Source organism: Colwellia sp. C2M11 (genome assembly GCF_018860915.1).
In the GTDB taxonomy this organism is placed as follows: domain Bacteria; phylum Pseudomonadota; class Gammaproteobacteria; order Enterobacterales; family Alteromonadaceae; genus Colwellia.
Map to the genome: position 1 here is coordinate 1 of NZ_JAHKQD010000047.1, position 230,686 is coordinate 230,686.

Annotated in this window: 184 protein-coding genes, 6 tRNA genes and 2 pseudogenes; 112 read left to right on the forward strand and 80 right to left on the reverse strand. The window is 36.0% G+C overall.

What is annotated here, in order from left to right; genetic code table 11:
• The 3 genes and pseudogenes from KO509_RS12770 to KO509_RS12780 all read left to right on the forward strand — a co-directional run.
• Positions 1 to 573 (forward strand): annotated as a pseudogene (locus KO509_RS12770) (transposase); the annotation flags it as partial.
• A gap of 601 nt (positions 574 to 1,174) precedes the next feature.
• Positions 1,175 to 2,197, forward strand: coding sequence for a Fic family protein (locus KO509_RS12775; protein ID WP_215973660.1), 1,023 nt, complete (start codon positions 1,175 to 1,177; stop codon positions 2,195 to 2,197).
• Positions 2,198 to 2,514: 317 nt separating this feature from the next.
• Positions 2,515 to 3,207 carry a cytochrome b/b6 domain-containing protein gene (locus KO509_RS12780; protein ID WP_215973661.1) on the forward strand — a complete coding sequence of 231 codons (693 nt, stop codon included), beginning with the start codon at positions 2,515 to 2,517 and terminating at the stop codon, positions 3,205 to 3,207.
• A 92-nt stretch (positions 3,208 to 3,299) separates the two neighbouring features.
• Here KO509_RS12780 and KO509_RS12785 read toward each other — a convergent pair whose 3' ends face one another.
• From KO509_RS12785 to KO509_RS12835, 11 genes are all read right to left on the reverse strand, one after another.
• Positions 3,300 to 3,773, reverse strand: coding sequence for a cytochrome c (locus KO509_RS12785; protein WP_215973662.1), 474 nt, complete (start codon positions 3,771 to 3,773; stop codon positions 3,300 to 3,302).
• Between the two features lie 385 nt (positions 3,774 to 4,158).
• Positions 4,159 to 4,243: transfer RNA gene (locus KO509_RS12790), tRNA-Leu, on the reverse strand.
• Between the two features lie 107 nt (positions 4,244 to 4,350).
• Positions 4,351 to 4,426: transfer RNA gene (locus tag KO509_RS12795), tRNA-Gly, on the reverse strand.
• A 37-nt stretch (positions 4,427 to 4,463) separates the two neighbouring features.
• A tRNA-Gly gene (locus tag KO509_RS12800) sits at positions 4,464 to 4,539 on the reverse strand.
• 124 nt (positions 4,540 to 4,663) lie between these two features.
• Positions 4,664 to 4,748, reverse strand: a tRNA-Leu gene (locus tag KO509_RS12805).
• 4 nt (positions 4,749 to 4,752) lie between these two features.
• Positions 4,753 to 4,826, reverse strand: a tRNA-Cys gene (locus KO509_RS12810).
• A gap of 60 nt (positions 4,827 to 4,886) precedes the next feature.
• Positions 4,887 to 4,962, reverse strand: a tRNA-Gly gene (locus KO509_RS12815).
• Positions 4,963 to 5,100: 138 nt separating this feature from the next.
• Positions 5,101 to 5,679 carry a CDP-diacylglycerol--glycerol-3-phosphate 3-phosphatidyltransferase gene (pgsA, locus tag KO509_RS12820; RefSeq protein ID WP_215973663.1) on the reverse strand — a complete coding sequence of 193 codons (579 nt, stop codon included), beginning with the start codon at positions 5,677 to 5,679 and terminating at the stop codon, positions 5,101 to 5,103.
• Between the two features lie 75 nt (positions 5,680 to 5,754).
• Entirely contained in the window at positions 5,755 to 7,593 is a 1,839-nt protein-coding gene (gene uvrC, locus KO509_RS12825) for an excinuclease ABC subunit UvrC (protein ID WP_289847547.1), read from the reverse strand.
• Positions 7,594 to 7,649: 56 nt separating this feature from the next.
• Positions 7,650 to 8,294, reverse strand: coding sequence for a UvrY/SirA/GacA family response regulator transcription factor (uvrY, locus tag KO509_RS12830; RefSeq protein WP_215973664.1), 645 nt, complete (start codon positions 8,292 to 8,294; stop codon positions 7,650 to 7,652).
• A 12-nt stretch (positions 8,295 to 8,306) separates the two neighbouring features.
• Complete coding sequence (locus tag KO509_RS12835) at positions 8,307 to 8,573, reverse strand: hypothetical protein (protein ID WP_159821107.1); 267 nt, start codon at positions 8,571 to 8,573, stop codon at positions 8,307 to 8,309.
• A 286-nt stretch (positions 8,574 to 8,859) separates the two neighbouring features.
• On the opposite strand from KO509_RS12835, the gene fabA reads away from it, so the two are divergent.
• On the forward strand, positions 8,860 to 9,375 hold the full coding sequence (fabA, locus tag KO509_RS12840) for a bifunctional 3-hydroxydecanoyl-ACP dehydratase/trans-2-decenoyl-ACP isomerase (RefSeq protein WP_215973861.1): 516 nt from the start codon (positions 8,860 to 8,862) through the stop codon (positions 9,373 to 9,375).
• A 164-nt stretch (positions 9,376 to 9,539) separates the two neighbouring features.
• Here the strand turns inward: fabA and bamE are convergent, their stop codons facing one another.
• The 3 genes from bamE to nadK all read right to left on the reverse strand — a co-directional run bounded on the left by bamE (position 9,540) and on the right by nadK (position 12,732).
• Positions 9,540 to 9,935 carry an outer membrane protein assembly factor BamE gene (bamE, locus tag KO509_RS12845; RefSeq protein ID WP_215973665.1) on the reverse strand — a complete coding sequence of 132 codons (396 nt, stop codon included), beginning with the start codon at positions 9,933 to 9,935 and terminating at the stop codon, positions 9,540 to 9,542.
• 131 nt (positions 9,936 to 10,066) lie between these two features.
• Positions 10,067 to 11,743: a DNA repair protein RecN gene (gene recN, locus KO509_RS12850; protein ID WP_215973666.1), complete on the reverse strand. Its 1,677-nt coding sequence runs from the start codon at positions 11,741 to 11,743 to the stop codon at positions 10,067 to 10,069.
• A 107-nt stretch (positions 11,744 to 11,850) separates the two neighbouring features.
• Entirely contained in the window at positions 11,851 to 12,732 is an 882-nt protein-coding gene (gene nadK, locus KO509_RS12855) for an NAD(+) kinase (protein ID WP_215973667.1), read from the reverse strand.
• 189 nt (positions 12,733 to 12,921) lie between these two features.
• Between nadK and grpE the strand changes: the two genes are divergently transcribed.
• The 3 genes from grpE (at position 12,922) to dnaJ (ending at position 17,069) form a co-directional block, all read left to right on the forward strand.
• Positions 12,922 to 13,578: a nucleotide exchange factor GrpE gene (grpE, locus tag KO509_RS12860; RefSeq protein WP_215973668.1), complete on the forward strand. Its 657-nt coding sequence runs from the start codon at positions 12,922 to 12,924 to the stop codon at positions 13,576 to 13,578.
• 323 nt (positions 13,579 to 13,901) lie between these two features.
• Complete coding sequence (dnaK, locus tag KO509_RS12865) at positions 13,902 to 15,824, forward strand: molecular chaperone DnaK (protein WP_215973669.1); 1,923 nt, start codon at positions 13,902 to 13,904, stop codon at positions 15,822 to 15,824.
• 105 nt (positions 15,825 to 15,929) lie between these two features.
• Entirely contained in the window at positions 15,930 to 17,069 is a 1,140-nt protein-coding gene (gene dnaJ / locus KO509_RS12870) for a molecular chaperone DnaJ (RefSeq protein ID WP_215973670.1), read from the forward strand.
• A 170-nt stretch (positions 17,070 to 17,239) separates the two neighbouring features.
• Here the strand turns inward: dnaJ and KO509_RS12875 are convergent, their stop codons facing one another.
• On the reverse strand, positions 17,240 to 18,061 hold the full coding sequence (locus KO509_RS12875) for a choice-of-anchor H family protein (protein ID WP_215973671.1): 822 nt from the start codon (positions 18,059 to 18,061) through the stop codon (positions 17,240 to 17,242).
• Between the two features lie 201 nt (positions 18,062 to 18,262).
• Here KO509_RS12875 and KO509_RS12880 point away from each other — a divergent pair, with 201 nt between their 5' ends.
• From KO509_RS12880 to KO509_RS12895, 4 genes are all read left to right on the forward strand, one after another.
• Positions 18,263 to 18,565: a PepSY domain-containing protein gene (locus tag KO509_RS12880; RefSeq protein ID WP_215973672.1), complete on the forward strand. Its 303-nt coding sequence runs from the start codon at positions 18,263 to 18,265 to the stop codon at positions 18,563 to 18,565.
• 1 nt (position 18,566) lies between these two features.
• Complete coding sequence (locus KO509_RS12885) at positions 18,567 to 19,247, forward strand: response regulator transcription factor (protein ID WP_215973673.1); 681 nt, start codon at positions 18,567 to 18,569, stop codon at positions 19,245 to 19,247.
• The gene (locus tag KO509_RS12890; RefSeq protein ID WP_215973674.1) at positions 19,244 to 20,599 is read left to right on the forward strand and encodes an ATP-binding protein; all 1,356 of its coding nucleotides are present in this window, start codon (positions 19,244 to 19,246) and stop codon (positions 20,597 to 20,599) included. Before KO509_RS12885 ends, KO509_RS12890 begins: the two co-directional genes overlap by 4 nt.
• 69 nt (positions 20,600 to 20,668) lie before the next feature.
• The gene (locus tag KO509_RS12895) at positions 20,669 to 21,796 is read left to right on the forward strand and encodes a DUF3300 domain-containing protein (RefSeq protein WP_215973675.1); all 1,128 of its coding nucleotides are present in this window, start codon (positions 20,669 to 20,671) and stop codon (positions 21,794 to 21,796) included.
• On the opposite strand, the gene KO509_RS12900 is transcribed toward KO509_RS12895, so the two are convergent.
• Positions 21,793 to 22,263 (reverse strand): Lrp/AsnC family transcriptional regulator, encoded by a 471-nt coding sequence (locus KO509_RS12900; protein ID WP_215973676.1) that lies wholly within the window; start codon positions 22,261 to 22,263, stop codon positions 21,793 to 21,795. The genes KO509_RS12895 and KO509_RS12900 overlap by 4 nt on opposite strands.
• 451 nt (positions 22,264 to 22,714) lie before the next feature.
• Between KO509_RS12900 and KO509_RS12905 the strand changes: the two genes are divergently transcribed.
• From KO509_RS12905 to KO509_RS12960, 12 genes are all read left to right on the forward strand, one after another.
• Entirely contained in the window at positions 22,715 to 25,507 is a 2,793-nt protein-coding gene (locus KO509_RS12905; RefSeq protein ID WP_215973677.1) for a monovalent cation/H+ antiporter subunit A, read from the forward strand.
• Positions 25,507 to 25,854 (forward strand): Na+/H+ antiporter subunit C, encoded by a 348-nt coding sequence (locus tag KO509_RS12910; RefSeq protein ID WP_215973678.1) that lies wholly within the window; start codon positions 25,507 to 25,509, stop codon positions 25,852 to 25,854. The genes KO509_RS12905 and KO509_RS12910 overlap by 1 nt, the downstream gene beginning before the upstream one ends.
• A complete protein-coding gene (locus tag KO509_RS12915; protein ID WP_215973679.1) occupies positions 25,851 to 27,383 on the forward strand; it encodes a monovalent cation/H+ antiporter subunit D in 1,533 nt (510 codons plus the stop codon). Before KO509_RS12910 ends, KO509_RS12915 begins: the two co-directional genes overlap by 4 nt.
• The gene (locus KO509_RS12920; protein ID WP_215973680.1) at positions 27,383 to 27,919 is read left to right on the forward strand and encodes a Na+/H+ antiporter subunit E; all 537 of its coding nucleotides are present in this window, start codon (positions 27,383 to 27,385) and stop codon (positions 27,917 to 27,919) included. Before KO509_RS12915 ends, KO509_RS12920 begins: the two co-directional genes overlap by 1 nt.
• Positions 27,913 to 28,182, forward strand: a complete 270-nt coding sequence (locus KO509_RS12925; RefSeq protein ID WP_215973681.1) for a K+/H+ antiporter subunit F — start codon at positions 27,913 to 27,915, stop codon at positions 28,180 to 28,182. Before KO509_RS12920 ends, KO509_RS12925 begins: the two co-directional genes overlap by 7 nt.
• Before the next feature lie 10 nt (positions 28,183 to 28,192).
• Entirely contained in the window at positions 28,193 to 28,525 is a 333-nt protein-coding gene (locus KO509_RS12930; RefSeq protein WP_215973682.1) for a Na+/H+ antiporter subunit G, read from the forward strand.
• A gap of 126 nt (positions 28,526 to 28,651) precedes the next feature.
• Positions 28,652 to 29,194 (forward strand): elongation factor P hydroxylase, encoded by a 543-nt coding sequence (locus KO509_RS12935; protein WP_215973683.1) that lies wholly within the window; start codon positions 28,652 to 28,654, stop codon positions 29,192 to 29,194.
• Positions 29,191 to 30,381 carry an ATP-NAD kinase family protein gene (locus tag KO509_RS12940; protein ID WP_215973862.1) on the forward strand — a complete coding sequence of 397 codons (1,191 nt, stop codon included), beginning with the start codon at positions 29,191 to 29,193 and terminating at the stop codon, positions 30,379 to 30,381. Before KO509_RS12935 ends, KO509_RS12940 begins: the two co-directional genes overlap by 4 nt.
• 42 nt (positions 30,382 to 30,423) lie before the next feature.
• Positions 30,424 to 31,029, forward strand: a complete 606-nt coding sequence (gene recR / locus KO509_RS12945) for a recombination mediator RecR (RefSeq protein WP_215973684.1) — start codon at positions 30,424 to 30,426, stop codon at positions 31,027 to 31,029.
• 459 nt (positions 31,030 to 31,488) lie between these two features.
• Positions 31,489 to 33,450 carry a molecular chaperone HtpG gene (htpG, locus tag KO509_RS12950; RefSeq protein ID WP_215973685.1) on the forward strand — a complete coding sequence of 654 codons (1,962 nt, stop codon included), beginning with the start codon at positions 31,489 to 31,491 and terminating at the stop codon, positions 33,448 to 33,450.
• A 282-nt stretch (positions 33,451 to 33,732) separates the two neighbouring features.
• Positions 33,733 to 34,377 carry an adenylate kinase gene (gene adk / locus KO509_RS12955; RefSeq protein ID WP_215973686.1) on the forward strand — a complete coding sequence of 215 codons (645 nt, stop codon included), beginning with the start codon at positions 33,733 to 33,735 and terminating at the stop codon, positions 34,375 to 34,377.
• Positions 34,378 to 34,485: 108 nt separating this feature from the next.
• Positions 34,486 to 34,881, forward strand: a complete 396-nt coding sequence (locus KO509_RS12960) for an MAPEG family protein (RefSeq protein WP_215973687.1) — start codon at positions 34,486 to 34,488, stop codon at positions 34,879 to 34,881.
• A gap of 14 nt (positions 34,882 to 34,895) precedes the next feature.
• Here KO509_RS12960 and KO509_RS12965 read toward each other — a convergent pair whose 3' ends face one another.
• Complete coding sequence (locus KO509_RS12965) at positions 34,896 to 35,387, reverse strand: GNAT family N-acetyltransferase (protein ID WP_215973688.1); 492 nt, start codon at positions 35,385 to 35,387, stop codon at positions 34,896 to 34,898.
• 638 nt (positions 35,388 to 36,025) lie between these two features.
• On the opposite strand from KO509_RS12965, the gene KO509_RS12970 reads away from it, so the two are divergent.
• The 3 genes from KO509_RS12970 (at position 36,026) to kdsB (ending at position 39,386) form a co-directional block, all read left to right on the forward strand.
• Entirely contained in the window at positions 36,026 to 37,228 is a 1,203-nt protein-coding gene (locus KO509_RS12970; RefSeq protein ID WP_215973689.1) for a capsular biosynthesis protein, read from the forward strand.
• A gap of 228 nt (positions 37,229 to 37,456) precedes the next feature.
• On the forward strand, positions 37,457 to 38,449 hold the full coding sequence (locus KO509_RS12975) for a KpsF/GutQ family sugar-phosphate isomerase (protein ID WP_215973690.1): 993 nt from the start codon (positions 37,457 to 37,459) through the stop codon (positions 38,447 to 38,449).
• Between the two features lie 154 nt (positions 38,450 to 38,603).
• The gene (kdsB, locus tag KO509_RS12980; protein WP_215973691.1) at positions 38,604 to 39,386 is read left to right on the forward strand and encodes a 3-deoxy-manno-octulosonate cytidylyltransferase; all 783 of its coding nucleotides are present in this window, start codon (positions 38,604 to 38,606) and stop codon (positions 39,384 to 39,386) included.
• 92 nt (positions 39,387 to 39,478) lie between these two features.
• Here the strand turns inward: kdsB and hisIE are convergent, their stop codons facing one another.
• The 8 genes from hisIE to hisG all read right to left on the reverse strand — a co-directional run bounded on the left by hisIE (position 39,479) and on the right by hisG (position 46,790).
• A complete protein-coding gene (gene hisIE, locus KO509_RS12985; protein WP_215973692.1) occupies positions 39,479 to 40,099 on the reverse strand; it encodes a bifunctional phosphoribosyl-AMP cyclohydrolase/phosphoribosyl-ATP diphosphatase HisIE in 621 nt (206 codons plus the stop codon).
• Positions 40,093 to 40,869 carry an imidazole glycerol phosphate synthase subunit HisF gene (gene hisF / locus KO509_RS12990; RefSeq protein ID WP_215973693.1) on the reverse strand — a complete coding sequence of 259 codons (777 nt, stop codon included), beginning with the start codon at positions 40,867 to 40,869 and terminating at the stop codon, positions 40,093 to 40,095. Before hisF ends, hisIE begins: the two co-directional genes overlap by 7 nt.
• On the reverse strand, positions 40,851 to 41,588 hold the full coding sequence (hisA, locus tag KO509_RS12995) for a 1-(5-phosphoribosyl)-5-[(5-phosphoribosylamino)methylideneamino]imidazole-4-carboxamide isomerase (RefSeq protein WP_215973694.1): 738 nt from the start codon (positions 41,586 to 41,588) through the stop codon (positions 40,851 to 40,853). The genes hisF and hisA overlap by 19 nt, the downstream gene beginning before the upstream one ends.
• On the reverse strand, positions 41,585 to 42,259 hold the full coding sequence (gene hisH / locus KO509_RS13000; RefSeq protein WP_215973695.1) for an imidazole glycerol phosphate synthase subunit HisH: 675 nt from the start codon (positions 42,257 to 42,259) through the stop codon (positions 41,585 to 41,587). The genes hisA and hisH overlap by 4 nt, the downstream gene beginning before the upstream one ends.
• Positions 42,259 to 43,344 (reverse strand): bifunctional histidinol-phosphatase/imidazoleglycerol-phosphate dehydratase HisB, encoded by a 1,086-nt coding sequence (gene hisB, locus KO509_RS13005; RefSeq protein WP_215973696.1) that lies wholly within the window; start codon positions 43,342 to 43,344, stop codon positions 42,259 to 42,261. The genes hisH and hisB overlap by 1 nt, the downstream gene beginning before the upstream one ends.
• Positions 43,341 to 44,432, reverse strand: a complete 1,092-nt coding sequence (gene hisC / locus KO509_RS13010) for a histidinol-phosphate transaminase (RefSeq protein WP_215973697.1) — start codon at positions 44,430 to 44,432, stop codon at positions 43,341 to 43,343. Before hisC ends, hisB begins: the two co-directional genes overlap by 4 nt.
• 1 nt (position 44,433) lies before the next feature.
• Positions 44,434 to 45,738: a histidinol dehydrogenase gene (gene hisD, locus KO509_RS13015; protein ID WP_215973698.1), complete on the reverse strand. Its 1,305-nt coding sequence runs from the start codon at positions 45,736 to 45,738 to the stop codon at positions 44,434 to 44,436.
• Positions 45,739 to 45,887: 149 nt separating this feature from the next.
• Complete coding sequence (hisG, locus tag KO509_RS13020) at positions 45,888 to 46,790, reverse strand: ATP phosphoribosyltransferase (RefSeq protein ID WP_215973699.1); 903 nt, start codon at positions 46,788 to 46,790, stop codon at positions 45,888 to 45,890.
• A gap of 564 nt (positions 46,791 to 47,354) precedes the next feature.
• On the opposite strand from hisG, the gene KO509_RS13025 reads away from it, so the two are divergent.
• From KO509_RS13025 to fadD, 10 genes are all read left to right on the forward strand, one after another.
• Complete coding sequence (locus KO509_RS13025) at positions 47,355 to 47,960, forward strand: RNA polymerase sigma factor (RefSeq protein ID WP_215973700.1); 606 nt, start codon at positions 47,355 to 47,357, stop codon at positions 47,958 to 47,960.
• Positions 47,957 to 49,150, forward strand: a complete 1,194-nt coding sequence (locus tag KO509_RS13030; protein WP_215973701.1) for a FecR domain-containing protein — start codon at positions 47,957 to 47,959, stop codon at positions 49,148 to 49,150. The genes KO509_RS13025 and KO509_RS13030 overlap by 4 nt, the downstream gene beginning before the upstream one ends.
• The gene (locus KO509_RS13035) at positions 49,151 to 52,354 is read left to right on the forward strand and encodes a TonB-dependent receptor (protein WP_215973702.1); all 3,204 of its coding nucleotides are present in this window, start codon (positions 49,151 to 49,153) and stop codon (positions 52,352 to 52,354) included.
• Between the two features lie 239 nt (positions 52,355 to 52,593).
• On the forward strand, positions 52,594 to 52,977 hold the full coding sequence (locus KO509_RS13040; RefSeq protein ID WP_215973703.1) for a hypothetical protein: 384 nt from the start codon (positions 52,594 to 52,596) through the stop codon (positions 52,975 to 52,977).
• A gap of 264 nt (positions 52,978 to 53,241) precedes the next feature.
• Complete coding sequence (locus KO509_RS13045) at positions 53,242 to 55,185, forward strand: ATP-dependent DNA helicase (RefSeq protein ID WP_215973704.1); 1,944 nt, start codon at positions 53,242 to 53,244, stop codon at positions 55,183 to 55,185.
• 22 nt (positions 55,186 to 55,207) lie between these two features.
• A complete protein-coding gene (gene tsaB, locus KO509_RS13050; protein WP_215973705.1) occupies positions 55,208 to 55,918 on the forward strand; it encodes a tRNA (adenosine(37)-N6)-threonylcarbamoyltransferase complex dimerization subunit type 1 TsaB in 711 nt (236 codons plus the stop codon).
• Positions 55,919 to 56,006: 88 nt separating this feature from the next.
• Positions 56,007 to 56,375: a hypothetical protein gene (locus KO509_RS13055; RefSeq protein WP_215973706.1), complete on the forward strand. Its 369-nt coding sequence runs from the start codon at positions 56,007 to 56,009 to the stop codon at positions 56,373 to 56,375.
• An 83-nt stretch (positions 56,376 to 56,458) separates the two neighbouring features.
• Positions 56,459 to 57,139 carry a M50 family metallopeptidase gene (locus KO509_RS13060; RefSeq protein ID WP_215973707.1) on the forward strand — a complete coding sequence of 227 codons (681 nt, stop codon included), beginning with the start codon at positions 56,459 to 56,461 and terminating at the stop codon, positions 57,137 to 57,139.
• Positions 57,140 to 57,148: 9 nt separating this feature from the next.
• A complete protein-coding gene (locus tag KO509_RS13065) occupies positions 57,149 to 58,045 on the forward strand; it encodes an alpha/beta hydrolase (protein ID WP_215973708.1) in 897 nt (298 codons plus the stop codon).
• 168 nt (positions 58,046 to 58,213) lie between these two features.
• Positions 58,214 to 59,869 (forward strand): long-chain-fatty-acid--CoA ligase FadD, encoded by a 1,656-nt coding sequence (gene fadD, locus KO509_RS13070; protein WP_215973709.1) that lies wholly within the window; start codon positions 58,214 to 58,216, stop codon positions 59,867 to 59,869.
• Between the two features lie 72 nt (positions 59,870 to 59,941).
• Here the strand turns inward: fadD and KO509_RS13075 are convergent, their stop codons facing one another.
• Positions 59,942 to 60,679, reverse strand: a complete 738-nt coding sequence (locus KO509_RS13075) for a YciK family oxidoreductase (protein WP_215973710.1) — start codon at positions 60,677 to 60,679, stop codon at positions 59,942 to 59,944.
• 257 nt (positions 60,680 to 60,936) lie between these two features.
• Here KO509_RS13075 and KO509_RS13080 point away from each other — a divergent pair, with 257 nt between their 5' ends.
• The 3 genes from KO509_RS13080 to sohB all read left to right on the forward strand — a co-directional run bounded on the left by KO509_RS13080 (position 60,937) and on the right by sohB (position 67,353).
• Positions 60,937 to 63,387 carry a VolA/Pla-1 family phospholipase gene (locus tag KO509_RS13080; RefSeq protein ID WP_215973711.1) on the forward strand — a complete coding sequence of 817 codons (2,451 nt, stop codon included), beginning with the start codon at positions 60,937 to 60,939 and terminating at the stop codon, positions 63,385 to 63,387.
• Positions 63,388 to 63,612: 225 nt separating this feature from the next.
• Positions 63,613 to 66,168, forward strand: a complete 2,556-nt coding sequence (locus tag KO509_RS13085) for an acylase (RefSeq protein WP_215973712.1) — start codon at positions 63,613 to 63,615, stop codon at positions 66,166 to 66,168.
• A 120-nt stretch (positions 66,169 to 66,288) separates the two neighbouring features.
• A complete protein-coding gene (gene sohB / locus KO509_RS13090; protein ID WP_215973713.1) occupies positions 66,289 to 67,353 on the forward strand; it encodes a protease SohB in 1,065 nt (354 codons plus the stop codon).
• A 182-nt stretch (positions 67,354 to 67,535) separates the two neighbouring features.
• On the opposite strand, the gene KO509_RS13095 is transcribed toward sohB, so the two are convergent.
• Complete coding sequence (locus tag KO509_RS13095) at positions 67,536 to 68,873, reverse strand: dicarboxylate/amino acid:cation symporter (protein ID WP_215973714.1); 1,338 nt, start codon at positions 68,871 to 68,873, stop codon at positions 67,536 to 67,538.
• 226 nt (positions 68,874 to 69,099) lie between these two features.
• On the opposite strand from KO509_RS13095, the gene KO509_RS13100 reads away from it, so the two are divergent.
• Positions 69,100 to 71,310 (forward strand): Ig-like domain-containing protein, encoded by a 2,211-nt coding sequence (locus KO509_RS13100; RefSeq protein ID WP_215973715.1) that lies wholly within the window; start codon positions 69,100 to 69,102, stop codon positions 71,308 to 71,310.
• 269 nt (positions 71,311 to 71,579) lie between these two features.
• On the opposite strand, the gene KO509_RS13105 is transcribed toward KO509_RS13100, so the two are convergent.
• Complete coding sequence (locus KO509_RS13105) at positions 71,580 to 72,686, reverse strand: arginase family protein (protein ID WP_215973716.1); 1,107 nt, start codon at positions 72,684 to 72,686, stop codon at positions 71,580 to 71,582.
• Between the two features lie 427 nt (positions 72,687 to 73,113).
• Here KO509_RS13105 and topA point away from each other — a divergent pair, with 427 nt between their 5' ends.
• On the forward strand, positions 73,114 to 75,804 hold the full coding sequence (gene topA / locus KO509_RS13110; protein WP_215973717.1) for a type I DNA topoisomerase: 2,691 nt from the start codon (positions 73,114 to 73,116) through the stop codon (positions 75,802 to 75,804).
• Between the two features lie 99 nt (positions 75,805 to 75,903).
• Here the strand turns inward: topA and KO509_RS13115 are convergent, their stop codons facing one another.
• The gene (locus KO509_RS13115) at positions 75,904 to 76,272 is read right to left on the reverse strand and encodes a ribosome recycling factor family protein (protein WP_215973718.1); all 369 of its coding nucleotides are present in this window, start codon (positions 76,270 to 76,272) and stop codon (positions 75,904 to 75,906) included.
• Between the two features lie 86 nt (positions 76,273 to 76,358).
• Complete coding sequence (locus tag KO509_RS13120; protein WP_215973719.1) at positions 76,359 to 77,126, reverse strand: hypothetical protein; 768 nt, start codon at positions 77,124 to 77,126, stop codon at positions 76,359 to 76,361.
• A 355-nt stretch (positions 77,127 to 77,481) separates the two neighbouring features.
• On the opposite strand from KO509_RS13120, the gene cysB reads away from it, so the two are divergent.
• Entirely contained in the window at positions 77,482 to 78,456 is a 975-nt protein-coding gene (gene cysB, locus KO509_RS13125) for an HTH-type transcriptional regulator CysB (protein ID WP_215973720.1), read from the forward strand.
• 67 nt (positions 78,457 to 78,523) lie between these two features.
• Here cysB and KO509_RS13130 read toward each other — a convergent pair whose 3' ends face one another.
• The 3 genes from KO509_RS13130 to pabB form a co-directional block, all read right to left on the reverse strand.
• Positions 78,524 to 79,900, reverse strand: coding sequence for an L-serine ammonia-lyase (locus KO509_RS13130; protein WP_215973721.1), 1,377 nt, complete (start codon positions 79,898 to 79,900; stop codon positions 78,524 to 78,526).
• A 94-nt stretch (positions 79,901 to 79,994) separates the two neighbouring features.
• Positions 79,995 to 80,591 (reverse strand): CoA pyrophosphatase, encoded by a 597-nt coding sequence (locus tag KO509_RS13135; RefSeq protein WP_215973722.1) that lies wholly within the window; start codon positions 80,589 to 80,591, stop codon positions 79,995 to 79,997.
• Positions 80,592 to 80,604: 13 nt separating this feature from the next.
• Complete coding sequence (pabB, locus tag KO509_RS13140) at positions 80,605 to 82,032, reverse strand: aminodeoxychorismate synthase component I (protein WP_215973863.1); 1,428 nt, start codon at positions 82,030 to 82,032, stop codon at positions 80,605 to 80,607.
• A 210-nt stretch (positions 82,033 to 82,242) separates the two neighbouring features.
• Between pabB and KO509_RS13145 the strand changes: the two genes are divergently transcribed.
• Positions 82,243 to 83,772, forward strand: a complete 1,530-nt coding sequence (locus KO509_RS13145) for a fumarate hydratase (protein WP_215973723.1) — start codon at positions 82,243 to 82,245, stop codon at positions 83,770 to 83,772.
• A gap of 131 nt (positions 83,773 to 83,903) precedes the next feature.
• Here the strand turns inward: KO509_RS13145 and dapD are convergent, their stop codons facing one another.
• Genes dapD through KO509_RS13165 form a run of 4 tightly spaced genes read right to left on the reverse strand, consistent with a single transcriptional unit; the run spans position 83,904 to position 88,938 of the window.
• Positions 83,904 to 84,737, reverse strand: a complete 834-nt coding sequence (gene dapD, locus KO509_RS13150; protein ID WP_215973724.1) for a 2,3,4,5-tetrahydropyridine-2,6-dicarboxylate N-succinyltransferase — start codon at positions 84,735 to 84,737, stop codon at positions 83,904 to 83,906.
• Between the two features lie 41 nt (positions 84,738 to 84,778).
• Positions 84,779 to 87,415: a [protein-PII] uridylyltransferase gene (gene glnD, locus KO509_RS13155; protein ID WP_215973725.1), complete on the reverse strand. Its 2,637-nt coding sequence runs from the start codon at positions 87,413 to 87,415 to the stop codon at positions 84,779 to 84,781.
• Positions 87,416 to 87,451: 36 nt separating this feature from the next.
• Positions 87,452 to 88,240, reverse strand: coding sequence for a type I methionyl aminopeptidase (map, locus tag KO509_RS13160; RefSeq protein ID WP_215973726.1), 789 nt, complete (start codon positions 88,238 to 88,240; stop codon positions 87,452 to 87,454).
• A gap of 59 nt (positions 88,241 to 88,299) precedes the next feature.
• Positions 88,300 to 88,938 carry a DsbA family protein gene (locus KO509_RS13165; RefSeq protein WP_252727563.1) on the reverse strand — a complete coding sequence of 213 codons (639 nt, stop codon included), beginning with the start codon at positions 88,936 to 88,938 and terminating at the stop codon, positions 88,300 to 88,302.
• 374 nt (positions 88,939 to 89,312) lie between these two features.
• Between KO509_RS13165 and rpsB the strand changes: the two genes are divergently transcribed.
• The 20 genes and pseudogenes from rpsB to KO509_RS13260 all read left to right on the forward strand — a co-directional run bounded on the left by rpsB (position 89,313) and on the right by KO509_RS13260 (position 112,538).
• A complete protein-coding gene (gene rpsB / locus KO509_RS13170; protein ID WP_215973727.1) occupies positions 89,313 to 90,041 on the forward strand; it encodes a 30S ribosomal protein S2 in 729 nt (242 codons plus the stop codon).
• Positions 90,042 to 90,252: 211 nt separating this feature from the next.
• On the forward strand, positions 90,253 to 91,101 hold the full coding sequence (gene tsf / locus KO509_RS13175) for a translation elongation factor Ts (RefSeq protein WP_215973728.1): 849 nt from the start codon (positions 90,253 to 90,255) through the stop codon (positions 91,099 to 91,101).
• 327 nt (positions 91,102 to 91,428) lie between these two features.
• A complete protein-coding gene (gene pyrH, locus KO509_RS13180; RefSeq protein WP_215973729.1) occupies positions 91,429 to 92,157 on the forward strand; it encodes a UMP kinase in 729 nt (242 codons plus the stop codon).
• Between the two features lie 97 nt (positions 92,158 to 92,254).
• Entirely contained in the window at positions 92,255 to 92,812 is a 558-nt protein-coding gene (gene frr / locus KO509_RS13185; protein ID WP_215973730.1) for a ribosome recycling factor, read from the forward strand.
• 87 nt (positions 92,813 to 92,899) lie between these two features.
• Positions 92,900 to 93,658, forward strand: a complete 759-nt coding sequence (gene uppS, locus KO509_RS13190) for a polyprenyl diphosphate synthase (protein WP_215973731.1) — start codon at positions 92,900 to 92,902, stop codon at positions 93,656 to 93,658.
• Between the two features lie 67 nt (positions 93,659 to 93,725).
• The gene (locus KO509_RS13195) at positions 93,726 to 94,592 is read left to right on the forward strand and encodes a phosphatidate cytidylyltransferase (protein ID WP_215973732.1); all 867 of its coding nucleotides are present in this window, start codon (positions 93,726 to 93,728) and stop codon (positions 94,590 to 94,592) included.
• A 38-nt stretch (positions 94,593 to 94,630) separates the two neighbouring features.
• The gene (gene ispC, locus KO509_RS13200; protein WP_215973865.1) at positions 94,631 to 95,827 is read left to right on the forward strand and encodes a 1-deoxy-D-xylulose-5-phosphate reductoisomerase; all 1,197 of its coding nucleotides are present in this window, start codon (positions 94,631 to 94,633) and stop codon (positions 95,825 to 95,827) included.
• Between the two features lie 33 nt (positions 95,828 to 95,860).
• Positions 95,861 to 97,222 carry a sigma E protease regulator RseP gene (gene rseP, locus KO509_RS13205; RefSeq protein WP_215973733.1) on the forward strand — a complete coding sequence of 454 codons (1,362 nt, stop codon included), beginning with the start codon at positions 95,861 to 95,863 and terminating at the stop codon, positions 97,220 to 97,222.
• Positions 97,223 to 97,280: 58 nt separating this feature from the next.
• A pseudogene (locus KO509_RS18100) lies at positions 97,281 to 97,456 on the forward strand (zinc metallopeptidase RseP); the annotation flags it as partial.
• 161 nt (positions 97,457 to 97,617) lie between these two features.
• Positions 97,618 to 100,092: an outer membrane protein assembly factor BamA gene (gene bamA, locus KO509_RS13210; RefSeq protein ID WP_215973734.1), complete on the forward strand. Its 2,475-nt coding sequence runs from the start codon at positions 97,618 to 97,620 to the stop codon at positions 100,090 to 100,092.
• Between the two features lie 105 nt (positions 100,093 to 100,197).
• Entirely contained in the window at positions 100,198 to 100,716 is a 519-nt protein-coding gene (locus KO509_RS13215; protein ID WP_215973735.1) for an OmpH family outer membrane protein, read from the forward strand.
• Between the two features lie 3 nt (positions 100,717 to 100,719).
• Positions 100,720 to 101,763 (forward strand): UDP-3-O-(3-hydroxymyristoyl)glucosamine N-acyltransferase, encoded by a 1,044-nt coding sequence (lpxD, locus tag KO509_RS13220; RefSeq protein ID WP_215973736.1) that lies wholly within the window; start codon positions 100,720 to 100,722, stop codon positions 101,761 to 101,763.
• Positions 101,764 to 101,907: 144 nt separating this feature from the next.
• Entirely contained in the window at positions 101,908 to 102,351 is a 444-nt protein-coding gene (gene fabZ / locus KO509_RS13225; RefSeq protein WP_303495251.1) for a 3-hydroxyacyl-ACP dehydratase FabZ, read from the forward strand.
• Between the two features lie 72 nt (positions 102,352 to 102,423).
• Entirely contained in the window at positions 102,424 to 103,194 is a 771-nt protein-coding gene (gene lpxA / locus KO509_RS13230; protein ID WP_215973738.1) for an acyl-ACP--UDP-N-acetylglucosamine O-acyltransferase, read from the forward strand.
• A gap of 273 nt (positions 103,195 to 103,467) precedes the next feature.
• Positions 103,468 to 104,652 carry a lipid-A-disaccharide synthase gene (lpxB, locus tag KO509_RS13235; protein ID WP_303495249.1) on the forward strand — a complete coding sequence of 395 codons (1,185 nt, stop codon included), beginning with the start codon at positions 103,468 to 103,470 and terminating at the stop codon, positions 104,650 to 104,652.
• Positions 104,653 to 104,660: 8 nt separating this feature from the next.
• On the forward strand, positions 104,661 to 105,293 hold the full coding sequence (gene rnhB / locus KO509_RS13240) for a ribonuclease HII (protein WP_215973739.1): 633 nt from the start codon (positions 104,661 to 104,663) through the stop codon (positions 105,291 to 105,293).
• Positions 105,294 to 105,339: 46 nt separating this feature from the next.
• Positions 105,340 to 108,858, forward strand: coding sequence for a DNA polymerase III subunit alpha (gene dnaE / locus KO509_RS13245; RefSeq protein WP_215973867.1), 3,519 nt, complete (start codon positions 105,340 to 105,342; stop codon positions 108,856 to 108,858).
• A 134-nt stretch (positions 108,859 to 108,992) separates the two neighbouring features.
• Positions 108,993 to 109,949 (forward strand): acetyl-CoA carboxylase carboxyl transferase subunit alpha, encoded by a 957-nt coding sequence (gene accA, locus KO509_RS13250; RefSeq protein WP_215973740.1) that lies wholly within the window; start codon positions 108,993 to 108,995, stop codon positions 109,947 to 109,949.
• 201 nt (positions 109,950 to 110,150) lie between these two features.
• On the forward strand, positions 110,151 to 111,506 hold the full coding sequence (gene tilS / locus KO509_RS13255; protein ID WP_215973741.1) for a tRNA lysidine(34) synthetase TilS: 1,356 nt from the start codon (positions 110,151 to 110,153) through the stop codon (positions 111,504 to 111,506).
• A gap of 348 nt (positions 111,507 to 111,854) precedes the next feature.
• A complete protein-coding gene (locus KO509_RS13260; RefSeq protein ID WP_215973742.1) occupies positions 111,855 to 112,538 on the forward strand; it encodes a PEP-CTERM sorting domain-containing protein in 684 nt (227 codons plus the stop codon).
• A gap of 259 nt (positions 112,539 to 112,797) precedes the next feature.
• On the opposite strand, the gene sstT is transcribed toward KO509_RS13260, so the two are convergent.
• Complete coding sequence (sstT, locus tag KO509_RS13265) at positions 112,798 to 114,024, reverse strand: serine/threonine transporter SstT (RefSeq protein ID WP_215973743.1); 1,227 nt, start codon at positions 114,022 to 114,024, stop codon at positions 112,798 to 112,800.
• Between the two features lie 192 nt (positions 114,025 to 114,216).
• Between sstT and KO509_RS13270 the strand changes: the two genes are divergently transcribed.
• Positions 114,217 to 114,786 (forward strand): alkylphosphonate utilization protein, encoded by a 570-nt coding sequence (locus tag KO509_RS13270; RefSeq protein WP_215973744.1) that lies wholly within the window; start codon positions 114,217 to 114,219, stop codon positions 114,784 to 114,786.
• Between the two features lie 333 nt (positions 114,787 to 115,119).
• Positions 115,120 to 115,677, forward strand: a complete 558-nt coding sequence (locus KO509_RS13275; protein ID WP_215973745.1) for a GNAT family N-acetyltransferase — start codon at positions 115,120 to 115,122, stop codon at positions 115,675 to 115,677.
• A 172-nt stretch (positions 115,678 to 115,849) separates the two neighbouring features.
• On the opposite strand, the gene fur is transcribed toward KO509_RS13275, so the two are convergent.
• The 5 genes from fur to KO509_RS13300 form a co-directional block, all read right to left on the reverse strand.
• Entirely contained in the window at positions 115,850 to 116,293 is a 444-nt protein-coding gene (gene fur / locus KO509_RS13280; protein ID WP_215973746.1) for a ferric iron uptake transcriptional regulator, read from the reverse strand.
• 183 nt (positions 116,294 to 116,476) lie between these two features.
• Positions 116,477 to 117,001 carry a flavodoxin FldA gene (gene fldA / locus KO509_RS13285; RefSeq protein WP_215973747.1) on the reverse strand — a complete coding sequence of 175 codons (525 nt, stop codon included), beginning with the start codon at positions 116,999 to 117,001 and terminating at the stop codon, positions 116,477 to 116,479.
• A 35-nt stretch (positions 117,002 to 117,036) separates the two neighbouring features.
• Positions 117,037 to 117,318: a LexA regulated protein gene (ybfE, locus tag KO509_RS13290; RefSeq protein WP_215973748.1), complete on the reverse strand. Its 282-nt coding sequence runs from the start codon at positions 117,316 to 117,318 to the stop codon at positions 117,037 to 117,039.
• Complete coding sequence (locus KO509_RS13295; RefSeq protein ID WP_215973749.1) at positions 117,318 to 117,539, reverse strand: DUF2788 domain-containing protein; 222 nt, start codon at positions 117,537 to 117,539, stop codon at positions 117,318 to 117,320. Before KO509_RS13295 ends, ybfE begins: the two co-directional genes overlap by 1 nt.
• Before the next feature lie 154 nt (positions 117,540 to 117,693).
• Positions 117,694 to 118,536, reverse strand: coding sequence for an alpha/beta fold hydrolase (locus KO509_RS13300; RefSeq protein ID WP_252727565.1), 843 nt, complete (start codon positions 118,534 to 118,536; stop codon positions 117,694 to 117,696).
• Between the two features lie 167 nt (positions 118,537 to 118,703).
• Here KO509_RS13300 and seqA point away from each other — a divergent pair, with 167 nt between their 5' ends.
• From seqA to astE, 3 genes are all read left to right on the forward strand, one after another.
• Entirely contained in the window at positions 118,704 to 119,285 is a 582-nt protein-coding gene (seqA, locus tag KO509_RS13305) for a replication initiation negative regulator SeqA (protein ID WP_215973750.1), read from the forward strand.
• Positions 119,286 to 119,353: 68 nt separating this feature from the next.
• The gene (gene pgm, locus KO509_RS13310) at positions 119,354 to 121,018 is read left to right on the forward strand and encodes a phosphoglucomutase (alpha-D-glucose-1,6-bisphosphate-dependent) (protein WP_215973751.1); all 1,665 of its coding nucleotides are present in this window, start codon (positions 119,354 to 119,356) and stop codon (positions 121,016 to 121,018) included.
• Between the two features lie 53 nt (positions 121,019 to 121,071).
• Positions 121,072 to 122,190 (forward strand): succinylglutamate desuccinylase, encoded by a 1,119-nt coding sequence (gene astE / locus KO509_RS13315; protein WP_215973752.1) that lies wholly within the window; start codon positions 121,072 to 121,074, stop codon positions 122,188 to 122,190.
• A 204-nt stretch (positions 122,191 to 122,394) separates the two neighbouring features.
• Here astE and KO509_RS13320 read toward each other — a convergent pair whose 3' ends face one another.
• Positions 122,395 to 123,336 (reverse strand): glyoxylate/hydroxypyruvate reductase A, encoded by a 942-nt coding sequence (locus tag KO509_RS13320; protein ID WP_215973753.1) that lies wholly within the window; start codon positions 123,334 to 123,336, stop codon positions 122,395 to 122,397.
• Positions 123,337 to 123,556: 220 nt separating this feature from the next.
• Between KO509_RS13320 and KO509_RS13325 the strand changes: the two genes are divergently transcribed.
• From KO509_RS13325 to KO509_RS13365, 9 genes are all read left to right on the forward strand, one after another.
• Positions 123,557 to 124,549, forward strand: coding sequence for a hypothetical protein (locus KO509_RS13325; protein ID WP_252727566.1), 993 nt, complete (start codon positions 123,557 to 123,559; stop codon positions 124,547 to 124,549).
• A 157-nt stretch (positions 124,550 to 124,706) separates the two neighbouring features.
• Positions 124,707 to 125,759, forward strand: a complete 1,053-nt coding sequence (locus KO509_RS13330) for an aldo/keto reductase (RefSeq protein WP_215973754.1) — start codon at positions 124,707 to 124,709, stop codon at positions 125,757 to 125,759.
• 391 nt (positions 125,760 to 126,150) lie between these two features.
• Complete coding sequence (locus KO509_RS13335; RefSeq protein ID WP_215973755.1) at positions 126,151 to 127,332, forward strand: thiamine pyrophosphate-dependent dehydrogenase E1 component subunit alpha; 1,182 nt, start codon at positions 126,151 to 126,153, stop codon at positions 127,330 to 127,332.
• 2 nt (positions 127,333 to 127,334) lie between these two features.
• A complete protein-coding gene (locus tag KO509_RS13340; RefSeq protein WP_215973756.1) occupies positions 127,335 to 128,312 on the forward strand; it encodes an alpha-ketoacid dehydrogenase subunit beta in 978 nt (325 codons plus the stop codon).
• A 40-nt stretch (positions 128,313 to 128,352) separates the two neighbouring features.
• The gene (locus tag KO509_RS13345; protein ID WP_215973757.1) at positions 128,353 to 129,618 is read left to right on the forward strand and encodes a 2-oxo acid dehydrogenase subunit E2; all 1,266 of its coding nucleotides are present in this window, start codon (positions 128,353 to 128,355) and stop codon (positions 129,616 to 129,618) included.
• A gap of 261 nt (positions 129,619 to 129,879) precedes the next feature.
• The gene (locus KO509_RS13350) at positions 129,880 to 131,760 is read left to right on the forward strand and encodes a protein kinase (RefSeq protein ID WP_303495248.1); all 1,881 of its coding nucleotides are present in this window, start codon (positions 129,880 to 129,882) and stop codon (positions 131,758 to 131,760) included.
• 525 nt (positions 131,761 to 132,285) lie between these two features.
• Positions 132,286 to 132,987: an aquaporin Z gene (gene aqpZ, locus KO509_RS13355; RefSeq protein WP_215973758.1), complete on the forward strand. Its 702-nt coding sequence runs from the start codon at positions 132,286 to 132,288 to the stop codon at positions 132,985 to 132,987.
• Between the two features lie 116 nt (positions 132,988 to 133,103).
• Positions 133,104 to 133,265 (forward strand): YqaE/Pmp3 family membrane protein, encoded by a 162-nt coding sequence (locus KO509_RS13360; protein WP_159821012.1) that lies wholly within the window; start codon positions 133,104 to 133,106, stop codon positions 133,263 to 133,265.
• 50 nt (positions 133,266 to 133,315) lie between these two features.
• The gene (locus KO509_RS13365; RefSeq protein ID WP_215973759.1) at positions 133,316 to 133,507 is read left to right on the forward strand and encodes a DUF3185 family protein; all 192 of its coding nucleotides are present in this window, start codon (positions 133,316 to 133,318) and stop codon (positions 133,505 to 133,507) included.
• Positions 133,508 to 133,624: 117 nt separating this feature from the next.
• Here KO509_RS13365 and KO509_RS13370 read toward each other — a convergent pair whose 3' ends face one another.
• The 4 genes from KO509_RS13370 to KO509_RS13385 form a co-directional block, all read right to left on the reverse strand.
• Positions 133,625 to 134,911, reverse strand: a complete 1,287-nt coding sequence (locus KO509_RS13370; RefSeq protein ID WP_215973760.1) for an NAD(P)/FAD-dependent oxidoreductase — start codon at positions 134,909 to 134,911, stop codon at positions 133,625 to 133,627.
• 271 nt (positions 134,912 to 135,182) lie between these two features.
• The gene (locus KO509_RS13375) at positions 135,183 to 136,259 is read right to left on the reverse strand and encodes a patatin-like phospholipase family protein (protein ID WP_215973761.1); all 1,077 of its coding nucleotides are present in this window, start codon (positions 136,257 to 136,259) and stop codon (positions 135,183 to 135,185) included.
• Between the two features lie 340 nt (positions 136,260 to 136,599).
• Positions 136,600 to 138,732, reverse strand: a complete 2,133-nt coding sequence (locus tag KO509_RS13380) for a TonB-dependent siderophore receptor (RefSeq protein ID WP_215973762.1) — start codon at positions 138,730 to 138,732, stop codon at positions 136,600 to 136,602.
• A 586-nt stretch (positions 138,733 to 139,318) separates the two neighbouring features.
• Positions 139,319 to 140,662 (reverse strand): anti-phage deoxyguanosine triphosphatase, encoded by a 1,344-nt coding sequence (locus KO509_RS13385; RefSeq protein ID WP_215973763.1) that lies wholly within the window; start codon positions 140,660 to 140,662, stop codon positions 139,319 to 139,321.
• 156 nt (positions 140,663 to 140,818) lie between these two features.
• Between KO509_RS13385 and KO509_RS13390 the strand changes: the two genes are divergently transcribed.
• Entirely contained in the window at positions 140,819 to 141,595 is a 777-nt protein-coding gene (locus KO509_RS13390) for a transporter substrate-binding domain-containing protein (RefSeq protein WP_215973764.1), read from the forward strand.
• Positions 141,596 to 141,649: 54 nt separating this feature from the next.
• Here KO509_RS13390 and cmoB read toward each other — a convergent pair whose 3' ends face one another.
• Together cmoB and cmoA are read right to left on the reverse strand one after the other, a co-directional pair.
• Entirely contained in the window at positions 141,650 to 142,615 is a 966-nt protein-coding gene (gene cmoB, locus KO509_RS13395; RefSeq protein ID WP_215973765.1) for a tRNA 5-methoxyuridine(34)/uridine 5-oxyacetic acid(34) synthase CmoB, read from the reverse strand.
• A gap of 66 nt (positions 142,616 to 142,681) precedes the next feature.
• Positions 142,682 to 143,431 (reverse strand): carboxy-S-adenosyl-L-methionine synthase CmoA, encoded by a 750-nt coding sequence (gene cmoA / locus KO509_RS13400; protein ID WP_215973766.1) that lies wholly within the window; start codon positions 143,429 to 143,431, stop codon positions 142,682 to 142,684.
• A gap of 291 nt (positions 143,432 to 143,722) precedes the next feature.
• Here cmoA and aspS point away from each other — a divergent pair, with 291 nt between their 5' ends.
• Together aspS and ruvC are read left to right on the forward strand one after the other, a co-directional pair.
• A complete protein-coding gene (gene aspS / locus KO509_RS13405; protein ID WP_215973871.1) occupies positions 143,723 to 145,507 on the forward strand; it encodes an aspartate--tRNA ligase in 1,785 nt (594 codons plus the stop codon).
• A gap of 68 nt (positions 145,508 to 145,575) precedes the next feature.
• Positions 145,576 to 146,103: a crossover junction endodeoxyribonuclease RuvC gene (gene ruvC / locus KO509_RS13410; protein ID WP_215973767.1), complete on the forward strand. Its 528-nt coding sequence runs from the start codon at positions 145,576 to 145,578 to the stop codon at positions 146,101 to 146,103.
• A gap of 104 nt (positions 146,104 to 146,207) precedes the next feature.
• Here the strand turns inward: ruvC and KO509_RS13415 are convergent, their stop codons facing one another.
• The gene (locus KO509_RS13415) at positions 146,208 to 147,308 is read right to left on the reverse strand and encodes a Gfo/Idh/MocA family oxidoreductase (RefSeq protein ID WP_215973872.1); all 1,101 of its coding nucleotides are present in this window, start codon (positions 147,306 to 147,308) and stop codon (positions 146,208 to 146,210) included.
• Positions 147,309 to 147,565: 257 nt separating this feature from the next.
• Here KO509_RS13415 and ruvA point away from each other — a divergent pair, with 257 nt between their 5' ends.
• Positions 147,566 to 148,195, forward strand: a complete 630-nt coding sequence (gene ruvA / locus KO509_RS13420) for a Holliday junction branch migration protein RuvA (RefSeq protein WP_215973768.1) — start codon at positions 147,566 to 147,568, stop codon at positions 148,193 to 148,195.
• Positions 148,196 to 148,298: 103 nt separating this feature from the next.
• The gene (ruvB, locus tag KO509_RS13425; protein WP_215973769.1) at positions 148,299 to 149,309 is read left to right on the forward strand and encodes a Holliday junction branch migration DNA helicase RuvB; all 1,011 of its coding nucleotides are present in this window, start codon (positions 148,299 to 148,301) and stop codon (positions 149,307 to 149,309) included.
• Between the two features lie 82 nt (positions 149,310 to 149,391).
• On the opposite strand, the gene KO509_RS13430 is transcribed toward ruvB, so the two are convergent.
• On the reverse strand, positions 149,392 to 149,907 hold the full coding sequence (locus KO509_RS13430) for a DUF2062 domain-containing protein (protein WP_215973770.1): 516 nt from the start codon (positions 149,905 to 149,907) through the stop codon (positions 149,392 to 149,394).
• Positions 149,908 to 149,997: 90 nt separating this feature from the next.
• Here KO509_RS13430 and KO509_RS13435 point away from each other — a divergent pair, with 90 nt between their 5' ends.
• The 4 genes from KO509_RS13435 to KO509_RS13450 all read left to right on the forward strand — a co-directional run bounded on the left by KO509_RS13435 (position 149,998) and on the right by KO509_RS13450 (position 155,693).
• Positions 149,998 to 152,412: a DNA internalization-related competence protein ComEC/Rec2 gene (locus KO509_RS13435; protein WP_215973771.1), complete on the forward strand. Its 2,415-nt coding sequence runs from the start codon at positions 149,998 to 150,000 to the stop codon at positions 152,410 to 152,412.
• Between the two features lie 78 nt (positions 152,413 to 152,490).
• Positions 152,491 to 154,254 (forward strand): lipid A export permease/ATP-binding protein MsbA, encoded by a 1,764-nt coding sequence (msbA, locus tag KO509_RS13440; protein WP_215973772.1) that lies wholly within the window; start codon positions 152,491 to 152,493, stop codon positions 154,252 to 154,254.
• A gap of 53 nt (positions 154,255 to 154,307) precedes the next feature.
• Positions 154,308 to 155,327, forward strand: coding sequence for a tetraacyldisaccharide 4'-kinase (gene lpxK / locus KO509_RS13445; RefSeq protein WP_303495247.1), 1,020 nt, complete (start codon positions 154,308 to 154,310; stop codon positions 155,325 to 155,327).
• A 159-nt stretch (positions 155,328 to 155,486) separates the two neighbouring features.
• Positions 155,487 to 155,693: a Trm112 family protein gene (locus KO509_RS13450; RefSeq protein ID WP_215973773.1), complete on the forward strand. Its 207-nt coding sequence runs from the start codon at positions 155,487 to 155,489 to the stop codon at positions 155,691 to 155,693.
• Between the two features lie 129 nt (positions 155,694 to 155,822).
• Here KO509_RS13450 and KO509_RS13455 read toward each other — a convergent pair whose 3' ends face one another.
• The 9 genes from KO509_RS13455 to KO509_RS13495 all read right to left on the reverse strand — a co-directional run bounded on the left by KO509_RS13455 (position 155,823) and on the right by KO509_RS13495 (position 168,473).
• The gene (locus KO509_RS13455) at positions 155,823 to 158,507 is read right to left on the reverse strand and encodes a nitrate reductase (RefSeq protein WP_215973774.1); all 2,685 of its coding nucleotides are present in this window, start codon (positions 158,505 to 158,507) and stop codon (positions 155,823 to 155,825) included.
• Between the two features lie 102 nt (positions 158,508 to 158,609).
• The gene (gene nirD / locus KO509_RS13460) at positions 158,610 to 158,975 is read right to left on the reverse strand and encodes a nitrite reductase small subunit NirD (protein WP_215973775.1); all 366 of its coding nucleotides are present in this window, start codon (positions 158,973 to 158,975) and stop codon (positions 158,610 to 158,612) included.
• 10 nt (positions 158,976 to 158,985) lie between these two features.
• On the reverse strand, positions 158,986 to 161,568 hold the full coding sequence (nirB, locus tag KO509_RS13465; RefSeq protein ID WP_215973776.1) for a nitrite reductase large subunit NirB: 2,583 nt from the start codon (positions 161,566 to 161,568) through the stop codon (positions 158,986 to 158,988).
• A 139-nt stretch (positions 161,569 to 161,707) separates the two neighbouring features.
• The gene (locus KO509_RS13470; RefSeq protein WP_215973777.1) at positions 161,708 to 162,892 is read right to left on the reverse strand and encodes an alginate export family protein; all 1,185 of its coding nucleotides are present in this window, start codon (positions 162,890 to 162,892) and stop codon (positions 161,708 to 161,710) included.
• 74 nt (positions 162,893 to 162,966) lie between these two features.
• Positions 162,967 to 163,809: an ABC transporter ATP-binding protein gene (locus KO509_RS13475; protein ID WP_215973778.1), complete on the reverse strand. Its 843-nt coding sequence runs from the start codon at positions 163,807 to 163,809 to the stop codon at positions 162,967 to 162,969.
• A 22-nt stretch (positions 163,810 to 163,831) separates the two neighbouring features.
• Positions 163,832 to 164,788, reverse strand: coding sequence for an ABC transporter permease (locus KO509_RS13480; RefSeq protein ID WP_215973874.1), 957 nt, complete (start codon positions 164,786 to 164,788; stop codon positions 163,832 to 163,834).
• A gap of 101 nt (positions 164,789 to 164,889) precedes the next feature.
• Positions 164,890 to 166,287, reverse strand: coding sequence for a CmpA/NrtA family ABC transporter substrate-binding protein (locus KO509_RS13485; protein ID WP_215973779.1), 1,398 nt, complete (start codon positions 166,285 to 166,287; stop codon positions 164,890 to 164,892).
• A 466-nt stretch (positions 166,288 to 166,753) separates the two neighbouring features.
• Positions 166,754 to 167,821, reverse strand: a complete 1,068-nt coding sequence (locus KO509_RS13490; protein ID WP_252727568.1) for a CmpA/NrtA family ABC transporter substrate-binding protein — start codon at positions 167,819 to 167,821, stop codon at positions 166,754 to 166,756.
• A 10-nt stretch (positions 167,822 to 167,831) separates the two neighbouring features.
• A complete protein-coding gene (locus tag KO509_RS13495) occupies positions 167,832 to 168,473 on the reverse strand; it encodes an ANTAR domain-containing protein (protein WP_215973780.1) in 642 nt (213 codons plus the stop codon).
• 390 nt (positions 168,474 to 168,863) lie between these two features.
• On the opposite strand from KO509_RS13495, the gene KO509_RS13500 reads away from it, so the two are divergent.
• The 4 genes from KO509_RS13500 (at position 168,864) to KO509_RS13515 (ending at position 174,402) form a co-directional block, all read left to right on the forward strand.
• The gene (locus KO509_RS13500) at positions 168,864 to 170,015 is read left to right on the forward strand and encodes a cupin domain-containing protein (protein WP_215973781.1); all 1,152 of its coding nucleotides are present in this window, start codon (positions 168,864 to 168,866) and stop codon (positions 170,013 to 170,015) included.
• Positions 170,016 to 170,125: 110 nt separating this feature from the next.
• The gene (locus KO509_RS13505; RefSeq protein ID WP_215973782.1) at positions 170,126 to 170,887 is read left to right on the forward strand and encodes a pseudouridine synthase; all 762 of its coding nucleotides are present in this window, start codon (positions 170,126 to 170,128) and stop codon (positions 170,885 to 170,887) included.
• A gap of 155 nt (positions 170,888 to 171,042) precedes the next feature.
• The gene (locus tag KO509_RS13510) at positions 171,043 to 173,538 is read left to right on the forward strand and encodes a GGDEF and EAL domain-containing protein (RefSeq protein ID WP_252727570.1); all 2,496 of its coding nucleotides are present in this window, start codon (positions 171,043 to 171,045) and stop codon (positions 173,536 to 173,538) included.
• 171 nt (positions 173,539 to 173,709) lie between these two features.
• On the forward strand, positions 173,710 to 174,402 hold the full coding sequence (locus tag KO509_RS13515; RefSeq protein ID WP_215973783.1) for a transporter substrate-binding domain-containing protein: 693 nt from the start codon (positions 173,710 to 173,712) through the stop codon (positions 174,400 to 174,402).
• 69 nt (positions 174,403 to 174,471) lie between these two features.
• On the opposite strand, the gene KO509_RS18310 is transcribed toward KO509_RS13515, so the two are convergent.
• Entirely contained in the window at positions 174,472 to 178,092 is a 3,621-nt protein-coding gene (locus tag KO509_RS18310; protein WP_354668419.1) for an EAL domain-containing protein, read from the reverse strand.
• 149 nt (positions 178,093 to 178,241) lie between these two features.
• The gene (locus KO509_RS13530; protein WP_215973784.1) at positions 178,242 to 179,690 is read right to left on the reverse strand and encodes a PLP-dependent aminotransferase family protein; all 1,449 of its coding nucleotides are present in this window, start codon (positions 179,688 to 179,690) and stop codon (positions 178,242 to 178,244) included.
• Between the two features lie 114 nt (positions 179,691 to 179,804).
• On the opposite strand from KO509_RS13530, the gene ccoG reads away from it, so the two are divergent.
• Positions 179,805 to 181,178, forward strand: a complete 1,374-nt coding sequence (gene ccoG / locus KO509_RS13535) for a cytochrome c oxidase accessory protein CcoG (RefSeq protein WP_215973785.1) — start codon at positions 179,805 to 179,807, stop codon at positions 181,176 to 181,178.
• Between the two features lie 130 nt (positions 181,179 to 181,308).
• Here the strand turns inward: ccoG and KO509_RS13540 are convergent, their stop codons facing one another.
• The 5 genes from KO509_RS13540 to mfd form a co-directional block, all read right to left on the reverse strand.
• Entirely contained in the window at positions 181,309 to 182,976 is a 1,668-nt protein-coding gene (locus KO509_RS13540) for a sulfotransferase (protein ID WP_215973786.1), read from the reverse strand.
• A gap of 156 nt (positions 182,977 to 183,132) precedes the next feature.
• Positions 183,133 to 186,048 carry a TonB-dependent receptor gene (locus KO509_RS13545; protein ID WP_215973787.1) on the reverse strand — a complete coding sequence of 972 codons (2,916 nt, stop codon included), beginning with the start codon at positions 186,046 to 186,048 and terminating at the stop codon, positions 183,133 to 183,135.
• 711 nt (positions 186,049 to 186,759) lie between these two features.
• Entirely contained in the window at positions 186,760 to 187,038 is a 279-nt protein-coding gene (locus tag KO509_RS13550; RefSeq protein ID WP_215973788.1) for a DUF1244 domain-containing protein, read from the reverse strand.
• A gap of 58 nt (positions 187,039 to 187,096) precedes the next feature.
• On the reverse strand, positions 187,097 to 188,500 hold the full coding sequence (locus tag KO509_RS13555; RefSeq protein WP_215973789.1) for a CsiV family protein: 1,404 nt from the start codon (positions 188,498 to 188,500) through the stop codon (positions 187,097 to 187,099).
• Between the two features lie 27 nt (positions 188,501 to 188,527).
• Positions 188,528 to 192,133 (reverse strand): transcription-repair coupling factor, encoded by a 3,606-nt coding sequence (mfd, locus tag KO509_RS13560; protein WP_215973790.1) that lies wholly within the window; start codon positions 192,131 to 192,133, stop codon positions 188,528 to 188,530.
• Between the two features lie 170 nt (positions 192,134 to 192,303).
• Here mfd and KO509_RS13565 point away from each other — a divergent pair, with 170 nt between their 5' ends.
• The 7 genes from KO509_RS13565 (at position 192,304) to galE (ending at position 199,772) form a co-directional block, all read left to right on the forward strand.
• Positions 192,304 to 192,612 (forward strand): ComEA family DNA-binding protein, encoded by a 309-nt coding sequence (locus KO509_RS13565; RefSeq protein WP_215973791.1) that lies wholly within the window; start codon positions 192,304 to 192,306, stop codon positions 192,610 to 192,612.
• A gap of 216 nt (positions 192,613 to 192,828) precedes the next feature.
• Complete coding sequence (gene cysD / locus KO509_RS13570; RefSeq protein ID WP_354668420.1) at positions 192,829 to 193,734, forward strand: sulfate adenylyltransferase subunit CysD; 906 nt, start codon at positions 192,829 to 192,831, stop codon at positions 193,732 to 193,734.
• Positions 193,735 to 193,828: 94 nt separating this feature from the next.
• Entirely contained in the window at positions 193,829 to 195,229 is a 1,401-nt protein-coding gene (gene cysN / locus KO509_RS13575; RefSeq protein ID WP_215973793.1) for a sulfate adenylyltransferase subunit CysN, read from the forward strand.
• 108 nt (positions 195,230 to 195,337) lie between these two features.
• Positions 195,338 to 197,065 carry an SLC13 family permease gene (locus KO509_RS13580; protein ID WP_215973794.1) on the forward strand — a complete coding sequence of 576 codons (1,728 nt, stop codon included), beginning with the start codon at positions 195,338 to 195,340 and terminating at the stop codon, positions 197,063 to 197,065.
• A gap of 24 nt (positions 197,066 to 197,089) precedes the next feature.
• Positions 197,090 to 197,734, forward strand: coding sequence for an adenylyl-sulfate kinase (cysC, locus tag KO509_RS13585; RefSeq protein WP_215973795.1), 645 nt, complete (start codon positions 197,090 to 197,092; stop codon positions 197,732 to 197,734).
• A 3-nt stretch (positions 197,735 to 197,737) separates the two neighbouring features.
• Entirely contained in the window at positions 197,738 to 198,721 is a 984-nt protein-coding gene (locus KO509_RS13590) for a DHH family phosphoesterase (RefSeq protein ID WP_215973796.1), read from the forward strand.
• 28 nt (positions 198,722 to 198,749) lie between these two features.
• A complete protein-coding gene (galE, locus tag KO509_RS13595) occupies positions 198,750 to 199,772 on the forward strand; it encodes a UDP-glucose 4-epimerase GalE (RefSeq protein ID WP_215973797.1) in 1,023 nt (340 codons plus the stop codon).
• 107 nt (positions 199,773 to 199,879) lie between these two features.
• Here galE and KO509_RS13600 read toward each other — a convergent pair whose 3' ends face one another.
• Positions 199,880 to 201,100 (reverse strand): HDOD domain-containing protein, encoded by a 1,221-nt coding sequence (locus tag KO509_RS13600; RefSeq protein ID WP_215973798.1) that lies wholly within the window; start codon positions 201,098 to 201,100, stop codon positions 199,880 to 199,882.
• A gap of 215 nt (positions 201,101 to 201,315) precedes the next feature.
• Between KO509_RS13600 and putP the strand changes: the two genes are divergently transcribed.
• Entirely contained in the window at positions 201,316 to 202,803 is a 1,488-nt protein-coding gene (putP, locus tag KO509_RS13605; RefSeq protein ID WP_289847548.1) for a sodium/proline symporter PutP, read from the forward strand.
• Positions 202,804 to 202,914: 111 nt separating this feature from the next.
• On the forward strand, positions 202,915 to 204,504 hold the full coding sequence (locus tag KO509_RS13610; protein WP_215973799.1) for a protein adenylyltransferase SelO family protein: 1,590 nt from the start codon (positions 202,915 to 202,917) through the stop codon (positions 204,502 to 204,504).
• A gap of 21 nt (positions 204,505 to 204,525) precedes the next feature.
• Here KO509_RS13610 and KO509_RS13615 read toward each other — a convergent pair whose 3' ends face one another.
• The 8 genes from KO509_RS13615 to KO509_RS13650 all read right to left on the reverse strand — a co-directional run bounded on the left by KO509_RS13615 (position 204,526) and on the right by KO509_RS13650 (position 213,285).
• Entirely contained in the window at positions 204,526 to 205,290 is a 765-nt protein-coding gene (locus KO509_RS13615; RefSeq protein WP_252727572.1) for a DUF3379 family protein, read from the reverse strand.
• The gene (locus KO509_RS13620; RefSeq protein ID WP_215973800.1) at positions 205,280 to 205,798 is read right to left on the reverse strand and encodes a sigma-70 family RNA polymerase sigma factor; all 519 of its coding nucleotides are present in this window, start codon (positions 205,796 to 205,798) and stop codon (positions 205,280 to 205,282) included. The genes KO509_RS13615 and KO509_RS13620 overlap by 11 nt, the downstream gene beginning before the upstream one ends.
• 97 nt (positions 205,799 to 205,895) lie before the next feature.
• Entirely contained in the window at positions 205,896 to 207,629 is a 1,734-nt protein-coding gene (locus KO509_RS13625; RefSeq protein ID WP_303495246.1) for a BatD family protein, read from the reverse strand.
• On the reverse strand, positions 207,623 to 209,638 hold the full coding sequence (locus KO509_RS13630; RefSeq protein WP_215973801.1) for a VWA domain-containing protein: 2,016 nt from the start codon (positions 209,636 to 209,638) through the stop codon (positions 207,623 to 207,625). Before KO509_RS13630 ends, KO509_RS13625 begins: the two co-directional genes overlap by 7 nt.
• A gap of 19 nt (positions 209,639 to 209,657) precedes the next feature.
• Positions 209,658 to 210,647, reverse strand: a complete 990-nt coding sequence (locus KO509_RS13635; protein ID WP_215973802.1) for a VWA domain-containing protein — start codon at positions 210,645 to 210,647, stop codon at positions 209,658 to 209,660.
• Positions 210,644 to 211,225, reverse strand: coding sequence for a DUF4381 domain-containing protein (locus tag KO509_RS13640; protein WP_215973803.1), 582 nt, complete (start codon positions 211,223 to 211,225; stop codon positions 210,644 to 210,646). Before KO509_RS13640 ends, KO509_RS13635 begins: the two co-directional genes overlap by 4 nt.
• On the reverse strand, positions 211,213 to 212,292 hold the full coding sequence (locus KO509_RS13645; RefSeq protein WP_215973804.1) for a DUF58 domain-containing protein: 1,080 nt from the start codon (positions 212,290 to 212,292) through the stop codon (positions 211,213 to 211,215). The genes KO509_RS13640 and KO509_RS13645 overlap by 13 nt, the downstream gene beginning before the upstream one ends.
• A 27-nt stretch (positions 212,293 to 212,319) precedes the next feature.
• On the reverse strand, positions 212,320 to 213,285 hold the full coding sequence (locus KO509_RS13650) for a MoxR family ATPase (protein ID WP_215973805.1): 966 nt from the start codon (positions 213,283 to 213,285) through the stop codon (positions 212,320 to 212,322).
• 325 nt (positions 213,286 to 213,610) lie between these two features.
• Between KO509_RS13650 and fadI the strand changes: the two genes are divergently transcribed.
• From fadI to KO509_RS13665, 3 genes are all read left to right on the forward strand, one after another.
• Positions 213,611 to 214,915, forward strand: a complete 1,305-nt coding sequence (gene fadI, locus KO509_RS13655; RefSeq protein WP_215973806.1) for an acetyl-CoA C-acyltransferase FadI — start codon at positions 213,611 to 213,613, stop codon at positions 214,913 to 214,915.
• Positions 214,915 to 217,110: a fatty acid oxidation complex subunit alpha FadJ gene (gene fadJ, locus KO509_RS13660; protein ID WP_215973807.1), complete on the forward strand. Its 2,196-nt coding sequence runs from the start codon at positions 214,915 to 214,917 to the stop codon at positions 217,108 to 217,110. The genes fadI and fadJ overlap by 1 nt, the downstream gene beginning before the upstream one ends.
• Before the next feature lie 676 nt (positions 217,111 to 217,786).
• A complete protein-coding gene (locus KO509_RS13665; protein WP_215973808.1) occupies positions 217,787 to 217,999 on the forward strand; it encodes a hypothetical protein in 213 nt (70 codons plus the stop codon).
• A gap of 291 nt (positions 218,000 to 218,290) precedes the next feature.
• Here KO509_RS13665 and KO509_RS13670 read toward each other — a convergent pair whose 3' ends face one another.
• The 3 genes from KO509_RS13670 to KO509_RS13680 all read right to left on the reverse strand — a co-directional run bounded on the left by KO509_RS13670 (position 218,291) and on the right by KO509_RS13680 (position 220,385).
• A complete protein-coding gene (locus KO509_RS13670; protein WP_215973809.1) occupies positions 218,291 to 218,707 on the reverse strand; it encodes a hypothetical protein in 417 nt (138 codons plus the stop codon).
• A 248-nt stretch (positions 218,708 to 218,955) separates the two neighbouring features.
• Positions 218,956 to 219,909 carry a 23S rRNA (adenine(1618)-N(6))-methyltransferase RlmF gene (rlmF, locus tag KO509_RS13675; protein WP_215973810.1) on the reverse strand — a complete coding sequence of 318 codons (954 nt, stop codon included), beginning with the start codon at positions 219,907 to 219,909 and terminating at the stop codon, positions 218,956 to 218,958.
• Positions 219,909 to 220,385 (reverse strand): DUF2947 domain-containing protein, encoded by a 477-nt coding sequence (locus KO509_RS13680; protein WP_215973811.1) that lies wholly within the window; start codon positions 220,383 to 220,385, stop codon positions 219,909 to 219,911. The genes rlmF and KO509_RS13680 overlap by 1 nt, the downstream gene beginning before the upstream one ends.
• Before the next feature lie 401 nt (positions 220,386 to 220,786).
• On the opposite strand from KO509_RS13680, the gene KO509_RS13685 reads away from it, so the two are divergent.
• From KO509_RS13685 to KO509_RS18105, 9 genes are all read left to right on the forward strand, one after another.
• Positions 220,787 to 222,091 carry a hypothetical protein gene (locus tag KO509_RS13685; RefSeq protein ID WP_215973812.1) on the forward strand — a complete coding sequence of 435 codons (1,305 nt, stop codon included), beginning with the start codon at positions 220,787 to 220,789 and terminating at the stop codon, positions 222,089 to 222,091.
• Between the two features lie 413 nt (positions 222,092 to 222,504).
• Positions 222,505 to 223,773 (forward strand): efflux RND transporter periplasmic adaptor subunit, encoded by a 1,269-nt coding sequence (locus KO509_RS13690; RefSeq protein WP_252727574.1) that lies wholly within the window; start codon positions 222,505 to 222,507, stop codon positions 223,771 to 223,773.
• 86 nt (positions 223,774 to 223,859) lie between these two features.
• The gene (locus KO509_RS13695) at positions 223,860 to 224,573 is read left to right on the forward strand and encodes an ABC transporter ATP-binding protein (RefSeq protein ID WP_215973813.1); all 714 of its coding nucleotides are present in this window, start codon (positions 223,860 to 223,862) and stop codon (positions 224,571 to 224,573) included.
• Positions 224,574 to 224,582: 9 nt separating this feature from the next.
• The gene (locus tag KO509_RS13700; protein ID WP_215973814.1) at positions 224,583 to 225,872 is read left to right on the forward strand and encodes an ABC transporter permease; all 1,290 of its coding nucleotides are present in this window, start codon (positions 224,583 to 224,585) and stop codon (positions 225,870 to 225,872) included.
• Between the two features lie 9 nt (positions 225,873 to 225,881).
• The gene (locus KO509_RS13705) at positions 225,882 to 227,120 is read left to right on the forward strand and encodes an FtsX-like permease family protein (protein WP_215973815.1); all 1,239 of its coding nucleotides are present in this window, start codon (positions 225,882 to 225,884) and stop codon (positions 227,118 to 227,120) included.
• Between the two features lie 143 nt (positions 227,121 to 227,263).
• Positions 227,264 to 228,643 (forward strand): sigma-54 dependent transcriptional regulator, encoded by a 1,380-nt coding sequence (locus KO509_RS13710; RefSeq protein WP_215973816.1) that lies wholly within the window; start codon positions 227,264 to 227,266, stop codon positions 228,641 to 228,643.
• Positions 228,644 to 229,918, forward strand: coding sequence for an ATP-binding protein (locus KO509_RS13715; protein WP_215973817.1), 1,275 nt, complete (start codon positions 228,644 to 228,646; stop codon positions 229,916 to 229,918). It abuts the gene before it with no gap.
• Between the two features lie 77 nt (positions 229,919 to 229,995).
• The gene (locus KO509_RS13720) at positions 229,996 to 230,301 is read left to right on the forward strand and encodes a DUF2007 domain-containing protein (protein ID WP_215973818.1); all 306 of its coding nucleotides are present in this window, start codon (positions 229,996 to 229,998) and stop codon (positions 230,299 to 230,301) included.
• A gap of 85 nt (positions 230,302 to 230,386) precedes the next feature.
• Positions 230,387 to 230,638, forward strand: coding sequence for a hypothetical protein (locus KO509_RS18105; protein WP_252727576.1), 252 nt, complete (start codon positions 230,387 to 230,389; stop codon positions 230,636 to 230,638).
• The last annotated feature ends 48 nt before the right edge of the window (positions 230,639 to 230,686 follow it).

The window sequence follows — 230,686 nt, forward strand, 5'->3', positions numbered from 1 at the left end:
GACATCAGCTGGTTTATGCGCCTACTCAACCAAAGCATCGCGACACAAGCGAATCAAGAAGACAATTGCACTGGTCATTTCTGGGAAGGGCGTTTTAAATCTCAAGCTTTATTAGACGAAGCGGCCCTTGCTGCGTGTATGGCATATGTTGATTTAAACCCAGTAAGAGCGAATATAGCGAAAACCCCAGAAAGCTCAGGATATACCAGCGTAAAGCAACGAGCTATATCAGCCAAAAAGGCTAAACAGCCCAAAACGTTACTGCCTTTTGTGGGTAATCCACGCAAAAGCATGCCTAAAGGTTTACCATTTGAGCTAAAAGATTACCTTGAATTAATTGAAATGACAGGTCGCTGTTTCCGTGAAGATAAAGCCGGCTATATTGAAGCAACTCAACCTGCTTTACTTAACCGCTTGAACATCAGTCCTGATAATTGGCTAACGTTAACCAAAGACTTTAGACGATTATTTCATGGCGCGGTAGGTCACAGTGATGTATTAACAGATTATTGCGAGCACAGAGGATTGAAGCGACGAACCAATGTTAATTGTTGTGATAAACTTCTAGCGTAACCATTTAACAATAACCCTAACCATAATAACCACCTACCTATATCACGGTTAAACTTCCGCACGTCTAAAAATCGGTATTTCATCTATGTTTTTTAATTTTGGTTTTGTTCTGACTATAAGCGAGTGTCCTTATTAATTTTAATTTTTATTGTTCGATTTTAATGCTTAACATGGTCGTCGAATAAAAGGGTTAGATACTCACAGTTTATCAAAAAAACTAGCTACCACAATCAAATATATCTTAATGCCCCCCATCTACATCCCTTATTTTAAAAGGACATAAAGGTAATGTGCTAATACCGAAAAATCGGTAAGTTTAGCCTCACTATTTAACATTTTGACTACAGCTTATCTTGGATGATAACGAAAGTCTTATACTCATATTAAGTAATTTCAACGAAAGATTACAGGCAAAATCAGCCTGATACAGTGGCCTATCGTGTTTACCCTCAATCGTTTTCAGTCAAAAAAAACGATTTACTCGATGAGTAAATCGTTCTAACATTATCCATAATTAAGGTTAATTAAGAATTTTAATTATACTAACCCTCTTGATTAGCGTATCTTGTAGGTAGAATTAAAGCTTAAAATTTATTATCTCATGAGTCAATTTCAACCTCCGTTTACAGTCACATCAAAAATCATTCACTATATTTCAGATATTGCAGAAGCTATCGGCAAACTCTCTATAATGTACAACGAAAAAGATATCTTGCAAAGTAAGCAAGATGCTCTGGTAAAACAGGTTAAAAACGCACTACTTAATGACAATGTTACCTTGACAAAGGCGCAGATAAACACAATTTATCATAAAGACGACATTGATTTATCTGAAGAAATAATCAAAAAAGTAAATAATTCCATTGAAGTCTATGAACAGATGAATAATTGGGATATTAATTTATGCGATGACTTTTTGACAGCACATAAAGCGCTTATATTGTCTCAAGAAAATACAACTGATAACTATCGGACGAATAACACTATCAATAGCAAAAAATTGAAAGTAGCCCCGCAAGCTTTGCATATTCCACAGATGATGGAAGATCTTTTTAGCTGGTTGTCTACATCGACTGAACACCCGCTAATAAAAAGCTCAGTATTTCACTACGAACTTAAATTTATCCATCCTTTTGTTGAAGGTAATAGTCGCATTGCCTCTTTATGGCAATCTAAAATACTTAAGCAATGGAATCCGTTATTTATATTATTTCCTGTGGAAAAATTTATAGAGGCAACTAAACAGCAGTATAATAGTGCAATAAATGAAAGCACCGACACGGGGGATTCTTCAGTTTTTATCGAGTATATTCTCGAAAATACCTTAAGTACTATTTTAAAAATAGACAATAGCTTATTTTTAAATAAAGAGCCTGCACGATCACTGGCGCCAATAGAAAAAAACACAACCCCACAAGAAACACCACAAGTTAAAGCCTTGATAAATATATTAAGACAATCTGATATATCTTTAAATAGAAAGCAATTACAAGAAAAGTTGAAACTTAAAGATCGCAAGCACTTTAGAGAACGCTACCTTAAACCAGCGATGGACGCTGCTTTAATTGAAATGACTATTCCTGAAAAACCGAATAGTAAGCTACAAAAGTACCGGTTAATTTAATGTACACCTGTCCCCGTTAAAAGAATAGGGACAGGACAGTCGCTCAAATTTGTTAACAAAAGACTTTAGACAATTGTTTCATGGTGACTATAAGCGAGTGACTATAAGCGAGTGTCCTTATTAATTTATTATTAATTTATCTTTAATATTATGAATATGCGCTCAGCGTGTTAGTGTATTTATAAGCGTCAAATTCACTATCAGAATATATTGATCTACGGCTAAAACTGTCTATTTACCTTTTAATAAATAAGAGGTTTCACAATAGTTGTTCATTATTTATAATGTTATTATCGTTGTTCAACATAAATTAAATAATGAAAAATAAATTATTAGTTTGGGATCTTCCTGTTAGACTATTTCATTGGTGTCTTGTTATTTCACTTTTTGCTGCTTGGTATACATCAGATGGCGAACGAAACTTAATAGATTGGCATTTAAAAATAGGCTACTTTATTTTAGGCTTGATTATATTTCGCATAATATGGGGGGTATTTGGTACTCGCTATGCGAAGTTCACTCAATTTATACCCAATAAAAAAGCGCTTTTACACTATTTAAAAAACTTCAGACAAGAAAAAAACTATACTACTGTTGGTCATAATCCTCTTGGTGGGTTAATGGTGGTATTGATGTTGACGTTAGTTTTATCACAAGCGATTAGCGGGCTATTTATGAACGATGATATTTTTACTTCTGGACCTTACTATGCAAGTGCAAGTAGTTCGATTCAGAGTATTATGTCATTAATTCATCATAATGTTTTTGATATTATTATTATTGTATCTGTATTACATATAAGTGCTGCTTTTTATTATTTGCTGGTAAAAAAAGCGAATTTGATTGTACCAATGATCACAGGATATAAAAGTAGTGACAGTGCCGAAAATAAAAAAGGTATTAAATCATCTAAATTATTTGTGGCTTTAGTAATAATATTAGTTGTTGCCGTTTTCTTATATTGGTTGTTAGTCTTGAATGTACCAGTCGAAGAAGAGTTTTATTATTAGTACAAACAAAAAGGCCTGAATAACAACATATATGTTATTCAGGCCTTGTATAGCTATATTAGCTTTTATTTTTTACAGGACGGGCTTGAGTGTTATTCTTCTCTAAAGTTATCGTGACATCCGCCACACGTCTTTCCTACACCGCCAATAGCTGCTTTAATTGCCGACTCATCACCTGATGTAGATGCTTTAACAAGCTTTTCAGATGCTATTGTTAAATCATTAATTCTTTTTTCAAAGGCTTCACGCTTAGTCCACACATCTGGCAATGCTGTAGTGTCTACTTTATAAGCACTTGTATCAGTACTCGTGTAATCAGCAATCATAAATGAAAGCTGATTAATACGAATTGAATTTTTTTCGACTACCTTTGCATCAAATGGGATCTTTCCTTTAGCCATGGCGCCTAATGCACCCATATTTGCACCTAGCATAGTGAATACGGCATGGCGTAACTCGTTAGCTTTGTTAGCATGCTTTTCAGACGTTGCTGGTGTTGCAATAGCACTATTAGTTGCAAAAATAAGTGCGCATACTGTGATGATTTTTGTTGAAGCTAATTTCATTTTTTATCCTCTCTATGAATTAAGCATAAACTTTACCATTAAAGTACTCAGGAGTTAACTATAATATAAGAAGGAATTAGGCTAAAGAATATGAATAAGAACGATGAATATTAAGGAGGAGTTACCTAAGTAGTACTGATTATTTTTTTATAACGTCTCTATAGCAAGGTGAATTTTGTATGAAATGGATGGTAATGAATTACTAATGTTTGACTTAATACTAACTATTTATTCTTGTATTCTATATTGCTAAGAAATTATTACCTGAATAATATGAGATGTATGACAGATAAATAGTGATTTTATAAAATAACGGAGGAAAATAAACTATTTACTATATTTGCTGATATTAAATACTGTAAAAATATTTGAGATATTTTTAAAATGGTACCCGGAGCCGGACTTGAACCGGCACGCTTTTCGGCGAGGGATTTTAAATCCCTTGTGTCTACCAATTCCACCACCCGGGCATTGTATCTTTCGATAAGGGGAGTATTTTTATAGTAGGTTGGTACCTACTCTTTATAATATTATTTGTCATTGCTGACTGGTAACTTACCATAATACTAAAAAAATTTGGAGCGGCTAACGAGACTCGAACTCGTGACATTCACGTTGGCAACGTGATGCTCTACCAGCTGAGCTACAGCCGCTTCATAGAGCTTTATTTCTACTTCTAAAACAAAAATTTGGAGCGGCTAACGAGACTCGAACTCGTGACATTCACGTTGGCAACGTGATGCTCTACCAGCTGAGCTACAGCCGCTTCATTTTGTTTCGCATTCATTTCCTTAAAAATGAGCGCGCATTCTAGCGTATATAATTTTATTTGCCAAGTATAAAATACACTTTTTTTTACTTTTTTTTACACTCAACTTTCGTTGATGAAATGGTACCCGGAGCCGGACTTGAACCGGCACGCTTTTCGGCGAGGGATTTTAAATCCCTTGTGTCTACCAATTCCACCACCCGGGCACAATGGAGGCGGGTCCCGGAGTCGAACCGAGGTCCACGGATTTGCAATCCGCTGCATAGCCATTCTGCCAACCCGCCATTTTATCAACGCGAATTGAGGTGTAATCCTTTGGAGCTTAACTTTTATAAAGTTAAAGTTGGAGCGGCTAACGAGACTCGAACTCGTGACATTCACGTTGGCAACGTGATGCTCTACCAGCTGAGCTACAGCCGCTTCACCTGTTGACTCCCTGTCAACGAAAACGCATTCTACAGCGTATTAAGTTACAGTCAACTAATAAATAACTTTTTTATTTCGACTGCTCAAAAAGCAGCTAATTTGATGCTATAGCAATCAAAAACAACCTAGCTATTATCTTTTTAGCTCCGGCCAAGCGGCTTTAAAGTAACTAACTAAGGTTGAAATAGTTAAAATAGTGGCAATGGCGTAGAAAAAGTAAGCGGCATAATTGATAATTTCATGCGGTAAATAAAATAAAATTAACGGAATGTCGTAATCAGGTCGCCATATTAATCCCATAATACCCAACATTTGAGCTGCGGTTTTATATTTTCCCATATCAGACACGGCAATAACGTCGCGCTTACCACGCGATGACATAAATTCTCTCAAAGCACTGATGAATATTTCCCGTGCGATCATAATAATTGCCGGAATAGCAATGAGCCAATTCTGATATTCTTGTACGATCATAACTAAAGCTGCTACCACCATCAGTTTATCAGCCACAGGGTCAATAAAAGCGCCAAAGGCTGAAGATTGATTTAATTTTCGTGCTAAATATCCGTCTAAGGCATCGCTAATTGAAGCGGTCCAAAACACTACAAAGGCACCAAAGTGACTCCAAGATAAAGGTAAATAGAAAATAATAAGGAAAACGGGAATCAAAATGATCCGAAATAAGGTTATTTGGTTGGGTAATGTCCACATAGTTTTTATTTTAGTTAAAGATATAACAGCAAAAGTTCTGAGTTTATTCTACACAGTATCAGGAGTTAGATATAGTCACTTATTGTGTAAAGCGTCATAAATATTTTGAGCAAGTACGATACTAATACCTGGAACTTTCTGTAATTCACTTACGTCAGCTTTATTTACTTCCTGAATTCCACCTAAGTGTGTCAGTAGGGCTTGCCGTTTCTTTGCTCCTATCCCTTCGATAGATTCTAATACTGACTTTTTAGTTACCTTCTGCCTTTTAGCTCGATGTCCTGTAATTGCAAATCGGTGTGACTCATCGCGTATATGTTGTACTAGGTGTAGAGCTGGAGAAGTACCAGGTAATGATATTAATTGGTGAGAGCCAGCTAGTATTAATGTTTCTAAGCCCGGTTTTCTAGATTCGCCTTTAGCTACGCCAACAAGCAAAGGAATTCTTTCAAGCGCTTGTTCAGAACTTAATTGTGCAAAAAATTCTTCAGCTTTTGCTAATTGGCCTTTACCACCATCAATAAAAACGATGTCAGGTAACTTCTTTAATGCTTCAATATCGGTTGCTTTTATTTTTCCATAACGTTTATTTAAAGCAAAAGCCATTGCTGCATAGTCATCACCCGGTGTAATACCGTAAACATTATATCGACGATAATCACTCTTAAGCGGACCTTCTTGGTTAAAAACAACATTAGATGCTATAGTTTGTTGTCCCATTGTATGGCTAATATCGAAACACTCTATTCGGTTTATACCATTTGGTAATTCAAAAACTTCATTTAAAGCGGCAAACCTAGCTTGCATCGATTCTTTATGACTGTTTCTTGTTAGCAAAGCAGTTTGTGCGTTGGTTGCGGCTAGCTTTAAGTATTGTCGACGCTCGGATCTAATCTTGGTTGATATTTTAACCTCATGCTCAGACTGTTTTGATAATAATACTGCAATTTCTGTCAGTTGTTCAAAATCACACGGGGCTATAATTTCTTTTGGGATCATGCCTTCGTTCGAACCGCTGCCGAGTTCATTGCCTAAATAATGTTGTCCGATAAATGCTTGTATGACTTCTTCATCACTTGTGTCATTAGGTACAACAGGGAAATAGCTTTTACTGCCTAATATTTTATGGTCACGAATACAAAGTAAATGAATACAAACTTGGGTTTTAAGCCTAAATAATCCAATAACATCCATTTCAGCTGCTATACCACTAACATATTGTTGTTGCTGTACTTTACGTAATGTAGTGATTTGATCTCTATATTTAGCCGCTTGTTCGAAATCTAATTGGCTACTCGATAATTCCATTTTTTCAACAAGTTGCTCAATTACCATTGAGCTTTTACCTTTTAAAAATAGTTTGGCTAAATCAACTTGTTGTTGGTAATTTTTCTCAGATATTTTGTCAACGCAAGGTGCTAAACAACGTCCTAATTGATATTGTAAACAAGGTCGTGATCTTGCTTTGTAATAACTATCTTCGCACTGTCGGATAGGAAAGATCTTTTGCATTAAGCGTAGGCTTTCCCAAACAGCTCCTACAGTAGGGTAGGGACCAAAATAATCACCTTTAGTGCGTTTTCCTCCGCGATGAAGACCAAGTTTAGGGTGTTTATGGTGAGTAATTAATAAATAAGGGTAAGATTTATCATCTCTGAGTAAAATATTATATTTAGGCTGATACTTTTTAATATAATTATTTTCAAGAATTAATGCTTCGCCTTCTGTATGAGTTACAGTGACGTCTATAGCGCAAATTTGATTAACTAATGCTTTTGTTTTTACCGAGCCTACATCTTTACGAAAATAGCTGCTCAAACGTTTTTTAAGATGCTTTGCTTTTCCAACATAAATAACTGTTTGGCTAGCATTGTACATCCGATAAACACCAGCTTGATCTGTAACTGAACTCAAGAAGGCGTCGCTATCGAAATGTTGTGTTGGTGCGGTGTTATGTATGTTTGGCAAAATTATAATTTTTCTGTATTTATCATGCCGTGACGAATCGCTAAATGTGTTAGCTCTACATCATTTCCTACATTTAACTTATCAAACATTCGATAGCGGTAGCTATTAATTGTTTTTGGACTTAAGTGTAAATGTTCAGAAATATCAGGTACTTTTTCACCACGAGTGATCATTAACATTATTTGTAATTCGCGATCTGACAATTCGCTAAAAGGGTTTTCGTCTTTTGTTTTAAATTGACTTAAAGCCATTTGTTGAGCTATTGCAGGGGGTAAATAACGTTGACCACTATTCACGGCTCTAATAGCATTAATCATTTCATTTGGCCCTGCGCCTTTAGTTAAATAACCAGCAGCACCTATTTTCATTACCTTGGTTGGGAAAGGGTCTTCGGTGTGAGCCGTTAAGATTATTACTTTAACTTCTGGTGCTAGGCGTAAAATCTTTTTCGTTGCTTCTAAGCCGCCCATGCCAGGCATATCCATATCCATTAAAATAACGTCGGGTTCAGTCATACGACAAAATTTTACCGCGTCTTCACCTGTTTCACATTCATCAATAACCTTAAAACCTTTAACTTCGTTGAGTATTTTATTAACACCAGTGCGTACTAGTTCATGGTCGTCAACTAATAATATATTTATCAATGGAATCTGCCTTTATAACTCGTTATTTTTTAGCCAACTATTAAGTAAGCCAATTTGCCCATTTTTATAGGCGGCATAAGTTAAGCGAACTGCGTTGCTTAAAATAATACTATCAGACCAGTTAGTTTGTTCAGCAATTAATTGATAACATACTCTAGCTTCGGGTGATAAGTATCCGCGCATCTCTTGCTTACCACGTTCTTTTTGTCTTTCCCTGTAGCGTTTCTGCTTCTCGGCATTAGTCATAGCCTTTTTCTTATTTTTAACGGTATCGTTCATTTTAATCTCGATGCGCTTTATAAAATTTTGCAACTAGCTGCTATGTTACCCTGACCGTTTTATTTTGCAATACGATAGTGAAAGCTAATAGCGCTAAATGTTTACAGAATTTAGTAATATTATCTTGCCTTGGGTAAATCAATCGATAAAAAACGATATTATCCCCATTAAAGTTGTTTTTTTTACTGTTCGGAGTTGTTTAGTGTACAAGTGTTCGCTAAAGTAACGCTCAAGAAATATTACATCCTTAGTAAACAACTTCATATAGGTCAAAATACTTATGGCAATGGCACAACAGAGTTCGTACAACAAAGCAGATTTAGTTAAAGCAGGTACAGGTGAAATGTTTGGTGAGGGTAACTCACAACTTCCTTCAGACAACATGCTAATGATGGATCGTATATTAACGATTACTGAAGAAGGCGGTGAGTTTGGTAAAGGTTTTATCGAAGCCGAATTAGATATTTCACCTGATTTATGGTTTTTTGATTGTCATTTTAAAGGTGACCCTGTAATGCCTGGTTGCTTAGGCTTAGATGCTATGTGGCAATTAGTTGGGTTTTTCTTAGCGTGGACTGGTGGTCCAGGTAAAGGAAGAGCATTAGGTGTAGGTGAAGTTAAATTTACTGGACAAATCTTGCCTACGGCAAAAAAAGTAACCTTTAGAATTGATTTCAAACGTGTAATTAAACGTAAATTATATATGGGCTTAGCTGACGGTACTGTGAGTGTTGATGGCCGTGAAATATATTTAGCTAAAGATTTAAAAGTAGGCTTATTTACCGATACAAGTAAGTTCTAGTTATTTTATTAAATTTGGTTAGCGCGTTGTAAAACGAGTTAACCAAATTTAACCTATACTAAAAATAGCTAATATGAAAATTATCATGTCATATTAGTTGCTCTCAAGTTAGTTTCGTATTGTAATAATATAAATAAAACAATTATTTTAAAAGCATAATGCGATTAACTACCTTGTTTATCCGTATTGATTTGTTCATCATTTTGTATGATAGGGGCGTTGAATGGGATATGAAAATTTTCTGATAATTCAAAATCGCCATCTGCTGAAACTAGTTTGTTATCTTCAAACTTCATGGTGAAATTCTTCTGGGTATCTAACTTTTCACTACGACCTGACTTGAAACGATAAACATAATTCCAAGTATCTTTGTCAAAAGAATCAACTAAAACAGGGCTTCCCAAAACAAATTTAACCTGTTCCTTAGTCATACCCACTTGTATTTTATCTATGCTTTTTTGCTCAAGATAGTTTCCTTGAGGAATATCAATACGATAAACCCAACTTGAACAAGCAGAAAGTGATAGGGCTATGGTAATAATTGAGGTACGAAACAACATGAAATTTTACTTTCCTTAAATATAAATCAATACAATTAAAAATTAATGCATTAAGTGCAAGCAGTGATAATAACGAAGCACGGCTTGAGATACAAAGCTATTTTTCATAAATTTGCGATAGACATCCGTAATTAACCGGCTAATAACTCTTGTGCGTTAGCTAAACTATGCTCGGTTATTTTATTACCTGCAAGTAAACGTGCTATTTCTTGGATGCGACTTTGCTCACTTAGTTCCGTTATTTTTGTTTCAGTATGTTCACCATCGGTTAGTTTACTAACAAAGTACTGTTGATGTCCCTTACATGCCACTTGTGGTAAATGCGTTACACATATTACTTGAGTGTTTTTAGCTAGTTGTTGTAATTTACTCCCCACCATTGCCGCTGTAGGACCACTTATGCCTACATCTACCTCATCAAAAATTAGGGTCGGGGTAATGACTTTGTCTGCTAATATAACTTGCATGGCTAAACTAATACGGGATAATTCACCACCAGAAGCGACTTTACTCATTGCCTCTAATGCTTGACCAGGGTTTATACTGACCTGAAAGTCAATTTTGTCTACACCATTGGCTGATATCGTAGTGAGACTGTCATTATGTGATTCAATTGCAATGTGAAATTTTCCATGGGGCATATTCAGCTCTTGCATGCTTTTGCTAATATCTTTACTTAATTTTTTGGCTGCTTTTTTTCTCGAAGAAGTTAAAACTAAGGCACTATCTTGGTAGTTTTGCTCTGTTTTGACTAGTTCTTCAATTACCACATTAATTCTTGATTCATCATTGGAAATATTTGTTAACTCTTGAGTGAGTGATTGATGAAAACTAACTAAGTTTTCTGGAGGTAAACTATGTTTTTTTGCCAGTTGCAAGGCTGTAGAATAGCGCTCTTCGATTATTGCGTATGCTTGTGGATCTAATTCAAGTTCTTGATAGTAGTGTTTAAGATCTGCAGAAGCCTCTTCAACTTGTAAAAAAGAGTCATTAAGAATAGTTGCAATATTTTTCAGCCTTTCATCTAAACGGGCTAAGGCAGCTATGTTGTCACTACAATGGCGTAACGAGTCGAGTACATTAAAGCTTTCGTCTTCAGTAAGTGTATGTAGTGATTGGAGAGTTGTATCAAGTAAATCTTGAGCATTAGCATGGCGTTTATAATCACTTTCTAATGTTTCAAACTCTCCTTCTTGTAAAGAAAACTCATTGAGTTCATTCACTTGATATTGGAGTAGTTGTTGCTGAGCTTCACGTTGTTGTTTGTTTTGCTGTAATAAATTTAATTCTTTATTTAATTTATGCCATTGTTGATAATAATGTTTAACTTCATCCAGTGCTGACTGATGATCTGCATAATCATCGAGCAACTTACATTGCTGACTTGATTTAACGATTAATTGGTGATCATGTTGACCATGTATATTGATCAATAATTGACCCACTTCTTTAAGCTGTACTAGAGGTACTTGACTACCATTAATGTAAGCTTTTGAGCGACCTTCAGCAGAAATTACTCGTCGTAGAATACACTCATTGCTTGATTCCAATAACAGATCATGAATCGTTAGCCAGTGCTGAGCATTTATATTTTTTTGTATATCGAAAGTGGCAGCAAGTTCTGCTTTTTTGCAATTAGGACGAACAACATTAGTGGTGGCTCTATCTCCTAAACATAAACCTAAGGCATCTATTGCTATAGACTTACCCGCGCCAGTTTCACCTGTGATAGTTGTCATGCCAGATTGCCAATCAATATCAAGTGATTTAACAATGGCGAAGTTTTGAATGTTTAGTTGTAAAAGCATAATGTGAACTCTCACTTTACTGTATAAATATATAGTTGTTAATTTATACAGTAATTTATGCTTTTGCAAGTAACTTAGAAAATTTTAATCGTTTTTATTAAATAAGATTAATAAAGCTTATTGCCCCATCCTAATTTATTTCGTAGTACGTTAAAATAATCATGATCGAGAGGATGAACTAAGCGTATAGTTTGAGGACTTTTTTTAATGATAACTTCGTCACCAGGCATAACGGCTAGAATTACATGTCCATCACAGCTAACTTGTAAACTTTCTTGATTTTCATTTGCAAGTATTAGCTTTATTTCACTATCACCGTCCACCACAATAGGGCGACTAGTTAGTGTATGAGGAAACATAGGTACCAAAGATAAAGCATTTAAATTAGGCGTTAGTATAGGTCCGCCAGCAGACATAGAGTAAGCGGTCGATCCTGTAGGAGTTGAAATAATCAAACCATCAGAGCGTTGACTAAACATAAATGAATTATCAATATGAACTTCAAACTCAATCATGCTGGCAACTTTACCTGCATGTAAAACCGCCTCGTTTACGGCACTGTTCGAGCTTTTAAGTTTACCATGCCGATAAACTTCAGCTTCAATGATAAAGCGCTGTTCAGAGCGAGATTTACCATTTAGAATTTCTTCAAGTGGTTTTATTATTTCATCAGGGGATAAGTCGGTTAAAAAACCTAAATTCCCACGGTTTACACCAATAACGCCGATGTCAAAACAAGCTAAAACTCTAGCAGCACCTAACATGTAGCCATCACCACCAACAACAATAGCAAGATCTGCATTATTACCAATATCGGTGAGAGAACATTCATTCATATCTGTAATTTCGACAGAAGTAGCGACGGATGTTTCTACTAATACTTGGTATTTATTTGCCAGTAAATAGTCATGTAATGCCGCTATTGTGGAGCTTGCACCTTGATGATTGGGCTTACCAATAAGCCCAATTGTTTTATAAAGTTGAGCCATAACAATTATTTCATATTTGATATCTTTAAAAGAAGTTTCCCTTTATTTGCGTGGCTTGTAAAGTTTGTATTTGATAAAATGCACTTAATTAGTTGCTATAAAGGCTTGAATAGCGAAAGCTTGACCCCATAATTAGCATTATTGCATTTTTATTATTGTAAAATTACTAAGATTTAATTGGAGTTTTTTATGACTACAGAGTCTACAAAATCAGAAGAACAGCAGTCTGCTGAGTTTTCTACAGAAGAGTTATCGCCAGAGCAATTAGCTGACGAAATTGTTCAGCAAGCAGAAGAACAAGTTGAAGAACAGCATGAACAAGCTCATGAAGTCATTAGTGCTGAACAAGAGCGTATTAATGAGTTGGAACTTGCTTTAGCAGCAGCTCAAGCAAAAGTTACAGATCAAAAAGATTCAGTAATTCGAGCGAAGGCTGAAGTGGATAACATTCGTCGTAGATCTGCGCAAGATGTTGATAAAGCGAAAAAGTTTGCTTTAGAAAAGTTTGCTGGTGAAATGCTTGTTACTGTTGATAACTTAGAGCGTGCATTACAAAATATTGATAAAGAAGATGACAGTAAAGCCGCAGTTATTGAAGGTGTTGAATTAACTCTTCAAGGTTTAATCTCATCATTAGAAAAATTTGGTATTAAATCTGTAGATCCACAAGATCAACCTTTTAACCCAGAATTACATCAAGCAATGTCTATGCAAGAAGTGCCTGGCGTAGCACCTAATACGGTTATTGCTGTAATGCAAAAAGGTTACGAACTTAATGGTCGTTTAATTCGCCCTGCTATGGTGATGGTATCTAAAGCAGCACCTAGCGTTGATGAATCTGTTTAATTGTTAAAATAAATAGATTCTCAAGTTACTATGTGATGCATTTTCAAAAACCAGACAATTTGTCTGGTTTTTTATTTTAACCCTATATTTTATTTTAACCCTATATTGGTATGCATTGTCTTTTAAGCTTAAGTTACTTTAGCTAAAACATGACTAAAACAGCTTAATAGAACGGAAGAAATGATTATTTTAAATAAAATGCATTTATTTACAAAATTTCTATTGAAAAGTATTTTCCTACCCCCATTTAATATTTCAACAACAGATTAATTAAGATTTTGCTCTCAAAGGAGAGCAGAACATAATAGATAGGAGCTTCCCTCATGGGTAAAATCATTGGTATTGACTTAGGTACAACTAACTCTTGTGTTGCTGTATTAGACGGCGATAAAGTTCGTGTTATTGAAAATGCAGAAGGTGATCGTACTACACCTTCGATTATTGCATATACTGAAGAAGGCGAAACATTAGTAGGTCAACCTGCTAAGCGTCAATCAGTAACAAACCCTAAAAACACATTATTCGCAATTAAGCGTTTAATTGGTCGTCGTTTTGAAGACGAAGAAGTACAACGTGATATTAAAATAATGCCATTTGGTATTGTTAAAGCTGACAATGGTGATGCTTGGGTTACAGCACGTGATAAAAACGTTGCTCCTCCACAAGTTTCTGCTGAAGTTCTTAAGAAAATGAAGAAAACAGCTGAAGACTACTTAGGCGAAGAAGTAACTGAAGCCGTTATTACTGTTCCTGCTTATTTCAATGATTCACAACGTCAAGCAACAAAAGATGCTGGTCGTATTGCAGGTCTTGATGTTAAACGTATTATTAATGAGCCTACAGCTGCTGCTCTTGCTTACGGCATGGATAAAAAAGAAGGCGATAAAGTTGTTGCGGTATACGATTTAGGTGGTGGTACATTCGATATCTCAATTATTGAAATTGATGAAGTTGATGGTGAGCACACTTTTGAAGTATTAGCGACTAATGGTGATACGCATTTAGGTGGTGAAGATTTTGATAACCGTTTAATTAACTATCTTGTAGCTGAATTTAAAAAAGACCAAGGTATGGACTTAACAGCTGATCCTTTAGCAATGCAGCGTTTAAAAGAAGCTGCTGAAAAAGCTAAATGTGAACTTTCTTCTGCACAGCAAACAGATGTTAACTTACCTTACATCACTGCGGATGCTTCTGGTCCTAAGCACATGAACATTAAAGTTACACGTGCTAAATTAGAGTCATTAGTTGAAGATATGGTTAAAGCGACATTAGAACCACTTAAAAAAGCACTTAAAGATGCTGATTTATCAGTAAGTGACGTAAATGACGTTATCTTAGTTGGTGGTCAGTCTCGTATGCCAATGGTTCAACAAGCAGTATCTGATTTCTTTGGTAAAGAGCCACGTAAAGATGTTAACCCTGATGAAGCAGTAGCTTCAGGTGCAGCAATTCAAGCGGGTGTTCTTTCAGGTGATGTAACTGATGTATTATTGTTAGATGTTACACCTTTATCTTTAGGTATTGAAACGATGGGCGGCGTGATGACGAAAGTTATCGATAAAAACACCACTATCCCAACGAAACAATCACAAACATTCTCAACAGCCGATGATAACCAAGCTGCGGTTACTGTACATGTTGTTCAAGGTGAACGTAAGCAAGCTTCTGCTAACAAATCACTTGGTCAATTTAACCTTGAAGGTATTGATCCTGCACCACGTGGTACACCACAAATCGAAGTTACTTTCGATATTGATGCTGATGGTATTTTACATGTTACAGCTAAAGACAAAAACACTGGTAAAGAGCAAAAAATTACGATTAAAGCTTCAAGTGGTTTATCAGATGAAGAAGTTGAGCAAATGGTAAATGATGCTGAAGCAAATGCTGATGCTGATGCGAAGTTTGAAGAGCTAGTACAAACTCGTAATCAAGCTGATGGTATAGTTCACGCTACTCGCAAGCAAGTTGAAGAAGCTGGCGATGAACTACCTGCTGAAGACAAAGAGAAAATTGAAACGGCAATTTCTGAACTTGAAGAAGTACTTAAAGGTGAAGATAAAGAAGCAATTGATGCTAAATCTCAAGCGCTTATGGAAGCTTCAGCTAAATTAATGGAAATTGCTCAAGCAAAACAGCAAGCACAAGGTTCGCCTGAAGGCGCTGCTTCAGATGCTGAAGGTTCTGATTCTGCTGATGATGTTGTTGATGCAGAGTTTGAAGAAGTAAAAGACGACAAGTAGTCTTTAGCTTATTCGGATTGAAGTAAAATTAAAGCGCTGGCCTATCCCCGGCGCTTCTTACGTTAAAGCGTATGTTAATTTAAGTGCAAACAAAAGAAGTTATTTATGTCAAAACGTGATTATTATGCAGTGCTTGAAGTATCAAAAGATGCTAGTGAGCGCGATATCAAAAAATCCTATAAAAAATTAGCGATGAAGTATCATCCTGATAGAAATAAGGGTGATAAAGAAAAAGAAGAAACCTTTAAAGAAATTCAAGAAGCATACGAAGTGCTAAAAGATGATCAAAAGCGTGCTGCTTATGATCAGTATGGCCATGCTGCCTTTGAACAAGGTGGACATGGTGGTCACCATGGCGGTGGTCAAGGTGATTTTGGTGATGCATTTGGTGATATTTTTGGTGATATCTTTGGTGGTGGTCGTGGTCGAGGCGGTCGTCAATCTCGAGCACAGCGAGGATCTGATTTACGCTACAATGTAGAGCTAAACCTTGAAGATGCCGTTAAAGGTAAAGATCTAGAAATTAAGGTACCTACTTTTGTGGCTTGTGAGCCTTGTGATGGCTCAGGCGCTAAAAAAGGTACTTCTGCTAAAACATGTTCTACGTGTCATGGTCATGGACAAGTACAAATGCGTCAAGGGTTATTTGCCGTACAGCAAACTTGTCCAACGTGTGGTGGAAAAGGTAAAGTTATTTCTGATCCTTGTACTTCATGTCGTGGTCAAGGACGAGTTGAAAAAACTAAAACGCTTTCTGTAAAAATACCAGCAGGTGTTGATACCGGAGATCGAATTCGTTTATCGGGCGAAGGTGAAGCTGGCGAACATGGCGCACCAGCAGGTGATTTATACGTACAAGTTAATGTACGTGATCATGACATATTTGTACGTGATGAAAACCACTTATATTGTGAAGTACCTATTAGTTTTGTTACTGCCGCACTTGGTGGTGAAATTGAAGTACCAACCTTAGGTGGTAAAGTTAAATTAAAAGTACCAAAAGAAACACAAACGGGCAAAATGTTCCGTTTACGCGGTAAAGGTGTTAAATCTGTACGTAGTTCAACAACGGGCGATTTAATGTGTAAAGTAGTACTTGAAACACCGGTAAACTTATCGGGTGATCAAGCGGATTTATTACGTCAATTAGAAGAGAAAATGGGGAAAAGCAGTAAAAAGCATAGCCCAAAAGAAACAGGCTTCTTTGATGGTGTAAAAAAATTCTTTGATGACTTAAAAAGCTAAAATAAATGTTTAAATGAGAGAGTGTCTTTCTGCTTTTTAATAGAAAGCCTTTCTATTTTTACAATATAGTGCTCAGATAACTTCGAATCTTTAACATAAAAAAACCACAAAAGTTTTCTTTTTGTGGTTTTTTATTTTTAAGCAAATCATTGCTATGTGTATTATCTTTATTACTGTTTAGCGCTAAAACGGAAAAAGCTTAATGCTATAATCATAAATAAAACTATAAAAGAAAAACTACCACCACCGTAAACCTCTACCACTTCAATATAAGTGTCGTCATGGTTATCACTTTCTAATGGTAACGCATATAAGGCGTTGCTATCGTCTGAGCTATAGGTCGCAACAATATCGGTATAGCCAACCTGATATAAATCAATTAATACATCATAAAAATCAGTTGGGTAACCAGAAAGAAAAGTGGTTATAACTTCATATTCATCTAAGTCAGAGTCAGCTTCAATAATAAAGGTGTCAGTAGTATAGTAATGCTTCCATGGTTTGCCATTTTTGCTAAGGTATAACAAAGCGTAAACTTCAGCTCGTTGGTGCTGTGTATAGCTGTACATATCAGCGTCAAAAACGACGCTGAAAGTTTGATAAAAGCCATCATTATCAAAATCATCAAGTAAAAAACTTGTTACGCCATAAATAGTAAAATCAGCGTCGTAATAAGAACCACGCTTTTGTGTTACTTTATCTTTACTGGCTTTATTCAATAGTACACTATTATTGTTAAGCATCTCTTCTCTTGTTTTCGATGTTGCTTTGTTATTAAGTTGATCGGGAGTGTTAGTGAGTCGACTAACGTCAATCACTTGTTGGCGTAGCTCACTAGTAAAATTGCTTTTAAATGAACCTTGCGAAATAGAGTAGCTTGGTAAGGCAGACTCATTAACTTCGTTACTATAAGCTTGCGTGGAAAATAATATACTTGTAAAGGCCAATAGTATTAGTTTGATTGCATGGTTAGAATTTGTGTTATTAAACATAATTTATCCTTGTGATATGTGCTTCTGACGTTATTAAAGCGCAATCAAGATGAATGTAAGCTGAATGATTTATAAAAGTTTATAAGCTTTGTTTTATATTTTATCTCGGGTGAGTACGTTCAGCTTATATTCAGTTGCTAAGGAGTATTATTTTAAATAAGCTATGGTTAATACTGAAATACACTCGTACTTGGAACAATAATGAAATTTGCTTTATCTTGTTTTTTTCTTCTTTTAGCTGCTCTATCGATGAGTACATTTGCACATGGAAGTTTTACCGTTAACAACAATGCGATTAAAGCAAATCAGCAAGCGCATAAGCAACAGTTAAGAGTAACGAGTAGTCAGCAAGCAGCACAAATGGCTAAAAGTCGATTTGGTGGTAAAGTACTTAAAGTGAAAAAACAAAAGTCCTCTTACCGTATTAAGTTAATTAAAAATAATGGTCATATTATCTCGGTTTCTGTTGATGCAAAAACAGGTAATGTGAGTGGTGGTAATTAATATGCGATTATTATTAATTGAAGATGATTTAGCCTTGCAACAAAATTTATATAAACATCTGATTGATGCGAATTATTTAGTTGATGTCGCTAGTGATGGACAAGCTGGTTTATTTCAAGGTCAAGAGTATCCCTACGATGCCGCCATTATTGATATAGGTTTACCGATTATTGATGGTATTAGTGTTATTAAATCATTACGAGAGAAAGATATTAGCTTTCCTATTTTAGTGTTAACGGCAAGAGACCGTTGGCAAGATAAAGTTGCAGGTTTAGATGCCGGCGCAGATGATTATTTGACTAAACCTTTTCAGACTGAAGAATTATTTGCACGTTTAAATGCGTTAATACGACGTTCAGCGGGGCAGGCAAGCCCACTAATAACTAATGGTGGGCTAACATTAAATACCAAAAGCCTACAGGTTGAGGTGAATAATCAAGAGATAAAATTGAGTAGTTCAGAGTATAAATTATTGGAATATATGATGCTGCACCTTGATGAAGTGACTTCTAAAGCAAAACTTACTGAGCATATTTATGATCAAGATTTTGATCTTGACTCAAATGTTATTGAAGTTTTTATCAGACGCTTAAGAAAAAAACTCGACCCTACTGGTGAATATGGTTTTATTGAAACCCTTCGAGGTCATGGTTATAAATTAAAGCGATTAGATGCTAAATGAATTCGTTAAAGGTTAGGTTATTACTGAGCACATTAGTAATGACAGTTATTATGTTGCCTATTATTGGTTTTACATTAAGCAGTGCTTTTGAACGACAGTTAATGTCAGGAAGTCAAAACGAATTAAAAGCTTATAGTTATTCCATTTTGACTGTAGCTGAAGTAGAAAACAATGAATTAGTTATGCCTGAACTCTTACTGGAAAACCAATTTAATGTTAGTCAGTCGGGGTTGTATGCAGTAATAACGCCTACCGATGATGTAGCTATATTGGCAGAGAGTAAACCCGAAAATAGACCATTATGGCAATCACAATCTTTGCTAACCTTATCCTTACCAACGTTATTACCTTCACCGATTGTTGGAGAGACATTGTTTTCAACAATAGATTTAGAAGGTAGTAGTCACTTGCTCTTTAGTTTTAGTGTTAGTTTTTTTAACAACGGACAAGAATTCCCTATAACGCTTCATATTATTAAAGATCAAGAGAATATGCTGATTGCACTGAGCGATTTTAGACATAAGCTTTGGGGCTGGCTGTTATTATTAATCGTCGTGTTTGTCTTTGTTCAGCTTATAGGTTTGTTGTGGACCTTAAAACCGTTAAGACAATTAACATATGAGCTTGAACATATTGAAAAAGGGCAGCAGAAGTTATTGAAAGGTTATTACCCACTTGAACTTCAGAAGGTGGTAAAACAACTGAATACATTACTTGTAACAGAAGAGAACCAACGAAAACGGTACCGTAATGCTTTATCTGATTTGGCTCATAGTTTGAAAACTCCACTTGCTATCATGCAAAGTGAAAAAGAAATTTCAGTTGGGGCCAATGAGCAACTACAGCAAATCAACCAAATTATTGAGCATCAATTAAAAAGAGCACAAAGTTCAGGGCAATTGTCATGGTATTTGGGGGTAGAAGTAAAAGCAGTAATCGAAAAGCTGGTTAAAACATTAGAGAAGCTATACAAAGAAAACCAACTGTGTTTCACACTTGATGTAGATAAGTCGGCCATTTTTAGGGGAGATGAAGGTGATTTAATGGAAATTTTAGGCAATATATTAGATAACGCCTGTAAAGCAGCTAAAAGTAAGATAGTAATTAAAGTTTATAATAAAAGCACAACGTTAACTATAGAGATTTCTGATGATGGTGCAGGTATTAATCAATCACAGCAGGCTGTTATTTTATCCCGCGGGGGCAGGGCTGATACCTATCAAGCTGGACATGGTATAGGTTTAGCAATCGTTAACGATCTAGTGAGTAGCTATCAAGGTCAGTTATTTATCAGCAAATCAGCTACGCTTGGTGGCGCTACCTTTACACTGGTATTTGATATATCAACCTAGTATATATTCAGCTTGTGTTCAGTTTGGTCAAGGTATGCTTATTACTTAAGATCAGTAAAGAGGATAGAAATGATGAAAACCTTTATTTTGTTATTAAGTTTTATATTAAGTGCCTCGGTGAGTTTTAGTGCATTTTCACAACAAAGTTATCAATTAGATGGGCAAGAACAGTCAGAAGTAAGTGATGCCGAGTTAGCGCAAATGTTAGCGCCAATAGCCTTATATCCTGACAGTTTGTTAACGCATATCTTGATATCGTCAACATATCCTATTGAAGTTATTAAAGCACAACGCTGGTTAGAAAATAATGCAGACTTAAATGCTGCTCAAATTGCTCAAGCAATTGAAAGCTTTGATTGGGATGCTAGTGTTAAAGCATTAGTGCCTTTTGAGCAAATACTGACTCATTTAAGTGAAGACTTAACATGGATGCAATTATTAGGTGATACATTTTTAGAAGATGAAGCTAGAGTTCTTGACGGGATTCAAACGCTTAGAGAAAAAGCTAAACTTGCTGGCAATCTTAGTAAAATGAATAATATGGAAATCAGTTATGAAGACAGTAATATCATAATTGAACCTGTGAAAAAAGAAGTTGTGTATATTCCTTATTATGACACTCGTATGGTTTATGGTACTTGGCATTGGGCGTCATATCCACCGGTATACTGGCGTCCTTCTTTGCACGTTTCTGTAAATCGCCATAACCCTTTTTATTGGCATTCAGGTGTTCACATCTCATTTAATTATTTCTTTAGTACTTTTCAATGGAAAAAACGTCATGTACTTGTTGTGAACCCACATAAGTCTCATCATTATCGTAAACCTAGTGTCATTTCAAGAGGAGGTTATGCTAAACGCTGGGTTCATCAACCGATACATAGAAAAGGTGTTGCTTATAGAAGTATGGCTACAGGTCAAAAATACTATAGTAAAAAAGTGAGGCTGCATAATAAACGAAAATCAACACAGCATCTTGAAAGTCAACTTAAACAGAAAAAAGTTGTGCAACATAAAGTTAATGCTTCGCACAAGAATATTCAGAAAGTGACCGCTAAGCAACGCCAAACAAGAAATTATCAAGAGCGTAGTACTAAAAAAACGGTGAAGCAATACAATCATTCAGTGAAGAGTAGACCGCAGCACAATACGTCTTCAAAAACATACCGCAGTAGAGATTCTAAAGCTAATAATTAATCTGTTTGGAATTTAGGTAGTACGCCACTGCGGCTATGCTCAAAAACAAGCGAAGTTTCTACCGTAGTAACTTCGTCTCTTGAGGTTATATTTTTAAAAACAAATTGGCGTAAATGTTCACTATCTTGCACTGACATATGAATATAGTAATCATAACTACCACCCATATGATAAAGGTTTAATATTTCAGGATATTTTAATAAATCATCTCTAAACTGATTTACAATTTGCTCTGAATAAGGTTGTAAACGAATAGCTGCTATTGCTTCAATGTTGCCACCAATCGTATTTAAATTGACATCAATATAAGCACCTTTTATTACGCCATTTTGCCTTAAACGTTTTACACGTTCTAGACAGGTTGATGGTGCTATTCCTATTTTTTCAGCTAATTCTTTATTCGTAATATCTGCATCATTATATAAAATAGTTAATACTTGTAAATCGATATTGTCTAGCTTCTTCATTTATCACCTGGCAAACTAATACTTCTTAAGTGAGGTAAATACTACACTTTATATAGGCAGTGCGACTAGTGCTAGAAGGCGTTATTTTAATTTTTGACATAAAATTTTACATAATCTAAACGATTTTGGTATTTTAGGTGTGAACATACAGTTAAAATCGATGCTAACTATGATCTTAATTAGTTGATTTGTTGTAATTAATAGTTATAGAGTAGTAGGCTGAAAGTTAAATTTAATTCAAAAAGTAATGTTCCTTGTTCTTCATATTAATGAGACAATAATTGGCTAGTGAGTACTTTATAATATGAACAAAACTATAATTACAAACTATAGACAACTCAAAGACTAATACAGTAAAATTATCATTAACATTGTATATTTACACTATTCATCACACTAATAATATAGTGTACTGTCGTACTAATACGACGCTATCAAAAAGGTTTACTTTATGACTTTGCTTTGGATACCCTTGCTATCCTTACTTGGCAGTATTATTTCTTCAATGACGGGTAAATTAACTCGTAATCAATCGACAGGGTTATCCTTGTTAATGCCTGTTATTGCATTATTAATGACCATTAATCTTGCACCTGCTGTTTTTTCAGGTGAAGAAATTCGAGAAACAATTTCGTGGATTCCTTTACTCGGTATAGATATAGCCTTTCGCTTGGATGGTCTTTCACTATTATTCATTTTTATGATACTGGGTATTGGTATATTAGTTATTTTTTATACCCGTTATTACTTAAGTAGTAATGATTCCATGCCTAAACTTTATGCTTATTTAATGTTATTTATGACGGCAATGCTTGGTATTGTTATGTCAAATAATGTCATTCAACTCTGGTTTTTTTGGGAGCTTACCAGTATTAGTTCATTTTTGCTGATTAGCTATTGGTGGCAAAAGTCTGAAGCACGTAAAGGTGCCATTATGGCTTTAACGATAACCGGTGGCGGTGGGTTAGCTTTATTGGCTGGTTTACTGTTATTAGGCAATATTGTTGGTAGTTTTAATTTAGATGTTATTTTAGCTAGTAGAGAAATGATTCAAGGGCATGATTGGTATGAAGTTGCACTGATTTTAGTGTTGCTTGGTGCGTTCACTAAGTCGGCACAATTCCCTTTTCATTTTTGGCTACCCCATGCCATGGCAGCACCAACACCAGTAAGTGCTTATCTTCATTCAGCCACTATGGTTAAAGCGGGTATTTTCTTATTAGCTCGTTTTTATCCTGTGCTAGCGGGAACAGATACTTGGTTTATTATTGTTAGTATAACTGGTTTAACTACATTATTATTTGGTGCTTATATAGCTTTATTTAAACATGATTTAAAAGGTCTATTAGCTTATTCAACTATTAGTCACTTAGGCTTAATTACTCTGTTATTAGGCTTGAGTACTGAACTTGCAACAGTCGCTGCTATTTTCCATATAATTAATCATGCAACCTTTAAAGCCTCATTATTTATGGCAACAGGTATTATTGACCATGAAACGGGGACGCGCGATATGCGCAAGCTCAATGGTATGTGGCGATTTATGCCCTATACTGCAACATTGGCTATGGTTGCTGCCGCAGCAATGGCAGGAGTTCCGTTGTTAAATGGATTTTTGTCTAAAGAAATGTTTTTTGCTGAAACATTACATCAGCAGTTATTAGGCTCCATGTCATGGCTTATTCCGGTACTTGCCACCATTGCAGGTGCTTTAGCTGTCGCTTATTCTGCACGATTTATCCATGATGTTTTCTTTAATGGCGATCCTATTGACCTACCTAGACAACCGAATGAGCCACCTCGCTATATGCGGGTACCAATTGAAATATTAGTCGCCTTATGTTTACTTGTGGGAATATTCCCCAACTTTATTGTAAATGATATTTTAAAATCTGCCTCTTTCGCGGTGTTAGGTGGTTATGTGCCAGAGTTTAAAGTAACACTGTGGCACGGCTTTAATTTACCGTTATTGATGAGTGCTATTGCAGTCAGTGGTGGTTTATTTATGTATACGCAACGCCGTCACCTTTATAAGTTTCAAGATTCATTGCCACCACTGAATGCTAAAAAAGCATTCGATGGTATGGTGTACAGCACGATAAAGTGGTGTCAGCATAAAATAAATACGATAGAAAATGGCTCGTTACAGCGTTATTTAACCTTAATGTTTTTAGTTGTATTACTTTTTTCAGGTTGGCCATTACTTGAAATGAACCAATTGGTAGGGCAAAAACCATTAACACCTATCGATGTTCACAATGCTGTTGGTGCCGCATTATTAATTATTGGTGCTATTAGCACAGTTATTTGGTATCGCACACGGATGATTTCTTTGTTGATGATTTCTGTTGTAGGGCTAATGGTATCCGTTGCGTTCACTCGCTTCTCAGCACCAGATCTAGCTTTAACTCAGCTAACGGTTGAAGTTGTTACTATTATATTGCTGATGTTGGCTTTATTCTTTTTACCACAGTATTCACCTAGAGAATCTAGCTCAATGCGTATATTGCGGGATATAGGCATATCAGCAACGTTAGGTGTTGTTATTGGTAGTATTTGTTATGCCCTAATTACACGTCCATTTGAGTCTATTTCAGACTTTTTCTTAGCGAATGCTAAAACAGGTGGTGGTGGCACTAATGTTGTTAATGTTATTTTAGTTGATTTTCGTGGTTTTGATACATTAGGTGAAATTTGTGTATTAGGCATTGCGGCATTAGGTATTTATAAACTTTTAATCAATTTACCTTTATTTATGCCAGGTAGTGATAGCGAAGGTCGCCCTTGGGCAAAAGAACGATACCCTATTTTATTAGCGAGTATTTCTCAGTCGTTATTACCGCTAGCGTTATTAGTTTCATTTTATATTTTCTTACGTGGTCATAATCTACCAGGTGGAGGATTTATTGCCGGACTAATAACCGCTATTGCCTTTATTTTGCAGTATATAGCGCATGGTTCAAATTGGATTGCTGAACGATTAACAATTAATTACCGCAAAATAATTGCCTCAGGGATTGCTATTGCGTTATTTACCGGTGTTGGTAGTTGGTTCTTTGATAAACCGTTCATGACAACTTGGTTTGATTATTTCAATATACCTTTTATTGGTGAAATTGAACTTGCCAGTGCACTGGTATTTGATTTAGGTGTTTATATTACGGTTGTTGGTGCGACATTAATGATTTTAGGTAGTCTTGGTAAGTTAACGGCAAATGCTCCTAAAGAAGAGGTAAATATTTAATGGAATTACTATACGCATCTTGTGTTGGAGTGTTGGTTTTTTGTGGTGTGTTCTTAATTTTAAGATCACGAACTTTTCCTGTGGTTTTAGGTTTAACAATGCTGTCTTACGGTGTTAATTTATTTTTGTTTTCTTCAGGACGACTTAGTCTAAATAGTGCTGCAGTTTTAGGTTACAGTGAAGTATATGCTGATCCATTACCACAAGCTTTTGTATTAACAGCGATCGTTATCGGCTTTGCTATGACGGCTTTTGTCGTTATTTTGGCAATAAGAGGGCGGGCAGATTTAGGCAACGATCATGTCAATGGACAAGTTCCAGAGAATAAGAAAAAGGGCAAAGTATGAGCCAGCATTTGACATCTTTACCTATATTATTACCTATGTTGGCAGGGGTCATCCTACTAATGCCGCCATGTGGGAAAAACAAGGCGATTAGACGATTTTCTTCTGTAGCGTTAAGTTTTATCACTTTTTTAATTTCATTAGCGCTATTATTAAAAGTTCAAGCAAATGGAATCCAAGTTTATGCGATTGGTGATTGGAGTGCTCCTTTTGGTATTGTGTTAGTCGCAGATCCATTATCTACTTTGTTAGTATGTTTAAGCTCGTTACTTGGTGCTGTATGTACTCTATACGCGAGTGCCGGGGATGATGAAAAAGGTAGCTTTTTTCACCCATTAGTACAGTTTTTAATTTTAGGGGTTAATGGTGCGTTTTTAACAGGTGATGCTTTTAATCTTTTTGTCTTCTTCGAAGTATTACTTATTGCTTCTTATGCTTTGTTAATGCACGGTGGAGATAAAAAAAATACGCGAGCAGCCTTACAATACGTCATTATGAATCTAGTTGGCTCTGCTGTTTTCTTAGTTGCCTTAGGTATCCTATATGGCGTGTTAGGCACACTGAATATGGCTGATATGGCTCAAAAAGTAACTTATTTACAAGGTGACGATGTTTATCTTGCTAAAATAGGTGGCTTGTTATTATTAGTGGTTTTTGCATTAAAAGGTGCTTTACTACCACTACATTTATGGTTGCCTAATACTTATGCTACTGCGATGCCTGTTGTGGCGGCGTTATTTGCGATAATGACCAAAGTCGGTGTTTATTCAATGATGCGTGTTTATACACTTATTTTTGGTGAAGAAGCAGGCGAATTGACTCATATGGCGCAAAGTTGGTTATGGTGGTTAGCACTAGCGACAATTACTATGGGTGCCATTGGTGTGCTTGCTAGCCAAGATTTAAGGAAATTAGTTTCTAATTTGGTGATTGTTTCTATAGGTACTTTAGTCGCTTTAGTTGCAGTGCAAACAGTTGAAGCGAGCTCAGCAGCTATTTATTATTTAGTGCATTCGACGTTGGTTACCGCTGCATTATATATATTAGCGGACTTAATTGGTCATCAACGAGGTAAGGTTGCAGATCGAATTACTGCTGGTACTCCGGTGTCTCAGCCCATGTTATTAGGCTCTTGCTTTGTTATCGCAGCGGTAGCGGTAATAGGTATGCCACCTTTATCTGGATTTATTGGTAAAGTATGGTTACTTCAAGCAACACTAGAGACTGAATATAATTTTGTTTTTTGGCCACTTTATTTACTCGCGAGTTTGGCTGTCTTATTTGCAGTTGCTAAAGCAGGTAGTACTGTTTTTTGGCATCATCAAGCTAAGATTTCAGAGCAAAGAGTGGCGGAACGCGCTAAGCAAGAACGTGTACATCCAGCACAGTTAGCTGCTTTAATAATTTTGGTAGCCAGCGCACCATTGATGAGCATTTTTGCAGGGCCGTTAAGTGAGTATGCTATTGGAGCTGCGACTCAATTGCATGACTTTAATAACAACATTAAAACTATTCTTCCTGGAGGCCAGTAATGCGATTAGATACTCGGTTTAAATGGCTACCTACTCCTATCCGGAGCCTTTTGTTATTTGTTGTCTGGTTACTTTTAAATAATAGTGTATCAACAGGGCATATTGTTTTAGCTATTATTCTTGCTATTGTTATTCCGCTTGCGACTAACCCATTTAGAACTAAACAGCCATTAGTATTAAAGCCTATGTTAGCGTTACGTCATTTAATGTTGGTGTTATATGACATAGTTACGGCAAATCTTGAGGTTGCTATATTAATCTTAGGCCCAACAAAAAAATTGACGCCTGGCTTTGTTAAAGTGCCGTTAGATTTAACACATAGCATGCCAATTACCATATTAGCGAGTACTGTGTCATTAACACCAGGAACAGTAAGCGCTGAAGTTTACCCTTGGCGAGAATGTTTCACGGAAGGAGAGAAGCCTGAACAACGATTTTTATTGATACATGTTTTAAATCTTACCGATGAAGAAGCTTTGATCAATACTATTAAACAACGCTATGAAGCGCCTCTTAAGGAGATATTTCAATGCTAGAAACTGTTATCTTGATTGTGTTTGCGATGATAGGTCTGTCGTTAATATTAAACTTATGGCGTTTGCTAATAGGTCCTTCCGTTCCTGATAGAATATTGGCACTTGATACCATGTATATCAATAGTATTGCATTGATTATTTTATACGGTATGAATATGGGGACAGGGTTGTATTTTGAAGCTGCATTGCTAATTGCTATGTTAGGTTTTGTAAGTACTGTCGCTGTATGTAAGTACTTATTACGTGGCGATATTATAGAGTAAGGTATAAATTATGATTGAATGGATTATTTCAATATTATTATTAATTGGTGGAACTTTTGTACTTATTGGTTCTATTGGTTTAGTGAAAATGCCTGATTTTTTTATGCGGCTTCATGGACCAACGAAAGCAACTACCCTAGGTATGGCGTCACTATTAACTGCGGCAATGATTTTCTTTAGTACAACACAAGACGGGTTAAGCTTAAAGGAAATTTTAATTTCTATCTTTCTTTTACTAACCGCGCCAATTAGTGCTTATATGATGATTAAATCAGCTATCCATCATAAGCTTGATAGTATCGAGCGTACTAAAGGTAAGGATAAGATTGAAGATGATGTTTAAATAAATCATGAAAGGTTAAACTTTTATTAAACGTTATCATAGTTAAAATGACGCTGTCACAAGCGTCATTTTTCGTTACAATAGCGCTATTATTTTCCCACTATTGTACTTTTACTCATAAATGTTATGCCATACCATTATCAAGATTTAATTGCGCTTTTTGATAAAACGTTTAGTCAATCTTATAACACACGATTAATTAAGGGAGATGATGAACCAATCTATTTACCCAAAAATAATCAATGTAGCTATAATCAAGTCGTTTTTGCTCATGGTTACTATGAAAGTGCTTTTCATGAAATAGCGCATTGGTGTCATGCCGGCGCCAAAAGGCGTTTGCTTGAAGATTATGGATATTGGTATGTTCCGGATGGGCGAGATGAGCAGCAACAAGCTCAATTTGAGCAAGTTGAAATTATCCCACAAGCTATTGAGTGGGCTTTTAATGTCGCCGTTAAAAAAGATTTCCATGTTTCTTCTGATAACTTAAATGGATTTCAAGCTGATACTGATGGTTTTAAAAAGAAAGTATTTCAGCAGGTTAAAGTGTTTTTACAACAAGGTTTTCCTGCAAGAGCAAATCAGTTTATTGAAGTTTTGGCTAATTTTTATAATACGCCTTTACCTTTAAAAATTGATGATTTTATTAAAAACAAAGAAGATAAATAATGTTCAAATTAGGCTTAGTCATTAATCCTATCGCAGGTATTGGTGGAAGTGTTGCGTTAAAAGGGAGTGATGATATGGTTAATCACGCCTTAGCGCTTGGCGCTGAATTTAAAGCAAATGAGCGAACACAAACAGCACTGAATATTTTATTACCATATCAAGATGAAATAATCATATATACAGCAAATAATCAAATGGGTGAACAAACGGCTAAATCACTAGGTTTTAATGTAGAGCTGGTTTATCAAACATCTACAGATAAAACCCAAGCCATTGACACAGAAAAAACGATATCGGCTTTACTCACTAAACAAGTTGATATTATTTTATTTGCTGGTGGTGATGGGACAGCGCGTAATATCGCGAAAGTAGTTGCCTTAAATGCTCAGAAAAAAGATTCATCACAAATACCAGTGTTAGGAATACCAGCAGGATGTAAAATTCATTCTGGTGTTTATGCTATTACACCCAAGGCTGCTGGGCGAGTAGTAGAGTTAATGGTCACTAAGCAGTTAGTAACATTAACTGAAGGTGATGTGATGGATATTGATGAATCATTATTTCGCCAAGGAATTGTTAAAGCTAAACGTTTTGGTGAAATGCAGATTCCAAGTGAGCTTAGATATGTTCAGACGGTTAAATCTGGTGGTAAAGAGTTAGATGAATTAGTACTGCAAGATATTAGTGAAGATGTTATTTCACATATGAGTGATAATGAAGAAGCTTTATTTATTATTGGCTCGGGTTCAACAATTGACTTTTTAATGGGAGAGCTTGGTTTAGATAATACTTTACTCGGTGTTGATTTAGTAAAAAATCAAATGCTCGTTGCTAATGATGTAACTGAAAAGCAACTATGGCAACATCTTATAGCAACAAAAGAGTCAGCAGCGACTGAGCAGCAAAATATAACCTTAGTTATTACTTTAATTGGTGGGCAAGGCCATATTTTTGGTCGCGGTAATCAGCAATTAAGTCCACGTATCATTCGTCTTATTCTTGAGCAACGTGGTGGCAAGGACAATATTATGATTATTGCTACGAAAAAAAAATTAGCGGCTTTAAATAATACGCCTCTAATTAGCGATACTGGTGATAATGAACTAGATCAGCTATTGTCTGGCTTTATGCCAATTACTACGGGATATAAAGATCAGGTACTTTATCCTGTATCAAGTCCTGTATAATCATTTTTAATTTACTCTTATTGACAACCTTAAGTATGTTTTATGAAATTTAGTCCTTTAGTACAAGAACTTATCGATGCCTTGAAATGTTTACCTGGTGTGGGCGCTAAGTCAGCTCAACGTATGGCTTTTCAGTTGCTGGAGCGAAATCGTCATGGAGGGAGTAAATTGGCAAACACTTTAGCCAAAGCAATGGTCGATATTGGTCATTGCCAATCTTGCCGGAATTTTACTGAGCAAGATTTATGTGAAATTTGCCAGAGTCCGAAGCGAAAAGTAGCCACAAGTTTGTGTGTTGTTGAAAGCCCTGGTGATGTTATTGCTATAGAGCAAACAGGTGAATTTACTGGAAAATACTTTGTGTTAATGGGACACTTATCCCCGATTGATGGTATAGGGCCTGATGATCTAGGTTTAGATATTTTAGCAAACCAATTTGCGTCTGGGCAATTTGAAGAGGTTATTTTAGCTACTAACCCAACTGTTGAAGGGGAAGCTACAGCACATTTTATTGCTGAGTTAGCACAAAAATATCAAGTGAATATTTCTCGAATTGCTCATGGTGTACCTGTCGGTGGTGAGCTTGAATATGTCGATGGTAATACGTTATCTCATGCACTATCTGGTCGTAAAATCTATAATTTTTAATTACTCGTATGCTAGTGCTTTATATTTTCAATATACATGATTGAGTTAGCCTTTTTCTCATTATGGATGAATCCACAAGAGTAATCAGATAAAGTATATTATGTATGTTATCTTGATGTGATTCTCCGTTGTTCAATTGGCTAACTTAAGAGCAAGATAGAAAATAATTAACTAGTTTGGTATCGACATTGTTCATAAATATTACATTGTTATTATTTTTTTAGTATTTTTAATAAAAGTCAATTGATAATTTAAATTATTGTTTTTTAATTATTTATAATAATTAACACTTAAATTTATACTTTTTTCCCTTGAATTATTTTCCTCAACCCCCACATCTTTTCTAACGTTAATTTTAACGATTTTTGATAGTTTAGATAGAAAATGCTGCTGTTAATGTCAGCGCATTTTAAGTCACTTAATTATTTCCCTAATTGAAATATAAGCAGAGTAAAGATAATGACAACAGAAAATACAACACAAAAACATGAATTTGCATCAGACAATGCAAAAATACTTCAACTGATGATCCACAGCCTATATTCTAATAAAGAAATTTTCTTACGTGAATTAGTTTCGAATGCTGCAGATGCTTCAGATAAGCTGCGCTTTAAAGCGTTATCAAATGCAGACCTATTTGAAAATGATGGTGATTTAAGAGTTCGAGTAAGCTGTGATAAAGAAAACAACACAGTAACTATTTCTGATAACGGTATTGGAATGAACCTGGACGAGGTTATTGAGCATTTAGGCACTATTGCAAAATCTGGTACTGCAGATTTCTTCTCTCAACTTTCTGGTGACCAAGCGTCAGATTCTCAATTAATAGGTCAATTTGGTGTTGGTTTTTATTCAGCATTTATCGTTGCTGATAAAGTAACTGTTCGTACTCGTCGTGCGGGCGATGATGCCTCAGAAGGTGTTGAATGGGTGAGTGCTGGTGAAGGTGATTTCACTACAACTAAAATTGAAAAGTCTAATCGTGGTACAGACATTATTCTTCATTTAAAAGAAGATGAAAGTGAATTTGCTGATGATTGGCGTTTAAAATCTATTGTAACTAAGTATTCTGATCATATTTCAGTGTCTGTTGAGATGCTAACACCTGAAGTGCCGGCTGTTGAAGCGGTAGCTGAAGAGAAAGATGATGATGGTAATGTGACAACTCCAGGCATTGAAGCGCGTGATGCGATACCAGCTAAATGGGAAGCTATTAATAAGGCTACAGCCCTATGGACACGAGAAAAATCTGACATATCAGACGATGAATATAAAGAATTTTATAAGCATGTATCACATGACTTTGCTGATCCACTGTTATGGGAACATAATAGAGTAGAAGGTAAAACTGAATACACCTCATTATTATACGTACCAACTAAAGCCCCATTTGATATGTATAACCGTGAAAAACAACATGGTTTGAAGTTATATGTGCAACGTGTATTTATTATGGATGACGCTGAACAGTTTATGCCAACCTACTTACGTTTTGTGAAAGGTTTACTCGATTCAAATGATTTACCATTGAATGTTTCTCGTGAAATTTTACAAGATAATAAAATTACACAGGCGATTCGTAAGGGTTGTACTAAACGTGTATTAAAAATGCTTGAAAAGCTAGGTAAAAAAGATGCTGAGCAATATCAGGGTTTTTGGGATGAGTTTGGACAAGTATTAAAAGAAGGTCCAGCTGAAGACATGGCGAATAAAGAGCAAATTGCTGGTTTATTACGTTTTGCTTCAACACATGAAGACAGCGCAACTCAGAATGTTTCTTTAGCTTCTTACATTGAACGTATGAAAGAAGGTCAAGATAAAATTTATTATGTTGTTGCTGATAGCTTTGAAGCGGCTAAAAATAGCCCTCATTTAGAAGTTTTCCGTAAAAAAGGCATTGAAGTATTGTTAATGTCTGATCGGATTGATGAATGGCTAGTAAGTCACCTAAATGAGTTTGACGGTAAACAGCTACAATCCGTTACGCGTGGTGGTTTAGATTTAGGTGACATGGATGATGCTGAAACTAAAGAAGCGCAAGAAAAGCTTGAAAAAGAGTTTGATGGCGTTGTAGCTCGTATAAAAGAAGCGCTTAAAGGTAAAGTTAAAGAAGTTAAATTATCTCAGCGTTTAACTGATTCACCAGCTTGTATTGTTGCAGATGAAAATGATATGAGTAGCCAAATGGCAAAACTAATGGCTTCTGTTGGACAAGAAGTACCTGAATCATTACCTATTTTTGAAATCAATGGTGAACATGATTTAGTAAAATATGTTGCTGATGAGCAAGATGATGAGAAGTTTACTCAATGGGTTGATGTTTTATTTGAGCAAGCGATGTTAGCAGAGCGTGGTAGCTTAAAAGACCCTGCAAGCTTTGTTGGCCGCTTAAATAAGCTAATGTTGAGCTTAACTAAGTAATATTATTTTCCTAAGTCACGCTGTTAAGTGGCTTAGGGAAGTAGCTACAAAAACAGTATACTTTAGTCTGAAAAAGGAGCAATTCACTATGAATGAATGCTCCTTTTTTGTATGCTAGGGTTGTTTGCTTAAAGGCTTGCTTGTATAGTGTTTGCCGCAATAAATAGAATAGCTGAGAATTATTACATTAGTATGATCAAATAGCGTTAATTTGGCCATAAAATCGTTTTAATGTAATTATTTTTACTTGTTTTAAACATTATCACTTAAAGGTTAGTTTATATGCGTATTGTACTTCTTGGTGCTCCTGGTGCGGGCAAAGGCACACAGGCACAGTTTTTGATGACTAAATTTGGCATTCCTCAAATATCAACTGGTGACATGTTGCGTGCTGCAATTTCAGCGGGTACTGAGTTGGGCAAACAAGCTAAAGCTGTTATGGACGCTGGCCAACTAGTGTCAGATGAATTAATTATTGGTTTAGTAAAAGAGCGTATCACACAAGATGACTGTAAAGCAGGCTTTTTACTTGATGGCTTTCCTCGTACTATTCCTCAAGCTGATGCGATGAAAGAAAATGGTATCAATGTTGATCATGTTCTCGAATTTGATGTACCAGATGAAGTTATTGTTGAACGTATGGCGGGTCGCCGAGTACATTCTGGCTCAGGTCGTGTATATCACCTTGTTTATAATCCACCAAAAGTCGAAGGTAAGGATGATGTTACTGGCGATGACTTATCAATTCGTCCAGATGATGAAGAGTCAACAGTACGTAAGCGTTTAGCTATTTATCATGAACAAACTAAACCGCTTGTAGATTTTTACCAAGCTGAAGCTAAGTTAGGTAATTGTCAGTACTTAACCGTAGACGGTACTCAAGCAGTTGAGGCTGTAAATGCGTTATTGAATGACCAATTAGCTTAATTATAATAGAGTTAAGCATTACCAATATAAATAAAAACTCGCTTCGGCGAGTTTTTTGCTTTATAAAAGAAAACTTATTAACAATATAATAATAACAAAGGTTATCAAATGGATATAAATATCACCATCACTGCATTTTATGCAAGCTTACTTGCGCTTCTTTTTATCGGACTATCGTTTAATATTATACGATTGCGTTTTCAGCTAAAAATAGGGCTGGGTGATGGTGGGAATCCATCATTAATTAAAGCAATTAGAATTCACGGTAATTTTTCTGAATATATGCCGTTAGCGTTAATTTTATTAGCTGGGCTTGAGCTAAACGGTGCAGATAGTTTATGGGTACATATTTTTGGCAGCATCTTATTTCTTGGCAGAGTCTCACATGCTATTGGTTTAAGTTTGTCTATAGGTACTTCAAAGCCGCGTGCATTTGGTGTTATTAGTATGTTTTTGGTCTTGCTAATGTTAGCAATCGCCAATATTTATGTCTTTGTTAGTTGATTCTAAAGCAATGGTTAGCTATCACTATTTTTAACCATTGCTACGTGAGGGATATTATCTTCAAGGTACATTGGAGATACTTGTTTAAACCCATGCTGTTGGTAATAGCCGATTAAATGTTCCTGAGCTGAAATTTTAATATTTTGTTTCGGAAAGTGTTGTTCGCATAGGTTGAGGGCTTTTTTGAGTAGCTCATGCCCCAAACCTTTTCCTCTGGCTTGTTTAGCGGTAGCAACTCGACCAATGCTAATATAGTTTTTATAGCTTTGATCTTTCGCTAATATACGAAGATAGGTAACAAGGGTGTTATCTTGATATCCTAAAAGATGCAGTGTGTCTTGGTGCCTGTCTAATTGCCCTTTGTCACTATCTAAATCGGGGTAATAACAAGTTTGTTCTACAACAAATATATCAATGCGCAGTTTTAATAGCTCGTATAGTTGTTCAAGCGACAATTGGCTAAAGTGTTTAACTTGCCAAGTGGTTTGTATCTTATTTGTGTTCATTTTAGTTTGAAAATGGCGAGGAATGTAAACATAATATGAAACCCGCTTTACATAGTCACGAATTTCTTGAATTTACTTTCGGGTTTTCGTACGCATAAGTAACCCATTTTAATGAATTAAGGTGTGGCACTAATAAAGAATAGCTATCGATAAAAACAAATCGCAGAATTATTAGCTCATTTACTACTAATACACATTAAACCTTATTTGAAGTTCAAATAAGGTTACAATTAGAAACATTTATTTTATAAATGATTAATTCAACTATTTTAACGCTTATCATCATTCTTATTTGAATCGTATTGTTGCACTATTAATAAACAATACGTCTTGAAAAATAAATTTTTATTAACTTTATCAGTTGGTTATCTTTTTATTTCAATAGGTGTATTTTGAAATAAATGAGTCTGAAGGCTAATTTCCATTTCTATAAAAACGATTACTCAACCCGTCTTTATATCCTAGCGGGCATTGCATAACAATATTTTAATTGTTGTTTTATGTTACCTTCACATTACTTTAATAATAGTGTGTTAAGTGCTTGATATAGGGGAGGTGTTCCTCTAAAATTGCGCCATGTTAGAGCCTCTGCTCTATACGTTTTTTCTATTAGACAAGTCAACGGGTTTTGGTTATTTATGAGAAATGTGCTACTTCTTCAAGGTCCTGTTGGGCCATTTTTCAAAATGTTATCTAAATACTTACAGTCGAAAGAAAACGTAAGTGTTCAACAAATCACCTTTAATGGTGGTGATCATTACTTTAGTGATAAGCAGCATTCAACAGCTTATCGTGGTCATTCTAATGATTGGACCAATTATTTATCAACTTACGTTAAGAATAATAATATTACCGATATTATTGTTTTTGGTGATTGTCGGTATTATCACCGAGAAGCAAAAAAAGTTGCGGATAAATTATCCATATCATTTTGGGCTTTTGAAGAAGGTTACCTGCGCCCCTCATTTATTACCTTAGAAAAAAATGGTGTTAATGGTAATTCACTTTTCGATTTTGAACGGTACCAGTCTGAAACTAATATACCAGAAAGTACAATTGAGACTAACCAAGACAATATGTTGGTATTGAAGCGCTCCTTTCTTCATATGGGCTATCATGCCAGCATGTATTACTTTTTTAAGTTGTTTTATTTTAACCGTTATAAAGGGTATATACATCACCGACCTTGGCATTTATTTGAAGAAACGTATAACTGGGTAAAGTCTGGTATACGAAAAATAAAATATAATTCTCAAGAATCTATTTTTCAAAAATTACTTGAAGGTGAATTATCGGGAAAATATTTCTTAGCTCCTTTGCAAGTGAGTGTAGATAGTCAGATTTTGTATCATTCACCTTATCGTTCAGTTGAGGAATTTATTGGCGATGTTATTAAGTCATTTGCACAAAATGCTGATAAAAAAGATTTTTTAGTATTTAAACATCATCCGATGGATCGTGGTTTCAATCATTATGCAGGCTACATAAAAAAACTTTGTTATGCTTACGATGTAAATAGTCGGGTCTTATATGTACATGATTTAAACCTACCGTCATTATTAAAACATGCAAAAGGCACTATAACTATTAACAGCACTGTAGGTATATCGTCGTTACATCATAATATACCAACTAAAACTCTTGGGCGTGCTGTTTACAATATTGATGGCATAACAAGTCAGAAAAGTTTAAATGATTTTTGGTTATCATGCTGTAAACCTTGCCAAGTTAAATTTAATAAATTTAAAGAATCACTATTAGTCACTAACCAAATACCGGGAAGTTTCTATCAGAAACCTGAGCTGACATTAAAAGCGGTTACAGATAAAATTTTAGTGTAAATAATATTGACTAACTTAGTATTAAAGTTAGTGCTTACTTAACAGCTATTAATTATTCTATTAGTAAAGATTTTAAAGTACTTCGACTAAAAAGGCCGTTTTTAAACGGTCTTTTAGGTATTATAATCAGTAATCAATCGTCTTAAAATGTTAGTAATTTAGCTAACAGTTAAATAAAAGAAATTGGGCTTTCTGTCCTTAAATTCCAATATTCTAGAGAAAATAGTAATGAAAGAGAGCAATAAAGTAATTAAAGCTGATCACGCCCTAACGACAGAATATGCGGTAAAAAAAGCATATAAGTCAATTGTGGAACAAGGTCGACAAATACAGCTGGTAGCTCAGAATGTTGATGAAAACTTTTCCAAAGCCGTTGAGTTAATTATTGGTTGCTCGGGACGTTTAATTATTTCAGGAATGGGAAAGTCAGGCATCATAGGGAAAAAGATTGCTGCAACTATGGCATCTACCGGTACAGCCTCTTTTTTTATTCACCCAGGAGAGGCATTTCATGGTGACCTAGGCATGATTCAGCCCGAAGATATTATTTTATTAATCACCAATAGCGGTGAAACGGATGAAGTATTGAAGCTTATTCCATCACTGAAGCAATTTGGTAATAAAATTATAGCAATGACAGGAGCACCGCAGAGTACCTTAGCGAAAAATGCAGATATCACCATCAATGTTAAAATTGAAAAGGAAGTATGTCCAAATAATTTAGCACCAACTACTTCAACAACGGCAACGTTAGTGATGGGAGATGCACTCGCTATTGCGTTAATTTATCTACGAGATTTTCAGCCACATCAATTTGCCTTATATCACCCCGGTGGTAGTTTAGGCAAAAAACTGCTGACTAAAGTTGCCGATGTTATGCATACTAAAAATTTACCGTTTGTAATGCCTGATGATACTATGCACGATGTTATCTTAACCATGACTAATTCTACATTAGGCTTAGCAATCGTTCAAAATAATGGCTTGTTAGAAGGTATTATTACCGATGGTGACTTAAGACGTTCGTTAATGCAGTATAGCGATTATAAAGTGCTTACTGCGACAGATATGATGACAATTATTCCTATTACTATTTCTCAAGATCATATGTTAGCTGAAGCGGAAGAAATAATGAGAGAGAACCACATTAAGAATGTGTTGGTCGTTGATGATAATGATAGTAATACTGTTGTTGGTGTTTTAGAGTATTTTCAGTCGTAATAAAGAGTCTATGTGCTTAAATTTGGTAATAATCAGATTATATTACAATTTTTTGCTCAATAATAACGTTGAGTCGATATATTGACTTTCAGCTATTTTAATTACAATAACTGAAAATAAGCTGTTTTTTTAGGTGTTCTTTAAGGAAACCCAGATGTTGTTTAAAATCGTTATACCTGCCCGTTTTGGGTCTTCTCGTTTACCAGGAAAGCCATTACTTACTATTAATGATAAACCTATGATTTGGCATGTTTATCAACAAGCTTTGTTAACAGGTATAGATGCTAATAGTATTGTTATAGCAACCGACAATGATGAAATTTATCGTGTAGCTCAAGACTTTGGTGCGCAAGTAATTATGACTGAAATTAGTCATGAGTCAGGTACTGATCGTTTAGCTGAAGTCGTCACTAAACTTAATTGGGCAGATTCCGACATTGTTGTTAATGTACAAGGTGATGAGCCTATGATACCGCCTGCGTTAATTCTTCAAACCGCTGAACTATTAGAAAAAGACTTAACGGCTGGTATTAGTACATTAGGCTCTCCAATAACAAACTTAGCCGATGCGCTTAATCAAAATGTTGTCAAAATAGTGTGTAATCATAATATGCAGGCAATGTATTTTTCACGTGCCGCGATTCCATTTGATCGAGATGGTGAGCTTGAATTAACAGTGGATAATTTAGGTAAGAGCAATACACCATATTTAAGACATATCGGAATGTATGGTTATAGAGTTGAAACGCTAAAAAAACTAACTCTTTTACCTATGGCATCAATTGAAAAACTTGAAAAGCTTGAACAATTACGTGCGTTATATAATGGTATTAATATTAGTGTAGGTATTGTATCTGAGGCACCTGTGCATGGTGTTGACACACAAGCTGACCTTGATCGAGTTAGGGTGGCTTTTAGTGCGTTAACAAGTAAGTAACCTGATCTCAGCTTAAAAATGACTTAAGCACCTATATTTATATAATAGAGGTGCTTAATATTTTAGTTATTTTACTAAGTGGTAAGCTACTATTACTTATTATGACGTTGTTGTAATACCGCCATTACTTCACTTAAATTGATTTTTTGATCAGCAAGTAACACTAGTGTGTGATAAAACAAATCAGCACACTCACCTAATAAATCTTCTTTCGTTTCCGCGACGGCCGCAAGTGCAACCTCAACACCTTCTTCTCCTACTTTTTGTGCCATTTTTGTTGTGCCACGAGAAAATAAGTGTGCTGTGTAACTTTCTTTAGGATCATCACCTTTACGGCTGGCAATTACTTGTTCTAACTGACTCAAAAAGTTTTGTGTTGTTAATTTTTGTTCAGGAAAGCAAGATTCTGTACCTAAGTGGCAGCTTGGTCCAATAGGGGTGCAAGCAATTAATAAACTATCTTGATCACAATCGGTAAGTACTTGTTCAACATTTAGAAAATTACCCGATGTTTCACCTTTTACCCAAAGTGCTTGCTTTGAGCGACTAAAAAATGTCGCTTTACCGGTATCTAACGTAGCAGTTAACGATGCTTGGTTCATATAACCTTGCATTAATATTGCGCCTGTAGCTGCGTGTTGGATAATGGCTGGAATAAGACCATCCATTTTCTGCCATGCTAGATCTTTCACATTTTCTTGGTTAATTAACATGGTCTTACCTCAATGTTTTGTGATTTTAAATATACTTTTAATTCGTGTATTGGGATTACGCCTTTATGGAAAACCGACGCTGCTAGTGCGCCATCAACATCTGCTTGCTGATAGGCGTCAGCAAAGTGTTGCATTGTGCCTGCGCCACCTGATGCAATTAATGGTACGCTACAAGCAGCACGTGCTTGTTTTAGTTGCTCAATATCATAACCTTGGCGTACACCATCTTGGTTCATGCAATTAAGAACAATCTCACCAGCACCTAAACTCACGACTTTTTGTATCCATTCAAACGTTGTCCAGTTTGTTTTTTGAGTGCGGTTTTCATCACCAGTAAATTGATAAACTTGATATTGATTGGTCTCTTTGTCGTAAAAGCTATCAATACCAACCACGACGCACTGTTGACCAAAATGATCTGCAAGGCGTGAAATTAACGTTGGATCTCGTAGTGCGGGAGAGTTAATACTAATTTTATCAGCGCCCATCATTAGGATTTCTTTCGCATCATTTTCACTTTTAATACCGCCAGCAACGCAAAACGGAATATCAATGACTTGTGCAATGCGACTAACCCAGCTTTTATCCACTACGCGACCATCAGAGCTAGCGGTAATATCATAAAAAACCAGTTCATCAGCACCGGCTTCTGCATACTTTTGAGCCAAAGGGACAATGTCACCAATAATTTCATGGTTTCTAAATTGTACACCTTTAACGACTTTACCATCGCGAACATCTAGGCAGGGGATTATGCGTTTGGCCAACATGCGATAGCCTCCTCAAGTGTAAATTTACCTTCTAAAAGAGAACGGCCTAATATTACGCCGCTAACGCCAGTGCCTATGAGGGCTTTGATATCGTCTAAGCTACCAATACCGCCTGAAGCTTGCCATTGAATAGCCGGGTACTTGGCACATAACTCAATATAAAGATCAACATTAGAGCCTGAAAGCGTCCCGTCTTTTGAAATATCGGTACATAATATATGTTTTATACCGGCTTCAATATATTCATCAAGTAAGTCTTCTAAATTAACACCGCTGTCTTCAATCCAACCATGAGTAGGTAAGGTTTTATTCCCTTGTTCATCAATTTTTATGTCGAGTGCTAAAACAATCTTTTCACCGCCATAGTTTTTTACCCACTCAATTACTAACTCGGGTTGCTTTATTGCAAGAGAACCAATAACTACACGGGTTGCACCTAAATCAAGTAACTGTTTTACATCATCTTCACAGCGTATTCCACCACCAACCTGCGTTATCATAGTTTCATGATTTACTACGGTTTTCAGAGTTGATAATTGACGTTTAGTACTATCTTTTGCACCATCTAAATCAACAAAGTGCATGACGGTAGCCCCTGATGCAGCGTAAGCTTGTTGACGTTCTTGTACCGTGGTTTTGTAATTGGTTTTTTGGCTATAGTCGCCTTGATATAAGCGAACTACTTCGCCTCCGATTAAGTCTATCGCGGGAATCATCATGATGTACTTAACTCCGGTTCTATTTGAGTAGAGTTGAACTCTAAAAAGTTTTTAATAATTTTACTACCTAATTCACTAGATCGCTCAGGATGAAATTGACAACCAATAAAGTTATCTTTTGCAATAATGGCCGAAAACTCAGTACCATATTCACAACTTGCTAGCGTATATTCACTAACAGGCGCGGCAAAACTATGAACAAAATAAAAGTAATCTCCAATATTAATACCTTTTAATACAGGGTGTTCTGCTACTTTCGTTAATGTATTCCAGCCCATATGTGGTAAACGGTTACCTTTAGCATTAAGTGGAGTCACTTGGGTTGGGATTATACCTAAGCAATCCACAAGATCGTCTTTTTCACCTTCAGGGGAGGATTCTGTCATTAATTGCATACCTAAACAAAAACCCAGTACTGGTTGAGTGAGACTTTGCAAAGTGGCAACTAAGTTTTTTTCAATAATGTTAGCCATTGCATGTTTAGCACTACCAACACCTGGGAAAATTACTTTGTCTGCGGCTTTAATTTGCGCTATATCATCAGTGATCGTCGCGGTAAAACCAAGACGTTCAATAGCAAATTTCACCGATGATAAGTTAGCGCAACCAGTATCAACAATGACATTGTTTCTTTTATCAGAGTTCCCTTTGTTAGAGGTAAAGCTGGTCATTATAATGTTCCTTTTGAACTTGGTAATTCATCACCTTCAACTTTAATTGCTTGACCTAATGCACGACCGAACACTTTAAATAAGCTTTCAACTTGGTGATGACAATTTCCTTTAGTGGTTGATAAATGCAAAGTAATTAGCATGGAGTCAGCTAGTGAGCGGAAAAAATGCGAAACCATCTGCGTTGACATAGTGCCAACATTGTCTGCTGTAAATTTCGCGTCAAATTCAAGCCAAGGGCGACCAGATAAATCGATTGAACATTCAGCACGACATTCATCCATTGGTAAGACAAAACCAAAGCGAGCAATACCACGTTTATTACCTAATGCTTCTTTTAATGCCTGACCTAAGGCAAGTGCAGTATCTTCGACACTATGATGGTCATCTATGTGATAATCACCCTTTACACTACATTGCAAATTAAAACCACCATGGGTACAGATTTGATCTAGCATATGATCAAAGAAACCCAAACCGGTATCAATTTTGCTACCGCCTTTTTTATCTAAATTGACGCTAATAGTAATATCTGTTTCTTTGGTTGTTCTGGTAACTGTTGCCGTACGAGGTTGCTCTAGTGATGATAAGATTTTTTCACTTATTTGTGACCAAGTAAGGCTATCACGGTTATACTTTATGCCGACAATTCCCATATTAGCCGCTAAGCCCATATCGGTTTCTCGGTCACCAATAACATAAGAGTTAGTAAAGTCTACACGACCTTGCTGTAAGTAATCACTTACTAATCCAAGTTTTGGTTTACGGCAGTTACAGTTATCTTCTTCAAAATGGGGGCATAATAAAGTATCTTGAAACTCGACACCTTGTGACGAAAAAATTGCCATCATTTTATTATGAGGTAAATCAAAATCAGCTTGTGGGAAACTATCTGTACCTAAACCATCTTGGTTGGACACCATCACAAGTTTGAAACCTTTCGCTTGCAGTTTTAACAGTTCAGGGATTACGTTTGGTTCAAAAACTAATTTTTCTAGGGTATCTAGTTGTTTATCAATTATTGGCTCTTCAACTAAGGTGCCATCACGATCGATAAATAATATTTTCTCTTGTTTGTTACTCATGATAATACTTCTTTAAGTTGAGTTATTTCTTGTTCGCTACCAATACTGATACGTAAACAATTATCTAATTGTAGTTGTTTAGACTGATCGCGGATGAGAATATTTTTACTGACTAATAAGTCAAAAATTTGTGTTTTTTCTTGTTGCGTAGTACAACGAAATAAAACAAAGTTAGCATCACTTGCAAATACTTCACTACACCAAGATTGTTCGTTAAGCCAAATGGTAAGCTCTGCCTTAAGTGTATTGCAGTCCTGTACACGCTGAGTCATTTTTGTTAAATCAGTACTAAGCGCTAAACTGGCAATTTCAGCTACCGGTGCAGATACAGGGTAGGGAGCAATAACTTTACTAAGTAGGGTAATAATATCGTTACTTGCTAAAGTAAAACCACATCGAAGGCCAGCTAGAGCAAACGCTTTTGATAAGGTTCTTAGTACAATAACATTCTCGTATTGCGCAAGTAGCGTAGTACTTGTTTGTTCTGGAGAAAATTCGATATAGGCTTCATCTAGTACAACTATTGCAGTATCTTTAAATAATTCAATCGCTTGAACTATTTGTTCTTTGGGTAATAAATTGCCGGTCGGGTTTCCAGGAGAACATAAAAAGACAACTTTAACTTTACCTACTTGCGACTTCATACTTTCAAGATCAAGAATGTTGTTTTTTAGTGGTACTTTAACTATGCCTGCACCATGATTTTCAGCGCTAATTGCATACATGCCATAAGTAGGAGGGCAAATTAATATGCTGTCTTGATAAGCACGACAAAAACTGCGAATGATAAGCTCGATACCTTCATCTGCACCACGTGTAGCTAGTATTTGTGAACGCTCAAGGCCACAATAATTGCTATAAGCATTTAATAGGTTATCGGGCTGAAAGTCAGGGTAACGATTAATATTTTCACTTGTGACTTGATATTCGCCATTTCCTGGAGCTTCGTTGGCATTAAGCCATATTTTCTTGTTCGCGCTAGCATTTGTGTTATTCGATAAATCACCACTGGCAAAAAGCCGGCGAGCAGACTGATAAGGCACCATATCAACGAGCTCTGCCCGTGCTAACTTGTTCGCTATTGTCATGTTATTCACCTTCTTCTAAGCGAATAGTGACGGCTCTTTGGTGAGCGTCTAACCCTTCTGCATCGGTTAGTTCGATAATACACTCTGCAAGATTTTGTAAACCTGTTTTACTAATTTCTTGTACCGTGTAGCGGCGAGAAAAATCAGCTAATGATAAACTTGAAATAACTTTTGAATAACCATAGGTTGGTAGAACATGGTTGGTTCCACTGGCATAATCACCTGCAGATTCTGGCGTATAAGCACCCACAAAAATCGAGCCGGCATTACGTAAATTTGTTAATAAAGGTTGAGGATCTTCTGTTTGTACAATTAAATGTTCAGGACCATAAAGGTTTGATACTTCAACTGCCTGCGATAAATCTTTAGTTAAAATTAATCTTGATTGCTTTAAAGCTTGTAGCGCGATATCTTTTCTTGATAATAATTGTACTTGTTTATCAAGTTCATCTGAAACTTTACTGAGCAGTTGTTCACTATCGGTTAAAAATATAACTTGGCTATCGGCACCATGTTCAGCTTGAGATAGTAAATCAGCAGCAATAAAAGCAGGGTTAGCTTGCGCATCACCAATAACTAATACTTCAGAAGGGCCCGCGGGCATATCAATAGCAAAGCCAGCGACTTGTTGAGAGAGCTGTTTTTTCGCTTCGGTAACATAACGATTTCCAGGCCCGAATACTTTATTAACGGCTGGAATGCTTTCTGTGCCATAGGCTAAAGCAGCAATAGCTTGCGCACCACCTACAGTGTAAATTTCAGTGATTTCACAAAGTGAAGCGGCCACTAATATTTCATTCGCTAATTTGCCATTTTTATCTGGAGGACAAACTAACACTGTACGTTTGCAGCCTGCTAGTTGAGCAGGTACACCAAGCATTAAAACAGTTGATGGAAGCGGAGCACTGCCAGCGGGAATATACAAACCAACACTTTCAATTGATTCGGTTTTTAGTGTACAACGAACACCTGGGCAAGTTTCTACAAAAATATCTTTTGGCGTTTGCGCACTGTGAAAACTTTTTATTTGTTCGTATGCGGTGTTAATGGCTTTAAGGCGTTTGTCAGTTAATGCTAACTTAGCTTGTGCTACTTGCTCAGCTGTTACTGATAACGTTGATAAGGCAATGCCATCAAATTGCTCGGTTAAAGAAAATAGCGCCTTATCACCTTGGTTTTGTACTCTAGATAAGATGTTAGCAACTTGAGTCGATAAAAGCGCATTATCAGCAATAGCAGGACGAGCAAGCGCGTCTTTTCTTTGCTGAGGTGATATTGTTTGCCAGTCGATTATTTGGGTATTCATAATATTCTCTATGTCTATATATAGGTTATATAAATTATTTTAACGCGAAAATAGCTGGTACAAGAGGAAACGGAAAGTACTAGGTTGACGCTAGCCAAGTAAGTACTTTTATGTCGAGCTTGAACAAACCAATCAATAACTTAATGAATTTAGCCCATCATTTTTTCAATTGGCATAACAAGTATGGAGTTACAACCTAGCGCTTTTAGTTGTTCCATAGTTTCCCAGAAGAAAGTTTCAGTTGCCACAACATGTACGGCTACTATGTCATCACGTCCTGCTAAAGGTAAAATAGTTGGTGTTTCTTTACCTGGCATTAATGCACTTACTTCACTAATTTTATCTTTAGGTGCGTGTAACATAATGTATTTACTTTCTTTTGCTTTCATCACGCCTTGAATACGCGGAAGTAGTGTATCTAGGATAGCTTGTTTTTCATCACCTAAAGATTCTGAACGTTGAATTAATGAAGCTTTAGAGCGAAATACTTCAGCAACTTCTTTTAAACCATTTGCTTCAAGAGTGGCACCGGTTGACACTAAATCACATATACCGTCGGCTAAACCAACTCTTGGTGCTACTTCAACAGAGCCCTTTAATAAACAAAATTCAACATTAATGTCATTTTCTTTAGCAAAGCGTCTTAATAATTGCGGGTAAGTGGTTGCAAAACGTAAACCGTTTAAACATTGTAATCCTGTATATTCGAATTCTTCAGGCATGGCGATTGAAAAGCGACAGCCACCAAAGTTTAATGCTGTGGTTTTAATATAATTGTTTTTGCTACCAATAAGTGCACGTGATAATTCTTCTTCTTCAAGCGTATTATCACCAACAATACCTAAGTCACATACGCCATCCATTACTAGACCTGGAATATCACTACTACGTACGCGCATAATGTCGATAGGCATATTACTAACATGTGCCAATAAACGGCGGTCAGTAACATTAAGTTTTAATCCACAACGCTTTAATAGTGCTTGAGTATCGTCACTAAGTCGTCCTGATTTTTGCATTGCTATACGTAAACGTGGCTCTGATGATGTCATTTGTTCGATTCCTAATTATAAGTTTTTAATGCTAAAAATTTGTATATACAATTTTCAGGGGCATAAAATGCGAAAAACCCCCGAAAGATTTAAGGCTCTTCGGGGGTTCATAAATATAATACTTAAGTTTTAATCCGCGAAAAAGCCATTGCCCATCGCGGTCTTTTTTTATTTAAAATAAATAATAAAATACCTGAACGGGCAGTTCCATATGATGGTGATGTCGGTTGTTCAGGTTAGTCGTCATAATTTTTTAACTTAAGGTTAATGAGTGTCTGATTTAGCTGTGTAACTAGAATACTGATAAACGAATTCAGCTTCAAGGAATAAATGACTATTTTTTATTGTTATTTGTTCTATGGTGTATTCTCTTAATCTTATCGATACGAATAGCTGTAGTTTATTTTATCACGAGGTTTAATTTTTTTTAAATAGTTATAGTAGATTTTATTAAGTAATACGTCATATTACTGGGGATCATTTTATTGTATTTTTACATCTTACATATAGGAGGATCACCTCTTAACTAGTGTTCATCTGTATTATGATAAATTTGGAAGTATTTTGAATTCAAAAAATAATAGTAATAAAGGTCTGAATAAATCAGAGGAAGGCGTGCTGAGTGCTTTTAAACGTTATAAATCATCATTGAAATATTTTATTTCTAGCTATGTCGTTAACTCACAAGATGTTGATGATGTCTGCCAGGAGACATTCCTACGTACATATAAGTCTTCATTAAAAAATGAAGTCTTAAAGCCTAAATCATTTATGTTTCGTGTCGCTAAAAACTTAATCGTTTCGGATTTTAGAAAAGCATCTACACAATTAAATGAATACGTTGAAGATATTGATTTAGTTGATGTTAATTTGGATTTAGAAAGTTTGGAAAGTAATGTAATTGCACAAGAAAAATTGGGAGTAATGTGTGAAGCTATAGCAAGTTTACCGAATAAATGTCGACAAGCTGTCGTGATGAGGAAAGTTTATGGTCTTTCTACAAAAGACATTGCCAAACGTATGAATATTTCTACTATTACAGTAAGTAATTATATCACTAAAGGAATGTGTGCCTACAATGAGGCTGTAACGAAGTATAATAATGAACACAACGAAGATTCAACAATGGAAAGGTCTAAAGTTCCTGCTAAAACAGGGAGAAAATTATGAGTACTAATGTTAAAGGATTTACCAATAAAGTTATTATTAATCAAGAAGCGGCACAATGGGTTCTGTTACTCGAAGATACACCTGAACTCTCGAAAGCGCAAATAGAGGAGCTTAATGCTTGGATACGAACAAGTAGCGTACATCGTGAATGTTTAGAAAGTATGGTAAATAGCTGGGGGGAAATGGATTTATTGTCGTCGGTTATGTTACCTCAAGAAATACATAAACCTTCATTGTTTTTAATAATGTTGAGAGGCTTACTTTATCCTTTACTAGTCATATACGTTTTTCTATCAACTTGCATAAAAAAAAGAAATCAATTGTTTAGAGTTGCCTTTGTTAGCCCATTGTTGATTTGCTTATTTACTTGGTTTTTATTGACTCATAATGCATCAACAATGAAAGGTGAAGGCTTAATTTTTGATACAGGGGTTGGTGAAAACTTGAGCAGGGTTATGCCTGATGGTTCTATTATCTGGTTAAATAGTAGTACTAGAGTTCAGGTAAATTATACAGGTGAATATCGACGTATTAACTTACTTGAAGGTGAGGCACATTTTGAAGTAGCTAAAGATAAAACGAGGCCTTTTGAAGTATATGCTGATAACCGATTAGTTCGAGCTACAGGCACAGCATTTACTGTTCATAAAGTGATGGGTGCTATAGAAGTCTTAGTGAGTGAGGGAACAGTAGAGTTAGCGATAGTTGATAATACATTAGTTGTTATTCCGGATGATTATCAGGCATTGAAAATAGAAGGGAACTTTGAAAAGCCAAAAAGTAGCAATAACTCAACTACTCCTCTACTACAGACCGTGGCTCAACCTGTAAAAGTAAAAAAAATACTAGGTAACTTATCTGCGGGTCAGCGTATTAGTATTCCAACCCAGAGTAATATTGTTAGTGATATTGATGAATTGGATACGAGTGAAGTGAGTCGTTTTCTTTCGTGGAAAAAAGGCAAGTTAGTTTTTGCTGGCGAATCTTTGGAAGAAGTTATTAAAGAGATAACTCGGCATACACAGGTGCAAATTGATGTACTTGATCCTAAATTAAAGTCCATGCGAATTGGTGGACAATTTCAAATAGGTGAAACTGATACTTTATTTTATGTTTTAGAGTCTGGGTTTGGTATTAGTGTTAATAAACTGAATGATAAACATGTCCAATTACGAGTAAAAGAAAAATAAATGATCTTAGTGAATAGTAGATTTCTATTTTTGATGCGTCTTATTAAACGACAAGTTAGTAAGGTGTTAATAGTTATTAATTTATTAACTTTTGCCTTTTATACTATTTATGTAGAAGCAAAAGAAAATAATATAATAAATGATAAATATGAATTTAATATTCCAATTCAACCATTAAGCCAATCCCTTAATGATTTATCAGATGTCGCCAAGATATCATTTCTATTCCCTTATGACCTTGTTAAAAATAAAACGGGTAGTTTAGTTCAAGGTCAATATTCTGTTCAAGAAGCACTGAGTGTCTTGTTGCAAAATAGTGACCTTGAAGGTGAACTTTCAGATAAGAAAGCTTTTTTGATAAAGCCACTGTCCCCGAATATCAATTACAACAAAAGCTTTGGGAATGAACAAATGAATACTCAAAAAACAATGCTAGCGACTATATTTACTATGTTGTTTTCTGCAACATCAACAGCAGAAGAAGTCGAGAATAAAGCAATTGATAACAACATAAAAAAAGTTACAAAAGCGGCTGATATCGAGAGAATTGAAGTAAAAGGTGTAAGAGGAAGCTTAAATCGTTCACTTGGCGATAAACGGCTTAATACCGGTATTGTTGATACAATCAGTGCTGAAGATTTGGGTAAATTTCCAGATAATAATATTTCTGAATCACTGCAACGGATACCAGGTGTCACTATTGAACGTGAATTTGGTGTAGGCTCAACCATCAATTTACGTGGTTTAGGCCCAGAGTTTACCATGGTACAAATTAATGGGGTCTCTTCTACTTCATCTGGCTTTAGCGGACAACTGGATGCTGAAGGCGGTCGAGAATTTGATTTTAGTTTACTCGCCTCAGAATTATTTAATCAAGTTACAATACATAAAACAGCCTCAGCCAAACAAACAGAAGGCGGACTGGCTGGTGTTGTTAATCTGGAAACACCAAAACCGTTTACTTATGACGCCAATGATCCTAAATTTAGCACCTCCGTTCAGGGGAGTTATGGTAGTTTATCTGAAGAAACAACCCCTAGAGCATCGATGTTTTTTAGCAATAATTTTGATGATGTTTTTGGGATAGCTGCATCTGTTGCATATTCTGAGGTTGATACGGTAGTAAATGAGAGTGGTACATGGAAATATGCGACTTTAGATCCAAATATTACTTACCGCGCAACAGGGGGAGATGTGCATGAGGCGCCAAATTATGGCCATGCTTTTATCCCTGATGATCCTCGATATTTACGTAATGATATTAACCGTGAATCGTTAGGGACCACTTTAACACTTCAATATAATGCATCTGAAAACCTACAATTCACTTTTGATAACATTTATGTTTCCTCTGATACCTTGCGAGAATACAACCGCATAGATGTTACCTTAGAATGGGATATTGGGGGAGAGCCTGAAACCGCTGAACTTCAGAATATTGCGGGTAATGAGTATATTATCAATGCCGCTTTTCCTCGTGCAAGAAATCGAGTAGGAACACAGAATATTGATCGTGAAGAAACCTTTGCTTCTCATGTACTAAGCGCTGATTGGAATGTGAGTGACTCATTAACAATTAAACCCTTAATTGGTTATACCAAACGTACAGGTGATGAAGAAACCTATCTTTATTCTTTTTATAATCGAATAGCCACACAAATACAAAGAGCTGGCGCCGGTTATGAGTTTTACCCAGTGGGTAGTTCTGCTGAATATTATGCAGATCAAAACAATGCTGAAAACTTTTTATTCAATGTCGCCTTCAGTAAAGATCGTAAAAATGAAGATGAAGAATTAGTTGCAAAAGTTGATTTTGAACAAGTATTGGATTTAGAGAATTTAGTGAGCATTGATTATGGTTTTTCAGCGAGCGATAGAGAAAAAACTCGTGATTATGATTTTTGGCAGATGGGGGAGAGTGCAGTTCAACATATGAATCCAGAGCATTATGCAAATAATCAAAGTGCCTGGAATGACTTTTGGGGTGATGGTCCAGCGCAAGGGCAGGATGATCTACTTTCGGGTGCTGGTATGACGTTAGCCAGTGTTTTAGGTAGTAATCGAGATTACAGCGTTGATAGCATAAATGGCCCAAGTTCATTATTATATGTTGATCACGATTTAATGCAGGCAACCTATATGCAAGGAAAGCACGGTGATGACGTAGAAAATAATAGTTACCAAGCCGAAGCAAGTGCTACAGGAACTTATGGGATAACTGAGCAAACTTTGGCTGCTTACATTCAAGCTAATTTTGTCACTGATAATGCTAATTTTAATATTGGATTACGATATATTAGTACAGAAATAGAGTCTACTGGGTCACTGTTTCAAAATGGTATAATAGAGCCGGTTACTTATAAAAGTGACTATACTGAGTTTCTACCTAGCTTTAATTTAAGCTATGAATTAGGTGAAGATGTACTTCTTCGTACTGCTTATTCAAGAACAATGACTCGCCCGCCATTAGCAAGTTTGTCTCCATCAACAACGATTGATGCATCTCGCTTAGAAGGTAACAAAGGTAATGTAAACTTATTACCTTATACATCTAACAATATTGATTTTGGTGCAGAGTGGTATTTTGCTCCAGAATCACTTTTAGCCGCCGCATTTTTTTATAAAAAGATTGATTCGTTAGTTGAGAACTCTGTTTCTACTGAAGTGACAACTTATCGTCATCAAATATCAAATGAATTAATTACTGGTCCAATTGATTTTACTCAGCCACAAAATGGTACTGATGCATCAGTACAAGGTATAGAAGTCAGTTTTCAAAGTCCTTTTACTTTCATCTCAGAAAGTTTGAGTAATTTCGGTACTATAGTGAACTTTACTTATACCGACAGTGCCGCTTCATTTGCTGATGAAACTGATATTCGTAGTACAACCTTGCCTGGATTATCTAAAAATAGTTATAACGCCATTGTTTACTATGATAATTCAACTTTTGATGCAAGATTGTCTTATGCGTGGCGAAGTGAATATGTAGATTACTTTCCAGAAGCTAAATATCAAGATGCTTATGGTCAGTTAGATTTATCTGCAAACTACAACCTTTCTGAAAATTTTTCGATTCAGTTTGATGTATTAAACATAACGGAAGAAACGGTTACAAAAATGCAATCTAATAACCTTTTACTGCCTATTAGTTTAGAGCAATTAGAGCGTCGAGTAATGTTTGGTATACGTTACTCAATGTAATTAGCTTAATAATTGAGAGGGTAGTAATTACTCGTTTTTTACTATCCTCTCTATGTTATTCTAGATTACTCATATCCAATAACCATTATCATAAAACCTCTCTTTTAGTTATAATTAACGCGTCTTAGGGCCGATAATCGTTGTCTTAGCTAAAGTTTTTGTTTAACTTGACGATAAAGAGTTATCACGATTGTTATTATAATTCTATTGAAGAAACAACGGTACGATACGGGATGGTTATGGATATTTTTACCACAGCGTTAACACGTGTAGTGCAAGTTCCTATTAAACCGACAAATAATAAGGTTAAGGGGCCATCAAAAACTGCTGACACAAGTAAATTAACTGAAGATTTAGATCACATTGAAAATCATGATACATATTTTGATGAAAAACATGTTGACGACAATAGTGACAAAGAAAAAGATCCACAACAAGAGAGTGAATCTTCAGCTGAAAGAGCGCATGAAAGCAGTAACGATAGTCATGTTAAAAATACAAAGCTAGATGATGAAAAACAAAATAATAAGCATAAGTTAACTGAGAATAAAAAAGTAGAGAGTGATACTAGTATTATTACTGAGTCGGAAGATGGTAATAAACATTTAGATCTTTATATTTAAAAGTAATTTAGGTGAGCGTGTGCCAGTGATAACAATAAGTTTATCCGTTGTTAATTTTTTCCTCTTGGGATATAACATCATATGAAGATAAAAAGATTGTGGTCAATGCAATAGCTAAATACTATATAGCTGGTCTTGAATACATAAACATTATTATTTGTTTTTTATTTCTGTTTTGACAGTTGTTAAAGTTATTATCTTTAAGTTTTGCAATAATTCCGTATAATTCATGATTCTATTCATTTCTATTCATGCTATTTCATCATGACTCCAGTTGCCCAAGCATTTTCTTCTAATGGTGCATTAGCGAAGGCTATTGACGGTTTTTTACCTCGTCAAGCTCAAACTGACATGGCATTGGAAGTGGCTATAGCGATCAAAAAACAATCATCATTGATTGTTGAGGCCGGCACAGGTACAGGTAAAACCTTTGCTTATTTAATCCCTGCCTTTCTAAGTGTTAATTCTTCTTCAAGTGGTGATGAACTTAATACTAAAATTATTGTATCAACGGGCACGAAAAACCTGCAAGAGCAATTATTTCATAAAGATATTCCTCTGGTTAAAAAAGCGTTGGCGAGTAATGTTCAGGTTGCTTTATTAAAGGGGCGATCTAACTATTTATGCCGTTATCGTTTAGCGCAATATCAAGAAACACGAGGCCAATTAGATGCTAATACGTTAAATGATTTGGTTAAGGTAAAAGCATGGGCTAATGGCACACAAACAGGTGATATTGGTGAATTGATTAATGTCACCGAAGATTCGGCGGTATTTCCTTTTATTACTAGTACGTTAGATAATTGTTTAGCGAAAGACTGCCCTGATTATGAACAATGTTACTTAGTTCGAGCGAGACAAAGGGCTATTGATGCCGATTTAATCGTGGTTAATCATCATTTATTCTTTGCTGATATGGCACTTAAAGACACTGGTTTTGGTGAGTTAATCCCTAAAGCACAAGTGGTCATTTTTGATGAAGCTCATCAAATAGGTGATATCGCTAGTGATTACTTTGGCGAAGCATTTTCTACCCGTCAACTTGTTGATTTATGCACGGATGTATCACAAATTTATCGTAGTAAATTAACTGATATGAAGCAACTAGGATTAGCCGCAGATAAATTAGAAAAAACTTGTCAAGAATTTAGGTTGCTATTTAATTACGATCCTGAACGGGGAAATTGGCGAGAAAAATATCAGTTACAATCTTTTATACAAAAATTTGAGCGGTTAAAAGTTGATTTGGACTTCTTATATCAAGTAATAAAATTGTGTGTATCTCGCAATGAAGCTATTGATAACTGCTTTGACCGTGCCGTTAATTTGTTATCGCAATATGATGTTATGGCTAATGTTGATATTAATGGCATGAGCTTTTGGTACGAAACAACTCCGCGACATGTTGTACTTCATTTAACGCCGCTAAGTGTTGCGGATAAATTTAACGCTTATGTTAAAGATTCTGGAGCTGGTTGGATATTTACGTCGGCAACACTAGCTGTAGATAATAATTTTGAACACTTTGCTAATCATTTAGGTTTACAAGGTGCCAGTCAACTATTATTGGAAAGTCCGTTTAATTATCAGCAGCAATCGCAATTAATCGTTCCGCGCTACTTACCTGAAGCAAATGATAGAAACCGTGCTCAACATTTAGCAGAATTAGCTAAACCGCTCATTATCGCGAGTAAAGGTGCTTGTTTTATGTTGTTTACTAGCTATCGTGTTATGAACCAAGTTGCGGAAATCTTAGCTGTTGATATTGATAACCCTTTGCTAGTTCAAGGGCAAATGGCAAAAAGAATTTTATTAGAACAATTTGTAGAAAAAGATAACGCAGTATTACTTGCTACAGCCAGTTTTTGGGAAGGTATTGATGTAAGAGGTGATAAACTCACCTGTGTTATTATTGATAAGTTACCCTTTGCTTCACCTGATGATCCTTTACTACAAGCGCGTTGTGAAGATGTTAGACGTCAAGGAGGGGATGCCTTTGCACAGATACAGTTACCTCAAGCTGTTATTGCTTTAAAGCAGGGCGTTGGTCGACTTATTCGTGATGTTAGTGATCGTGGTATTATGGTGATCTGTGATAACCGTTTAGTTAATCGTCCTTATGGGCAAACTTTTTTGAAGAGTCTTCCTGAAATGAGACGAAGCAGAGATTTAACTAAAGCAATAGCCTTTCTTGAAGGTATTAATTAGAAATTTAAAAGGTAAGAGAATAGTGAATTATTTAGCCATTGATGCTTCAACGGAAGCTTGCTCAGTTGCTTTACAAGTAGAAGGTAAGCTTTATAGCTGTTATGAGTTATGTCCACAATCCCATAGTTTACAATTATTACCTATGGTCGATAAATTATTAAAAGAAGCAGGGATCACAATATCACAATGTGATGGCTTAGTTTTTGGGCGTGGTCCTGGTAGCTTTACTGGTGTACGAATTGGCGTTGGAGTTGCTCAAGGGTTGGCTTTCTCTGCTGACCTACCTGTTATTGGCGTGTCAAGTTTACAAGCCATGGCGCAATTAGCTTTTATAAAGCATCAACAAACTAAAGTGATTTCGACTATTGATGCACGCATGGGAGAAGTTTATAACGCTTACTTTGTACTTGATGAAAATAATATAATGCAAGAGCAAGTGCTTGCCGACAAACAATGTGAAGCGGTAAGTGCACCCGAGGCAGTGAATACGCGTTTAGCGGGTATAGTTACTGAACCTATTTATGGTGTTGGTACTGGTTGGGATGCTTATAAAGAAGAGTTAACCGCATTAAAAAGTAATCAAGGTACACCTGATGTCTTGTTTCCTAGTGCGGAAGCAATGCTTGTTATAGGTAAAGCTATACTCGAACAAGGTGAAGGCGTTAAGGCCGAAGATGCTCAACCTGTTTATGTTCGCGACACGGTTTCTTGGAAAAAATTACCAGGAAAGTAAATATTGATAAGCTTTTGATTATAAATACTTATCAATAAGTATGGTTGAATAAATTGCCTATGAATAAATATTTTGTTAGATTATATTTATGAATATACCTAATTCTGTAGGCTCTACCTCTGCGTATGGGAAACTATCTACTGCTAATATTAGTCATAAGCAGAATACATCGATTAATGAGTCGAGGGATTCTGCTGACCCGAGTAAAGTAGAGCAGGAAACATCATCAAATAAACAAGCGACACCTAATTTTGTTATTGATGAGCAGGCTATTGCCTTATTTAAAGAGAACCAAACCTTACAACCATCACTGACACAAAAAAATGATGATAAGCATTCTTTTGCTAATCAAGTCTCATCAAACAATGAAACGGCTGTAGCAAGTTATCAATCGGTAAATAATTTGGCTCAACGTGAATCGGTACAAAAAATTTTTGGCGTTGACTTATTTGCTTAACAATTTTATTTAATTTGCTTTATTTTAGTGGCAGGCAAATACGTTAGTATATCTTCTATTTTATTTTTATAAGTCGAGCACCGATGTCTTCTCGTTCATCTAATAACAAGCTTAGTTCATCAAGCTTGTGGACTAAATACCATTTTTTCATTCTTTTATTTGTTGCTATTGTTATCAAGCAATTACCCTTGGTTTCCATCCCATTTAACTGGTTAGAGAGTTACTTTCATGAAGTTAGTCATGGTATAGCTGCAATGCTAACAGGGGGGGAAGTTCTCCGCATACAATTATTTACTAATGGTGCAGGGTTATGTACTACGCAAGGGGGGATTAGTTTTGTTATTAGTTTTGCTGGCTATGCAGGCGCAACGCTTTGGGGGTGGGGAATTTATAAATTAGCTAGTGCCCATAAAAAAATAGCGCAAATTTTTTCTATTTCATTATTTTTATTATTGCTTAGCTCTATTGTTTTTTGGGGACGAGATTTATTAACTTGGTTTATTTTAGGCGTGCTAGCCTGTTTATTTTTACTTACTATTAAGTTACATAAAACTTATTATCTTCAGCGCTTAATGCAACTAATAGGGCTTTTAATTTTATTGAATAGCCTATCTAGTCCATCATACTTGCTTGATGGTCGACATTTAGGAGATGGTGCTGCCTTAGCGTCCATTACCTATATTCCTGAATTGATTTGGGTATTCATTTGGTTTTCAATCGCATTGCTTGCTTTATATTCCTTATATAAAACAGCAAAAAAATAAGGGGACTCTATGCTTGCAGTTAACGCTATTAAAGAAGTTAGCTATTCACTTGAAACTATGACTATACAAGGGTTAGCGTGTGGAGAGAAAGATAATGAAAATAATATCGTGCTTTGTTTGCATGGCTGGCTTGATAACGCTGCTAGTTTTTTGCCGCTCATGCCTTATCTTCAAAAAAAGCTACCAGATAAACATATAGTTGCTATAGATTGGGCTGGCCATGGCAACTCAAGCCATAAAAGCGCTGATGCTCACTATCACTTTATCGACTGGACTTATGACTTATTACAGCTATTTGAAACTAATTCTTGGCAACAAATCGATATTGTCGCCCACTCAATGGGGGGGATGATAGCCAGTGCATTTGCTGCCGCTTTTCCTGAAAAAGTTAAATCATTAACATTAATAGACTCTATTGGTTTCATCAGCTCAGCAGCTGATGAAACCACTAAACAGTTACGTAAAGGTATGCTAAGTAGACTAAGAGATAGCTCATTAAAGATAAGAAAGTCGGGTGTTAAGAAAAAATATCATGAGAGCATGGAATCAGCTGTTCATGCACGTGCTAATGTGTCTGATCTGAAATACGAACACGCCAAACTAATTGTTGAACGTGGTATAATTAAAGAAGCGCAAGGTTACCGTTGGAGAAGTGATGCACGTTTACGTAATACTTCTCCTTATCGATTAACACTTCAACAGGCGCAGCAACTTATTCGGGATATACAATGTCCAGTGAAATTGATTTATGGAAGTAATGGCTTAGATATGGTGAGTTCAGGTATGAAAGATTTTGGTGCTTTATTTACCAATTTTTCGAGCGAAAAGCTTATTGGTGGACATCATGTTCATATGGAGAATCCAGAGAAAACTGCTGAATTAATTAAGTGTTTTATAGTCAATTAGTCTTAATTTGTTAATAATTCAAACAAGTGTTTAAATTTAACTGGTAGTATCAGTTGAAATTTGATAAAACTGTTTGCTAATTAAAGCTTCACCATTGATGAAGTGATATATACAAACAATAAGCTACACTATTAAGTCGTTGCTAAAAAAATATATGAGGAAGATATTGTGGAAAGAATCTGGCTAGAAAAAAGTTACCCCCCTGGAGTCCCGTTTGAAATAAATCCAGATAAATATCCTTCATTAGTGGCAATGTTTAATAAGTATACTAGTCAGTATAGTAACAAGGCTGCTTTCATTAATATGGGAGTAGAAATAACGTATGCTGAATTAGCAGAGCAAGCAACTGCTTTTGCGGCTTATTTACAAAGAGATCTTGGGCTGGTTAAAGGTGATAAATTTGCCATTATGGTGCCTAACACTTTGCAGTACCCGATTGCTTTATTTGGTGCACTACTGGCCGGTTTAACAGTAGTTAATGTCAATCCTTTGTACACAGCACGTGAATTAGAGCATCAGCTTAAAGACTCTGATTCTAAAGCAATGTTAATTATTGAAAATTTTGCACAAACACTTGAACATATTATAGATAAAACGCCGGTTAAACATGTCATTATGACATCTTTAGGTGATCGCCTTGGTTTTGTAAAAGGTAAGGTTGTTAATGCGGTTGTAAAGTATGTTAAAAAAATGGTGCCTGCTTTTAACTTACCTCATGCGGTACCTTTTAATACTACTTTAGCTAAAGGGAGAAAATTAGACTTTACTCCTGTTGAGCTTTGCGGTGATGATTTGGCTTTTCTGCAATATACCGGTGGAACAACTGGCTTATCAAAAGGTGCTATGTTAACGCATCGCAATATGGTTGCTAATTTAGAGCAAGCTAAAGCCGCAATAAAGCCGCTGCTTGAAGAAGGAAAAGAATTAGTTGTAACTGCGTTGCCGCTATATCATATCTTCGCATTGACAGCGAATTGCTTAACTTTTATCACCTTAGGCGGCACGAATCTACTTATTACTAATCCACGAGATATGCCTGCGTTTATTAAAGAGTTAGGTAAATATCCGTTCTCTGCAATAACTGGCGTGAATACATTGTTTAATGGTTTATTAAATACACCAGGCTTTAAAGATATCGACTTTTCAACTCTTAAAATGTCTTTGGGTGGCGGTATGGCTGTTCAAAGGCCTGTGGCTGAACGTTGGGAAAAAGTGACAGGCTCTCGACTGTTAGAAGGTTATGGTTTAACAGAATGTGCGCCAATGGTGTCCCTAAGTCCTTATAACCAAGAACATTATAATGGCACCATAGGTTTGCCGGCACCATCAACTGATATTAAAATTATGTTAGATGATGGTAGTGAAGCTGCCTTAGGAGAAGCCGGCGAAATGTGGGTAAAAGGACCTCAGGTGATGAAGGGGTATTATAATCGTGATGAGGCAACAGCTGAAATTTTAAAAGATGGCTGGTTAGCAACAGGTGATATTGCTTATATGGATGAGCATGGTTATTTTAAAATAGTCGATCGTAAGAAAGATATGATTATTGTTTCTGGTTTTAATGTTTTCCCTAATGAAATTGAAGAAGTAGTAATGATGCATGAAGGAGTTGCTGAAGCTGCGGCTATCGGAATACCTAATGAAGCTAGCGGTGAAATGGTAAAAATATTTGTTGTGGCTAAGCAAAAAGGTTTAGATGAAGCAACAATAATTAAGCACTGTCGTGAAAATTTAACCAATTACAAGGTACCTAAACTAGTAGAATTTAGGGATGAATTACCTAAAACTAATGTGGGTAAAATATTAAGAAGAGAGTTAAGGTAATTTGTAACTGATTAGTTTAAGGAAAGTATTCATCAGAATACTTTCCTAGACAATAGTTGTGATTTAATTAGTTTATTGTGCTTTTATGGTTTTTCCATTCACCGCAATACTGTCATCTGACATCAAATAAACATAAAGCGGCATAATATCCTTTGCTGTTGCTAATTTGTCTTTATCTTCTGCGGGGTAAGCGCTAGTGCGCATTCCCGTATTTGTCGCTCCAGGGTTAATTGCATTGGTGCGTAAAGTTGAATTCTCATACTCATCGGCAATTACTTGCATCATCCCTTCGGTAGCAAATTTAGATATGCTGTATGCACCCCAGTATGCGCGACCTTGGTTGCCAACGCCTGAAGAAGTAAATATTAACGAGGCGGTGGGTGCTAGCTTTAACGTTGGAATTAATGCTTGTGCTAATAGGTATTGAGCATTGACATTGACTTTCATCACATCGTTAAATATCTGCTCATGTATTTGAGTAAAAGGTGTTAACTCTCCCAATATAGAAGCATTCAGTAATGCGCCGTCTAATCGACCGAATTGATTGGCAATTGTCGCTGCCATATCAATATAGTTTTGCTTAGTTGCTCCTTTTAAATCTAACGGAATAATTGCTGGTTCAGCTAAGCCCAATGCGATTATTTCATCATAAACTGCTTCAAGTTTACTTACTGTTTTTCCAAGTAAAATAACTGTAGCACCGAGTTTCGCGTAAGTTATTGCTGCCTCTTTACCTATACCTGCACCTGCACCGGTGATGAGTATTATTTTATTTTCTAAACTTTTATCTATAATAGTATATTCAAACATTTCTTATCCGAGTTTAGGTATTAATGACTTTTAATTTGTATAATAGGCATTTTACTTAGGTTTATTTCTAATAACGAGAAATAAATCAATTAAAATAGAAAAACAACTGGCACATTGTCAGCGCTTGCGTTAAGTTTATTAACTGGTCTAATTAGTTAATTTGACGTTTACTTTGTAATCTGAGGTAAACGACTATAACAAATAGCATATACTTATTAAAAAATAATAGAAATAAAATAAGCATTGGGGAGATAAAAATGAAAAAATTAGTTCTTAGTTTAGCTATAATCAGCGCACTTGGTTTAAGTGGCTGTGATAGTGAAACCGTTGAAGATGTAAAACAAGATGCGGTTGAAAATGGTGCACCTATTGTGGCACCGGCAAGAATTGTCTTTGACCCTGCAGGAGGCGTTTTATCAGTACCTAATGATTTACTATTTCAAGGTAGTCAAGATGGCTCATTAAATCTACCTGTGAGTGATCCTACTGATTCTTCAGATCCATTTTTTGCTTTAAGCACTTTAGATGGTTGGTCGACAACGAACCCATTTGTACTTGCTATTGATTTTCCTGAAGGTACATCACTTGATAGCAACTCTGCTTTTAGCGCTGCATCTGTAAAAATATATGAAACCTTAATGGGAGGTGATACTGGGTGTGAAGAAGTTCCTCGTGGTGCTGCTTGTACCGTTGTTGGTGAATTAACTTTTGGTATTGATTTTATTACTCAGGCATCAGGCAATAGTGTTGCTGTTATCCCGTTAAAGCCTTTTAAAGCTAAAACAGGCTATGTGTTAGCATTAACAAACAATCTACAAGATAATAATGGTAAGGCTATTTCAGGCTCTACAACCTATGAATCAGTTCGTCAAAATATTACCACTCACCCACTAGCTACTGATGCACAAAAAGGTTTACAGGCCGTTATTAATAGCTACGAAGCTGCAGTTGTTGCGGCAGGTGCTGATAAAGATTCACTTATCTATACCATGGCATTTACTACGCAGTCGACAGTTGATGTACTTTCTACAACTAAAGCGTTAATGGCTAATAATGTTCCAGCTATGGTCGCGAATGCGATGCAAGGAGTACCTACTATCGGCGTACAAGATACTGGTATGACAGTTGCTGATATATTAGTAGGAAAAATACCTGACACTCTAGTGCCTTTATATTCAGCTGCTAATTTTATGCAAGGTAATATTACACTACCTTATTATTTAGGTATTCCTTCAGCTGAAAACCCAATGGCACCTATTAATGATTGGTGGAAGTCTTTATGTGACTCTGGCGCTATGTTAGCTGGTCTTGCAGTAAGTAACCCTGAAGTAATTCCTGCTGATGCGACGAGTGTATCAGATGGAACTTGTATGGCTATTTCTCAAGCTCAAGGGTTGGCAGCGCCAGGGCTTCGTGATTTAGGTATTGATACAGAACGTAACCTAACTAAATATAGTCCAGTACCTAAAGCTAATACAGAGATGTCGCTTGTTGTACAAATGACAACGCCAGATGTAAATGTTGCTAATGCGGTTCGAGAAGGCTTAGGTTTACCAGCTAATTTAGCTGAGCCTGAAAATGGTTGGCCAGTGGTTATTCTGCAACATGGTATAACTTCTAAAAAAGAAGATATGCTAGCAGTTACTGGTCTTCTTTCAGTTTATGGTTTTTCAACTGTAGCTATCGATCATCCATTACATGGTAGTCGAGGATTTGATATAACTGGACCTGCAGGAACACCTGATGGTGTAGACGATATCAATGCTTCAACGGTATCTGCTACACATTATATGAACTTAGCTAGTTTATTGACTACCCGCGATAACTTACGCCAATCAACCTCTGACTTAATGGGCTTACGATTAGGTTTGAATTTTTTGGGTGGGACTCATACAGAAGGTAATTCAATTAATATTGATAGCTCTAATGTACATTTCCTAGGTCATTCTTTAGGTGCAATTACGGGGATGAATTTTATCGCATTAGCGAATACTTCTCTTGATCCACAAGTTGATCCATTATTTGCTGTTCAAACAAATAGCCTTGCAATGCCAGGTATCATGGTAGCTAACTTCTTAATGGAGTCAGGCGCTTTTGGGGACGTAATTAAATCAAACTTAGCTTATTCAGCATCAGAAGCGTTCCAAGGTTATGTTGCACAGGCTCACCTGAGTGAAACAGCACCTTCAGAGACTGAGTTAGTTGGTTATTACAGAGCCTTTTATGCCTTACTTACGTCTGAGCAACAAGCCGAATTAAATGGTACTTTTACGCAATTTGCTTTTGCTGCACAGACAGTGGTTGATGCTGGTGATCCAGCTAACTATGCCGCTATGATGGTTGCTACCGATACGCCAACACACTTAATTGAAGTTGTTGGTAATGGTAGTGACAATTTAAGCGACCAAGTTATTCCTAATACTGTATCAACAGCTCCTTTCGCTGGTACCGAAGGTGCTATTGCTTTATTAGGCTTACCAGGTGTTTCGGAAACAACTCAGGATGCAGACTCATCAATATCTGGTGCTGTACGTTACTTATTTGGTCATCATGGTTCGATCTTAGATCCTACACCAGGATCAAGAGGTGAGGCCCCTGATGCAGCTATGACTAGTGCAGCCACCACAGAGATGCAAAGCCAAGTGGCTAATTTCTTTAGTAGTAACGGACATCTTATTTCAGTGCAAAATGATGCTGTTGTTAAATAACTGCTAATACATATCAGAATGGGACATTAAATTGTCAAAAGCCTTTAGTTTTACAACTAAAGGCTTTTTTTTACTTAAAAAGAGCATGTATAAAATTGGATAGTCATATGCTAAATAGTAATTAAAGTATTAAGTTTGATAGTTATTTAACCTTAATCCTCTGATGATTTTGTTTTTATTAATGTTAGTCTTAGTGTGACAATAATAAATAATCGGGGATATAAAATGATTAATAAAAACGGATGTTTCTTAAGTTTGGCTATACTCTTTGGCTTAAGCGCCTGTGGCAGTGATAATGATAAAAACACTGAGTTGCCAGCACCGGTAGAGCCACCTGTAGTGTCTCCAAGTTTGGTGGCTTTTGATGAAGATGGAACACTAAGCGCTAATATACGGCGCACTAGCTATGGCGTACCTCATATCACAGGTGATAATTTACAAAGTGTTGCTTTCGGTTCGGGTTACGCTTATGCACAAGATAATGCTTGTATTTTGGCAGATCAAATACTGAAAGTACGTAGTGAACGTGCTAAATATTTTGGTCCTGATAAAGTTTTAGGCTCAGGTGATTCTGGTAATATTATTTCTGACTTTGGCCATCATGCATTAGGTGTAATGAACTCAGCAAAAGAATTATACCCAAGCTTGTCAGAAAATACCCGTGCAACAATTGAGGGGTATGTGGCCGGTTACAATAAATATATAGAAGAAACGGGGAATGAGAATTTAGCGCCTTTTTGTGCAGGAGCATCTTGGGTGACAGCTATTACACCGATAGACTTAACCGCTTATTTATTTGCAACTTCTCAATATGCGAGTGGCGCTAACTCAACGTTTATGCAACTTGCCTTTTTAGCGAATCCAAATAGTGCAACTGAATATCTACCTTATGTTGGTGCTAGAACAAAAGGTGCATCTGAACAATCGTCAATTGGCTATGCAAATGAAATCATTGCTAATGTTGCATCGGTATCCTCTACATTTGGTAATACAAATATAGATTTGGGAGATTTAGGATCGAATGGTTGGGGAATAGGCAAAGATAAAACAGAAAATGGCAAAGGTATACTTCTGGCTAATCCACATTTTCCACACACAGGTCACTTACGATTCTATCAATCACATATTACTATTCCTGGCGTTATGGATGTTATGGGCGGCGCTCTGCAAGGCTTTCCTATTCAAAATATTGGCTTTAACCAAAATTTAGGGTGGACACATACTGTTTCTAAGTCACGTCGGTTTGTTGTTTATCAATTAAGCTTAGAAGGTGACGATAAGCAACAATATAATATGGATGGCGAAAGTCGTGATATAGAAAAGAAAACTTACTTTGTTGAAGTAGCCGCTGGCGGTGGGCAGTCGGTCATTTTATCTAAAGATTACTATTACTCACATCATGGTTTAATTATTGAGACGCCGCCAAATAATGGTATGGAGTGGACAGAGAGTAATGCTTTTACGTTACGAGATGCTGCTAAAGAAAATACTGATATGATTGATCATTGGTTAGCCATGAATTTAGCGACTAACCTTGACGAGTTTCAACAGGCGTTTAAAGATTTTGATGGTATTCCTTGGGTGAATACTATGTATGCAGATGATCAGGGAAATGCTTTTTATATAGATAAATCCCGTGTATTAAATTTAAATGATACCGCCCTTGATTTAATGCGAACAGACCCTGTATTAGTAGGAACACGTCAATCGGTTGGTTTTGATATTCTTCCCGGCAATACTGCATTGTTTGAACCTAATGGATTGAATAGTTATGAGCAAGCACCACAACTGTTAAATACCGACTATGTCCAAAACTCCAATGATCCTTATTGGTTTACCAATCCAACAACGCCGTTATCGGGCGCTTCAATTTTATATGGCGATGATTTTAGTCCCCTATCATTAAGGACTCGTATGGGGTTGAAAATGTTAGCAGACAGCTCTGGTGAGGATAATAAGTTTTCCGCTCAAGAAGTTGAGGAAGCGCTATTAAATAATCGTGCTTATTTAGCAGAAGCAGTGGTTGATGATTTAGTCGCACAATGTCAGGCACAAGGTAATACATTAGTGGTCTTAGATAACGGTATTACTGTTGATGTTTCTGCTGGTTGTTCAGTTTTGGCTAATTGGGATAAACGCTTTAATAAAGAGAGTAGTGGTGCACACTTATTTAGAGAATTTTCTTTTAAATTTAATAGTACAAGTCAATTTTCAGTTCCGTTTGATCCTGATTTAGCAAGCACAACACCTAATACCTTAGTTAATGACGGCTCAGCGTTAAAGTCACTGGCTGCAGCAATTAAAAACGTCGAAGCCTCAGGTTTAACATTAGGTGCAATGATAGGTGATATACAGTTTACCGAGAAAACGATGGCAAGTGGTAATGCGAGTGGAACTAAATTTTCATGGGCAGGCAGTATGCATCAGGAAGGTGGGTTTAATGTGTTTTCTTCAGCTCAATCTGATGATACCTTAATGCCAATACATCAATATCCAGCGGTTGTTGATATAGAAACAGCACAGCCGCTCCCTTCAGGGTTAACAACAGAAGGGTATCATATAAATTATGGTTCAAGCTGGATGTTTGTTGTTAATTTTACAGATAATGGGCCAAGTGCTCGTGGGTTACTTAGCTATTCTCAGTCATCAAATACTGACTCTGTACATGTCGATGATCAGAATAGGTTATATTCAGAAACCACAGCTTTAAGACCATTACTGTTTAGCGAAGAAGATATTAGTGCGAATATTATTAGTGAAATAAATATTAGTTCTAATTAGGTATGTGATTTGAAATATAGCTCTTGGTCAAGACTAAGGGCTTTTTTTTATTTTTTTTATCCCCATATAACACCTTGATTTGAAAAATTTAAAATAGCGTAAAACGCTCAGGAGATAAGCTTGGAATTTTTATACGAATATGGTTTGTTTTTAGCTAAAACAATAACTTTTGTCATCGCTGTTGTTGCTATTGTTGTGTTAGCTACAGCTTCAGCTATTAAGCATAAACATAAAAAGGGTGAGTTAGAAATTACCGACTTGTCTGAACAATTTGAAGAAGTTGAACAGGAAATTGTTCATGCTTTATTAAATGACGAAGAGTTAAAACAGAAAGAAAAAAAGGATAAAAAATTAGCAAAAGAAAAAGCTAAGGCTGATAAAGCATTAGCTAAGCAAAAGGAAAAATCAGATGATGAAACTGAAACTAAGAGTAAGCCCAAAGTGTTTGTGCTTGACTTTAAAGGCAGCATAGACGCTAAAGAAGTCAGCTCTTTACGTGAGGAAGTTTCTGCTATTTTGTCTGTAGCTACGAAAGATGATGAAGTTTTTGTTCGATTAGAAAGTGGCGGCGGAATGGTTCATGGCTATGGTTTAGCCTCATCACAGTTAGACCGAATTCGCCAACATGAAATACCTTTAACAGTGTCTGTTGATAAAGTCGCTGCGTCGGGTGGTTATATGATGGCTTGTGTTGCAAATAATATCATTGCAGCACCTTTTGCTATTCTTGGCTCTATTGGGGTTATTGCTCAATTACCTAATTTTAATAAGTTATTAAAGAAAAATGATATTGATTTTGAACAATTCACTGCGGGTGAATTTAAGCGTACCGTTACAATGTTTGGTGAAAATACCGAAAAAGGTAAGGAAAAATTTATTGAAGAGCTTGAAGAAACTCATGTACTGTTTAAAGATTTTGTTAGCGCACACAGGCCAAGTTTAGATTTAGCTAAAGTTGCCACGGGTGAACATTGGTTTGGTACAACGGCATTAGCGTTAGGTTTAGTTGATAGTATTCAGACAAGTGATGATTATTTACAAAACTTAAGTAAAAGTCATAAAATTGTTGCAATTAAGTATGAAGTTAAGAAAGGTTTAGCAGAAAAGTTTTCTAAAGCCGCGTCACTTTCTGTTGACGGTATATTAGGTAAGTTAATGCAGAAAAACCGTATCTTTCCTGGCTAAAAATAAATGATAAACCTTAGAAAGGCTTGCTAAGGTTTATCTAATTTATGTTTACTTAAATCATATTTGTTTAGGTCGTTTAAAATACCCACTATATAACCTTCTATATTGCTGCTGATAATAGCATATAGAAGGTATTTATAGTGTAGTAAAGTATGCAGCTTACTTAAAACTGCTAAGACTTAGTCTTTCAAATGATGGAAATCGATATCTTCAATCTTACTGCCAGCCTTTTCATCCAAATACATATCATTATCAAATTGTCCTTCTGATTTTGCGACAATAATACTTACCATGCTATCCCCAGTGACATTAACCGCTGTTCTCGTCATATCTAATAGGCGATCAACACCAATAATTAAAGCAATACCTTCAACCGGTAGACCGACTTGTTCTAGTACCATAGCTAACATAATTAAACCTACACCAGGAACACCAGCAGTACCAATAGAGGCAAGTGTTGCTGTTAATACTACAGTTACATAATCTGCTAAGGTCAAATCTTGACTAAATACTTGTGCAATAAATACAGTAGCAACACCTTGCATAATTGCTGTACCGTCCATATTAATAGTTGCACCTAAAGGTACTGTAAATGAAGCAATTGAATTCTTCACTCCCATCTTTTTTGTTGCTGTTTCTAGAGTTACGGGAATGGTCGCGTTAGAACTCGCTGTAGAAAAAGCAAAGATAGTAGCATCACGCATTTTCTTTAAGAAAATAATAGGGTTTAAGCCTGTCATTAGTTTGAGTATTAAGGGGTAAGTAATTACGGCATGACCAATTAATACAAACAATACAACTAAGAAATAAACGATTAAATTACCAAAGGTTTCAAGTGAAACCGTAGTAAATAACGTCGCTAATAATGCAAATACACCGTAAGGCGCAAGATTCATTAGTATTGCTACTAAGCGCATTATAACTTCGCTTAAGTCTTCAAATAAACTCGCTATTCGTTCACCTGCCTTACCAGATAAAGCAATAGCAATACCAAAAAGTAAGGCGAAAATGATAATTTGTAGCATTTTTCCTTGTGCAAACGCTTCAAATGGGTTGGTTGGAAACATTTGAATAATGACTTGAGCAAATGAAGGAGCTTCTCGACTACTAAAGCTTGTATTAGCTGTCATACCTACGCCTTCTCCTGGGCCTATGATAATAGCAACGAAAATAGCAAAACTAATCGCTATTGCCGTTGTTATTAGGTATAAACCAATCGCTTTACCGCCTATTCTGCCGAGCTTGGTCGTATCTTGAAGTGAGCAAACACCACAAACAAGTGATACAAAAACTAATGGCACTACTAGCATGCGTAAGCTAGCCATAAATATTTGGCCAATAATTTCAAGTACGCCATCGACAAGAAAATTTTGAAGTGATAACTCGAATAAATATAAGTTGAAAACTAAGTCGTCACCATTAGGCATTAGCACCTGTAAAAAAGAACCTAGGGCTATACCTGAAATCATACCGATAACTATTCGGGTAGTTAAACTGCTTTTTTGGAGAGTTGTCATAGTGTGTAAATACATTATTAATATTATTAGCTTAATAGATTAACAATAAATAAGAGGATTAAAAACTGTTTTGCAAATTTAGCGTTTGGATTATTTAATTTTTTTCTTAACTTGCTTGATGCTTAAGCTTTTTTGGAAAATTTAAGGGATTAAATTGTACTTTTTTGTTATTTATCAGTTAATATGATTTATGTAAATTAATTAAAAGACAATAGGAATACCTTTTATGGAGTTACTTCGACGCTTTAGTTTCACTCTGTTATTAATGACGTTAACTACACTAGTAGCATGTGGTGGCGGTGATGAGGGGTTTTCAGTAGATGGTGAGGCAGGTAGCAGTAATGGCTCGAATGATGCCATAACTATTACATTAGCTCTCGCTGATGAAGAACTGCCTTCTACGTTAACTGCAACGGTTTTGAATGCAGGTGTGCCTTTAAGCAACACACGTGTTCTATTTCAAATCGATGATGCAGACTATGGATTTTTTACTCCAGAAAAAGGCACTGCAACAACTGATATAAATGGTCTCGCTAATATTACATTAAACTCTGGTGTTTCTGCAGGTACAGGTCAGATAATAGCTCTCCTTGATAGTGGCGAAGAAAGTGAACCATTTTATTTTAAGAATCAAGGCGCAATAGATGTTGTTGTTCGTCTAGGAAGTGGTGAACCTTTTGCTGATGGAGTAGCTGAATTAGGGTTATCTCAAATATCAGCAGGTGCGACGACAGTAGTGACAGTCAGAATTATTGATGAACAAGGTAATCTTTATAAAGATCCTGTGGAAGTTGACTTTTCTTCACGCTGTACGCGTACGACGCCGGAAACTGCTTCGTTAAATTCCCCCGTAACTACTTCTAATGGCGTAGCTACCAGTACCTATTTAGCCAAAGGTTGCGTTCATGATGATCAAATAGATGTGACTGCTAATGTTGGTGATATGAATTTATCTGCAACTGCTGTCGTTAATGTTCAGGCTGCGGATATTGGTAGTATCGAGTTTGTTTCATCTTCACCTGAAGTTATTGGTATTTTAGGAACTGGTGCTGTTGGCGGATCAGAAAGCTCAATAATTAAATTCAGAGTATTAGATACAAACAGTAACCCAGTGAATAACCAAGTTATTAACTTCTCTTTAAACTCCAATGTTGGTGGAATAAAGTTAATTCCTGAAAGTGCAACTACTAATAGTGAAGGTATTGCACAAACGGTTGTTAATTCGGGGACTGTTGCTACATCGGTGAGAGTTAAAGCTGAGATTGATGATAGTGACCCTATAATCGCATCGCAATCTAGTTTATTAGTGATCTCTACAGGGATACCAGATCAAGATAGTTTTAGTTTATCTGCTGATATACTTAACCCAGAAGGTTGGAATATTGATGGAACTGAAGTTGTTGTGACCGCACGATTAGCTGATGCTTATAATAACCCAGTTCCAGATGGTACTGCCGTTAGCTTTACCACCGAAGGGGGGAGAATTGAACCATCATGTGTTACTGTGAATGGTACTTGTAGCGTAGTATGGAATAGTCAGAATACGAGACCAGAAGGTCATGTTTTACAACATACGACTGCGGATCCATATACCTTGATTGATGGTACTTTGGCGGATAGAGTTCACCCATCTGAGCGTTTAAATACCTTAGGACAAAAGTATGGCGGTAGAGCTACGATACTTGCTACGGCTATTGGTGAAGAATCTTTTCCTGATTTAAACGGGAATGGTCGGTTCGATGCTGATGAAATGACAACCTTCTTATCCACGGACATTAGTGGTCGTTCCTATGATTTAACAGAAGCTTTTGTTGATCATAATGAAGATGGTTTTTATAACCCGAGTGAAGGGCGTGATGTCAATGATAGTGGTAAATTAGAAGAGTTTACAGATTTTAATAGTGATAACCTTTTTACAGATAAAGATAATAAATATAATGGTGTCTTATGTGCTATTCCTGCTCATGCTGGTTGCTCTGAAACGGATAAATCAATAAATGTCAGAGGTTCAATTGTTTTGGTTATGTCTGGTAGTAAGGCTTTTTTTACCAGAGAAACAACATTGGATGGTGTTTCAGCAACGTATGATCATGATTCTGATGAAGATACAGCTGAGATTATGAATCCAGACTATAACTTAAATGATGACATTGTACATATTGATGGCGAATCGGTTGGTGGGGCTGTAATAACTATCAGTGATTTACATAATCAACCTATGCCAGCAGGTACACAGATTAATTTCAGTTCTTCAGTAGGTTCTATTGTTGGCCCAAGTAGTTTTGTTTGGGGGAATGATAATCATAATGGCGGTGAAACGTTTAGCGTCAATATTAAAGGTGAAACAGAGCCTAAATCTGGTAGCTTAATTGTCGAAGTTATCACACCTAGTGGTAGCTCAACAATTTATAATGGGATAGGTATCACGATTAATTAACTATTAATACAGTTCAGGCGCCATATGAGCATTGCGGCGTAAGTGATAACTATTTAAAAATTCATTAACAGTTTTTTATATAATTGAAAATCCGATATCAGGACACTGTTATCGGATTTTTTTATCAATTTAAAAATAATTAATTAACTTCTTTAAGACATAGGTTGATAAATAGCACATTTACTTGAAAGTAGTATCCTATCTAATGTAACAGTTATTAATCAGTATCGCTGACTGTAATTAGGCTATGGCAGGCTGATTAATAACTATTATTTACTTATTTCATTTATCAAAAAAGCTGAAATTTCCCCCGCTACTTTTAATGTTTTTTCTTGGCTAATTACGCCCAGCCCTGAACTATCAGTAAAGGGAGCTATTTCCATCATATCAGCAGCTGTTATTGGGTATTTTTCTGCAATGGCTTGTAATATTTGCATGGCTTCTTGTGGCATTAATCCGTCAGGCTCTGGTGTTCCTGTTGCTGAAGCATAACTGTCGTCAATAGCATCAATATCAAAACTAACATAAAGTTCATCAATATTTTGTTCTGCTAATTGCGCAAGAATATTACTGATAACCTTCTCTATGCCTACCTCTTTAATTTCATGTGCCCAATGTTGTTTGACGCCAAAGGTATTTTCCCAATGTGACTTTGGTTTACCACTTGAACGAATACCTATTTGAATTAAATGCTCAGGTGCCGGTAAGTCATTTAAAATATGGGTACACCAAGAGCCAAAACATAAATCGATACCTAAACGTTCTATTAATAAGTCTGTGTGGGCATCAAAATGAATAATGCTAACACGCTTACCTTGTTCCTTCTTAGCTTGTAAATATGTTTTTGTTAAAGGGTAGCTAACACTATGGTCCCCTCCTAAACCAAAAATACCTTTTTCAGGAAATGCAGCATAAAAATCATGCAGAACATCTTCAGTAATGCTTAAGGGGCTAACGCAATAGTTACTTTGAACATTTTGATACAAAGCTTTACGACAATTGCTGAGGGTGGCTTCGTTTAAATACTTATCTGACAGTAAGTGAGGAATAACGCGAACATCACCTAAATCAAAAGTGTTCAGGTCAGGATAATTTTCAAGTAGTGTCGAACGAATAAATAAGGGCCCCCAATTGGCACCACGTAATATTCCACCGCCACAATCTGATGCTATACCTAAAATAACGGCGTTAGAAGCATCAGGAAGCCTATTTAACGAGCTTTTCCATAAATCATCAATGCCAGTGGCTTGACCGAAGATTGTTTGATGTAATTGCGCTTTACGCTCCTTGGCTGTATTTACGGTAAAAACACCGTTACCAGGCGGGCATAAACATTGTGTTAATTTATCTTTTAGTTGTTCTGGTAATTGCGACATATTTATCTCAGTTAGCGGTTTTTATTATTGAAAATTACAAGCTTAAATTAGTTTTTTAGAATTTAACCCTTATTTTTTCTAGCAAAGTCGATTATGATTGCGCTCAAAAGGGCATTAAGTGGTGTAATTAAGCTTGATGTTATTAGTTGGTATTCGTCTTTGGTTATTATAGCCAAAAGCAGCCTTTAGTTATAGGCGAGTAAGTAAGTGCAAAAATAAATACTTGTTAATTTGCATATTTATAGATATATGTATAAATAGGTATGCAACTATATTTTTTAAAATGAAACTATTTTTATCTTTGTTTGGGTGAGGTTAAAGGGCACGCTCGCACTTTTTAACTCAAATAATAAATGAATAATAAAACAAAAATTAATTTATCTTCATGTGTAGATAAACTGTCGAATAAGCAGGATTACAAATTTTTATGGCAAAATCACTTGTTATTGTCGAGTCGCCAGCCAAAGCGAAGACAATTAATAAATATTTAGGTAAAGACTTTATTGTAAAGTCGAGTGTTGGTCATGTGCGCGATTTACCTCATAGTAGTACGGGTAAAAAAGTCGCCGCTAAATCACCTGCAGAAGTGCGTAAAATGGCACCGGAAGCAAAAGCTAAATATAAAGCAAAACGTGATAAATTAGCGTTAGTTAATCGAATGGGAATCGATCCAGAAAAGAACTGGGCTGCTAATTATCAAATACTTCCAGGTAAAGAAAAAGTTGTAACCGAACTTCAAAAACTTGCTGAAAAAGCTGACACCATCTATCTCGCAACCGATTTGGATCGCGAGGGAGAGGCGATAGCATGGCACTTAAAAGAGCTCATTGGTGGTGATGATGCTAAATTCCGTCGAGTTGTTTTTAATGAAATAACGGAAAGCTCTATTCAACAAGCATTTTCAACACCCGGTGAATTAAGTATGCCTGGTGTTAACGCGCAGCAAGCACGTCGTTTTCTTGATCGTGTTGTTGGTTTTATGGTTAGCCCTCTATTGTGGAAAAAAGTCGCTAGAGGATTATCGGCTGGGCGTGTTCAATCCGTTGCTGTTAAATTAGTTGTTGAAAAAGAAAGAGAAATTAAAGCATTCGATCCTAAAGAGTTTTGGGATATTATTGCCGATACACACGCTAGCACGGGAGAAGCATTAACCTTAGATGTTACTCACGAAAATGGTAAGGCTTTTAAGCCTACCAATAAAGCAGATACAGATAAAGCATTAGCGCTGTTAAAACCTGCCAATTATGTTGTTAGTAAACGTGAAGATAAACCGTCAAAGAGTATGCCTTCTGCGCCATTTATTACTTCTACATTACAACAAGCAGCAAGTACTAAATTAGGTTATGGTGTTAAACGTACCATGGGTTTAGCTCAACGTTTATATGAAGCCGGTCACATTACTTATATGCGTACCGATTCAACTAACTTAAGTAAAGATGCTGTCGAAATGTGTCGTACTTTTATTAGTAAAAGTTTTGGTGAAAATTACCTTCCTGAAAAACCGAAGGTATACGGCTCTAAAGCTGGTGCTCAAGAGGCGCATGAAGCGATTCGTCCATCGAATGTGAAAGTTGAATCTGCCTTTATGGAAGGCATTGATGCTGATGCTAAAAAACTTTACGATTTAATCTGGCGTCAGTTTGTTGCTTGTCAAATGACAGCAGCACGTTATACGGTTAGTACACTTACTATTAGCGCTGCTGATTTTGATTTAAAAGCGAAAGGTCGTGTGATGCAATTTGACGGTTGGACACGTGTTCACCCTCAACTTGCTAAAGGTGATGATAAACACTTACCTGATTTAGCGGTAGGTGAGGTATTAACACTTGATCATTTAGAGCCAACTCAGCATTTTACTAAGCCACCAGCTCGTTATGGTGAAGCTTCACTGGTTAAAGAATTAGAAAAACGCTCTATTGGTCGACCATCAACGTATGCATCGATTATTTCAACCATTCAAGATCGTGGTTATGTACGTTTAGATAAAAAACGTTTTTATGCTGAAAAAATGGGTGAAATAATCACAGATAGCCTGTCAATTAGTTTTGAAAAATTAATGAGCTATGACTTTACCGCGAATATGGAGCAAGAGCTTGATGCTATTGCTGCAGGTGAACTTGATTGGAAAAGTGTTTTAGATGAATTCTATAAGAACTTCAGCAAAAAATTAGCTTTAGCTAATATGGACTCTGAAGAAGGTGGTATGCCAAATAATAACCCTGTCTTAACTGATATTGACTGTCCTACTTGTGGCCGTAAAATGGGGATTAGAACTGCATCTACAGGGGTGTTTTTAGGTTGTTCAGGATATGCCTTGCCACCTAAAGAGCGTTGTACCACTACAATGAACTTAACACCAGGTGAAGAAGCCGTTAGTGTCTTGGCTGAAGATCAAGAAACAGAAGCGTTACGAGCAATGCATCGTTGTAAGAAATGTAACACTGCTATGGATAGTTACCTTATTGATGAGACCCGTAAGTTACATGTGTGTGGTAATAACCCTATTTGTGATGGTATTGAAGTAGAGCAGGGCACATTTAAAATTAAAGGTTATGATGGTCCGGTATTAGAGTGTGATCGTTGTGAAGCTGATATGGAGTTGAAGTCAGGCCGTTTTGGTAAGTATTTTGATTGCACTAATGCTGAATGTAAAAATACACGTAAGCTATTGGCAAACGGAGAGGCCGCGCCGCCAAAAGAAGATCCTGTTCAATTACCTGAACTTGCGTGTGAAAAATCTGATGCACATTTTGTCTTGCGTGATGGTGCTGCGGGTATTTTCTTGGCTGCGAACACGTTTCCTCGGTCTCGTGAAACCAGAGCGCCAAAAGTTGCTGAGTTGAAGCGCTTTAGAGACAGAATTTCTCCTAAGTTTTATTACTTGGCAGATGCTCCAGCAGAAGATCATGAAGGTAACTTATCAGTTGTACGTTATAGTCGTAAAACGAAAGAGCAGTATGTTATGACTGAGATTGTAACTGATGATAAGCCTAAAGCTACAGGATGGACTGCAAAGTACATCGATGGTGAGTGGGTTGAAGATATTCCTAAACCCAAGAAAAAAGTAGCAAAAAAGAAAGTAGCCAATAAGAAAAAATCAACTGCTAAAGAAGATTGATTTTTAAAGGGGTGAGCCATGTGAGTTAAAAAGAGAAGTTGATTATTTATAAGTTAACTTCATCACTATTAACTCAAGGCTCGCCACAAGCTTATCGATCTAATCAAACCCTTCCAACTCATCGATAATTTTCCTTGCTTGCGCTATAGTGCAGTCTGTTCTGGCAATAAGCGCACTTATCGTGACATTGTCTATTGTTGATGCAATCCTGAGTAGCTCATCATGACTCAAGTGTTGGTATTCACTTTTTAACAGTTTAGTTAACCATGACCAACTCGGTTCATTTGAGGCTTCTATAAAGGTAATTATTGCCTGTAGCTGTTCAAAGTTTGCAGTAAGCAGCCAATGACGAGAGCGACCAATACGTTTAAGTTCACAGCCTTGTTCTCTTATGTGAGCCTTTAAAGCATAAGCCTTCATTGTTCTACGTAAGAAGGAGTTTAGTGTAATGGAATTATTTTTTTCCACGTTATAATCTCATTGGGTAAAGCTATAAGAAAAAGCCAGCAAAAGCTGGCTTAGTTTTAATCTATATCAAGCTAAAGGTAGTGTTGCTACCATTTCTTTTTAGGCTGGAATAAAATATCTAATTCATTTTCTTCTTCTTTCGCCCTTTTCGCGGCATCTGACGCGTTGGTTGTTTTTAATGAGTCTGTTATATCTTCTAATTGTTGCTCTATTTCACTAGTTTTTGTATTGATATAGTCTGTTTTTATTGGATGGTTCGCCATTGTTTGTAAGGCTTTTTCAAAGTATTGGCGTGCTGAGCCAAACATCTCTTTATTTTGTGCTTGTATGCCTCGTTTCATTAAACTTTCTATATTAATTTTCAATTGCATTGCGTCTAAACGTTGATCCTCTTGTGTAAACGTTTGCGGATCAAGGGCACCCTTTTTTTGCTCAGATTTAATTATGACACGTAGTTTTTTAATGCATTGTAGAACCGCTAATACTTGCTGCTCATTCTCCGGAAGTACAAAATTTTCATCGTTACCTTGGCTAGTTGTTAATTCTTCTGCTGCCTTGATTTGAGCCTTAAGCGCGTTAATTCTATCTTCAAGCCCCTTAACCTCAGGCTTTAATTCTCGCATTGTAGTTGCGGCAGTTAAGCTTCGATTAGCTAATATTCGGGTTAGTTTTGGGCTGGAAGGAAGATTAACTAAATTAAGTATCAGTTCTTCGCTTTCATCCATAATAGCTTTTTGCTTTGCTACCTTAACTCTTTTTTCTGCATCTTGCTTTTCTTTATGTTGTTGAAAGGCACTGACAACCACAACTAATACAACGAGTGTGATGAGTAAACCTATGATAATAGCGATCATGTTAAAGCTCTTGTTTTAATAATGTGAACAATTATTCACTTTGATAGCTGTCAGTCTACAAAAAATGTCATGTTTAGCAAAGCCTAACTTACATTTAATTACCAGATTTAATTAGAGTACTTCATATTAAAACTAATCTTTGAAAACTGAATATTAAAATGAACATTCAAGTGTAGGGAATAATTAACCAATCTTATTGGTGGTTATAAATTATAATAAAATAATCTTTAGGTATTTTTTCCATTAATGTTGAATTTTATTTACAAAAAATGCAATTTAACATGGAATAAATGTTCAATTAAGTATATCCTTTTGGTCTAAGAGTGTTCCTAAAAATCTTGGCTTTGGTATATATATGAAATTGCAACAATTGCGCTACATCGTTGAAGTGCTGAATAATAACCTGAATGTTTCAGCTACGGCAGAAGTGCTTTTCACCTCCCAACCAGGTATTTCTAAACAAGTTAGAATGCTGGAAGATGAATTAGGAATTCAAATTTTTGGTCGTAGTGGTAAGCATTTAACTCATGTTACGCCTGCGGGCCAAGAAGTTATTAATATTTCCCAACAAATACTTTCAAAGGTTGAAGGTATCAAAGCTGTTGCTCGCGAGCATACTCAGCCTGATGAAGGAAAGTTACGTATTGCAACTACGCATACGCAAGCACGATATGCTTTACCTGAAGTGATACAAGGTTTTATTAAAAAATACTCCAAAGTATCACTACAAATGTCTCAAGGGACACCTGCACAAATTAGTGATGCAGCGGCAAAAGGTGATGCTGACTTTGCTATAGCAACTGAGTCTCTACACCTCTATAACGATTTGGTTATGCTGCCTTGTTATCACTGGAACCGTAGTATTATCGTGTGTAAAGATCATCCTTTAGCACGCAAAACAGATATAACGATTCAGGATATTGCTAAATATGCTTTAGTTACCTATGTGTTTGGTTTTACTGGGCGCTCTGAATTAGACACTGCATTTGAAAAAGCTGGTGCTGTACCTAAAATTGCTTTTACAGCCACAGATGCTGATGTAATTAAAACTTATGTTCGTTTAGGTATTGGTATTGGTGTAATTGCTACTATGGCGATTGATCCTAAAATTGATCATGACCTTGTAACTATTGATGCTAGTCATTTATTTAGTGCAAGTACCACAAAAATAGGCTTTAGACGAGGTAGTTTTTTACGTGGTTATATGTTTGATTTTATTGAACGATTTGCTCCACATTTAAATAAGCATGTTGTGACTCAAGCTATGTTGTTAAAAAACAATACAGAAGTCGATGAAATGTTTGCTGATATAGAGTTACCCACTAAATAAACCATCGACTAGCTACGGTATCAATTACATCAATTGTTGATTAACCAAACTTTATACTGGCAGTGAATTAGCACTCTGTGATATTTACTGCCAAACCCCCTCGAGAAGTTTCTTTATATTTTGTTTTCATATCATTACCTGTTTCCCACATGGTTTTGATTACTTTATCTAAAGATACTTTCGATGTGCCATTACCACGAAGTGCTAATCTAGATGCATTAATTGCTTTTACTGAGCCCATTGCATTTCGTTCAATACAAGGTACTTGGACTAAACCACCAACAGGGTCGCAGGTCAGACCTAAATTGTGCTCCATACCTATTTCTGCTGCATTCTCTACTTGGATAGGTGTTCCGCCCATAATTTCAGTTAGTGCACCAGCAGCCATAGAACAAGCAACGCCTACCTCTCCTTGACAGCCTACTTCTGCACCGGAAATAGAAGCATTGGTTTTATATAAAATACCAATAGCTGCTGCAGTAAGTAGGTATCGGCTACAATCATCATCAGAAACGGGTTTGACAAACTTATCGTAGTAACATAATACGGCTGGAATAATACCCGCAGCTCCATTTGTTGGTGCCGTAACAACACGGCTACCGGCCGCATTTTCCTCATTAACAGCAAGTGCAAATAAGTTGACCCAATCCATTGCTGTTAATGGATCATTAGATCTTTCTACCATTAAAGAGCGATATAGAGCAGGTGCACGGCGAGTTACTTTTAAACCACCTGGTAAAATACCTTCAGTGGCGATGCCACGATCGACACTGCTACGCATAGCTTGCCAAATATTTATCAATTCAGCACGAATAAATGCCTCATCATTTAAACATTTTTCATTATCCATCATGATTGTACTAATACTAAGGCCTTTTTCTTGAGCGATTGCTAATAATTCTGCGGCATTAGTAAACTTGTGTGGTTTATCGATATTTTCATGTAGTGATAACGCTTTATCTTTTTCTCTTTCAAAATCAATGTCTTGTACGATAAAGCCACCACCAATAGAGTAATATGTTTGTTCTAAAAGAAGGGTTTCGTCGTGATAGGCAAAAAGAGTCATTGCATTCGCGTGTGCTGGTAATGTTTTTCTATGATGATAAATAATGGCATTATCTTTAGGAAAGTTGACGATATGACTGCCATCGAGTTTAATTTTTTTAGTTTCAACTACTTGAGCAAGAATTTTATCAATGGAATCTACTAGAATACTTTCAGGTGCTTCACCAGATAAACCTAAAATAACGGCCTTACCTGTACCGTGCCCAATACCTGTTTGACCTAAAGAGCCAAATAACTCACATTTTACTCTATTCGTTTTAGGCAGTAATGCCTCCGCTTTAAGTGAATCCACAAAAAGTTTTGCAGCTTTCATCGGGCCAACTGTATGAGAGCTAGATGGTCCGATGCCAATTGAAAACATATCAAATACACTAATCATAATTAAATACCGAATAAAATTTGAATAATCTTATATTTTGTTGTTATTAATTTATGTGATGATAGCTGAAATTTGCTGTTTGTTACAACCTATATTATTTTATTCGCGTGACCAAGTCTTTTATCATGGAAGCTGTTGCTCCCCATATATTATAGTGTCGGTAAGGATAGAAGTGGACATTGTGATGGCAGCCGTTACGATAAGATTTGACGATATGATGGTTTTTATCCTGTAAAAAATGCTTTAGTGGTACATGAAATATTTCATCTACTTCATTTTCATCTTTTTGGTATGTTTGAAGGGAGTTAATCATGGCGACAATTGGTGTCACTTGATAACCACTAATAATTTCATAATTAGGTAATTGACCAATAACATTGACCGCTTTAGGATCCAACCCCACCTCTTCTTGTGCTTCTCTTAATGCCGTATGAACTAAATTAGTATCGGTTAATTCCACCTTACCGCCGGGGAAACTTATTTGTGAGGGGTGATGTTTTAAGTGGCTCGCTCTTTTTGTTAGTAATACTTGTAAGCCATCAGGTGAAAAAGGGTCATCAGCTTTACTATTATTATCAAACAGCGCAATTAATACAGCAGCTGATTTTAATGGCGCTTTATGTTGATATGTATGACAAGAATCATAGTGTTGTTTCAGATGAAATCTAAAGAGAAATTCATTTTTATTCATTACTATTTTCCTCTTATTTACCCAACTTTTTTAGCACAGGCAAAATACAATTTACTTTATCAAATGTTTCTTGATATTCACTTGCTGCAATAGAATCAGCAACTAAACCACCACCAGCCCAACAATATATATGATTAGGCGTAGTTGACGTGTTTTTCTGGCTTTTTTCACAAATTAATGTGCGAATAGTAATATTGGTATCCATAGTACCACAGCTTGAAATGTAACCAATACTACCACAGTATACGCTACGTCGGTGTGGTTCAAGTTGTTCAATAATTTGCATCGCGCGGATTTTTGGTGCACCAGTAATTGAACCACCTGGAAATGCACCTCGTAACAAATCACTCGCACTATTGTGCTCTGCAATTTCTCCTTCGACGGTACTAACTAAATGATGTACTGCTGGAAAGCTTTCAATATCAAATAGTTTAGGCACAACAACTGTCCCTGGCTTGCATACTTTAGATATATCATTGCGAAGTAAATCAACAATCATCAAGTTTTCAGCACGATCTTTTGTTGAATTAGCGAGAATGTCAGCGTTGTTTTGATCTTCTGTTTCATTAGTGCTTCTAGGCATAGTACCTTTTATGGGCTTACTTTGAACTTTATTTTGTTTCTTTTGTAAAAAACGTTCAGGAGAAACACTTAAGATACTAGCATTGTCTAATTGTATGAAAGCAGAAAAAGGGGCTTTATTTTTTGCTCTAAGAGCACAATATGCTTCAAATTCATTACCTTGGTATTGTGCTTTAAAACGTTGCGCTAAATTAATTTGATAACAATCGCCTGATAGTAAATAGTTTTGAACTTGACCAAATTTTTCTGTGTAACTGGCTTTATCCATATTACTTTGCCAGTCTGATAGTAAGGTAAACTGTGTTTGTTTAGCATTAGTCGCTTTATTTTTTGCTTTTTTCAATAACGTTTGTAAAAAACACGTTATTTCTGAACGGTTTTCAGGAGGGCAAACTAAATAGAATTGTTGGTGCTTATGATCAAATATTATTGCTTGACTATATATACCAACAGCCATTTCTGGCAATGTAATATCTTGCTCTGCTTGTGCTGGCAACTTCTCAAAACGTCGCCCTAAATCATACGAAAAGTAGCCTAAAGCTCCGCCTAAGAAAGGAAGCATTTGTTGTGATACTTCAAGGGGCAATAATACCTGTTGTTGAACTTTTTCGACTAAAGATAAAGGATCTTCTGCACTTGTATATGTGTGTTTAGTTTTTACATCGCATATTGTCGTTTTGTCACCATATGTACATAAAGTAACGTTGGGGTGCCACACTAAAATATCAAAGCAAACATCAATATGCTGGCTTTGTCCTGAATCTAACCAAATAGACCAAGGAGTATTTGATAATGGCGTGAATAAATCTAAAGGAGTAACTTCATTTTCGAATGTTAATTGCTCAACTGAAAGTTTCAATGGATTAAATGAAGGTAGGGTATTGGAATGCAAGGTGATAGTCACTCTACTAATTGACGTATTTATAAGGTATTTGTTCGGTTTATGTTGAGTATAAATCTACAAATTTTGCTATTGGCTACTAGCAGCAGTTTCAATAGAGAGGTATTATAATGGAAACATTTTATATACCCAAATGAATTTATATTTTTAACGAAAGCTGAGAGCAACATGTCCCATAAAATTATCAAGCAACAAGACTTAATCGATAGTATTGAAGATGCACTTCAATATATTTCTTATTATCATCCGCTCGATTTTATTCAAGCGCTAGAAAAAGCTTACCATAAAGAGCAAAATACCGCGGCAAAAGACGCCATTGCACAAATCCTTATTAACTCACGTATGTCAGCTACAGGAAAACGTCCTATTTGCCAAGATACAGGCATTGTAACTTGTTTCGTTAAGGTAGGTATGGCTGTTCAGTGGGATAAAACTGATATGACTGTTCAGCAAATGGTGGATGAAGGCACACGTCGTGCTTATATGAATCCAGATAACCCTTTACGTGCATCTATTGTTGCAGACCCAGTCGGAGCTCGTAAAAATACAAAAGATAACACACCTTCAGTTGTTCATATTGACTTAGTTGAAGGTGATGAAATTGAAGTTATGATTGCTGCTAAAGGCGGCGGTAGTGAAAATAAAACAAAAATGGCGATGTTAAACCCGTCTGATTCTATTGCTGATTGGGTTGTCGCTACATTACCTTCTATGGGAGCTGGTTGGTGCCCACCAGGTATGTTAGGTATTGGTATTGGTGGTACAGCTGAAAAAGCAGGTGTATTAGCAAAAGAAAGTTTAATGGACCCTGTTAATATTCAAGAATTGATGGATAGAGGCCCACAAAACGCAGAAGAAGAATTACGTTTAGAGATTTTTGAACGTGTTAATAAATTAGGTATTGGCGCACAGGGATTAGGTGGCTTAACAACAGTTGTTGATGTGAAAATTAATGCTGTGCCCACTCATGCAGCGTCTAAACCTGTAGTAATGATTCCAAATTGTGCGGCTACACGCCATATTCACTTTCATTTAGATGGCTCAGGTCCAGCAGATTTAACACCACCTAAACTTGAAGAGTGGCCTGATATTACTTGGGAAGTCGGCGAGAATGTCCGTCGTGTTAACGTTGATGGCTTAACTAAAGCTGATATAGCTGAGTGGAAAACAGGAGAAACTGTTCTGCTTAGTGGTACTATTTTAACCGGTCGTGATGCCGCCCATAAACGTATTCAAGACATGTTAGCTAAAGGTGAGAAATTACCTGTAGATTTTACTAATAAGTTTATTTATTACGTAGGCCCAGTTGATGCAATTGGTGATGAAGCTGTTGGTCCTGCAGGCCCTACCACAGCTACACGTATGGATAAATTCAATGACATGATGCTATCTGAAACCGGCCTTTTAGGATCTATCGGTAAATCTGAACGTGGCGCAGCGACCGTTGAAAATATTAAAAAACATCAGTCAGTATATTTAATGGCCGTTGGTGGTGCAGCATATTTAGTCTCTAAGGCTGTGAAGAAAGCGCGCGTAGTTGCTTTTGAAGAACTAGGAATGGAAGCTATTTATGAATTTGAAGTAGAGGATATGCCAGTAACCGTTGCCGTTGACAGCGCAGGTGAGTCTGCTCATGTTACAGGACCAGCGATTTGGAAAGTGAAAATTGAAGAAATGGATGAGCAACTTAAAAAATAGTTGGCAATCCCGAGTATAATAAACTAAAAAGACGGTAAGTTAGCTAACTTACCGTCTTTTTTGTGTAATGCTTTTTTGTAATTTTAACTGAATTAGATCATTGAACCATTAATGTCTCAATTTTCTGGTTGTTAGTCAGCTAAACGTAACAGCTCATTAATGCCTGTTTTTTCACGTGTTTTTGCATCCACTTTTTTCACAATTATTGCGGCATATAAACTATATTTTCCACACTTAGATGGGAGGTTTCCAGGGACAACAACAGAGCCTGCCGGAACACGACCATAATGTATTTCACCGGTTTCGCGGTCATAGATACGTGTACTTTGGCCAATATAAACGCCCATTGAAATAACGGCACCTTCCTCGACAATAACACCTTCAACTATTTCAGAGCGTGCGCCGATAAAACAATTATCTTCTATGATTGTTGGACCTGCTTGTAGGGGCTCTAATACACCACCAATACCAACGCCGCCAGATAAGTGAACGTTCTTACCTATTTGAGCACACGAGCCAACGGTGGCCCAGCCGTCAACCATACACCCTTCATCAACGAAAGCACCAATATTAACAAAGCTTGGCATCACTACGACATTTTTACCGATAAAACTACCCGTACGTACTGATGCGCCAGGTACAATACGCACCCCATCAGCCTCAAACATTTCTTGTGTATAATCGCTGTACTTCATTGGTACTTTATCAAAAAAAGTACTTTCAGCACCGTCTATAACTTGGTTGTCCCATATACGAAAAGAAAGTAATACCGCTTTTTTTAACCATTGATGGACATGCCATTGGCCATTAATTTTTTCAGCAACACGTGCAGAGCCATTATTTAGTGCTGATAAAGATGCTAATACAGCTGTTTTTACTTCATTGGTAACTGTTGCAGGGCTTATGTTTGCTCTATCTTCAAAAGCTTGCTCTATGGTGTTTGCTAAAGCCGTTAAGTCGGTCATTTAAAATTCCTATTACTTATTTAAACTTATTTAAATTTATTTTAATCTATTTCCTGAGTTAATTTATCAGAAAGCTGTTGTTTTTCTTCTTCGGTTAATGCCATGTTCTCATAGGTTGATATAGTGAAAACATCATCAGCCTTTTCGCCAAAAGTTGTGATTTTAGCTGAATGAATATTAATATGTAATTGTTGAAAAACTTGCGCGATATTACCTAATAAGCCAGCTCTATCTAGTGCAATAATTTCAATCATTGTTTTACTTTTGGCTTTAATTTTAATAAAGCTTACTTTTAATGGAAACTTAAATTGTTTTACTTCTCTTCTTGCTGGTTGCAATGGAATATCACCGCAATCATCTTGCTTAAGCTTTTCGCTAAGAGCTTTCGTTATTTCAGCGGTTTGGTAGCTCTCTTTTAAGGCTTTTCCTCGTGAGTCTAGGATGATGAAGGTATTGACGGTATAGCCTGTTTTTGTCGTAATAATTTTTGCATCATGTATGGAAAGTTTTTTAGCCCCTAATACTTGTACTATACTAGCAAAGGTATTTACTTTTTCTTTCGCAAAAACAAAAACTTCTGTTCCACCTCGGTAAGGCTTCGTACTAATAATGACTAGTGGCTCTGTTCTATCGTGACCTATTATACGTTGACAGTGTCTGGCTATTTGCTCTGGCGAGTACCGTAAGAAATAATCGGCTCTGAATTCTCGCCATAAAGAATCCAATTGGCTTTTATCAATATGAGTTGTCGCTAATATATCTCTAGCTTGCTGCTGATTTTCACGGATTTTAGAACGTGTTTCAACTGGCTTTGATAAACCACGACGTAGTGCTCTTAGGGTATTAAAGTATAAGTCATGTAATAAGTTGGCTTTCCAATTATTCCATAAGCTTTCATTAGTCGCTCGCATATCTGCAACGGTTAAACAGTATAAATAATCTAAATGTGCTTCATCACGGACAGTGCCAGCAAAAGTGCGAATAACATTTTCATCATTAATATCGCGACGTTGTGCTGTTACTGACATTATTAAATGTTGCTCAACTAACCAAGCAACCATTCTACTGTCATGTTTACTCATTTGATGAGATTGACAAAATATTAACGCATCGACAGCGCCTAATTTAGCATGATCGCCGCCACGGCCTTTCGCTATATCATGAAAAATTCCTGCTAAATACAAAACTTCTGGTTTACGTATTTTTTGCATTATTTTGCTACACAAAGGGAATTTGTGGTTATGTTCTTTTTGGCTAAACTGATACAAGTTTTTGACAACACGGTAGCTATGTTCATCAACAGAGTAAGCATGAAATAAATCGAATTGCATTTGACCTGCGATATTGCGCCATAACGGGAGATAAGAACCAATAATTCCATGACGGTGCATCAAATTAAACGCTAAACCTAGTCCTCTTGGGTGTTTAATAATAGCCATGAAAATTTGACGACACTGAGCATAATCAACTAACCCCGAAACTAACCGACGTCTTGCATTTCTCATTAACCGTAGTGTATTTGAATGAATACCTTTGATATTGGGCTCTTGAGCAATAATTAAAAACATTTCGAGCATTTTTGCTGAACGCATAAAAACTCTGTTGCTGGTTGCATTAATTAGGGTATCAACAGATTCAAAATCCTGATTAATTACTTTAATATCAGCTTCTTTAGGATCTTGAATTGTTTCTTGTTGAAATCGATGCAATAAAATCGTGTTAAGTTCTGAAACTCGAGAAATGATGCGATAAAAACGCTTCATCATTCGTTCAACAGGTGCTTTACCTTCATCACCAAAGCCCATCATTTTCGCGACATCGGCTTGATAATCAAACAACAAACGATTTTCGCTACGCTTAGCAACAAAATGCAAGGCAAAACGCAGACGCCATAAATAGTCTTGTGCTTCAATTAGTTCAGATAATTCATTAGGGTAAAGGTATTGATGTTCTACAAGCTCTTCAAGGGAATCAGCGAGAAAGTGACGCTTTGCAACCCAAGCAATTGTTTGAATATCACGTAATCCGCCTGGGTTTGCTTTTAAGTTCGGCTCTAGAGTATAGGCTGCACCGTGATATTGTAAATGTCTCTGTTTTTGCTCTTTTCGTTTAGCTAGAAAGAAGTTTTTAGAAGTCCAAAATGCATCATCGTTTAATAAAGGTAATAGTTGCTGTGTAAGTGCTTCATTACCAGCTATTTGCCTCATTTCCATTAAGTTCGTTGCTATAGTGACATCATTAATTGCTTGTTTAATGCATTCTTTAATTGAACGTACACTGTGTCCTATATCTAGCTTTATATCCCATAGCTGAGTGATAAAACTCGAAATTCTTTCTTCTAAAACTAAATCAATATCAGGTTGAGTTAATAATAAAATATCAATATCTGAAAAAGGATGCAGTTCACCACGGCCATAACCGCCTACAGCGATTAAGCTTATTTGAGATTCGTCAAGGTGGTGTTGACACCAAAGCTTAGCAAGTATGTTATCAACAAACATTGCTCGAGCAGTCAAAAGGTCTTGAACATCATGTTCAGAAAAGGCTGCTTTTAGCCACTCATTGAAGTTAAGTGTTAATTGGCAAATATCTTTGCTAGATAAAGTGTCAGCGGTAATGGCTAAGCGCTCTATAAAATCTGAAGGGATTATATGGCTTTCTATTGGATGATTATTCACATGCTTACCTTTGATTCAGAAAGTGACTGATATTTTTTAGTTATGTAAAATACGGCTAATGCTTTCTTCTTTTCTTAAGGTCAAAATCTCACAGCCTGTTTTAGTAACAACCAGTGTATGTTCCCATTGAGCAGAATTTTTACTATCACTGGTATAAACAGTCCAATTGTCATCTTTGTCTAAAACAGTTGTTGCCTTACCTAAGTTGATCATTGGCTCAATAGTGAAACACATGCCTTCTTGCATTTTGGTTTTATCATTGTTTTTGTAATGAACAATTTGTGGCTCTTCGTGAAATTCAACGCCAATGCCATGACCGCAATAATCTTTAACAATAGAATAGCGACCTTTGCTTTTAATGAATTTTTGAATAGCAGTACCAATTTCTCCAAAAGTAGCGCCAGGCTTTACTTTTTTTAGACCAATATATAAGGCTTCTTGAGCTAAACGGCATAGGCGGCTGTTTTCAGGAGAAACTTCTCCAATTAAAAACATTTTACTGGTATCACCATGATAACCATCTTTAATAACGGTAATATCAAGATTGATAATATCTCCATCTTTTAATACTGTATTGTCTGGAATACCATGACAAACAACATGATTAATAGAGGTACAGATAGACTTTGGGAAGTTATGGTAATTTAGGGGGGCAGAAATGGCTTGCTGTACCTTTTCAGTATATTCAGCACATAAGGCGTCTAGTTCATTAGTTGTGACTCCTGCTTTTACATGTGGAGCAATCATTTCTAATACATCACAAGCGAGTTGCCCTGCTATACGCATTTTAGCAATTTCATCTTGGCTTTTAATTGGTATGGTCATTGAATTCTCTTTTCTTTCTTAAATTTAAGTGTGTTTATATCAATTGAAATAGATTATTTCTATTGATATTTATTTAGCTCTAATTCAACCGCTTCAATAATGGCGCTAGGTTGAGTTAAATAAAAATTGTGGTTCAATAATATTAATTGATCATTAACTGCCAATAATAAAGCTGGAATTGCTTCAGTATTCATCATTTCTTGCAGTGAATATATTTCTTCTAGCTGCATAAAAACATCTTTGCTGAGTTTATCATTTTTAAACACTTTCGTTGGTGGTGATAATTTCAGTTCATTGATAATATCATCTAAATCAGCTTGATTAGTTAACTTGTTGCCTTGCTCAAAATGCGCCTTTTGTAATGCATTTAGCAACGTTAATGCTAAATGTGGCGTTTTATGTTGTGCCCAAGTCATTAAGTTAGCCGCTAATATAGAGCTTTTATTGGTTTCGAGTAGTTTTTTATAAACCGGTGGAAATTTTATATTAGCTAAGTTTTCAACGGCTTTAATTTCGTTAAGCTTACTACTGGTAGAATCATCATTCTTACCATCAAAAAAAGCAGCATGCCATAAATTTATAGTAATGGCAGGAAATGCTTGATTAATTTCATTTACAAGCTTGGTAGTTACATAACTCCAAGGGCAATGGCTGTCATATAGAAAAAACAGCTGTGCAGGTATGTTCTGTGTTGTCATGGATTACCTAAAAATTGATTGTTTGAGCGTATTAGTTATCTTACTTACAGGTAATTTTACCGTGATAATAGTAATTATCCCAGTGAATTTTTTTCTGGTTAAAGATGCGTTTTTATGGTATAAAATGCGGCGCTGAAATATTGGAGTTTACTTTTTAACGAAAAGTAGTCCTTATTTTAGTGCCAATTAAACAGGTCATGTCTGCTAAAGTCAGCTTGATTATATTATAAACTCACATACATCTATCAAAGATATACCGGGGTGCCCCGCTGGAAAATATCTTGTTGTTTACTTAATAAAGTAACTCAAGATTACAGTAAAAGGGTCGTGTGTATTGGATGTATGAACGCTTAACCCCATTAAAGGAAAATACAATGTCAAACGTTTCAATGCGCGATATGCTTAAAGCTGGTGTTCATTTCGGTCACAAAACTCGTTACTGGAATCCAAAAATGAAGCCGTTTATTTTCGGTTCTCGTGATAAAGTTCATATCATCAACCTTGAGCAAACAGTTCCTATGTTTAATGAAGCACTTGCTTTCATTAACAATGTTTCATCTAAGAAAGGTAAAGTTTTATTTGTTGGTACTAAACGTGCTGCAAGTGATGCTATCAAAGATGCAGCAATTAAATCAGACCAATTCTTCGTTAATCACCGTTGGTTAGGTGGTATGTTGACTAACTGGAAAACAGTTCGTCAATCAATTAAACGTTTAAAAGATCTTGAGTCTCAAAGCACTGACGGTACTTTTGAAGCTTTAACTAAAAAAGAAGCGTTAATGCGTACTCGTGAAATGGAAAAGCTTGATAAGAGCTTAGGTGGTATTAAGAACATGGGTGGTTTACCTGATGTTATTTTTATCATTGATGCTGATCATGAGCATATTGCTATTAAAGAAGCAAATAACCTTGGTATCCCAGTAGTTTCTGTTGTTGATACTAACTCAAATCCAGATAACATTGATTACATTGTACCTGGTAACGATGATGCAATCCGTGCAGTAACTTTATACTGTGATGCTGTTGCTAATGCTGTAATTTCTGGCCGTGAACAAAACATTGTTGTTCAAGCAGAAAAAGACGGTTTTGTTGAAACTGAATAATTATTTGATTACGCTTTTTCATTAACTAAGCGTAATTAAAAATAATTAAGTACAATAATTCGTTTAATCATAAAAGCATTGTTATAAAATTTATATTTACAGCTTTGCTTTTATGACACCTAATTTACTATTTATTCCCATCACATTGTTGTTTAACACTTTATGTTTAAGCGGTGATGATGGGGGTAACTGCAAACAGAGGAATTAACTCATGGCAATTACTGCTGCAATGGTTAAAGAACTTCGTGAACGCACAGCTGCGGGCATGATGGATTGTAAAAAAGCGTTACAAGAAGCTGACGGTGACATGGAACTTGCGATTGAAAATATGCGTAAGAACGGTCAAGCAAAAGCGGCTAAAAAAGCAGGCAACATTGCTGCTGAAGGTACTATCTTAATTAAAGATGTAAACGGCGTTGCTGCATTATTAGAAGTTAACTGTCAAACTGATTTCGTTGCAAAAGATGCTAACTTCTTAGCGTTTGCTAATGAAGTATTAGATGTTGCTGCTGAATCAAAAGTAACAATTGAAGAATTACAAGCACAATTTGAAGAAAAGCGTATTGCTTTAGTGACTAAAATTGGTGAAAACATCAATATTCGTCGTGTTGAGTATGTTGAAGGTGCAGCGTTAGCTTCTTACCGTCACGGTGCTACTATTGGTGTTGTTGTTGCAGGTGAAGGTGATGCTGAATCACTTAAACATATTGCAATGCATGTTGCTGCAAGTAAGCCTGAATTTTTAACTCCGGATGACGTTCCTGCTGAAGTTGTTGAAAAAGAAAAAGCAATTCAAATTGAAATTGCTATGAATGAAGGCAAGCCACAAGAAATCGCTGAAAAAATGGTTTCTGGTCGCATGCGTAAGTTCACAGGTGAAGTATCTTTAACTGGTCAAGCTTTTATTATGGAACCTAAGAAAACTGTTGGTGAAGTATTAAAAGAAAAAGGTATTACAATTTCTTCTTTCACTCGTCTTGAAGTGGGCGAAGGTATTGAGAAAAAAGATGAAGATTTTGCCGCTGAAGTTGAAGCGCAAATCGCAGCTGCTAAAGCTTAATATTCTTTATATTTGATGTCATAGCGTTAATATTATCAAGAGGTATTTTAATCACTAGTTTTTCTGAGTGATATCAATAATACCTTCTGTTGTTAAGTTAAATTCATCAAAATTTTTGAATTAATAAAAAACGTCTATTTTGCATTTGCAAGGTAGGCGTTTTTTTATACATTTTTTTATACTTTTTTTTAGGTTTTTCATAAAATTGGAATAATAATAGTGGTTTTTTCAGTTAAGGCTTTCTTGGATAAGCTAAACGTATTAAAATGTTTGCGGTCTTTTTTGACCCTAGCCTTTTTTCAGCGAGCCAAATAGGAATTTTCACATATGAGTACTAACCCCAAATCATCTTATCGACGTATTCTTCTTAAACTTAGTGGTGAAGCTCTTATGGGAGAAGAAGGTTTTGGCATAGATCCAAAAATTCTTGATCGCATGGCGCAAGAAATTAAAGAGTTAGTTGAAATGGATATTCAAGTAGGTCTTGTTATTGGTGGTGGTAATCTATTTCGTGGAGCAGGGCTTGCACAAGCCGGAATGAATCGAGTTGTAGGTGACCAAATGGGTATGCTAGCCACAGTAATGAATGGGCTGGCTATGCGTGATGCATTACATCGTGCTTTTGTGAACACTCGATTAATGTCTGCAATTGATTTAGCGGGTGTTTGTGAACGTTATAATTGGGCTAATGCCATTAGTTTATTAAAATCAGGCCGTGTTGTTATTTTTTCTGCTGGTACTGGTAATCCCTTTTTTACAACAGACTCTGCCGCATGTCTGCGAGGTATAGAAATTGAGGCTGATGTTGTGTTAAAAGCAACAAAAGTTGATGGGATATATTCAGAAGACCCAATGAAAAATCCGGCAGCTGAACTTTACAGCGAATTGACGTTTGATGAAGTATTAGACAAAGAATTAAAAGTTATGGATTTAGCTGCTTTTACTTTAGCACGCGACCATAATATGCCTATTCGTGTTTTTAACATGAACAAGCCTGGTGCTCTTAAAGCTGTCATCATGGGACAGGACGAAGGCACAGTAATTAAGAATAAATAAACTTAATTGATTTTTAGAAAAAAAAGCAATTAAGCTTTATAAAGTTTGTATAAATTGTGAATTTAACATTATTTAAATAATTGTAGGAAGAAACATTGTGATAGATGAAATTATCGAAGATGCGCAAGAGCGTATGGCAAAAAGCATTGAATCTCTTAAGGGTAGTCTGAATAAGATTAGAACTGGGCGTGCTCACGCTTCATTACTAGATAATATTACGGTTGATTATTATGGAATGGAAAGCCCTTTAAACCAAGTAGGTAATATCTCAGTACCGGATGCTCGTAACCTTTCAATTACTGTTTTTGATAAAGGTATGATAGCAGCAGTAGAAAAAGCCATCATGAAATCTGATCTTGGTTTAAATCCACAGTCAAACGGAACCTTGATACGTATTCCGTTGCCACCATTAACTGAAGAACGTCGTAAAGACTTAGTTAAAGTAGTACGTGGTGAAGCTGAAGGCGGTAAAATAGCAATTCGTAATATTCGTCGTGACTCTAATTCTGACTTCAAAAGTTTGTTAAAAGATAAAGAAATCAGTGAAGATGAGCATCATCAAGCTGAAGACAGTATTCAAAAAGTTACCGATATTTATGTGAAACAAGTTGATGAAATTTTAGAGAAAAAAGAAGCTGAATTAATGGAAATTTAATTCGTTTTTTGTAAATAACGCCAGATAGTAGTAATTACTGACTGGCGTTTTTGTATAATAAATTTACTTGTCATGAAAGGATAATCAGTGGCTACTGACATAGCATCACTAGATGAAGGAAAAATAATTCCAGATCATATTGCTATTATAATGGATGGTAATGGTCGTTGGGCGCAAGCTCAGGGAAAAGGGCGCGTTGCCGGTCATAAAGCTGGTGTTTCCTCTGTTCAAGCTGTTGTTAAGGGCGCGCGTCAATTAGGCGTAAAAGCGCTAACTTTATTTGCTTTTAGTAGTGAAAATTGGCAACGACCAGAAAAAGAAGTTAGTGTCCTAATGGACTTGTTTATGTTTGTGCTCACCAAAGAAGTTAAACGCTTGCACAAGCATAATATTCGCTTTCAAGTGATTGGTGACTTAAGTCGTTTTTCTGAAAAATTACAAAAAAGTATCAAAAAATCAGAAGAGTTAACGATATTAAATGATGGCTTAGTGTTATCGATAGCTGCAAATTATGGTGGACGTTGGGATATTGCTAATGCGGCAAAACTGCTGGCAAGCAAAGTTCAAAAAAATGAGATGTCGCTTGACGATATCAATGAAAATTCACTGCACAAACAAACTTGTTTAGCTGATTTACCCGAACTTGATCTACTGATTCGTACAGGTGGTGATTATCGTATTAGCAACTTTTTATTATGGCAAGCCGCTTATGCAGAGTTTTATTTTACTGAAACATTATGGCCTGACTTTGATGAAATGCAATTTGATAAAGCAATTGATGCTTTTACTCAAAGAGAGCGCCGTTTTGGTAAAACGGGTGAACAAGTTAAACAAATAGAAGAATAAAAGTAGTTAAGTCAGAAAAACTATAACAAAGATGGCTTAGCACTTACTAAAATAAAAAGGATATAACTTGCTTAAACAACGTATTATTACTGCTTTAATTTTGGCACCTGCGGCAATTGCGGCAATCTTTTATTTACCTTTAATGTATTTTGCAATTTTATTGCTAGTTATTATTGGTATTGGTGCTTGGGAGTGGGGACCTTTTATGGGGTTTGACACTACAACTCGAAGAGTAGGTTTCGTTGGAACGACACTTTTTCTGATTGCAGGTCTTTGGACTACCGTATCACTGAATGATTTATGGACAAGTTCTGGGCAGTTACATAGCTATGCTTTGGCCGTATTATGGCTAGCTGTCGCGTGGTGGATATTCTCTGCTTTTTTAATGCTTTCATATCCTAAAGCGAGTGGTTTTTGGTCTAAACATCGCTCAGTTCGTGGTGTTTTTGGCTGGCTAACACTAGTACCTACTTGGCTAGCATTTATGGTAATTCGTGCGAATGACTACCAAGTCGACACCTATCATGGTGCTCAGTTGTTAATGTTTTTATTGTTAATGGTATGGAGTGCTGATATAGGTGCCTATTTTGTTGGTAAAGCTTTTGGTAAAAATAAATTAATGCCAAATGTTAGTCCAGGAAAAACCTTTGAAGGTTTCCTTGGTGGTATTGCTTCTGCTTGTATTCTGGTTGCTATTGCTGCCTATCTATTAGCATGGAATCAAGGACAGGTTATTACAGTCTTGTTAGTGACCGTGTTAATTACAACCGTTTCGGTATTAGGCGACTTAAATGAAAGCATGCTTAAACGCCAAGCAGGTGTTAAAGATAGTGGATCTATCTTGCCAGGACATGGCGGAATTTTAGATAGAATTGATAGTTTAACTGCAACAGCGCCTGTTTTTGCACTTTGTTACGTATTATTTGGTTGGTAAGATTTGTGATAAAAGAAAAGTCAGGTAAACAAGTAACTGTGCGTGAGCTTTGTATTTTAGGTTCAACAGGCTCTATTGGGCAGAGTACGTTAGAGGTTGTTCGTTTACACCCTGAAAAATTTAACGTAGTGAGTTTATCTGCCAATGAAAGTGTTGATAAAATTGTTGAGCAATGTATTGAGTTTTTACCTAAAACGGTTGTAATGACCTCTGAATCTCATGCTGAATTATTAACGCTACGTCTAGCAGAAGAAGGGCTTAATAATATCACGGTAGAATCTGGTAATGACGCTCTTTTAGATATTGCTGCTTCAAAGGATTCTGACACAGTTATGGCTGCAATTGTCGGAGCAGCAGGGCTAATGGCAACATTAGCAGCAGTAGAAGCTGGTAAAAGAGTGTTATTAGCTAATAAAGAAGCCTTAGTCACTTCTGGTGCTATTTTTATTGAGGCTGTTAAGAAATCAGGAGCAGAATTATTGCCAATAGATAGTGAACACAATGCTATCTTTCAAAGTTTACCTTGGCAAGAGCAAGGACGAGTGGGGCACTGCCAGTTAGGTCAAAATGGTATTAGTAAAATATTATTAACAGGATCAGGCGGACCATTTAGAACTTGGTCGTTAAGTGACATTGAAATGGCAACACCAGACCAAGCTTGTGCACATCCTAATTGGGAAATGGGCAGAAAGATATCGGTCGATTCTGCTACCATGATGAATAAAGGCTTAGAGTTTATTGAAGCTAAATGGTTGTTCAATGTGACAGCAGATGATATCGAAGTTGTGTTACACCCACAAAGCACTATTCATTCAATGGTACAATATATCGATGGCTCCGTTATTGCGCAAATGGGAAATCCTGATATGCGTACACCTATTGCTCATGCATTAGCTTATCCTGAAAGAATCGACTCTGGCGTTGCGCCCTTAGACTTTTTTAATACGGCGTCATTTGATTTTCAATCTGTTGATTTTAAAAGGTATCCTAATTTGAAATTAGCAATTGAGGCTTGTGAAAGTGGTCAAGCTGCATGTACAGCACTTAATGCAGCGAATGAAATTGCAGTAGCGGCATTTTTAGATGAAACAATTAAATTTAACGATATTTACAAAATAAATGAAACTTCTGTGAAAAAATTTGTCTCAGAACAGGTAAGTAATATAAATGAGGTTATTTCCTTAGATATACGAGCTAGAGAATTTGCTCAACAATTGTTAGTAGAGTATTCATGAGTTTTACCTGTATATTAAGGAACAAAAAGCATAATGTTTGATTTTATTTGGAATGCAGCCTCTTTTGTTGTTGCCCTAGGTATTTTAGTTACTGTGCACGAATATGGTCATTTTTGGGTTGCACGTAAAAATGGTGTAAAAGTTGAACGTTTTTCTGTAGGTTTTGGTAAAGCACTTTGGCGTAAAACGGGAAAAGATGGTACTGAATATGTTGTCGCTATGATCCCGCTTGGTGGTTATGTCAAAATGCTTGATGAGCGTGTTGATGATGTTGCTGAAGAAGATAAAGATAAAACGTTTAATTCAAAGTCGGTGTACCAACGAATAGCAATTATTGCTGCCGGTCCTTTTGCTAACTTTGCTTTTGCTATCTTTGCTTTTTATCTCATGTTTTTAATTGGTGTACCAAGTATTAAACCAGTTATCGGCAGTATTAGCCCTAATTCTATAGCTGCTCAAGCACAAGTACCAAGTGATGTGCAAGTTGTTGAGGTTGCGGGTAAAACAACACAAGATTGGCAGGATGTTAATTTAGCTTTAATTGGCGAAATTGGCGCTAATACTATTGTAATCAAAACAAAAAGTAGCGATAGCCAATATGTAAGTAGTCACAGTCTATTAACAAAAGATTGGCAGTTTTCACCAGAAAAAACAACTGCTTTAACGAGTTTAGGAATTACACCGTACAGACCAGCTGTTTATAACGAACTAGCAGCGATCGGTAAAGATAGTCCTGCAGAAAAAAGTGGCTTACAAGTAGGTGATAAGCTTGTTGCTATTAACAATGAGCCTATAGCTGAAGGTTGGTTAGATTTTGCTAATAAAATTAAACGTTACCCAAATGAGACAGTTTCGTTAACTATTGAGCGTGCTGGTAACCAACAGGTAATAGCAGTAACACCGCAAGGTATTGAACAAAATGGTAAATTAATTGGTTACTTAGGCGTTTCTCCTAAATCTGATAACTGGCCAGATGAATACCGTATTGACATTAGCTATGGCTTATTTCCAGCAATTGGAGAAAGTGTTCACCGGACTTGGAACTTAATTACGCTAAGTTTTAATATGATTGGCAAATTAATTACAGGTGATGTATCAGTTAAGAATTTAAGTGGTCCAATTGCAATTGCTCAAGGAGCAGGTGATAGTGCAGGGTATGGTTTTGTTTATTTTTTAGGCTTTTTAGCATTAATTAGCATTAATTTAGGAATAATTAACCTTTTACCGTTACCGGTACTTGATGGCGGACACTTACTCTATTATCTTATAGAGCTTTTAACAGGAAAACCTGTTCCGGAAAAAATACAAGAAGCAGGATTTAAGTTTGGTGCGTTGGCTTTATTAGCATTAATGAGTGTAGCTCTATTTAATGATTTTAGTCGGGTATTAGGGTAAATAGATAAGAAGTAAAGGAAGAAGGTATAATTAACCTTTTACGCTTTACCTAAGTGAGCCAGTACTTGATGGTGACACTTACTCTATTACTATTAATATGGGCTTATAGAGCTTTTAACAGGGAAACCTGTTCCGGAAAAAATACAAGAAGCAGGATTTAAGTTTGGTGCGTTGGCTTTATTAACATTAATGAGTGTAGCTCTATTTAATGATTTTAGTCGGGTATTAGGGTAAATAGATAAGAAGTAAAGGAAGAAGGTATAATCAACCTTTACGCTATAATTTTTAATATCGACTTAGTAAAGAATTAAAAGAATAATGGTTAATTGTAGGTATTAGATTTTAATCTATTACCTAGGTTTAGAAATTAAAAGAAGTAATAAAAGTAAGCATTTATGATAATTAAAAAATTAGCCTTTGCCGTTTTATTAGGCGCTCTAGGTACAACAGCTCAAGCAGCCGAAGAATTTCAGGTTGAAGATATCGAAGTAAAAGGCTTGCAGCGTGTTGCTTTAGGCGCTGCGTTAACACATATTCCTTTTAATGTTGGTGATAATCTTAATCCATTTAGAATTTCTCAGTCAATTAAGTCTTTATATAAATCGGGTCATTTTAATGATATCCGTGTTTACCGTGACGGGAATCGCATTATCTATCGCGTAAGAGAACGTGAAACGATAAGTGATATTACTTTTGACGGTAATAGTGATTTAAAAGATGAGCAGTTAACAGAAAGTCTTGATGGCAGTAATATACGTGTTGGTGAAACACTAGATCGAACTGTTATTTCAGGTATTGAAACCGGGTTAGAAGATTTTTATCATAGTGTCGGAAAATATAATGCCGACGTAACGGCAAGTATTACTCATTTACCTCGTAATAGGGTAAATTTAGAGTTTAAGTTTGTCGAGGGTGATGCTGCAGCTATTAAGCAAATTAACTTGATCGGTAATGAAGTTTTTACTGATGCTGAAGTTCTTGAAAAAACAGAGCTTACTTTTGATTCGCCATGGTGGAATTTTATGGCGCAAGATAGATATCAAAAGCAAACACTACAAGGTGATATGGAAACGATCAATAGCTACTATTTAGATCGGGGTTATCTTCGCTTTAATGTTGATTCTACTCAAGTATCAATGACGCCAGATAAAGAGTCCGTCTATATTGCTTTGAATGTAACAGAGGGTGAAACCTATACTATTAGTGATGTTGATTTTATTGGTGATTTAGCTGGCTTTGAGAAAACTATAAGAGCTATTAATCCGTTACAAGCGGGCAACCTTTATAATGGTGCAGAAGTTACTTACACTGAAGAAGTTATCAGTAAATTTCTAGGCCGCTTTGGTTATGCTTACCCTAAAGTTACGACTATTCCGAATATTAATGATGAAGATAACACTGTTAAACTGTCAATATCTATCGATCCAGGTAAACGTATTTATGTTAACAAAGTAAACTTTACTGGTAACCATGTTACTGCAGATAAAGTTTTACGTCGTGAACTAAGACAAATGGAAGGTGCTTGGCTATCTAATAGCCTAGTTGAACATTCTAAATCACGCTTATCTCGATTGCCTTATATGGAAACGGTTGAATTTGAAACTAATCAAATTGCCGGTGAAGATGATTTAGTTAATGTAGATTTTGCCGTAAAAGAACAAGCATCAGGTTCATTTACTGCCGGTATCGGTTATGGTGATTCAACCAGTTTAAGTTTGAATGCTGGTATTCAGCAGAATAACTTCTTGGGAACAGGTAATCGTGTAGGCTTTAACATTAACACAAACAGATACTCTAAAAGTGCTAGCCTTTCATATACAGATCCTTATTTTACTGTTGATGCTATCTCTCTTGGTGGTCAAATATTTTATCAAGCTTTTGATGCAGGACAAGCTAACCTAGTTGAGTATAATAATAGAACATACGGTATTGGCCTTAACTGGGGCTTCCCAATTAATGAATACGTTCGAGTTGGTTTTGGGGTCGGTTTTAAAAATAATGAAATTACTTCATTAGAAACCTATGAACAAATTCAAACCTTTTATGATTTACATTCTGATCCGAGTGATCCAGATGCAGCGCTAGCATTTAAAAACTATGATATTAATGCTAATATTTCGCGCTCAACGTTGAACAGAGGTACATTCCCAACAGCAGGTTCATCACAACTTTTGTCTTTTAAAGTGACAACTCCTAGCTCGTCTGATGTACAATATTTTAAACTTAATTTTGACAGTAAATTTTACTTCCCACTCACTAGAAACCAACGTTGGACAGTGTTAACTCGTTTACAGTTAGGTTATGGTAACGGTTATGGCGATGTACGTGGTAATGATCAGTTGCTACCATTTTGGGAAAATTTTAGAGCAGGTGGCTCAGATACTTTACGTGGTTTTGAAAACAACACTGTAGGACCTAGAGCTATATATCGTTACCCAACAGCTGTTAGTGGTACGCCTAGTTCAATAGGAGGAACTGCTTGTTGTTTAGGTCCTGATCATGATTTTATCTATGCTACACCGCGAAGTGTTGGTGGTAATGCTATTGCTTTAGGTGGTGTTGAATTAATTGTACCTACACCATTTTTAGATGAAAGTTATTCTAATAGTGTAAGAACAAGCTTTTTTGTTGATGTTGGTAACGTTTGGGATACTGAATTTGATATAGCCGACTATCAAGATTTAGCAGCTGTAGAATTAGAAAAACTTGGTGATTATTCTGATCCAAGTCATTATCGTGCATCTGGAGGTTTATCAATTCAGTGGTTATCTCCAATGGGACCAATGGTTTTTAACTTTGCTAAAACAATTAAACAAGAAGAAGATGATGACACAGCATTCTTTAGTTTTAATATTGGTAAAACATTTTAAGATTCACCCGATAATATAATCTAGTAAAGAACATCGTCTAGCTGTTAAATTAAGTTAAGCGAATAATACTCTAAATCCAATTATAGAAAAGAAGAGGAAAATACCTTGAAAAAATTTATCAAATCTATGGCTATTACAGCTACAGCTTCAACCATGTTATTAGCAAGTAGCGCAATGGCTTTTGAACAAAAAATTGCTGTGGTAAATGTACAAGAAGCGATTAGTCAAATCCCTCAAGCCGCGGTTTTAATGCAAACGCTAGAAACAGAATTTAAAGACGAAAAAGCTGTTATTGAGAAATTACAAAAAGATTTATCTTTTGAAGATGAAAACTTAAAACGTAATGGTTCATTAATGAATGAAAAAGAAAAAACTGAGTTACAAACTAAAATGGCTGGTTTATACCAAGAATATCAAGTCAAAGTAAAAGAGTTTCAACAAAAGGTTGCTCAACGTCGAAATGAAGAAACAAACAAATTGTTAGCTTTAGTAACTCAAGCGGTAGACAATATTGCAGCTAAAGAAAAATATGACTTAGTGTTATCTCAACAAACAGTTGTTTTTTCAAAAGAATCAACAGATATTACAGCTTCTGTAGTTGAACAAGTAAGCAAAATTAAATAAGAGATGGCTTACACTCTTGATGAAATAGCGAAACATATTCAAGCGAAGCTAGTGACTTATGATGAAGATAAATCTTCAGCAAATGACGCCATAGAAAGTTTGGCAACACTGGCTAATGCTAAAATAGGGCAAGTCGCTTTTCTAGCAAATAAAAAATATATATCACAGCTCAGTAATACAAAGGCTAGTGCAGTTATTATTGCACCAGATATGTTAGCGCAATGTCCTGTGAATGCTTTAGTAATGGATAACCCTTACATGGGGTATGCTCTGTTGGCTAATTTACTTGATACCACACCAAAGGTGGCAAGTGGCATTCATACGAGCGCAGTAATCGACGAAAGTGTTCACTTAGGTGAAAATGTTAGCATTGGTGCTAATGCAGTTATCGAATCAGGTGTTTATTTGAATGATGATGTATGCATTGGTGCCGGTTGTTTTATTGGTAAAAATAGCTCAATAGGTAAAGGAACACGTCTCTGGGCAAATACTAGTATTTATCATAATGTTATTATTGGTGAAGATTGCTTAATTCAAGCAAATACCGTTATTGGCTCTGATGGCTTTGGTTATGCTCCAGTTAATGCAAACTATAAATGGCATAAAATTCCTCAATTAGGCCGAGTTATTATTGGTAACAAGGTTGAAATAGGAGCTAGTACTACAATAGATCGAGGAGCACTTGAAGATACTGTGATCAAAGATGGTGTTATTCTTGATAATCAAATTCAAATTGCTCATAACGTTGTTATTGGTGAAAATACAGCTATGGCTGCCTGTAGTGTTATTGCCGGTAGTACTGTCATTGGAAAAAACTGTACGATAGCAGGTCTTGTTGGTGTTAATGGACATATTAATATTACAGATAACTGTGTTTTTACTGGCATGTCAATGGTAACTAAATCTATTGTTAAACCTGGGGTTTATTCTTCAGGTATGCCTGTAGTAGATAATAGTGAATGGCATAAAATAAACGCACGCGTTAAACGCCTAGATAGTTTAACTCAACGTGTCAAAGCGTTAGAAAAATTACTCGAAAGCAAATAAACTTGCTTATTAAATAACATAAAAAATAATAATAGCTGCAAAGGCAACATTATCTAATGTAAACTTGTACGTTGATCTTATATAATAAGTCAGCACAAGCCAATGAAAGGAAAAAATCAATTGGACACTCTTGATTTAAATAGAATAGCAAAGCCAATATCACTGAATGAAATTAAAGAATTAATTCCTCATCGTTACCCTATGTTACTTGTTGACAAAGTTCTTGATCATGAGCCTCTTAAAAGTTTACATGCGATAAAAAATGTAACTATCAATGAGCCTATTTTTACAGGACATTTTCCAGATGCCGCCATTTTTCCTGGTGTGTTAATTTTGGAAGCTCTTGCACAAGCAACAGGTATTTTGGGCTTTAAAAGCAGTGAAGGACGTGAAGAAAATGAAATGTACCTTTTTGCTTCTATAGATAAAGCACGTTTTAAACAACCAGTTTTACCTGGTGATACTATGCATCTTCATGTCGAATTTATTAAAGAACGACGTGGTATGTGGAAGTTTTATGGTGAAGCAAAAGTTGACGGTAAAGTCGTTTGTTCTGCTGATCTTATGTGTGCTAAAAGAAAGCTTTAAGCACGATATAACTCTTCTCAAGTTTTACACTCCCAGCATTATACTTTAATTGAAATAGATAACAGAGATATTATGATTCATCCACAAGCGATAATTGAGCCAGGCGCAATTATTGGAAAAAATGTTACTATTGGTCCTTGGACTCATATAGCAAGCAATGTCATTATTGGTGACAATTGTCATATTAGTTCTCATGTAGTCATTAATGGACCAACTAAAATAGGTCAAGGTAATAGAATCTTCCAATTTGCTAGTATAGGAGAAGATTGCCAAGACTTAAAATATGATGGCGAGCCAACAGAGTTAGTTATTGGCGACAATAATATTTTTAGAGAATGTTGTACTATTCATCGAGGTACACCTCAAGACAACAGCCTTACCCAAATTGGTAGTAATAACTTATTTATGGCTTACACTCATGTGGCACACGATTGCATGGTAGGTAACCACTGTATTATGGCTAACAATGCATCTATTGCTGGCCATGTTCATATAGGTGACCATGTTATTCTTGGTGGTATGTCGGGTGTTCATCAATTTTGCCATGTTGGTGCTCATAGTTTTATTGCTGCCAATGCGATTGTATTAAAAGATGTTCCTGCATATGTTATGGCTTCAGGTCATCCAGCGAAGCCTTTTGGCTTAAATAGTGAAGGTTTAAAACGCCGAGGTTTTAAAAGTGATACTATCTTATCAATTAAGCGATCTTATAAAGAGATTTATCGTAAAAAACAATCGGTTGATGACGCTTTACATGCTATAGCTGCACTCGGAGATCCTTCGTCAGAATTAGAGCTTTTTACTCAATCGATTAAAAACTCTACTCGCGGTATTATTCGTTAATACATTGCGATTTAATATTGCATTATTACTAAGTTTTAGCACCTAGGGGCTAGTACTTAGTAATAATAAGTACTAGTCTAAACTTGGTTTAATAAGTATTTTTCTTGCAAGTGCTTGTTTAACTTCATTGTCAAATCTACTCACAATAGCTAGCTATCGACATGAAGTTCACCTTGATTTTTTATAAAATAAAGTAGCAAACCACTGAGCTAGAGTATAAATATTATAAACCAAGTTCAGGTTACTTAGAAAAATAAACCTAGGAGCTAACTAGTGTCATCAATTTTAACCACTCATACTTCTTCCCCCATTTTTGCCATTGTTGTTGGTGAGCACTCCGGTGACACATTAGGAGCTGGCTTAATTACTGCATTAAAATCTCAATATCCTGATGCTAAATTTATTGGTATTGGCGGCGCTAAAATGGATAAACTTGGCTTTGAAAGTTTATTTTCTATGGAAGAATTAGCGGTTATGGGGATTGTTGAAGTACTGGGCCGCATTCGACGATTATTTGCGGTGAGAAAATCATTAGTTGACTATTTTACTGCCAATAAACCTGATGTGTTTATTGGTATTGATGCCCCAGATTTTAATATTGGCTTAGAGCTTCGTTTAAAACAACAAGCAATAAAAACTGTTCATTATGTTAGCCCTTCTGTTTGGGCCTGGCGTGAAAAAAGAATTGTTAAAATAGCGAAAGCAACCGATATGGTGCTTTCTTTATTACCTTTTGAAAAAGCTTTCTACGATAAACATCAAGTCCCTTGTACTTTTGTGGGTCATCCTTTAGCTGATGATATTCCAATGGAAAGTGATAAAAAACAAGCAAGAGCTATACTTAATCTTCCTCTTGAAAATAAAATCCTTGCGTTAATGCCTGGCAGTAGAGGTGGTGAGTTATCTCGTTTATTAGCACCTTTTTTTCAAAGTGCGATGCAATTACAGCAAGAGGATGAAAACTTACTCTTTATTGCGCCAATGGTTAGCGAAAAAAGAGCACAACAGTTCAATACGTTGAAAGCGCAATTAGCACCTAATTTAAAGGTACAACTTGTTATTGATAAAACTCAAACGGTTATGGCGGCTAGTGATTGCTTATTGACTGCTTCAGGAACGGTAACTTTAGAAGCAGCTTTAATTAAAAGACCTATGGTAATTTGCTATAAGTTTAATATGATTACGCACTTGCTAGCCAAATGGTTAGTAAAACTCCAATGGTTTTCTCTACCTAATTTATTAGCAAACAAAACATTGGTACCTGAGTTATTGCAAGAGGAAGTGTGTCCAGAAAAGATTATTCCTTTGGTAAAAGAACGCTTGTATCAAGATCAATCTCAATTAAACGATACGTTTACACTTATTCATCAACAGTTAAAATGTGATGCAAGTAAGCAAGCAGCAAATGCAGTGATTGATTTGCTTAATACTTCAAATACACCTCTTTTAAATAAGTAATAATTCCCATGGCTCCAAAAATAATTTTACCTGATTTTGAATACCCTGTTGCTTATTGTATTGCTGGGGTCGATGAAGTGGGGCGAGGCCCGTTAGTTGGCGATGTGGTTACTGCTGCCGTAATTTTAGATCCTGATAATTCTATTGAAGGACTTAAGGACTCGAAAAAACTTACTGAAAAAAAACGTGCCTTGTTAAGTGAAGAAATTAAAGAAAAAGCAGTTGCATGGTCTATCGGACGAGCTAGTCCGGAAGAAATTGACACCTTAAATATTTTACATGCCACTATGCTTGCTATGCAGCGAGCTGTTCAAGGTTTATCTGTTACTCCTGACTATGTGTTAGTTGATGGGAATCGTACACCAACCTTTAATAGTGAGCAAGGCCCTATTGCTAGTTTAGCGGTAGTGAAAGGAGATGCACGTGTTATTGAAATAAGCGCGGCATCAATACTTGCCAAGGTTGCTCGTGATAATGAAATGATTGCTCTTGATAAATTATACCCTGAATATGGTTTTGCTAAACATAAAGGGTATCCTACGAAAGCGCATTTAGAAAAAATCACTGAGCTTGGAGTGCTCGATTGTTATCGACAAAGTTTTAAACCTGTTGCTAGAGTATTGGGCCTTATAAATGAGTGATACAGTGAATAATGAAATAGCACAGATGGATCCTAACCAGGAATTGATTACAGATCCTAAATTTATTCATTTGCGCGTTCATAGTGATTATTCCATGTGTGATGGCTTGAAAAAGGTTAAGCCTATTGTTGCTAAAGCGGCTGAATTAAATATGCCTGCAATAGCTTTAACGGACCAAACAAACCTTTGTGGCTTGGTAAAGTATTATCACGCAGCTCACGGTGCAGGTCTAAAGCCTATAGTCGGTTGTGATTTTTGGGTGAAAAGTGAAGAATTAGGCAATGAGCTTTTTCGTATCGTAGTTCTTGCTACAGATAATGTAGGCTATAAAAACCTGACTGAATTAATTTCCAAAGCCTATATGCGGGGACATATTCAAGATAAAGCTGTCATTGATAAAGCATGGTTAGCTGAATATAAACAAGGCTTAATACTGTTATCTGGAGGTAGAGAAGGCGATATAGGTAAAGCATTATTAAAAGGTAATAATGAACTTATTGAGCAAATGGTTAGCTTTTATCAGCAACACTTTCATGATTGCTTTTATCTTGAATTAATAAGAACTGGCAGAGTTGATGAAGAAAATTACCTACATCTTGTTGTTGATTTAGCTACACACTTCGAACTGCCTGTTGTTGCCACAAATGAAGTGATGTTTCTCTCGCCTGAGGATTTTGATGCACATGAAATCCGTGTTGCTATTCATGATGGTTATACATTAGATGATAAAAGACGCCCTAAACGTTATAGCGAACAACAATACTTACGCTCTGAAGCAGAAATGTGTGAGTTGTTTAGTGATATTCCTGAAGCGCTAGCTAATTCTGTAGAAATTGCTAAACGTTGTAATGTAACAGTGACATTAGGTGAATATGTATTACCTGACTTTCCTACAGATGGTCTAGAAATTAATGATTATTTTATCAAGGTATCTAAAGAAGGGTTAGAAAAGCGCCTTAATAAATTATTTGATACCAGTGCTGATAACTTTAGTGAAATCAGAAAACCTTACGACGAACGTTTAGCAATAGAGCTCGAAGTTGTAAATAATATGGGATTTCCTGGCTATTTCCTTATTGTAATGGAATTTATTCAATGGAGTAAGGATAACAATATTCCTGTTGGCCCGGGTCGTGGTTCAGGGGCTGGTTCACTTATCGCTTATGCGCTTGATATTACTGATCTTGATCCACTTGAATACGATTTACTTTTTGAACGTTTTTTAAATCCTGAACGTGTCTCCATGCCAGATTTCGATATTGATTTTTGCATGGATCGACGTGATGAGGTTATTGATCATGTTGCGGAACTTTATGGTCGTGATGCGGTTTCTCAAATTATTACTTTTGGTACTATGGCGGCGAAAGCGGTAATTCGTGATGTGGGTCGTGTACTTGGGCATCCTTATGGTTTTGTTGATAGAATTTCTAAGCTTATTCCGCCAACACCGGGCATGACTTTAGCAAAAGCATTTGAAGAAGAGCCGAAGCTACCTGAAATTTATGCACAAGACTCGGAAGTCAAAGATCTGATTGATATGTGTCGGATCCTTGAAGGCACCACACGTAATGCGGGTAAACATGCTGGTGGTGTTGTTATTTCGCCTACCACTATTACTGATTTTGCACCTTTATATTGTGATGATGAAGGTAAGAATCCAGTTACACAATTTGATAAAAACGATGTAGAAGACGCGGGTTTAGTTAAATTTGATTTCTTAGGATTAAGAACCTTAACTATTTTACAGTGGGCTATTGAAATGGCTGATGCGCAGCTGTTAAAAGCAGGTAAAGAGCCTATTGATATAACAACTATCGACCTTGAAGATAAAGCGAGTTTTAATCTACTACTACAATCTAAAACAACGGCAGTATTTCAATTAGAATCTAGCGGCATGAAGTCGTTAATTGATAAATTAAAGCCCGATTGTTTTGAAGATATCATCGCTTTAGTAGCACTATTCCGCCCTGGACCACTGCAGTCTGGCATGGTTGATAACTTTATTGAACGTAAACATGGCCGCGAAGAAATCAGTTACCCAGATGCGACATGGCAACATGAAGATTTAAAGCCTGTTTTAGAGCCAACCTACGGTATTATCTTGTATCAAGAACAAGTTATGCAAATTGCACAAGTCTTGGCTGGGTACTCATTAGGTGGTGCAGATATGCTGCGTCGTGCTATGGGTAAGAAAAAGCCTGAAGAAATGGCAAAGCAGCGTGCTGGCTTTGAAAAAGGTGCAATAGATCGCGGTGTTGATGGCGAGTTAGCTATTAAAATATTCGATTTAGTAGAAAAATTTGCGGGTTATGGCTTTAACAAGTCTCATTCAGCAGCCTATGCGTTGGTCTCCTATCAAACGTTATGGATGAAAACCCACTTTCCGGCACCGTTCATGGCAGCCGTTATGTCTGCGGATATGGATAACACTGAAAAAATTGTTACATTAGTCGATGAATGTAGCAATATGAATATTGATTTATTACCGCCAGATGTTAATGCTGGTCAGTATAAATTTACTGTTAATGATAATAATCAAATTGTTTATGGTATTGGCGCGGTAAAAGGTGTAGGAGAAGGTCCTATTGAAGCGATTATTGCCGCACGTCAATCAGGCGGTCCTTTTATTGATCTTTTTGATTTTTGTGCGCGTTTAGATTTAAAGAAAACAAATAAACGTGTTTTAGAGAAGTTAATAAAATCAGGTGCTATGGATGCACTTGGACCGACCTATAAATTAACAAGTGACGGTAAAGACTTACCACATCGAGCAGCTTTATTTGAAACATTGCCAGAAGCAATAAAAGCAGCTGAGCAGCATGCAAAAGCTGAGTCATTAGGACAAAATGATTTATTTGGTTTAATTAATGATGAACAAACCGATTCTAGGCAGTCATTTAAAGAAGTAAAAAAGTGGCCGGAAGAAGTTTGGCTTAATGGTGAAAAAGAGACCTTAGGTTTATATTTAACAGGTCACCCTATTAATCGTTATTTAGCTGAAATTAAAAAATATTCTACTAGTCGCTTAGTGGGCATGCAGCCAACCGGTCGTGATAAGCAAGCGGTTGCTGTCGGTTTAGTTATTGGTGTGCGCGTTATGGTTAATAAACGTGGTCGTCGCTGGGCATTAGTAACGTTGGATGATAAAAGTGCGCGTATGGATATACGATTATTTCCAGATGACTATGATAGATTTTCTGAATTGCTCGAAATTGATGCAATTTTAGTGTGTAGTGGACAGGTCAGCTTTGATGATTACTCTGGAGGTAATACAATGACCGCCAGAGATATTATGACGGTAGCTGATGCTAGAGAAAACTATGTTACTTCTTTAGATGTTAGAGTGCATAAAGAAAAACTAGGCGACAGTTTTATTGAGCAATTTACACAAGTTTTAACGCCACATAAAGAAGGTACTTGCCCTGTGAGGGTTTATTATCAAAGAGAAGAAGCTCGCGGCATGTTAGAACTTGGAGTACAATGGCGGGTATCGCCAGCAGATATGTTATTATATGATTTAAAAGAACTATTAGGTGAAGAAAATGTCACCTTACAGTTTAAGTAGCTGAATAGTTTTTATAATATATATTTCAGAGCTAGCTTTTAACGCTATCCGTTAAAATTAATAATTAAGTGTTATCGATGATAAAATCGGTAATGAAAGAAAATTAAGACCATTTTTTAGGTGCAAAATAGCATATGTCATTAAATTTTTTAGATTTCGAACAACCTATTGCCGAACTTGATGCAAAAATAGAAGAGCTTCAGCTTGTTAATGCAGGTCAGGAGCTAGATCTTGATTTAGAAGATCAAATTTCTCAGTTACGTGAAAAAAATAAAGAACAAACCAAAAAGATTTTTGCCAATTTAGATCCTTGGCAAACAGCACGAGTAGCCCGTCATCCACAACGTCCATATACGTTAGATTACTTATCTCGTATATTTACTGAATTTGATGAATTAGCTGGTGATAGAGCGTATGCTGATGATAGCGCTATTGTTGGTGGTACAGCACGTTTAGATGGTCGACCTGTGATGATTATTGGTCATCAAAAAGGTCGTTCGACCACTGAAAAAGTTAAACGTAATTTTGGTATGCCTCGTCCTGAAGGATATCGAAAAGCATTACGTCTAATGAAGATGGCAGAGCGTTTTAATATGCCAATTATTACTTTTATTGACACTCCTGGTGCTTATCCTGGCATTGGTGCAGAAGAGCGTGGTCAAAGTGAAGCTATAGCAACGAACTTAAAAGTAATGGCACGTTTGTCAGTTCCTATTATTTGTACCGTTATTGGTGAAGGTGGCTCTGGTGGTGCGTTAGCAATTGGGGTTGGTGATAGAGTTAATATGCTACAATATTCTACTTATGCTGTAATCTCACCTGAAGGTTGTGCATCTATTTTGTGGAAAACCGCTGCTAAAGCATCAACAGCTGCAGAAGCTATGGGTATAACTGCACAGCGTATTAAAGAATTAGAGTTAATTGATAATATTGTGGAAGAGCCATTAGGTGGTGCACATCGCGATATGGATCATATGGCAGCAATGTTAAAAGAATCTTTAAAAAGTAACTTAGCAGAACTTGATCTGTTAGATAAAGAACAGTTGATTGAAAGTCGATATGATAAGTTAATGTCATTTGGCTACTGCTAATATATTATATTGCCAACCTATATTAATACTTATTATTAATATAGGTTGTAGATAAAGTGTTTATACCCTTAAAGACTTTATCTACAACCAGTCTTTCATGACTATCTCCCCTCTATTAATTTTCAATCCACACAAGTATCAATTTGGTTTTATAATGTTTAACCAGTTAAAAAAATTGATTAAAACAAGTTTAGGCTATTTATGCATCCCATAGAGTTAGCACTGCTAAACGCCATCAGTAAACATCCGAACATGCCTGTGGTTGTTGCTTATAGTGGTGGTGTCGATTCGCAAGTCTTATTACATGCCATAGCATCGTTAAAGAAAGCATCTCCTTTAACGCAGCCTATTACTAACCTTGTAACTGTATGTCATGTTAATCATGGTTTAAGTGACAATGCTTTTTCTTGGCAAGTTTTTGCTGAACAAGCTTGCTTAGCGCTTAATTTACCGTTAAAAATATGTCGGGTTAATGTCCAAGCACAAGCACAGAAGTCATTAGAGTCTTTAGCGCGTGATGCAAGGTATCAAGCTTTACATTCGATTTATCAAACACCTTCATTGATCATTACTGGGCACCATAGTGACGACCAAGCAGAAACTTTCTTACTTGCCCTTAAGCGAGGATCAGGTTTAAAAGGTCTATCAGCTATGGGTAATGAAACTAGACAAGAGAAAGATTTATTGCTGCGACCATTATTATCAATATCTCGAGCTGACATTATTGATTATGCCAAAATTAATGCTTTAACCTGGGTCGAAGATGAGTCAAATACAGATACTCGGTTTGATCGTAATTTTATTCGCAATAATATTATGCCACTATTAATGAAGCGCTGGCCTAGCATTACTAGTACCATTAATCGCAGTAGTGAACATTGCAGAGAAGGGCAGTTATTACTTGATGAGTTGGCTGAAGAAGACCTTAACCTTTGTATTAGTGGCGTGAATAGCTTAACGGTGAGATCGTTAACTCAGTTATCTCAACAACGGTTTAATAATGTAATTCGTTATTTTTTAACTAAAAATAATTGTTTAATGCCAAGTACTGAACAGCTAGCTCAACTGTACCTACAATTGAATGCGGATAGTGATAAAAACCCTGTAGTGAAAGTTGGTGATAATGTGATTCGTCGTCATAAGGGGACATTATATTTAACCGCTGATTTTATAGATATTAGCAATTGGCATACTGATATCGTGTTCAATGAGCCGAAAACAGAAATTGAGCTACCCGATAATTTGGGAAAATTACATTTTTTAAAGAAAACTAGCCAAGACATTACCGTAGCATCTCAACGAATTATAATGCCGAATGCAGGACAAAAAGTGACAATACGTTTTAATCATAGCAATCCTATTTGTTTACCTGATTATAGAAATCATTCTCGTAGTCTAAAAAAGATACTTCAAGAGTTAAATATTCCAGTTTGGCAACGGAAAAGGATCCCTTTTTTATATTATGATGATGTATTAGTCGCTGCGATAGGGCACTTTGTTTGTCAAAGTTATATTCCTAAAAATAATGATGATAGTATTCTTTTAAACTGGTCATAATCACCAGGTAACTAGCTGTCCCTTTCTTAGTCACACGCTACAAACAACCCGTACAAAAAATAACCTATGCAATTGTTTTAATTAAATTAAATCATTATTTTTGTGTCGAGTTTTTTTACACTAGTAGCTTTTAAAATAAGTGGAAAATAACAAGCCATCAAATATCCTTATATATCAACATCTTATTGGTATTCTTTTTGTTGGCATGGTATGTGCTTTATTTTGGTAGGCTGTTGTAAAACAGTACTTTTTTTAAACTGTTTCTAGAGTATATGAAAGGTATAGTAAAACATTTGCATATCATTCATAGGATAACAGAATGAATTTATCGATAAATAAAGGATGACAATGAAAACTTTCAAGAAAAAATTATTAGCTGCTGTTACTGTTATGGCATTATCTCCACTAGCTCAAGCCGGTGTGATTTCTTTTTCAGATAACCATGCTGCTTCTACCACTGAATGGAGTGATGTATTAACTGTTTCACAATTTGATGCTAGCTTAGGTAACCTTGATACTATTAATATTAGTTTTTCTGCTAGCATGTTATCAGACATCACTCTAAACAATAATGATAATCTAGCACAAACTACAAGAGGCAGTGTAGGTATTGAAACTATAGGTACATTTTTAGGTTTGGGTTCACTTACTATAAACTTGAGTGCTGATACTGGTTTTGTAGCTCTTGGTGCAGATGGAGCACTTGATGGCTCTGATATATTTACCGCGTTTGGTTTAACTGGTACTGATACGATCAACGCTACTATCGATTCTTCAAATACTGATTTCCTAAGCTTTATCGGTACTGGTAATGTTTCTACTTCAGGTTTAACTGCTTTCGGTAATTTTGGTGGAACTGGCGGTAGTAACACTGTAATTTCAGTAGATACTGTAGCTGGTGCTAGCTTAAATGTTACATATAACTACACTGAAACTACTAATCCTACACCAGTATCTGAGCCTACTTCTTTAGCTATTTTAGGTCTTGGTTTAGCTGGTATAGCTTTACGTCGTAAGAAAAAATCACTTTAATTTAATTATTCTATTAGTTTATAAAAATTCACTAATAAAGAATGATTAAGTTTGATTAATAAAAAACGCCGCACATTTTGTGAGGCGTTTTTTATTGGCATTCATTTTACTCTGTAATGGTGTTTCTATACTTGTACTAATGCGGTAATAGCCAGTTTATTAAAGTGCTTTCACTGCATAAGGTTTAACAACTGAACTATAAAATACACATATTATAGAATAGCCAATCGAGATAATATCTTCTAGTATTACTTAAACTCTATTTTGTGATGTTGTGCGAAGCTGCAGCAGAAAAAACAACATCAGTAGAGCTGTTAAGTGCTGTTTCAGCTGAATCTTGAATAACACCAATAATAAAACCAATAGCAACCACTTGCATTGCGATGTCATTATTGATACCAAATAAATTACAAGCTAAAGGTATTAGTAATAGTGAACCACCTGCGACACCTGATGCACCACAGGCTGAAATAGACGCCACGATTGATAATAAGATAGCTGTGCCAAAATCTACATCGATATTTAAGCTGTTAGCTGTCGCTAGGGTTAACACGGTAATTGTTATTGCCGCACCTGCCATATTTATAGTTGCACCTAAAGGAATTGAAACAGAGTAGGTATCTTCATGTAAATCTAACTTTTTGCATAACGCCATATTGACTGGAATATTTGCAGCAGAGCTGCGAGTAAAAAATGCGGTGATACCTGACTCACGAAGACACGTAAAAATTAATGGATATGGATTTTTCCCCATAATAATAAATACAATTAATGGATTAACGGCTAATGCAATAATTAACATTGCAGCAAGTAGGATCACAACAAGATGGCTATATTCAGCTAATGCTGAAAACCCGGTAGTCGCAATGGTATTGGCAACTAAACCAAAAATACCGATAGGGGCAAAGCGAATGACAATGCGCACAATGCTCGATATCGCTTCACTGAAATCATGTACCATTATTTTTGTTTGTTCATTCGCATGTTTAAGTGAGAAGCCTAAGCCAAGCCCCCAAGCCAATAGGGCAATAAAATTTCCGTTTACGATGGCACTAATTGGATTTTCGACTACTTTAAAAGCCAAGGTTGATAATACTTCACCTAAGCCCTGTGGTGGAGTAGCACTCGCGCTAGCTATATCTAATGTTAATGTCGTTGGGAATATAAAACTAAGCACTACAGCGACAAAAGCAGCACAAAGTGTACCAAGTAAATATAAGCCAACTATTGGTTTTAATTTAGCATCACTGTTGATTTTTTGATTAGCGATACTCGAGGCAACTAACACTAATACTAAAATTGGCGCTACAGCTTTTAGTGCATTAACAAATAAACTACCAAGAATTGAAAATGAAATAGCGACTTCTGGGGCTAGTACAGCAAGTGTTATCCCTAATATAATGGCAATGATGATTTGGGGTACTAACCCGAATGCGTTTAGTTTAGTTAGTAGTGATTTTTTTTCTGTGTTGGAATGTATTGTCATGCTGACGCCTTATTATATTTTTATTGCCGAGCTTTTTATCATTGAAGTTAAGCTTTGTCTATCATTAGCAACAATATTTAATTACCAAGTGAGTATAGATTTTCTTACAAAAGATATAAAAAAATAATGTATAATTATGTTACTGAAAATTAAGTTTATCTTATATCATCAAGGTTAATATTAGGAACCATTATGCCTAACGAAAATGCATTAAAACAACGTAGTAATAATAGCTGTGAACTTTGCACAGCAACAAATAACCTCTCAGTATATCCTGTGCCACCAACGAGTGATTTAAGTGCACAACAGTGTGTTTATATTTGTGATACTTGTCAAAAGCAAATTGACGGTGAAGCAGAATTAGATATGAACCACTGGCGCTGTTTAAATGACAGCATGTGGAACCAAGAGCCTGCTGTACAAGTAATATCTTATCGTATGTTGCATAAGTTATCAGCTGAAAGTTGGGCACAAGACGCATTAGACATGATTTATATGGAAGATGACGTAAAAACTTGGGCAGAGCAAGGTATTGCAGCTGAGCAACGTGAGGGCCCAACACGTGATAGTAATGGTGCTGAGTTACATGACGGTGATGATGTTACTTTGATCAAAGACTTAAAAGTAAAAGGTGCCAACTTTACGGCAAAACAAGGTACTCTAGTACGTGGTATTACGTTAACTGATAACCCTGAACATATTGAAGGTAAAGTTAATGGTACGCGTATCGTACTTGTTTCAGCCTATTTAAAGAAAGCTTAAGTTAACCTTACTGGTTAGTCTTCTCGTATTGACTATAAAAGGGCGACTATGCCTTTTTATAGTTGCTCAACGTAACTTATTTCAAATTACTTTAACTCTATTTAATATTTTCGCTGATTATTCTGGGTGTATTAGCAGGCATCAGTATTGTCTAATTGACTCTCAATTACGAATAACTGAGGATATTTGTATTAGTAGAGCATGCAAAAGTTAGCTTATCGTAAGAGATTGATTCAGGTTTCACATAACGTATTTTTCAGGATTTTATCTACTCGTTCTTAAGGTATAATTTCCTAAAAGATAAGTTCTACAGCATTATTATGAGTACGGCATATGAATATAAATTTTAAAGCACTTAATAAGCATGATGCTAATTACACTGAGGTTATAAAACTTTATAAAGAGGCGTTCCCTGGTGCTAAGCGCATACCAACATTTTTACTTCGTTATAAACTTAGAAATGGTAAGGAAGGTTTTAATGTACTCTATGAAAATGATGTGTGGATTGGGCTGATTTATTCTGCTGAGTATAAGGACATTGTTTTTGTACAGTTTTTGGCTATATCAGAATCATTACGCTCTCAAGGGTATGGAAGTAAGGTGATGGCATCATTAAAAGATAGATATATTGGGAAAAGAATAATATTAAATATCGAAGAACTTGATAAAAAAGCTAAAAACTATGAACAGCGAGTGAAGCGCAAAGCGTTTTATGAAAAGAACGGGTTTATTTCTACCGAGTATATGGTGAAAGAGCCTGATCAAAAGTATGAGATGTTGATACGTGAGGGCAGTATTAGTAAAGAGGAAATAGAATCATTATATGATGATCTTTTTGGCTCTATTATTAGTTTTTTTATACGACCTAAAGTACTAAAAATTAAGTACTAAAAATTTGAAGCAACATAGTTGTGACACTAAGAAGTGATAAGTCAATGAATAAGGAACAAAAATAAGTATTTTTGCTCCTTAATTACTTATGGTAGCCGATAAAACTTTATTCTCGTGGAAGATTATTCCATACGCTAAAAATAAGTATCTATGTTTTAATAAGGTTTATTTATTAAAGGTTCGCTTTTCTATAGGCTTCACACGCATCTTGATCTTTACATTCCCCGTATAGATATAAACTATGGTTTGTTAATGTGATTTGATGTGATTCAGCAATATCTTTTTGTCTTTGTTCTATTACATCATCTTCAAATTCAACAACTTTACCGCACTTTAAACAAACTAAGTGGTCATGATGTTTTTTATGCGATAATTCAAAAACAGATTTACCACCTTCAAAATGATGGCGGCTAACAATACCAGCATCATCAAATTGGTTAAGCACGCGATATACTGTTGCTAAGCCAATCTCTTCTTGTTGCTCAAGTAATAGTTTATAAACATCTTCAGCACTAATATGCTGATTTTTTGGGTTTTGTAGAATGGTAAGAATTTTAATACGTGGCAGGGTAATTTTTAGTCCAGCTCTTTTTAGTTCTTCATTTTGATCTGCCATGGAATTAATTTCTCTATGTATAATGATAAAAGTGAAAGTATAGGTTGTTATCAAGCTTGGTGAAAGTGATAGTTTGGTTAAATGTTATATTTTTTCGTTTTAAAATACAAAAAGCTCAATAAATGAGCTTTTTGTATTTTATCAAAGATGACTCTTCTGCTTTATGAGCGCAAAAGCTAACAATTAAGAGAGTTCAGATAAACACATTTCATCATTGAGTTGATTTACCCATTTATCAACACGTTCTTCAGTTAGCTCTGATTGTCTATCTTCGTCAATACATAAACCGATAAAGGTATTTTCATCAATTAAGGCTTTAGAAGCTTCAAATTCATAACCTTCAGTTGGCCAATTACCCACAACAATAGCACCTTTGCTTTCCACAATATCACGTAGTGGCTCCATTGCATCACAAAAGTATTCAGCATAGTCTTCTTGATCGCCTAAACCAAATATAGCAACAAGTTTGTCAGTAAAGTCAATTTCTTCTAGCTCAGGTAAAAAATCATCCCAATCACACTGGTTTTCACCATAATACCAGGTTGGAATGCCTAAAATAATTAAATCAAATTCAGCGATTTCTTCTTTTGTACTTTTAGCGATGTCTTTAACATCGATCATTTTTTTGCCTAGTTTTTTCTGGATCATCTTACTTATTGCTTCAGTATTACCAGTATCACTACCAAAAAATAAACCTACGATTGCCATGGAAATTTACCTTATAACTTCAATTTAGTATTAATTTAATTACTTTCTTTTGCTAATGACTTAATCAACAGTGTTTCGATTAATTCACTACGATTAATATTTTTACTTTTAGCTAATTCTTCTAGTTGCTCAAATAAGCTAAGGTGAACTTTAAATTCAACCCTTTTTAAACCGTTACTTTTATCTCGTTTAACCTGATTTCGTTTATTGATTCTAATTTGAACATTACGTGGATGTGGACTAGTTTTCGGTCGTCCAGGACGTTTTTCATCATTAAATAAATCAATGGTGGTTAAATCTGTTAACTCTTTTGCCACTAGCCAACTCCCTGACTTTCCCAGATGAATTGAATAATACCCTTGGCAATGAAACCAGCACAGCCTAAAAATAATACAAAATAAACGACCAGTCGACCGACTTTTGGGACGTCATTTTTATTCATCACATCATGGATGGACAAACCAATAAAGCCAAAAATGAAAAGAAAAAATAAATTAAGACCGATAGTTTCTATTAGTTCGAAATGTTCAGCTAGCATTTTAATCAGTTAGTATAGTAAGCATAAAAATTGGCGGAACTATAGCACAGTGTTGGCATAAACTCATTTATTTTCATTGATATTCGAGCTAAATTTTGAGTTTTTTTGTAAGAAAAATTGTGTTAATTGATCCAAATCATTGTTCAAGAGAAAACTAACTTAAAAAGTCTAAGGTTAACTTGTTAAAGGCAACTGTTTTTTCAGCATGCAACCAATGACCTGCACCTTGAATTACTTTAGCTTTCGCGTTAGGAAACAGAGTACTTATAACGCTTTGATGCTCAGGTAAAATATAATCTGAATTCCCACCTTTAATAAATAAAGTATCGCCAGTAAAAGGACCTTTATTCATTTCAATTCCTTGCATTATTTGATGATAACCTTGTTCGATATTTGCTAGGTTACATCTAAAAGAAAACTGCTCATCTTCATTGATAGATAGGTTGCGTAGTAAAAATTGTCTTACGCCTACATTGTCTACATAAATTGCTAATTGATCATCAGCATCTTTACGTTTTTTTACTTTACTTAAGTCTAGCGCTTGTAAACCTTTAATAATCGTTAGGTGATGAGCTGGATATTTAATAGGTGCAATATCCGCTACGATTAGTTTTTTTATTCTTTTAGGAAAGGATAGTGCAATTTGCATTGCAATTTTTCCACCCATTGAGTGACCTAAAATACAACAAGACTCAATTGCTAAACTATCTAATAGGTTAATAACATCTTGAGCAAGCTCATGGTAATTCATTCCTTGGCGATGAAATGAATTACCATGATTTCTAACGTCAATACTGGTAACACAATAGTGTTTACTTAACCCTTTAGCGACCATGTTTAAGTTTTCTAAACTGCCAAATAAACCATGAATTAATACAATATGTTCACCTTGGCCAAGCTGCTGATAATGTAGATGTCGCTCACTTAGTTGTTTATTGTGTAATTGATCATCGTTTAACTGTGACAAGTTCTTTGCTGCCATTTTATTTTTCGCCATTAACATTTCATTTATGATAATTTTATCATGAAATATTAAATTTTTTTTATTTTATGTTGAGTAATTATCTCATTGTTGTAAGTTTTTTCTCGTTGAATTCTGTACCCTTAATTAATTTAATTGGTATAATCTTGTAGCCATTAAAAAATTATAGAAGTTAATGATAAATGAAAAATATTGAAATAGACGATGACTTATATCTTCACATTGTTGCCAATACACAGTTTATTGGTGAGAATGCTTCAAGTATTTTGCGTCGTTTACTTAAACTTAATGAGACAGCTCAACAGGCAGTTTTGTCAGAAGAAAGTGTAGACAGCGATGCTTTAGAAGAGCCTTTATCAGAAAGTTCTGCTAATACTGAAGCAGATACTAGTGAATCGAGTGAGATTGAAGCGTTTGATAATAGTTCAGAAAGTGTTTTTAATTTTATTAATAAAGAAGAACTGGCTATGCAGCGCGGTGCTGTTGGGCGATTTTTACTTATATTAGCTGCACTTTATCGAGCTCATCCAAACCGTTTTAGAGTTGTGACAGAAATCTGTGGTCGTGATCGTTTGTATTTTGCTAATTCAGAAGCTGAATTAGCTGCTAGTGGTAGTAGCACTAAGCCAAAACAAATACCAGATAGTCCATTTTGGGTATTAACTAACTCAAATACTACGCGTAAAAAAATGATGCTAACTAAAGCCGCAACATCACTTGGTTACAATGATGATGATGTAGAAAAAATCAGAGAATTACTTTAACGCTAATATATTCACATTAATATACGTCGAATAACATAAATAATAAGTCGATTAACAAAAGGAATACTATGTCAGTTCATCCACACGCAGGTAAGCCAGTTCGCCCTGAAGATAGAATTAATATTGGTCAATTAGTTAGCGACTATTTTTTACAAGTGCCAGATGTAGCTATTACGGCTCAGCGAGTAAGCTTTGGTACTTCAGGACATAGAGGTTCGTCTGCTAAAGTTAGCTTTAATGAAGCTCATATTCTTGCAATATGTCAAGCAGTGGTTGAATACCGTCATGAACAAAAAATTACCGGGCCACTTTTTTTAGGTAAAGACACCCATGCTTTATCAGAGCCGGCTTTTGCTAGCACAATCGCGGTACTTATTGCCAATGGCGTTAATGTTGTTATTCAAAATGATTCACTATCTGGTGCTGGTTTTACACCGACACCTGTTATCTCACGTTTAATTATTAGTCATAATAAGATTGAGAACCAAAGTGATTTAGCTGACGGTTTAATTATAACGCCTTCACATAATCCACCTACTGATGGGGGTATTAAATATAACCCACCTCATGGTGGCCCTGCAGAAGGTGAAATTACAAAACAAATAGAGCAAAGAGCAAATGCGTTAATTAAAGCGGGTTTAGTCGACGTAAAACAAGTTTCATTTGCTCAAGCGGTACAATCGCCATTGCTTTCTCAACAAGATTTTATTGAGCATTATGTTAGTCAGCTAAATCAAGTGATTGATATGGAGGCTATCGCAAAAGCTGGTGTAACTATTGGTGTTGATCCTTTAGGTGGTTCAGGTATCGCATATTGGCCAGTTATTGCTAAAAAATATGGCTTAAATATTAAGGTGGTAAACCCTGTTGTTGATGCCAGTTTTGCTTTTATGCCTTTAGATAAAGATGGAAAAATTCGCATGGATTGTTCATCGCCTTATGCAATGGCTGGTTTAATTGCTATGAAAGATGATTTTGATATAAGTGTGGGTAATGATCCTGATTTTGATCGACACGGCATTGTTACTAAGTTCGGTGGTTTAATGAACCCTAATCATTATTTAGCGGTCGCCATTAATTATCTAATGACTCATAGAAATTGGTCAGCGGATTGTAAAATTGGTAAAACCCTCGTATCAAGTTCATTAATTAACCGCGTTGCGAAAAAAATAGCGCGTCCTTTATCTGAAGTTCCTGTTGGTTTTAAGTGGTTTGTTGATGGTTTACATGATTCAAGCTACGCCTTTGGCGGAGAAGAAAGTGCGGGTGCAACGTTTCTAGCACGTGATGGCAGCACATGGACTACTGATAAAGACGGTTTTATTATGGCTTTACTAGCAGCAGAAATTTTAGCTGTGACAGGTAAAGATCCTCACCAGCATTATCTTGAACTGGCAAAAGAATTAGGCGAGCCTTGTTATGGTCGAGTTGAAGCGGTCGCTACTTTTGAACAGAAAAAAGTACTTACAGCATTATCAAGCAGTGATATTACGGCAGATGTTTTGGCTGGTGAAAAAATAACTGAAATTCTTTCACATGCACCAGGCAATAATGCTGCTATTGGTGGTATTAAAGTAGTTACTGAAAATGGCTGGTTTGCTGCTCGTCCGTCGGGTACCGAAGAAATCTATAAAATATATGCTGAAAGCTTTATTGATGAAGCACACTTGCAAACAATTATTAAAGAAGCGCAAGATATTGTTAGTGCTGCTTTTCAAGCTGCAGGGCTTTAAATTAAATAAGACTTAATGTTACGCTCAACAGTATAAAAATATAAAGGTTAACAATGTCATACCCACAAAAACAATTGTCGGCAGAAAAGTTAAAAAAAGAATTATTGGCAAATGGAGACTTTTTACATTTAACGCGTAGTCATGAGTTTTCAATGGCTAGGTTTAATTTTGAGGTTGTTTGTCGTTACAGCTCGGCGAAAACAAAGGTCTCAGTACTTGATACAGGTATTATTGTTTTTGAACCCTTAAGTCATAGTTCAAGCAAAGATATTGTTTTATCAAGTGCTGTCCACGGTAATGAAACCGCACCAATTGAAATTTGTAATGAACTTATTAAGCAAGTTATCTTAGGTGAATTACATGTAGAACATAGAACCTTATTTATTTTTGGTAATCCGCCGTCTATTAATATTAGTAAACGCTTTGTTGAAGAAAATTTGAATCGTCTTTTTTCTGGTGGTCATTCTATTGACCAAGGGCAGGGGGCAGGTTTAATAAACAAAGAACGTGATCGAGCCTTGTTATTAGAAAACACGGTTCGAGATTTTTTTATTGCCGGCTCAGAACAAGCTAGCTTACCTAGTAGTAAGGCAATTGAACGTTTTCATTATGACTTACATACGGCAATACGTGGCTCTAAAAATGACAAGTTTGCAGTTTATCCATTTCAGCATAATAAACCTTGGGTGAAAACTCAGCTACAGTTTATGTTTGCCTGTGGTATAAACACTATTTTGTTTTCTAATTCACCTACGACAACATTTAGTTATTTTTCATCAAATGAGTTTGGTGCACATGCTTTTACTGTTGAATTAGGTAAAGTGATGCCTTTTGGTGAAAATGATATGGCAAAATTCTCAAAGGTAAAAACGAGCTTATCGGCATTAATTTCACAAAAGTCGTTAACGTTACCTGAGTATAATAAAGACGACTTTAGTTTTTTTGAAATTGATCAAATTATTGATAGGAAAAATAAAGATTTTAAGTTTCATTTTGCTGATGATGTAGAGAATTTTACCGATTTTCCCATTGGTACTGTTATTGCCACTGATGGTGATAAAGCGATAAAAACTAAGCAGCAGGGCGAAGCTATTATTTTTCCAAATGCGAATGTTGCAATTGGCCAACGTGCCTTGTTAACGGTAATTCCAGTGGTTGTTAATCCAGAATAAGTGCTGATTTTTAATAAAATTTAGCATAATAACAAGCTTAAAATTATTTATAAAAATGAGGCTAAGGTCTCATTTTTATTGTTGTGTGTACTCACTTCTTAGTTATATGTATATATTCAGCTTAAACTTAAGTAAATTCAGGTTAAATATATTGAAGCTAAATATATATTCGTTACTTTACCTTGATTACGTTAGGCTAAGCGCTTAATAGCCTAATTGAGTATTGACCGTCTCAGGGATGATCAAAAATTCACGATAATTCTTTATATTGTCAGCTGCAACTTTTATTGATGAACTCATATCTGTTGGCGCTGAAATATGCGGAAGCACGGTTATATTTGGATTGCTCCATATAGGATCTGTGACAGGTAATGGCTCATGTTCAAATACATCAAGCACGGCATGTGAAATATGCCTACTCTCTAATAACTCAAGCATTGCCTTAGTGTCGATGATAGCACCGCGAGAGAAGTTTATTATTTTGGCTCCCCAAGGAAGTAACGTTAATAAAGGTGCGTTTAGTAAGTGATGTGTTTCAGCGGTAAGTGGTAATAAACTGATCAAAATATCACTATTTTTAACAATAGAGTGCAAACCACTATTACCGGAATAACTCTTTATTCCTTCAAGCTGTTTTGGTGTTCGACTCCAACAACTTACTGGGTATTGTAATTGTTGTAGGCTTTTTAAAGACGCTCCCCCTAAATTACCAGCTCCTAATACACCAACACGTGTATCTCTAGCTGCTATGTAAGGTAATTGTTGCCATTGTTTGTTACGTTGCTGAAGAGCATATTCCGGCATGTTTCTATGTAAATATAAGGTCCAGGCAACAACCGCTTCCGCCATGGTTTTTGCCAATTCAGGATCAATTAACCTTACAATTTTAATGTGTTGAAGGGATTTTTCACTTATTAATTTTTCTACACCAGCCCATAGACTTTGTATCCAAACTAAATTTGGAAACTTAGCAATAACGCTTGGTTCAGGATTTGCAACAATGGCAATATCAACATATTGAAACTCATCTTCACTCACGTGTTCAGGCAGTAGAATGGTTTCCTCAGGTAATTGCTGTCTTAAACATGATAACCATTGTAATTGGACTTTATTGTCTAACCGACTTATAAAAACAATTTTTTTCATTTAGTAAATACCTGTTTATAGGAGAAGACACTCTGATTTTACGTCTATAAACATTTTATTCAACAGTAAAATAAAAGCCCAATCTCTATCTGTTGGGTATTATCACCTAAATAGCACGAGTGAACTGTCAGAGGTTTATTAAGATAAAAGCTGCATTATACTACTGACTTAGTTACGCTAGCCTTTTATATTGTATTATTTTAATTTATTAGGTTTCCTTATGATTTTAAGTTGTTTTTTTCGCAGAAAGCTTATCTCTAATTTAGTGTTTCTTTCATTGGTAATGACAAGCTCCATGATTTGGGCACAATCACTTGTTATCTTGGCTGATACTCCCTATAGCGATAAAGAAAAAACAATGCTGCAAGGGCCCGATGGTGTCTTATACCAACTAGTTAACAACGTTAAGCCAACAGTCGTTATGCATCTGGGTGATATGAAAAGTGGTGGTGAGTCGTGTACTGATGAGCTGCTAAAACAGCATAAGGCCATTATTAATCAAGTTTATCCTGGGAAGATAATTTATACCCCTGGTGATAATGAATGGACTGATTGTGACCGTGATACGTTAACTTACAGCTTTAATGAGTTAGAACGGTTAGATTTCATCACTACATTGATGTATCAAACACCGCCATTATTAGATAAATATTTAACCGCTATTAAGGCGCAGCCTGCACAAATAGAAAATAAATTATGGATTAATGATCGCTTAGCTGTAGGTACTCTACACATAGTTGGCACTAGTAATGGCAGAAATCATATCGATAAGTCAAATGTAGCATTGGCATTAAAAAAGGCAGATAAACGCGATGAGTTCAACTTTGCTTGGCTTAGTACCATTGAGAGTAAAGCAGAAGATTATGATGCTTTAATCATAGGCTTTCAAGCTGATATTTATCAAAAGGAAGTGTTGGAAAGTGGTATGTGCGACACCGTTACATTGAAAAAATGCGATGCTTTTATACAGTACCGAAAAGCATTTACAGAACTAGCAAAACGAATTAACAAACCTATATTAATTAGTCATGGCGATACAGGTGATTTTTGTTTTGAAAAGCTTGATGATAACTTATGGCATTTGAATGCAGCAGGAGATTTTAGTTATCTCGATGGAACTAAAGTTACATTTAATAAAAACTCAGTTAAAGAACCTTTTACTGTTAACGGCCTAATCAATACACACTTACCTCATAACGAATGTATTAATTAACCAGAATCATGTGGTTGGTATTTTGTGATTAAAATTCTTTTTCAAAAAATTATCGAAGTTGATTGTTGAAGTAGATTGCTGAAGGTTGTGGGGCTGTGCAACTTTGAATTCTTTTGTTAATCTTCATATACACTTATTATCAGGTTATAAAAATTTTATGAAGTATGTTCCATTAGGCAGTAGTTCTTTAAATGTTTCTCGAGTGTGTTTAGGTAGTATGACTTGGGGAGTACAAAATAATCAACAAGATGCTAATGCTCAAATTGACTATGCATTAGCGAAAAATGTTAACTTTATTGATACCGCTGAAATGTATGCAGTGCCGCCATCAGAGCAAACCTATGGTAAAACAGAAGCGATTATTGGTAACTGGTTAGCAGCTAATCCAGCTAAACGTAAAGATATTGTACTTGCATCAAAAATAGCTGGGCCAGGCTTTTCATATATACGTGAAGGAAGCCAGATTTCAGGTAAAACCGTTATTGAAGCGATCGACACTTCGTTAGCGCGCTTACAAACTGATTATATTGATTTATACCAATTACATTGGCCTAACCGTACTTCGCCACATTTTGGTAAACATTGGCCAAATAGTGATGGCTTCTTGGCAGAAGATACTGCTGAAGAAACCGATAAAATGTTAGATATATTACAAGGGTTAGCGGATAGTGTTAAAGCAGGAAAAATCCGGTATTGCGGTCTATCAGACGATACGCCTTGGGGAATAAACCAATATTTACGCTTAAGTGAAAAATATGATCTCCCACGTATGGTGTCTATCCAAAATGAATTCAACTTATTACATACAAAAGACTGGCCTTATTTAATTGAAAGCTGTGTTCGTGAAAATATTGCTTATTTACCTTGGTCGCCGTTAGCGACAGGGATATTAACAGGTAAATATCTAAATGGAGCTCGTCCAGAGGGCAGTAGATGGACTTATATGCAAAGAAATGGCTTATTTAGAGACACAGAAAATAGCAATGCTGCTGCTCAAGCGTATGTTAATTTAGCGAATAAGTTTGATATAACTCCGGCACAATTAGCCTTGGCTTGGTGTGATCAAATTAGAGGCGTAACTTCTACTATTATCGGTGCAACAACCTTGCAACAGTTAGAAGACAATATAGCCGCATTTAGCACTGAATTACCTGAGCAGTTACTAATTGAAATTAATAATATTTTAAAAAAATATCCAGCCCCTTTTTAATAAACGATTCTATAACTGCCATCGTCTTTATCTTCCTGTTAAAGTCGAAAATATAAGTATGTAGCACCAGACATACTTACTTTGAAACAGATCATCCATGAGCTGCTTTTATTAAAGTGGCTCATTTTATTGACAAATAATTACACCTCCTTTCCTACTGTAAACATTTTTGCTCACTTCTTATAAAAATAGGTCAACTTCATTAAGGTAGAATCTTGTTAATCAGTTTACGTAAAGGTAAAGTTTTGTTCGAAAGTCAAACATTATTGACTATACTTCTATAGCAATAAATAAAATGTGCAAATAAAAAAGTATAAATTATTTTCATCATCATCCAACAAACGTTGGTTAAATAATGATTAAAAAAAGCACAATACAATAAGAGAATGTTATGAGCAATGAACTTTATAATGATGGACCGGTAGTACATAAACCTACTTTTATCGACGGTACAAGTGTTGAAATTCCTGAATTAAAAATTTTACAACAAGACGGCACTGTTTATGAAGGCAGTGATATGCCAGATATCGATGAAGCATTAGCAGTCAAAGTATATAAAACCTTTGCTTTTCATCGAGTCTTAGATGAACGTATGGTGGCATCACAGCGCCAAGGTCGTTTAAGCTTTTATATGGCGGCGTTAGGTGAAGAAGCTGCAAGTATTGGTGGTGCTGCAGGTTTGAAGCCACAAGATATGATTATGAGCCAATACCGTGAGCAAGGCGCATTAATGTTTCGTGGTTTTAGTCTTGAAAACTTTATGAATCAAATGTTTTCTAACGATAAAGATTTAGGTAAAGGCCGTCAAATGCCCATTCATTATGGTTCAAAAGAATTGAACTATATGACTATTTCTTCTCCTTTAGGCACTCAAATTCCACAGGCAACAGGTTATGCGTATGGACAAAAGCTACAAGGCTTAGATGCAGTAACGCTATGTTATTTTGGCGAAGGGGCCGCATCAGAAGGTGATTTTCATGCCGGTTTAAATATGGCTGCAGTACAAGAAGCACCGGTTATATTTTTCTGTCGTAATAATGGTTACGCAATTTCCACACCAGCAGATGAACAATTTAAAGGTAACGGTATTGCTTCTCGCGGTGTTGGTTATGGTATTAAAACACTACGTGTTGATGGTAATGATATTTTAGCTGTAGTTAAAGCGACCCAAATCGCGCGAGCGTATGCGTTAAAAGAAAATGCGCCAGTGTTAATTGAAGCCATGTCGTATCGCTTAGGTGCTCATTCTACCTCTGATGATCCTTCTGGTTATCGTACGCGTGAAGAAGAACAAAAATGGCAAGCTAACGATCCTATTGTACGCATGAAAAATTGGATGCTTGCACAGAATTGGTGGGATGAAGCGCAAGAAACTGCATTGTATGAAAAACTAAGAGAAAAAGTATTAGCTGCTGTGAAGGTTGCTGAAAAAATAGAAAAACCTCACATTGATACCTTAATTAGCGACGTTTACGATGTCCCATCAGCTCAGTTAACAGCACAATTAGAACAGGTTAAAACACATATAAATAAATACCCAGAAGCCTATCCATTTACTGCAGGGAAATTTTAGTTATGGCACAAATGAATATGTTACACGCGATTAATAATGCCCTTGATATTGCGATGGATGAAGATGAAAGTACCTTATGTTTTGGGGAAGATGTTGGCCATTTTGGTGGCGTTTTCCGGGCGACTTCTGGTTTACAAGATAAATATGGAAAAATGCGTTGTTTTAATACCCCGTTAGTTGAGCAAGGTATTATTGGTTTTGCTAATGGTTTAGCAGCTCAAGGATCACGCCCGATAGCTGAAATTCAATTTGCGGATTATATTTTTCCTGCTTTTGATCAAATTGTAAATGAAGCCGCTAAATTTCGTTACAGAAGTGGTAATGAATTTGATGTGGGCAAATTAACTATTCGCTCGCCTTATGGAGGCGGCATTGCAGGCGGTTTATACCATAGCCAATCACCTGAAGCTTATTTTGCTCATACACCAGGGTTAAAAATTATTATTCCTCGTAATCCTTATCAAGCTAAAGGTCTACTATTAGCCTCGATACGTGATGATAACCCAGTTCTATTTTTTGAACCTAAACGCCTTTATCGTGCTTCTGTGGGGGAAGTACCAACAGAAGACTATCAACTACCACTAGGTAAAGCTGAAATTGTACAAACAGGAAGTGATATCACCCTATTAGCTTGGGGTGCTCAAATGGAAATATTACAAAAAGCAGCTGATTTAGCAGCTAATGATGGTATCTCTTGTGAAGTAATAGATTTACGCAGCATATTACCTTGGGATGTCGACACAATTGCTAATTCTGTTATTAAAACGGGTCGTTTGTTGGTCACTCAAGAAGCGCCATTAACGGCAGGTTTTGCTAGTGAAATAGCAGCAACTATTCAACAAGAATGTTTTTTACATTTGGAATCACCTGTAGAGCGAGTGTGTGGGTTAGATACACCTTACCCATTAGCACTTGAAAAGGAATATGTTGCCGATCATCTAAAAATTTATGAAGCTATTAAACGCAGCGTAAACTATTAATTTACTGAATGATTTCTGATTAAGAAAATAGGAAAAAAATATGAGTATTGATTTTATTTTACCTGATATAGGTGAAGGAATTGTTGAATGTGAGCTTGTTGAATGGCTTGTAGAAGAAGGTGAGCAAGTAGCTGAAGATCAACCTATTGCCGATGTTATGACAGATAAAGCATTAGTACAAATACCGGCAATGCATGCTGGTGTAATAGAAAAATTATTTTATCAACAAGGTGAAATAGCACAAGTTCATGCACCGCTTTATTCGATGAGACCCGATGATTTACAATCAGAAGAAACGTTGGTTGAAGAAACAGCTTCAGCTGAAAATATTAAACCAGTTGTTGAATCAAGCAGTGCAGCGATAAGCGAAAGTAATACCAAGTCAGTTCAAGAAGATCATAATAAATTATGCCATGGTAAGGCTATTGCTAGCCCAGCAGTACGCCGTGTTGCACGTGAATTAGATATTGATATTAGTGAAGTGAAAGGGTCAGGTAAAAAAGGTCGGGTATACAAAGATGATGTGGTTGCTTTTGAGCAAGGTGGCAATAATGCTACTAGTACATTGTCAGCACAAGTAGAGTCTAGTTATGTTGAAAAAATCAGAGGTGTTAAAGCATTAATGGCAAAAGCCATGGTTGATTCTGTGAGCACGATTCCTCACTTTACTTATTGTGAAGAAATTGACATGACGGAGTTGATAAAGCTACGTTTAGCCTTTAAAGAAGAGCCTACCATTAAGGCTGTATTGGAAAAAGCTGATAGTAAATTGACGATGATGCCCTTTTTTATGAAAGCTATTTCGTTAGCATTGAAAGAATTTCCTGTAATTAATAGTCAGGTAAATGAAGATTGTACCGAATTAACTTACTTCAATGATCATAATATTGGAATGGCGGTAGACTCAAAAGTGGGCTTGTTAGTGCCTAATGTTAAGCAAGTACAAACTAAATCAATTTTAGATTTAGCGATTGATATTACACGTTTAACTAATGATGCGCGAAGTGGGAGAGTGCAAAGTAGTGACTTAAAATTTGGCACTATAACAATTTCTAATATTGGCGCTATTGGTGGCACTGTGGCAACACCTATTATAAATAAGCCTGAATCGGCTATTGTTGCTTTAGGTAAAGTACAAGTGCTACCAAGGTTCAATGATAAAGGTGAAGTTGAAGCTCGCAGTATTATGCAAGTTAGCTGGTCTGGTGATCATCGTGTTATTGATGGCGGCAGTATTGCGCGTTTTTGTAATTTGTGGAAATCCTTTTTAGAAAAACCAAGCAATATGTTAGTTCATATGAGTTAATTTACCCAAGGATGAGAGTTTTATAGTTTATCGCTGAGCCTTTATAAATTATTTACCACTGGGTATAAAAGTATAACTCGTTGATATAATTAATTGGTAAGTTATAGATTGAAACACGCTCAAATTGGGCGTGTTTTTGTATTTGCAGATGTACTTTAGTATAAATAGCCGATAATAAAGCTTGCTAGAGTAGGTATACTGAACAGAAGGCCGTTTTTATAAATAGTTTTTAGAGAATAATGCAGGGCAGGCGATATTTTTGTGACCGAGATCTTAATTAAAAATAATACAAAAAGTGGAGAAAAAAAACTTCAGCATTTCTATATTGCTGAAGAGCAATCTATTTACCTGCTAAACCACAAAGATGCGACAAAATTAAAGAAATGGGTTGAGCTGTGTCAACAACAATTGAAGTTTCTTGGTTATCATAATATTGCGCTGTTGGGGAAAGGAGCTTATGGTTTTGTTTTTTCCGCCGTAAATATTGCTGAAGAAGAGGTCGTTTTCAAATTTTCTCGTGCTAATTTACCACAGCATGTTCAAGATAGGTTGAGTGAAGAAGCTGATATTCAAAGCCAACTTAATCACCCTAGAATCCCTAAAGTGATTGATTATCAAAAAATCAAACGTCAATCAATTCTACAAATGACTCGAGCGAAAGGTATTGATTTAGAAAAGCTTTCTCATCAACGGGGTCCTCTTGCCCCTGAGTTAGTCGTTAGTATTGCCATTCAGTTAGCTGAAATTTTGCTGTATTTACGCGACGAAAGGGCACATCAACACAGCCAATCTAAAGGGAAACCTTATGTGCATGGTGATATAAAGCCTTCAAACATTGTTTTTGATGAAAATACAGGGTTAGTGCAACTGATTGATTGGGGATCGTCTGTTATTGCGCAGCTTGATGTAAAAGGACAAAGTACCAGTAATAATGTCATGGACTTGATGAGTAGTGATTTACAACACAGCAATGCTAGGCTGGGTGATGTTTATTTTATAGGGCCAGAGCAAATTAGTGGTGGCTTGTCTTCGCCGCGTTTTGATGAACAAGGTTTAGCTGCCACATTGTATGCCATAGCGTCGGGACAATCGTGTCGATATGGCACTAAAATCATCGAACCAAATTCGTTAGGTCTACCTAAGATGCTAGCTAATGTCTTAACGGCTATGTTGAGTGATGATGAAAAAAAACGTTGTGAGGCAGGTGACTATTTTTTTAAAAATTTATCTTATTTAAAGCAAATAGTGTTATCAGATAAACCGACGGTTATAAAAGCTGAAGCACTTATTCCTGTGTGGGTTAAATCAAAATCAGCGAGTAAAGCAGGAGAAATAGATACAGTTGTTTATGGCTCACGTAAATCATTCTTAAGAGAAGAAGCTAATGGTGATAGCTTAAGTGATATTGATGATGTGCAGCTAGAAAAATATTATAAAAACTATTTAATGGGCATGGGCGATAATGAAAAAGCCTTTATTGCTGCATTGGGTAGATTAGGTAATTTCCCTGTTGTTGGTGGTTTAGCTATTCGTTGGGCCAAAGAAGGGGTTTATGTTGATTCAAACTTAACTTTGTTTGAACCCAGCTTAAAATACTCTTTTGAAAGTGCAGTGAATAATATGATTCATTTAGCACAAGGGATTTTTCGTATTGGTATGTTTAAGAGTTGCTTATTTAATGCCAGAAATACCCTTCATATTGAACGTAATAATTCAAATAAGCCTTTTATCGCCGACCCTAAGCAATATATACCGTTTGAAGTCAGTGATGTTGCTGATATTGACGATGTTACCCGTCTTCATTCTTATTTTGAAGATGGCAAAGATCCCGATGAGTATTTATATTTACCTGAAAAAATGATGGAAGTTTTGGCGCGTATTAATTTAATTCATCACACAGGGTGCATCATCTTTGAGGTATTACCTAAGCATTTAAAAATACACAGCTATTTGATGTTACTTAATCATGATAAAGCTGAAGAATTTAGTCAATGCTTAGCAGAATTAATGGCACTATTACCAACCATTGACGGCATTGGTATTTCAGGTTTTATGAAATTGCCTTATAAAGATACACGCTTTTTTGAACATATTAATAGTCTACCCGAACGTTTTTACCCTAAAAACCCCAAGTTAATTTAAGTTTACTTAACCTGAACTCGGTTTAAGATGTTTTTAATTTATTGAAATTATTAATAATATAACTATATTTTATACTCTAACTTGATAGTTTTGCTTAATTCAAGGCAAATTTCGCGTCAATACCTAGTCTATTGCAAGTAAATTTAACGAGGAAGTAAGGAGAAATAACGGTTAGAGAAAGATTTATTAAACCGAGCTAAGGTTACTTAAATGACAGCTATTATTTCTGCACTTTTTAAATCTTTGTAGATTATATTATTCGATTGTTTTTTAATTTTTTGTATTAATTTTATTAAATAGATAAAAAATTGTGACTTTTGAGTTTCTTATCCGTTTTAGAGCTAGTACTAGCATAGTACTCAAAATACCTGTTGGCATTTTACTATGTCATAAGCCAAAAAATTAAACCTTGGAAATATAGCCGAGCTGCTATAGTTAATTAGGTAAATTGGCATGGCGTAACCTTCAACTTGATATATAAAGAGCCCAACAGAATATTACTTCTATAATTATAAAGGGATAAAAATGACATTAACAAAAAAATTGGGTGCAGAGTTTATAGGCACTTTTTGGTTAGTACTTGGTGGCTGTGGTAGTGCTGTGCTTGCAGCAGCATTTCCAGATGTTGGCATTGGGCTATTAGGTGTTTCTTTAGCATTTGGTTTAACGGTATTAACAATGGCGTTTGCTATTGGGCATATCTCTGGTTGTCATCTTAATCCTGCCGTTTCAATTGGTCTTTGGTCTGGTGGTCGATTTTCAGCTGCTGAACTGGGTCCATACATTGTTGCACAAGTTGCTGGTGGTATTGCAGGAGCAGCAGTGTTGTACATTATTGCTAGTGGACAAGCGGGTTTTGATGTTACAGCGGGATTTGCCTCGAATGGCTATGCAGAACACTCTCCAGGTGGTTATAGTTTATCAGCGGCATTAGTCATTGAGATTGTAATGACATTTATGTTTCTTATAATTATTTTAGGTGCTACAGATAAACGTGCTCCACAAGGATTCGCTCCTTTAGCTATCGGTCTTGGTCTTACATTAATTCACCTTATTAGTATTCCTGTCACAAATACATCAGTTAATCCGGCAAGAAGTACAGGTGTTGCCATTTTTCAGGGCGATTGGGCTGTATCTCAATTATGGCTTTTTTGGGTAGCACCCATTGTAGGAGCTATATTAGCTGGGATAGTTTATCGATGGTTTGAAGCTGACGACAAGGCTTAAACAATAGCCATGATAATTGGTAACTAAGGTGTTTTATGTTTTTAGTTAAAAAAGCACGTGTATGCCAATATGATCAGGCAAATTTTCATTTAGATGATTACAAGGAAATATATTTTATGAATAAACTAATACACATTATTTTAGCTTTGCTATTGCCACCTGTAGCGGTATTTTTGAAAAGTGGTGTAGGTAAAGATTTATTAATAAACATTATCTTATGCTTATGTTTTTATGTCCCAGGTATTTTACATGCCCTTTGGTTGATAACAAAAGATTAGTGCAATATTTTTTCTTGCATGTAAACAACAAAATTAATTAGGAGTAAAAAATGGATAACAGAATTATTGGTGTGATCCTTATCATTGCTGGGGCGGCTCTCGGTTTATGGGGGTACGACGTTTATGATTCAGCTAGTTCTCAGCTAAGTCGTACATTAAATGGAGATACACCTATTGAAGCTTGGGCAGGAATGGCTGGTGGAGCAATTGCAGTTTTAGCTGGTATTATAAAGTTAAAGTAATATTTTTAACGTTATTTAGATATTGATAATCAGTTAGCAGATAGATGACTGATTGTTCGGTAGGTCGATATAAATGTCGACCTACCTTTAGTTATACAGTCAGAGATATATACAAGGTTAATGCAATTTTAACCTAGGACGTAAAATACGGTTAATCCGTTCAACTAACATCATTAAAGCCGTTTTAATATAACCGTGCAGTGCAACCTTATGCATGCGATATAAAGAAGCGTAAACTAAGCGTGCTAAGCTTCCTTCAACTTTCATTGAACCTTTAGTAAGGCTTCCCATTAAGCTACCCACAGTACTGTAATTACTAAGGGAAACTAATGATCCATAGTCTGTGTATTTGTACTCTATAAGTGGCTTTTGTTTAAGGGTGGCAAAAATATTTTTTGCTACCAAAGAAGCCATTTGATGAGCTGATTGAGCGCGAGGAGGAACAAAACCACCTTGAGGTAGCGGGCAACTTGCACAATCACCAATGGCATAAATATTATCATCGAGTGTTGTTTGTAATGTTTGTTTAACGACTAGTTGATTAATGCGGTTCGTTTCTAATCCTCCAATATCTTTTAAGAAATTGGGGGCTTTAATACCTGCAGCCCATACCATTAAGTCAGCCTCAATAAGTTCGCCATCTTTCGTTATTAAGCCTGCTTTTGTTGCTTCAGTCACCATTGTTTTAGTACGAACATCAACACCTAGGTTCAGTAATTCTTGGTGTGCAGAGCTAGAAATGCGCTCTGGCAAGGCGGGTAATATTTTTTCGCCAGCTTCTACTAGGCTAACCTTTAAGTCGGTGTTATTAATATGCTCAAAACCATAACTGGAGACTTGCTCTAATGAATTATACAGCTCAGCCGAAAGTTCAACGCCAGTAGCTCCTGCGCCCACAATAGCAATACTGACCTTATTGGTTTCTTTAACGCCTAATTGCAAATACTTATTAAGCATTAAATGATGAAATCTTTTTGCTTGTTGAGGGTTATCTAAAAATATACAGTTATCACTAACACCTTTTGTATTAAAGTCATTAGTTACACTGCCTAATGCCATCACTAATATGTCATAATCTAGTGTGCTTTCTGGTAAGATTTCAGTGCCATCAGGATCAATGATTTTATCTAATTGGATAATCTTTGCTGCGCGATCAATATCTTTTAATGCAGCTAGTTTGAAATTAAAACCATGACTCTTTGCATGCACGCGATAACTTAACGCATCAATACCATCATCAAGTGACCCAGCGGCAACCTCATGTAATAAAGGTTTCCATAAATGCGTGTGGTTTTTGTCTACTAAAGTTATATGAGCCTTACCTTTCCTACCGAGTTTATTGCCAAGTTTAGTGGCAAGCTCTAATCCTCCGGCTCCGCCGCCAACGATAACAATTTTATACATGGTATTTCCTCTCATATTTTTAGATTATTCATTAATATGCAAGCACAACATACTGTTAGTTAATTACTATTTTCGCTTATTTGTTGCGGATTAGCCATCGTTTGAACTATGGATAAAGCTCATTCATTAGTATAGTTAGCATAGCTATTTCGCATGCCTAGAGCGTTTTAGCAAAGTGCCTCTAGGTAATCTAAAATAAAATCACCAATAACCATACATAATATTAATCAGTCTACTGATTAAGCTAAAGATATTAGGTTAAAAGAGTAAATTAAAAACGCTGAATTTTATTGATATCTTGTTTAGCAATAAACTCATTAAACGCATCGGCTAATCGGTCTGTTTCGCTCAATACTTTAAGCCAATATTTAATACGAGTAGGAGCGTCTAATGTTTTAAAGTCATTTCTATCAGGAATTTTATTATAAGGTAATGATTGGATAAATTTTTCTGAAGGCACTAGTAATACGGTGTTTTCATAATGTTTATCGAGCACTTGACGAGACGAGCTCTTATCAAACCAACCCGCTTTAGGTGTATCACTAAAATGAGGATATAGGGTAAGGTTATCGAATTTTTTTTGTTTGGTATCAATCACTTTTTCATTGTGAAGTGCAAAGTCAAAATGATAATCAATAATACCACCATCTCTATAGGTACCTTGGGGGGAATTAGCAATATTTTTAATGCCAGACATCACCATTGGAATTGAGCCTGAAGCAAGAAGGGCATCAGGAATATTGTCTTGGGTAAAGTCTATGTAGTGACTAGTAAAGTTGTATGGATCATTTACGATCAAATTGCTTGATTTAGGACGATAGATAAATCGTTCATATTGGTAACTTAATAAACGTCTATCTATTTTATTTAATAACATACTACCAAGTAAGCCAGCGCATTGAACCGCTTTATTTTCATAGCTTATCAGCCCGTTACATTTAGCGACAATAAAATGTGCTTTGAAAATTTTATTGCTTAACACTTCATTTACACCGGATGTGCCAAAAATATGGGACAGCATATCAACAGCTGAATCTGATATATCAGCAGTGGTCGGCTTATCATCATACACTGTACGCGCGTACTTATCGGCTAAACGAGAAATAGCTGCTACAGGATCTTTTTGCGCGAAGCAAGCCGCACGAAATGCTCCAGCACTAGAGCCAATAAGGTTTAATTCTGTAGTGCGTTCTTTAAAGAAGTCACCGAATAGGTATTTATCTAAGCCGAAAAGGGTAAACCATTTTGGTCCACCTGATGCACCTAAGAAATTAGTAAACAGCTCTTGTTTAAAGCCATTTTCTTGAATAGTTGTTAAGGCGTTTTCGCCTGCGTAAATGTCTAGCATAAGTTATTAAATGGTATCGTTTAATTGAGTATTATTTTGACGCGATAGATAATTGATATTACATTTAAATAAAGTATTAATCATAATTCTTTCTAATGCTTTGAATAATAATGGTGTTCTTGTTAATTTTTACAGTATAGCGAGGGAATTAGAAGATGAGAACAGCTTATGTAACAGATTATAAGGAGCTTTGTAGCATGTGCTTCAATAAGACCGATTATAAAAATAAACGCATTAACTATTTAACATGACCAAACAGGGATAATCGTGTTCAGGATGAATTATAATTAATGCGTTAAAATGCATATTTTTAACGTTAACTTTACCTTAAAGCTAAAGATTAAAAGCTATAAGTTAAGCCAACACTTGCTGTGATAGGAGCACCATAAAAGCCAATGTTTTTCAGGCTCGTGATATATTTTTCATCGGTGATGTTATCAATATTTGCTTGTATGGCAAGATCATTAGATACATTCCAGCGAGCAAAGGCATTAACCAATAAGTAAGAGTCTTGCTTAACAGAGCCTGCGGCATTCTCAACTTCTGATTGCCATCTACCACCTAAACCAAGTTTTAATTCTGGTAGCTGCGGTAAATTATAAGCTAAAGTAAACTTAACGGTATCTTTAGGCTCCCATGCACTAGTATCATCACCAAAATCATCTTCAATATCTACAAAAGTATAAGAAAAATTAGCGTTTAGGTTATCGGTAATATTACCTGCAACTTCTACCTCAAAACCGGTTGAATCCATTGTTGCGCCTTCGTAATAATAAGTTCCGTTATCATCAATACCAGCAAAAACGGCGATATTTTCTTGCTCAGCACTAAATACTGCAAATGTAGTTAATAGGTTATCGTCAAACCATTGCGTTTTTACGCCTATTTCGTAATTAACACCTTTGCTAGGGTCTAGAAATTCACCATCAATATCGTACTGATCTAATGGTTGATAAATATCTGAGTAACTTACATATACATTAACATCGTCATTAATCATATATGTTGCAGCAAGGTATGGACTAATTTCACTTTCATCATTATCAACAGCCACACCTGAATTATTACCTTTACGGTTATAATCAATCGCATTAAACCCTGCGATAACAAATAAATCATCCGTTATATTCAACTTAGTCGATCCAAATATACGCGTAAGAGTGACATCAAGATCGGCATATGTAACTTGATCATCCCATTCTGGTTCAGGCAACGCGTCAGAGTTTGTTGAATAGGGGAAAGCTGGAGCGTATGTTACAGTTGAACCGTTATATTCAAAGTATGGTGCTGAGGCAATAGAAGGGTTTGTAAATGAAGTAGAAGTACTTTTGGAGGAACTTGTACCAAACATTAACTCGTGATTTTTACCCGCTAAGTTATATTCACCTTTAACAGTTACATCGAATAAATCAGCTTTAAACTCAGAATCATAACGGCCAGGTAAAGCAATTAAACCTAAGTTAGTTTCGCTGTCAAACAGTCCTAAAGCATCATAAACATAGAGCAATTTACTTTGATCATCAGACGCTTGTCTATTATAAGTAGCTTTCACTTCCCAATCGTTATCGAAAGTATAAGTATATTCAGCAAAAAAGTTTGTATTGACAGCATCCCATATAGTCCAGTCTTGAGTCGGACTACTACTTACATCAAAGTCTGCTTGTGTGCCATCGGCGTATGCTAATGATAAGCCCCCCCACATAACACCATCACTATTAGCATCTTGATGTGATGCACCAAAGGCTAGTGTTGAATTATCTGTTAGTTGGCCATCAACCACAAAAGAGATATAAGTGCGATCATCCTCTAAGCCATCAAGGTATGAACCAGAGTCTTCAGCAACAGCAATAACGCGCGCTGCCCAACTACCGCTATCAGTTAAAAAGAATGAATAATCGGCTTGTAAACGTTTAAGATCGTACGAGCCTAAAGTTACACCTACTTCACCTTCATTTTCATTGGTTGGACGTTTACGTACATAGTTAATTGTACCAGCAGAGTTACCAACACCGGTTAATTGACCATTAGCACCACGAATAACTTCAATTTTTTCATAAGCGTAACTTTCCATTGCACCGGTAACAAGTCCCCAACCATTAGGTAGGCCGATACCATCTATTTGAGTGCTTTGAATATCAAAACCGCGGGCTGTATATCGAGTACGGTTAGTTTCACCTTGTTCTACGGTAATACCTGTCGCCATTTTCATAACGTCATTAATACTATTCGCAGCAAAGTTTTCAATTTGTTCTGCACTTATAACGCTAATTGATTGTGGCGTTTCATTAAGCTCCATCGTTAAACCGGTGGCACCTTTGCTAACTCGGTCTTGACGAACGCCTACGATAAGTATTTTCTCAACATTATTATTTTCTATTTCAGCACTTTTTTCTGTTTGTACATTTTGTGCATAAGCCGGAAGTCCCATAGCCAAAATTAACGTAGAAAATGCAAAAGTACATTTAAGTTTCATGTTTATCCTCAGGTTATCTATTCTGTTATTAGCAAATTTCTCGCTATTATACATTTAGTAAACTGTAACACAAATGATAATTGTTTTTATTTGTAGGTGATTGAGGTAAGACAAATTACATTAATTAAGTGAACAATTTTATACGGAGAAAAAATTGCCAAATACAAGGTATTTATTTAATAATTCGTTGTGCTAATTATTAAATAAATAACGATGTCGTTGGTGGTTTTAGCAAGTCGAAATGATCATTTAGCTAGTGAGATTGGTATAAGCTGTTCTTTATACATAATGAGGCCTGTATTTATCTCTATTACCTGTTAGTGGGAATGTTATATTACATTGCAATAAATAAGCATAAGTGGTTGTTGTTAGTCGTGCTATTAACGTTGGAGAATAAAGTTTATTTGATTAGTAAAAGTGAAGAAGATATCGAAAGATTCTCTTTGTAGGTATATTTCTAAGGCTATTTTATTAATATTTCTATTAACTTTAATGACCTTAAATATTCATATTTAAGGTCATTAATTCTTTGCTATTGTTGTCTCAATTTGACGAGTAAAATAACAATAAGCTCAAGGTAACTAATTTAGCTTAAATTATAACCGCTATTGGCGTTAGGGAAGAATAACGTTTGGTACAATCTTGTGGCATAGTCATCTGTCATTCCTGCAATATAATCAGCAATAACACGGTATTCATTTTCACCATTATCTTTAGCTTGTTGCCAACGTTTAGCACTATTTTTTGGTAATAACCTTAATGGATCAGATGATAATGCTTCAAATAGCTCCATCACTATTTGTTGGCCTCTATATTCAAGTCGCTGAATACTCGTTTGTTTTATAACAAAGTTATAAACGAAGTCTTTGAATATTTGTAGTACTTGCATTGTCACTTTAGGTAGTGTCGCATTGTACTTTAATAATGGCTCTTTGAAGTTAACATTAGTATAACGTTCATTTAAATCAGTTAATTCTATCGCGGTTATTAGGTAATTGACTAAGCCACCAATCGCGTCTTTTTGTAAATAATGTTGTTCGCTAAATAGGTTGCTCGTTAATGATTGGCAATACTGTAAAATCCAAGCGTCATCTAATTGCAATAATTTTTGAATAACATGAGTGTCAAAGTCATTCTGATTAACAACCCCTGTAACAATAGCATCTTCAAGATCATGGATACCATAAGCAATATCATCAGCTAGTTCCATAATTGAGCAGTCTAGTGATTTAAAGCGAGTTTTGTTATGACCTTTTTGTTGGATTTTTATTTGTTGAAATAATTCACGATCGGTTGCTGATAGAGGGGCTAGTAGCCAATTAATTATTTCTTCATCATCATAATATAACCCTTTAGGTGGATGCCATTCACCGGCTTTTAACTGCCTGAAATTATCAATAACTGAATGATTAGAGGCGTTGCTTAATTTTTCTAATGTTTGTGGATATTTTAATAAACCTAATAGCGTTCTTCGGCTTAAATTCATACCATGATGTTCGCTAAAAGGCTCTAAACGAGCAACAATTCTAAAGGTTTGTCCATTGCCTTCAAAACCGCCATGATCTCGCATCATGTAATGTAATGCTACTTCACCGCCATGCCCGAAAGGAGGGTGACCAATATCATGCGCTAAACAAATGGCTTCAACTAAGCTATCAGTAACTGGAAATAATGTTTGGCATAATTGAGGGTATTTACAGCGAAGTTGTGCGGTAATACCTGAGCCAATTTGCGCAGCTTCAAGAGAATGAGTTAACCGTGTGCGATAAAAATCACTTTGACCGCTACCCATGACCTGAGTTTTTGATTGTAATCGTCTAAAAGCGGCGGAGTGTAGAATTCTAGCACGATCTCGTTGAAAAGGATCACGATGATCATGTTGTCTTTTTGATACTTTCTTTAAACGTCTTTCCAACCAAACTTCATTCATAGCTGTCTCATACCGTCTTGATTTTTCATGAATAACAATATATCAATTGATGTTACACTGATTGATACTATAGCGAATAATAAATAGTATCAATCAGTCTTTATTTCGAAGTGAGCTAAGTATTCATTTGGGTATGAATTTAGGAGTGAATTGTTTTTGAAATTTTTAGTTAAAACAGCTGTTTTTGTGATGCTATTTTTAGCTACTATTCAGCCTAATGCATTTTGTGCTGAAGATAATCACATTATCTTGCTTGCCGGCTTATCCAAACCGCCTTTTATTTTTGTTGAGAATGATAAAGGTATGCAAATTGAAATTATCCAGGCGGCACTTGATAAATATCACTATCAAATAAGCTTTTTTTATTTGCCAATGACTAGGCATATAGAGGTGTATAAAAAACGTAATATTGAAGGCTTGATTACCTTATCAACGACAGAAAATGAATTAGGGTTATATCTTTCAAAACCTTATATAAGTTACCGAAATGTAGTGGTGACACTGGCAGATAGTAACGTCAATATAACAAAAATTTCAGATTTATCAGATATGCGCGTTGCTGGATTTCAAAATGCGCTCAAGTTTTTAGGAAAGGAATACAATAATATTTTCAAAGAGTCGAATAGTTATGTTGAATTAGCTGATCAGAAAAGCCAAGTAGCATTATTATTTACTCAACGAGTTGATGCTCTGGTAATTGATATAGATATTTTTAAGTATTTACTCACTTTAATGAAAAAAGAAGGCTTAAGTAAGAATATTTATAATGCCGAATTTGTCGTTCATCCATTGTTCGGAAATATTGATTATGTTGCAGGCTTTAGCAATCAGCAACTGCAGAAAGATTTTGATAATGGCATCAGCGAGATTAAGGCGAACGGTAACTATCAAAAAATTATTGATAGTTACCTAAAACCTCAAACTCAAAACTAGCTTAGAAAGCCTAGGATTTAGTAGGAAAGAATAATGAACCTGATCTTAGGTTCATTAAGCATTAGCAATAAAAATAGCCCTTTGTGGCGCTGGGTAGCCCTCGATTGTTTTACTGTTATCTTCTGGGTCTAAAAAGTCAGACAATGACTCAGTATCTATCCACTCTGTTTTTCGTTGCTCATCTAAGGCGGTAATATCTGTATTTACAACTCGAATATTGCTAAAGCCACAGCGCTCTAACCATGCGCACATTGCCTTAGCGCTTGGTAAAAACCAAACGTTGCGCATTTTAGCATAGCGTTCACCAGGTACTAATACCGTATTTTCATCGCCGTCTACAATTAAGGTTTCTAGCACTAGCTCACCACCTTTGACTAATTGTGATTTTAACTGGTAAAGGAAATCGATAGGAGAGCGGCGATGATATAAAACGCCCATGGCAAAAACAGTGTCAAAAGATTTTAATTCCGGTAATTGTTCAACACCTAAAGGTAATAAGTTAACCGCTTTATCTTGAATGAAATGTTGTACAGCATTAAATTGCATTAAAAAGAGTTGTGTCGGATCTACGCCGACAACAAATTTAGCTCCGGCACCGCGCATTCGCCATAAATGATAGCCGCTGCCACAACCTATATCTAAAACATACTTACCTGATAAATCGCCAATATGTTCCGCTAATCGATCCCATTTAAAGTCGCTACGCCATTCTGTATCTATGTGCAGGCCATGAATATGGTATGGACCTTTACGCCAAGGTTTAAACTTTTTCATTAAGTTTTCTAAGCGTTTTTCTTCACCGGGATTTAAATCACCCTTACTACCCACAGTAACACTTGTGGTTAAATCTACGTTGTTACTCTGACCATTAGGTAAGGCTTCTAGCGTTTTCTGCCAATGTTTAAATTCGCCATGAAGTTCGTTTTTTTGCCAGTGATCAAGCTGTGCAGGCAAAGTGTTTAACCAATGGCTTAAACGGTTAGTCGCAATTTGTTGATAAAAGTTACTAAAATTTGTCATAGTGTTTGTCTGTAGATTACTTCTATTTAGAAATTAATATTTAAGGTAAAGTATTTGTTAGGTTAACTATTTTATTGCAATAAAAGAAATAAAATTAAAACACTGAAACCAAGGTGAAACATGGCTAAAGCCAGCCTCTTTTAAACGTTGAATATGTTGCTCTACTGAGTCAGTGCGCATCACGTTTTCTAATGCGGTACGCTTTTGTGCTACTTCTAATTCACTATAGCCATTTGCACGTTTAAAGTTATGATGTAAATCGATTAAGTGCTCATCAATAACAGAATCACCATGAGATATTTTTTCTGAAATAACAAGAATACCACCATCATTAATGCCATCGGCTATATTATTAATTAAGCTTTGACGATCAGCTTTATCAACAAACTGCAGTGTAAAATTGAGCACGACCATTGAAGCATTAGTCACCTCTACATCTTGTATATTAGCTTCAATCACTTCGACGGGTGTTTCACCTTTAAAAGCATTAATATGCATTGTGCAGCGTTCAATCATTGCTGGTGAATTATCAACGGCTATAATTTTACATTTCGTGTTTTTTATACGCTTGCGCATGGCTAATGTTGCTGCACCTAAAGAACAGCCTAAATCATATATCAAGGTGTCTTGTTGTACAAAGCGTTGGCTCAGACGGCCAATAGTGTCAATAATTGTGTTATAGCCCGGCACAGAACGCGAAATCATATCGGGGAAAACTTCCACAACTTGTGCGTCAAAAGCAAAGTCTTTTACTTGTGCGTGTGGGTTTGAATAAATTAAATCAGTATTGGTTAAGTTAGTGTCTGAAGTATCCATGGCTTTCATTGTTGTAACAGTTTGAGTTATTTTAACTGATATTTATTCGATATATAAGCAAAGGAACCTGCAAAGTTGAATTTTAATATCGATTTACATGGGATAAAGCCATAACTGTCCTTTTTGAATGTCTGTTCAGTTAAGTTAATGAAATAATCACTCTGAGTTAGGGTGACTTTACTATTCATTGCTTTATAATATCCGGCATTTATAAGCTTGCACTAAGTTATTCATGGGTTGTTCATGATGTACCTGCAAGCAGTAGTTTCTATTATTATCAAGGCAAAAACTATGCGTAGTCTTTATTGTGGTGAGGTTAATGAATCTCATATTGGTCAAGAAGTCACTCTTTGTGGCTGGGTAAACCGTCGTCGTGACTTAGGTGCTGTTATCTTTTTAGATCTTCGTGATCGTGAAGGATTAGTGCAGGTAGTTTATGATCCAGATTTACCTGAAGTACTTGCCACGGCAAACACTTTACGTAATGAATTTTGTGTTCAGTTAAAAGGTAAAGTAAGAGCACGCCCAGAAGGTCAAGTAAATAAAGACATGAAAACGGGTGCTATTGAAGTATTAGGTTTAGAGTTAACGATTTTAAATAAGTCAGCGCCATTACCATTAGACTCAAATCAAACAAACTCAGAAGAGCAACGTTTAAAGTACCGCTATCTTGATTTACGTCGTGTTGAAATGACAGAGCGACTTCGTTTTCGTGCAAAAGTAACGTCAAAAGTACGTAGTTCATTAGAAAATTTAGGCTTTTTAGATATAGAAACACCTATTTTAACGGCGGCAACACCTGAAGGTGCGCGTGATTATTTAGTACCAAGTCGTACTCATAAAGGTAAGTTTTTTGCTTTACCACAATCACCACAATTATTTAAACAATTGTTAATGATGTCTGGCATGGAACGTTATTATCAAATCGTTAAGTGTTTCCGTGATGAAGATTTACGTGCTGATAGACAACCTGAATTTACACAAATAGATATTGAAACGTCATTTATGTCGAGTGATCAGGTGATGGAAGTCACTGAAACAATGATCCGTGAACTATTCAAAGAAATGCTTGATGTTGATTTAGGTGATTTTCCTCGTATGCCATTTTCTGAAGCAATGGCACGTTATGGTTCAGATAAACCAGATTTACGAAATCCATTAGAGCTAGTTGATGTTGATGATTTAGTCAAAGATGTTGAGTTTAAAGTGTTTTCAGGCCCTGCAAATGATGAAAATGGTCGTGTAGCTGTTATTTGTGTTCCTGGTGGAGCGGCGAAGTTTTCAAGAAAAGGCATTGATGATCTTACTAAGTTTGTTGGTATTTATGGCGCTAAAGGTATGCCATGGATGAAAGTAAATGATATTGATGCTGCCTTATCCACGGGTGTTGAAGGTTTACAATCACCAATATTAAAATTCTTATCAGCGGATGCCGCAAAAGCATTACTTGAACGTACTAAAGCGGCGACAGGTGATATTATTTTCTTTGGTGCAGATACTTATAGTGTAGTAAGTGAATCACTTGGTGCATTACGTCTTAAAATCGGTGAAGATTTAGATTTATTAGAAGGTGAATGGAAACCATTATGGGTTGTTGACTTCCCTATGTTTGAAGAAATAGATGGTCGTATGCATGCGCTCCATCATCCATTTACTGCACCAACGAATTTAACACCTGAGCAACTTGAAGCTAATCCATTAGGTGCTTTATCTGATGCTTACGACATGGTTTTAAATGGCTGTGAATTAGGTGGTGGTTCAGTACGTATCCATAAGCAAGATATGCAGTCAGCTGCTTTTAGAATTTTAGGTATTGATGAAGCTGAAGCACAAGAAAAGTTTGGCTTCTTACTTGAAGCGCTACAATATGGTGCTCCACCTCATGCCGGTCTTGCTTTTGGTCTTGATCGTTTAGTGATGTTAATGACTGGCACAACTTCAATTCGTGAAGTAATGGCGTTCCCTAAAACGACTACTGCGGCTTGTCCATTAACTAATGCGCCTGGTAATGCTAATCCTGATCAGTTAGCTGAGTTAGGTATCCAAAAGCTTGAAAAGAGTAGTGATGACGAATAAATAGTATTGAGTAGCGATTGCCAGTTATACTGGCGGTCGTTCTTATAACTAATGATTCGTTATTTACTATGTCAATAATCCTCGGTATTGATCCCGGTTCGCGCTTTACAGGCTACGGTGTTATTAATTATGAAGGACGCAGCTTTACTTATCTTGGTAGTGGTTGTATTAAAGCGCTTAGTCAAGGTGAAGATCTTGGCTCACGCTTACAAACTATTTTTGCGGGCGTTTCTGAAATAATTCTTCAATTTAAGCCTGATATGTTCGCAATTGAACAAGTCTTTATGGCAAAAAACCCAGACTCTGCACTTAAATTAGGACAAGCTCGTGGGGCTGCTATCGTTGCAGCAACTAATCATGATTTATTGATTGCTGAATACTCCGCAAGGCAAATTAAGCAGGCTGTTGTTGGCACAGGAGCTGCCGATAAAAGCCAAGTGCAACATATGGTCAAAACTATTCTTAGGTTACCTGGCACACCACAAGCCGATGCAGCCGATGCATTAGCCGTGGCATTATGCCATGCTAATAGCCATGAAAGCTTAGCAAAACTCACCGGACAAGCACAAAAGACAGTGAGAAGAAGATTAAGATAATACTTAACTAATACTAATGCCAAATTTAGTTAAGTTTAGTTAAGTTAAATTAATTCCATTAGTTTATTTAAATTAATTCCATTAGTTTAAATAAACTAATGGAATTAATCATTAGGGTAAATAACCCCTATTTTCTTTCGTGCTTGGTCAATAATTGATATTACCTGTCTGCTTAATTCCCAGGTGGTTACTGGTGATTGTAAAGCGTCAATATTTACTGTTTTCACTGGTTTATTTAGGTGTTTATGTGCTTGAACTAATTCAATAAAATGTGATATTTCATAACTCATTGGTTGATGATTTTCAATTACACCTTTATCTGAATTTGTGCCTTTATTCATGCTGAGTAACTCATAACTGCCATTATTCAAAAACAGTTCAACTTTACTCATTAATGCAACAAATTCAATTCTTAATCGACCTAATTCGCCTTGAAATTCTACAAAGTTTTCACCATTACTTATTTTTGAATAGCTGATATTAGCGATCTTATCTCCATAATTTAGTTGTAAATCACCAGCACCGTCTACTCCTGTTTCGAGTTTTACGCCTTGGGCAGAAATGGTGTCAGGCTCGCCCCATAAAGCGACAACAGGATAAAGTGGGTATATACCAATATCAATTAATGCGCCGTTGGCAAACTCGGGTAAAAAAGTATTCGGTATTTGACTTGGTTTATCTGGCGTTAATTTATTTTTTGCTAAAGAATCGAGCGCTAGGGAGTATCTTGAACTGTATTGGCAATATTGGCCAAAATATTTACGCGGCTTTCCAATACGATAAATATGCTGTTTGACCAATGAAAAGTTTGGTAGATGTAAGCTCATTAATGCTTCCATAAAACAGCAGTTATTTTCTATTGCGGCAGATAATATCTCACTCAATTCTTTACTATTTGAAGCACTCGGTTTTTCACCTAAGACATGCTTTCCTGCATTCAAACATTGAATCGCCTGCTTGGCATGAAAGCTATTTGGAGACGCAATATATACGGCATCAATATTATCATCGTCAAGCATTACTGCTAAATCAGTAAATACTTTTACTTTTTTACCATCATTTATATAATCATACTGTAAGGCTTTCGCTTCACCTGTCGCTTGTTGACGAGAATATATGGCGTAAAAATTAAAGTCTTCCACTTCTGTTGCTGCAGTTAAGAAAGTATCTACAATAAAATTACTGCCAATAATAGCCATGTTTATTTTTCTGTTGGGTAAAGAAGTCTTTTTCATAATGTATTTGTATGCTTAATACTTGTTGGTAAATAATTGATTTTTAGTAACTGCTCGTTTAGTTAAACGATAAGGAAAAATTGTATTCACTGTATTTTGGTTCTTCACAGTCTAAACTATCAGAAAATATAAACTAACTAAAATATTATCAGAATTAAAATAGTTTACTGTATAAATATCTAGTGGTATGATTTTGTCATATTAATTATTTTCTTTAGGTTTATCTTGTGATTGGTCGTTTATCTGGTACTTTAGTTGAAAAATTCCCCCCCGAAATTCTCATTGAGTGTGCAGGTGTTGGTTACGAAGTAACGATGCCAATGACAAGTATTTATGCACTACCTGAATTGCATGAGCAAGTGATTATCTACACTCATTTTGTTGTTCGTGAAGATGCACAATTATTGTATGGTTTCGCTAATACGACGGAACGAAAGCTTTTTCGGTTATTAATTAAAGTGAATGGTGTTGGCCCTAAATTAGCCTTAGCGGTATTATCAGCAATGTCAGCTGATCAATTTGTGAGTTATGTTGCCCATGATGATGTCTCTGGTATTGTTAAAATTCCTGGGGTCGGTAAAAAAACAGCTGAACGTTTGTTAATTGAAATGCGAGATCGCTTAAAGGACTGGCAAGTCACTTCGTTAACACCAGCAACGGATGCAATGCCAGTACAATTGACCACCGAAAATACTTTTGTGAATGATCCCTTCCGTAATAATAAAGGTGACGCGATTAATGCTCTTATTTCATTAGGTTATAAACAAGTACAAGCAGATAAAGCTGTTAAAGCTGTTTATAATGAAGGTATGTCGAGCGAGGATATTATACGCCTTTCTTTAAAATCGATGTTGTAAATACTCATACTGCCACTGTACTCTCCTAAAGCAGAACCTTTACTAACATAAATAATATTAATTATTGCAACGCAAAGCGTGTCGGTAATCATAGGAAATAAAAATGATAGAAGCAGATCGTTTAATTGAGCCTGTCGCAAGTATTGAAGATGAAGGTGTTGATCGTGCCATTCGCCCTAAAATGCTCACTGACTATACTGGGCAAGCTCATGTTAAAGCACAAATGGAAATTTTTATTCCTGCGGCTAAAAAACGCGAAGAGCCCCTAGATCATTTACTTATTTTTGGGCCTCCAGGTCTAGGTAAAACAACCTTAGCCAATATTGTTGCTAATGAAATGGGCGTTAATATTCGAACCACTTCTGGTCCTGTGTTAGAAAAGGCAGGCGATTTAGCGGCACTGTTAACCAATTTAGAAGAAAATGATATTCTTTTTATTGATGAAATCCATCGGTTAAGCCCTGTAGTTGAGGAAATACTTTATCCTGCAATGGAAGATTATCAACTTGATATCATGATTGGGGAAGGGCCTGCTGCTCGTTCTATAAAATTAGATTTACCGCCTTTTACTTTAATTGGTGCTACCACTAGAGCTGGTGCGTTAACATCGCCACTAAGAGATAGATTTGGTATTGTGCAACGGTTAGAGTTTTACAATGTTGAAGATTTAACCAGTATTGTTAAACGTTCAGCACATTTTCTAAATTTAGATATTGATGAGCTAGGGGCTTTTGAAGTTGCACGCCGCTCTCGAGGTACACCTCGTATCGCTAACCGATTGTTACGTCGTGTACGGGACTATGCTGATATTAAAACTCATGGTCTAGTGAATCAAGAAACCGCGGCATCAGCTCTTGATATGTTAGAAGTTGATAATGAAGGGTTTGACATTATGGACAGAAAGCTATTACATGCGATTATTGACAAGTTTATGGGAGGGCCTGTTGGACTTGATAATGTGGCTGCTGCTATTGGTGAAGAGCGCGAAACCATAGAAGATGTTCTTGAGCCATTTTTGATTCAACAAGGCTTCTTACAGCGTACACCTCGTGGCAGAATTGCTACCGATAGGGCATATCAGCATTTTTCAATCACGCGGCCAGAGCCGAAGTAAATTGTTCGTTATCTCGTTAATAATTTGATTTTATCTAGCGGCATCGTAACCCTAATTGATTTAGGATTACGATGTTGTTGAGTTATTTTTCATTCTTGCTACGTTTTTTCCATGCTTTAACCGCACTGTAACGCCATAAGAGTTGCATACCAAAATAGCCTAACACAGAAAAAATTATGGCTAATACGCCACAGCCCAATAAAAATGCAGGGCCTATTGATGATAAACTATCTGCTATCCATTGCCAGTTTGCTTCAAACTTAAAATCATGAACAGGAGCGCTTATTAACCATGCGCCGACAGAATAGCAAAAATAAAAGATTGCAGGCATGGTGAACGGGTTTGTTAACCAAACTAAAGCAACTGAAAGTGGTAAATTTGAATGTACCATAATGGCTGTACCTGCAGCTAACACCATTTGAAAAGGTACTGGAATAAAAGCGAAAAACAGCCCAACAGCAAAAGCTTTTGCTACTGAATGACGGTTCATATGCCATAAGTTAGGATTGTGCAATAAAGCACCAAAGATTCTTAAGTGTTTATTGTCTTTGATACGCTGATTGTCTGGCATTATGCGCTTAATTAGTTTTTTTGGCATATACTTACTATTAGATTCAAGTTTTTATCGTCGATTATTCGTTAATACATTGATTACACAGCAATTGATACAGGAAGTATTTTATTCACTATGGACTGGTGGTTAGCGTGTTTTTTTCTGGGTGCTATATTCTCATTATTCTCACCAATAGTGCCAGATATTTTTGTGCTATTTTCACTTATATTTATATCTATTACCTTTTTTTATTACTCTTCACGTATTAATCCTTCTTTTAAACCCTTTCGACTAAGCTCAGGTTTACTCTTTGGGGCAAGCTGGATGTTATTTCATGCCGTAAATTTTCAACAATTATGGCAAAAAAATAATTTAGATGCTTTAGCTTTATCGAGTACAACACAGTGGGTACAAGGAGATATTCTCACTTTACATTCACCTCTAAGGGAGCTGCCAGATCCTTTAAGTAAAAAGTTGTCACCTGAAAATCGCATACGGTTTAATATTAACGTAACTCACATTAATAATAACCAATTAACCAACGCATTAAAACTCAGGTTAAGTTGGAATAATGCAACGTTATCTTTACAACAAGGTCAAATAGTTAGCTTGCAGGTTAAATTTAAGCCAGCGCATGGTTTAGCTAATTTAGGGAGTTTTAGTTATCAGACATGGCTTAATAGTAAACAAATAAGTGCGACAGGTTATGTTGTCAATAATAAAGACAACAGGGTACTTATAGATGAAGTCTCTGTACGGCAGCAAAGTTTTAGTTCTTATCAACAGTTATTACCAAAACATGATTTGTCTCCTTTATTACTAGCATTAGGTTTTGGCTCTCGTACTGAGTTAAGTCAAGCGTTATGGCAGGTTTTACAAGCAACAGGCACAGGGCACCTTATTGCTATTTCAGGTTTACATATTGGATTGGTAGCAACAGGAATATTCTTTTTATTCATGTTTTTAATGAAAAACCTACCACTGAGATTCTTTGTCAATAGTCACAAGATTCAAAGAATAAACAGTCGCTATTTGGCTATTGCTTTAAGTATGGTGGCAGCGCTAAGTTATGGCTACTTGGCTGGTTTTTCGTTACCAACAGTTCGAGCACTTGTCATGCTTAGTCTTTATTGGTGCTCAAGACTATTAGGTATAAAAGTATCTATCAAACGTTGGTTATTACTTACTTTGTTTATGATCACCTTAACAACGCCTTTTAGTTTATTTACCGCAAGTTTTTGGTTATCAGTGTATGCCGTTATTATTATTTTTATCACATTGTGGCGCTTTAAAAGTTTATTATCATCAGGCAATAAATTGTGGTTATTTATCAAAGGACTGGTGGTTATTCAGTTAAGTTTAACCTTATTTTTAATGCCTATTAGTGCCATATTTTTTCAACAAATATCCCTTGTTGCTTTATTAGCCAATATTATTGCAGTGCCCTGGATGAGTGTTATCGTTATTCCTTTGTGCTTATTATCAGTGCTTGTTATGTTGATTTCGCCAGAATTATCTCAGGTTGTAATATTTATCTGTTTAGAGTCAATAATGCTTCTTTGGCACTATTTGACTTATTTATCAAATGTCTCGTGGGCGATAATTAGGTTATCAAGTTTTGATGTTAGCTTGATCGTTTTGTTTGGAATATTAAGTGTATTTTTAATATTTTTTCAAGCAACAATAAAACTTCCTTCTAAAGCTATGAGCATCACGTTGATGTGCGCTATCTTCTTCTTACTCATGTTAAAAGTGAGTGATAAATCAGATGATGGCCTTAATAATTGGCAATTAGTTGTATTTGATGTTGGTCAAGGTTTATCAATATTAGTGAAACGTGATGATAATGCTATTTTATACGATACGGGTGCAGCATATAAAAGTGGTTTTAATATGGTTGATGCTGTGATTTTACCGTATTTGCAATACTCAGGAATTACTCAGTTAGATAAAGTGATTATCAGCCACAGCGATAACGATCATGCTGGCGGGTTAGCAATTTTAAAGCAGTCAATTGCAATTAAAGAGCTTATTTATAACGTTGACAGTGAAAGTGGTAACGCTCATAAAAACAGTCACTGCATACAAGGACGAGAATTTTATTGGCAAAAGGTAAAGTTTGAATTTTTATGGCCTGATAGCTTAGTTGGCGATAATAACGATGATTCTTGCGTGTTACTTATTTCAGATAAAAATAACCGAGTTTTATTAACAGGTGATATCTCTAGAAAAGTTGAACGTAAACTTGTTGAACAGTATCCACAATTACAGGCTGAGGTGTTAGTTGTACCTCATCATGGATCGAAAACTTCATCAAGCGATGCTTTTATTAGTCATGTTAACCCTAAGCTTGCTATTGTCAGTGCTGGATATTTAAATCGTTGGCGTATGCCTGTTACTGAGGTTGTAGAACGATATCAGTCAAACAATATTGAAATGCTTAATAGTGCTACTTCGGGACAAATCGTTTTAGATTTATCAGAAAAGGGTATTACTCAATATACTTATCACGAGGATTTATGGCCGTTTTGGTTTGCAAATTCGCTTTGATTAGTTGGTTGTTGACTTAAACTACGTTAAAATCAGCTCATTATAATATCCTTCAGATATAGTGAAATAACTTCTCCCATGGAAAATTCAACAAACGGCACAACAAGGCAAAACTTCAAGCGTCTTTTTGGTTATGCTAAACCTTATAAACTTGGTTTTATTGTATCTATTATTGGTATGTTAGGTTACGCAGCTATCGATGTTTACTTTTTGTCAAAGTTACAAGCGTTAATTGATGAAGGACTTGCTGGCAGTAATCCTGATTTTATGAAATGGGCGCCTGTTTTTGTTGTGGCAGCCTTTGTTTTTCGCGGAATTTTTCACTTTGTTGCTAATTACTGCTTAGCTTGGGTAGGAAATAATGTGGTCACCGATCTTAAGCAAAGCTTGTTTGAGCATATCATGGGAATGCCGGTGGCTTTTCATGATAAGGAGTCAACAGGAGGGTTAATTTCTAAATTAACCTATGACACCGAGCAAGTTTTGAATTCTGTGAGTAAATCTATCTTGGTTATTGTGCAACAAAGTGCGTTTGTTCTAGGATTACTAGGGTTAATGTTTTATATCAGCTGGCAACTTTCGGCTATTTTTATACTGATCACGCCAATTATTACTATTATTGTTAATTTAGTCTCTAAACGTTTCCGTAAAATAAGTAAAAATATCCAAGGTGCGATGGGGGAAGTGACGACGGCAGCTGAGCAAACTTTTAATGGCCATAAAGTTGTATTAACTTTTGGTGGTCAAGCAGAAGAATTTAAGCGATTTCAGCAGATAAATAACCAAAATCGATATCAGCGTATGAAATTAGTCGCGGCAAAATCTGCTAGTGTACCGGTTATCCAAATTATAGCGTCATTTGCTTTAGCTTTTGTTTTTTATGCTGTTAACTCTGAAACTTTACGTGACAGTATTTCTGCCGGTAGCTTTGTGAGTATTATTACTTACATGGTTATGTTGCTCAGACCATTAAAAATGCTAACTAATGTAAATAGTGAATTTCAACGAGGCATGGCTGCTTGTGTTAGTATTTTCTCTGTATTAGATCAAGAAAAAGAAAAGGATACTGGTAGTAAACATTTAACTAAAGCACAGGGTAAAATTGCTTTTAAGTCGGTTAATTTTGCTTATGATTTTGATAAAAATGCACTTACTCCAGCTAAGTGGGCGCTTGAAAATGTCTCATTTGAACTAGATACCGGTGAAACCTTAGCGTTAGTAGGGCGATCTGGTAGTGGTAAATCAACAGCGAGTGCACTGTTATTACGTTTTTATGATGCTAGTGAAGGTGAAATACTTATCGATGGTGTGAATATTGAAGAATATTATTTAAACGACTTACGACAACAATTTGCCTATGTTTCACAAGATGTTGTGTTATTTAATGACAGTTTGGCTAACAATATTGCCTACGGGAAACCTGAGGCAAGTATCGATGAGATTATCGCTGCAGCGAAAAGTGCTCACGTGATGGAGTTTGCTGAGAAGATGGAGCAAGGTTTACAAACCAATATTGGTGAGAATGGTGCTTTGTTATCTGGAGGTCAAAGGCAGCGTGTGGCTATTGCCCGAGCTTTATTATGTGATGCGCCCTTTTTAATTTTAGATGAAGCAACCAGTGCTTTAGATACTGAATCTGAACGTCATATTCAGGATGCGTTGCAAACATTACAAAAAAATAGAACCTCTATTGTTATTGCTCATCGATTATCAACCATTGAAAATGCAGATAAAATTATTGTAATGGAACAAGGAAAAATCGTTGAGCAAGGTAATCACCAAAGTTTACTTGGTAAAGAAGGTGCATATGCACAATTACATCGTTTTCAATTTGAATCGTAAAGTGATGCTATTTTTTTGTGCTATCAGTGCTCAATTTGAAGAGTGGAGTTAGTGTGCGACTAATTGAAAAAGTATGGTTTAAAAAACATTCTGCAAAATATTGGCTTGTCCCTTTATTATTACCACTCACTGGATTATTTTATTTAATAAGTTTAGTAAGGCGAGTCGCTTTTCGTTTTGGTTTATTAAAATCGTATAAAGTTGACGTTCCTGTTATTGTTGTGGGTAATATTAGCGTAGGTGGCAATGGGAAAACTCCTGTTGTTATACACTTAGTTGAACTTGCGAAAGTGTTAGGATTAAAGCCTGGTGTTATCTCTCGTGGTTATGGCAGTCAAGCTGACGTTTATCCTTATTTATTGGATGAAAATAGCACGAGTTATCAAGCAGGTGACGAACCGCTTTTAATTTATCAACGTTGTAATATTCCGGTTGTTATCGGCGCTGATCGTGTTGCTAATGCAGAAAAGTTAATTGAGCAAGGGTGTAATATTGTCATCAGTGATGATGGTTTACAGCATTATCGATTAAAACGTGATTTAGAGTTGGTAATTATTGATGCCAAGCGTCTTTTTGGTAATGGCTTACTGTTGCCTGCTGGTCCTTTACGAGAAGGACTTTGGCGCATACAAGACGCTGACTTGATTATTTACAATGGTAATAACTCAGACCATACCGAACAGTTAGTGAGTAAGTCTTTATTTATGGCATTAGCTGGCTGTGAATTAATTCAGGTAACAACAGGTGAAAAAATGTTGTTACCTGATTTTATTCAGCAATGGCAAGTTGTTAATGCCATTGCTGGCATTGGCGAACCGCAGCGTTTTTTTGATACGTTACAAACGCTAGGGTTTAATTTAGCAATAGAGCAAGGGTTTATCGACCATAAAAACTTTTCTGTTGATGATTTTGTTGAATTTAAAGCAGATTTACCGCTATTAATGACAGAGAAAGATGCGGTAAAATGTCGAACCTTCGCACAAGAAAACTGGTGGTATTTACCTGTTAGTGCCCAGTTTTCAGAGCAAGACAAAGAAGTATTAATTCAGGCTATAAGTAGCTTTAAAGTATAAAGTTTTTTTAAGTAAAGTGACGATAGTGACGAGTTAAACTATTAAGCTAATTATTAGTTTAGTTATAAAATTAGCTAGTAACTAATTAGTTAATTTAATTACCAAGGTAGAAGTGAACTGATTCTACTTAAAGATATAACCAATGAAGAGAATGAAATTATGGCTTTTGATGTAAAGTTAATGGAAATATTAGCGTGCCCTGTGTGTAAAGGGAAGCTTGATTATAATAAAGAGCAGCAAGAGCTTATTTGTAAATTTGATAAATTAGCTTATGCCATTGAGCAAGATATTCCTGTTTTGCTGGAAAGTGAAGCGCGCCGAATTAGTCTAGATGATGCTACTAGCCCGTTAGAAGCCACGGAATAGTCAACTAAAGTATGAGTGTATAGCGTACTAGTAACCATAATAGAAGTAATATAGCTAACCAGCTTTAACCTGACGTGGACAAATCATTTTTTAAAACTAATTGTTATTTGGCACGTGATTGAAACCTGCTTAAAGTATGGTTAACATTATTTCTTCTTTATTTTCCTGATGTTCACCAAGCAACACACCTAATTCTGACTTACAAGAGCCACAGTTAGTACCGCACTTTAATCTATCGCCTAACTGGCTAATTGAATGACACCCCGACTTTATTGCGTTAATAACTTCTTTTTCTCCAATATTAAAACAGCTACATATTTGTCGACCTTTAGCAAAACTCTCATTTGATCTACCAGACAATAATGATTGAATATCGCTCTCAGGTAAATTATTTTGACTAAAAACATGTTCAAGCCATGCGTTTTCTATTGTTGGGGTTGCTGCTGCACAGTAACATAAAAAAACTAACTTACCTGCTTGTAAGCAAATGACATAATAGGTATTTTCTTTTGTGAATTGCATCCATTCACCTGAGATGCAGCTAGTAGTTTGACACCAATTTAACATATCTGTTTCAATGTGCGTATTGGCAAATTCAAAGCGCATACCATAACTGGTTTTGGCTTTAGTCCAAAATTCGTTATTAACTTGTGTTTGAACAATAAAGTCTTTATCAACATGTAGTTGACCAAATTGCTTAAAAGAAGTTTTATTTAAAGTAATTGCCCCATGTTTACTTTCAGGTTGACCAGAAATAGGGTCGGCAATACTTGCGTATAAATTACTGACGTTCGCGCTAGAAGCAAACTGTTCATTCCAATGAATAGGCATGAAGCATTCTTTGCTGCGTTGGCTTTTATCTAATTTTACATGAACAGTTACTTGGCCAGTATTTGATAAAACATTAACTATTTCATCATCAACTATGTGTAACTGTGCGGCATCTTCTGGATTAATGTAAAGATAACACTTGTCTGTGTGGGCGGTAAGTTGTGATGCTTTACCAGTACGCGACATAGTGTGCCACTGATCTCTTAAACGACCGCTATTTAACCTAAAGGGATATTTAGCCGATTTTTTTTGTGTTGGTGCTTGCGGAGTAATAGGAAAAAAAATTGCTTTGCCAGACGGTGTAGAAAACTTACCATCTTCGAAAACACGTTTTTTTCCTTCAGGGTAAGTGTCATTAACCGGCCATTGTACGGGTTTTAAATGATTATACTGTGCTGTTGTAATGGCTGAAAAAGCTGAAATATCAAATATCCGCTCACCATTATTTTCAAAACCAGATAATTGAGAAAACTCTCGAAAAACGTCACTTACATGTGAGTATTTAAAGCCTGAATACCCCATAGCAGTCGCTACGTCTGCAATAATTTCCCAGTCGTGTTTTGCTTGTCCGTTAGGTGCTATCGCATTAGTTTGACGCGAAATACGACGCTCTGAGTTGGTGACAGTACCATTTTTTTCTAACCAAGGGGTTGCCGGTAATTTTACATCGGCAAAGTCTAAAGTATCATTGCTTTCAACACAGTCAGAAACGACAACAAATTCACATTTAGTTAATGCTTGAGCTATTTTTTTACGATCAGGCAAGCTCACTAATGGGTTCGTCGCCATAATCCAGACAGCTTTTATTTTCCCTTCATTGATGGCGTCAAATAATTCAACGGCTTTATAGCCGGCCTTATCAGCCATAGTTGGTGATTGCCAAAAGCGCTGAACCGTAGAGCGATGCTTGGGGTTTTCGATGTCCATATGTGATGTTAACTGATTCGATAAGCCGCCAACTTCTCTACCGCCCATAGCGTTAGGCTGTCCCGTTATTGAAAAGGGCCCACAACCATCTTTAGCTATTTTACCAGTAGCTAAGTGGCAATTTATAATACTATGGCATTTATCCACGCCTGAGCTTGATTGATTTATGCCCATTGAGTAAAAGGTAATTGTTTTTTCAGTCATTAAAAATAGTTGGTACACACGTTCAACATCTTGTTGATCAATATCGCAATAAGTTGCGACTTTCTCTATTGACCAGTAACTAGCTTCTATTAATGCGGCTTCGAAACCTTGAGTATTATTGTTGATATAGTTGCTATCTAATCCTTTATTGTTAGCTAAATAATTTAGTAGGCCATTAAAAAATGCTGCATCACTACCGGGTTTTAACGGTAAAAAATAATCAGCTATTTGACAGGTTGCTGTTTTACGGGGGTCAATAACAACCACCTTCATTTTCGGATTACGTTTTTTAGCTCTTTCAATACGCTGAAATAAAACAGGATGTGTCCAAGCTGCATTTGATCCTGTAATTAATAAAAGCTCAGTCGTGTCTAAATCATCATAACTACAAGGAACAACATCTTCGCCAAAACTACGTTTATAAGCGGCTACCGCTGATGACATACAAAGGCGTGAATTAGTATCAATGTTGGCTGAGCCTATATAACCTTTCATTAACTTATTAGCGAGGTAATAATCTTCAGTGAGGATTTGTCCAGAAACATAAAAAGCAACTGAGTCAGGGCCATGCTTTTTAATAATTTGTGAAAACTTTTCAGCTACATGGTTTGTTGCTATGGACCAATTAACCGCTTGGTTATTTATTTGTGGCTCAAGTAAGCGATTAGTTAAGTCAGTCGTTTTTAATAAATTAGTTCCTTTAACACATAGTTTACCAAAGTTAGCTGGATGCTCTAGTGTACCAACGACAGCATTAGCTTCATTATTTTCAACCGTAATATCAATACCGCAACCCACACCACAGTAAGCACAAGTAGATTGAACAATATGTGACGATTGAGAACAACTCATAAAATTTACCTTTTCAACAACAGAGAGTAATACTCAGTACTACAAGGTTTATAACGCGTGTACTGAGTTTGTTTGCATATATTTAATAGTCAGCTGACATCATTAGACAAAAAGCTGTACTTGGTCTTCAATAATTCTTACGGGGAATACATCAATACTTATTTCTTCTTGTAAGCATTTTCCTGTGGTTAAACAATAATGTTGTTTATACAAAGGTGAGGAGACAACAATATCGTCACCGACATTACCAACAATACCTCTATACAGCACATTAGCGTCACCAATAGGGTCATAATTGTCTACGGCATATACTTTTTTTTCTGTATTAGGTAAGTGAAAAATAGCGATTTGCTTCTCTGTTAAGCCTTGTTCTACTAAAGCACAAACACCAGAATCTTTAACTAAGTCGCTTGTTTTACATACTGTTAGCCAGTCTTTATTTTTTACCGATATATTTTGCTCTGACATGATTAATTCCTTAGGCTTCTTCAGCAATTTTCTTGATTTTTTCTTCAATTAACACTTTTGTTGCTTTCTCATCTTTAGTCGCAGGGCGTATTTGGTCGCGCTCTTGCACAAAAATGATATTACTATCGGGTTTAGATGAGTTAACAAAAGGTCTAAAACGTTTTAATGCTTCTGGGTCTTCTAGCGTTGTTTTCCATTCACATTGGTAGGTATCAACAATTAATGACATTTGTTGTTCTAAGCTCTCAGATAATTCAAGGCTATCTTCTATAATAACTTGCTTCAAATAATCTAAACCGCCTTCCATGTTATCCATCCAGACCGAGGTTCTTTGTAAACGATCAGCGGTACGCACATAAAACATCAAAATACAGTCTATGTATTTAACTAAAGTTTCATCATCTAGGTCGATAGCGAATAGGTCACCATGTCGAGGTTTCATGCCGCCATTGCCACAAACGTATAAGTTCCACCCTTTGTCTGTTGCTATAATGCCTATATCTTTACTTTGTGCTTCTGCACATTCGCGAGTACAACCAGATACACCAAATTTTATTTTATGTGGCGCTCGTAAGCCTTTGTAACGATTCTCTAAATATATTGCCATTGCGGTTGAATCTTGCACACCGAATCGACACCAGGTCGAGCCAACGCAAGATTTAACAGTTCGAAGTGATTTACCGTAGGCGTGACCTGTTTCAAAACCGGCATCGATAAGCTCTTGCCAAATAGGCGGTAGCTCTTCAACACGTGCGCCAAATAGATCAACACGTTGGCCACCGGTTATTTTGGTATACAGGTTATATTTCTTCGCAACTTGACCTAAAACTATTAATTTATCGGGAGTAATTTCGCCACCAGCGACGCGTGGTACAACGGAATAAGTGCCATCTTTTTGCATATTGCCAAGGTAAGTATCATTAGTATCTTGTAGTGATAAGTGTGGCTTTTTAAGAATATAGTCATTCCATACTGAGGCTAATATAGAGCCAGTAAGAGGTTTACAAACCTCGCAGCCATGTCCTTTACCATGCGAGGATAGAAGTTCATCAAAGGTTTTTATTTCTTCGACGGTAATAATGTCAAAAATTTCACGACGTGAATAAGCAAAATGCTCACAAATATCCTTTTTAACTTCAACACCACGATTTTCAAATTCTGCGTCAGCAACATTTTTTAATAAAGCAGCACAACCACCACAACCAGTACTGGCTTTAGTACAGGTTTTTACATCACCGACGGTACATGCACCTTGATCTATTGAGGCAATAATATCGCCCTTAGTGACGTTATGGCATGAACAAATCATCGCGGTATCAGGTAATGCATCTGCACCTAATGTTGGTTTTTCACCTGAAGAAGGGAGTATTAATGCTTCTGGTGATTCAGGTAAATCAATACCGTTAAGCATGTATTGTAGTAACGAGTCATATTCACTAGTATCACCAATTAATACGGCACCAAGCATTTTACTTTTATCACTTGAAACAACGATTTTTTTGTAAACGCCTTCAGGTTGGTTTTCATAAGTATAAGTTAATGCGCCTGATGTTTTTGCATGTGCATCACCTATTGAGCCTACTTCAACGCCCATCAGTTTTAATTTGGTACTCATATCTGCACCAGTAAACGACTCATGTTCACCAATAACATGTTTTGCAGCTACTTTGGCCATGCTGTAACCAGGGGCAACTAACCCGAAGATAAAGTTGTTCCAAAGTGCACATTCACCAATAGCGTATATATCTTTATCAGACGTTTGGCATTGGTTATTAATAACAATACCGCCACGTTCACCTAATTCTAAATCGAAAGTTCGCGCAAGGTTATCGTAGGGACGAATACCTGCTGAGAATAAAATAAGGTCAGTTTCTAGAGTGGTATTATCATTAAAACAGAGTTTATAACGGCACGTTTCACCATCTTCGATAACATTTGTTGCTTTTGAGGTATGAACTTCTACACCCAAAGCTTCAATTTTTTCTTTTAGTAACCGACCACCACCAGCATCAATTTGAACCCCCATTAATTGTGGTGCAAATTCAACAACATGTGTTTTTAAACCTAGGTGGGTTAGGGCGTTTGCTGCTTCAAGGCCAAGTAAACCACCACCAATGACAACTCCAACTTTACTGACATTGGCACTGGCTTGAATTTCATCAAGATCATCGATAGTTCGATACACTAAACAATGGTCGCGATCTTTTCCTGGAATAGGTGGAACAAATGGATAAGAACCAGTTGCTAAAATAAGTTTGTCATAATTGATTATTTGGCCATTTTCTGTGACAACATTCTTATTGACACGATCAATATCAACGACTTTTGCATTAGTTTGAAAATTAACCCCCCAATCTTGATAGGTTTTCTCATCAGTCATTGCTAAATCTTCAGCGCTTTTACCGCTAAAGTATTCTGAAAGGTGCACACGATCATAGGCTAGACGAGATTCAGCTGATAAAACGGTTATCTCTATTGCTTGCTTAGCTGTTCTCAATTGAGCTAATTGCTCAACAAAATGATGACCAACCATGCCGTTACCGACAACGACCACGCTTTGTTTTTTTATTGATTGTTGATTATTTGAGCTCATTTGGATACCTGCTTCAATATTGATATTGGTTTTATAAATTTTGTTAACTCCTCATTTAAATATCGGGAGTTAACCTTGTATATTGTTATTCGTTCAAGTTAGTGATTGTCGGGTGAGATAATTAACGGTTTTCACTGAGTTAAAACTTAGCGCTAACCCAGACCCAAACCTTATCGGTATCAACTTTACCTGAGGCAGTATCACCTGCTGAATAAGCTGAATACTTGATACCAGCGGTATAATTGTTAGCAAATTTTTTCGCATATACGGCATTGATCTCGCTACCTAAATCGTCAACGGATTCACTTGCTTCATCAGCTGAAAAGTCATGTACTACTACTGTCCAACCGCCACCGAATGCTTTACCTGATAATGATGCATATAGATCAACTAAGCCTTCTTTAGGTGTTGCTAAGAATTGATCTGACCAACCATTAAATTTATGAAGGGTTGCTAGTGGCGTTGAAAAACCGTACATTCCGTCATCGCTACCTAACACTTCAGCACCTAGTTTTAAGGTTACGGCATTAAAGCTATAGCCACCTTCAAGCGCTATGTAAGTTGCCGAATAGTCTGTTGTGCCACTTTCAGAGTCTTGAGTAGAAAATTCAGCAAAATATGAAAAGTTATCCTTTTGTCCTTTAAAACTCAGACCAAAAGTATCTAAACCATTGGTTGTGCCTTCATCAACTTCTAAAAGGTAGCCATAAGTAGTTAGTTGCCCGTATTGGGTTTTGTAAGCAATATTAATTAAATGATCTTTTGAATGAAGGTCATTTGCTTGTGCAAATATGCGATTACGTTTATTAAGAAAACTGTAGCTGATATTAAGATTTTCTAAGGCGTTGTAGTTGATTGTTGTAGCATCGAAAGTTTGTCTATCTTGACGCCATCCTACATGGCCAACATAACGGTGATTATCTAACGTGATGACTTGGCGGCCAACTTTTGCGGTAAGCTTACCTTGTTTATATTGTACAAAAGCTTGATCAAGTTCGGTTGACTCAGGGTCGGCAATTACAGAGTACTCTGCGTTATTACCAACGGTATCGTTATAGTCATCCACTCCTGCAATTTGACGAGAGTCTTCAAATTCAACCACACCTGAGAAGCCATTGTAGCTAGCAGTAGTATGATTTAATCGCGTTCTTAATGTTAATGCTGATGCGTCTTTTAACGTATTTTCTTGGTCTACTGCTTCGTAACGTAAGTTTAAATCAATGGTTGTTTTCGCTTGATTTTCTGCATTGGCGTTAGCTGAAATACCTACAGTGGCTAATAAAGTCAAGGCAGCAATTGTGTATAATTTATATTCTGTTTGCATGGTTATCCCTTAAATTTTTTTGATGTTTTTTATTTTTTTTTCTTATTTTTATATTTTTTATTTTGCTCAATTAATTAAGCTACACTCGATGATTTCTGTTTTACTTTGTCTGTATCAGGTACCGATATATGTTCAACTTTTCTTTGTTTTTCATATAAGAAAGTTAAGACGGCTGATCGAAGTCGGTTATATTCAGGATCTTCTGCGAGGGCTAAACGGTTTCGTGGGTGAGGTAAATTAACATCTAATATTTCACCAATTGTTGCGGCAGGACCATTGGTCATCATGACAATGCGATCAGATAATAAAACGGCTTCATCTACGTCATGAGTAATCATAATCACGGTATTATTAAGCTTTTGCTGGATCTCCATTAAAGAGTCTTGCATATGTGCACGCGTTAAAGCATCAAGTGCACCAAACGGCTCATCCATTAAGAGAACTTCTGGCTTCATTGCAAGAGCTCTGGCAATACCAATTCGTTGCTTCATACCACCTGAAATTTCATCAGGACGTTTATCTTTCGCATGATCCATATGAACTAAACGTAAATTATGTTCAATCCATTCCTTCATCTCTGCTTTTGACATTTTATTTTTAAATACGCGTTTTACGGCTAATTCAATATTTTGATAAGCGGTTAACCAAGGTAATAATGAATGGTTTTGAAAAACTACTGCGCGTTCAGGACCCGGTTCAGTTACTTCTTTATTGTTCAGTAAAACACCGCCAATAGTTGCTTTGTGTATACAGGCAACAATATTTAATACAGTTGATTTACCACAACCAGAATGGCCAATAAGTGAAATGAACTCCCCTTTTTTAATTTGTAAGTCAACTCCCTTTAATGCGGTGAAATCACCTTTAGGGGTTGGAAATACCATATCTACTTTACTGATGTCTAAAATAATACTCATGTGATTTCCTCTTTGTTATTGATTACAGTTGCGCACTTGATTTGTCCCAAGACAACATTCTTTGTAATTGCAGCATGGTGCGGTCAAGCATGTAGCCAATAAGGCCAATAACAATAACGGCTGTCATGATTCGACTTAATGACTGTGAACTACCGTTTTGGAATTCATCCCAAACGAACTTTCCTAACCCTGGATTCTGTGCCAACATTTCTGCCGCAATAAGTACCATCCACGCAATACCTAATGACATTCTCATACCCGTAAAAATGGCAGGAACAGACGCAGGTAAAACAATTTTTTGAATATGTACGAGTTTTGGCAGACTTAATACTTTACTGACATTTACCCAATCTTGATTCATCGACACAACACCAAACGAAGTGTTAATAACCATAGGCCAAAGGCTACATAGGGTTACTGTGATTAATGAGTTAACAAATGATTTTGCAAACATTGGATCCGGAGATACGTACACAGCACTTACTACCATGGTAACTAGGGGTAACCAAGCCAAAGGGGATACCGGCTTGAATACTTGTATTATTGGGTTAATCGCTCGATTCAAGTTTTTACTTAATCCGATAGCAATACCTAAGGGAATAGCAATAATTGCAGCCACTAAAAAACCACTTAATACGGTAATTAAACTGGTAACTATTTGATCTAAGAAGGTCTCTTTGCCGGTGTACATGCGTACTTTTGGTTGATAACTAGGATCCTTTGCCATGCGAGCTTCATTTCGTTCATCTTGGCGTATATAAAAAGCTTTTTCTTTATCACGTTCTGTATTGTGCTCATTAACTAAGTTAACCATTTGAGTTGCAACAGCACTAGGGCCTGGAAACTTACCTAGTGAAGTTTCAATGCTATTGGCAGTTAATGACCATAGCAGCAAGAAACAGCAAATACCGGCCATAGGTAAAATAAAGGTTTGTACTTTTTTTAACAACAAGGGCATGATGATTTTGTTCCTATTCATAGGCGTTATACCTGTCTTTTGTTTATTTATTAAGGCAGTCATTTTCTCTCCCTAGTGCGCTGGTTACAGCGCACTAATGCGCATTAAAGTTTGTTCAAGGACTAAAGCTTGTCACCATTTTTCAAACCAATATTAAACTTATTGATATAAGCGTTTGGTGTTGTGCCGTCATATACAATATTGTCAATAAAGTGTTTTTGTGGGGCACGGAAACCGTCTTCATCAGCTAGATCTGAGAAATCGCTTTTTGACATTATTTTTTCATCAACTAAAGATTGAGCGGCAGCCATATAAATATCAGGACGATAAACTTTTGCGGCAATCTCCTTGTACCAGCTATCTGGCTTGTCATCGCTAATTTGTCCCCAACGGCGCATTTGTGTTAAATACCAAATTGCATCTGAGTAGTAAGGGTAAGTTGCGTTATAACGGAAGAATACGTTGAAATCAGGTAATGAACGTATATCGCCTTTTTCATACTCAAAGGTTCCGGTCATGCTATTTGCAATAACTTTATAATCAGCACCAACATAGTTAGATTGAGATAAAATTTTAACGGCTTCAGGGCGATTGGCATTATTGTTATCGTCTAACCATTTTGCAGCGCGAATAAGCGCTCGGGTTAAGCGAATAGTGGTATTCGGGTATTTTTCGGCGAACTCTTTTGTGATACCAAAGACTTTTTCAGGGTTGTTTTTCCAAATTTCATAATCAGTAACTACGGGTACACCAATACCTTTAAATACCGCTTGTTGATTCCAAGGTTCACCTACGCAATATCCATGGATAGTGCCAGCCTCTAATGTTGAAGGCATTTGCGGTGGAGGCGTAACTGATAGCAATGCTTGGGCATCAATCTGGCCAGAAGTATCACCTTTATGAGGTGCATAAAATCCAGGGTGAATACCACCAGCAGCCAACCAGTAGCGTAATTCATAGTTATGTGTAGAAACAGGAAAGACCATCCCCATTTTAAAAGGGGTACCTTCATTAAGGAATTTGCTTACTACAGGTTTTAGTGCATCAGCTTTAATTGGATGAACAGGACGTCCATCGGCTTGTTTAGGAATATTAACCTTCATTTGTTTCCAAACATCATTAGAAACAGTAATGGCATTGCCATTTAAATCCATTGAAAAAGGCGTGATAATATCAGCCTTAGTGCCATAACCTATTGTCGCTGCTATTGGTTGACCAGCTAGCATATGAGCGCCGTCTAAGCGACCATCTATGACGCCATCAAGTAAAACCTTCCAGTTTGCTTGAGATTCAATGGTGACGTATAAGCCTTCATCCTCAAAAAAGCCTTTTTCATATGCAATAGCAATAGGGGCCATATCAGTTAGTTTAATAAAACCGAATTTCAGTTCTTCTTTTTCTGGATAACCTAATTCAGCTGCTTGTAAAGTCGAGGTTAGCAAGGCACCTGATATACATATACTGGCAATGGCAGCATGGTATAACTTTTTACATTTCTTTTTTAAAGGTATTTTCAACATACTTTTCTCCAAATAAAAAAGCCCATAGCACTTTGGATAAAATCCAAGTGCTATGGGCTACAATGCCAAACTAATAGTGACTACGCCGTTGCAGTGCGATTAGTTTTAACGAGATAAATTTTTAGTAATTTTTTAGCTTATATTGTTTTCAACTTATATTAATGCAACCGCTGTTGATTGTATTAATTCGAAAACATAATGCTAATAATAAAGCATATTTAGTGCCACTGTTTTTATTTGTATTTAAATCAATGGTTTAGTGTTTTTTAGGTTTTTTTTGTGGTGCTCAAACTGTTTAATTGATCCAATGTTGGGAAAGTCTCGCCTTAATTTGGTGCGCTTATTTGTCCGCTTAACCTCTACTTTACATTATCAGCCTTAATTAATGTTCAGTGTGAATCGAATTTATAAGTTGATAATTTATACTAATATTCGAGATTAGCTATTATGTAGAATTAAGTTTGTTTCAAATGCTAATAGCCGTTAGATATATATCTTCTCTATAAATATTGGCAATGCTCAGTTCAGTTCGTTGTTTGGTGCTTATATGCCCACATTCTTGCATTAAATCGGCAATTTTTTCACCGCAATTTAGGGCAGGCTTGTTAAACTCTGGGTCGTCTAGTGTGGAAAATTGATTATAACTTGTTACTTTTCGTGGTGTTGTGCCGTTAAAGGTTAAGCAACTGCCAAGCAATGAAGGTGCTATTACATCAATGTGTGTGTCTAGGTAGCAGGCACGGCTCAATAATCTTGCTGCTTCAAAACGATTGGGAACATTTTCAAGCCATTGGCAGGCTTCATATAAAGCTGACACTAAAGCGAGCGTTGTTTGAGGGTATTTACTTTGCCAAGACGACATTAACCCAAGTACTTTTTCTGGGGAGTCTTGCAATAAATCTGATGAAGTTACACCGGTTACGCCTACGCCTTCACGAACGGCTTTAGCATTCCACGGGCCACCGACACAAAAACCATCAAGATCGCCTGACTGCATTGATGGTACCATTCCAGAAGGCGGTACAAATAACAAGTTTATATCTGATAAAGCGATATTACCTTCTTTTAACCATTCAATGAGTTCATAGTAATGACAGCTATAAGGAAATACCACAGCAAAGGTAAGTTTTTCGCCCTCTTTTTTACGTTCTTTTATTTCAGGGCTAAGAATATTTGCTGAAAATGGCATGCTAATTTCAGTATTATTTTTATGTGCTAATAATTTTTGATATAGGGCTGTTGATATGGTGATACCGTTGCCGTTTCGACTTAAGATCAATGGCGATATCACTTGTGATTCTTGACCATACAAACCTAAGTTACTTGCTATTGGCATGGGTGCCAACATTTGTGCAGCATCAATTACACCTAAATGGAGCTTATCCCTTAGGGTAGCCCAAGAATTTTGCTTGGTTAAGGTAACATTTAACCCCCATTTTTTGAACATGCCCATTTCGTAAGCAATGACCACAGGAGCGCTATCTGTTAAGGGCATAAACCCTAAGTTTATATTTTTCTTTTCAATTTTAAACATGATTTTTTCTCTAAAATATACTTGCAACAGATAGAATGTTTTTAGCAACATCGTCCATTTTCTGGCTGTTATCCATAGCTATTTTTCGGATGAAATTATAGGCATCACTTTCAGAAAGCTGTCTTGTTTCCATTAGCCATCGTTTAGCTTTATCAATATTTTTTTGACTCGATAGTTTTTGCTTAGTATCAGCAAGCTCTTGTTTCATGCCTTGAAAAAGGCCGAATCTAGCAATTGCGACATCAATAATTGATTTTACTCTATCTTGACCAATATCACCGACCACATAAGCACTGACACCTGATTTAACTATTTGATTAATTGTTGTTTTATCGTTTTCTTGTTCAGAAAAAACAACAATAGGTTTAGGGGCGAATTGAGATATTTTATTAAGATTCTCGAGCATATCCCGATCAGGTGACTCTATGTCGATAATGATGACATCAGGATTTAGTTGTTCTACATCCTTTAACAAAGGAACACCTGAATTAGCGATATGATAGATGTCATATTCAGTATTTGTGAGCACATCCATTAAAGCTTTCGCTTTTACATGATTATTTTCTGCAAGTAATACTTTCAACTTAGCAGTTGGCTCTTTTATATGATTATTTTTAGATAATGATAAAGTGCTTTTTTTCAATTTATTCAAATTAAATTAACTAATAACGTATATTTTATAGAATGAAGCAGTATTCGTGCCATTTAATAAAGTCAATAAAATCAATTTATTAAATTGTTTTCATTACTTTTTATGTTGTTAATTGTTAGTTTATGATGCAAGACTGCCCCATAATAACAAATGTAACAGAAGCTTAATGGTGGGTTATTCTTGTTGATTAAGTATATTCCTTAAAAGTAACTTATTTATTACTTTATTGGTGCATCTATGTGGGAAAGGTAACAATAGAAAACTAATTTTGTAAGGAAGTAAATTTTTTGTACTTAATAACATTCAAACTAGGTTCACTTCCCCGTATAATCTCAATAATAAAGCGTAAGCCAATAGTAGTAACCACACTTAAACACCTTAGAGAGCATTATGTATAACTTAGATTTAAATCAAATGAGCAAAAATGAATTTTTAACGACTTATTGGCAGAAAAAACCAGTGGTGATTCGTCAAGGTTTTAAAGATTTTGTTGACCCTATTGCAGCAGATGAATTTGCTGGTATTGCGATGGAAGAAATGGTGCAATCTCGTCTGATCTCTAAAAAAAATGGTGAGTGGCAAGCCGAATTTGGCCCGTTTGAAAGTTATGAACATTTAGGTGAACGTGATTGGTCTTTAGTTATTCAAGCCCTAGATAACTTTTCTGAAGAAGCAGCTGAATTAATAGAGCCCTTTAGATTTTTACCGCATTGGCGCTTAGATGATTTAATGGCTAGCTTTGCTACTGAAGGCGGTAGTGTTGGTCCTCATGTTGATAACTATGATACTTTTATTTGTCAAGGATCTGGTAAGCGTCATTGGAGAGTTGGAGATAATGGTCGACATAGCGAAGTTATTGCCCATGAAGCGTTATTACATGTAGAGCCTTTTGAAGCGATTATCGATGTTGAATTAGAAGCTGGTGATATCTTATATATTCCACCTGGTTTTCCACATGAAGGTGTTGCTTTAGAGCCATCAATGAGTTTCTCAATAGGCTTTCGTGCTAATTCTGCTATTAGCTTGTTAAGTGGTTTTGCAGATCACTTAATTGATAATGAATTAGGTGGTCAATTACTTCAAGACCCGCAGCGAAAAGCAATTACCAATAGCGGAGAAATTACTAATAGTGATTATGCGAATATTAAACAGCAGTTACAAAATTTACTTGATGACGATAAATTATTCAAAAATTTTGTGGGTAATTTTTTAACTAATGCAAAACATGAATTAGATCTAATGCCGAGTGATGAGCCTTTTGAAGCAGCTGAAGTTAGTGAACTTCTAGCTATTCATGCGATTAAACGCTTAGGTGGATTACGTGCTTTTTATTTTGAAGATACGTTAAACGATGGCGTTTTTTATCTCAACGGTGAGCAAATTAATTTTAATAGTGAAATAGCGCCGGTGATTAAACTTTTATGTAATCAGGTAGTCGTTACGCCAAGTGAATTAGCGCCATGGAGTACAAATGAGCACTTTGTTACTTTGATGGTAGGGTTACTTGATCAAGGTTATTGGTTTTGGACTGAAGCCGAATAATTTAAAACTTATAGCGCAATAAAATTATGTATTAGAAAGAGATAAAACATTAAAACTAATATGTTTGAACAAACAAAACATCGACATAAGCTGATTTACCAGGAAATAGCATGCGTTTAGATAAATTTATTTGTAAAAGTACGGAGTTAACACGAAACGAAGCAAAGAAACTGCTTAAAAGTGGTGAAGTACGTGTTAATGGTGAAGTAGCAAAAAATTCAGCGATGCAGGTACATGAAAACAATACCATTACCATAGATGGTCAAGTATTAACTGCTCGTACTTCACGTTATTTTATGCTCCACAAAATGGTTGATTCTATTTGTTCTAACGTGGATGAAATTTATCCTTCAGTGTTAAATTTTATTGATGTTGATAAAGCATTTGATTTGCATATTGCTGGTCGGTTAGATGCCGATACCACAGGTTTAGTACTTATTACGGATGATGGTAGATGGTCACATAATGTTATTTCACCGAAAAAAGATTGCCAAAAAACATATCGTGTATGCCTTAGGAATGCAATTGTTGAACATCAAGCCGATGAATTAATTGAGCAATTTAAACAAGGTATTCAACTACAAGGAGAGCCGGCATTAACACGTCCGGCGATTCTAGAGTTAGTTTATAACGATGAGGAACATAACAGTACAGAAAGTAACGATGAAATTGATACTCGAGAGAACGCAACGAGTGAGGTATTACTCACTATCACGGAAGGTAAATACCACCAAGTAAAACGAATGTTTGCGGCTGTTGGTAATCGTGTTGTAGGTTTACATCGAGAAAAAATTGGCGGTATTGAACTTGGTGAGTTAGCACCGGGAGAGTGGCGATCGCTAACCGAAGACGAAATAGCGCTGTTTTCTTAAATAATCAGAGTTCAAGTTGAATTGTTTATTTGGCAAGTGGAAGTATTACTTTGAATTTAATGTCACTTATTTTAAAAAATTGACTACAATTATTACTTTATAATTAAGTTTATATGCTTCATTGAATTGTTAAGTAAAATAAGGAATTCTTTAGAATGGCAGCTAATTATCAGCAACAACTTAAAGAAGAACAAGAAAAAACTAGGTTTTTGCTAGATATTATTAATGCTATTCCTGAGCCGATAATGGCAAAAAATTGGCATGGTAAGTTTATTTTTTCGAATAAAGCTCTTGCTGACTTTTACAATACCACACCTCAGAATTTAATTGGCAAAGATGACTCATATTTCAACTGTAATAAAGAGCAAACAGAGTTTTTCACTGAAAGTGTACAAGCCATTATTAAAAGTAAAAAGCCCCAGGTTGTCTATGAGAATGTTACAGATATAAAAACTGGAAAAATTAACAATTTTCTTTCTTTAAAAACCCCATTTGTTAACAGTAAAGGGGAAGATAATGTTGTTATTATTGCCAATAATATTACCGATATCACTATCTTAAAAGATAAAGCTGAAAAAAATGAAAAAAGGTTGGCAGGGGTTTTAGAAGTATCACACGAAGGAATGTGGGACTGGAATACTGAAACTAATGATGTATTTCATAATAAAAGATGGGAAAAAATTACAGGTGTTGTTGATTTAGAGAATTCGTTTGAAGAATTTCAACGTTGCATTTTTTCCGGTGATAAAGAAAAAGTCAATGAGGCTATTGAAAAGCTAGTTACCGAAAATGTTCCTTATAGTATTGAATATAGAATGATACGTCCAAGTGATAATAAACAAATTTGGATTTGGGATAGAGGAATTATTCTTGAGCATAATGAGCAAGGTAAGCCTTTATGGGTTGTTGGCATAATTCAAGATATTACTCGTCGTAAGTTGGTAGAGGAAAAAATTAAGTTAGCTGCCAGTGTATTTACACACGCTAGGGAAAGCATCATGATCACTGATGCTACGGGCATTATTGTTGATGTTAATGATACCTTTTCCTCCACAACGGGGTTTAGTCGTGAAGAAGCTATTGGGCATTACCCAAGTGAGCTTCAGCCTGGAAGACAAGCAAAACAAAACTATGCTGACATGTGGCAAGTGTTATTAAAAGATGGCTATTGGTCAGGCGAAATGTGGAAACGTCGTAAAAACGGCGAAGTATATGCTGAAATTAAAACAGTCAGCGCAGTACGTGATGAACAAGGTGTTACAACTCATTATGTATCTTTAGGAAACGATATTACTTTAATAAAAGAGCATCAAGATCAATTAGAGCGTATTGCTCATTACGACATATTGACTAACCTTCCTAATCGAGTATTACTTTCTGATCGATTATCTCAAACTATGTTGCACTGTAATCGTCATGAAGAATCTCTTGCCGTTGTTTTTTTAGATCTGGATGGCTTTAAAGCGGTAAATGATACTTATGGCCATAAAATGGGTGATGAAGTCTTGATTGCTATTTCCGCTCGCATGCAAAAAGCATTGCGAGAAGGTGATAGTTTAGCGCGTCTTGGTGGTGATGAATTTGTTGCAGTGTTAACGGATTTAACATTATCAACAGCAGCTGATGATTGTGAGCCAGTATTAACACGATTATTACGTGCAGTCTCCGAGCCTATTATTATCGGCGAGATCGTGTTGAATGTATCTGCCAGTATTGGAGTAACCTTGTACCCACAAGATAATGTCAATGCCGACCAACTGATGCGTCATGCGGATCAAGCTATGTATGTGGCTAAAGAGTCAGGGAAAAACCGTTATCACTTATTTGATACAGCACAAGATGTTGCTGTTAAAGTGCAACGAGAAAGCTTAGAGGCAGTTCGCAGTGCTTTAGAAAATAACCAGTTTGTACTCTACTATCAACCTAAAGTGAATATGAAAACAGGTACAGTGGTTGGGGTTGAAGCACTTATTCGTTGGCAACATCCTAAGCGTGGTTTGCTAAGTCCAATAGAATTCTTATCCGTTATTGAAAATACGTCTATGATGATTGAATTAGGGGAATGGGTAATTGACACTGCCTTAGCACAAATTGGTGAGTGGCAAGCTATGGGACTGCAACAGCCATTTAATACCAGTGTTAATATTGCAGGTATTCAATTACAGCAATCTGATTTTACGCAGCGATTAACGGCACTACTTGCTGAGCATAAAAATGTAGATCCATCTTATTTAGAGTTAGAAGTACTGGAAACAAGTGCTTTAGATGATGTCCATCATGTGTCAGCTATTATGTGTGCTTGTATGGCGCTAGGGGTAAAATTTGCGTTAGATGATTTCGGGACGGGTTATTCATCGTTAACTTATTTAAGACGATTACCAGCTAAAATCATTAAGATAGATCAGACTTTTGTACGCGATATGTTAGTTGATACAGATGATTTGGCGATTGTTGAGGGAGTAATTGCGTTAGCTAAATCATTCAAACGAGATGTGATTGCTGAAGGTGTTGAAACGATTGAGCATGGTACTGCGCTCTTGCAGTTGGGGTGTGATTTAGCCCAAGGTTATGGCATTGCTAGGCCGATGCCTGGAGCTGACATTCCAACGTGGTGTGAAAATTGGAAGCCTGATATATGCTGGCAAAGCTAAGAAATATACTAACATTGTTTTTAAAGAGCTAGATACCTTAGTCTCGAAAATAAAGGGGGATAATACAATCTATATTGATATAGAACGTAAAATACAGTATGAATTTTAGAAGTCGTAACGCTTTTAATTTATACTTACTCTTTATTATGTCTGGAAAAACTTATCTTCGTAATGTTAATTCGAAACTTGTTCACTATTGTTTTATTAATTATAGGCAAAGCTTGTCTGGCTATAGAGCCTATTGTTTTAGCTGTCGAAAATAGCTGGCCACCTTATTCAGATAAGAACGGAAATGGTCTTTCTAAAAATATTATTATAGCAGCGTATAACGCGGTTAATGTTAACGTTGAGTTTATTTCTGTTCCATATGCTCGAGCACTTAAAATGACTGAGCAAGGTCAAGTAGATGGTGCGTTTAATGTGACAAAACAAAAGAGCACGCAAGCAATGTTTAATTTCGGTAATGTTCCAATTTTACAGGCTAGTGCTTCATTTTATTATCATAATGATTCGTCATTGAATTTTACTTCAGTCAAAGATATTCCTAAAGGTACTTCTATTGGAGTCATTATTGGTTACGAATATGGTGATAATTATGATATTTATAAAAGTCGATTTAGAGAAGTTAAAGTAGCGAGTCAGTCACAATTAATTGGACTACTAAGAAACAAACGAATAGATATGGCAATTATGTTCGATGAAGTTGTTAAAAGTAAGTTAAACGAAATGGGACTTCAATTTAACGATATCAAAAAAGGCACTATTAACCACACAAGTGATATTTATGTTGCTTTTAGCAAATCAAAAAATACGATAAAAGCAATGAATCTACTAGAAAAAGGGCTAATTAAAATAAAAGAATAATTGTACTTATTTAAAATACAGCAATGCTTCATCAAATAAAAAAATTAGGCAGAAAGGTGAACTAAATAGTTACTTTTGCCAATTAACATCTGGTTTCCAGTTATTAATCCAGGTATGAATATCATTTGCCGGCATAGGTTTAGCAATGCCATAACCTTGAGCTAAATCACACCCCAACTGCAAGAGCGCAGTACCATGCTCAATCGTTTCAACACCTTCAGCAATCACATCTCGTTTGAATGATTTAGCTAACGCAATTACCCCCTCAACAATCGCTAAATCATCTGTATCAACTAACATATCGCGTACAAAAGTCTGATCTATCTTAATGATTTTAGCTGGTAATCGTCTTAAATAAGTTAACGATGAATAACCCGTGCCGAAATCATCTAACGCAAATTTTACCCCTAGCGCCATACAAGCACACATAATAGCTGACACATGATGGACATCATCTAAAGCACTTGTTTCTAATACTTCTAACTCTAAACACCGAGGATCGACATTTGAGTGATTCGAAAGAAGCTTTGTTAATCGCTCTGTAAAGTCTGATTGTTGTAATTGAACCGCTGCAATATTAACACTGGTATTAAATGGCTGTTGCAGTCCCATGGCTTGCCACTCACCAATTTGTGTTAAGGCAGTGTCAATTACCCATTCCCCTAGCTCAACCATCATGGGGTTGTTTTCTATAACGGGTAGAAACTCTATTGGACCTAGTAAACCCCGCTCAGGATGTTGCCAACGAATAAGTGCTTCAACCCCAACTACAGTGCCTGTTTTCATATTCACTTTAGGCTGATAGTAGAGTACAAACTGGTTATTTTCTAAAGCACTGCGAACTGCCTCTAAGCTTTCTCGTTGCACTTTAACAGCAACATCTTGTGCTGTATCAAATAAGTGATAACGATTCTTTCCTGATTCTTTAGCCACATACATAGCTTGATCCGCATGACGCATCAGTTGATCGGCATTGACATTATCTTGTGGGTACAAGGTTACCCCAATGCTGGCAGATACATTTAAGACAATGTCACGGATAGTTATAGGCTCAGAAGCGGCCAGTAATAATCGTGATAATACCGGCTCACAATCGTTAGCTGCAGTTGATGGTGTTAAGTCTGTTAACACTGCGACAAATTCATCACCGCCAAGACGCGCTAAACTATCACCTTCTCGTAACGCTTCTTGCATGCGAATAGACAGAGTAACTAATAACTCATCTCCGATATCATGGCCATAAGTATCATTTACTGCTTTAAAACCATCTAAATCTAGAAAGACAACCGCAAGAGATTCTTCATGACGGCTACAATGTAACATCGCTTGAGATAATCGGTCCGCCAGTAATACTCTGTTAGGTAAACGTGTAAGTATATCGTAATGTGCTATGTGTTCTAACTGATCTTGATGTTCCTTTATTGCCGTAATGTCATTGCCTAGAGCGACATAATGGGTAGTAATTCCTTGTTCATCTTGAACGGCACTTATTGTTTTCATTTCAACAAATAAGTCGCCATTTTTACGATAATTCCAAAGTTCACCTTGCCAATGTCCTTCTTCGTTTAAGGTTGACCACATATTGTTATAAAATTCAGAAGACTGGCGACTTGATTTTAGAATACGTGGGTTCTGCCCAATGGCTTCTTCACGGCTATAGCCTGTCATTGCTGTGAATGTATCATTAACATCAATAATTATGCCTGCTGTGTCAGTGATAATGATGCTTTCCCGAGCATGAGTGAATACGCTTGCAGCGAGTTTGAGCTTTTCTTCTGCTAATTTACGATTGGTAATATCATTATGAATACCACTCATACGTAAAGGTTTACCATCCATATCACGCTGCATCACATTTGCTTGATCATGTATCCATCTAACATCACCTTCTTTTGTTAACATACGATATTCAAGGCTATGGGATTTTGAACGGCTCTCTAATACGTCATTAATTGATTGCCAGGCCTTTTCTCTATCGTCAGGATGGATAAAGTCAGACCATTGATTTGTGGTTTGTTTGATTTCTTCATGAGTGTAGCCTAACATTGTTGCCCAGCGTTCATTCCTTTCAACAGTGCTTTTTACTATATTCCAATCCCAAAACCCTAACTCAGCTCCTGCCAATACCAAGCGCATTTGTTCATCTCTTGATTTTAGTGCTAAGTTAGCTTGATTTTTTTCAATAGCGATACTCGCTAAGTTAGCCGATTGTTCAATTAAAGCTATGTTATCTTCTGTTGGTGTATTGACTGTACGATGATAAATGGCAAAAGTACCTAGTACCTTTCCTTGGGTAGTACGTATTGGCTCTGACCAACATGAGCTTAATTTTGCTTTGCTTGCAAGATCTTTGTACGACGTCCAATAAGGGTGGTGGTGAATGTCTTCTACGACAACTCGCTTATTTGTAAATACTGCAGTACCACAAGAGCCCACCCCAAAGCCAATCTCAGTTCCATGAATAGCTTGGTTGTAAAAGTCGGGGAGACTAGGGGCGGCTCCAACTAATAGATGTTTACAGGCCTCATCGAGTAATAAAACGCTACAAAGCATACCTGTGTTTTCTTCCTCAACACCATGCACAATAGCTTCTAAGACTACTGAAAGCTTCTCATTTTTTGTAATAAGTTCTAAGACATAAGAGCGTGAACGTTCGCGTAATTCAGCTTGTTTACGCGCTGTTATTTCATGATGTGTACCACAAATCTGAAGAGGTTCATTAGTGTCTTCATCATATTTAATGACAGAGCCAGAGCCTTTAAGCCATATCCATCTACCATCGGCATGCTTCATTCTGAATTCAATCATGTAGTTGCTTCCTGATGCAATACGAGATTGGATAATGTTTTCTATGTACTCTTTATCATTTGGGTGAATAAGTTTTTCCCAATCACTAATATGGTTAGTAATATCTTGTCTAGTGAGACCAAGCATGGATAACCATTCATCATTAACAATATTTTCACCTGTTTGATAGTTCCAATCCCAATATCCTAATTTTGCACCATTAATGATATTTTGTAGTTGGTGTTGAGATTTTTGAGCACTATCTTTATTTTGTTTTAATGCATTAATACTTTTTAGTTGCTTGTTATTATAACGAAGGAATAATCCACCTATGACAGTACATAATATAACAATAAAAATTGTGATGAATAGTTGTCGTTCTTTGAATTTTTTAATATCTGCGGCGATCGACTTTTTTAATGATATCTCAATATTATCTGCAGATGTGGTCAGTTTAGAAAAGGCGAGATCTAGCGCCTGATCTAAATCAGACCCTATGCCAGATGTTGACTTCGATGCCCATCGTTTTTGTGCTATTTGGCGAAAATAATGAATATCCTCTATCGTTTTTTCAATTTGTGTACGTAAATTGGCATCGTTTAAGGGGATGAATACGGTTTCTTCGTAAGTGGCGCCATCAAGCATTGCTTTGGCGTACCATTCTGATTGATCAAGGTGGAGCCAGACAGTTTCAATATTTACATTTTTATCACCACTAATAACTTCTTCAAACCACAAGTGTGCAGTACTTACTTCAAGCTTAATTTTTATAGCAGCGTTAATTAGGGGGGAGTGTCTTTCAGCTATGTCACGTCCGGTATTAAATGGATAGTAAAAAATCGTGATAGTTATCAATGTTAAGATTAAAATAAATGAAATTATTTTATGAGAGCCAGTTTTCATCAGTAATATCCGCACTTAATATAGGAGGTGAATTCTTCTTGTTAACAAAAAATTCTTTGTATTTAACCTTAAGCACAGATATTTCTTATAAAAAACAGCGCTTGATATTGACATAGATGTCATATCAGCAATTATAGCAAAGATTTGGCTCAACCATTATATTCCGGTAAATATTTTTGTCGGGTATTGGTTAATTCCTTACATAATTCCCCTAATCTAACTAGTGCTTGTAAACGAGATCCTGTTGTTGGATGTGCAAAACTTAATCTAAGATTATTTGAAAATTTATTAGTGGTAGAAAAGAGTTTTCCTGGCGTTATAATAATGCCTTCGGATATTGCTTGATTATAAAGTACAAATGTATCAACTTCGGGCGGTAACTCTATCCAGATTGTTAGGCCGCCATCAGGTACCATAAATTTAGTCGGTATTTTCCAGTTATCTTTTATGCCATTAATTAATTGATCACGCTGTTTTAGTAAAGTTTTGCGGTATTGATAAATATGCCGATCAAAACTTCCTTCAGCCATAAAACTTGTTAAGCCGTTTTGAATTGCTTGGCTAGTAGAGAGTTGATTAACTAATTTTAAATGAACGATTTTTTTGTAATGCTTATTCGTTATTATCCAACCAATGCGTAGATCTCGTGATAGTGCTTTAGAGAATGAGCTACAAAGTATAACATTTCCTTGTGTATCATAACTTTTAAGTGGCTCGACAGTGGTATGAAATCCTAAATCACCATAGATATCATCTTCAATTAACGTGATATTGTTCTTTGCGGCGAGCGCAACGAGTTTACGTTTTTCCTTATTTTGCATCAAAGCGCCTGTTGGTGTAGCAAAATTAGGAGTTAAAATACAGGCTTTAATCTCCCACTCTTCAGCTGCTTTTTGTAACGATTGAACGGTTAAGCCAGTGGTAAGAGAGCTAGGTAATTCTATGACTTTTAATTTTAATTGCTGGAATAATTGTAAGGCGCCATAAAATGCAGGACTCTCAATAGCAACAATATCCCCAGCTTCACAAGTTGCCATAAGCGCTAAAAACAAACTATTTTGGCAACCAGAAGTAATGCAGACTTGTTCTTCTGTTATATTGAGATTCCGTTTTCGGTAATGCTTACTAATTTGATGTCTTAAGTTGCGATCACCTGGGGGCTCTGAATAATACAAAGCATTACTTTGTGGTTTTTGTCTTAAAGCGCGACTGATATGTCTGTTTAATAACAATAAGTTAGTCGATACTTGTTCGTTATTTATGTGTTGAGGCGTAATGTCAAAAGCCGCACTTCGTTCCATTATTTCATAAAACACTTCAGGTACATCAACAAGTTTAGGTTGGCTAATTTTTTTTAGTTCAATATGTATATTATGATTTTGGTTAACGGGGGATACATAATAACCAGATTTAAACTTTACGAAAACTATATCTCTTGCTTCTAAGGTATGCAGTGCTTTTTGAACCGATATTTTTGAAACACCATAGTAATGGGCTAGCGATCGAATTGAAGGAAGCTTTTCATAGGCTAACCATTCTTTGTCGTCTATTCTGGCTTTTAAAGTATTTGCTAGCTGTTCATATTTAAACTGTGTCATAAGTTAATTATCATTAATTAAACTGTACCTATTATAGTTTATTTATTTGTATCTATTAATAACAGATTGAATATTTAAACTAAGCTTCGTGTAACTTACTATCGGAGTAGCAAGGTGAATTCGTCATATTTATCGAAAGAAAATCTTATTTGTAAAACATCAGTAGTTGATGAAAATATATATATTAGAGAACAAAAAGGGCGTTTTCAGCGAATTCGTCGTTATTTAAGTTTTACCTTAATGGCTATTTTTATTTTGATTCCTTTTATTGAATATCATGGTTCTCAAGCCGTATATTTTAATCTTGAACAGCAAAGGGTTTCTTTGTTTTCATTAACACTTTTCCCACAAGATTTGCTGCTTCTTTGCCTAGTATTTATTTTTTCCGCGTTTTTACTATTTTACATAACTAAAATTTATGGACGAATATGGTGTGGTTTTAGCTGTCCTCAAACTATTTGGATGCTACTCTTTAATTGGGTTGAACGCAGAATTGAAGGCTCTCATAATCATAGTAAATATCTTAATGCACAAAAATTAAACTTTAATAAATTAGTTAAAAAACTCGTTAAGCATTGTTGTTGGTTGATTATTTCACTGTTTACTGCCTTAGTATTTATTTCTTATTTTGTGCCCGTTAAAGAACTCTATATTAATTTTTTTACATTAGAATCATCTTCATTGGTTGTTTCGTGGGTCTTATTTTTCATGGCTTGTACTTATATAAACGCTGGTTGGATAAGGGAGAAAATGTGTTTACATATGTGTCCCTATTCACGAATACAGTCTGCAATGTTTGATAAATCAACTAAGCTTGTCAGCTATGACTTTAAGCGAGGCGAAAGCCGAGGTAAAAGAAAACGCACACAGGAAAAAGCAGCAGCGTTAGGTGACTGTGTTGATTGTAATTTATGTGTTCAAGTTTGTCCGGTAGGCATCGATATTCGAGACGGTTTACAATACGAATGTATTAATTGTGGTTTATGTGTTGATGCGTGTGATATGACAATGGATAAATTTAATTACGAAAAAGGGTTAATCTCTTTTACTCATGAACAAGCGCCGAAAAACAGGTGGAAAAGGCATATAGTTTATGGCGCTATAGTATCTTTAAGTATTTTATCTATGCTGGTGTGGGTTTTAACTTGGCAATCTTTTGAAGTGAATATTATTAGAGATCGACAAGCATTGTATCGTGTTAACCATGAAGGCCATATCGAAAATACGTATGTTTTTAAAATCAGAAATAAATCGAGTGAAACTAAAACCTTTAAAATTGCTGTCGCAGATTTAACTCATGCTCGTATTATGGGACAAGCAAAGGTACAAGTTTTACCTGGGGATATGAAAACATCATCAGTAACAGTAGCTGTTGAGCAGCCTTTAGTCGATGGGAGAAATGATATTCGCTTTAATATTGTCGATATAGTTGATAATAAGCAGGTAATAAAAAATACATCTTTTTATAGTGGTGATGGTGGTTGGTAATATTCACTTACTAGGGCAATAGCAATAATAACTCTCTCGTATATTTCTACGTTGACAGAGTTATTATTTTATTTAGAGCATACTGAGTTTTTACACCTAATATTGTTGATATTATTAAGCCAAGCTCTGATTACTTAATACTCTTTAGTGAACTTAAGGGGAATAAAGTCTCTAAATGCTTTTGGTAATTATTGCACCTACCTGAAGAGCTATTATATAGTGGTCTTCTTACCTGCCAAACACTTGCTGTTTTAACTTGATTTTTATATTGATGAAAATTAAGGCAGTTATCCTCCCAAGGTAACCCTATAAATGAAAGCAGTCGTTGGGTTTGCTCTTTAGGTGATTGGATTAGATTGTCATAATTAAATGTTAAAATATCTTCTGGAAATAATGACTGCCAATGTGCCATTAACCTTTCTTGTTGCTGGTAAAAATGAATAATATTTTTTAGCTCTGTCGCATAAGCCATAGAAGATCCTAAACGCAGAAAATAAATTGATAAGCAATTATCTAGTATTGAACGAGTAGTCCATATAACTTTAGCATTAGGCATAAGTAATTTAATTATCCCTAAGTATAAAAAATTATCTGGTCGTTTGTCAGTTAATTGATCACCTTGGTTTTTAAAGCGGTTAATTTCCGTTAAGTATTCTGAAAGTAATCTATCTTTTTTTCGATCTACCTGTATATCTTCAAGAACATTTTGTGGAAAATCAGGGTAATTATTAAACATTAAACGATGAAAAAACTCTTGCTCACCTCCAATACTGATACCTGAATGTGCAGCTAATATTTGTTCGCAAAGTGTTGAACCTGAACGAAACATACCACAGATGAAAACAGGTGAAGTGCTGCTAGACTCTGTGCTATCTACAGTAGAAAACCACTGCTTATTAAAAGTAGCTATAATACTGTCTACTGTATGTTCAAACTTTATAGCATCGTATGACGGTAGCGTTTTTTTATCTAATTCATTAGCTTGTTGATAATAATGAAACGCAAGATCATAAGCTTTACAATCATCAAAAGCCTTTCCTAGAGCATAACCAACATTGATTTTATCTGACTGAGCAATATCAGAGCTTAAGAAAGCATCTTTTAATTGATTAATTAGTGGGTGCTCTTGATTTTCAATTTTATAAAGATCAGCTTGTCTAGCTAGCGCAGTATAATTTTTAGGATTGATTGTACAAGCTAACTGAAAGTAATATAGCGCTTTATTTCTATTACCTAATTGTTCATATAAATTGGCTAAGTTGTAGCATAAAGAATCTTGTTCAGGATGCTTAACAATAGCTTTAGTGAGAATATCGATGGCTTTATCTGGTTCAGATAAGTGTTCACTGAGAATGGTTGCTACATTTAAAGATACTTCATAATCTTTATCAATACCAATGGCTAATGCTTTATTATAAAAAATAATGGCTTGCTCAAAATTACCCGAAAGCTTTTGATAATAGGCGCAATTGAAAAAAGTTGTGGCATTAGCAATGTTACTTTTTGATTGTTTTTCATATAAGTTTGCTAGATCTTGCCAACGAGACTGAGCACTATAGAGCTCACTTAAGGTATTAAAATAGTTTTTGGATAAGGGTTGAAAGGTTAGCAGTTTAATTAAATGTTTTTCAGCTAATTTATAATTTTTATTAGTGAAACCAAGTTTTACTAATAACTGGTGTATTTGGATATTGGTAGGATCTTGTATTAATAAATCTTCAAGTGCCATTTGGCCTTGGTCTAATTTATTTGAATTTAGTAGCCGTAAAGCATATTCGATTGTAACTTCAGCTTTCATAAGTCCATAATTAAAATTTAATGAGTAAGTAACTTTACTTTATTTCGTTTATTTTAAAGCACTTATTAAAATAAACGAAATAAAGTATATATGATTATATAAAAAAAGAGCCAATGTAATATTGGCCCTTTTATCTAAATTACAAACAAACGACAATTAGAAGCTAATTGTTACACCTGCATGAATTAAACGACCTAGTGCATCATACGCGCCAGGGAATGTATTACCATTACCGCTACCTGATGGTGCATTTGGTACCATTGGTGGCGCCTTATCAAGAAGGTTATTTACACCTAAACGTATTGTTACATGTTCAAACGTGTTAAATGATGCTGCAAGATCTAAGTAGTTTTGAGCACCTAACGTAGTTGGACCTGCTTCAATAGTATTTGATTCAGCATTACGAGTGAATTCTTCAGCTTCACCAAAGTAACGCCATGTTGCTGTAACTGTTGCATCCCACGGAGTTATCCAAGCAGCACGTAAGTTACTACGCCATTTAGGAGAAGGAGAACCACACACTGAACGATCCCAGTAACCTTCACAAGAGTCAATAGCAATACCCGGAGTATTTTGCGTATCAAGTTGCATCAAGTATGTACCAACAAAATTGAAGCGAACCTCACCCATATCATCTAAAGAAAGTTCATAAGAAGCATCAACATCAATACCTGAAGTTTCAATAAAACCGATATTACTATTAGTATCAATGATGCTATCTTGTCCAACCCATAATGCACCTGTATTTGCATTACGGTTGATTAAGTCACATGAAGATTGAAGATTATCAACCGCACATTCGTTATGAACAACAGCAGCACCTTTCGATTGAATCGCATCTTCAATTTGAATATTAAAGTAATCGAATGTGATATCTAATCCATCAAGGAAGCTAGGAGATAAAATTAAACCTAATGAAACCGTATCTGATTTTTCAGGTCTAAGATCTAGGTTACCACCAGAAACAGAGTTATATTGACCAGCAGGACTCTCTAAGCTAGAAGAACCATATTGTGCAGCTGTAACACCAGTACGTGCACATTGCTCTTCCGTTAACGTAGGGTTAGGTCCACAAGGATCTGACCAGTTGAATAAACCAATTGATGTTGGTGCAAATAATTCACGTACATTACCTGTACGTACTGCGCGTTGGTAACTAGCACGGAAGCGAACTTCGTCGTTAACAGTCCAGTTAAGTGCTGCTTTATAAGTATCTGTAGACTTGTCAGTAGTACCTTCTACTGAATAATCTGAATAACGATATGCTAGCTCTACACCTAACTCTTGTGCAAACTTAGCATCTTCAATTAGTGGTAAATTAAATTCAGTAAATAAATCTGTTACTGAGTACTCACCTTTAACACCGGCAGTTGGGCCACCTTGACCAGCACCATCACCTGAAGTAAAACCATTATCTGGTTCAAGAGTTAATGATTCTTTACGGTACTCATAACCAAATACAACACCAGCACCAGTAGTGGTACCTGGTACCATAAAGCCAGATTCAGTTAAATCACCCGATACGAAACCAACCATTTGTGTACTTTTTGTATCGCCACGAGAGTATAAGTTTTTAATTAGGTAGTCTAGGGAATCCTGAGTAACAGCACCTTCTTCAAATACATTCCATGGTACACAATCAGGATCTGAACCATCAATAACAGATTGACACGTCGCTACGCCATCAACATCTTTAACATTTAGCGCACGCTTAATGTTCGTTATTGACATTTCATTACGGTAAGTTTCTAAATAAGCAACTGAACCAAAGTTTACTGATGCATCATAAGACCAGTCATCATTGATATAACCACGTAGACCAAGAACAAAGCGTGAAGACGTATGTCTTAAATCATCTTGACGAGGACCACCTTCAACATTACGACGACCAATATAAACGGTTTGACTGTCGCTTGCGGTTAAGCCTTGGCTACCACAAATTGCATCAAATTGTTGATCTGATAAAAGTGGGTTATCACAATTTAAGCTATCAGTTACAAAAAACGCACCTGATGGCGCTATCTGTGCAACACTTCGGTCATCCATATAACTCGCTTCAGCATAAACTTCAAAATGCTCATTAATTTCATAATGACCGAAACCACCAAAGGTTTTACGTTTATCTGGACGTTGATAATAATTTAAAGGACCGTAGTTATATAAGAGACCGTTGCGATCTACAAAATCAGTACCTTGAACTATGTAATCAAAAGTAGCAAAATCGGTAAAACGACCTTCAGGTATAGTACTTGAACCACCACAAACACGCTGACCATTACCATCAATATCCATTGCACAAGCACTGTAATCACGGTTATCTTGTGTTACTGCTTTAATATCACGGTATGTAGCATATAACGTAACATTACCATTGCCGTCAGCAGTATTTCCACCGATAATCAATGAAAAATCGTTAGTATCACCGTCAGTTACATTACTTGAAGGTAAAGGGAAACCAGCCTCAGATACAGCACGCTGCATATCGCTATGGTCATTATTGTGTTGATAGAAGCTGTTTTGGTATTCAAATTGAACACCTTCAAAATCATCTTTCATGATAAAGTTAACAACACCAGCAATAGCATCTGAACCGTATGTAGCAGAAGCACCACCGGTTAAAACTTCTACACGTTCTACTAGCGCTGCTGGAATTTGGTTAATATCAGCACCAGTACCACCGGCTGCAGGTGAACCTGATGGTAATCGACGACCATTCATTAATGTTAGGGTACGTACAGAGCCTAAATTACGTAAATCAACCGTTGCTGTACCTGTTGCGCCATTAGCTACACCAGATGTTTGGTCAGCAAAAATAGCCGGCATTTCATTCAATACATCTTCGATACGAGTAATACCAGAAACTTTAATATCTTCAGCGGATATTGTAGTAATAGGGCTTGTACTTTGGATATTTGCACGTTTAATGCGAGAACCAGTTACTTCGATTTTTTCAATTTGTTCTGCACTTTCTTCAGAAGCAGCAAATGAGGTTGAACTCATTGCAGCCGTTGCGCCTGCACCGAACATTACGGCCAAACGAACAGCTTTCGCTATTTTAGTATTGTTATACATATTTTCTCCCTGAACCACTAACGTGGTTACTTGCAGTGTTTAAGTAAAGTGTTAATCCTAATATTATTTTGCTCTAACGGCAGGAACTAACCTTTAAAATACTAGTACTTAGCGCTTAATAAGGCAACACTAATTGTAACATTTAAATTCAACAAAAGGATAAGCGGAGAAGGGCGGGTAATTTTATTTTAAATCAACTGGTTACAAGTTAACTTTACTTTAATATAGTATCATTTACTTAAATAAAAAAACTTAGAAAAAGTAAAATTAGCATGTTAAATTATGATAAATATATAAAAATCAATATGTTACTTTGTTTTGGAGGTAGTAAAGTTTTCGTTACTAGTTGTTTAAATATTAAACTTAGTGAAAAATAAATAAAAATCAATTAGTTATATTTGTTTTGCGTGTTTTTATCTATTTAAATTTAATTTACTAGTACAAAAAAAGAACAATTGAATTTTTTTAACTTATTAGATGTAACAAGTTATTACGTCCTAAGAGCGGTAATTATTAATTTTAAAAACTTTAAATAACGTGCCTATCGAGTTAGAAGCAAGAGCTGTTTGTATTGCCATTATCGATAAAGATGCTGATAAGTAGGTGATAAAATGATAATTCTCTGAGGCTAATCATTTCAGAAAATTATCATGAGTTTAATAGTGTAAATTAACGAGTACTTTATATTCTTGATAACGTTAATTTGTTTCGTTAACCTTTATTAAATTTAGCAAGTTGCTCTTCGGTAGCTGGCAGCTGATATTTTTCTTTCCATTCACTGTAAGGCATACCGTATACTTGTTCTCGTGCGCTATCGATATCGACTGAAACACCAAGTTTTTCTGCTTCAGCTACTGTCCATTTACTAAAACAATTACGACAAAAACCCGCTAAATTCATCAGTTCAATGTTTTGTACATCTTTTCTACTATCTAAATGAGCTAATAAACGACGAAAGACAGCAGCTTGAATTTCAGTTTCTTTGTTCATGATATTCCTATTAAAGCTAATTGTTATATGATTTTTATGAAGAAGTTGCTTGCTAAGGCTATTTTATCGCTTGGCTTACTTGTTCACCTTCTGGTTTTGTTGGATCGAAACGTCTTATTTGTACTATCATGCCAATGTAAGGGTGATCAAAGTAGTGTATTTCACCTGTTATTACTCGACGGTTTTGGCTAAAGTTAATAAGTTTTGCTGTACTATCATTACTACTAGTTGGCACATTTTTAATTATTTTTTCAAGATCACTTTCATTAAATACATTGAAATCAGCAGTTATATAAAGATAATGATCTAGGTGTATTTTAAGAAAACCATCTAAGAACCAAGGTTGAATTGGTGCCTTGAGTGGGGTACCTAGTTCTGAGTGTTGTTTGTTGACAATAGTCTCTACAGAATTGGTGGCTATAATAGTTTCCAAATCCATTTCGTTAACTTGGTTAACTGTCTTATTAATTGTATCTATATCAATAGGCTCTCGACTAAACGCATTAAAACGTGTAAATATTTGGTTTAAGACTTGCTGATTATTACGAGATCTTTCAATGTTAGTCGACTCTGTTGTCAGTGTTGAGTTTTGTGTTTTAGTTAGTTGATTAATTAAGTTTTCTTCTAATAGTTTTTCTTTCTCAACCTCAAGTTGATATTCTTCTAATGCTTTTTGGTATTCATGCGCTAAATTTTGACCCGCAAATAACTTAAGTGGAATAGCATCTTTTTGCGTTACGCCAACTTGTCTCCAGCCAAAATGTAGTAGCGGTTTAAATGTTTTGCTCCAGCGTAGTCGCTGACTAATATCAGTTAATAGTAAAGATTCATCAGCAATTAAGTAAGGGTTGTATTCATTGTGTATACCTAAAGCATTCAACTTATTTGGCAGCGCATTTATCTCGACTGAATTTATATTCATATTAGCGAGCTGCTCTTTATCAAATAATCTTTCCATTTCTTGCTGAGAAATAGCACATATAGTGTCAGTAGATAAAAGTTTATGGGTTAAGTTGTCGAATAGTAAATTTTGAGAAGAGATATCCGCTCTTTCTCTTAACTCAAATGTATTAATCGCGGTGATTTGTGTAAGTTGATTAACTTTTTTATCAAAAGTAGCATTAGTACGTTTAAGAGGGTGTAACAATACTGGCTGAATATTATTTTCACTTTCTTTAGAGCAAAGTGGCAAGAACTGTTTTATGTTTGTTAAATCGGGCTGGATGTGAGGCCCTAATAAATCAAAAGATTTTTGGTAATTAGGCAAACTGGATACGTCAATATCCTCAGGAAATTGTTCTTTTAATTCGTTTTTGTTGCCTAATTGTTGGAAAAGTATCACTTCAACTTCAAACCAACGTTCATCTGCTGCTTTATTTTTAGCGTACACGTCTGAACTCATGGTTACTGTTGAGATGCCAAGAGCAAATAGTGAATAGAAAAAAGCTGGATTTACTTTCATTAATAGTCCAATTATTTTAAGTTATCTTTATTTAGCTGTGGTTAGATCATTTAATAAAGTGGTGATTAAGCTAAACCTGGCTTGTTCACCTTCACTTGCTCGACTAAACTTAAGCTTATTAGGAGGCACCATTTTATACGTTGTTGGTTGCTTTTGCACTAAGGCAATGATCAACATATGATCCACGCTGGTATCGTCATTGAATTCAACTGATCCACCTTTTTCGTTGACTTCAATACGTGAAATACCAATAGTTTGAGCTTTCAAGCGTATTTTAGCTATTTGAATTAAGTTCTTCGTTGCTTGTGGTAACAATCCAAAGCGATCGATTAACTCAACTTGAATATCATCCAGTTGATTTTTATTTTTACAACTAGCGATACGTTTATATAAGCTTAATCGTATACTTACATCAAAAATATAACTTTCAGGAATAAGGGCAGGTAAACGTAGCTCTATTTCAGTTTGTTTTGCGGTGACTTGTGTTAATGATAATTGCTTACCATCTTTTAGGGCTTCTACCGCATGGTCAAGCATTTCCATATATAAACTGAAGCCAACTTGGCTCATGGATCCTGATTGATCTTCACCAAGTAATTCCCCTGCGCCACGTATTTCTAAATCATGTGTTGCCAATGTAAATCCAGCACCTAAATCTTCTAATGACGCGATAGCTTCAAGACGTTTTTTCGCATCTTTAGTCATGCGTTTTTCGTGAGGTGTTAACAGGTAAGCATAGGCTTGATGGTGCGAACGACCAACACGGCCACGTAGTTGATGTAATTGAGCTAACCCTAAATTATCAGCTCGATCCATTATAATGGTATTTGCACTAGGTACATCAATACCTGTTTCTATAATGGTCGTACAAACGATAACATTGAACCGTTGGTGATAAAAATCACTCATGATACGTTCAAGTTCTCGTTCTTGCATTTGTCCATGAGCAGTAATAACCCTAGCTTCTGGTACTAGTGCTTGAATATCTGCGGCGGTTTTTTCTATGCTATCGACATGATTATGTAAATAGTAAACCTGACCACCACGTAATGTTTCTCGTAAAATCGCTTCTCTAATTAAGGCATCATCATGCTGGCGAACAAAAGTTTTAACAGCTAGTCGTTTTGCTGGTGGTGTCGCAATAATTGATAAATCACGCATGCCACCCATTGCCATATTAAGTGTTCTAGGAATAGGGGTTGCAGTTAAGGTAAGAATATCAACATTGCTACGTAGTTGTTTAATTTTTTCTTTTTGTTTTACGCCAAATCTATGCTCTTCGTCTACTACCAACAATCCTAAGTCTTTATATTTAATACTGTTTTGCAGTAGTTTATGAGTGCCTATTAAGATATCTATCTGCCCAGATTCAACTTGTTTTATAATTTCAGTTTGTTGTTTTGCTGTTTTAAAGCGAGATAATACTTCGATTGAAACTGGCCAGTTCGCAAAACGATCGCGAAAACTTTCATAATGTTGCTGGGCAAGCAGCGTAGTGGGTACTAGTATGGCAACTTGTTTACCATCATTTACCGCCACAAAAGCGGCGCGCATTGCGACCTCGGTTTTACCAAAGCCGACATCACCACATACTAACCTGTCCATTGTTTTTGCAGACAGCATATCGCTAATAACGGCATTTATCGCTTGTTGCTGATCAAATGTTTCTTCAAAACCAAAACTATCACTAAAGGCTAAATAATCATCTTTATCTCGCTTAAAAGCATAGCCGGTATTGTTTGCGCGGTTGGCATAAATATCAAGTAATTCAGCTGCTACATCACGTACTTTTTCAGCTGCTTTTTGTTTCGCTTTGCTCCAAGTATCTGTACCCAATTTATGTAAAGGAGCATGCTCAGCGTCGGTACCTGAATAGCGGCTAATTAAATGTAAAGAGGCAACAGGTACATAGAGTTTTGCGTCGTTAGCATAACTAAGCATTAAAAATTCAGTGGTTATGCCACCGGTTTCTAGTGTTTGTAAACCTAAATATCGACCGATACCATGTTCTATATGTACAACAGCTTGACCGATAGAAAGTTCCGCTAAATTTTTGAAAATAGCGTCAGTTTCAATTTCTTGTGATTTGTTACGTCGTCTTGATTGGCGAACATGATCGCCTAATAACTCAGCTTCAGTAATTAAAGCAATCGCATTTTTCTTTGCACTGCTTTTTGATTGAAAACTAAAACCTTGGTTAAGTGCATTAACACTGATACCTAATAATTCATCTGACTCAATAAAGTCTTCAATAGTATTAAAAATGCTGGGTTTGACATTATCACGTGCGAGTAACTCTAAAACACTTTCACGTCGACCTTGACTCTCAGCGATAAATAAAATTTTATTGGGTGTCTCTTTTGACTGAATGAAGTTATTTATTAATTCAAAAGGTTGTTTTAACTTATGATCAATAGTCAGATCGGGCAGGGCATTAACATCGAAATAAATAGCACTCGATTTTTGTTTTTTGTTCTCAATACTACCACTGATATTGTCATTTTCATCAGTGCTTAGTTGAGCTTCTTCTTCACAGCATTTTATAGTAATACGTGCAAATGGCTTTAATGCGCTATATAACTCATCTTTGCTTAAGAATAGTTGCTCTGGTGGTAATAAAGGTCGAGTAGGATTGTAGCGTCTATTTTCATAGCGATATTCAATGTCTTGCCAGTGTTTTTTTAATGATTTTTCTAAATCACCTGAAATAGCAATTAGCGTATCAGGCATTAAATAATCACACAGTGTATTGGTATTTTTAAGCGTATCGGTGCAATCTTCAGTACTTTCATTTTTGAAAAAAAGCGGTAAATAATATTCTATCCCAGGAGGAAGAATTCCATTACTTACTTGATGATAGATAGACTCCTTATCAATCGAGCTTTTAAACAGTTCACGATATTGGCTACGAAATAAGTTAATGGCCTCTTTGTCTGTTGGAAATTCATGAGCGGGCAATAAATCAATATTGTCTACTTTTTCATTTGACCGTTGATTTTCAGGATCAAACAAACGGATTTCATCAATTTCGTCATCAAAAAAGTCTAAACGAAATGGGGTATTACTGCCCATAGGAAATAGATCTAAAATAGCACCACGAGCAGAAAACTCACCATGCTCCATAACTTGATCAACACAGCGGTAACCACTTGCTTCTAGATCTTGTCGAAGTTGATGTAAGTCTTTCTTATCACCTTTTTTAATGACTAAACTATTTGCTTCTATATATTTCTTAGGTGCTAGCCTTTGCGCCAATGTTGTTACAGGCACAATAACAATGCCTTTTTTCATGCGGGACAATTGGTAAAGAGTCGCTAGCCTTTGAGAAATAATATCTTGATGAGGAGAAAAAGTATCGTAGGGTAGTGTTTCCCAATCAGGAAATAAGCAAATCGATAATGCATTTTCGTCTTGCGATAAACTTTGTAGCTCCTGCTCTAGTTTGAGTGCAGAAGGCGTGTCATGAGTGAGTAATAATATTGGAACATCACTTGTTAACGCTCCTCGATACAAAGCAATACTCGCACTTGAGCCTTGCAAATTGTGCCAAGTTTTTCTGTCAACTGTGGTACTTGTATTAGTTGTTTTATTTTTAGCTAGAGTTGGCGCCAGTAAATAGCTTTTTTTGCTCATGGAATGCTTTAAATGATAGTTCAAAAATTATAACTGTATAGTTTAACTATTTCTGTACAATTTTAAATGCATTTGACAAAAATATATTTCACATCTAAACATAATAATGAACATCTAACCAGTTGCATCGATGTTTGAACTTTTAATGGGACTATTTATAAGGAATTAATATGAAAGTTTTAATTATGAGAGCACTGCTCTGTGCGTTATTCACTACTACGTTATTGTTCAATTCAAATTTAGCTATTGCTGCACCAACGGTCACGAAGGAAGTTAAAGCAATACAACAAGTTGTTCATTTGAACAAATCTACCCTCGAAGAGTTAATGACTTTAAAAGGAATTGGTCAGAAAAAAGCACAAGCGATCTTAGCATATCGCAAAAAAATGGGAGATTTTAAGTCTATTAACGATTTAATGAATGTTAAAGGTATAGGCGAAAAAGTATTAAAGGATAATATGGATCGCCTGAAAATATAGCACGGATATCATTAATGTGTGTTTCTAAAAGTCAGCATTTCGCTGACTTTTTTATAAGTTGAGCTACTAAATTAACACTACTGTCTAACTATCGTTATGAAAGTTAGACAGATCACCTTGTTATTCCTTTTGGTTATAATAAAGCTGTTTCTTATTATAGAAAAATCAAGGTAGGTGTGGCATTCTTACCTTATTAATTTTATCAACAGTTGTGTATTGGCAATGAATTTAACTCATTTAAAAAAATTAGAATCGGAATCTATTCATATTTTTCGTGAAGTGGCTGCAGAGTTTGATAACCCTGTAATGCTTTATTCTGTCGGTAAAGACTCTGCAGTTTTGTTACATCTTGCTCGCAAAGCTTTTGCTCCAGGTAAAATCCCTTTTCCATTATTGCACGTTGATACGAATTGGAAATTTAAAGAAATGATCGCTTTTCGTGATCAAATGGCAAAAGACTATGGTTTTGAGCTACTTGTTCATCAAAACCCGGAAGGTATTGCCATGGGAATGGGACCATTTACTCATGGTAGTGCAACCCATACGGACGTGATGAAAACACAAGGCTTAAAGCAAGCGCTAAATAAATACGGATTTGATGCTGCTTTTGGCGGCGCACGCCGTGATGAAGAAAAGTCTCGTGCCAAAGAGCGTGTTTACTCATTCCGTGATGATAAACATCGTTGGGATCCTAAAAGCCAACGTCCTGAATTATGGAATATCTATAACGGTAAAGTTCATAAAGGCGAAAGTATTCGTGTTTTCCCTTTATCTAATTGGACTGAGCTTGATATTTGGCAGTATATCTATCTAGAAAGCATTCCAATTGTGCCACTTTATTTAGCTGAAAAACGTCCAGTTGTTGAACGTGATGGTACATTAATCATGGTTGATGACGATCGTATGCCAATTGAAGAAGATGAAGAAATACAAATGAAAAGTGTTCGTTTTAGAACGCTTGGTTGTTACCCATTAACAGGTGCAGTTGAGTCAACAGCGACTACGTTACCTGAAATTATTCAAGAAATGTTATTAACAAAAACCTCTGAACGCCAAGGTCGTGTAATAGATCATGATAGTGCTGGCTCGATGGAAAAGAAAAAGATGGAAGGTTACTTCTAAGCCTTAAATATAAACCTTATATGTATAACTAAGGTGAGGCTTCTATTTTCAACATAACATTTTATTTGATTAAAAATTTTCGAAGGAAAACATTATGAGTAACCAGCAAGACTTAATTGCAGATGATATTCAAGCTTATTTAAAGCAGCATGAAAACAAAGAATTAGTACGTTTTTTAACGTGTGGTAGCGTAGATGATGGTAAAAGTACCTTAATTGGTCGCTTGTTACATGACTCTAAAATGATTTTTGAAGATCAATTAGCCGCTATTGAAAAAGATTCAAAAAAATCAGGGACCACTGGTGAAGCTATCGATTTAGCATTATTAGTTGATGGTTTACAATCTGAACGTGAGCAAGGTATCACCATTGATGTGGCATACCGTTATTTTGCTACCGATAAACGTAAATTTATTATTGCAGATACTCCTGGCCACGAACAATATACGCGTAATATGGCAACAGGTGCGTCTACTTGTGATATCGCAATTATCTTAATTGATGCACGCTACGGGGTGCAAACACAAACACGTCGTCATTCATTTATTTGTTCGTTATTAGGTATTAAGCATATTGTCGTTGCCGTGAACAAAATGGACTTGGTTGATTACTCGCAAGAAAAATATCAAGCAATCAAAAAAGATTACCGTGAATTTGCTGAATCACTTAACTTTGAAGATGTACGTTTTGTACCTATGTCGGCGCTTAATGGTGACAACGTAGTAGAAGAAAGTGCAAACATGGATTGGTACCCAGGCGCAACATTAATGAAGTTGCTAAATACCATTGATGTAAAAGAACAAAATGCATTCACAGAATTACGTTTTCAAGTGCAGTATGTCAACCGCCCTAACTTAGATTTTCGTGGTTTTGCCGGCACTATTTCTTCAGGTCATGTACTTGTCGGCGATACCATTGTTGCCTTACCTTCAGGTAAAGAAAGTGTTGTGAAAGAAATTGTTACCTTTGACGGTAACATAGACCGTGCCGATAAAGGTATGGCAGTAACACTAACATTAGAAGACGAAATTGATATTAGCCGTGGTGAAATCATTGTTAAAAAAGGTTGTTTACCAACATCGGCTAAAGAATTAAATGCAACAGTAGTATGGATGCATGAAAATGAATTAGAAGCGGGACGTGAATACTTTATTAAGCATGGCAGTAAAATGACTACTGGTCACGCAAGTAAAATTGTGAATAAGTTTGACGTTAATACCATGGAAAAATCGGCTTCAGCGCAACTGGCTGTTAACGAAATTGGTAATGTTGATTTTGTCATGGGTGAAACATTGCATTTTGACGATTACCAAGTTAACCGTGGTAGTGGTGCTTTTATTATTATTGATAGACTAAGTAACCTAACGGTTGGTGCAGGTATGATTAATCATGCTATCGCTGAAGAAGTAAAAGAATACTCAGCATTTGAGTTAGAGTTAAATGCATTAGTTCGTAAGCAGTTCCCTCACTGGGGTGCTAGAGATATAACTAAATAGATTAGCTATAGCTCAGTTTGTTGTGACGCCTTCTTGAATTAGTTAGGCGTACATATTTTCTTTGTCATCAACAACGCTAAGTATGAATATCTAACACCTAGGATAAAAATGACAATACAACAGTGGTTGATTATAGCGGTTTTTATCGCCACTTTTGTCGGCCTTCTTAAATATCAACAAGCACCCGAACGGGTTTTCTCTATTACAGTACTTGTTTGTTTAGCACTTTCTTTTGTAAGTGTTGACGATATTCTTAGTAATGCAGTAAACCCAGGTTTAGTCACCTTAATTTTATTAGTGCTTTGCTCATTTTCATTTGAGCGAACCAGTATATTACGCCGTTTAAGTAATAGCGTTTTTAGTGGTTCAAAAATAAAGTCGATGTTACGACTTGTGATAGGTACTGCTTTTGCTTCTGCACTTATGAGTAATACTGCAGTAGTTGCGACGCTGATTAACAGTGTTAAAAGTAATAAGCTAATTAATGCGGGTAAATTACTACTTCCCTTATCTTATGCCGCTATATTAGGTGGTACTCTCACCTTAGTGGGCACCTCTACTAACCTTATTGTCAATAGTTTGTTAATTGAACAAGGTGGCCAAGGCTTAGCTTTTTTTGATTTTACCGGTATTGGTATTGTTGCACTTGCTTTTTGTTTATTAATTGTTGTTTTACGTGCTAAAACCTTGCCTAATATGGCGCAGGGTGAATTGTCGACTCAAGATTATTTGCTTGAAGCTGAAGTCTCTATAGATTCTAAGCTCATTGGTAAAAGCATTGAAGAAAATGGTTTAAGAAATTTAGATGCTTTATTTTTAGTTGAAATCGTCCGTTATGGTCGATTGATCTCGCCTGTTACGCCTGAAGAAACATTACAAGTAGGCGATAAGCTTATTTTCAGTGGTGATATTTCTAAAGTATTAACCTTACAGCAATTTGATGGATTAACATTATTTGCAGAGCGTAATGATCTGTTACGCGATAATTTAACAGAAGTACTTATTAAAAGTGAGTCAGCTATTGCCGGTAAAACCTTGAAAAAAGCAGGGTTTAGAGCTCGGTTTGACGCTGCAGTTGTTGCTGTTCGCCGTGAAGGTTGTGCTTTATCAGGAAAATTAGGCGATATTGTTTTACAGTCAGGTGATTTTTTAGTGCTAGCAGTAGGGCAAGACTTTGCAAGTAGAACTAATTTATCGAAGAATTTTTTTATTCTTTCAGGTCATCAGGCTGTCAACATGCTGAGTGGCTGGCGTGATCATGGTACTATTTGGGGTTTTGTACTTGCTATTTTAGTCTCAGTTTTAACGCCGGTTTCTTTATTGAGTTGTTTATTTATTTATGTGGCAGCGCTTATTTTTAGCGGAGCATTAACGGTAAATGAAATTAAACGTCGATTTCCATTAGAAATTTGGATGATAGTACTTGGCGCATTAACGTTAGCTAGTGCTGTTGAAAATACTGGCGCTGCAGCAGTTATTGCGAGTAGTATCGAACAGCTACTCAATGGTAGTAGCCCTTATATTGCTTTTGTGGCTATTTTTGTTTTAACGTTATTATTAACCGAGCTAATCACTAATAGTGCCGCCGCAGCATTAATTTTTCCTATTGCTTATAATATCGCACTAGGTTTAGGTGTTGATCCCATTCCTTTTGTGATGGCGGTTGCTTTTGCTGCCAGTGGAAGCTTTATTAGTCCTTATGGCTATCAAACCAATATTATGGTTTATAACGCAGGTAACTATCAATTGGGTGATTTTGTTAAGTTTGGTTTACCTGTGTCAATCACATACAGCGCTACGGTATTATTGATGATCCCTTTAGTGTTTCCTTTTTGATCTTAATTTTTTAAAGAGTACATAATGAAAACAGAAAATACTGTTTGGCATGAACAACATATTTCTAAAGAGCAACGTGCTAGCCTTAAAAGCCAAAAGCCTTGTTTGCTTTGGTATACTGGCTTAAGTGGCTCGGGTAAGTCGACAGTAGCGAATGCTGTTGATGCTTTATTATTTAAGTTGGGTTGTCACAGCTATCTACTTGATGGTGATAATGTTCGCCATGGTTTGAATGGTGACTTAGGTTTTACCGATGAAGATAGAGTAGAAAATATCCGCCGTATTAGTGAAGTGTCAAAATTATTTTTAGATGCAGGTCTAATTGTCTCAACAGCTTTTATTTCACCGTTTACAGAAGATAGAGCGAGAGCAAGAGCGAAATTAGAAAATGGTGAGTTTATCGAAGTTTATATCGATACGCCAATCAGTGTTTGTGAGCAGCGAGATCCTAAAGGGCTTTATAAAAAAGCACGCGCAGGTGAAATTAAAGATTTCACTGGCATAGATTCTACTTATGATGTTCCTCAGAGTCCGGAGATTCATGTTAAAACCGCTGAGTTATCAATACAAGAGTGTGCTGAGCAAATTGTTCATTATTTAATTGAGCAAGGTTTTATTACTATGAATAAAAATGATAGTGACAATATTGGTCGTTTAGGGCAAGGATAAGTTATGCATTATGATGTTTTTAATGGTGATGCCGATGGCATTATCGCGTTGTTGCAACTTCGACTGTCTAAAAATAAACTGCATCCAAAAGAATCGGTTTTAGTGACAGGTGTAAAACGTGACATTAGTTTGCTTAAAAATGTTAATGCAGAATCCGCAACATCAGTGACTGTTTTAGATATATCACTAGAAAAAAACATTGAAGCTTTATCTAATTTGCTGGAAAAGGAAGTTGACGTTTTTTACGTCGATCACCACAGAACAGGCGAAGTTCCACAATCAAAATATCTAACAAATTTAATCGACACCGATGCCAACACTTGTACTAGCCTAATAGTAAATAAGTATCTACAGAATGAATTTGTTCACTGGGCTATCGCAGCTGCGTTCGGTGATAATATGCAATTATCAGCGCAAACGCTCGCCAAAGAGCATAATATATCAAGTGAGCAGCAGGCATTGTTAAAAGAGCTTGGTATTTATATTAACTATAATGGCTACGGTCGTAGTGTTGATGATTTACATTTTCATCCCGCACAACTATTAGAAAAGCTATCTGATTACGCTGATCCATTTGATTTAATTAATGAAACTAATTCAATATTTTATCAACTTAAAACAGCCTATTTAGTTGACATGGAAAAAGCGCATAAGTCTCCTGTTTTAGTGAATAATGAGCAAATCTGTGCTGTACAATTAGCTGATCAACCTTGGGCAAGAAGAGTTAGCGGTGTTTTTGGTAATGCACTTGCTAATGGAGCACCTAACAAAGCTCATGTTGTTGTCACCTTAAATGAAAGTCTTGCTGATGAAGAGCCTACTTATACTATTAGCCTTAGAGCTCCATTAAACAATAAACAAGGAGCAGGGGAACTCTGTGCAAATTTTCCTACTGGGGGAGGGCGAGCTGCTGCTGCGGGAATTAATGCCTTGCCAGCAGAAATGCTTGGCGATTTTTTTGCTAGCGTGGCAAAATATTACCAATAAAGTTAAATACTAGAAGCAAGGGAATATAATGAGCTTATTAATAACAGGTGGTACAGGTTATATAGGTAGCCATACAGTTGTTGAATTGCAAACGTTAGCATTAGAAGAAGCATCGAACCAAGATATCATTATTGTTGATGATTTATCTAATTCTTCCACGCTAGTTCTTGATAGAATTAAACAGATCACCAATAAAACAGTCACTTTTATTAAAGCGGATGTTTGTGATTATAACGCGATAAATGCTATTTTTGACCAGTATGATATTGATGCGGTAATTCATTTTGCAGGTCATAAAGCTGTGGGGGAATCGAATGAAAAGCCCCTTAGTTATTATCATAATAATGTTTCAGGTACCGTTACTTTATTACAAGTGATGGCTGAGCATAATGTTAAGAAATTAGTATTTAGCTCTTCGGCTACTGTTTATGGTGATAATGTTTCGCCATTAAATGAAAGCATGCCAACGTCGGCGACTAACCCTTATGGTCAAACTAAGCTGATGGTCGAGCATATTTTGTTTGATCTCGCAAAAAGTGATAGTGAGTGGTCGATTGCTTGCTTGCGTTACTTCAATCCTATTGGTGCGCATAGTTCTGGTTTAATAGGTGAAAACCCTAATGGTATCCCAAATAACTTATTACCCTATGTAGCACAAGTTGCAATTGGCCGATTAGCACAATTACAGGTGTTTGGTGATGACTATGATACTGTTGATGGTACAGGTGTTCGTGATTATATTCATGTGGTTGACTTAGCTCAAGGCCATGTGAAAGCGTTACAAAACTTAGATAAAATATCTGGTTGTAAGGCTATTAATTTAGGTACAGGTAATGGTACCTCAGTGCTTGAAATTGTTAACACGTTCAAAGAAATTAGTGGTCAAGATATTCCATACAAAATAGCCCCTAGAAGAGCTGGTGATTTAGCAACGGTATACGCTAATGCAGATTTGGCTAATGAATTACTTGGTTGGCAAGCAACTCGCAATTTATATACTATGATTGAAGATACTTGGCGTTGGCAGTCTGAAAACCCAGAAGGTTTTTAATTAATAATTAAGGCCAATAACTTGTTAAATATTATTTGTCTATAATTGAGATTGCTAAACAGGAAATGAGTGTATTATTGAAAATAATACCCGTTTCCTGTCATGGTTTATTCAGACATCTGACTTTGTTCATCAGCCCATGCTAATGCTTCATTATAATGTTTTAGGGTTTGAGTCTTCTCTATTATAAGTTTTTCCATAATAATATTTGTTTTATCCCATTCGGCATGCTCAATTAGTTCAGCTAATCTTATTATGGCTGCCATCAAGCCTTTTCGCGTTAATAGAGGATCTTTAATTTCACTCGTTAGTGGAAGTTTATCTAAGATAACCTCTATTTTTTCATCTAAAATTGCATCTATCATGGATAATAACCCCGTAAGAAAAGCAATTGAAACATCAGATCTATAGCTCATATCACGCGCAATAAGCTCACAAAATTTAGCACGAGCAAGTGCGGCTTTTATTAATTCATTGGGCTTTTCAGGGTTTACTGTTACAGCAAACATTAAGGCAAGAAAACGTTTAAGTTCGCTCGAACCGAGTAATATTAATGCTTGTTTTATCGTTGAAACTTCACTACGTCGTTTAAATGCGGCAGAATTTGCATAACGAAGTAATTTATAAGATAGAGAAACGTCCCGCTCAAAAACGTGGGTAATACCTGCAAGATCTAACTCTGGTTTAGACGTTTCATATAGTAGGTCTGCCATTGTAAGTTGAGAAGGTGATAAGTTTTTAGTTTTCACCATTTCCGGTCTAGCAAAAAAGAAGCCTTGAAAATAGGTAAAGCCTAACTGCTTAGCTTGTTCATATTCTTCATAAGTTTCTACTTTTTCTGCGAGTAATTCTATGTGAGGGTAATCTCTAGTTGCTTCAATTATTTGATTTACTTCACTTAAAGCTGTTTTTTGAATATCTACCTTAATAATTTTTATATAAGGATAAAAATGTATCCATACATTTTGGTGTACATAGTCATCTAAAGCAATGATGTAATTTTTACTATGCAAATTTTTACATAGGCCGAGTAATTTTTTGCCAGGTTTTACTGTTTCTAAAACTTCAACTACTACTTCTTCATTTGTCAGCATCTCGGGATAACCTTGAACTAAGGTTTCTAATGTGAAGTTTATGAAGGCGAGTTTATTATTTGTAAATTCACTTATACCCATATTGAATTTACTTGCTTCAATCATTTTACTTGTTGCTTCATCACCATCTATATCAGGAAAAACATTGTCTATACTATCGCGAAAAAGTAACTCATAACCAAAGAGTTTTTTGTTTACATCTAAAATAGGCTGTCTAGCGGCATAAAAGTACATAGTTTGAGCAATATCTTTTTTAATAAAAGCAGTTACTAATCAATATACCTGTTCTGTTTGAAGATGCAAGATAGCTGAGCTTTATTGTTTGTCGTAAAATCTATTTAATAAGTACTTTTTATAGGAAGATTATGCCACTAAGGTTTATTTTTAGTGGCTTTCTTGATAGCGTAGGTAGGTATTTCACAAAATAAAAACAATTTAAGGGGTAACACTTGGAATTTGGAACAATGGTTTCGTTAGCGCTATATTTTATCATTATGTTAGGTATCGGAATTTACGCCTTCAAAACATCAACAGATGATGTGTCAGGATTTATGTTAGGAGGGCGAAACTTAAGCCCTGGAGTTGCAGCTTTATCTGCAGGTGCATCTGATATGAGTGGCTGGATGTTAATGGGGTTACCAGGAGCAATGTATGTTTCAGGTATGAGTAGCTTGTGGATTGCATTTGGTTTGGTTATTGGTGCTTTTTTAAATTATATAATTGTCGCGCCACGCCTGAGAACTTATACCGAAGTAGCGAATGACTCTATAACTTTACCTGACTTCTTTGAAAACCGTTTTAATGATAAATCTCGTTTATTAAGAGTGGTGTCTTCTGTTGTTATTGTCGTCTTTTTCACTCTGTATACCTCAAGTGGTATTGTTGCTGGCGGTAAACTGTTCGAAAGCTCTTTTGGTTTGAATTATGAAGTTGGCCTGTATGTAACAGCGGGTGTTGTCGTCGCTTATACTTTTTTTGGTGGTTTTTTAGCTGTTAGCTTAACTGATTTTGTTCAGGGCTGCATTATGTTCATAGCACTTGTTTTAGTGCCTGTGGTAGCGATTAACGAAGTAGGTGGTATCAATGAGGTACAACATACTGTAAGTAATATTAACCCTGAACTATTAGATATTTTTAATGGTGTTGGCGCAATCAGTATTATTTCGGCAATGGCATGGGGCTTGGGGTACTTTGGCCAACCTCATATTATTGTAAGGTTTATGGCGATACGAAGTGTAAAGGATATGCCCGCAGCACGACGCATTGGTATGAGTTGGATGATAGTGGCTATCATTGGTGCAATGGGGACAGGCTTTGCGGGGATAGCTTATGTTGCTAAAACAGGTATGTCTCTTAAAGATCCGGAAACGATTTTCATTTTATTATCGCAAATTCTATTTAGTCCACTTATTGCAGGCTTTTTATTAGCTGCAATTTTAGCTGCTATTATGAGTACAATCTCGTCTCAATTATTAGTGACATCAAGCTCTTTAACAGAAGATTTTTATAAAACATTTTTACATAAAGAAGCGTCTGATAAGCAACAAGTCATGGTGGGGCGAATTTCTGTTATCTTAGTTGCATTAGTCTCAATTTCTTTAGCTTATGATCGCAATAGCACTATTTTAACTTTAGTGAGTAATGCTTGGGCTGGTTTTGGTGCCGCGTTTGGACCGGTTATTATCGGTAGCTTGTATTGGAAAAAAATGACCAGAAATGGAGCCCTAGCAGGGATGATTACTGGCGCAGTCACAGTATTGCTGTGGATTTATTTACCGGTCACTATTAATGGGCAATCATTAAGCTCAATAATGTATGAAATAGTGCCAGGCTTTATTTTATGTTCTTTGGTTATTTATATTGTTAGTAATATGGCGCCTCAAAATGATAGTGCTATTTTAGCCAAGCATGACGAAATGTTGACCCACCATCCTTAATACATAAAAGAAGGATAATATAAATGAACAGGCATTAGTTTAATGTCTGTTCAGTGTAAATTAATCACTGTTAACAGACGTTGTTTATACAGTTATAACTTGGACAACCCATTGAAATTTTATAATAGTTATTTTGAACTAGGTGCACAATTTTATCAGCGCGTATCACCAGATACAGTGCCAGATCCAAAGCTTTTGTTGTGGAACAAGGCATTAGCCGATGATTTATCGATTACTGAAACATTGCAAGCAGATCACAAACTATTAGCTAAGTACGGCTCAGGTAATGAATTACCTAAAGGGGTCAACTCAATTGCCTTGGCTTATTCAGGACATCAATTTGGTCATTTCAATCCTAATTTAGGGGATGGTCGAGCGCATTTACTTGGTGAGATGCTAGATAAAAAAGGTATTCGTCGTGATATCCAGTTAAAAGGCTCAGGGCAAACTGTTTTTTCAAGACGCGGCGATGGGAAGTGTGCATTAGCGCCAGCTTTACGTGAGTACATGATGAGTGAAGCTCTCTATGCGCTTGGTGTGCCCACCTCTAGGTGTTTAGCTGTAGTAGGTACTGGTGAGTTGATTAACCGAGGCTTGGCTAAACCTGGCGCTGTGGTAACCCGTGTTGCCGCTAGTCACATTCGTGTTGGTAGCTTTCAATACTTTGCCGCTCGCGGCGATATAGATTCATTAACTGCCTTGCTTGATTATACTATTGAGCGTCATTTCCCTGAAATTGATGATCCTAGTCTTAACAATGCAGATGCTGATAGTACAAAGGTTAGTAATCAAAAGCCTTCGCAAGAACAACGTATTTTACAGTTTTTAGAAAAAGCAATTGATAAGCAAATAACCTTAATTACACAATGGTTACGTATCGGTTTTATTCATGGTGTGATGAACACAGATAATACTGCTATAAGTGGCGAAACCATTGATTTTGGTCCTTGTGCAATGATGGGAATCTATGACAATAAAGCTTCTTTTAGCTCTATTGATGAATATGGTCGTTATGCTTTTGGTAATCAAGGAAAAATTGGTCAGTGGAATATGGCTAGATTAGCCGATTGTCTATTAGTGTTATTGAATGACACAGCTGAAAAAGATGCGGATAATAATATTGAAGACGAAGTTAACCAAGAAAAAACGTTAGAAAGCATTGAAGCGATCATTCAGCAATATACAAGTAAATTTGATCAAGCTTATTATGCAATGTATGCGAAAAAGCTGGGTATTAGTGACATAGGTGAAAATCATATGACTTTAATTAATGATCTTTTAGCCATGATGCAAGCTCAAAAACTGGATTACACGCAAACTTTTTATGCACTAACACAATCATTATCAAATAGTGCCCAAGAAAAAGCGTTAATCTCTGAATTTGGTCAATGGTACCAAACATGGATGGAAACCCTAACTCAGCTTAACATCTCAAAAGTAGAAGCAGAAAGCTTGATGTCTAAAAACAATCCATTAGTAATTCCTCGAAATCATCATATCGAGGAGTTACTTGATCGTTGTGAGTTAGTAGTAACAGATAACATGAATTCTAATACATCAGATAACCCAAAAGTTAGCGATATTGTAAATGACTTTCTTCAAGTTATCTGTTCACCATATAAAGAACTTACGAATACTAAATATTACCAAGACGCACCGCAAGATAAAGACCAATATTATCAAACCTTTTGTGGTACTTAGTTTTTCTAATTAGTGTCCTAATTAAATAGACCAGTTAATATTGTTGCTAATAGCACGTTGCCATTGGCTTAATGATTCGTTTTTATTAGCAACAACAATAATATCATTTTCTTGATAACTAAGAGATTCACCTTGTAAATTATCATCATGAAACTTATCAACAAATTCAAGATGTTCTTTCTTAGGCACAACAAATACCGCCACAGTATCGGTTACCCCTTTAAATACTAAGTGTAGGCTTTTCATACCATCAAATCGGCAGTAATCTGCAGCAATCAATTCACCCATTGAATCACTAAAGCTGCCATTAAAAGTAACCATTTTTTGATTTAATGAGTCTAAGCTGACTTTAGCATTTGTACTATTAGAAAATGAACCTTGTTCATAGTAGACGTGGGCAAGAGCATAATCACCTAAATTGTCATAATTATAGCTATTAGAAAATTGTAAGTAATTGACTACTATTCCCGCAATTATTGCGACAGATGCGGCTAAAGCTAAATGGATACGTGATTTACGTTTATTTTGTTGGTGGCTTTTGAGTGTTTGACGTAAAAGTAATTTATCACATAAATCGTCAGGCACAGGAATACTCATTGCTTGTTTGATTCTTTCATCAAGCATGCAAAGCTCTTGGGCTAATTGCTTTTTCGCAGGATCATCATTTTGAGCCGCGATTATATCTTCATCTAAGCTGCTAGGGTCAGCATAGATGCTGCGCCTAAATTGTAAGTCATCCATTTTCGTTTCAGATGTCATATCTTTACTCGTTGTACTATTTTTCATGGAGAAATCTCGCCTTTTCAGGCTCTTTTTCTAAAGCTTCTTTTAACTGGTTTCGAGCTCTAAATAATCGAGTCATTACCGTATTTTTGTTTAAGTCTAATAATTTAGCTATATCTTCGCCACTGTAGCCACCTAGTATTTGTAGTACTAATGGCTCGGAGTATTCCGGCGGTAATTGAGCTATTTTATCTCTTAACCATTCGTTTTCTATCTCTTGTTCAGTACTAGTGGATTGCGTATCCATTATACTGTCCTCTTCATATTCACTCATATCAAAGCGTTTTCGTTCAAATCGCCTTGCATTTTCGCGCCTTAAAATGGTTATTAACCATGATTTAGCGGCTTTTTCATCTTTTAATGAGTCAAGTGCACGCCATGCTCTTAAAAAGGTTTCTTGTACTAAATCTTCAGAAACCTGTTTGTCGTGAGTTAACCAATATGCGTATCGGTATAAATCACTATGCAGCCCTTTTACCAGAGCTTCATACCTAACTTGTTTTGTCGCCATGCAAATGCCTTAATGGACTCAATATATCAGACCTGATATTTATTATATTAATTTCAACTTTTATTTAAATTCTTTATTAAATGTGTTTATTTTAGTATTAAGACGGATTTAATGTGAATTTAGGTTGTTGTTTATTTTTATTACCTGAAGCATTAATTTGTTGAATTGCCTTTAATAGTTTATCTCCAACCCATGTTTGTTCAGTTACGTCTTTACCATATAGGTATAGCTGAATTTCATCAATAGCTGAAGTAAATTCTTCATTATCTATTTTTATTAAAGCCTCAGATAAGGTCGATATTGCACTTCCTCCCTGATTTAAAGGTAAGGTATTTAACCAAGGTAGAACTAAATTAAGAGTTTGTTCGGCATCATTTTTTTTACAAGCAGCCATCAAGGCAAGATAATGATTATTTACTGCCTTTATCTTGTTAGGCTCTACTTGTTTAGTGGTAGTGCGTTTTAAATACCAAACATGGCACGCCCAAGCAAAAGTGGTTAAAATCCATAAGCCTAAAAATAACCACTGTAACGAGCTCGTTTTTTCAACAATGTTAGGTGGCGATAGGGGTACAGGTGAAACTGCTGTTTGTCCTTGCGATACTATAGGTGTATTTACCATATTGCTTGTTACAGAAGTCGGGGCATCAGGATTCGGCTTAATGCTAATTGTCTGCTCTGGTAAGATTGCTTCTTGATATTTATTCGTTATGGTATTCCACCAAGCAATGGTTATTTTAGGTAGAGTATAGTCACCAGGTTGGCTGGCAACTAAAGCAAAGTTTTGTCTTTTTTGACTAATTAAGCGTTCTTTTGTTAAGTTTGAATGTAATTCAGGTTGATCTGGATATATTTTCAAACCGCTTGGTGCTTCCATCATTATTTGAGGAAGCTGTGCTTTAGCTAAACCGGCTGCGGTTAATGTAATTGTACGTGTAATCGGCTCACCTACTTTAAATTCTTGAGGCTCTGGTTGCCATTCTTGATGCAAGGTAAGTAATTCACTAGGTAACCAGCTAGTATTCTTATCTAAAGAAAAGCTGTCAGGAATTGGGCGTACATTAAGCGCTATTTTTTCACCTATAATATTAATAGGTTTAGTGTCACCAAAGCTTAAAAACCCAGAGCGACGTTGTGATTGAACCATAATATCACCAGAGAACATTGGTGTTTCTAGTATTAAATTACCACTTTGCTCGGGCGTAATAGCATAGGTACGTTCAATTATTCTATAACGCTTACCGTTAACAATATTATCACTTTCTTGATCTTTACCTACTTGCTCTATGGTTGCTCCTTGTAAACTTGGTTCAGTTAAGCTACCACGTTGAAGTTGAACACCAACATGTAATTTAACGGTAAGTGTAAGTAGCTGCTGAACATAGATATCTTTTGAGGACAGCTCTGTTGATATAAACACATCTTTTTGTTGAGTCGACGTTGCGTTACTTTGCTCGACTACTTGTACATTAATTGGTTGAGAGCTATGCCCATCTATAGTTAGAGGTGGTATTGTTAAACTGCCAATTGTTTTTGGAATTAATATAATTTTCCAGCGCGTGGTTCTGCTTGTTTCAAAATTGATCATACTCGTTTGTGAGCTGACTTCTGTGCGCGCAACAACAAAATCTTTTAATAGCATTGAGGTATCAAGTGCATCTCGCTCAACATTGTCATCCGCGATAACGGTTAAAATGATTGAGTCATTTTTCATTACAGGATTAGCATCTATGCTTGCCGTAACGCTACTAAGAGCAAAAGCTGTTTGGCTTATTGCTATGGCGGTAATGACGGTTAGTAAGGCTAATACGTTCAAAATAATTTTTACCACTGTTTTTTGACTCCTGGACTAGTGCTATCTTGTTTGCGTTTTTGATATTCTAATTGCATTTTGTTGCGCAGTAATAAATAGGGATCATCTGTTACTTTATTCAATAACTGTTGATGTTTTTGGTCTGTTTCTTTAGCTTGTTGTTCGGCAGCAATTTGTGCGGCTGTTTTTGCTTCATTTTCATTACCTTGTTCTTCAGTTGGCTCTGTACTTTCTGACTGCTGTTCTTTTTCTTCAGACTCTTGCTCTTGTTGTTCTTGGTTAGATTCTTCAGGCTTACTATCTTGTTCTTTGTCATTATTTTCATCTCCTTCAGAGCCTTGTTGACCTTCTTTATTGTCTTGCTCTTGAGACTGATCTCCTGGAGATTGATCATTTTCTGATTGCGAGTCTTGTTGTTCTTGATTTTTATTCTCGTCAGAATCTTGTTCTTGTGAATCCTCGTTTTCTGATTGGTCACCCTGTTGCTCTTGCTGCTCTTGCTCTTTTTGTAGCTGCTTTATTTTTTCTATATTATCTTTAGCATCTTGGAGCTCAGGATTTTTACTTAATGCTTCCTCATAACTTTCAATAGCTTGCTCGTATTGTTGCATTTTAGCTAACGCATTACCTTGATTGTACAAAGAGTCAGCACTATTAGCTTCATCGCCTTTTCTAAAAGCATCTAAAGCTGCTTGGTAGTTACCCGCTTTATAATGAGAGCTACCTTGCCACTGTGAATTTTTAAATTGTTCAGCAGCTCCTTGAAAATTTTCTTGGTTATATTTTTTTTGTGCTTGTTGATCGCTTGTTTCCCATAAGTTTTGCCATAATTTTTTGGAGGTACTTGCGAAAGATGATGTAGCCATTTGCGAATTTTCTACAGTGTTATTTTTTTCAATTTCAGCCGGTTCAGTTGCTGCAAAACTAGAAGAACTAGCGAGTGAAAAAGAAAGTAAAAATAACATAGGCATACAAGTTAAAGGTAATAGTAGAAGTGTACTGCCACGACGAAAATAGCTCAGCATCAAGGGCAGTACTAGTAATAATAACCATGCCCCTTGTTCTTGCCATTGATCACCAGTTTGTTGGCTTTGTTGTTTTTCGCTTTTATTTCTTTCAGACATCGTGTCTTTTACAATTAAATTATTAATATCACTATCATCATTTTTTATGGTTTGATAGTTTCCTTGTCCACGCGATGCTAGCGATTGTAATTTATGGCTTGGCAGTTGTGGCACAACGATAGCACCAGAAGAATCTTTTAATAATTCACCGCTAGGTAAGGTTATAGGAGCACCACTTTCAGTACCTACACCTAAAATATTTAATTGATGACCAAATTCATTTGACCAGTCATAAATATCGTTTATTTCTTCATTATCGATATCGTCAGTGAACCAATAAATATCGCCATTAAGGTGTCCAGCATTGATCAGCATTTCATGGGCAAGTGTTAATGCGGCCAAAGGATTAGAGCCAGATACTGGCATAATGCCTGGTGTTAATGAAGGTAGTAATAGGGTTATGTTTTTTACATCTTGGGTTAATGGGCTAATGATAAAGGCATCACCAGCATAAGCAATTAACCCAGTATCACCTTCATTGATTTTATTAAGTAAATCAATAGCCTTAAAGCGTGATCTTGTCAGTCTATTAGGCTTTACATCAGTGGCATACATGGAATAAGACATATCCATAATAAGAACGGAGCCGCGTTCGGTTTGGTAAACCGGTTGTGGTAGTTTTTTCCACACAGGCCCAGCTAAGGCAATGATACCCAATAAACCGATAATAAAGGGTTTTAACAAAAAAGTTTTACTGCTAAATGAGTTTTTGTTGGTGCTTGAATTAGCACTTCCTTCTACGAGCACTTGGCTTAAATGGCTAGGGAGAAATTTTTGCCAAGGTGATTGATGAAAACGGTGTTTTTTTAATAACCAAAGTACCAGAAATAAAGCAAAGAGTGCCAATAGCCAATAAGGTCTGACAAAATGAAAGTTGCTTAGAAATAAATTAAAAGAGGTCATTGTGATATTTAAACCTAGGTTATTTACGATTGAAGCGAGTAAAATTGATGGCTAAAAAATAGAACATACTAATCAGCAAAGCTAAGGCCAACGGAAAATAAAATAACGCAGTAAGTGGCCTCATTTGTTGTTGCTCTTGTTCTAATGGCTCAAGTTGATCGAGCAATTGATAAATTTCGCTCATATCTTGTCCATCTCGGGCACGAAAATATTTACCGCCCGTTTCTTCAGCTAATTTTGTTAAGGTTTGTTCATCTAATTCGCTCGAAGGGTTAACTCGGCGTGTGCCAAATAATGATTTTTGTAACATTACGTCAGCACCAATACCAATAGAATAAATAGTGATATCTTTGGCAATGGCAAGCTCAAGCGCTTGTTCAGGTGATATTTTTCCTGCGGTATTTTGTCCATCAGTTAATAATAATAAAACTTTGTTAGACTTTTGCTTGGCATCAAAACGTTTTACAGCAAGCCCGATAGCATCACCGATTGCGGTTTTTTGTCCAACTAAACCTAATACACTTTCATCAAGCATTTGTTTAACGGTTTTTCTATCAAAGGTCATTGGTGTTTGCATATAAGCATCATCAGCAAAGAGTATTAAACCAAGCCTGTCTCCTACACGACGTTGTATAAAATCACCTAACACTACTTTTAGCATGTTAAGGCGGTTTACGGTGTTACCATTTAGCTGCATATCTTCTATTTGCATACTGCCTGATAGATCAACGGCAATCATCATTTCTCTGCCTTCGGTAGGAATATCAATAGCATCACCAAGCCATTGTGGTTGACTTAATGCTAATACTGTTAATAGCCAGCATAAGGTCAAAACAATTAATGGCGCTTTCTTATTTTGTTGATGAGTAACATCGACAGAATGACTATCAATTAATTGCGGCATAATTAATGCTGCACTTACTTGAGTACTGTCCTTCTTAGGTAACCAATAAACTAATAGCGGAAGTGGTAAAAGAAGTAATAACCAAGGCCAAGCAAACGTTATCATGCGCTAACTCCTTGACTTTTCTTTAAAGGTGAACTCATATTTTCGTCGGTATTAGTCTCAATTTTTTTTGATGGTTTAGGTGGCAGTGCGTGCGTTAGCCAAAGAATAGCGGCGTGATAAAAGTCGCTATCTGATGACGGAACATTATGTTCATCTTTTTGAGACTGATATTGGTTGATAAAGGCTTCTTTACTTAAACTAGTGAACGTTTCTTGATATTTTATTGGTAATTGAGCTGTTAAAAATGACTGTAATGAATCACCAAAAAGCTTAGCCAATTCTGTCCGAGAAAAATAATGCATAGCCGCCCATTTTAATAGGGCTACCGTGTCATTTATTGAAAGGTTAGGCGTATTTTTTAATTGTATTAATGCTTGTTTTTTTACTTGGTTACGTTGCGCATTTTTTCTCATTTTAATGATAGTGATAATCGCGATAAAAACAATCATTGCGGCTAATAACCACCAACCATAGGCAATAGGGAAGTTAGATATTTGCTCTGGTACATGAATATCTTTTAATTCTATTGTGTTCGCTTGCATTGGGGATTGAGTTGGTAGAGCGTTTATCGACTGCAAAATTTTGCTCCCTCTTTCAGTTGTTGCTCTAGTGTTCGACCAGCGCTCAAATTAAATACTCTAGCACCAGCTTTAGTAAGTAGTTCAGAACATTGTTCATTGATAGTTTGTGCTTGTTTGTGATAATTCTCTTCAGCTTTTCTATCACCTAAGGTTAATTGTTGGCGATTTTCACCATCCGTTAATACAACGTTAAGTTTTAAAGAACTGCTTGGTAGCGCTTGCTCTAATGGATCGTCAATTAAACAAACGACTAACTCACAATGTTTACTTATTTGTGTTAAATGTCGTAAAGCATCTTGTTGTGCACGATTAGGGGCTTGTTTTAACTGTTGGCCATCGGTAATTAAATATACTAAAGAACCTGGTTTAGCTACTTGTCTAATACGAGCACAGTTATCACTAAAGTAATTTTTATTAGCAGTGCTACTATCTGGTTTTTTATTGATCTCAGCTTGGTTTTCTTGAGGAGAATTGTCATATTGCGCTTTATGTTGAGCAAGATGAATAGCAGTTAGTGAGTGTAAATAATGTAACACGCCTTCCTTGCGACTTCTCGGTTTTAGCTCTAGATGATCATGTTGGTTAAAAACAATGCCACCTAAACGATCACCACGGTTTTTAGCATGCCAAGCAACTAAAGCGGCTAAATGAGCAGCTTGAACAGATTTAAAAAGTAATTGGCTACCAAAATGCATACTGGCACTTAAATCTGTGGCGATAAGAACAGGGCGTTCTAATTCTTCACGAAATAATTTTGTGTGAGTTTTACCTGTTCTTGCCGTAACACGCCAGTCAATTGCTCTAATATCGTCACCCGTTTGGTAATGACGAACTTCGTCAAACTCCATACCTCGACCTTTAATGCGTGATAAGTAATTCCCAGACATTTGTCCTTGAATATTCTTACGTGCAGCTAAGTCAATAAGTGCCGTTTTATTTTGATAATTTAATAGCTCTGTCATGGCAAGTTCAACACCATTGCTATCAATGCTTGCTAGCTGACTTTGACAGTCATTTATCGCTAAATTCTGTTTATTGCGGGTTGTTTTTTGTTTAAACCACATAGTTATTGCCGACCGTATTACTCAATGCTAAGCCACTGCAACTAAGCTTAAAAGATGATCAAGTAATTGATTAGACGAGATACCTTCAGCTTCTGCTTGATAACTAAGTATTATTCTATGTCTTAACACATTATGTAAAACTGCTTGAATATCTTCAGGGCTAACAAAATCACGGTTGTGTAACCAAGCACGAGCACGAGCACATCTGTCTAAGGCAATTGTTGCACGTGGGCTAGCACCAAAAGCTAACCATGATTTAAGTTTCTCATCATATTTTTCGGGTTGACGCGTCGCCATGATCAAATCAACCATATAGGTCTCTAGGGAAGGTGCCATATGGATATTAAGCACTTCATCACGAGCATTAAATATTTCAGCTTGACTTAACACTCTTAATTTTGGCTTTTCTTCATTAGTATTCGTACGCGCTTCGCCACGATTGAGTTTTAAAATCTCTAACTCACTAGCCGCATCAGGATAATCAATTTCTAAATGCATTAAAAAGCGATCAAGTTGCGCTTCAGGTAGAGGATAAGTACCTTCCTGTTCAATCGGGTTTTGTGTTGCCATAACTAAAAATAGATCAGGCAATTGATATGTTTTTCTACCTACAGTTACTTGCCCTTCAGCCATTGCTTCTAATAAGGCTGATTGGACTTTTGCTGGTGCACGGTTAATTTCATCTGCCAATACTAAGTTTTGAAACAAAGGGCCAGCCTGAAAAACAAAAGTGCCATCTTCTGGTCTATAGATGTCAGTACCTGTTAAATCGGCAGGTAATAAATCAGGCGTAAATTGAATACGATGAAAATCAGCTTCAAGCCCATCAGCTAAGGCATTTATAGCACGTGTTTTCGCTAACCCAGGAGGACCTTCAACAATTAAATGACCATTTGCTAATAAAGCGATAAGTAAATTTTCTACAAAAGCAGGTTGACCAATGATTTGTTGTGATAAATGCTGTTTTAATGCTGAAAAATGTTCAATTGCCATAATTATTTTATCTTTATTAATTGTTTAAGAATGCATTGAAATACATTCTGGTATTTAAATAGTTCGACGTACTAAGCCCGAATATTGAAGTGACATGAGTATATATAAGGGTATTGTTAAAGAAAACAAGCATTCTTTGACTTAGTTGTAACAATTTTTTTCTTTTGGTGGTGGTTTAATAAACTATGCTTTTATACTAAGAAAAAAATCAGGCATTGATATTTTCGTATAGTGAGTTAAAATCAGGGTAACAATTGAGAGGTCAGACCTCTTCGTGCTTCGCCTTTTTATTAAAAGAAGCGCTACTAATTAGGAGAAAAAATACATGACAATAAAAATGACCACATCAGCAGGTGAGCGAATTGCTGTTGTAGCAGGGCTTAGAACCCCGTTTGCTAAACAAGCAACTGCTTTTCATGGTGTACCAGCCGTTGATTTAGGTAAGTTAGTAGTCAACGAGTTATTACAAAAGCATGATATTGACCCAAAAATTATTGATCAGTGTGTATTTGGTCAAGTAGTACAGATGCCTGAAGCCCCAAACATTGCACGTGAAATTGTTTTAGGCACAGGTATGAATGTGCATACCGATGCTTATAGCGTATCAAGAGCCTGTGCGACAAGTTTTCAGTCAACAGTAAATGTTGCTGAGTCTATAATGGCTGGTTTTGTTGATGTTGGTATTGCTGGTGGTGCAGATTCCTCGTCAGTAGCACCTATTGGTGTATCGAAAAAATTTGCCCGTACCTTATTAGATTTAAGTAAAACAAAAACACTTGGACAAAAAATAGCCTTAATTCGTAAATTAGGCTTTAAAGATATTTTACCGGTAGCCCCCGCTGTTGCTGAATATTCAACGGGAATTTCTATGGGACAAACGGCTGAGCAAATGGCCAAAACATATAATATTTCGCGTGAAGACCAAGATGCACTTGCTCATAGATCACATACGTTAGCGACTCAAAGCTGGGCGGAAGGTAAATTAGCCGGTGAAGTGATGAGTACACACAGTGAACCTTATAATCGCTTTATTGATAAAGATAACTGTATTCGAGAAAATTCAGTATTAGAAGGTTATGCAAAATTACGTCCTTGTTTTGATAGAAAACACGGCACTGTAACAGCTGCGACTAGTACTGCGTTAACTGATGGTGGTGCGGCTATTTTATTAATGCGCGAAGGACGAGCCAAAGAGCTAGGTTATACGCCATTGGGTTATATTCGTAGTTATGGTTTTGCTGCAATCGATGTTTGGCAAGATATGTTGATGGGGCCAAGCTACGCAACGCCTATTGCTTTAAAACGTGCTGGATTAGAATTGGCAGATTTAGATTTAATAGAAATGCATGAAGCCTTTGCAGCTCAAGCACTTGCGAATATGAAAATGTTTGCTAGTGACAAATTTGCACAAGAGCATTTAGGACGTGATAAAGCTATTGGCGAAATAGATATGAGTAAATTTAATGTTATGGGTGGTTCATTAGCTTACGGTCATCCGTTTGCGGCAACGGGCGCTCGTTTAATTACACAAACGCTAAATGAATTAAATCGACGTGGCGGTGGTATTGGATTAACAACTGCTTGTGCGGCGGGTGGTTTGGGTGCAGCTATGGTAGTGGAGACAGCCTAATGAGTGATAACAAAGAAGTAGTAACGAGTAAAACTTCATCAGTTTCAACTGATGATAATGTAATCAATAGCAATAGCGCTTTCACCTTAGTCCGTCAGGAAAATGGTATTGCTCATTTGGTTATGGATGTTGTTGGCGATACGATGAACACGCTAAAAGCTGAATTTACAGAGCAGGTTGCTGATGTCTTAGCTGAAATCAAAGCGGATGCAGCTATTACGGGCATTGTGCTATGTAGCGGTAAACAAGACTCTTTTGTTGCTGGTGCTGATATTAATATGATCAATAATTGCCAAACAAAAGAAGAAGTAGTGTCGCTTTCTCGTCAAGGGCAAATGATTTTTTCACAGCTTGAACAATTGAATATACCCGTTGTAGCCGCGATTAATGGTGCTTGTTTAGGCGGCGGTTTAGAGCTTGCGATGGCATGTCATGCACGTGTGTGTAGTGACAATGTTAAAACAGCGTTAGGTGTGCCAGAAGTTCAATTAGGCTTATTACCAGGAAGCGGTGGAACACAACGATTACCTAAACTTGTTGGTATTCAAAAAGCGTTAGATATGATGTTAACCGGCAAACAACTTCGCGCAAAACAAGCGTTGAAATTAGGTTTGGTTGACGATGTGGTTCCAAATAGCATCTTAATTGAAACAGCTGAAAAAATGGCGCTTTCGGGTAAATTTAAACGAACAGTGAAGTTTAAATCTTCATTGATTAATAAGTTTTTAGAAGGCACATCTATTGGTCGTGGTATTGTTTATAAACAGGCTGAGAAATCAGTTTTGTCTAAAACAAAAGGTAACTATCCATCACCAATGAAAATTATTCATTGTGTGAAAACTGGTGTAGAAGAATCAGCGGCAAAAGGTTATCAAGTTGAGGCTGAGCATTTTGGCGAGCTAGCGATGAGCCCAGAATCGGCACAACTTCGTAATATTTTCTTTGCGACAACAGAGATGAAGAAAGAGCAAGGTGTTGAAAATGTTATGCCGAGCAAAGTCCTCAAAGCCGGTGTACTTGGTGGTGGCTTAATGGGTGGCGGTATTGCTTTTGTTACCGCAACTAAAGCCAATATTCCAGCGCGTATTAAAGACATTGGTCACGAAGGCATAAGCCATGCGCTAAAATATAGCTACGACTTACTGAATAAAAAAGTTAAGCGTCGCTTTATGCGAAAAAGTGAAATGCAAAAACAAATGTCCATGATCACTGGCTGCACTGATTATTCTGGTTTTAAAAATGTAGATATTGTTGTTGAAGCCGTATTTGAAAACTTAGAATTAAAACAAAATATGGTTGTTGAAATAGAAAGTAAAACTAAAGATTCAACCATTTTTGCTAGTAACACTTCTAGTTTACCGATTGGCAAAATAGCGGAAAAAGCAGCACGACCTGAGAACGTTATTGGTTTACATTATTTTTCACCGGTAGATAAAATGCCATTGGTAGAAATAATCCCTCATGCGACAACTTCAGATCAAACTATTTCGACCACAGTAGCTTTTGCTAAAAAACAAGGCAAAACACCTATTGTTGTTAAAGATAAAGCGGGTTTTTATGTTAACCGTATTTTAGCGCCTTATATGAACGAAGCCGCTATATTATTATTGGCAGGTGAGCCAATTGATAAGCTTGATAAAGCATTAGTTGATTTTGGTTTCCCGGTCGGGCCAATGCAATTACTTGATGAAGTAGGTATTGATGTTGGCGCTAAAATAGGACCTATTTTAGAAGCTGATTTAGGTGAACGATTTGCTGCTCCACCTGCTTTTTCAAAGTTATTAGATGATGGCCGTTTAGGTAAAAAAGCAAATAAAGGTTTTTATTTATACGGCAAGCAAGCTAAAAAAGGTAAGAAGCAAGTTGATGAAGGAATTTATACTTTATTAAACTTAAATCCAGCCGGTAGCTTATCAAGTAATGAAATAGTAAAACGTTGTACTTACTTGATGCTTAATGAAGCGGCACGTTGTCTTGATGAAGGTATTGTTCGTAATGCTCGTGACGGTGATATTGGCGCCATCTTTGGTATAGGTTTCCCACCATTTTTAGGCGGCCCTTTACGTTATATTGACAATATTGGTGCGCAATCTTTAGTTGCACAATTAACGCAATGGTCACAACAGCATGGAGAACGTTACGCACCATGTGAAGCTTTAATTACAATGGCTGAAAATGGTACTAGCTATTATTAAGCTTATACAAAGCTGTAAATGAAATTAAGAGTGTTAAAAAAGTGTCACTTTATTAACCCTATAACTAGGCGGCATAGTTAAGCGGTATAGTTAAGTGACATGACTATACCGCTTTACTCTATTCATTGAGCAAAATGCTCACCTACCAAATTAGCTCAGCATATTGAATTACCTTAGTATGCTGAGTGCTTCTCAAAAAAATTAATATTACTTTTTATTCTGTCAGTTAAAATGCTACTCCTTTTATTAAAGGTTATAATACTAACTTTTTGGATTAATGCTGTTGGCTTAATCTCTGTTTATTAATACCAGTTTCATTAATTAAGTGAACAAATTTATACGTAGAAAAAATTGCCAAATACAAGGCATTTATTTCAATAACTAGTTGTTCTAATTATTAAATAAATAACGATGTAGTTGGTGATTTTAGCAAGTAGAAATGATCACATAGTTAGTGAGATTGGTATAAGACTATTTAGGGTTATATTTGGCCGTTATGTGGTAATAATTAGCCACGAAGGCGGATAAAATATGCCGCTTTATTTCTGGTATGAATAATAACTATAGGTATTTTAACTTGAATAAAAGTGGGCAGTTAACTATATTATTGTCGATTTTTTGACGTCTTTAAGTGTAGATAAATATCTGTTGAATATAGGTATTTAGGCGAGGAACTATGTCGTTATTTTTAGTGTTTTTAGGCACATTATTAAGCGTTGTTTGCGGTGCCTTTTTCTATTGTCAGGCATTAGTTGCAGGTTTTGATCGTAAACGATGGACTGTTGCTGGAATAATATTTGGCCCGCTTATATGGCCGATGTTTGTTATGAAAAAGCGTATGCGGTTAAATAGCTTGTTTGGTTTTGAACAGCTTATTTTTAGGGCTTAGTTTCTATTGTATACGGTCTTATGCTAAGTGAACGTGTCACTATTGAATAAATATCTAACATCCATATTAGATATTTATTTATCATTTCTGACAATTGATTTACCAGATAATTACGCTTTTCAAATAAAAGATAAGTTATTAATAACTTATCTCCACCAAGTATTGGCAGAGGTTTCTTTTATTTCGATACGAGCAGCAATAGGGTTACCTTTTTTAGCTTTGCTAGTATTGAAAAACGATTTTAATAAGTTGAACATGGTTGACCTCTGAAATTAAACTTATTTTTAAATATTAAAGTCTACGAGAGCCACGTTTAGCACTAGCTTCTTGCACATCTAGGTTAAATTCATCACTTAAACGACGAGAGCCACGTTTAGCACTAGCTTCCTGAACATCTAGGTTAAATTCATCACTTAAACGACGAGAACCACGTTTAGCACTAGCTTCTTGCACATCTAGGTTGAATTCATCACTCAAACGACGAGAACCACGTTTAGCACTCACTTCTTGAACATCTAAATTAAATACATCGCTTAATCGGCGAGAGCCACGTTTAGCACTAACCTCTTGAACATCTAAATTGAATTCATCACTTAATCTACGAGAGCCACGTTTAGCGCTAACTTCTTGAATATCTAGAATATTAGCATCTGCTGCTGGAACAGGTGAAACTGACATCGCCATTGAAAGTACAATTGAACTTAACATGTATTTTTCCTTTTATAGTTATTAGTTGGTTTAAGATTCATTTCCAATAGGAGTTATGCTTAAACTATGCCAATGAACTATTTATTTAGGACATGTTATCTCTTTAATTACTGTTAATGGGTTACGTTTAATGATTTTAAAGGGCTATACCTCCCTTAATATAACATCAATAACTTTATTTTAAGTTGTTGATATTTAATCTTTAGTTGCGATTTTAAATATTTTTATTAATGGTAGTTAAGTCTAAATTACATTGTAGTTAGGTTATTTTTAACAAAGCGCCAAGCAATAAAACGACTGACTTTTTGTCCTTGAGCCATGTTAAAAACTTTAATTTCTGACGCTTTCGCTTTTTTTAGCGATAACTTTATTTTAGATAAATGATCTTTATTTGACACTAAACAGGTAAACCAGAGCACTTGGTTTTGAAAAACGATACTTTCTTTGATCATTTGACGAATAAAGGCCAATTCTCCGCCTTGACACCATAACTCAGCTTTTTGACCGCCAAAATTTAATGTATCTACTTTATGCTCTTTTTTACCCGCTGTTTTGCCTTTATTTAGGTTTTTCCATTTACGGTTAGTGCCTGTTGCAGCATCAGTTAATGATTTATGAAATGGAGGATTACATAAAGTGACATGATAAAATTCATTTGGTTTAATAATACCTTCAAAAATCTTAGTGCTGTTATTTTGCAAGCGACAGTTTATTTGCTGCTTAATTTTGGGATTGGCATTAACATTTGCATTTGCCGCTTTTATAGAGACGGGATCTATATCTGAAGCGACAAAAGACCAATTATATTCACTAGCACCTAACATAGGATAAATACAGGTAGCACCAGTACCAATATCTAATACAGAGATTTTACTGCTAATGGCTTTATTCTTTTCCGCTATCAATGCCTTACTTTCTTTCAATAAGTCAGCAAGGTAATGTATATAATCAACACGCCCAGGAATAGGAGGGCACAAGTAGCCTTGAGGAAAGTCCCAATGATCTATTTGATAATGTTTTTTTAATAAAGCAAGGTTTAAGGCTTTTACTGCATCAGTATTGCTAAAATCAATGGTATCTTGTTGATTATACGGGTTTTTTATAATAAACGCTGATAAGGGAGTATGGACCTTTTTTAAGGTCGCAAAGTCGTAGCCATGACGATGTTTATTACGTGGATGTAATATGGTTTTTATAGTCATTACTTTGGTTTGTCGCCAATTTTAAAATAACCATTACTAGTAAACTGTACTACTTGTTGACGTTTTTTTCCTATTAAAATAGGACCATCATCCATAAATAAGAAGTTTTTCCAACAACGTTTAAACACCGCCCATGTTGTTTCAATAACATTTTCCCTATTTGAGCAATAATAAACCACAGTGTTATTATCCCAAGCAATATGAGTATTGATTAATTCAGGTAATTCTTCATCGTTGCTGTCCCAAATACTTTCCCATTTTCCCTGCTCTTTCCAATTACTTTTGTCGAAAGGCCAGTCGCCTTTTTTAAAAAAGTCAGGATGATCTACTTGGCGACTAATAAAAGTATCCCACAATACATTCGCGCGATCTTTGGCCATAGGTTTAATTTTGGTTAAATCGTTTTCACTAATAGGAAGACTTTTATGTTTAAAGATCCAAGCATTCTTTAATTGTTCTAGTGGGATGTAGCTCATTAATTAGGCTCTATGATTATACTAAGGCTTATTGGTAGATTATACGGGAGTCGATATTATTTTATATAGGAAATCAGTGACTTTTTTTAAGGAAGTAAAGTAAAGGATGAAAATAGCGTCAATTAAGCAAAAAAATAGCGGTTTATCTCATAGCGGATGATTTAGTTTTGTTAATCGAAATCATTTTTTCTGAAGAATTATTCAATCTTATCTTTCAAGTTATTTATTAGTGTTATTTTCAATCAACAATAGTACAACTATAAAGCTAAAATAGAATAATATTTACTATTCATTGCAATGCCTCAATAAATCCGTATTATGCGCGACTTTCGTTATTATTTTTAGCCTATATTAGCTTGTATAGCTAGAAATAAATCATCAATAAGAGTGTGTAAAATTTAATGAGAAAATTGTTATCTTCACCCGTAAAAATGCCATTGTCTGCCGCTGAAAACCAGATTTATCAAAATGTACTTAAATATTTTACGCCGTTAAGTTTAAATTTAATGGCAGTGAAAGTAGTAAATAGACCTGATGAATTTACAGGGTGGTGTCGAGAGTTCATTAGGCTATGCCGTGAAGATCTTAATATGGAACTTTTAGATGAAGAACAATTTTTACCATTAAAAAAATTACAAGATACATTGGAAGCCGGTTTTACTATTAGTCAATGTAAAATGGCACGTATTGCACCTTGGCCGATCTTTGTTGGTTTTATTGAACAGCAACATGAATTACATGCGTTAGATGAGCGTTTACGTTTATTGAATTATGTTAAGAACAATTGTCAACTTCCGCTAGCTGAGCTAAGTATGGAAGACCGATTAGTATTTGCTGGTAAGCATACGGCCAGTCACGTATATCATACCTATGACTTTGATACAGAATGGTTTGCCAGTACGAAAGGGGCTAAGCTTTTTCATCTGTTACTTGAGCAATGCCCTGAAAAGTTTGATGCGGCGTTAGCACATATTCCGTTAACGGGTGATGTAAACTATGACGAATATCAAAAGTTTGTTACGGATTTTCAGAAAATATTTTCAGACTATGCTCAAGAGCAATCGCAAGACAGCTCTGTTAAAAGCAAAGCGCCATTACCTGCTGCAACGCGATTACTCGCGATGCGTCGTCCGGATCAATTTATTGCTTTAAACAATAATAAAATTGATATGTTCTGCAAAGGGCTATCTATTGTGAAGTTTTCAAACACTGACTTTTCATCATATTGGCACGATATGATTGGTACTTTACGTACGTTGCCATGGTGGAATCAAGCAGAGCCTGAGCAAAGTATTACAGAGAGTAGTACGACAACAAGTCTTGATGATAGCTCTGATGTTGACTCTGACCTGATTACTGAACAAGAGGAAGCGATTGACGAAAAAGAAAACCCTGGTCTTGAGCTTATTATTTGGCAAAATCGTGCCATATTAATTGATTTATTTTTATTTGCCGATGCTGACTTATCACAAAACTCGAACTATATTCGTGCTCGTGATAAAGCGCTAAACAAAGCACCCAAAAAATCAAACTCTACCTTTAGAAAAAATAGTAAAGAGACGGTAGAGGAAATGGTAGATAAAGCATTAATGTCTGAAGATCTACCAGAATATATGTTAAGCAAGCGTGACTCGATTATTGCCCAAGTAAAAAAAGGTAAAAGTGTTGAGAAAGTTATCGAGCTTATGCGCGCTATTTTTGGCTAAATAACACAAATGTTTTTAAGCCATTAAGTTGAGTTATCGTTATTTGTATGTAAATAGCGATAACTCATTTATTTTACATAAACCACTTCAGTCTCTCATCAACTGCCTTTCTACTTTTTATTTTCATCGTCAAACAGTCATACTACGTGTGCATCTACTCAATTGTTGTCTGTTTAAGTTATCACTTACTTACAGTGTCACCGCTTAAATTATGGTCCGCTTACAGTAATGTCCGCTTGAATAAATCGGACACTCACATCGTCCGAACGGACACTTATTATTAAAAAACCGGACACTTTAGTTGTAACGTTTTTCATTTAAACCCTTTAAAAACAGTTGGTTATTTTTTTATTTTACTGTTGGCATGTTACTCGCTATATCCTGTATATATATGACAATACAGTGAAATTGATATGATTAGCTCTACCGACGGACAAGACGAAATAATAAGTAACCCTACTAATAAAAAACCTTGGATTAAGTTAATCATAGGTGCTGTTGTAGTGATTGGGATTATTTGGTTTATTTTACCAACTTTAAGCCAATGGTCTGGCGGCATTCCAAGTGTTAACCCACAAACTATTACCCGTGCTACCGTTGTTAACGGTACCTTAATTCGTGACATTGCTGTTAATGGTAAATTGGTTGCTGCGAATGCCCCTACCATTTATAGCTCAGAGCCGGGGCAAGTTACTTTATTAGCGAAACCAGGTGATATTGTTAAAAAAGATGCCATTGTGGCAACTATATTAAGCCCCGAATTACAATCAACAGTTAAACAAGCAACAGCCAAGTTAGAAAGTTTAAAAATTGATGCTAGAAGAAGTGAATTACGTGATCGTGAAGCTCAGCTTGATCTCGAACAGGTGCTTGATACTGCGCGTGTTCGTGCTAATGCGAGTACCCGAGAATTAACCCGTGCAGAGCTGTCATATGAAAAACAAGTGGTTAGTCAGCTTTACTTAGTTAGTAAACGTGATGCAAAGCTTGAGGATGACTTACTATTCGAACATGCCAAAAAACGTGTCGAACTAGCAATACAACGTCTTGAATTTGAAAACCAAACACGTGATCTTTTAGTTAAAAGTCAGCAATTAGTGGTTGATGAACTACAGCGACGTGTTGAGCTACTGAATATTCGAGCACCCGTTGATGGCATTGTTGGTAACTGGTTAGTACAGAAAAAAGAACGAGTTAGCGATACCCAAGCCATTATGACTATTGTTGATTTAAGCCAGTATGAAGCGGAGCTTAATGTACCTGAATTTTACGCGGATGATTTAGGACTTGGTCTTGATGTGAAAATGCAAATATCAGGAAAATCACTTATTGGTAAAGTTATTTCAGTTTCTCCTGAAGTTAAAAACAGTCAAGTTATGGTTAGAGTGTCAATCGATAACTTAGCCGAAATTCAACTACGCCAAAATCAACGTTTGAATGCACGTATCGAATTTGAAAATAAAGAAAACGTATTAATGGTTAAACGTGGTGGCTTCCAAGCTAGCCACGGTGGCCAAGCTGCTTATGTTATTAAAGGAGACGAAGCCAAGTTAACCCCTATAACAACAGGTTCGCAAAGCATTGAATTTATTGAAATAACATCGGGATTAAAGTCAGGAGACACTATTATTATTTCATCTACAGAAACGTTTGATATGCACTCAACGATTTCGCTAAATTAAGAAATAAATATCGTACAAGTAAGTAACAAACCAATTATAAAAGTAACAATCAACAGGTCTACAAAAGACTATTTAGGAAGATAATTATGCTTAACATGAAAAACATTAGTCGAATTTATCGTAGTGATACTATTCAAACCCACGCATTGCGTGATTTCAACTTGCAAGTTAATGCAGGTGAGTTTGTCGCAGTGACAGGGCCTTCGGGATCAGGTAAGTCTACATTTTTAAATGTGGCGGGGCTATTAGATAGCTTTGACCAAGGTGCTTATGAACTCGACGGTGTAAATATTCAAGGACTTAATGATGATGAATTATCGCGCTTACGTAACGAAAAAATTGGCTTTATTTTTCAAAACTATAACTTAATCCCTGACTTTAACCTGTTTGACAATATTGACATGCCATTACGATATCGTGGTTTTAATGCTGCCGAGAGAAAGCGCCGCATTACTAACGCGCTAGAGCAAGTCGGTTTAGCTAGTCGCGCTAACTATTTACCAAGTCAACTATCAGGTGGACAACAACAACGTGTGGCTATTGCTCGAGCGTTAGCGGGAGAGCCCAAAATATTATTAGCCGATGAGCCAACAGGTAATCTAGATTCTCTAATGGCACGCCAAGTAATGGAATTACTACATACATTAAATACTGAAGGCAGCACCATTATTATGGTAACGCATGATCCTGACCAAGCGCGTGCAGTAGGTCGAAATGTACAAGTGATTGATGGCCAAATTACCGATCATAGTGTCTATGCACCAACGCATGATAACGCATCGATCGCTGTTAAGGTTTAAGGACTTCTTATGGAAATGTTTAATTATTACCTCAAATTGAGTTTTAGAAACTTAATCCGTAATCGACTGTTTTTTATTTTAATGATCTCAACCTTAGCTGTAGGCGTTGGCGTGTTCTTAGCTAACATCGCCATTATTAAATCGATGTCATCAGACCCAATTCCTTATAAAAGCGATCGTATTTTTAATGTATCACTGAATATTTGGTCACTGGACAACCCTGATGCAGAATTAATTGAAGTTATGCGATATAACGATGCTATGCATATTTTGAAAAATGACATAGCAACTCACACTATGGTGCATTACCAATCAAAAGTTTACACCCGAGATATTAATGCTAAAAGCCTAACGCGTCATCAGGCAATAGTTCGAGCCACTACGCAAGGCTTTTTTCCGCTAACTGATGCGCCTTTTGCCTTTGGCGGTGTTTGGCAGCAAGACTATGCCAAGCAGATTGTTATTGGTGACACCTTTAATCAACAAGTTTTTGGTGGTGGTAATAGTGTCGGTAAAACCCTTGAAATTGGTGGTAAACCTTTTGAAATTGTTGGTGTGCTGAAACCATGGAATTTAAAACCTGTTTTTTATAATGCCGCATTTGATCAAGCGTTTAATTCGACTGATGATATCTATGCCCCCATAGAAACGGCAATGGATAATGAATGGGCTATTGATTTGCGAAACATGTCAACTGACCGAATTCATTCAGTGTCTGATAATCGTGGAAAAAATGGATTCTTTTTACAAGCTTTTGTACAACTTGATACGCTTGAGCAGAAGCAGTTAATGCAACAATATCTTGATAACTATTCACAACACCGTAAAGCACAAGGTGAATACTTGCGCGCTAATGACAACCGTTTGTTAGACGTTAATGAATGGCTGACACACCAAAAGGTAGTTGATGAACGGATGTTGGCCTTCGCTTTAGCTAGTTCACTCTTTTTAGCTGTTTGTATTTTTAATGCCAGTAGTTTATTACTTGCTCGTTATCATAGTGCAAGATTCGAAACTGGACTCAGACGTGCGGTAGGTGCTCGAATGAAAGATGTTTTCTATCAAGGTGTTGTTGAAAGCATGTTGATTGGATCATGTTGTGCAGTTTTAACGCTGTTATTTGGCTGGTTGTTTTTGCAAATATCAATGACATTATTTCCAGCACTAAAACAAACCAGTGATATAGACATAACATTAATATTGATGGGGATTGGCATTGCGCTAGTTACTTCATTTATTAGCATGTTATATCCGTTAATTCGTTCTTGTAGAACGTCTTTATCAACGACGTTGAAATAAGGTATTATTATGAATATTAAAGCATTATTTAAGGCGTTACGTCTTCGTAAATTCGCCACTACACTATTAATATTACAACTGAGTTTAACCATAGGTTTAATGGTTAATACGGTTATATTAACGGCGAGTACGATTGAAAAACTCAATAAGCCATTAGGCTTTGATGTTGAACAGCTTATTACCGTTGACTTAATGCCAACCTCTGGTGCCTATCGTGATACTGATTATTATCAATCGATTACCCAACAAGATATTGCAAAAATATCAGCGATAGACGGTGTTATTAGCGCTGCTCATTATAACCAATTGCCAATTCAACGAGGAGGTTGGAATGGTAATATGCAAGCTGCTGACTTCCCTGAAGATGCTGTTTTACCCGTGGAATTACGTTATGTACCGCAGTTTTATAGTAGTAAAATTGGGTTAGAAAATTTAGGCGTGGAAATTATTGAAGGGAGAACACTAACTGATGCTGATGATATAACGAAGGATTTCTATACCTTGCAAGATAGAGGGAAAATAGAACAAAATATTATTATTACGCAATCATTAGCTAAAGCAATATTCCCGAATAGGCCAGCCTTAGGTGAGTTAACTAATAATGGACGAGTAGTGGGTATAGCACGAGATTTTACTATTAGCCCTACACGTAAAGGCATAGATAAGACTTTTGGTTTATTTGGTAACTTCATGTATTCACAAGCAGACTATCAGCAACATTATGTGGTACGTGTTGAGCCAGGAAAATTAGCGCAAGTGCAAGCACAGCTCAGTGACACTATTTTATCTGTACAAGCAGAACGTGACATTATACGCGTGCAAAGTATGGCAGAGCGATTGAAAAATTTTTACAGTCAAGATGCAGGTCTAGCGAGTTTGTTTGGCATGTTGTCGTTATTAATGATTGTAGTTACGGTTGTTAGTAGCTTTGCACATGCCCACTTTCATGTAACACAACAACGTAAGTTTATTGGTATTCGTCGTGCGCTTGGTGCGCGTAAAAAAGATATTATGTTGTATGTGTTTAGTGAAAATTGGTTACTTAATTTGGGCGCTAGCATTGTCGGCATAGCAACTATGATAGGATTAAATATTGCGCTATCACAAGTGATCACTATCGAAAAGCCAACAGCATTGTTGTATGCTTTAGCAGTATTTGTTGTCTTCGTTTCTGGTTCATTAGCGACTTGGTTGCCTGCATATAAAACAACAAAAATATCGCCTGTTATTGCAACTAAAACGCTGTAGTACAGAGTGATAATAGAATTGTAATACAAATTTTTTACTTCCATTTTTAAATACAAGGTTGACCGTCACTACCTGTGATGGTCAATAACTCTAATGAATAATCAACAATTAATAAAAATAAAGCATAGCCAAGGATTGATAGAATGAAGCGAGTGTTAGTAGTAGACGACAATCCTGATATTTTAGATGCATTAGACTTATTACTGAGCTTACATAACTATAAAGTAAGTATCGCGAGTACCATAAAAGACGCTGTATTTGCAGCTAACAATCAATGTATTGATTTAATTATTCAAGATATGAATTTTAGTCAAGGAACCACATCGGGCGAAGAAGGGCGCTCTCTGTTTTATCAACTTAAAGAAATATCGCCAGCCACACCTATTATAATTATTACCGCTTGGAGTCAGCTTGAAATTGCGGTTGAATTAGTTAAAGCAGGTGCAGCCGATTATTTGCCTAAGCCGTGGGATGATATGAAACTACTCGATATTATCGCGGAAAACATTGTTGATTCAGCTAACATTGTTGATTCAGCTAATAATAGCAACGAAAAATCACCTCAGAGAACAAATAACGCCAGCCAGATCAAGTCATCGTCAAACTTTATTGTCGAAAGCCAACCGATGAAACAGCTTGTTGCTATGGCCGATAAAGTCGCTAACAGTGATATTAGTGTCTTAATCACAGGCGCAAATGGCAGCGGTAAAGAGCGTATTGCTGACTATATTCATCAAAACTCCCCGCGTAATGCTAATCCTTTTATTAAAGTTAATATGGGGGCGCTGGCGAGTGAATTAATGGAAGCGGAATTATTTGGTGCCGAAAAAGGTGCCTACACAGGTGCAACAGCAATGCGAAAAGGGCGTTTTGAAGCAGCAAATGGCGGGACATTATTTTTAGATGAAATTGGTAACTTGTCGTTAGCAGGGCAAATGAAACTACTACGGGTATTACAAACAGGGCAATTTGAACGGGTTGGCTCGAGCGAAACAATTACTGTAGACGTGCGTGTTATTAGTGCTACCAATAGTCATTTACCGCAAGCAATAGAAGAGAATACCTTTCGTGAAGATTTATATTATCGTCTTAACGTTGTTGAACTTAATTTACCGCCACTTGCCCAGCGACAAGATGACATTATCCCTTTAGCACGTCATTTTATTTCAGGTAGTCATCAATTAAGCGAGCAAGCGGCATCGCTTCTAAAACAACAGCCGTGGCCAGGTAATGTGCGAGAATTAGAAAACCATTGTCAACGTGCAATGGTGTTATGTGCCGATGAAATTTTATTACCTGAGCATTTTATGCTTGGAGTAAATTCAAGTAATGTAGAGAGCTCTTTAGCATTAAATAAAGCAGAAAGTGCAGCGCAAAAAGCGAGTAGTGATAAAGATAATTTGAAAGCCGTGTTAAACAAACATGAATGGGTAATTTCAAGAGCGGCTAATGAATTGGGATTAAGCCGACAAGCGTTATATCGACGTATTGAAAAATATCAACTTAGCCAAGAAGAGCAATAAATGCGATTGATTATTCTTTTAGGAATATTACACAGTACATTAATGGTAATGGTGTATTATTTTGCCGTAGACTACCCTATTTATATTAGTGTGTTGTTAATGTTTTCATTATTGACAACATTTTTATTATTAACAAAGCAATATAAACGTCATCAAACAGTTTTACAAAGTTTAGAACATGGTCTACAAAGCCTACGAGATAACGATTTTTCGGTTAGTTTAAATCAGCAAAAAGAAGCAAGTTATAATGCGCTTATTAATGCTTTTAACCAAACCAGTAATAAATTACGTGAAGAGCGTCAACGACTTTATCAACGTGAAATGATGTTAGATAAGGTGTTGAATGCTTCGCCCATGGTAACTATTTTAGTTGATCATCGCGATACCATCACCTTTACCAACAATAGTGCACAACAAGCTTTTGAATTAAGTGGCTCTATTGTTGGGCTTAGGTGGAGTAAATTACTTAAATCGTTAGCACCAGAATTTCAACATGCGTTAAGTCATCAAGGTGAGTCCATTTTTACTTTAACTGATAATCAAGGTGCGCAACAAGCTTGGCATGTAACTCATTCAAGTGTGGTTATTCACCAAGCTAAACATCAGTTATTTCTATTAAAAACCATTACCCAAGAACTCTCAAAGCAAGAAGTCGCTACTTGGAAGAAAGTGATTAGCGTGATTAGTCATGAACTAAACAATTCTATCGCACCCATCAGCTCTATGTGTCATAGCGGTGAATTGTTGGCTAAAAACTTAGAAGAGCCAAGGTTAAACCGCGTTTTTAATACGATTAGCGGTAGAATTAATCATCTTAATGACTTCATTAAAGGTTATGCGACACTGACAAAAGTTAAACTCCCAAATAAGCAACCCGTTAATTGGTTGGCACTCATTGAACAGTTACAAATACTTTATCCGTTCTCACTTACTACGCCATTGCCCACTTCAAGCATTCATGTTGATATAGCACAGTTCGAACAAGTATTAATAAACATTCTTAAAAATGCACATGAAGCTGATGAAACAGGCAGTATTACCTGCTCTTTTAAAGAGACTAGCGATGTTATTGAAATTAGCATTAATGACAACGGCAGTGGCATGTCGGCTGAAGTTATTCAAAATGCCTTATTGCCTTTTTATTCCACCAAGCATTCAGGCACAGGTTTAGGGTTAGCATTATGTCGAGAAATTATTGAAGCGCATAAAGGACAGTTAGTCTTTAAAAATCGAGAGCAAGGTGGTCTTAGTGTGTTAATAATTTTACCTTTATAACGCTAAAAATATAGTGTGTATACTAAGTCATTACTAATACCTTTATCATCCATCAAAATATTATTGAGTACTAAATTATGAAAATGGTTTATTCCAACGAAAGTATCTTTCTTGTTAGTAATGTAAAAAACCTTATTGAAGCACAAGGGATAAGTGTCTTTATAAAAAATGAATTTGCACAAGGCGCAATAGGTGGTATTTCAGCCTTTGATTCTTGGCCAGAAGTTTGGGTTACAAATGATGCCGACTTTGAACAAGCAACACAAATAGCTAACTTGTCACAAAGTAACGCTAAAACTGAAGATTGGATCTGTCAACAATGCTCCGAGCAAAATGCACCATCATTTGAAGTATGTTGGAGCTGCGGCTTTGAAAATTCATAACCGCAATTCATATAATAGCTTACACGTAATTACTCAAATAATTAAATAGCTCGGCTGAATCAAATGGTTAAAAAATAGCTAAATTATGTCAAAACCTAATAGCAAAGCGCCAACTCGAACCGTTAATATTTATTGTAATAAATGTCAGTACTTACTATTTAAATACAAAAAGGGCGGGAAAGGCGCGTTGGTGAAATGCTTTAAAGAACGTATATTTAAAGATTATACAACTGAGCCTTGCACTTGCCCTAAATGTGAAACGGTTTTTGCTAGAGAAATGCTAATAAGAGGCACACCCGCCTATAAAATGATTGGTGGAAAGGTTTGGTTTAAATAGAATGTTTATTATTCTACTCACATTATTTTACTTTATAAATTAGCGCAT

Coding starts and splice junctions, on each gene's coding strand:
- KO509_RS12775 (WP_215973660.1), top strand. CDS start 1,175: ATGAGTCAATTTCAACCTCCGTTTACAGTCACATCAAAAATCATTCAC.
- KO509_RS12780 (WP_215973661.1), top strand. CDS start 2,515: ATGAAAAATAAATTATTAGTTTGGGATCTTCCTGTTAGACTATTTCAT.
- KO509_RS12785 (WP_215973662.1), bottom strand. CDS start 3,773: ATGAAATTAGCTTCAACAAAAATCATCACAGTATGCGCACTTATTTTT.
- pgsA (WP_215973663.1), bottom strand. CDS start 5,679: ATGTGGACATTACCCAACCAAATAACCTTATTTCGGATCATTTTGATT.
- KO509_RS12835 (WP_159821107.1), bottom strand. CDS start 8,573: ATGAACGATACCGTTAAAAATAAGAAAAAGGCTATGACTAATGCCGAG.
- fabA (WP_215973861.1), top strand. CDS start 8,860: ATGGCACAACAGAGTTCGTACAACAAAGCAGATTTAGTTAAAGCAGGT.
- bamE (WP_215973665.1), bottom strand. CDS start 9,935: ATGTTGTTTCGTACCTCAATTATTACCATAGCCCTATCACTTTCTGCT.
- recN (WP_215973666.1), bottom strand. CDS start 11,743: ATGCTTTTACAACTAAACATTCAAAACTTCGCCATTGTTAAATCACTT.
- nadK (WP_215973667.1), bottom strand. CDS start 12,732: ATGGCTCAACTTTATAAAACAATTGGGCTTATTGGTAAGCCCAATCAT.
- grpE (WP_215973668.1), top strand. CDS start 12,922: ATGACTACAGAGTCTACAAAATCAGAAGAACAGCAGTCTGCTGAGTTT.
- dnaK (WP_215973669.1), top strand. CDS start 13,902: ATGGGTAAAATCATTGGTATTGACTTAGGTACAACTAACTCTTGTGTT.
- dnaJ (WP_215973670.1), top strand. CDS start 15,930: ATGTCAAAACGTGATTATTATGCAGTGCTTGAAGTATCAAAAGATGCT.
- KO509_RS12875 (WP_215973671.1), bottom strand. CDS start 18,061: ATGTTTAATAACACAAATTCTAACCATGCAATCAAACTAATACTATTG.
- KO509_RS12880 (WP_215973672.1), top strand. CDS start 18,263: ATGAAATTTGCTTTATCTTGTTTTTTTCTTCTTTTAGCTGCTCTATCG.
- KO509_RS12885 (WP_215973673.1), top strand. CDS start 18,567: ATGCGATTATTATTAATTGAAGATGATTTAGCCTTGCAACAAAATTTA.
- KO509_RS12890 (WP_215973674.1), top strand. CDS start 19,244: ATGAATTCGTTAAAGGTTAGGTTATTACTGAGCACATTAGTAATGACA.
- KO509_RS12895 (WP_215973675.1), top strand. CDS start 20,669: ATGATGAAAACCTTTATTTTGTTATTAAGTTTTATATTAAGTGCCTCG.
- KO509_RS12900 (WP_215973676.1), bottom strand. CDS start 22,263: ATGAAGAAGCTAGACAATATCGATTTACAAGTATTAACTATTTTATAT.
- KO509_RS12905 (WP_215973677.1), top strand. CDS start 22,715: ATGACTTTGCTTTGGATACCCTTGCTATCCTTACTTGGCAGTATTATT.
- KO509_RS12910 (WP_215973678.1), top strand. CDS start 25,507: ATGGAATTACTATACGCATCTTGTGTTGGAGTGTTGGTTTTTTGTGGT.
- KO509_RS12915 (WP_215973679.1), top strand. CDS start 25,851: ATGAGCCAGCATTTGACATCTTTACCTATATTATTACCTATGTTGGCA.
- KO509_RS12920 (WP_215973680.1), top strand. CDS start 27,383: ATGCGATTAGATACTCGGTTTAAATGGCTACCTACTCCTATCCGGAGC.
- KO509_RS12925 (WP_215973681.1), top strand. CDS start 27,913: ATGCTAGAAACTGTTATCTTGATTGTGTTTGCGATGATAGGTCTGTCG.
- KO509_RS12930 (WP_215973682.1), top strand. CDS start 28,193: ATGATTGAATGGATTATTTCAATATTATTATTAATTGGTGGAACTTTT.
- KO509_RS12935 (WP_215973683.1), top strand. CDS start 28,652: ATGCCATACCATTATCAAGATTTAATTGCGCTTTTTGATAAAACGTTT.
- recR (WP_215973684.1), top strand. CDS start 30,424: ATGAAATTTAGTCCTTTAGTACAAGAACTTATCGATGCCTTGAAATGT.
- htpG (WP_215973685.1), top strand. CDS start 31,489: ATGACAACAGAAAATACAACACAAAAACATGAATTTGCATCAGACAAT.
- adk (WP_215973686.1), top strand. CDS start 33,733: ATGCGTATTGTACTTCTTGGTGCTCCTGGTGCGGGCAAAGGCACACAG.
- KO509_RS12960 (WP_215973687.1), top strand. CDS start 34,486: ATGGATATAAATATCACCATCACTGCATTTTATGCAAGCTTACTTGCG.
- KO509_RS12965 (WP_215973688.1), bottom strand. CDS start 35,387: ATGAACACAAATAAGATACAAACCACTTGGCAAGTTAAACACTTTAGC.
- KO509_RS12970 (WP_215973689.1), top strand. CDS start 36,026: ATGAGAAATGTGCTACTTCTTCAAGGTCCTGTTGGGCCATTTTTCAAA.
- KO509_RS12975 (WP_215973690.1), top strand. CDS start 37,457: ATGAAAGAGAGCAATAAAGTAATTAAAGCTGATCACGCCCTAACGACA.
- kdsB (WP_215973691.1), top strand. CDS start 38,604: ATGTTGTTTAAAATCGTTATACCTGCCCGTTTTGGGTCTTCTCGTTTA.
- hisIE (WP_215973692.1), bottom strand. CDS start 40,099: ATGTTAATTAACCAAGAAAATGTGAAAGATCTAGCATGGCAGAAAATG.
- hisF (WP_215973693.1), bottom strand. CDS start 40,869: ATGTTGGCCAAACGCATAATCCCCTGCCTAGATGTTCGCGATGGTAAA.
- hisA (WP_215973694.1), bottom strand. CDS start 41,588: ATGATGATTCCCGCGATAGACTTAATCGGAGGCGAAGTAGTTCGCTTA.
- hisH (WP_215973695.1), bottom strand. CDS start 42,259: ATGACCAGCTTTACCTCTAACAAAGGGAACTCTGATAAAAGAAACAAT.
- hisB (WP_215973696.1), bottom strand. CDS start 43,344: ATGAGTAACAAACAAGAGAAAATATTATTTATCGATCGTGATGGCACC.
- hisC (WP_215973697.1), bottom strand. CDS start 44,432: ATGACAATAGCGAACAAGTTAGCACGGGCAGAGCTCGTTGATATGGTG.
- hisD (WP_215973698.1), bottom strand. CDS start 45,738: ATGAATACCCAAATAATCGACTGGCAAACAATATCACCTCAGCAAAGA.
- hisG (WP_215973699.1), bottom strand. CDS start 46,790: ATGACATCATCAGAGCCACGTTTACGTATAGCAATGCAAAAATCAGGA.
- KO509_RS13030 (WP_215973701.1), top strand. CDS start 47,957: ATGAGTACTAATGTTAAAGGATTTACCAATAAAGTTATTATTAATCAA.
- KO509_RS13035 (WP_215973702.1), top strand. CDS start 49,151: ATGATCTTAGTGAATAGTAGATTTCTATTTTTGATGCGTCTTATTAAA.
- KO509_RS13040 (WP_215973703.1), top strand. CDS start 52,594: ATGGATATTTTTACCACAGCGTTAACACGTGTAGTGCAAGTTCCTATT.
- KO509_RS13045 (WP_215973704.1), top strand. CDS start 53,242: ATGACTCCAGTTGCCCAAGCATTTTCTTCTAATGGTGCATTAGCGAAG.
- KO509_RS13055 (WP_215973706.1), top strand. CDS start 56,007: ATGAATATACCTAATTCTGTAGGCTCTACCTCTGCGTATGGGAAACTA.
- KO509_RS13060 (WP_215973707.1), top strand. CDS start 56,459: ATGTCTTCTCGTTCATCTAATAACAAGCTTAGTTCATCAAGCTTGTGG.
- KO509_RS13065 (WP_215973708.1), top strand. CDS start 57,149: ATGCTTGCAGTTAACGCTATTAAAGAAGTTAGCTATTCACTTGAAACT.
- KO509_RS13075 (WP_215973710.1), bottom strand. CDS start 60,679: ATGTTTGAATATACTATTATAGATAAAAGTTTAGAAAATAAAATAATA.
- KO509_RS13080 (WP_215973711.1), top strand. CDS start 60,937: ATGAAAAAATTAGTTCTTAGTTTAGCTATAATCAGCGCACTTGGTTTA.
- KO509_RS13085 (WP_215973712.1), top strand. CDS start 63,613: ATGATTAATAAAAACGGATGTTTCTTAAGTTTGGCTATACTCTTTGGC.
- KO509_RS13095 (WP_215973714.1), bottom strand. CDS start 68,873: ATGACAACTCTCCAAAAAAGCAGTTTAACTACCCGAATAGTTATCGGT.
- KO509_RS13100 (WP_215973715.1), top strand. CDS start 69,100: ATGGAGTTACTTCGACGCTTTAGTTTCACTCTGTTATTAATGACGTTA.
- KO509_RS13105 (WP_215973716.1), bottom strand. CDS start 72,686: ATGTCGCAATTACCAGAACAACTAAAAGATAAATTAACACAATGTTTA.
- topA (WP_215973717.1), top strand. CDS start 73,114: ATGGCAAAATCACTTGTTATTGTCGAGTCGCCAGCCAAAGCGAAGACA.
- KO509_RS13120 (WP_215973719.1), bottom strand. CDS start 77,126: ATGATCGCTATTATCATAGGTTTACTCATCACACTCGTTGTATTAGTT.
- cysB (WP_215973720.1), top strand. CDS start 77,482: ATGAAATTGCAACAATTGCGCTACATCGTTGAAGTGCTGAATAATAAC.
- KO509_RS13130 (WP_215973721.1), bottom strand. CDS start 79,900: ATGATTAGTGTATTTGATATGTTTTCAATTGGCATCGGACCATCTAGC.
- KO509_RS13135 (WP_215973722.1), bottom strand. CDS start 80,591: ATGAATAAAAATGAATTTCTCTTTAGATTTCATCTGAAACAACACTAT.
- KO509_RS13145 (WP_215973723.1), top strand. CDS start 82,243: ATGTCCCATAAAATTATCAAGCAACAAGACTTAATCGATAGTATTGAA.
- dapD (WP_215973724.1), bottom strand. CDS start 84,737: ATGACCGACTTAACGGCTTTAGCAAACACCATAGAGCAAGCTTTTGAA.
- map (WP_215973726.1), bottom strand. CDS start 88,240: ATGACCATACCAATTAAAAGCCAAGATGAAATTGCTAAAATGCGTATA.
- KO509_RS13165 (WP_252727563.1), bottom strand. CDS start 88,938: ATGACAACACAGAACATACCTGCACAGCTGTTTTTTCTATATGACAGC.
- rpsB (WP_215973727.1), top strand. CDS start 89,313: ATGTCAAACGTTTCAATGCGCGATATGCTTAAAGCTGGTGTTCATTTC.
- tsf (WP_215973728.1), top strand. CDS start 90,253: ATGGCAATTACTGCTGCAATGGTTAAAGAACTTCGTGAACGCACAGCT.
- pyrH (WP_215973729.1), top strand. CDS start 91,429: ATGAGTACTAACCCCAAATCATCTTATCGACGTATTCTTCTTAAACTT.
- rseP (WP_215973733.1), top strand. CDS start 95,861: ATGTTTGATTTTATTTGGAATGCAGCCTCTTTTGTTGTTGCCCTAGGT.
- bamA (WP_215973734.1), top strand. CDS start 97,618: ATGATAATTAAAAAATTAGCCTTTGCCGTTTTATTAGGCGCTCTAGGT.
- lpxD (WP_215973736.1), top strand. CDS start 100,720: ATGGCTTACACTCTTGATGAAATAGCGAAACATATTCAAGCGAAGCTA.
- lpxA (WP_215973738.1), top strand. CDS start 102,424: ATGATTCATCCACAAGCGATAATTGAGCCAGGCGCAATTATTGGAAAA.
- rnhB (WP_215973739.1), top strand. CDS start 104,661: ATGGCTCCAAAAATAATTTTACCTGATTTTGAATACCCTGTTGCTTAT.
- accA (WP_215973740.1), top strand. CDS start 108,993: ATGTCATTAAATTTTTTAGATTTCGAACAACCTATTGCCGAACTTGAT.
- tilS (WP_215973741.1), top strand. CDS start 110,151: ATGCATCCCATAGAGTTAGCACTGCTAAACGCCATCAGTAAACATCCG.
- KO509_RS13260 (WP_215973742.1), top strand. CDS start 111,855: ATGAAAACTTTCAAGAAAAAATTATTAGCTGCTGTTACTGTTATGGCA.
- sstT (WP_215973743.1), bottom strand. CDS start 114,024: ATGACAATACATTCCAACACAGAAAAAAAATCACTACTAACTAAACTA.
- KO509_RS13270 (WP_215973744.1), top strand. CDS start 114,217: ATGCCTAACGAAAATGCATTAAAACAACGTAGTAATAATAGCTGTGAA.
- KO509_RS13275 (WP_215973745.1), top strand. CDS start 115,120: ATGAATATAAATTTTAAAGCACTTAATAAGCATGATGCTAATTACACT.
- fur (WP_215973746.1), bottom strand. CDS start 116,293: ATGGCAGATCAAAATGAAGAACTAAAAAGAGCTGGACTAAAAATTACC.
- fldA (WP_215973747.1), bottom strand. CDS start 117,001: ATGGCAATCGTAGGTTTATTTTTTGGTAGTGATACTGGTAATACTGAA.
- KO509_RS13295 (WP_215973749.1), bottom strand. CDS start 117,539: ATGCTAGCTGAACATTTCGAACTAATAGAAACTATCGGTCTTAATTTA.
- KO509_RS13300 (WP_252727565.1), bottom strand. CDS start 118,536: ATGGCGAAAAATAAAATGGCAGCAAAGAACTTGTCACAGTTAAACGAT.
- seqA (WP_215973750.1), top strand. CDS start 118,704: ATGAAAAATATTGAAATAGACGATGACTTATATCTTCACATTGTTGCC.
- pgm (WP_215973751.1), top strand. CDS start 119,354: ATGTCAGTTCATCCACACGCAGGTAAGCCAGTTCGCCCTGAAGATAGA.
- astE (WP_215973752.1), top strand. CDS start 121,072: ATGTCATACCCACAAAAACAATTGTCGGCAGAAAAGTTAAAAAAAGAA.
- KO509_RS13320 (WP_215973753.1), bottom strand. CDS start 123,336: ATGAAAAAAATTGTTTTTATAAGTCGGTTAGACAATAAAGTCCAATTA.
- KO509_RS13325 (WP_252727566.1), top strand. CDS start 123,557: ATGATTTTAAGTTGTTTTTTTCGCAGAAAGCTTATCTCTAATTTAGTG.
- KO509_RS13330 (WP_215973754.1), top strand. CDS start 124,707: ATGAAGTATGTTCCATTAGGCAGTAGTTCTTTAAATGTTTCTCGAGTG.
- KO509_RS13335 (WP_215973755.1), top strand. CDS start 126,151: ATGAGCAATGAACTTTATAATGATGGACCGGTAGTACATAAACCTACT.
- KO509_RS13340 (WP_215973756.1), top strand. CDS start 127,335: ATGGCACAAATGAATATGTTACACGCGATTAATAATGCCCTTGATATT.
- KO509_RS13345 (WP_215973757.1), top strand. CDS start 128,353: ATGAGTATTGATTTTATTTTACCTGATATAGGTGAAGGAATTGTTGAA.
- aqpZ (WP_215973758.1), top strand. CDS start 132,286: ATGACATTAACAAAAAAATTGGGTGCAGAGTTTATAGGCACTTTTTGG.
- KO509_RS13360 (WP_159821012.1), top strand. CDS start 133,104: ATGAATAAACTAATACACATTATTTTAGCTTTGCTATTGCCACCTGTA.
- KO509_RS13365 (WP_215973759.1), top strand. CDS start 133,316: ATGGATAACAGAATTATTGGTGTGATCCTTATCATTGCTGGGGCGGCT.
- KO509_RS13370 (WP_215973760.1), bottom strand. CDS start 134,911: ATGTATAAAATTGTTATCGTTGGCGGCGGAGCCGGAGGATTAGAGCTT.
- KO509_RS13375 (WP_215973761.1), bottom strand. CDS start 136,259: ATGCTAGACATTTACGCAGGCGAAAACGCCTTAACAACTATTCAAGAA.
- KO509_RS13380 (WP_215973762.1), bottom strand. CDS start 138,732: ATGAAACTTAAATGTACTTTTGCATTTTCTACGTTAATTTTGGCTATG.
- KO509_RS13385 (WP_215973763.1), bottom strand. CDS start 140,662: ATGAATGAAGTTTGGTTGGAAAGACGTTTAAAGAAAGTATCAAAAAGA.
- cmoB (WP_215973765.1), bottom strand. CDS start 142,615: ATGACAAATTTTAGTAACTTTTATCAACAAATTGCGACTAACCGTTTA.
- cmoA (WP_215973766.1), bottom strand. CDS start 143,431: ATGGATACTTCAGACACTAACTTAACCAATACTGATTTAATTTATTCA.
- aspS (WP_215973871.1), top strand. CDS start 143,723: ATGCGTAGTCTTTATTGTGGTGAGGTTAATGAATCTCATATTGGTCAA.
- ruvC (WP_215973767.1), top strand. CDS start 145,576: ATGTCAATAATCCTCGGTATTGATCCCGGTTCGCGCTTTACAGGCTAC.
- ruvB (WP_215973769.1), top strand. CDS start 148,299: ATGATAGAAGCAGATCGTTTAATTGAGCCTGTCGCAAGTATTGAAGAT.
- KO509_RS13430 (WP_215973770.1), bottom strand. CDS start 149,907: ATGCCAAAAAAACTAATTAAGCGCATAATGCCAGACAATCAGCGTATC.
- KO509_RS13435 (WP_215973771.1), top strand. CDS start 149,998: ATGGACTGGTGGTTAGCGTGTTTTTTTCTGGGTGCTATATTCTCATTA.
- msbA (WP_215973772.1), top strand. CDS start 152,491: ATGGAAAATTCAACAAACGGCACAACAAGGCAAAACTTCAAGCGTCTT.
- KO509_RS13450 (WP_215973773.1), top strand. CDS start 155,487: ATGGCTTTTGATGTAAAGTTAATGGAAATATTAGCGTGCCCTGTGTGT.
- KO509_RS13455 (WP_215973774.1), bottom strand. CDS start 158,507: ATGAGTTGTTCTCAATCGTCACATATTGTTCAATCTACTTGTGCTTAC.
- nirD (WP_215973775.1), bottom strand. CDS start 158,975: ATGTCAGAGCAAAATATATCGGTAAAAAATAAAGACTGGCTAACAGTA.
- nirB (WP_215973776.1), bottom strand. CDS start 161,568: ATGAGCTCAAATAATCAACAATCAATAAAAAAACAAAGCGTGGTCGTT.
- KO509_RS13470 (WP_215973777.1), bottom strand. CDS start 162,892: ATGCAAACAGAATATAAATTATACACAATTGCTGCCTTGACTTTATTA.
- KO509_RS13475 (WP_215973778.1), bottom strand. CDS start 163,809: ATGAGTATTATTTTAGACATCAGTAAAGTAGATATGGTATTTCCAACC.
- KO509_RS13480 (WP_215973874.1), bottom strand. CDS start 164,788: ATGAATAGGAACAAAATCATCATGCCCTTGTTGTTAAAAAAAGTACAA.
- KO509_RS13485 (WP_215973779.1), bottom strand. CDS start 166,287: ATGTTGAAAATACCTTTAAAAAAGAAATGTAAAAAGTTATACCATGCT.
- KO509_RS13490 (WP_252727568.1), bottom strand. CDS start 167,821: ATGTTTAAAATTGAAAAGAAAAATATAAACTTAGGGTTTATGCCCTTA.
- KO509_RS13500 (WP_215973781.1), top strand. CDS start 168,864: ATGTATAACTTAGATTTAAATCAAATGAGCAAAAATGAATTTTTAACG.
- KO509_RS13505 (WP_215973782.1), top strand. CDS start 170,126: ATGCGTTTAGATAAATTTATTTGTAAAAGTACGGAGTTAACACGAAAC.
- KO509_RS13510 (WP_252727570.1), top strand. CDS start 171,043: ATGGCAGCTAATTATCAGCAACAACTTAAAGAAGAACAAGAAAAAACT.
- KO509_RS13515 (WP_215973783.1), top strand. CDS start 173,710: ATGTTAATTCGAAACTTGTTCACTATTGTTTTATTAATTATAGGCAAA.
- KO509_RS18310 (WP_354668419.1), bottom strand. CDS start 178,092: ATGAAAACTGGCTCTCATAAAATAATTTCATTTATTTTAATCTTAACA.
- KO509_RS13530 (WP_215973784.1), bottom strand. CDS start 179,690: ATGACACAGTTTAAATATGAACAGCTAGCAAATACTTTAAAAGCCAGA.
- KO509_RS13540 (WP_215973786.1), bottom strand. CDS start 182,976: ATGAAAGCTGAAGTTACAATCGAATATGCTTTACGGCTACTAAATTCA.
- KO509_RS13545 (WP_215973787.1), bottom strand. CDS start 186,048: ATGTATAACAATACTAAAATAGCGAAAGCTGTTCGTTTGGCCGTAATG.
- KO509_RS13550 (WP_215973788.1), bottom strand. CDS start 187,038: ATGAACAAAGAAACTGAAATTCAAGCTGCTGTCTTTCGTCGTTTATTA.
- KO509_RS13555 (WP_215973789.1), bottom strand. CDS start 188,500: ATGAAAGTAAATCCAGCTTTTTTCTATTCACTATTTGCTCTTGGCATC.
- mfd (WP_215973790.1), bottom strand. CDS start 192,133: ATGAGCAAAAAAAGCTATTTACTGGCGCCAACTCTAGCTAAAAATAAA.
- KO509_RS13565 (WP_215973791.1), top strand. CDS start 192,304: ATGAAAGTTTTAATTATGAGAGCACTGCTCTGTGCGTTATTCACTACT.
- cysN (WP_215973793.1), top strand. CDS start 193,829: ATGAGTAACCAGCAAGACTTAATTGCAGATGATATTCAAGCTTATTTA.
- KO509_RS13580 (WP_215973794.1), top strand. CDS start 195,338: ATGACAATACAACAGTGGTTGATTATAGCGGTTTTTATCGCCACTTTT.
- cysC (WP_215973795.1), top strand. CDS start 197,090: ATGAAAACAGAAAATACTGTTTGGCATGAACAACATATTTCTAAAGAG.
- KO509_RS13590 (WP_215973796.1), top strand. CDS start 197,738: ATGCATTATGATGTTTTTAATGGTGATGCCGATGGCATTATCGCGTTG.
- galE (WP_215973797.1), top strand. CDS start 198,750: ATGAGCTTATTAATAACAGGTGGTACAGGTTATATAGGTAGCCATACA.
- KO509_RS13600 (WP_215973798.1), bottom strand. CDS start 201,100: ATGTACTTTTATGCCGCTAGACAGCCTATTTTAGATGTAAACAAAAAA.
- KO509_RS13615 (WP_252727572.1), bottom strand. CDS start 205,290: ATGAAAAATAGTACAACGAGTAAAGATATGACATCTGAAACGAAAATG.
- KO509_RS13620 (WP_215973800.1), bottom strand. CDS start 205,798: ATGGCGACAAAACAAGTTAGGTATGAAGCTCTGGTAAAAGGGCTGCAT.
- KO509_RS13630 (WP_215973801.1), bottom strand. CDS start 209,638: ATGACCTCTTTTAATTTATTTCTAAGCAACTTTCATTTTGTCAGACCT.
- KO509_RS13635 (WP_215973802.1), bottom strand. CDS start 210,647: ATGATAACGTTTGCTTGGCCTTGGTTATTACTTCTTTTACCACTTCCG.
- KO509_RS13645 (WP_215973804.1), bottom strand. CDS start 212,292: ATGTGGTTTAAACAAAAAACAACCCGCAATAAACAGAATTTAGCGATA.
- KO509_RS13650 (WP_215973805.1), bottom strand. CDS start 213,285: ATGGCAATTGAACATTTTTCAGCATTAAAACAGCATTTATCACAACAA.
- fadI (WP_215973806.1), top strand. CDS start 213,611: ATGACAATAAAAATGACCACATCAGCAGGTGAGCGAATTGCTGTTGTA.
- fadJ (WP_215973807.1), top strand. CDS start 214,915: ATGAGTGATAACAAAGAAGTAGTAACGAGTAAAACTTCATCAGTTTCA.
- KO509_RS13665 (WP_215973808.1), top strand. CDS start 217,787: ATGTCGTTATTTTTAGTGTTTTTAGGCACATTATTAAGCGTTGTTTGC.
- KO509_RS13670 (WP_215973809.1), bottom strand. CDS start 218,707: ATGTTAAGTTCAATTGTACTTTCAATGGCGATGTCAGTTTCACCTGTT.
- rlmF (WP_215973810.1), bottom strand. CDS start 219,909: ATGACTATAAAAACCATATTACATCCACGTAATAAACATCGTCATGGC.
- KO509_RS13680 (WP_215973811.1), bottom strand. CDS start 220,385: ATGAGCTACATCCCACTAGAACAATTAAAGAATGCTTGGATCTTTAAA.
- KO509_RS13685 (WP_215973812.1), top strand. CDS start 220,787: ATGAGAAAATTGTTATCTTCACCCGTAAAAATGCCATTGTCTGCCGCT.
- KO509_RS13690 (WP_252727574.1), top strand. CDS start 222,505: ATGATTAGCTCTACCGACGGACAAGACGAAATAATAAGTAACCCTACT.
- KO509_RS13695 (WP_215973813.1), top strand. CDS start 223,860: ATGCTTAACATGAAAAACATTAGTCGAATTTATCGTAGTGATACTATT.
- KO509_RS13700 (WP_215973814.1), top strand. CDS start 224,583: ATGGAAATGTTTAATTATTACCTCAAATTGAGTTTTAGAAACTTAATC.
- KO509_RS13705 (WP_215973815.1), top strand. CDS start 225,882: ATGAATATTAAAGCATTATTTAAGGCGTTACGTCTTCGTAAATTCGCC.
- KO509_RS13710 (WP_215973816.1), top strand. CDS start 227,264: ATGAAGCGAGTGTTAGTAGTAGACGACAATCCTGATATTTTAGATGCA.
- KO509_RS13715 (WP_215973817.1), top strand. CDS start 228,644: ATGCGATTGATTATTCTTTTAGGAATATTACACAGTACATTAATGGTA.
- KO509_RS13720 (WP_215973818.1), top strand. CDS start 229,996: ATGAAAATGGTTTATTCCAACGAAAGTATCTTTCTTGTTAGTAATGTA.
- KO509_RS18105 (WP_252727576.1), top strand. CDS start 230,387: ATGTCAAAACCTAATAGCAAAGCGCCAACTCGAACCGTTAATATTTAT.